Annotated in this window: 202 protein-coding genes, 1 tRNA gene and 2 pseudogenes; 95 read left to right on the top strand and 110 right to left on the bottom strand. The window is 71.6% G+C overall.

Features of this window, described 5'->3' with window-relative positions:
* Positions 1 to 204: 204 nt before the first annotated feature.
* The 8 genes and pseudogenes from ACIGDI_RS22695 to infC form a co-directional block, all read right to left on the bottom strand.
* Positions 205 to 1260, bottom strand: a complete 1056-nt coding sequence (locus ACIGDI_RS22695) for a PP2C family protein-serine/threonine phosphatase (RefSeq protein ID WP_399899416.1) — start codon at positions 1258 to 1260, stop codon at positions 205 to 207.
* Between the two features lie 137 nt (positions 1261 to 1397).
* On the bottom strand, positions 1398 to 3908 hold the full coding sequence (gene pheT, locus ACIGDI_RS22700) for a phenylalanine--tRNA ligase subunit beta (protein WP_399899419.1): 2511 nt from the start codon (positions 3906 to 3908) through the stop codon (positions 1398 to 1400).
* On the bottom strand, positions 3908 to 5029 hold the full coding sequence (pheS, locus tag ACIGDI_RS22705) for a phenylalanine--tRNA ligase subunit alpha (protein WP_200702977.1): 1122 nt from the start codon (positions 5027 to 5029) through the stop codon (positions 3908 to 3910). The genes pheT and pheS overlap by 1 nt, the downstream gene beginning before the upstream one ends.
* 139 nt (positions 5030 to 5168) lie before the next feature.
* A complete protein-coding gene (locus tag ACIGDI_RS22710) occupies positions 5169 to 6305 on the bottom strand; it encodes an ATP-binding protein (RefSeq protein ID WP_384818835.1) in 1137 nt (378 codons plus the stop codon).
* Positions 6306 to 6359: 54 nt separating this feature from the next.
* Positions 6360 to 7202: a TrmH family RNA methyltransferase gene (locus ACIGDI_RS22715; RefSeq protein ID WP_399899427.1), complete on the bottom strand. Its 843-nt coding sequence runs from the start codon at positions 7200 to 7202 to the stop codon at positions 6360 to 6362.
* A gap of 94 nt (positions 7203 to 7296) precedes the next feature.
* Positions 7297 to 7680, bottom strand: coding sequence for a 50S ribosomal protein L20 (gene rplT / locus ACIGDI_RS22720; RefSeq protein WP_004933571.1), 384 nt, complete (start codon positions 7678 to 7680; stop codon positions 7297 to 7299).
* Positions 7681 to 7781: 101 nt separating this feature from the next.
* Positions 7782 to 7976: a 50S ribosomal protein L35 gene (rpmI, locus tag ACIGDI_RS22725; RefSeq protein ID WP_004933563.1), complete on the bottom strand. Its 195-nt coding sequence runs from the start codon at positions 7974 to 7976 to the stop codon at positions 7782 to 7784.
* A 112-nt stretch (positions 7977 to 8088) separates the two neighbouring features.
* A pseudogene (gene infC / locus ACIGDI_RS22730) lies at positions 8089 to 8803 on the bottom strand (translation initiation factor IF-3).
* Between the two features lie 348 nt (positions 8804 to 9151).
* Here infC and ACIGDI_RS22735 point away from each other — a divergent pair.
* The gene (locus ACIGDI_RS22735) at positions 9152 to 9523 is read left to right on the top strand and encodes a DUF1844 domain-containing protein (protein WP_200702980.1); all 372 of its coding nucleotides are present in this window, start codon (positions 9152 to 9154) and stop codon (positions 9521 to 9523) included.
* A gap of 1 nt (position 9524) precedes the next feature.
* Here ACIGDI_RS22735 and ACIGDI_RS22740 read toward each other — a convergent pair whose 3' ends face one another.
* Positions 9525 to 10253, bottom strand: coding sequence for an SseB family protein (locus ACIGDI_RS22740; RefSeq protein WP_272175779.1), 729 nt, complete (start codon positions 10251 to 10253; stop codon positions 9525 to 9527).
* A gap of 161 nt (positions 10254 to 10414) precedes the next feature.
* On the opposite strand from ACIGDI_RS22740, the gene ACIGDI_RS22745 reads away from it, so the two are divergent.
* Positions 10415 to 11419, top strand: a complete 1005-nt coding sequence (locus ACIGDI_RS22745) for a serine hydrolase (RefSeq protein WP_399899432.1) — start codon at positions 10415 to 10417, stop codon at positions 11417 to 11419.
* A 14-nt stretch (positions 11420 to 11433) separates the two neighbouring features.
* Here ACIGDI_RS22745 and mycP read toward each other — a convergent pair whose 3' ends face one another.
* Together mycP and ACIGDI_RS22755 are read right to left on the bottom strand one after the other, a co-directional pair.
* Positions 11434 to 12600: a type VII secretion-associated serine protease mycosin gene (mycP, locus tag ACIGDI_RS22750; RefSeq protein ID WP_399899435.1), complete on the bottom strand. Its 1167-nt coding sequence runs from the start codon at positions 12598 to 12600 to the stop codon at positions 11434 to 11436.
* Positions 12597 to 13412, bottom strand: coding sequence for a hypothetical protein (locus tag ACIGDI_RS22755; RefSeq protein WP_399900030.1), 816 nt, complete (start codon positions 13410 to 13412; stop codon positions 12597 to 12599). The genes mycP and ACIGDI_RS22755 overlap by 4 nt, the downstream gene beginning before the upstream one ends.
* Positions 13413 to 13422: 10 nt before the next feature.
* Between ACIGDI_RS22755 and ACIGDI_RS22760 the strand changes: the two genes are divergently transcribed.
* Together ACIGDI_RS22760 and ACIGDI_RS22765 are read left to right on the top strand one after the other, a co-directional pair.
* Entirely contained in the window at positions 13423 to 15282 is a 1860-nt protein-coding gene (locus tag ACIGDI_RS22760) for a hypothetical protein (protein WP_399899438.1), read from the top strand.
* 22 nt (positions 15283 to 15304) lie between these two features.
* Entirely contained in the window at positions 15305 to 16507 is a 1203-nt protein-coding gene (locus tag ACIGDI_RS22765; RefSeq protein WP_399899440.1) for an amino acid deaminase/aldolase, read from the top strand.
* A gap of 6 nt (positions 16508 to 16513) precedes the next feature.
* Here the strand turns inward: ACIGDI_RS22765 and ACIGDI_RS22770 are convergent, their stop codons facing one another.
* Genes ACIGDI_RS22770 through ACIGDI_RS22780 form a run of 3 tightly spaced genes read right to left on the bottom strand, consistent with a single transcriptional unit; the run spans position 16514 to position 20039 of the window.
* The gene (locus ACIGDI_RS22770) at positions 16514 to 17296 is read right to left on the bottom strand and encodes a 3-oxoacyl-ACP reductase (protein WP_399899442.1); all 783 of its coding nucleotides are present in this window, start codon (positions 17294 to 17296) and stop codon (positions 16514 to 16516) included.
* Positions 17293 to 18672, bottom strand: coding sequence for an aldehyde dehydrogenase family protein (locus ACIGDI_RS22775; RefSeq protein ID WP_399899444.1), 1380 nt, complete (start codon positions 18670 to 18672; stop codon positions 17293 to 17295). The genes ACIGDI_RS22770 and ACIGDI_RS22775 overlap by 4 nt, the downstream gene beginning before the upstream one ends.
* Before the next feature lie 8 nt (positions 18673 to 18680).
* A complete protein-coding gene (locus tag ACIGDI_RS22780) occupies positions 18681 to 20039 on the bottom strand; it encodes a glutamine synthetase family protein (RefSeq protein WP_399899447.1) in 1359 nt (452 codons plus the stop codon).
* A gap of 85 nt (positions 20040 to 20124) precedes the next feature.
* Here ACIGDI_RS22780 and ACIGDI_RS22785 point away from each other — a divergent pair, with 85 nt between their 5' ends.
* A complete protein-coding gene (locus ACIGDI_RS22785; protein ID WP_399899450.1) occupies positions 20125 to 20859 on the top strand; it encodes a FadR/GntR family transcriptional regulator in 735 nt (244 codons plus the stop codon).
* Between the two features lie 82 nt (positions 20860 to 20941).
* Positions 20942 to 21628, top strand: a complete 687-nt coding sequence (locus tag ACIGDI_RS22790; protein ID WP_399899453.1) for a gamma-glutamyl-gamma-aminobutyrate hydrolase family protein — start codon at positions 20942 to 20944, stop codon at positions 21626 to 21628.
* On the opposite strand, the gene ACIGDI_RS22795 is transcribed toward ACIGDI_RS22790, so the two are convergent.
* Positions 21597 to 22565, bottom strand: coding sequence for an aminoglycoside phosphotransferase family protein (locus ACIGDI_RS22795; protein WP_399899456.1), 969 nt, complete (start codon positions 22563 to 22565; stop codon positions 21597 to 21599). The genes ACIGDI_RS22790 and ACIGDI_RS22795 overlap by 32 nt on opposite strands.
* Positions 22566 to 22676: 111 nt before the next feature.
* On the opposite strand from ACIGDI_RS22795, the gene denD reads away from it, so the two are divergent.
* The gene (denD, locus tag ACIGDI_RS22800) at positions 22677 to 23681 is read left to right on the top strand and encodes a D-erythronate dehydrogenase (protein ID WP_399899459.1); all 1005 of its coding nucleotides are present in this window, start codon (positions 22677 to 22679) and stop codon (positions 23679 to 23681) included.
* Positions 23682 to 23809: 128 nt separating this feature from the next.
* Here the strand turns inward: denD and ACIGDI_RS22805 are convergent, their stop codons facing one another.
* On the bottom strand, positions 23810 to 24745 hold the full coding sequence (locus ACIGDI_RS22805; protein WP_399899462.1) for a LysR family transcriptional regulator: 936 nt from the start codon (positions 24743 to 24745) through the stop codon (positions 23810 to 23812).
* 70 nt (positions 24746 to 24815) lie between these two features.
* On the opposite strand from ACIGDI_RS22805, the gene ACIGDI_RS22810 reads away from it, so the two are divergent.
* Positions 24816 to 25979, top strand: coding sequence for a TDT family transporter (locus ACIGDI_RS22810; RefSeq protein WP_399899465.1), 1164 nt, complete (start codon positions 24816 to 24818; stop codon positions 25977 to 25979).
* Here the strand turns inward: ACIGDI_RS22810 and ACIGDI_RS22815 are convergent.
* From ACIGDI_RS22815 to ACIGDI_RS22830, 4 genes are all read right to left on the bottom strand, one after another.
* The gene (locus ACIGDI_RS22815; protein ID WP_399899468.1) at positions 25891 to 26616 is read right to left on the bottom strand and encodes a helical backbone metal receptor; all 726 of its coding nucleotides are present in this window, start codon (positions 26614 to 26616) and stop codon (positions 25891 to 25893) included. The genes ACIGDI_RS22810 and ACIGDI_RS22815 overlap by 89 nt on opposite strands.
* On the bottom strand, positions 26616 to 27191 hold the full coding sequence (locus ACIGDI_RS22820; protein WP_399899470.1) for a helix-turn-helix domain-containing protein: 576 nt from the start codon (positions 27189 to 27191) through the stop codon (positions 26616 to 26618). The genes ACIGDI_RS22815 and ACIGDI_RS22820 overlap by 1 nt, the downstream gene beginning before the upstream one ends.
* Before the next feature lie 351 nt (positions 27192 to 27542).
* Complete coding sequence (locus ACIGDI_RS22825) at positions 27543 to 30155, bottom strand: ABC transporter permease/substrate binding protein (protein ID WP_399899472.1); 2613 nt, start codon at positions 30153 to 30155, stop codon at positions 27543 to 27545.
* Positions 30148 to 31200: a glycine betaine/L-proline ABC transporter ATP-binding protein gene (locus tag ACIGDI_RS22830; RefSeq protein ID WP_399899475.1), complete on the bottom strand. Its 1053-nt coding sequence runs from the start codon at positions 31198 to 31200 to the stop codon at positions 30148 to 30150. Before ACIGDI_RS22830 ends, ACIGDI_RS22825 begins: the two co-directional genes overlap by 8 nt.
* Before the next feature lie 142 nt (positions 31201 to 31342).
* Here ACIGDI_RS22830 and ACIGDI_RS22835 point away from each other — a divergent pair, with 142 nt between their 5' ends.
* From ACIGDI_RS22835 to ACIGDI_RS22845, 3 genes are all read left to right on the top strand, one after another.
* On the top strand, positions 31343 to 31696 hold the full coding sequence (locus tag ACIGDI_RS22835) for a hypothetical protein (protein ID WP_399899478.1): 354 nt from the start codon (positions 31343 to 31345) through the stop codon (positions 31694 to 31696).
* Positions 31697 to 31725: 29 nt separating this feature from the next.
* Complete coding sequence (locus tag ACIGDI_RS22840) at positions 31726 to 32646, top strand: 5'-3' exonuclease H3TH domain-containing protein (RefSeq protein WP_399899481.1); 921 nt, start codon at positions 31726 to 31728, stop codon at positions 32644 to 32646.
* 112 nt (positions 32647 to 32758) lie between these two features.
* Positions 32759 to 33607 carry a siderophore-interacting protein gene (locus tag ACIGDI_RS22845; protein ID WP_399899484.1) on the top strand — a complete coding sequence of 283 codons (849 nt, stop codon included), beginning with the start codon at positions 32759 to 32761 and terminating at the stop codon, positions 33605 to 33607.
* A 139-nt stretch (positions 33608 to 33746) separates the two neighbouring features.
* On the opposite strand, the gene ACIGDI_RS22850 is transcribed toward ACIGDI_RS22845, so the two are convergent.
* The 3 genes from ACIGDI_RS22850 to ACIGDI_RS22860 form a co-directional block, all read right to left on the bottom strand.
* Positions 33747 to 34523 carry an ABC transporter permease gene (locus tag ACIGDI_RS22850; protein WP_399899487.1) on the bottom strand — a complete coding sequence of 259 codons (777 nt, stop codon included), beginning with the start codon at positions 34521 to 34523 and terminating at the stop codon, positions 33747 to 33749.
* A complete protein-coding gene (locus ACIGDI_RS22855; RefSeq protein ID WP_399899490.1) occupies positions 34520 to 35536 on the bottom strand; it encodes an ATP-binding cassette domain-containing protein in 1017 nt (338 codons plus the stop codon). Before ACIGDI_RS22855 ends, ACIGDI_RS22850 begins: the two co-directional genes overlap by 4 nt.
* Positions 35537 to 35787: 251 nt before the next feature.
* Complete coding sequence (locus ACIGDI_RS22860; RefSeq protein ID WP_399899493.1) at positions 35788 to 36420, bottom strand: PadR family transcriptional regulator; 633 nt, start codon at positions 36418 to 36420, stop codon at positions 35788 to 35790.
* Positions 36421 to 36654: 234 nt separating this feature from the next.
* Between ACIGDI_RS22860 and ACIGDI_RS22865 the strand changes: the two genes are divergently transcribed.
* Entirely contained in the window at positions 36655 to 38172 is a 1518-nt protein-coding gene (locus ACIGDI_RS22865) for an amino acid permease (protein ID WP_399899496.1), read from the top strand.
* On the opposite strand, the gene ACIGDI_RS22870 is transcribed toward ACIGDI_RS22865, so the two are convergent.
* Positions 38169 to 38750 (bottom strand): GNAT family N-acetyltransferase, encoded by a 582-nt coding sequence (locus tag ACIGDI_RS22870; RefSeq protein WP_399899499.1) that lies wholly within the window; start codon positions 38748 to 38750, stop codon positions 38169 to 38171. The two genes, ACIGDI_RS22865 and ACIGDI_RS22870, sit on opposite strands and share 4 nt — an antisense overlap.
* Before the next feature lie 68 nt (positions 38751 to 38818).
* Between ACIGDI_RS22870 and ACIGDI_RS22875 the strand changes: the two genes are divergently transcribed.
* Positions 38819 to 39799 (top strand): RluA family pseudouridine synthase, encoded by a 981-nt coding sequence (locus ACIGDI_RS22875; protein WP_399899502.1) that lies wholly within the window; start codon positions 38819 to 38821, stop codon positions 39797 to 39799.
* Between the two features lie 18 nt (positions 39800 to 39817).
* Here the strand turns inward: ACIGDI_RS22875 and ACIGDI_RS22880 are convergent, their stop codons facing one another.
* The 7 genes from ACIGDI_RS22880 to ACIGDI_RS22910 form a co-directional block, all read right to left on the bottom strand.
* Entirely contained in the window at positions 39818 to 41161 is a 1344-nt protein-coding gene (locus ACIGDI_RS22880) for a cytochrome P450 (RefSeq protein WP_399899505.1), read from the bottom strand.
* A gap of 50 nt (positions 41162 to 41211) precedes the next feature.
* Complete coding sequence (locus tag ACIGDI_RS22885) at positions 41212 to 42279, bottom strand: hypothetical protein (protein ID WP_399899508.1); 1068 nt, start codon at positions 42277 to 42279, stop codon at positions 41212 to 41214.
* Between the two features lie 600 nt (positions 42280 to 42879).
* A complete protein-coding gene (locus ACIGDI_RS22890) occupies positions 42880 to 44388 on the bottom strand; it encodes a cytochrome P450 (protein ID WP_399899511.1) in 1509 nt (502 codons plus the stop codon).
* A 64-nt stretch (positions 44389 to 44452) separates the two neighbouring features.
* Complete coding sequence (locus tag ACIGDI_RS22895; RefSeq protein WP_399899514.1) at positions 44453 to 45073, bottom strand: GTP-binding protein; 621 nt, start codon at positions 45071 to 45073, stop codon at positions 44453 to 44455.
* Complete coding sequence (locus ACIGDI_RS22900; protein ID WP_399899517.1) at positions 45054 to 45461, bottom strand: DUF742 domain-containing protein; 408 nt, start codon at positions 45459 to 45461, stop codon at positions 45054 to 45056. Before ACIGDI_RS22900 ends, ACIGDI_RS22895 begins: the two co-directional genes overlap by 20 nt.
* On the bottom strand, positions 45458 to 45865 hold the full coding sequence (locus ACIGDI_RS22905) for a roadblock/LC7 domain-containing protein (protein WP_058926362.1): 408 nt from the start codon (positions 45863 to 45865) through the stop codon (positions 45458 to 45460). Before ACIGDI_RS22905 ends, ACIGDI_RS22900 begins: the two co-directional genes overlap by 4 nt.
* The gene (locus ACIGDI_RS22910) at positions 45862 to 47457 is read right to left on the bottom strand and encodes a sensor histidine kinase (RefSeq protein ID WP_399899520.1); all 1596 of its coding nucleotides are present in this window, start codon (positions 47455 to 47457) and stop codon (positions 45862 to 45864) included. Before ACIGDI_RS22910 ends, ACIGDI_RS22905 begins: the two co-directional genes overlap by 4 nt.
* Positions 47458 to 47625: 168 nt before the next feature.
* On the opposite strand from ACIGDI_RS22910, the gene ACIGDI_RS22915 reads away from it, so the two are divergent.
* The gene (locus tag ACIGDI_RS22915) at positions 47626 to 47697 is read left to right on the top strand and encodes a hypothetical protein (RefSeq protein WP_399900033.1); all 72 of its coding nucleotides are present in this window, start codon (positions 47626 to 47628) and stop codon (positions 47695 to 47697) included.
* Between the two features lie 40 nt (positions 47698 to 47737).
* Here ACIGDI_RS22915 and ACIGDI_RS22920 read toward each other — a convergent pair whose 3' ends face one another.
* A complete protein-coding gene (locus ACIGDI_RS22920; RefSeq protein WP_390628006.1) occupies positions 47738 to 48364 on the bottom strand; it encodes a TetR/AcrR family transcriptional regulator in 627 nt (208 codons plus the stop codon).
* Between the two features lie 169 nt (positions 48365 to 48533).
* Between ACIGDI_RS22920 and ACIGDI_RS22925 the strand changes: the two genes are divergently transcribed.
* From ACIGDI_RS22925 to ACIGDI_RS22960, 8 genes are all read left to right on the top strand, one after another.
* Positions 48534 to 49358, top strand: coding sequence for an urea amidolyase associated protein UAAP1 (locus tag ACIGDI_RS22925; RefSeq protein WP_399899524.1), 825 nt, complete (start codon positions 48534 to 48536; stop codon positions 49356 to 49358).
* Positions 49355 to 49954 carry an urea amidolyase associated protein UAAP2 gene (locus tag ACIGDI_RS22930; RefSeq protein WP_200700760.1) on the top strand — a complete coding sequence of 200 codons (600 nt, stop codon included), beginning with the start codon at positions 49355 to 49357 and terminating at the stop codon, positions 49952 to 49954. The genes ACIGDI_RS22925 and ACIGDI_RS22930 overlap by 4 nt, the downstream gene beginning before the upstream one ends.
* On the top strand, positions 49951 to 53457 hold the full coding sequence (locus ACIGDI_RS22935) for a 5-oxoprolinase/urea amidolyase family protein (protein WP_399899529.1): 3507 nt from the start codon (positions 49951 to 49953) through the stop codon (positions 53455 to 53457). The genes ACIGDI_RS22930 and ACIGDI_RS22935 overlap by 4 nt, the downstream gene beginning before the upstream one ends.
* Before the next feature lie 77 nt (positions 53458 to 53534).
* Positions 53535 to 55238 carry an allophanate hydrolase gene (gene atzF / locus ACIGDI_RS22940; RefSeq protein ID WP_399899531.1) on the top strand — a complete coding sequence of 568 codons (1704 nt, stop codon included), beginning with the start codon at positions 53535 to 53537 and terminating at the stop codon, positions 55236 to 55238.
* Between the two features lie 128 nt (positions 55239 to 55366).
* The gene (locus tag ACIGDI_RS22945) at positions 55367 to 58048 is read left to right on the top strand and encodes a LuxR C-terminal-related transcriptional regulator (RefSeq protein WP_399899534.1); all 2682 of its coding nucleotides are present in this window, start codon (positions 55367 to 55369) and stop codon (positions 58046 to 58048) included.
* A gap of 112 nt (positions 58049 to 58160) precedes the next feature.
* Complete coding sequence (locus ACIGDI_RS22950; RefSeq protein ID WP_399899537.1) at positions 58161 to 59786, top strand: MFS transporter; 1626 nt, start codon at positions 58161 to 58163, stop codon at positions 59784 to 59786.
* 44 nt (positions 59787 to 59830) lie between these two features.
* Positions 59831 to 60349, top strand: coding sequence for a hypothetical protein (locus ACIGDI_RS22955; protein WP_399899540.1), 519 nt, complete (start codon positions 59831 to 59833; stop codon positions 60347 to 60349).
* 115 nt (positions 60350 to 60464) lie between these two features.
* Positions 60465 to 60662 carry a hypothetical protein gene (locus ACIGDI_RS22960; RefSeq protein ID WP_142150741.1) on the top strand — a complete coding sequence of 66 codons (198 nt, stop codon included), beginning with the start codon at positions 60465 to 60467 and terminating at the stop codon, positions 60660 to 60662.
* 13 nt (positions 60663 to 60675) lie between these two features.
* On the opposite strand, the gene ACIGDI_RS22965 is transcribed toward ACIGDI_RS22960, so the two are convergent.
* Positions 60676 to 62085, bottom strand: a complete 1410-nt coding sequence (locus ACIGDI_RS22965; RefSeq protein WP_399899543.1) for a DUF2252 domain-containing protein — start codon at positions 62083 to 62085, stop codon at positions 60676 to 60678.
* Between the two features lie 209 nt (positions 62086 to 62294).
* Between ACIGDI_RS22965 and ACIGDI_RS22970 the strand changes: the two genes are divergently transcribed.
* From ACIGDI_RS22970 to ACIGDI_RS22985, 4 genes are all read left to right on the top strand, one after another.
* The gene (locus tag ACIGDI_RS22970) at positions 62295 to 62957 is read left to right on the top strand and encodes an HdeD family acid-resistance protein (protein ID WP_399899546.1); all 663 of its coding nucleotides are present in this window, start codon (positions 62295 to 62297) and stop codon (positions 62955 to 62957) included.
* Between the two features lie 127 nt (positions 62958 to 63084).
* Complete coding sequence (locus ACIGDI_RS22975) at positions 63085 to 63543, top strand: SHOCT domain-containing protein (protein WP_399899548.1); 459 nt, start codon at positions 63085 to 63087, stop codon at positions 63541 to 63543.
* A gap of 33 nt (positions 63544 to 63576) precedes the next feature.
* Positions 63577 to 64023, top strand: coding sequence for a hypothetical protein (locus ACIGDI_RS22980; protein ID WP_399899551.1), 447 nt, complete (start codon positions 63577 to 63579; stop codon positions 64021 to 64023).
* Between the two features lie 72 nt (positions 64024 to 64095).
* The gene (locus ACIGDI_RS22985; RefSeq protein ID WP_399899554.1) at positions 64096 to 65472 is read left to right on the top strand and encodes a diacylglycerol/lipid kinase family protein; all 1377 of its coding nucleotides are present in this window, start codon (positions 64096 to 64098) and stop codon (positions 65470 to 65472) included.
* A gap of 6 nt (positions 65473 to 65478) precedes the next feature.
* Here the strand turns inward: ACIGDI_RS22985 and ACIGDI_RS22990 are convergent, their stop codons facing one another.
* The 12 genes from ACIGDI_RS22990 to ACIGDI_RS23045 all read right to left on the bottom strand — a co-directional run bounded on the left by ACIGDI_RS22990 (position 65479) and on the right by ACIGDI_RS23045 (position 77646).
* Positions 65479 to 66024, bottom strand: coding sequence for a DUF1269 domain-containing protein (locus ACIGDI_RS22990; protein ID WP_399899557.1), 546 nt, complete (start codon positions 66022 to 66024; stop codon positions 65479 to 65481).
* 112 nt (positions 66025 to 66136) lie between these two features.
* Positions 66137 to 69001: a DEAD/DEAH box helicase gene (locus ACIGDI_RS22995; protein ID WP_399899559.1), complete on the bottom strand. Its 2865-nt coding sequence runs from the start codon at positions 68999 to 69001 to the stop codon at positions 66137 to 66139.
* Positions 69002 to 69085: 84 nt separating this feature from the next.
* Positions 69086 to 70036 (bottom strand): twin-arginine translocase subunit TatC, encoded by a 951-nt coding sequence (tatC, locus tag ACIGDI_RS23000; RefSeq protein ID WP_399899562.1) that lies wholly within the window; start codon positions 70034 to 70036, stop codon positions 69086 to 69088.
* Between the two features lie 47 nt (positions 70037 to 70083).
* A complete protein-coding gene (tatA, locus tag ACIGDI_RS23005) occupies positions 70084 to 70371 on the bottom strand; it encodes a Sec-independent protein translocase subunit TatA (protein WP_142150769.1) in 288 nt (95 codons plus the stop codon).
* A 260-nt stretch (positions 70372 to 70631) separates the two neighbouring features.
* The gene (locus ACIGDI_RS23010; protein ID WP_142150771.1) at positions 70632 to 70826 is read right to left on the bottom strand and encodes a hypothetical protein; all 195 of its coding nucleotides are present in this window, start codon (positions 70824 to 70826) and stop codon (positions 70632 to 70634) included.
* A gap of 20 nt (positions 70827 to 70846) precedes the next feature.
* On the bottom strand, positions 70847 to 71137 hold the full coding sequence (locus tag ACIGDI_RS23015) for a hypothetical protein (protein WP_200700744.1): 291 nt from the start codon (positions 71135 to 71137) through the stop codon (positions 70847 to 70849).
* Positions 71138 to 71271: 134 nt separating this feature from the next.
* On the bottom strand, positions 71272 to 72285 hold the full coding sequence (locus ACIGDI_RS23020; protein WP_390628017.1) for a helix-turn-helix transcriptional regulator: 1014 nt from the start codon (positions 72283 to 72285) through the stop codon (positions 71272 to 71274).
* Between the two features lie 19 nt (positions 72286 to 72304).
* Positions 72305 to 73258, bottom strand: a complete 954-nt coding sequence (locus ACIGDI_RS23025; protein WP_200700742.1) for a YafY family protein — start codon at positions 73256 to 73258, stop codon at positions 72305 to 72307.
* Positions 73259 to 73444: 186 nt separating this feature from the next.
* On the bottom strand, positions 73445 to 73816 hold the full coding sequence (locus ACIGDI_RS23030; protein ID WP_142150777.1) for an FKBP-type peptidyl-prolyl cis-trans isomerase: 372 nt from the start codon (positions 73814 to 73816) through the stop codon (positions 73445 to 73447).
* A 58-nt stretch (positions 73817 to 73874) separates the two neighbouring features.
* Positions 73875 to 74879 (bottom strand): FKBP-type peptidyl-prolyl cis-trans isomerase, encoded by a 1005-nt coding sequence (locus ACIGDI_RS23035; RefSeq protein WP_399899568.1) that lies wholly within the window; start codon positions 74877 to 74879, stop codon positions 73875 to 73877.
* 136 nt (positions 74880 to 75015) lie between these two features.
* Positions 75016 to 76377: a Pup--protein ligase gene (gene pafA, locus ACIGDI_RS23040; protein WP_028801611.1), complete on the bottom strand. Its 1362-nt coding sequence runs from the start codon at positions 76375 to 76377 to the stop codon at positions 75016 to 75018.
* Positions 76378 to 76386: 9 nt separating this feature from the next.
* Positions 76387 to 77646: an MFS transporter gene (locus tag ACIGDI_RS23045; RefSeq protein WP_399899572.1), complete on the bottom strand. Its 1260-nt coding sequence runs from the start codon at positions 77644 to 77646 to the stop codon at positions 76387 to 76389.
* Positions 77647 to 77734: 88 nt separating this feature from the next.
* Here ACIGDI_RS23045 and ACIGDI_RS23050 point away from each other — a divergent pair, with 88 nt between their 5' ends.
* Positions 77735 to 78751, top strand: a complete 1017-nt coding sequence (locus tag ACIGDI_RS23050; RefSeq protein ID WP_399899575.1) for a LacI family DNA-binding transcriptional regulator — start codon at positions 77735 to 77737, stop codon at positions 78749 to 78751.
* Positions 78752 to 78814: 63 nt separating this feature from the next.
* Here ACIGDI_RS23050 and prcA read toward each other — a convergent pair whose 3' ends face one another.
* From prcA to arc, 6 genes are all read right to left on the bottom strand, one after another.
* A complete protein-coding gene (prcA, locus tag ACIGDI_RS23055; protein ID WP_351569066.1) occupies positions 78815 to 79570 on the bottom strand; it encodes a proteasome subunit alpha in 756 nt (251 codons plus the stop codon).
* A gap of 59 nt (positions 79571 to 79629) precedes the next feature.
* The gene (prcB, locus tag ACIGDI_RS23060) at positions 79630 to 80475 is read right to left on the bottom strand and encodes a proteasome subunit beta (protein ID WP_399899578.1); all 846 of its coding nucleotides are present in this window, start codon (positions 80473 to 80475) and stop codon (positions 79630 to 79632) included.
* Positions 80427 to 81002 carry an endonuclease VII domain-containing protein gene (locus tag ACIGDI_RS23065; protein ID WP_399900036.1) on the bottom strand — a complete coding sequence of 192 codons (576 nt, stop codon included), beginning with the start codon at positions 81000 to 81002 and terminating at the stop codon, positions 80427 to 80429. Before ACIGDI_RS23065 ends, prcB begins: the two co-directional genes overlap by 49 nt.
* A gap of 50 nt (positions 81003 to 81052) precedes the next feature.
* The gene (locus ACIGDI_RS23070) at positions 81053 to 81271 is read right to left on the bottom strand and encodes a ubiquitin-like protein Pup (protein WP_058928511.1); all 219 of its coding nucleotides are present in this window, start codon (positions 81269 to 81271) and stop codon (positions 81053 to 81055) included.
* A gap of 188 nt (positions 81272 to 81459) precedes the next feature.
* Positions 81460 to 82971 (bottom strand): depupylase/deamidase Dop, encoded by a 1512-nt coding sequence (gene dop / locus ACIGDI_RS23075; protein ID WP_399899581.1) that lies wholly within the window; start codon positions 82969 to 82971, stop codon positions 81460 to 81462.
* Between the two features lie 245 nt (positions 82972 to 83216).
* A complete protein-coding gene (gene arc, locus ACIGDI_RS23080) occupies positions 83217 to 84983 on the bottom strand; it encodes a proteasome ATPase (RefSeq protein WP_399899585.1) in 1767 nt (588 codons plus the stop codon).
* 243 nt (positions 84984 to 85226) lie between these two features.
* Here arc and ACIGDI_RS23085 point away from each other — a divergent pair, with 243 nt between their 5' ends.
* The gene (locus tag ACIGDI_RS23085) at positions 85227 to 85532 is read left to right on the top strand and encodes a ferredoxin (RefSeq protein ID WP_399899588.1); all 306 of its coding nucleotides are present in this window, start codon (positions 85227 to 85229) and stop codon (positions 85530 to 85532) included.
* 58 nt (positions 85533 to 85590) lie between these two features.
* Here the strand turns inward: ACIGDI_RS23085 and ACIGDI_RS23090 are convergent, their stop codons facing one another.
* From ACIGDI_RS23090 to ACIGDI_RS23100, 3 genes are all read right to left on the bottom strand, one after another.
* Positions 85591 to 86163, bottom strand: coding sequence for a hypothetical protein (locus tag ACIGDI_RS23090; RefSeq protein WP_399899591.1), 573 nt, complete (start codon positions 86161 to 86163; stop codon positions 85591 to 85593).
* Between the two features lie 221 nt (positions 86164 to 86384).
* A complete protein-coding gene (locus ACIGDI_RS23095) occupies positions 86385 to 87284 on the bottom strand; it encodes a tRNA (adenine-N1)-methyltransferase (RefSeq protein ID WP_020939007.1) in 900 nt (299 codons plus the stop codon).
* 131 nt (positions 87285 to 87415) lie between these two features.
* Positions 87416 to 89155, bottom strand: a complete 1740-nt coding sequence (locus tag ACIGDI_RS23100) for a site-2 protease family protein (protein ID WP_399899595.1) — start codon at positions 89153 to 89155, stop codon at positions 87416 to 87418.
* A 174-nt stretch (positions 89156 to 89329) separates the two neighbouring features.
* Between ACIGDI_RS23100 and ACIGDI_RS23105 the strand changes: the two genes are divergently transcribed.
* Both ACIGDI_RS23105 and ACIGDI_RS23110 read left to right on the top strand, forming a co-directional pair.
* On the top strand, positions 89330 to 90352 hold the full coding sequence (locus ACIGDI_RS23105) for a RecB family exonuclease (protein WP_399899598.1): 1023 nt from the start codon (positions 89330 to 89332) through the stop codon (positions 90350 to 90352).
* A gap of 14 nt (positions 90353 to 90366) precedes the next feature.
* A complete protein-coding gene (locus tag ACIGDI_RS23110) occupies positions 90367 to 91038 on the top strand; it encodes a response regulator transcription factor (RefSeq protein ID WP_030606450.1) in 672 nt (223 codons plus the stop codon).
* 65 nt (positions 91039 to 91103) lie between these two features.
* Here the strand turns inward: ACIGDI_RS23110 and ACIGDI_RS23115 are convergent, their stop codons facing one another.
* The 4 genes from ACIGDI_RS23115 to metH form a co-directional block, all read right to left on the bottom strand.
* On the bottom strand, positions 91104 to 92684 hold the full coding sequence (locus ACIGDI_RS23115; protein WP_399899601.1) for an ABC transporter substrate-binding protein: 1581 nt from the start codon (positions 92682 to 92684) through the stop codon (positions 91104 to 91106).
* A 67-nt stretch (positions 92685 to 92751) separates the two neighbouring features.
* Positions 92752 to 94356, bottom strand: coding sequence for an ABC transporter substrate-binding protein (locus tag ACIGDI_RS23120; RefSeq protein WP_399899604.1), 1605 nt, complete (start codon positions 94354 to 94356; stop codon positions 92752 to 92754).
* Positions 94357 to 94841: 485 nt separating this feature from the next.
* The gene (locus ACIGDI_RS23125) at positions 94842 to 95537 is read right to left on the bottom strand and encodes an HAD family hydrolase (protein WP_399899607.1); all 696 of its coding nucleotides are present in this window, start codon (positions 95535 to 95537) and stop codon (positions 94842 to 94844) included.
* A 184-nt stretch (positions 95538 to 95721) separates the two neighbouring features.
* The gene (metH, locus tag ACIGDI_RS23130) at positions 95722 to 99237 is read right to left on the bottom strand and encodes a methionine synthase (protein ID WP_399899610.1); all 3516 of its coding nucleotides are present in this window, start codon (positions 99235 to 99237) and stop codon (positions 95722 to 95724) included.
* A gap of 286 nt (positions 99238 to 99523) precedes the next feature.
* Here metH and ACIGDI_RS23135 point away from each other — a divergent pair, with 286 nt between their 5' ends.
* The 8 genes from ACIGDI_RS23135 to ACIGDI_RS23170 all read left to right on the top strand — a co-directional run bounded on the left by ACIGDI_RS23135 (position 99524) and on the right by ACIGDI_RS23170 (position 109370).
* A complete protein-coding gene (locus ACIGDI_RS23135) occupies positions 99524 to 100297 on the top strand; it encodes an IclR family transcriptional regulator (RefSeq protein WP_399899613.1) in 774 nt (257 codons plus the stop codon).
* Between the two features lie 363 nt (positions 100298 to 100660).
* Positions 100661 to 101455 (top strand): MIP/aquaporin family protein, encoded by a 795-nt coding sequence (locus ACIGDI_RS23140; protein ID WP_399899615.1) that lies wholly within the window; start codon positions 100661 to 100663, stop codon positions 101453 to 101455.
* Between the two features lie 51 nt (positions 101456 to 101506).
* Entirely contained in the window at positions 101507 to 103045 is a 1539-nt protein-coding gene (gene glpK / locus ACIGDI_RS23145) for a glycerol kinase GlpK (RefSeq protein ID WP_399899618.1), read from the top strand.
* Between the two features lie 46 nt (positions 103046 to 103091).
* Entirely contained in the window at positions 103092 to 104708 is a 1617-nt protein-coding gene (locus ACIGDI_RS23150) for an FAD-dependent oxidoreductase (RefSeq protein ID WP_399899620.1), read from the top strand.
* 249 nt (positions 104709 to 104957) lie between these two features.
* Entirely contained in the window at positions 104958 to 105629 is a 672-nt protein-coding gene (locus ACIGDI_RS23155) for a FadR/GntR family transcriptional regulator (protein ID WP_200700897.1), read from the top strand.
* 166 nt (positions 105630 to 105795) lie between these two features.
* Positions 105796 to 106701: a PAC2 family protein gene (locus ACIGDI_RS23160; protein WP_399899623.1), complete on the top strand. Its 906-nt coding sequence runs from the start codon at positions 105796 to 105798 to the stop codon at positions 106699 to 106701.
* Positions 106702 to 106936: 235 nt separating this feature from the next.
* Positions 106937 to 108661, top strand: coding sequence for a S8 family peptidase (locus ACIGDI_RS23165; protein WP_399899626.1), 1725 nt, complete (start codon positions 106937 to 106939; stop codon positions 108659 to 108661).
* 46 nt (positions 108662 to 108707) lie between these two features.
* Positions 108708 to 109370 carry a hypothetical protein gene (locus ACIGDI_RS23170; RefSeq protein WP_399899629.1) on the top strand — a complete coding sequence of 221 codons (663 nt, stop codon included), beginning with the start codon at positions 108708 to 108710 and terminating at the stop codon, positions 109368 to 109370.
* A 68-nt stretch (positions 109371 to 109438) separates the two neighbouring features.
* On the opposite strand, the gene mshC is transcribed toward ACIGDI_RS23170, so the two are convergent.
* The 4 genes from mshC to ACIGDI_RS23190 form a co-directional block, all read right to left on the bottom strand.
* Entirely contained in the window at positions 109439 to 110668 is a 1230-nt protein-coding gene (mshC, locus tag ACIGDI_RS23175) for a cysteine--1-D-myo-inosityl 2-amino-2-deoxy-alpha-D-glucopyranoside ligase (RefSeq protein ID WP_399899631.1), read from the bottom strand.
* Positions 110669 to 110762: 94 nt separating this feature from the next.
* A complete protein-coding gene (locus tag ACIGDI_RS23180) occupies positions 110763 to 111581 on the bottom strand; it encodes an SCO1664 family protein (protein ID WP_399899634.1) in 819 nt (272 codons plus the stop codon).
* On the bottom strand, positions 111545 to 112135 hold the full coding sequence (locus ACIGDI_RS23185) for a DUF3090 domain-containing protein (protein ID WP_200700903.1): 591 nt from the start codon (positions 112133 to 112135) through the stop codon (positions 111545 to 111547). Before ACIGDI_RS23185 ends, ACIGDI_RS23180 begins: the two co-directional genes overlap by 37 nt.
* A 70-nt stretch (positions 112136 to 112205) precedes the next feature.
* Positions 112206 to 112892 carry a histidine phosphatase family protein gene (locus ACIGDI_RS23190; protein ID WP_399899638.1) on the bottom strand — a complete coding sequence of 229 codons (687 nt, stop codon included), beginning with the start codon at positions 112890 to 112892 and terminating at the stop codon, positions 112206 to 112208.
* Positions 112893 to 112954: 62 nt separating this feature from the next.
* Here ACIGDI_RS23190 and corA point away from each other — a divergent pair, with 62 nt between their 5' ends.
* Positions 112955 to 113953 carry a magnesium/cobalt transporter CorA gene (gene corA / locus ACIGDI_RS23195; protein WP_399899640.1) on the top strand — a complete coding sequence of 333 codons (999 nt, stop codon included), beginning with the start codon at positions 112955 to 112957 and terminating at the stop codon, positions 113951 to 113953.
* A gap of 30 nt (positions 113954 to 113983) precedes the next feature.
* Here corA and ACIGDI_RS23200 read toward each other — a convergent pair whose 3' ends face one another.
* Both ACIGDI_RS23200 and ACIGDI_RS23205 read right to left on the bottom strand, forming a co-directional pair.
* Complete coding sequence (locus tag ACIGDI_RS23200) at positions 113984 to 114772, bottom strand: ferritin-like domain-containing protein (protein ID WP_399900039.1); 789 nt, start codon at positions 114770 to 114772, stop codon at positions 113984 to 113986.
* Between the two features lie 252 nt (positions 114773 to 115024).
* Positions 115025 to 116080: an LLM class F420-dependent oxidoreductase gene (locus tag ACIGDI_RS23205; RefSeq protein ID WP_399899643.1), complete on the bottom strand. Its 1056-nt coding sequence runs from the start codon at positions 116078 to 116080 to the stop codon at positions 115025 to 115027.
* Positions 116081 to 116195: 115 nt separating this feature from the next.
* Between ACIGDI_RS23205 and ACIGDI_RS23210 the strand changes: the two genes are divergently transcribed.
* Both ACIGDI_RS23210 and ACIGDI_RS23215 read left to right on the top strand, forming a co-directional pair.
* Entirely contained in the window at positions 116196 to 117182 is a 987-nt protein-coding gene (locus tag ACIGDI_RS23210; RefSeq protein ID WP_399899646.1) for an aldo/keto reductase, read from the top strand.
* Positions 117179 to 119485 (top strand): helix-hairpin-helix domain-containing protein, encoded by a 2307-nt coding sequence (locus ACIGDI_RS23215; RefSeq protein WP_399899649.1) that lies wholly within the window; start codon positions 117179 to 117181, stop codon positions 119483 to 119485. Before ACIGDI_RS23210 ends, ACIGDI_RS23215 begins: the two co-directional genes overlap by 4 nt.
* 187 nt (positions 119486 to 119672) lie before the next feature.
* Here ACIGDI_RS23215 and ACIGDI_RS23220 read toward each other — a convergent pair whose 3' ends face one another.
* Complete coding sequence (locus ACIGDI_RS23220; protein WP_399899652.1) at positions 119673 to 120359, bottom strand: hypothetical protein; 687 nt, start codon at positions 120357 to 120359, stop codon at positions 119673 to 119675.
* A 47-nt stretch (positions 120360 to 120406) separates the two neighbouring features.
* Here ACIGDI_RS23220 and ACIGDI_RS23225 point away from each other — a divergent pair, with 47 nt between their 5' ends.
* Positions 120407 to 120595 carry a DUF5703 family protein gene (locus tag ACIGDI_RS23225; RefSeq protein ID WP_007380901.1) on the top strand — a complete coding sequence of 63 codons (189 nt, stop codon included), beginning with the start codon at positions 120407 to 120409 and terminating at the stop codon, positions 120593 to 120595.
* Positions 120596 to 120677: 82 nt separating this feature from the next.
* Here the strand turns inward: ACIGDI_RS23225 and ACIGDI_RS23230 are convergent, their stop codons facing one another.
* The 3 genes from ACIGDI_RS23230 to ACIGDI_RS23240 all read right to left on the bottom strand — a co-directional run bounded on the left by ACIGDI_RS23230 (position 120678) and on the right by ACIGDI_RS23240 (position 123272).
* Positions 120678 to 121451: a chaplin gene (locus ACIGDI_RS23230; protein WP_399899655.1), complete on the bottom strand. Its 774-nt coding sequence runs from the start codon at positions 121449 to 121451 to the stop codon at positions 120678 to 120680.
* 125 nt (positions 121452 to 121576) lie between these two features.
* A complete protein-coding gene (chpH, locus tag ACIGDI_RS23235; RefSeq protein ID WP_200700911.1) occupies positions 121577 to 121810 on the bottom strand; it encodes a chaplin ChpH in 234 nt (77 codons plus the stop codon).
* A 136-nt stretch (positions 121811 to 121946) separates the two neighbouring features.
* Positions 121947 to 123272, bottom strand: coding sequence for a M20/M25/M40 family metallo-hydrolase (locus tag ACIGDI_RS23240; protein ID WP_399899659.1), 1326 nt, complete (start codon positions 123270 to 123272; stop codon positions 121947 to 121949).
* 198 nt (positions 123273 to 123470) lie between these two features.
* Between ACIGDI_RS23240 and ACIGDI_RS23245 the strand changes: the two genes are divergently transcribed.
* The 10 genes from ACIGDI_RS23245 (at position 123471) to ACIGDI_RS23290 (ending at position 134845) form a co-directional block, all read left to right on the top strand.
* Positions 123471 to 123555, top strand: a tRNA-Leu gene (locus tag ACIGDI_RS23245).
* 172 nt (positions 123556 to 123727) lie between these two features.
* Positions 123728 to 124948 (top strand): PAS domain S-box protein, encoded by a 1221-nt coding sequence (locus ACIGDI_RS23250; RefSeq protein WP_399899662.1) that lies wholly within the window; start codon positions 123728 to 123730, stop codon positions 124946 to 124948.
* 20 nt (positions 124949 to 124968) lie between these two features.
* Positions 124969 to 125331 (top strand): STAS domain-containing protein, encoded by a 363-nt coding sequence (locus ACIGDI_RS23255; RefSeq protein ID WP_399900042.1) that lies wholly within the window; start codon positions 124969 to 124971, stop codon positions 125329 to 125331.
* Entirely contained in the window at positions 125328 to 125756 is a 429-nt protein-coding gene (locus tag ACIGDI_RS23260) for an ATP-binding protein (RefSeq protein ID WP_272175827.1), read from the top strand. Before ACIGDI_RS23255 ends, ACIGDI_RS23260 begins: the two co-directional genes overlap by 4 nt.
* Positions 125757 to 125826: 70 nt before the next feature.
* Positions 125827 to 126786 (top strand): SpoIIE family protein phosphatase, encoded by a 960-nt coding sequence (locus ACIGDI_RS23265; protein WP_399899666.1) that lies wholly within the window; start codon positions 125827 to 125829, stop codon positions 126784 to 126786.
* 38 nt (positions 126787 to 126824) lie between these two features.
* Entirely contained in the window at positions 126825 to 128009 is a 1185-nt protein-coding gene (locus ACIGDI_RS23270) for a PAS domain S-box protein (RefSeq protein ID WP_399899669.1), read from the top strand.
* 139 nt (positions 128010 to 128148) lie between these two features.
* Positions 128149 to 128823, top strand: coding sequence for a DUF4389 domain-containing protein (locus tag ACIGDI_RS23275; protein ID WP_399899672.1), 675 nt, complete (start codon positions 128149 to 128151; stop codon positions 128821 to 128823).
* A 241-nt stretch (positions 128824 to 129064) separates the two neighbouring features.
* On the top strand, positions 129065 to 132931 hold the full coding sequence (locus ACIGDI_RS23280; protein ID WP_399899674.1) for a Pls/PosA family non-ribosomal peptide synthetase: 3867 nt from the start codon (positions 129065 to 129067) through the stop codon (positions 132929 to 132931).
* Positions 132932 to 133005: 74 nt separating this feature from the next.
* A complete protein-coding gene (locus ACIGDI_RS23285; RefSeq protein WP_399899677.1) occupies positions 133006 to 134376 on the top strand; it encodes a M1 family metallopeptidase in 1371 nt (456 codons plus the stop codon).
* Positions 134377 to 134413: 37 nt separating this feature from the next.
* Positions 134414 to 134845, top strand: a complete 432-nt coding sequence (locus ACIGDI_RS23290) for a YchJ family protein (protein WP_399899680.1) — start codon at positions 134414 to 134416, stop codon at positions 134843 to 134845.
* Positions 134846 to 134964: 119 nt separating this feature from the next.
* Here ACIGDI_RS23290 and ACIGDI_RS23295 read toward each other — a convergent pair whose 3' ends face one another.
* Positions 134965 to 135666 carry a FadR/GntR family transcriptional regulator gene (locus ACIGDI_RS23295; RefSeq protein ID WP_399899682.1) on the bottom strand — a complete coding sequence of 234 codons (702 nt, stop codon included), beginning with the start codon at positions 135664 to 135666 and terminating at the stop codon, positions 134965 to 134967.
* Between the two features lie 127 nt (positions 135667 to 135793).
* Here ACIGDI_RS23295 and ACIGDI_RS23300 point away from each other — a divergent pair, with 127 nt between their 5' ends.
* Genes ACIGDI_RS23300 through ACIGDI_RS23320 form a run of 5 tightly spaced genes read left to right on the top strand, consistent with a single transcriptional unit; the run spans position 135794 to position 140730 of the window.
* Entirely contained in the window at positions 135794 to 136300 is a 507-nt protein-coding gene (locus ACIGDI_RS23300) for a gluconokinase (RefSeq protein WP_385231135.1), read from the top strand.
* Between the two features lie 50 nt (positions 136301 to 136350).
* Positions 136351 to 137748 (top strand): GntP family permease, encoded by a 1398-nt coding sequence (locus ACIGDI_RS23305; RefSeq protein ID WP_399899684.1) that lies wholly within the window; start codon positions 136351 to 136353, stop codon positions 137746 to 137748.
* A 10-nt stretch (positions 137749 to 137758) separates the two neighbouring features.
* Positions 137759 to 138517: an SDR family oxidoreductase gene (locus ACIGDI_RS23310; RefSeq protein ID WP_399899687.1), complete on the top strand. Its 759-nt coding sequence runs from the start codon at positions 137759 to 137761 to the stop codon at positions 138515 to 138517.
* A gap of 14 nt (positions 138518 to 138531) precedes the next feature.
* A complete protein-coding gene (locus tag ACIGDI_RS23315) occupies positions 138532 to 139623 on the top strand; it encodes an L-idonate 5-dehydrogenase (RefSeq protein ID WP_399899689.1) in 1092 nt (363 codons plus the stop codon).
* 48 nt (positions 139624 to 139671) lie between these two features.
* A complete protein-coding gene (locus ACIGDI_RS23320; protein ID WP_399899692.1) occupies positions 139672 to 140730 on the top strand; it encodes a hypothetical protein in 1059 nt (352 codons plus the stop codon).
* Here the strand turns inward: ACIGDI_RS23320 and ACIGDI_RS23325 are convergent.
* From ACIGDI_RS23325 to ACIGDI_RS23340, 4 genes are all read right to left on the bottom strand, one after another.
* A complete protein-coding gene (locus ACIGDI_RS23325; protein WP_399899695.1) occupies positions 140668 to 141294 on the bottom strand; it encodes a cytochrome b/b6 domain-containing protein in 627 nt (208 codons plus the stop codon). The genes ACIGDI_RS23320 and ACIGDI_RS23325 overlap by 63 nt on opposite strands.
* Positions 141278 to 142030: a molybdopterin-dependent oxidoreductase gene (locus ACIGDI_RS23330; RefSeq protein WP_399899697.1), complete on the bottom strand. Its 753-nt coding sequence runs from the start codon at positions 142028 to 142030 to the stop codon at positions 141278 to 141280. Before ACIGDI_RS23330 ends, ACIGDI_RS23325 begins: the two co-directional genes overlap by 17 nt.
* A 97-nt stretch (positions 142031 to 142127) precedes the next feature.
* The gene (locus ACIGDI_RS23335; protein ID WP_399899699.1) at positions 142128 to 143666 is read right to left on the bottom strand and encodes an APC family permease; all 1539 of its coding nucleotides are present in this window, start codon (positions 143664 to 143666) and stop codon (positions 142128 to 142130) included.
* A gap of 34 nt (positions 143667 to 143700) precedes the next feature.
* The gene (locus ACIGDI_RS23340; RefSeq protein ID WP_399899702.1) at positions 143701 to 144651 is read right to left on the bottom strand and encodes a hypothetical protein; all 951 of its coding nucleotides are present in this window, start codon (positions 144649 to 144651) and stop codon (positions 143701 to 143703) included.
* Between the two features lie 402 nt (positions 144652 to 145053).
* Between ACIGDI_RS23340 and ACIGDI_RS23345 the strand changes: the two genes are divergently transcribed.
* Genes ACIGDI_RS23345 through ACIGDI_RS23360 form a run of 4 tightly spaced genes read left to right on the top strand, consistent with a single transcriptional unit; the run spans position 145054 to position 147226 of the window.
* The gene (locus ACIGDI_RS23345; RefSeq protein ID WP_399899705.1) at positions 145054 to 145947 is read left to right on the top strand and encodes a DMT family transporter; all 894 of its coding nucleotides are present in this window, start codon (positions 145054 to 145056) and stop codon (positions 145945 to 145947) included.
* 23 nt (positions 145948 to 145970) lie between these two features.
* Positions 145971 to 146489 carry an NUDIX hydrolase gene (locus ACIGDI_RS23350; protein WP_399899708.1) on the top strand — a complete coding sequence of 173 codons (519 nt, stop codon included), beginning with the start codon at positions 145971 to 145973 and terminating at the stop codon, positions 146487 to 146489.
* A gap of 24 nt (positions 146490 to 146513) precedes the next feature.
* On the top strand, positions 146514 to 146906 hold the full coding sequence (locus tag ACIGDI_RS23355; RefSeq protein WP_399899711.1) for a YidH family protein: 393 nt from the start codon (positions 146514 to 146516) through the stop codon (positions 146904 to 146906).
* Positions 146903 to 147226, top strand: coding sequence for a DUF202 domain-containing protein (locus tag ACIGDI_RS23360; protein WP_399899714.1), 324 nt, complete (start codon positions 146903 to 146905; stop codon positions 147224 to 147226). Before ACIGDI_RS23355 ends, ACIGDI_RS23360 begins: the two co-directional genes overlap by 4 nt.
* On the opposite strand, the gene ACIGDI_RS23365 is transcribed toward ACIGDI_RS23360, so the two are convergent.
* Positions 147223 to 148179 carry an NADP-dependent oxidoreductase gene (locus tag ACIGDI_RS23365; protein WP_399899717.1) on the bottom strand — a complete coding sequence of 319 codons (957 nt, stop codon included), beginning with the start codon at positions 148177 to 148179 and terminating at the stop codon, positions 147223 to 147225. The two genes, ACIGDI_RS23360 and ACIGDI_RS23365, sit on opposite strands and share 4 nt — an antisense overlap.
* A gap of 122 nt (positions 148180 to 148301) precedes the next feature.
* Between ACIGDI_RS23365 and ACIGDI_RS23370 the strand changes: the two genes are divergently transcribed.
* From ACIGDI_RS23370 to ACIGDI_RS23380, 3 genes are all read left to right on the top strand, one after another.
* Entirely contained in the window at positions 148302 to 148598 is a 297-nt protein-coding gene (locus tag ACIGDI_RS23370; protein ID WP_399899720.1) for a hypothetical protein, read from the top strand.
* Between the two features lie 169 nt (positions 148599 to 148767).
* Positions 148768 to 149790, top strand: a complete 1023-nt coding sequence (locus ACIGDI_RS23375) for a phosphotransferase family protein (RefSeq protein WP_399899723.1) — start codon at positions 148768 to 148770, stop codon at positions 149788 to 149790.
* A gap of 6 nt (positions 149791 to 149796) precedes the next feature.
* The gene (locus ACIGDI_RS23380) at positions 149797 to 151011 is read left to right on the top strand and encodes an acyl-CoA dehydrogenase family protein (protein ID WP_399899726.1); all 1215 of its coding nucleotides are present in this window, start codon (positions 149797 to 149799) and stop codon (positions 151009 to 151011) included.
* A 59-nt stretch (positions 151012 to 151070) separates the two neighbouring features.
* On the opposite strand, the gene ACIGDI_RS23385 is transcribed toward ACIGDI_RS23380, so the two are convergent.
* The 3 genes from ACIGDI_RS23385 to ACIGDI_RS23395 are packed head-to-tail and all read right to left on the bottom strand — an operon-like array spanning position 151071 to position 154149.
* Entirely contained in the window at positions 151071 to 151664 is a 594-nt protein-coding gene (locus tag ACIGDI_RS23385; protein ID WP_058926281.1) for a TetR/AcrR family transcriptional regulator, read from the bottom strand.
* 47 nt (positions 151665 to 151711) lie between these two features.
* Positions 151712 to 153379, bottom strand: coding sequence for a class I adenylate-forming enzyme family protein (locus tag ACIGDI_RS23390; protein ID WP_399899730.1), 1668 nt, complete (start codon positions 153377 to 153379; stop codon positions 151712 to 151714).
* Positions 153376 to 154149: an SDR family oxidoreductase gene (locus tag ACIGDI_RS23395; protein WP_399899731.1), complete on the bottom strand. Its 774-nt coding sequence runs from the start codon at positions 154147 to 154149 to the stop codon at positions 153376 to 153378. The genes ACIGDI_RS23390 and ACIGDI_RS23395 overlap by 4 nt, the downstream gene beginning before the upstream one ends.
* Positions 154150 to 154308: 159 nt before the next feature.
* On the opposite strand from ACIGDI_RS23395, the gene ACIGDI_RS23400 reads away from it, so the two are divergent.
* Positions 154309 to 155547 carry an exo-beta-N-acetylmuramidase NamZ domain-containing protein gene (locus tag ACIGDI_RS23400; RefSeq protein ID WP_399899734.1) on the top strand — a complete coding sequence of 413 codons (1239 nt, stop codon included), beginning with the start codon at positions 154309 to 154311 and terminating at the stop codon, positions 155545 to 155547.
* Positions 155548 to 155628: 81 nt separating this feature from the next.
* The gene (locus tag ACIGDI_RS23405; RefSeq protein WP_399899737.1) at positions 155629 to 156945 is read left to right on the top strand and encodes a serine-threonine protein kinase; all 1317 of its coding nucleotides are present in this window, start codon (positions 155629 to 155631) and stop codon (positions 156943 to 156945) included.
* A gap of 104 nt (positions 156946 to 157049) precedes the next feature.
* On the opposite strand, the gene ACIGDI_RS23410 is transcribed toward ACIGDI_RS23405, so the two are convergent.
* The gene (locus ACIGDI_RS23410; RefSeq protein ID WP_399899740.1) at positions 157050 to 159833 is read right to left on the bottom strand and encodes a penicillin acylase family protein; all 2784 of its coding nucleotides are present in this window, start codon (positions 159831 to 159833) and stop codon (positions 157050 to 157052) included.
* Between the two features lie 223 nt (positions 159834 to 160056).
* On the opposite strand from ACIGDI_RS23410, the gene ACIGDI_RS23415 reads away from it, so the two are divergent.
* The 3 genes from ACIGDI_RS23415 to ACIGDI_RS23425 all read left to right on the top strand — a co-directional run bounded on the left by ACIGDI_RS23415 (position 160057) and on the right by ACIGDI_RS23425 (position 162648).
* A complete protein-coding gene (locus ACIGDI_RS23415) occupies positions 160057 to 160659 on the top strand; it encodes a hypothetical protein (RefSeq protein WP_058926277.1) in 603 nt (200 codons plus the stop codon).
* Between the two features lie 97 nt (positions 160660 to 160756).
* Positions 160757 to 161488, top strand: a complete 732-nt coding sequence (locus tag ACIGDI_RS23420) for a 3-keto-5-aminohexanoate cleavage protein (RefSeq protein ID WP_399899743.1) — start codon at positions 160757 to 160759, stop codon at positions 161486 to 161488.
* A 92-nt stretch (positions 161489 to 161580) separates the two neighbouring features.
* On the top strand, positions 161581 to 162648 hold the full coding sequence (locus ACIGDI_RS23425) for an RNA ligase (ATP) (protein WP_272175847.1): 1068 nt from the start codon (positions 161581 to 161583) through the stop codon (positions 162646 to 162648).
* A 10-nt stretch (positions 162649 to 162658) separates the two neighbouring features.
* Here ACIGDI_RS23425 and soxR read toward each other — a convergent pair whose 3' ends face one another.
* Entirely contained in the window at positions 162659 to 163141 is a 483-nt protein-coding gene (gene soxR, locus ACIGDI_RS23430; protein WP_272175848.1) for a redox-sensitive transcriptional activator SoxR, read from the bottom strand.
* Positions 163142 to 163248: 107 nt separating this feature from the next.
* On the opposite strand from soxR, the gene ACIGDI_RS23435 reads away from it, so the two are divergent.
* Positions 163249 to 163710, top strand: coding sequence for a MaoC family dehydratase (locus ACIGDI_RS23435; RefSeq protein ID WP_399899747.1), 462 nt, complete (start codon positions 163249 to 163251; stop codon positions 163708 to 163710).
* A gap of 23 nt (positions 163711 to 163733) precedes the next feature.
* On the opposite strand, the gene ACIGDI_RS23440 is transcribed toward ACIGDI_RS23435, so the two are convergent.
* The 3 genes from ACIGDI_RS23440 to ACIGDI_RS23450 all read right to left on the bottom strand — a co-directional run bounded on the left by ACIGDI_RS23440 (position 163734) and on the right by ACIGDI_RS23450 (position 165932).
* Positions 163734 to 164357: a TetR/AcrR family transcriptional regulator gene (locus ACIGDI_RS23440; protein ID WP_142150916.1), complete on the bottom strand. Its 624-nt coding sequence runs from the start codon at positions 164355 to 164357 to the stop codon at positions 163734 to 163736.
* A gap of 103 nt (positions 164358 to 164460) precedes the next feature.
* Positions 164461 to 164706, bottom strand: a complete 246-nt coding sequence (locus ACIGDI_RS23445; protein ID WP_399899751.1) for a YiaA/YiaB family inner membrane protein — start codon at positions 164704 to 164706, stop codon at positions 164461 to 164463.
* A gap of 74 nt (positions 164707 to 164780) precedes the next feature.
* Positions 164781 to 165932, bottom strand: a complete 1152-nt coding sequence (locus tag ACIGDI_RS23450; protein WP_399900045.1) for an acyl-CoA dehydrogenase family protein — start codon at positions 165930 to 165932, stop codon at positions 164781 to 164783.
* An 80-nt stretch (positions 165933 to 166012) separates the two neighbouring features.
* Here ACIGDI_RS23450 and ACIGDI_RS23455 point away from each other — a divergent pair, with 80 nt between their 5' ends.
* The 3 genes from ACIGDI_RS23455 to ACIGDI_RS23465 all read left to right on the top strand — a co-directional run bounded on the left by ACIGDI_RS23455 (position 166013) and on the right by ACIGDI_RS23465 (position 168653).
* On the top strand, positions 166013 to 166663 hold the full coding sequence (locus ACIGDI_RS23455) for a TetR/AcrR family transcriptional regulator (RefSeq protein ID WP_200700947.1): 651 nt from the start codon (positions 166013 to 166015) through the stop codon (positions 166661 to 166663).
* A gap of 69 nt (positions 166664 to 166732) precedes the next feature.
* Positions 166733 to 167440: an ArsR/SmtB family transcription factor gene (locus ACIGDI_RS23460; protein ID WP_399899755.1), complete on the top strand. Its 708-nt coding sequence runs from the start codon at positions 166733 to 166735 to the stop codon at positions 167438 to 167440.
* A gap of 259 nt (positions 167441 to 167699) precedes the next feature.
* Positions 167700 to 168653, top strand: a complete 954-nt coding sequence (locus ACIGDI_RS23465; RefSeq protein WP_399899758.1) for a DMT family transporter — start codon at positions 167700 to 167702, stop codon at positions 168651 to 168653.
* Here ACIGDI_RS23465 and ACIGDI_RS23470 read toward each other — a convergent pair.
* From ACIGDI_RS23470 to ACIGDI_RS23520, 11 genes and pseudogenes are all read right to left on the bottom strand, one after another.
* A pseudogene (locus tag ACIGDI_RS23470) lies at positions 168645 to 168791 on the bottom strand (MFS transporter); the annotation flags it as partial. The gene ACIGDI_RS23465 and the pseudogene ACIGDI_RS23470 sit on opposite strands and share 9 nt — an antisense overlap.
* Complete coding sequence (locus ACIGDI_RS23475; RefSeq protein WP_399899761.1) at positions 168764 to 169870, bottom strand: Zn-dependent alcohol dehydrogenase; 1107 nt, start codon at positions 169868 to 169870, stop codon at positions 168764 to 168766. The gene ACIGDI_RS23475 and the pseudogene ACIGDI_RS23470, both read right to left, overlap by 28 nt.
* Before the next feature lie 13 nt (positions 169871 to 169883).
* On the bottom strand, positions 169884 to 171272 hold the full coding sequence (locus ACIGDI_RS23480) for an aldehyde dehydrogenase family protein (RefSeq protein ID WP_399899764.1): 1389 nt from the start codon (positions 171270 to 171272) through the stop codon (positions 169884 to 169886).
* Positions 171273 to 171389: 117 nt separating this feature from the next.
* Positions 171390 to 172733 carry an ABC transporter ATP-binding protein gene (locus tag ACIGDI_RS23485; protein WP_399899767.1) on the bottom strand — a complete coding sequence of 448 codons (1344 nt, stop codon included), beginning with the start codon at positions 172731 to 172733 and terminating at the stop codon, positions 171390 to 171392.
* A 181-nt stretch (positions 172734 to 172914) separates the two neighbouring features.
* Positions 172915 to 173679 (bottom strand): class F sortase, encoded by a 765-nt coding sequence (locus ACIGDI_RS23490; RefSeq protein WP_399899770.1) that lies wholly within the window; start codon positions 173677 to 173679, stop codon positions 172915 to 172917.
* Positions 173666 to 174256: a hypothetical protein gene (locus tag ACIGDI_RS23495; protein WP_399899773.1), complete on the bottom strand. Its 591-nt coding sequence runs from the start codon at positions 174254 to 174256 to the stop codon at positions 173666 to 173668. The genes ACIGDI_RS23490 and ACIGDI_RS23495 overlap by 14 nt, the downstream gene beginning before the upstream one ends.
* 56 nt (positions 174257 to 174312) lie before the next feature.
* Positions 174313 to 175536: an MFS transporter gene (locus tag ACIGDI_RS23500; RefSeq protein WP_399899776.1), complete on the bottom strand. Its 1224-nt coding sequence runs from the start codon at positions 175534 to 175536 to the stop codon at positions 174313 to 174315.
* Positions 175537 to 175558: 22 nt separating this feature from the next.
* Entirely contained in the window at positions 175559 to 176956 is a 1398-nt protein-coding gene (locus ACIGDI_RS23505; RefSeq protein ID WP_399899779.1) for a CitMHS family transporter, read from the bottom strand.
* A 138-nt stretch (positions 176957 to 177094) separates the two neighbouring features.
* Positions 177095 to 179332 carry a molybdopterin oxidoreductase family protein gene (locus ACIGDI_RS23510; RefSeq protein WP_399899782.1) on the bottom strand — a complete coding sequence of 746 codons (2238 nt, stop codon included), beginning with the start codon at positions 179330 to 179332 and terminating at the stop codon, positions 177095 to 177097.
* 326 nt (positions 179333 to 179658) lie between these two features.
* Positions 179659 to 180276 (bottom strand): TetR family transcriptional regulator, encoded by a 618-nt coding sequence (locus tag ACIGDI_RS23515; protein ID WP_399899785.1) that lies wholly within the window; start codon positions 180274 to 180276, stop codon positions 179659 to 179661.
* Complete coding sequence (locus ACIGDI_RS23520; RefSeq protein WP_399899787.1) at positions 180273 to 180911, bottom strand: hypothetical protein; 639 nt, start codon at positions 180909 to 180911, stop codon at positions 180273 to 180275. The genes ACIGDI_RS23515 and ACIGDI_RS23520 overlap by 4 nt, the downstream gene beginning before the upstream one ends.
* Before the next feature lie 150 nt (positions 180912 to 181061).
* Here ACIGDI_RS23520 and hmgA point away from each other — a divergent pair, with 150 nt between their 5' ends.
* Genes hmgA through ACIGDI_RS23535 form a run of 3 tightly spaced genes read left to right on the top strand, consistent with a single transcriptional unit; the run spans position 181062 to position 184342 of the window.
* The gene (gene hmgA, locus ACIGDI_RS23525; protein ID WP_399899790.1) at positions 181062 to 182378 is read left to right on the top strand and encodes a homogentisate 1,2-dioxygenase; all 1317 of its coding nucleotides are present in this window, start codon (positions 181062 to 181064) and stop codon (positions 182376 to 182378) included.
* Positions 182379 to 182405: 27 nt separating this feature from the next.
* Positions 182406 to 183155, top strand: coding sequence for a GntR family transcriptional regulator (locus ACIGDI_RS23530; protein ID WP_200705520.1), 750 nt, complete (start codon positions 182406 to 182408; stop codon positions 183153 to 183155).
* Positions 183156 to 183181: 26 nt separating this feature from the next.
* On the top strand, positions 183182 to 184342 hold the full coding sequence (locus ACIGDI_RS23535) for a type ISP restriction/modification enzyme (RefSeq protein ID WP_399899793.1): 1161 nt from the start codon (positions 183182 to 183184) through the stop codon (positions 184340 to 184342).
* Between the two features lie 234 nt (positions 184343 to 184576).
* Here the strand turns inward: ACIGDI_RS23535 and ACIGDI_RS23540 are convergent, their stop codons facing one another.
* Entirely contained in the window at positions 184577 to 185296 is a 720-nt protein-coding gene (locus ACIGDI_RS23540; protein ID WP_399899797.1) for a TetR/AcrR family transcriptional regulator, read from the bottom strand.
* Positions 185297 to 185359: 63 nt separating this feature from the next.
* Between ACIGDI_RS23540 and ACIGDI_RS23545 the strand changes: the two genes are divergently transcribed.
* Positions 185360 to 186307, top strand: a complete 948-nt coding sequence (locus ACIGDI_RS23545; RefSeq protein WP_399899800.1) for an ATP-binding cassette domain-containing protein — start codon at positions 185360 to 185362, stop codon at positions 186305 to 186307.
* On the top strand, positions 186304 to 187086 hold the full coding sequence (locus ACIGDI_RS23550; RefSeq protein WP_399899803.1) for an ABC transporter permease: 783 nt from the start codon (positions 186304 to 186306) through the stop codon (positions 187084 to 187086). The genes ACIGDI_RS23545 and ACIGDI_RS23550 overlap by 4 nt, the downstream gene beginning before the upstream one ends.
* 115 nt (positions 187087 to 187201) lie before the next feature.
* Here ACIGDI_RS23550 and ACIGDI_RS23555 read toward each other — a convergent pair whose 3' ends face one another.
* The 3 genes from ACIGDI_RS23555 to ACIGDI_RS23565 all read right to left on the bottom strand — a co-directional run bounded on the left by ACIGDI_RS23555 (position 187202) and on the right by ACIGDI_RS23565 (position 188955).
* On the bottom strand, positions 187202 to 187471 hold the full coding sequence (locus ACIGDI_RS23555; protein ID WP_200699798.1) for a hypothetical protein: 270 nt from the start codon (positions 187469 to 187471) through the stop codon (positions 187202 to 187204).
* A 126-nt stretch (positions 187472 to 187597) separates the two neighbouring features.
* Positions 187598 to 188416 (bottom strand): anti-sigma factor domain-containing protein, encoded by an 819-nt coding sequence (locus ACIGDI_RS23560; protein WP_200699797.1) that lies wholly within the window; start codon positions 188414 to 188416, stop codon positions 187598 to 187600.
* Entirely contained in the window at positions 188413 to 188955 is a 543-nt protein-coding gene (locus ACIGDI_RS23565) for a sigma-70 family RNA polymerase sigma factor (RefSeq protein WP_200699796.1), read from the bottom strand. The genes ACIGDI_RS23560 and ACIGDI_RS23565 overlap by 4 nt, the downstream gene beginning before the upstream one ends.
* Before the next feature lie 248 nt (positions 188956 to 189203).
* Here ACIGDI_RS23565 and ACIGDI_RS23570 point away from each other — a divergent pair, with 248 nt between their 5' ends.
* The 4 genes from ACIGDI_RS23570 to ACIGDI_RS23585 all read left to right on the top strand — a co-directional run bounded on the left by ACIGDI_RS23570 (position 189204) and on the right by ACIGDI_RS23585 (position 195716).
* Positions 189204 to 190736 carry a DUF4331 domain-containing protein gene (locus ACIGDI_RS23570; RefSeq protein WP_399899808.1) on the top strand — a complete coding sequence of 511 codons (1533 nt, stop codon included), beginning with the start codon at positions 189204 to 189206 and terminating at the stop codon, positions 190734 to 190736.
* 155 nt (positions 190737 to 190891) lie between these two features.
* Entirely contained in the window at positions 190892 to 192409 is a 1518-nt protein-coding gene (locus tag ACIGDI_RS23575; RefSeq protein WP_399899811.1) for a tetratricopeptide repeat protein, read from the top strand.
* On the top strand, positions 192406 to 194064 hold the full coding sequence (locus tag ACIGDI_RS23580; protein ID WP_399899814.1) for a sulfite exporter TauE/SafE family protein: 1659 nt from the start codon (positions 192406 to 192408) through the stop codon (positions 194062 to 194064). The genes ACIGDI_RS23575 and ACIGDI_RS23580 overlap by 4 nt, the downstream gene beginning before the upstream one ends.
* Before the next feature lie 44 nt (positions 194065 to 194108).
* On the top strand, positions 194109 to 195716 hold the full coding sequence (locus tag ACIGDI_RS23585; RefSeq protein ID WP_399899817.1) for a serine/threonine-protein kinase: 1608 nt from the start codon (positions 194109 to 194111) through the stop codon (positions 195714 to 195716).
* Here the strand turns inward: ACIGDI_RS23585 and ACIGDI_RS23590 are convergent, their stop codons facing one another.
* The gene (locus tag ACIGDI_RS23590) at positions 195717 to 196523 is read right to left on the bottom strand and encodes an SGNH/GDSL hydrolase family protein (protein ID WP_399899820.1); all 807 of its coding nucleotides are present in this window, start codon (positions 196521 to 196523) and stop codon (positions 195717 to 195719) included.
* A 240-nt stretch (positions 196524 to 196763) separates the two neighbouring features.
* On the opposite strand from ACIGDI_RS23590, the gene ACIGDI_RS23595 reads away from it, so the two are divergent.
* The 5 genes from ACIGDI_RS23595 (at position 196764) to ACIGDI_RS23615 (ending at position 203964) form a co-directional block, all read left to right on the top strand.
* A complete protein-coding gene (locus ACIGDI_RS23595; protein ID WP_399899823.1) occupies positions 196764 to 197183 on the top strand; it encodes a hypothetical protein in 420 nt (139 codons plus the stop codon).
* A gap of 347 nt (positions 197184 to 197530) precedes the next feature.
* The gene (locus ACIGDI_RS23600; protein WP_399899825.1) at positions 197531 to 198352 is read left to right on the top strand and encodes a glycosyltransferase family 2 protein; all 822 of its coding nucleotides are present in this window, start codon (positions 197531 to 197533) and stop codon (positions 198350 to 198352) included.
* Positions 198349 to 199353, top strand: a complete 1005-nt coding sequence (locus tag ACIGDI_RS23605; protein WP_399899828.1) for a glycosyltransferase family 2 protein — start codon at positions 198349 to 198351, stop codon at positions 199351 to 199353. The genes ACIGDI_RS23600 and ACIGDI_RS23605 overlap by 4 nt, the downstream gene beginning before the upstream one ends.
* The gene (locus ACIGDI_RS23610; protein WP_399899830.1) at positions 199350 to 200150 is read left to right on the top strand and encodes a polysaccharide deacetylase family protein; all 801 of its coding nucleotides are present in this window, start codon (positions 199350 to 199352) and stop codon (positions 200148 to 200150) included. The genes ACIGDI_RS23605 and ACIGDI_RS23610 overlap by 4 nt, the downstream gene beginning before the upstream one ends.
* On the top strand, positions 200143 to 203964 hold the full coding sequence (locus ACIGDI_RS23615) for a lipopolysaccharide biosynthesis protein (protein WP_399899833.1): 3822 nt from the start codon (positions 200143 to 200145) through the stop codon (positions 203962 to 203964). The genes ACIGDI_RS23610 and ACIGDI_RS23615 overlap by 8 nt, the downstream gene beginning before the upstream one ends.
* A 12-nt stretch (positions 203965 to 203976) precedes the next feature.
* Here the strand turns inward: ACIGDI_RS23615 and ACIGDI_RS23620 are convergent, their stop codons facing one another.
* On the bottom strand, positions 203977 to 205407 hold the full coding sequence (locus ACIGDI_RS23620; RefSeq protein WP_399899836.1) for a xylan 1,4-beta-xylosidase: 1431 nt from the start codon (positions 205405 to 205407) through the stop codon (positions 203977 to 203979).
* A 158-nt stretch (positions 205408 to 205565) separates the two neighbouring features.
* Here ACIGDI_RS23620 and ACIGDI_RS23625 point away from each other — a divergent pair, with 158 nt between their 5' ends.
* On the top strand, positions 205566 to 206660 hold the full coding sequence (locus ACIGDI_RS23625) for a DUF5925 domain-containing protein (RefSeq protein ID WP_399899838.1): 1095 nt from the start codon (positions 205566 to 205568) through the stop codon (positions 206658 to 206660).
* 23 nt (positions 206661 to 206683) lie between these two features.
* Positions 206684 to 207451: a DUF72 domain-containing protein gene (locus tag ACIGDI_RS23630; RefSeq protein WP_399899841.1), complete on the top strand. Its 768-nt coding sequence runs from the start codon at positions 206684 to 206686 to the stop codon at positions 207449 to 207451.
* Between the two features lie 173 nt (positions 207452 to 207624).
* Here ACIGDI_RS23630 and ACIGDI_RS23635 read toward each other — a convergent pair whose 3' ends face one another.
* Positions 207625 to 207996: a GntR family transcriptional regulator gene (locus tag ACIGDI_RS23635; RefSeq protein WP_200699784.1), complete on the bottom strand. Its 372-nt coding sequence runs from the start codon at positions 207994 to 207996 to the stop codon at positions 207625 to 207627.
* A gap of 72 nt (positions 207997 to 208068) precedes the next feature.
* Here ACIGDI_RS23635 and ACIGDI_RS23640 point away from each other — a divergent pair, with 72 nt between their 5' ends.
* Positions 208069 to 209001: a GNAT family N-acetyltransferase gene (locus ACIGDI_RS23640; protein ID WP_399899844.1), complete on the top strand. Its 933-nt coding sequence runs from the start codon at positions 208069 to 208071 to the stop codon at positions 208999 to 209001.
* On the top strand, positions 208982 to 209482 hold the full coding sequence (locus ACIGDI_RS23645; protein ID WP_399899847.1) for a DUF402 domain-containing protein: 501 nt from the start codon (positions 208982 to 208984) through the stop codon (positions 209480 to 209482). The genes ACIGDI_RS23640 and ACIGDI_RS23645 overlap by 20 nt, the downstream gene beginning before the upstream one ends.
* 3 nt (positions 209483 to 209485) lie before the next feature.
* On the opposite strand, the gene ACIGDI_RS23650 is transcribed toward ACIGDI_RS23645, so the two are convergent.
* On the bottom strand, positions 209486 to 210127 hold the full coding sequence (locus ACIGDI_RS23650) for a class I SAM-dependent methyltransferase (protein WP_399899850.1): 642 nt from the start codon (positions 210125 to 210127) through the stop codon (positions 209486 to 209488).
* 139 nt (positions 210128 to 210266) lie between these two features.
* Between ACIGDI_RS23650 and ACIGDI_RS23655 the strand changes: the two genes are divergently transcribed.
* Positions 210267 to 210401: a hypothetical protein gene (locus ACIGDI_RS23655; RefSeq protein WP_384818347.1), complete on the top strand. Its 135-nt coding sequence runs from the start codon at positions 210267 to 210269 to the stop codon at positions 210399 to 210401.
* A 22-nt stretch (positions 210402 to 210423) separates the two neighbouring features.
* Here the strand turns inward: ACIGDI_RS23655 and ACIGDI_RS23660 are convergent, their stop codons facing one another.
* Positions 210424 to 210873, bottom strand: a complete 450-nt coding sequence (locus ACIGDI_RS23660) for a GNAT family N-acetyltransferase (protein ID WP_399899853.1) — start codon at positions 210871 to 210873, stop codon at positions 210424 to 210426.
* 165 nt (positions 210874 to 211038) lie between these two features.
* On the opposite strand from ACIGDI_RS23660, the gene ACIGDI_RS23665 reads away from it, so the two are divergent.
* Entirely contained in the window at positions 211039 to 212013 is a 975-nt protein-coding gene (locus ACIGDI_RS23665) for a lytic polysaccharide monooxygenase (protein WP_399899856.1), read from the top strand.
* 60 nt (positions 212014 to 212073) lie between these two features.
* Here the strand turns inward: ACIGDI_RS23665 and ACIGDI_RS23670 are convergent, their stop codons facing one another.
* Both ACIGDI_RS23670 and ACIGDI_RS23675 read right to left on the bottom strand, forming a co-directional pair.
* Positions 212074 to 212934, bottom strand: a complete 861-nt coding sequence (locus ACIGDI_RS23670) for an esterase/lipase family protein (RefSeq protein ID WP_399899859.1) — start codon at positions 212932 to 212934, stop codon at positions 212074 to 212076.
* 172 nt (positions 212935 to 213106) lie between these two features.
* A complete protein-coding gene (locus tag ACIGDI_RS23675) occupies positions 213107 to 213553 on the bottom strand; it encodes a MarR family winged helix-turn-helix transcriptional regulator (protein ID WP_200699777.1) in 447 nt (148 codons plus the stop codon).
* A 100-nt stretch (positions 213554 to 213653) separates the two neighbouring features.
* Between ACIGDI_RS23675 and ACIGDI_RS23680 the strand changes: the two genes are divergently transcribed.
* Positions 213654 to 214028, top strand: a complete 375-nt coding sequence (locus tag ACIGDI_RS23680; RefSeq protein WP_399899862.1) for a cupin domain-containing protein — start codon at positions 213654 to 213656, stop codon at positions 214026 to 214028.
* Between the two features lie 18 nt (positions 214029 to 214046).
* Here ACIGDI_RS23680 and ACIGDI_RS23685 read toward each other — a convergent pair whose 3' ends face one another.
* A complete protein-coding gene (locus ACIGDI_RS23685; protein ID WP_399899865.1) occupies positions 214047 to 215015 on the bottom strand; it encodes a DNA polymerase thumb domain-containing protein in 969 nt (322 codons plus the stop codon).
* Positions 215012 to 218506, bottom strand: a complete 3495-nt coding sequence (locus ACIGDI_RS23690; RefSeq protein WP_399899868.1) for a DNA polymerase III subunit alpha — start codon at positions 218504 to 218506, stop codon at positions 215012 to 215014. The genes ACIGDI_RS23685 and ACIGDI_RS23690 overlap by 4 nt, the downstream gene beginning before the upstream one ends.
* Before the next feature lie 151 nt (positions 218507 to 218657).
* Between ACIGDI_RS23690 and ACIGDI_RS23695 the strand changes: the two genes are divergently transcribed.
* Entirely contained in the window at positions 218658 to 219728 is a 1071-nt protein-coding gene (locus ACIGDI_RS23695; protein ID WP_399899871.1) for a DUF3533 domain-containing protein, read from the top strand.
* On the opposite strand, the gene adhE is transcribed toward ACIGDI_RS23695, so the two are convergent.
* The 4 genes from adhE to ACIGDI_RS23715 all read right to left on the bottom strand — a co-directional run bounded on the left by adhE (position 219716) and on the right by ACIGDI_RS23715 (position 225720).
* Positions 219716 to 222310, bottom strand: a complete 2595-nt coding sequence (gene adhE, locus ACIGDI_RS23700) for a bifunctional acetaldehyde-CoA/alcohol dehydrogenase (protein ID WP_399899874.1) — start codon at positions 222308 to 222310, stop codon at positions 219716 to 219718. The two genes, ACIGDI_RS23695 and adhE, sit on opposite strands and share 13 nt — an antisense overlap.
* 194 nt (positions 222311 to 222504) lie before the next feature.
* Positions 222505 to 223584 (bottom strand): S1 family peptidase, encoded by a 1080-nt coding sequence (locus ACIGDI_RS23705; protein WP_399899877.1) that lies wholly within the window; start codon positions 223582 to 223584, stop codon positions 222505 to 222507.
* 235 nt (positions 223585 to 223819) lie between these two features.
* Entirely contained in the window at positions 223820 to 224701 is an 882-nt protein-coding gene (locus tag ACIGDI_RS23710; RefSeq protein ID WP_399899880.1) for a slipin family protein, read from the bottom strand.
* Between the two features lie 116 nt (positions 224702 to 224817).
* Entirely contained in the window at positions 224818 to 225720 is a 903-nt protein-coding gene (locus tag ACIGDI_RS23715; RefSeq protein WP_399899883.1) for a S1 family peptidase, read from the bottom strand.
* Between the last annotated feature and the right edge of the window lie 363 nt (positions 225721 to 226083).

Below are 226083 nucleotides of genomic sequence, written 5' to 3' on the forward strand. Positions count from 1 at the left end.
CACGCGGGAGCGCCGGGCGCACCGCGGGGGTGCGTGACGATTCGCGGCCTCGACGTCACGTGAGGCGGTGCGCCCGGTGTCCGACCGGCTCGGCCCGAGGCTCTCGGACGACGTGCCGACGGTCGTTGCGCAGGGATGCCCGCCCAGACCACGCGGGAGCGCCGGGCGCACCGCGGGGGTGCGTGACGATTCGCGGCCTCGACGTCACGTGAGGCGGTGCGCCCGGTGTCCGACCGGCTCGGCCGGAGGCTCTCGGACGACGTGCCGGCGGTCGTTGCGCAGGACCAGCAGCGCGACGTCGTCGGCCGGTCTGCCGCGGACGTGCCGCAGCAGCGCGGCGAGTACGGCGCGCAGCACCGACTGCGGACAGACGGGTCCGGCGCGGACGGCCCCGGCGAGGACGGCCGGCAGCGGAAAGAACCGGCCGTGTCCGTCCCGGGCGTCCTCGACACCGTCCGTGTGCAGGAACAGCGCCTCGCCGGGCAGCAACCGTCCGCAGCTGACGGCCGGCAGCTCGGCGGGCAACGGGAACGGCCCGAGGGGAGGCAGCGGTTCGGCCCGGGTCAGCGGTTCGGCCCGGGCCGGACCGAGCAGATACGGCCAGGGGTGCCCGCAGTTGAGGACGCGCACCTCGCCGTCCGCCCGGATCTCCAGCAGCAGTACGGTGACGAACTCCTCGGCGACCGGATGGTCCGGCTCGCCCCCGGCGGAGGGATGCTCCCCGCGCGCCCGCTCACGCAGATGCCGGGCGAGCGCCCGCTCCAGCCGCCGCAGCACGCACCCCAGTTCCGGCTCGTCGTGCACGGCCTCGCGGAAGCTGCCCAGGACGGCGGCGACCGTACCGATGGCGGCGAGCCCGTGACCGCGCACGTCGCCCATCACGATCCGCACGCCGTGCTCGGTGGCGATGACCTCGTAGAGGTCCCCGCCGATGACCGCGCCCCGGTCGGCCGACAGCTGGGTGGCGGCGAGATTCAGCCCGGCCACCCGCTCGGGCAGGGGCCGCACCAGCACCCGCTGCGCCGCCCCGGCGACCTCCCGGGCCTCCCGCAGCTCCCGCAGCAGCGCGCGCCGGACCTGGAGGACCAGCCCGGTCCCGACGACGAAGAACACGGCGCTGGTGACGATGCGCGCCCGCAGCCCGTTCTGCTGGGCGAGCGGACAGGCCAGCTTGAAGGTGGTGGCCATGGCTCCCCACGCCAGGGGTGGCCCCAGCGAGAGCAAGCGCTTACGGGAAAGCCCAGCCCTGACGCGAATCATGCCGATGGCCCCCCATACAGGCCCCGAAAGCACAGACGGACCGGCCTCGAAAGGCCGGTCCGATTGTGTCCAGCGAATGGTCCGTCAGGACCAGATCGCCCCGAGTTGTCACCCGAACGAGGGAAGAGCGCGGTTGCCTAGCCCCGAAGGACGGCCCCCGTGCGGTCGCCCGCCACGGCGACGGCCGCGTCCCGGGCCGCGGACGCCTCGTCGACGGTCAGCGTCCGGTCGGCGGCGCGGAACCGCAGCGCGTACGCCAGCGACTTACGGCCCTCGCCCAGCTGCTCCTCGTTCTCGTACACGTCGAACAGCCGGATGGACTCCAGGAGTTCACCCGCCCCGTCGCGCAGCGCGGCCTCGACGTCGGCGGCCGGCACGAACTTGTCGACCACGAGGGCGACGTCCTGCGTGGCCACCGGGAACGTGGAGATCCTCGGCGCCTGGGGGGTGTCGTCGCCGACCTGCTCCAGCGCGTCCAGGTTCAGCTCCACCGCGCAGGTCCGCTCGGGCAGGCCGAGCGCCTTGACGACGCGCGGGTGCAGCTCACCCGCGTGCCCGACGACGGTCTCCACACCGTCGGCCACGACCGTGAACTCGGCACAGCGGCCGGGGTGCCAGGGCCCGTACTGGCCCTTGCGGACCTGCAGCCGCGCACCGGCCTCCCGGGCGACCGTGCGGCCCGCCTCGACGGCGTCGGCCCAGTCGGCGGGACGGCCCTTCCCCCACCAGCCGGCCTGCTCGCGGGCACCCGCGAGGACGGCGGCGACGTGCCGCGGCTGCTCGGGCAGCGCGGCGTCGAGGGCGGCGATCTCCTCCTCGGTCGGACGCCGGTCGACGGGCAGGGCGGCGGCGACCTTCTGCTCCTCGCGCGGGTGGAACACCAGCCCGGTCTCGAACAGGGCCAGGTCGTGCGAGCCGCGGCCGACGTTGCGCCGCAGGGCACCGAGCAGGCCCGGCAGCAGCGACGTACGGAGCGCGGGCTCCTCGTCGTTGAGCGGGTTGGTGAGCTTCACGACCCGGCGCCCCGGGTCATCGGCCTCCAGCAGCAGCTGGTCGAAGACCTGCTCGCTGATGAAGGGGTAGTTCGGCGCCTCCACGTAGCCCGCTCCGGCCAGCGCGCGGCCGACCCGGCGGTGCAGCCGCTGCCGGTGGGTCAGGCCGCGGCCCGACGGGGGCTTGGGCAGCGTCGAGGGCAGGTTCTCGTAGCCCTCGAGGCGGATGACCTCCTCGGCGAGGTCGTTGATCTCCTGGAGGTCGGGACGCCAGGACGGCACGGTGACGATCAGCTCGTCCTGCCCGTACACGTCGCAGCCGATCTCCTGCAGCCGCCGTACGACCGTCTCACGGCCGTACTCCACGCCGGCCACCCTGTCCGGGTGGTCGGCCGCCACGGCGATGGTGTGCGGCGCGGAGGGCGCGACGACCTCGGTGACGCCGGCCTCGGCGGTGCCGCCCGCGAGGAGGACCAGCAGGTCGACCGTGCGCTGCGCGGCAGCGGCGGCGGCCTGCGGGTCGACGCCCCGCTCGAAGCGGCGGGAGGCCTCGGAGGACAGCTTGTGGCGGCGGGACGTACGGGCGATGGAGACCGCGTTGAAGTGCGCGGCCTCGATGACCACGTCGGTGGTGCCCTCGCCTTCGGCGTGGTCGGCGATCTCGGTGTTGGCGCCGCCCATCACGCCCGCGAGCCCGATCGGGCCGCGGTCGTCGGTGATGACGAGGTCCTCGGCGTCCAGCTTGCGCTCGACGCCGTCCAGGGTGACGAGCTTCTCCCCCGCCTCGGCGCGGCGCACGCCGATGGTGCCCTGGACCAGGGAGCGGTCGTAGGCGTGCAGGGGCTGGCCCAGCTCCATCATCACGTAGTTGGTGACGTCGACGGCGAGCGAGATCGGGCGCACGCCGACCTTCTGCAGGCGGCGCTGCAGCCAGATCGGGGAGCGGGCCTCGGGGCTCAGGCCGGTCACCGTGCGGGCGGTGAAGCGGTCGCAGCCGTGCGGGTCGCTGACCTGCACGGGGTAGCCGAAGGCGTTCGGGCCGGGTACGTCGATCAGGGCCGGGTCGCGCAGCGGCAGGCCGTAGGCGATGGCCGTCTCGCGGGCGACGCCGCGGATGGACAGGCAGTCGCCGCGGTTGGCGGTGACGGCGATGTCCAGGACCTCGTCGACCAGTTCGAGCAGCTCGATGGCGTCCTTGCCGACCTCGGTCTCCGGCGGCAGCACGATGATGCCGTGCGTGCCGTCGTCGCCCATGCCCAGCTCGTCGCTGGAGCAGATCATGCCGTGGGACGTCCTGCCGTAGGTCTTGCGGGCGGAGATCGAGAAGCCGCCGGGCAGGGTGGCGCCCGGGAGGACCACGACGACCTTGTCGCCGACGGCGAAGTTGCGGGCGCCGCAGACGATCTCCTGGGGCTCGCCGGTGCCGTTGGCCCGGCCGACGTCGACCGTGCAGAAGCGAATCGGCTTCTTGAAGCCCTCCAGCTCCTCGATGGTCAGCACCTGGCCGACGACCAGGGGGCCCTTGAGGTCGGCGCCGAGGTGCTCGACGGTCTCGACCTCGAGCCCGGCCGAGACGAGCTTCTCCTGTACGTCACGGCCGGTTTCCGTCGCCGGCAGGTCGACGTACTCCCGCAGCCAAGAAAGCGGGACCCGCATCAGATCTCCATCCCGAACGGCCGGGTGAACCGGACGTCACCCTCGACCATGTCTCGCATGTCCTCGACGTTGTGGCGGAACATCAGCATCCGCTCGATGCCGAACCCGAAGGCGAAACCGCTGTACTTCTCCGGGTCGACGCCGCAGGCGGTGAGCACCCGCGGGTTGACCATGCCGCAGCCGCCGAGCTCGATCCAGCCCTCCGAGGAGCAGGTGCGGCAGGGCCGGTCGGGGTTGCCGACGGACTCGCCGCGGCAGACGTAGCACACCATGTCCATCTCGGCGGACGGCTCGGTGAACGGGAAGAAGTTGGGCCGCAGCCGGGTCTTCATCCCCTCGCCGAACAGCGACTGGACCATGTGGTCCATGGTGCCCTTGAGGTCGGCCATGGTCAGGCCCTCGTCCACCGCGAGCAGCTCGACCTGGCGGAACACCGGGGTGTGCGTGGCGTCGAGCTCGTCGGTGCGGTACACGACGCCGGGGCAGATCACGTACACCGGCAGCTCGCGGTCGAGCAGCGAGCGGATCTGCACGGGCGAGGTGTGGGTGCGCAGCACGACACCGGACTCGGTGCCGCCCTCCGGGCCCTGCACGAAGAAGGTGTCGTGCTCACCGCGGGCCGGGTGGTCCGGGCCGATGTTGAGGGCGTCGAAGTTGAACCACTCGGCTTCGACCTGCGGGCCCTCGGCGACCTCGTAGCCCATGGCCACGAAGACGTCCTCGATGCGCTCCGACAGGGTGGTCAGCGGGTGGCGGGCGCCGGCCGGTACGCGGTCGTACGGCAGCGTGACGTCCACCGACTCCTCGACCAGCACGCGCGCGTCCCGCTCGGCCTCCAGCTCGACCTGGCGGGCGGCCAGCGCCTTGTTCACGGCGCCGCGGGCCTGCCCGACCAGCTTGCCGGCGGCTGCCTTGGCGTGCGGGGGCAGGGCGCCGATCTCCCGGTTGGCCAGCGCCAGCGGGGAGGTACCGCCGGTGTGGGCGACCTTGGCCTCCTGGAGCTTGTCGAGGGAGTCCGCGGCGGCGAAGGCGGCGAGCGCCTCGTCCCGCATGCGCTCGATCTCTTCCGGTTTCAACGCCTCGACCTCGACAGGGTCGTACGACTTATTGGGTGCCGACATCTCTTCCCGTGCTTCCGATTGGCTGGCTGAAGGTCCCCGTCACCGACTCACACAGAGGTCAGAGGGCCGTCCATGGGACACATGGGTGCCAAAGGCCGAGTCTAACGGGGTGGAGGTATACGAATGCGCCCGTGGGCCGTCAGGCGAGATACGCCGGGGCCGCCACGGGCAACGTAAATCGGAACTCGGCCCCGCCCTGGGGGCCGCGACCGACGGTGATGGTGCCGCCGTGGGCCTCCACGATGCCCTTGACGATGTAGAGCCCGAGGCCGGTGCCGCCGCGCTTGCTGCCCCGCCAGAAGCGGGTGAAGACGCGGTTCATGGACTCCTCCGGGATGCCGGGCCCCTCGTCGCTCACCGTGACCGACGTGCCGGTGTCCTCGCCCTCGCGCGGGGACTCCGTGGCCGTGATGTCGATCGTGACGGTTCCCTCGCCGTGGCGCACCGCATTTTCCAGCAGGTTGCTGAGCACCTGGTCGATCTTGTCGGGGTCGGCCCAGAGGGAGGGCAGTGGCTGCTCGATGCGGAGCAGGAACCGGTCGGCGGGCTGCCCGGCGGCGACGTACGCCTGGATGTGCCGCCCGACGGCCGCCCCGATGTCGACGGGCTGGCGCCGCACCTCCAGCCGCCCGCTGTCGATCCGTGAGATGTCCAGCAGCTCGGCGATGAGCCGGGTGACCCGGTCGGCGTCGGCGTCGACGGTCTCCAGCATCAGCCGCTTCTGGTCGTCGGTGAACCTCTCCCACTTGGCCAGCAGCGTGGCGGTGAAGCCCTTGACCGAGGTCAGCGGCGAGCGCAGCTCGTGCGCGACGGTGGCTATCAGCTCGGCGTGGCTGCGTTCGGTGCGGCGGCGGGCCTCGGTGTCGCGCAGGGAGACCACGACGCGGCGGACGGGCCCGGTGGGCTCGGTCCGCACGTAGCGGGCCGACACCAGGACTTCCCGTCCGCCGGGCAGGAGGAGGTTCCGTTCGGGCTGCCGCTGCCGGATGGCGAGTCCGCCGTAGGGGTCGGTCAGCTGCCACCAGCGGCGCCCCTCGAGGTCCTCCAGCGGCAGGGCCTTCTCCAGCCGCTGCCCCAGGGCCTCCTCGGCGGGGACGGCGGTGATGCGCTCGGCGGCGGCGTTGAAGCAGACGACGTGGCCCCGCTCGTCGGCGACGACCAGGCCGTCGGGCAGTTCGTCGGGGTCGACGCCGAGCTCGGTGACCGCACCGTGCCGGGGCGCGGGCGCGTGCGGCGCGTCCTGTGCTCCCCGTGCCCTGCCCGTGCCGACACTCATCCCCGAAACCCCACCTCTCGACGGCGCAGGTGGCCCCCCGAGCTGGTCACCCTACTAGGCCCCGGTGACGGAGCGGCACCCTCCGGAGGCGCGCTGTGCACGGGCCGACGCATAGAGACATACGGCGGCGGCGGTGGCGAGGTTCAGGCTCTCGGCCTTCCCGTGGATCGGGACGCGCACCACGGCGTCCGCGAGTGCGCGGGTCTCCTCCGGGAGCCCCCACGCCTCGTTCCCGAACACCCACGCGGTCGGCCCGCCCATGGTGCCCTTGTCGAGCTCGTCGTCGAGGTCGTCGGTCCCGGCGCCGTCGGCGGCGAGGACGCGGACGCCGACGCCCTTGAGCCCCGCCACGGCCTCGTCGACGGGGACGCCGACGGCCACGGGGAGATGGAAGAGGGAACCGACGGAGGCCCGTACGGCCTTGGGGTTGTACAGGTCGACGGAGGCGTCGGTCAGGACGACGGCCTCGGCCCCCGCGGCGTCGGCGCACCGCAGTACGGTCCCGGCGTTCCCGGGGTCCCGCACGTTCGCGAGCACGGCGACCAGCTTGGGGCGGGCGGCGAGGATCTCCTCGAACGGGGTGTCGACGAACCGGCAGATCCCGACGAGCCCCTGCGGGGTGACGGTCGTGGAGATGTCGGCGATGACCTGCTCGGAGGCGAGGTGCACCCGGGCGGCCGCGTCCCGGGCCTCGCCCACGATGTCGGCGTAGCGCTCGGCGGCCTCGACGGTGGCGAACAGCTCCACCAGCCCGTGCCCGGCGGCCTCCCGCACGGCCTGCGGGCCCTCGGCCAGGAACAGCCGCTCCTTGCCCCGGAAGTTCCGCTTGGCGAGCCGCCGTGCGGCCGACACGCGGGGGGACCGGGGGGAGATCAGCTCGGGGCTGACGGGGGGCATGCGGTGCTCACCTTCGTTTCCACTCAGCACAACGGACCCGCGGGCATCAGCCCACGGGTCCGTCCAGTCACGTCGGCTCGGGCCGAGCGCGGCGTCAGGCCGCCTTGGGGGCGTTGACGTCGGCGGGCAGCGCCTTCTGAGCGACCTCGACCAGCGCGGCGAAGGCGGTGGCGTCGTTGACGGCCAGTTCGGCCAGGATCTTGCGGTCGACCTCGACGTTCGCGGCCTTCAGACCCTGGATGAAGCGGTTGTACGTGATGCCGTTCGCGCGGGCAGCGGCGTTGATGCGCTGGATCCACAGCTGACGGAAGTCGCCCTTGCGCTTCTTGCGGTCGTTGTAGTTGTAGACCAGCGAGTGGGTGACCTGCTCCTTGGCCTTGCGGTACAGGCGCGAACGCTGACCGCGGTAGCCGGAGGCCTGCTCGAGGATCGCCCGGCGCTTCTTGTGGGCGTTGACTGCCCGCTTGACGCGTGCCACTTGTTAACTCCTTGTAGCGGGGCCGTGGGTGGACTCACACGGCCCGGTATCGATTGGGTCCCGGTCCAGGCGTGCGGTGCTCGGCTGGAGCACCGGGCACGTCACTTGCCGAGAAGCTTCTTGATCTTCGCGGCGTCGCCCGGGGCCATCTCGGCGTTGCCGGTGAGGCGACGCGTCACGCGGGACGACTTGTGCTCGAGCAGGTGGCGCTTGCCGGCGCGCTCACGGAGCACCTTGCCGGAGCCGGTGACCTTGAAGCGCTTGCTGGCACCGCTGTGCGACTTGTTCTTCGGCATAGCGCCGTTATCTCCTCGTCGGTGGCGCTCCGGTGCCCGGTCGCGAAAACCGGGCACGTCGGAACGTCGCTCTTGTATCGGTTACATCCTTGGGGACGGGCGTCCCCCGGGATCACGCCTCGGCGGAAGCCTCGGCAGGGGCCTCGTCGTGAGCCTCGGCAGAGGCCTCGTCGTGGGCCTCGGCGTTCACAGCGTCCGGGTCCGCCGCATTCTGCGACTTGCCCGGGTTCGCCTTCGCCTCGGCCTTGCGGGCTTCCTGCGCCTGGCGGGCCTCGGCCATCGCCTCGGTCTTCTTCTTGTGCGGACCGAGAACCATGATCATGTTTCGGCCGTCCTGCTTCGGGTTCGACTCGACGAAACCGAGGTCCTGGACGTCCTCCGCGAGCCGCTGCAGCAGTCGGTAGCCCAGCTCGGGCCGGGACTGCTCGCGACCACGGAACATGATCGTGATCTTGACCTTGTCGCCCTGCTTGAGGAACCGGACGACGTGACCCTTCTTGGTGTCATAGTCGTGCGGGTCGATCTTCGGCCGGAGCTTCATCTCCTTGATGACCGTGTGCGCCTGGTTCTTGCGCGCCTCACGGGCCTTCATGGCCGACTCGTACTTGAACTTCCCGTAGTCCATGAGCTTGCACACGGGCGGACGGGCGTTCGCCGCTACCTCGACGAGATCGAGGTCGTACTCCTGGGCAAGCTCCAGTGCCTTGGCCAGCGGGACAATGCCCACCTGCTCGCCACTGGGACCGACAAGTCGCACCTCGGGAACGCGAATCCGGTCGTTGATGCGGGGCTCGGCGCTGATGGATCCTCCTCGGTTAGCACCACACGGCCATCTGGCGGACGGCCGTGTTTGTCTCTTTTCGACAGACCTAACCGCGCCGAAGCACAAAAAATGCCCCGGACGATCACAGGCGGGGCTCCAAATACACTGCCGGAGCACCGCCGCGATGTCGCGGGGCGCGCTTTCGGGCGACTCCATCGTCCGTACGGAACGATGGTGGCCGCCTGACCGGGGTGACCCGCCGTCCCGGGGGACGGTCGGGTGGGAGATCGGAGCCTCCACTTGTGGGCCGGGCACAGGGTCTTGCAGGCGTGTCCAGCCGGTCGTCACACAAGGTTAGCAGCTGCCCGGGGGTGGTGCGAACCGGCGTGCACCGGGCCCTATCGTGTGGGGCATGAGTGACACCCCTCCTGAGTCCCCCGAGTCCCCCGCCGACTTCGACGCCATGACCCGCGACATCGCCGAGGTGCCCGCGGTCGAGGTGATCGTGACGGTCGCCGTCAACCTGATGAGCGCCGCCGCGGTGAAGCTGGGCCTGACCGAGGAGGGCGACAAGTACAAGGACCTGGACGAGGCCCGCAAGCTGGTCTCGGCCCTCGCCGGTCTGCTGGACGCCTCCGCGACGGAGATCAGCTCCTTCCACGCGGCCCCGCTGCGCGACGGTCTGAAGTCGCTGCAGCTGGCCTTCCGCGAGGCCTCGCTCGTACCCGACGAGCCGGGTCAGGGCCCGGGCGAGAAGTACACGGGCCCGATCTACGGCAAGTAGGTCACCGCACGTACAGGGGCTCGCCCGGGGGCGTCGTCCCGGCCGGCAGCAGTGCCAGGTCGAGGCCGCGCACCAGGCGGGCCCTCAGTGTGTCGTCACCGGCGAGCCGCTCGGCGACGGCCCGCGCGGCCTCGGCCGGCGCGGCGGACTCGTCGAGTACGAGGGCCAGGGTGCCGTCGGCCTGCCCGGGCCCCAGGTGGGCGCTGAGCACGGCGGGCTCGGCGGCGACCGCGGCCCGTACCGCCTCCCGCACGGCCGGGTCGGCCAGCGGGTCGGCCGTCGTACGGCCCTCGGCGAGCGCGAGCAGGGCCGGTCCCGTCAGCTCGAAAGGCACCGGCCCGGCCATGTCCAGCACCACCGTGTCCGCCTTCTCGTGCGCGGCGGCCTGCAGCGCCTGGTGCAGGGGTACGGCGACGGGGCGCGCCGCCGGGTCCCACCGGGCCAGCGAGTCGGTCGAGGTGAAGGCCGGCAGGGCGGTCCGGTTTCCCGCTCTCAGGGTGGGCACGGCCATGTCGGAGGTCTTCTCGCGGCGCAGTCCGTTCTCGTCCTCCTCGACCTCGCCGAGCACGGCCACGACGGGGACCAGCAGCCGGGCGCCCTTGAGCGCCTCGAGGACCGGTCCCAGCGCGCTGCGGTCCTCGGCCCAGGCGGCGAGCGCGGCGCTCAGCCGGGGGTCGGCGGAGCCGTCGTCGTCGGAGAAGCCGGGGTCGGGAATGTTCTTGTTCGCCACGGTCACCGACCCTATAGGGCGGATATCGGGGGGATGCCGCTGGGCTTGTGCGGCCCCGGAAACCGGGTGTTCACCGTCTTCACCGGTTTCTCAGATTTCCCTGACACACATCTAACGTCCGTCTAACGGCTCGCACAGTCACCGCCCCGAGCATCGCGGGCATGGAGTCCCCCAGAGCCCGCCGCGGCCGCCGCGCCCGCCCCTCCCGGACACGTCCTCTGCTCAGCACCGCCCTCGCCGTGGTCGCCGTGGTGGGCGTCACCGCCGTCGGGACGGTGTACGTGAAGGCGCAGGCGCACTCGGGCCCGGCCCCCGTATCGTCGCGGACGTCGGCCTCCTCCTCGGCCACGGCCGACGGGAGGGAATCGGTGGAGCCCGTGGCGGAGCCGACGGTGGACAACGACGCGCTGCTCAGCGAGTCGATGGAGTCGGTGGCAGTCGAGGACGGGGCGACGGTGTCGGTGGCGGTGCTGGACCTGGACTCCGGGGAGAGCGCCGTGTACGGGGACGACGCCTTCGACACGGCGAGCATCGTCAAGGTCGACATCCTCGCGGCGCTGCTGCTGCGGGCCCAGGACGAGGACCGGCATCTGACGGCGGCCGAGAAGTCGTACGCCACCAAGATGATCGAGAACAGCGACAACGCGTCGGCCTCCGCGCTGTGGGACGCCATCGGGCAGGCCGACGGGCTGGACGCGGCGAACAAGACGTTCGGGCTGACCGGCACCGAGGGCGGTGAGGGCGCTCTGTGGGGGCTGACCCAGACCACGGCGGCCGACCAGCTCACCCTTCTGCGGCAGGTGTTCGGGGAGGACTCGAAGCTGACCGCCGCCTCGCGGTCGTACCTGCAGGGGCTGATGGGGCGGATCGAGGCCGATCAGCACTGGGGTGTGTCGGCCGCGGCGGACGGCACGCGGTGGGCGCTGAAGAACGGCTGGCTGGCCCGCAGCACCACCGGGCTGTGGGACATCAACAGCATCGGCCGGGTGAGGGCCGGCGGTCGCACGTTCCTGGTGGCCGTGCTGTCCGACGGCAACTCGACGCAGGCGAAGGGGATTTCGCTGGTCGAGGCGGCGGCGAAGGCGGCGGTCTCGGTGTTCACCGGGGACGGTGACGGTTCGTCGGCGTCGGCGTCCCCGTCCGCTTCGGCCACCGCGTCCTCGTAGCGGGGCCGGCGCCGCTAGAAGCCCTCGTGACGTGGGCGGCGGCCGCGCCAGAGCACCACGGCGGCGACGAGCAGGACGCCACCGAGGCCGCCCGCGAGCGGGCCGACCCAGCCGCTGGCGCCGTCGTCGGACGCGGCGTCGTCGGGGCCCGGGCCGAAGTACTTGTCGGCGTAGGAGACCGCCCGCAGCCCCTCCGGCTTCAGGCGGGCCGCTGCCTTGATCGCGGCGGCCGGGTCGACCATGCCGAAGCCGCGGGAGTCGTCGCGTCCGCCGGCCGGGGCGTCGCGGGCGGTGTCCTCCAGGAGCTGCTTGACCTGGGCCGGGGTCAGGCCCGGGTGGGCCGCCTTGACGAGCGCCACGGCGCCCGAGACGAAGGCCGAGGCCGCGCTGGTGCCCCAGCCCTCGTAGTACTTGTGGTCGGGGTCGGCGATGACGACGTCGTCGCCGGGGGCGCTGACCGTGGCGTACCAGCGGCGGGTGGAGAAGTCCGCGCGGGCGCCGAAGCGGTCCACGGCGGTCGCCGCGATGACGCCGGGGTAGGCGGCGGGATAGGAGACGTGGTCGCCCTTCTTGCCGCCGTTGCCGGCGGAGGCGACGACGGTGACGTTCTTCGTCAGGGCGTACTGGATCGCCTCGTCCTCGGCGGGCTCGGGGTGGGCGGAGGCCGAGTCGTCGCCCAGGGAGAGGTTGATGACGTCCGCTCCGTGGTCGGCCGCCCAGCGGATGCCCTCGGCGAGGGCGTTGCCCCGGGTGGAGCGGGCCTTGCCGCGGGCAGTGTCGCCGTCCTCCAGGATCACCCGGACCGGCAGGATCTTGGCCTCGGGAGCGATGCCCATGACGCCGTCGGCGTCGCCGGGGCCGTGTCCGTGGCCGGCGATGATGCCGGCCATCGCGGTCCCGTGCCGGGCCCAGGCCCGGTCCCCCTCCTGCGCCCCGAAACCGATCATGTCCTTGGCGGCCAGGACGTTGCCGACGAGGTCGGGGTGGTCGGCCTCGACGCCGGTGTCCAGGACGGCGACGGTGACGCCCCGGCCCTTGGTGGTCTGCCAGGCCTGCTGGGTGTGCATGGCGTCCAGGGCCCATTCCTGGCCGCGTATGCCGTCGGCGTGCGCGGAGGTGGACGGCACCAGCGCCAGGGACGCGGCGAGGAGGAGGCTCACGACCCCCGTACGGCGGTTCATGAGGGCTTCTCCGTGGCCGGGCCCGCGATGTCCTTGCGCAGGGCGCGTTCGATTCGGTCGGCGAGACCCTCGGCCTCGTTGCCGAGGCCTGCCTGGGCGGGGGCCGTGCCGGCGCCGGACTGGGTGGCCTGGTCGGCGGGCTGCGGGGTGTCGACGGTACGGCCGTCGGCCCAGCCGGAGACGGCGTAGACGACGACGGGGGCGTCGGTGAGGACGGAGATCGTCCAGGATGCACGCTGGCCGGGGCCGAAGCGGGCGGCGGCCGTGTCCTTCGCCGCGTAGGGGCGCGGCATGAGGTCGGCGCGGTCGCCGAGGCCGTCGTCCTGGAAGCGTTTGGCGAGGGAGGACATGGCGGCCTGGTCGCCCTTGGTGAACAGCAGGCCGACGGTGGTGACGAAGCTCTGGGTGGCGTCGGTGTACGTGGCCCGCACCAGCCGCTGGCAGCCGACGGGCGCGAGCGCCTTGGCGAGCAGCGGGTCGAAGGCGCCCTTGCAGCCGCTGTCCGGGGCGACGGCTATCCGCGTCCAGGTGCGGTCGGCGCCGCCGGGGCCGGCTCCCGTGCCCAGTACGGTGCGCGGGAACAGCTTGTCCACGGGCACGCTGTGCCACAGTCCGCGGGCCGCGACGAAGGTGCCCTGCGCGCCGCCGTCCCCGGAGCCTCCGAGCAGCCAACTCCCGGTCACGGCACCGCCGATGAGGCCGAAGCCAAGCACGAGGCAGGTGGCCACGGCGAGGGTCCGCGAGCGCACCCGCCCGCCGAGCGGCCGGGGCCGAGCCTGTTCGTCGTACCCCTCGGGCTCCCCGAACGACACCACGGGCCTGATGCTTCCGCTCTCCCCACCGGGCGCCATCGGCGCACTCCACGACAACGCCGGATCGGGCGTCACACTCGCCGCCCCGGACGCCGGCCGCCCCGAGGGCATGGGTGGCACAACGGGGACGGTGTGCCGGGGGTCGGCGGCGGCACCCGGACGGCGCGGAACGTCGGCCGGAACCGAGCCGTTGCGCCGCGGGGCGCTGCCGGCAGCCGAGCCGGAGCCGGGCCGCGTGTCGGGCATCGGCGGCACGACCGGCCCCGCCGCCCGAACGGAGCCGGACGCCCCCGACGCGGGCCGCGCCTGCGGCATGGGCCCGGGAGACGACGGCCGCGCCTCGGGCATGGGCGACGCGAACGAACTCGACGGCCCGGATGAGGGGCGCGCCTGCGGCATCGGCGGCCCGGATGAGGGGCGCGCCTGCGGCATCGACGGCGCCGACGAACCCGGAGCACGCCCCGGGCCGGACGACCCCGACTCGGGACGCGCCTGCGGCATCGACGGCGTCGATGAACCCGGAGCACGCCCCGCGCCGGACATCCCCGACTCGGGACGCGACTGCGGCATCGGACCCGCGGAAGACGGGCGCGCCTGCGGCATCGAACCCGCGGAGGACGAGCGTGCCTCAGGCATCGGCGACGCGAACGAACTCGACGGCCCCGACGACGGGCGCGCCTGCGGCATCGAACCCGCGGAAGACGGGCGCGCCTGCGGCATCGGCGGCGTCGACGAACCCGGCGTCCGCCCCGCGCCGGACGTCCCCGACTCGGGACGCGCCTGCGGCATCGGACCCCCGGAAGACGGACGTGCCTCAGGCATCGGCGACGCGAACGAACTCGACGGCCCCGACGACGGGCGCGCCTGCGGCATCGAACCCGCGGAAGACGGCCGCGCCTGCGGCATCGACGGCGTCGACGAACCCGGCGTCCGCCCCGCGCCGGACATCCCCGACTCGGGGCGCGTCTCGGGCATCGGTGGCACCGGCGGATTCGACGTCCGTGTCGGGTCGGATGCGCCCCGTGTGGGTGGCGCGTCGGGGCGGGGGGCTTCGGTCGGGGGTGTCGTGGGGCGCGGTGGGGTGCGTGGCTTCGCCGGGGGCGGCACGGCCTGGTCCTGCTCCCGGCCGACCACCGGAGGAACGTCCGGGAAGCGTGCCGAGGCGTGGGGCGGCGGGGCCCCGGGCACGGGTGTGTCCGGCCGCGGGACGCGGGGGCGGTCGGCCGGGGCGTCGGCGCCCCGGCCGGCCGGGGTCGTTCCCGAGGCCGCGTCCGTCCGCGGCGCCGTTCCCGCCCTGCCGTCGGGCGGCGTGCGGGTTCCGAAGGCCTCGAAGGGCTCGGCGTTGCGCCAGGGCGACCACACGCCGGTGGGGCCGGACGCCGTCCCGTCGGCGGCTGAACGCCCGCCGGATCTTCCGGACACCGGTCGTGAACCCTCGCCGCCGGACACCGCACTCCCGTTTCTCCCGCCGCCCTGCGACGCGTCGGGGCCCGCCCCACCGGTCGCCGAAACGGTCTCGCCCTGTGCCTCGGAGCCCTCGGTCCCCACCTTCGGTGGACGGGACGGGCGTGGCGGAAAAGAGGCGTGCCGCGGTTCCGTGGTCATGCACCCCCCGTTTCCTCGTGCCCCGGGCCGTCTACTCGTACGCGGGCCGTGGTCGTTGCGCTCATTCGCCGGGCGCCGAATCCGGCGCGGTCGGTCGTCCCGGGCACGCATACCCGTACGAGCGGACCGGCATCCCGGTGCAGCGTATGCGGCACTCGCCGTTCCGCCGTACGTGCGCGTCACTCTACGGCTTGCCCCTGTGCGAACGGGAACCAGTCCACGCACCCGGGGCATCTGCCCGGAACGTCCCCCTACCCTGCGGTAATCCTGTCTGGCAGGCTTCGTTCATGACTGCGCGCGCCGCCGACCGGGCCCGTTACGACCGGGCCACCGCCCATTTCGAAGCCCCACTCGCGATCGTCGACCTGGATGCCTTCGACGCCAACGCGGACGATCTCGTGCGCCGGGCCGGCGGCAAGCCGATCCGTGTCGCCAGCAAGTCCGTGCGCTGCCGGGCCCTGCTGGAGCGGGTCCTGGCGAAGGACGGCTTCGCGGGCATCATGTCCTTCACGCTGGCCGAGTCCCTGTGGCTGGCGCGCGGCGGATTCGACGACGTCCTGCTCGCCTACCCCTCCGCCGACCGTGCCGGGTACGCCGAACTGGCCTCCGACCCCAAGCTCGCCGCCGCGGTCACCGTCATGATCGACGACCCGGCGCAGCTGAGGCTGATCGACGAGGCGCGCGACGGAGGGCGTGAAGTCATCCGGGTCTGCCTGGAGTTGGACACCTCGCTGAGGCTGCTCGGCGGCCGGGTGCGCGTGGGCGCACGGCGCTCCCCGCTGCACTCCCCCGCCCAAGTGGCCGACCTGGCACGGTTCGTGGCCGGCCGGCCGGGCTTCAAAGTGGTCGGGATCATGGCCTACGAGGGTCATATCGCGGGTGTGGGCGACTCCGTCGCGGGGCGGCCGTTGCGGTCGCGTGCGGTACGGCTGATGCAGGCCACCGCCCGCCGGGAGCTGGCCGAGCGGCGCGGTGAGGTCGTGCGCGCGGTGCGGGCCGTCGTACCCGATCTGGAGTTCGTCAACGGGGGCGGCACCGGCAGCGTGCAGCACACGGCCGCCGAGGACGCCGTCACCGAGATCGGCGCCGGGTCCGGCCTGTACGTGCCGCGGCTGTTCGACAACTACACGTCCTTCAGCGGGCGTCCGGCCGCGCTGTTCGCGATGCCGGTCGTGCGGCGGCCGGGCGTCGGGGTCGTCACGGTCCTCGGCGGCGGCTACCCCGCCTCCGGCGCGCCGGGCCCCGACCGGCTCCCCGTGCCGTACCTGCCGGAGGGGCTGCGCTACGACCCCCAGGAGGGGCCCGGCGAGGTGCAGACCCCGCTGCTCGGCTCGCCGGCCGACGATCTGCTGATCGGCGACCGGGTGTGGTTCCGGCACGCGAAGGCCGGCGAGCTGTGCGAGCGGTTCGAGAAGCTGCACCTCGTCGAGGGCGACACGGTGACGGCGACGGTCCCGACGTACCGGGGCGAGGGTCACACGTTCCTCTGAGCGGGCCTACAGCGGCGTGACGTACGCCCCCGAGATCCCGCCGTCCACCAGGAAGTCGGCGGCGTTGACGAAGGAGGAGTCGTCGCTGGCCAGGAAGGCGACGGCGGCGGCGATCTCCTCGGCCTCGGCGAACCGGCCGACGGGGATGTGCACGAGACGGCGGGCGGCCCGCTCGGGGTCCTTGGCGAACAGCTCCCGCAGCAGCGGGGTGTTGACGGGCCCGGGGCACAGGGCGTTCACGCGGATGCCCTCACGGGCGAACTGCACGCCCAGCTCGCGGGACATCGCCAGGACGCCACCCTTGGAGGCGGTGTACGAGATCTGGGAGGTCGCCGCGCCCATCCTCGCCACGAAGGACGCGGTGTTGATGATGGAGCCCCTGCCCTGCCTCCGCATGTAGGGGATGGCGGCCTTGCAGCACAGGTAGACGGAGGTGAGGTTGACCTCCTGGACGCGCTTCCAGGCCTCCAGGCCGGTCTCCAGGATGGAGTCGTCGTCGGGCGGGGAGATGCCGGCGTTGTTGAAGGCGATGTCGACGCTGCCGTAGGTGTCGAAGGCGGCCTTGAAGAGGGCCTCGACCTGCTCGGGGTCGGTGACGTCGACCTTCACGAAGAGGCCGCCGACCTCCTCGGCGGCCGCCTTGCCGCGGACCTCGTCGACGTCGCCGCAGACGACGTGCGCGCCCTCGGAGGCGAGCCGGCGGGCGGTGGCGAGGCCGATGCCGCTGCCGGCGCCGGTGATGACGGCCGTGCGGCCGACGAGGCGACGGCAAACAATGTCTTCGGTCACTGTGCGGGGCCTTCCGTGCTGATGAAGACGTTCTTGGTCTCGGTGAAGGCGGTCAGGGCGTCCGGGCCGAGTTCGCGGCCGATGCCGGACTGTTTGAAGCCGCCGAAGGGGGTCCAGTAGCGGACGCTGGAGTGGGAGTTGACGGACAGGTTGCCGGCCCGCACGGCCTGCGAGACGCGCAGCGCGCGGCCGACGTCACGGGTCCAGATGGAGCCGGAGAGGCCGTAGTCGGTGGCGTTGGCCAGGCGTACGGCGTCCGCCTCGTCGTCGAAGGGCAGGACCACGGCGACGGGGCCGAAGACCTCCTCGACGGCCACGCGCGCGTGCGGTTCGACCTCGGTGAGGACGGTGGGCGGGAACCAGAAGCCGGGGCCCTCGGGGGCCTTGCCGCGGATGCCGGGGGCCTCGGCGTCGACGTACGAACGGACCCGCTGCAGCTGGGCCTTGGAGATCAGCGGGCCCATCTGCGTCTGCTCGTGCGCCGGGTCGCCGACCGTGACCGCCTCGATGGCGGGCCCGAGCAGTTCCAGGAAGCGGTCGTGGGCGGAGCGCTGGACGAGGATGCGGGTGCGGGCGCAGCAGTCCTGGCCGGAGTTGTCGAGGAAGGACATGGGGGCGGCCGCGGCGGCGGCTTCGAGGTCGGCGTCGGCGAAGACGATGTTGGGGCTCTTGCCGCCGAGTTCGAGGGTGACGCGCTTGAGGAGCGCCGAGCCCTTGGCGAGGACCTGCTTGCCCACGGTGGTCGATCCGGTGAAGACGATCTTCGCGACGCCGGGGTGCTCGACGAGGGCATTCCCGGCGACCGGCCCGTGCCCGGGGAGCACCTGGAACAGCCCCTCCGGCAGCCCGGCCTCCAGGGCGAGTTCGGCCAGCCGCAGCGCGGTGAGCGGGGTCGTCTCGGCGGGCTTGAGGAGCACGGCGTTGCCCGCCGCCAGCGCGGGGGCGGTGCCCCAGGCGGCGATCGGCATGGGGAAGTTCCAGGGCGCGATGACGCCCACGACACCCAGCGGTTCGAGGATCGTGACGTCGAGGCCGCCGGGCACCGGGATCTGGCGACCGGTCAGCCGCTCCACTCCCCCGGCCGCGTAGTCCAGCAGATCGCGGACGTTGCCGGCCTCCCAGCGGGCGTTGCCGACGGTGTGCCCGGCCTCGCGGACCTCCAGGAGGGCCAGTTCCTCGACGTGCTCGTCGACCTTCGCCGCGAACCGGCGCAGCAGCCGGGCGCGGTCGGCGGGCGGCAGGGCGGCCCACCGCGCCTGTGCCGCCGTGGCGCGTACGACGGCGGCGTCCACGTCGGCCGCCGTCGCGGCGGGGACGGTGGCGATGACCTCCTCGGTGGCGGGGTTCAGTACGACGAGTTCGTGCTCGCTGGACAACAGGGGCCTCACATGCGTTCGAAGGAGCGGCGCAGCTCCCAGTCGGTGACCGCGGCGTCGAAGGCGTCGAGTTCGACGCGCGCCATGTTGCGGTAGTGGGCGACGACCTCGTCGCCGAAGGCGGCCTTGGCGATCGGGCTGTTCTCCCAGAGCTCGGCGGCCTCCCGCAGGGTGGTGGGCACGTGCTCGAACTCCGCCGTGTACGCGTTCCCGGGGCAGGGCTCGGGCAACTCCAGCTTCTGCTCGATGCCGTGGAGGCCGGCGGCGACCAGGCCGGCGACGGCGAGGTGCGGGTTGACGTCGCCGCCGGGCAGCCGGTTCTCGAAGCGCAGGGAGCGGCCGTGCCCGACGACCCGCAGCGCACAGGTGCGGTTGTCGTGGCCCCACGCGACGGCTGTCGGGGCGAAGGAGCCCGGCTGGAACCGCTTGTAGGAGTTGATGTTGGGGGCGTAGAGCAGGGAGAAGTCCCGCAGGGCGGCCAGCTGCCCGGCGAGGAAGTACCGCATGACGTCGGACATCCCGTCGGGGCCGGCCATGGCGTTGTTGCCGGCCGCGTCCGCCAACGACAGGTGGATGTGGCAGGAGTTGCCCTCGCGCTCGTTGTACTTGGCCATGAAGGTGATCGACACGCCCTCCTGGGCGGCGATCTCCTTGGTGCCGGTCTTGTAGATCGCGTGCTGGTCGCAGGTGACGAGGGCGTCGTCGTAGCGGAAGGCGATCTCGTGCTGGCCGGGGTTGCACTCGCCCTTGGCGGACTCCACGGTCAGGCCCGCGCCGGCCATCTCGTTGCGGATGCGGCGCAGCAGGGGCTCGATCCGCCCGGTGCCCAGCACCGAGTAGTCGATGTTGTACTGGTTCGCCGGTGTCAGGCCCCGGTAGTTGGCGTCCCAGGCCTGTTCGTAGGTGTCCTTGAAGACGATGAACTCCAGCTCGGTGCCGACCTTGGCGGTGAGGCCGTGCTCGGCGAGCCGGTCGAGCTGGCGGCGCAGGATCTGGCGGGGGGCGGCGACCACCGGGGAGCCGTCGTTCCAGGCGAGGTCGGCGATCACCATGGCCGTACCTGCGTTCCACGGGACGCGGCGCAGGGTGCTCAGGTCGGGGTGCATGGCGAAGTCGCCGTAGCCGCGGTCCCAGGAGGACATGGCGTAGCCGTCGACGGTGTTCATGTCGGTGTCGACGGCGAGCAGGTAGTTGCAGCCCTCGGTGCCGTGGTGGAGGACCTCGTCGAGGAAGAAGCGTGCGGCGAACCGCTTGCCCTGGAGACGCCCTTGCATGTCGGGGAACGCCAGGACGACAGTGTCGATCTCACCGCTCGCTACGAGGGCGTGCAGCTCCTCGACGGCGAGTGGGGGTGTGCGGTCTGCCACGGGAAAGCCTCCTTCGGCTTCTACGGTCAGCCGGAAGCCATAAGGTATTCGGGAGAACCTTTGCTTGGGAAGGGGGTGCGGCGGTATGTCGCTCGATCCGGACGGCAGCTTGGAGGACCGGTTGACCCCGGTGCTCAGGCCGGTGCGGGCGGGGAACGGCTTCGAGGAGGCGCTGGAGCAGATCCTGCAGGTCGTCCGGTTGGGTCTGGTCCCGGGCGGCGAACGGCTGCCGGCCGAGCGGGAACTGGCGGAGCGGCTGGGGATCAGCCGGGTGACGCTGCGCGAGGTGCTGAAGGTGCTGCAGGACCAGGGCCTGGTGGAGTCCCGCCGGGGGCGCTACGGCGGCACCTTCGTCCTGCCGCGGCCGGACGCGGGCGGCGAGGACGAGCTGCGGCGGCGGATCGCCGAGGTCGACATCGAGGACGTGCTGCGCTTCCGGGAGGTCCTGGAGGTGGGGGCGGCGGGCCTGTGCGCCACGCACGGGCTGACGGACGAGCAGGCGGAGCGGCTGCGCGAGGCTCTGGACCGCACCCATGACGCGCCGCTGTCGGAGTACCGCCGCCTGGACACCCTGCTGCACCTGACGCTGGCGGAGCTGTGCGGCTCGCCCACGCTGACCGCCCAGTACGCGGCGGTACGGGCCTCGATGAACGACCTGCTCGACTGCATCCCCCTCCTCGTGCGCAACCTGGAACACTCGCAGCGCCAGCACGCCGCCCTGGTCGAGGCGGTGCTCGACGGGGACGCGGACGGGGCGCGGGAGATGATGCGGGAGCACTGCGCGGGGACGGCGGCGCTGCTCAGGGGCTTTCTCGCGTGAGTACCCCGCCCGGAATCCTTGCCGTGCACGGCTCTCCTGGGAAAAGGTATGAGAACAGTCCATTGCAGGAGTGGGAGGGCGCATGGCGGGCAGGCCGCTGATCGGCGTCAGCACGTATCTGGAGGCCGGGGCGCGCTGGGGCGTGTGGGAGCTGGAGGCGGCGCTGCTGCCGGCCGGCTATCCGCGCCTGGTGCAGCGGGCCGGCGGGCTGGCCGCGATGCTGCCGCCGGACGCCCCGGAGCAGGCGGCGGCGATCGTCGCCCGGCTCGACGGGCTGGTGATCGCGGGCGGCCCGGACGTCGAGCCGGAGCGCTACGGCGCCGAGCCCGACCCCCGCACCGGCCCGCCGGCCCGGGCCAGGGACACCTGGGAGCTGGCGCTGATCGAGGCGGCCCTGGCGGCGCGTCTGCCGCTGCTGGGCATCTGCCGGGGCATGCAGTTGCTGAACGTCGCCCTCGGCGGCACGCTCGTCCAGCACATCGACGGCCACGCGGAGGTGGTCGGCGTCTTCGGCCGGCACCCGGTCAAGCCGGTGCCGGGCACGCGGTACGCCGAGATCGCCCCGGAGGAGACGTCCGTGCCGACGTACCACCACCAGGCCCTGGACCGGCTCGGCACGGGCCTGATGCCGTCGGCCTACGCGCCGGACGGCACGGTGGAGGCCGTGGAGGTGCCCACCGCCGACCGCTGGGTCCTCGGCGTGCAGTGGCACCCCGAGATGGGCGACGACCTGCGGGTCATGCAGGCCCTGGTGCGAGCCGCCTCCTGAGCCAGGCCGTCGCGGCCTCGCCCTGGGCGCGCTGGAAGGCACGCAGGGTGGGCAGCCCGGGCGGGGCCGGCCGCAGGGAGTGCTCCACGAAGTAGCCGGCGAGGGCCGCGAGCGTGGCGGTGACGCCGTCGGGGTCCGCGTCCCGGCCCAGCGGGTGCGCGGTGAACACCTCCTCCGGGTCCGGCCCGCCCTGAGCGCGCACGCAGGGCAGCATGACCAGCAGGTCGAACCAGGGGGCGGCGCGCACGGCGTGCGGCCAGTCCACGAAGACCACGCGGCCGTCGGCGGTCAGCAGCATGTTGTCGGCGCGCAGGTCGGCGTGGGCGAGGGTGTCGCCGGCGGCGGCGTCCGGCCAGCCGTCGGCGAGGTCGGCGAGGCGGCCCAGCCGGTCGAGGGTCCAGGCGTCGAGGCGTCCGCGCAGCTCCTCCCGCGGCCGGGCGCACAGCCGCCGCCAGCCGGAGAAGTCCTCGGCGAGCGCCTCGGCGACGGGCGGCGCGGCCACGGGGGACGGCGTGAGACTCCGGCCGAGCTCGGCCACCGCGTCCAGCACGAGCCCCAACTCCTCTTCCCGCCACGGGACATGGGGCTGGCGGCCGTCGACCTCCTCGAAGACGAGCGCGACCCAGGTGCCGTCGTCGTGGCTGCCGAGGAGGCGCGGGGCGGGGACGACGGGCGGGAGCGCGGCGGCGTTGCGGGCCTCGGCGCGGTGCAGGGCCGGGCTGTGGGGGTTGGTGTGCGCGCTGACGGCCTTGACGAAGGCGCGGCGGCCGTGGCCCGTGCCGACGCGGCTGGCGACCCCTGGGGAGAACCCGCCGGTCTGCGTCTCGGCGTGCACGACGGCCCCGCCGAGCACACCGGCGACCGCGTCGCGTACGGCTGCGGGGAGGTCCTCCCAGGGGGTGCGGACGCCGGAGGCGGGCGGTGCGGCGGGGTTCATGCGCGCCATGGTGCGTGCCGGGCGGCGAACTGCGCCACCGCGTTTTCGCACGGGGATGAAGTGGCAGCGTCCTGGGCAGGACCCCGGGCACCCGAACCGAGGAGGCAGCGCATGAGGATCGTGGTCACGGGCGGATTCGGCTTCCTGGGCGGCCGGCTGGGAGCCGCGCTGCTCGCGCGGGGCGCGTTCCGAGGGGAACCGATCGGCCGGCTGGTGCTCGCGGACCGCGTCGTGCGGCCGGAGTCCCCGTCGGCGGCCGACGCCCGCGTGCGGGTCGTGCACGGCGAGCTGGCCGACCGGCTCGACGAGGTGTTCGCCGAGCCGGTCGACGCGGTCTTCCACCTCGCCGCGGCGGTCTCGGCCGAGTGCGAGGCCGACTTCGACCTCGGCATGCGCGCCAACCTGGACACGACCCGTGCGCTGCTGGAGGCCGCCCGGGCCCAGTCGGAGTCCGGCGGACCGGTGCCGCGGCTGGTGTTCTCCAGCAGCGTCGCGGTCTACGGCGGCGACCCGGCGCTGCCACTGCCGCCGGTGGTCGACGAGTCGACGCTGCCCTTGCCGCGGACGAGTTACGGCACCCAGAAACTGGTCTGCGAGCAGCTCGTCGCGGACTTCACCCGGCGCGGCTTCGTCGACGGGCGCGTGGCCCGGCTGATGACGGTGTCGGTACGACCCGGCAGGCCCAACGCCGCCGCTTCCGGTTTCCTCTCCGGCATCGTCCGCGAGCCCCTCGCCGGCCTGCCGACCGTCTGCCCCGTCAGCCCCGATCTGCGGGTCGCCCTGTCCTCGCCGAGGCGCACCGTGGAGGCTCTGCTGCGCCTGGCGGAGGCCGACCGCGGCACGGCGCCGGGACAGCTCACCGGCACCCTGCCGGTCAACCTCCCCGCGCTGTCGGTGTCGGTGGCCGAGATCCTGTCCACCCTGCGCCGCGTGTCCGGCGACGCGGTCGCCGACCTGGTCACCATCGCCCCCGACCCCGCCATCGAGACGATCGTCGCCTCCTGGCCCGCGGCGGTGGACCCCACCCGCGCGGCGACCCTGGGTCTGCACCCCGACCCGGACTTCGAGACGGTCCTACGGGACTACATCAACGAGCAGACGGGGCAGGCCGGTTGACTCCCGGTGCCTCCTGAGGCCGGCCCGCACACCCCAGCCCGTCCGGCGTTTTGAGGACGAGGCCCGTCCAGGGCCGAAGCGGGGGGGCTGGGGGCGGCAGCCCCCAGGGGGCCACACGCGCAGACGCCCTACCCCCGCGTCAGCGACAGAAGATCCCGCGCCGGCCCCACCGGCCGATGCCCCGTCGGCCACACCGCCCGCAGATCCCGCGCCAGCGCGACCCCCTCCACCGGCACCCGCACCAGCCGCCGCAGCGCCAGCTCCTCCCCCACGGCGAGTTCACTGAGCACCGCTGGCCCCGCCCCGCTCACCACGGCCGCCTTCACCGCGGTCGTCGAGGACAGTTCGATCAGCGGCCTGGCGAGCCCGCCCAGCGCCGCGTCCAGCACCTGCCGCGTCCCGGAGCCCTTCTCCCGGAGGATCAACGGTGTCGCCGCCAGCTCCGACGCCTCCAGCGGCCGCCGACGGCGGGCCCAGGCGTGCCCCGGCGCCGTCACCACGATCAGGCGGTCGTGGGCGATGACGGCGGAGTCGAGACCGGCCGGCACGCTGACCCCCTCCACGAACCCGAGGTCCGCCTCCCCGGACAGCAGCCGCTCCGCCACCACCGTCGAGTTGCCGGCCAGCAGGGACACCGCGGTGTCCGGCCGCCCCGCCCGAAGGGCCAGCAGCCACCCCGGCAGCAGGTACTCGGCGATCGTCATGCTCGCCGCCACCCGCAGCCGCGAGTCCCGCCGGTCCCGCAACGCCTGCGCGCCCGCGTCGAAGGCCTCCGCCGCCTCGACGATCCGCCGCGCCCAGTCCGTGACCAGCGCACCGGCGTCCGTCAGCCGGGACCCGCGCGGCGACCGGTCGACCAGCGCCACCCCCAGCTGCCGCTCCATGGACCGGATCCGGCTGCTCGCCGCCGGCTGGCTGATCCCCACCTCCCGGGCGGCCCCGCCCAGGCTCCCCAGCCGGGCCACCGCCAGCAGCAGCTCCAGCGCGCCGAGGTCGGGCACCCGATGCGCGAGCGAACCCCCGGGCCCCGGCCGGACAGCCGCCTGCTCCTCCACGTCGCTCATAACCCCAGCTTATGTCCTCATAGAGACATACTCCCTGGCCCGCACCCCGCGGTGGCGAGACGGTGGTTCCATGGTCACCGCAGCCCAGCCCGTCACCCGGGCGCTCCCCCGTGCCATCGCCGTCCGTCACCTCGGACCGAACTGGTACGCCGCCGTCATGGGGACCGCGATCGTCGCCACGGCCGGAACCGGCCTCCCCGTCCACGTCCCCGGCCTGCGCACCGCTTGCGCGGCCGTCTGGGCGCTCTCCCTCGGTCTGCTCCTGGTCCTCCTCGCCGCCCGCGCCCTGCACTGGACCCACCACCGCGACCAGGCCAGGGCCCACCTTCTCGATCCGGGGACCGCGCCTTTCTACGGCTGCCTCGCGATGGCCCTGCTGGCCGTCGGCGGCGGCGCCCTCACCGTCGGCCGCGACTGGACCGGCCCGCGCGCCGCCGTCGCCCTGGACGCCGTGCTGTTCACCGCCGGGACCGTCGTGGGGCTGGCAGCCGCCGTCGCGGTGCCGTACCTCATGGCCGTACGACAGGAGGTGACGCCGGGGCAGGCCTCGCCCGTGTGGCTGCTGCCGCTGGTCGCGCCGATGGTGTCCGCCGCGCTCGGGCCGCTGCTGGTGCCGCATCTGCCGCCCGGGCAGCCTCGCGAGACCCTGCTGCTGGGCTGCCTGGCGTTGTTCGGGCTCAGTCTGCTCGCCACCCTGGTGACGCTGCCGCTGGTCTTCGCCCGGCTGATCACCGGCGGTCCGCTGCCCCTCGCGCTGACGCCCACGCTCTTCCTGGTGCTGGGCCCCCTGGGGCAGTCCACCACCGCCGTCGGCAAGTTCGCGGACTTCGCGCCAGGTGTCGTACCGGCCCCGTACGAGGGGGGCCTGCGGGTGCTGGCGGTGCTCTACGGCGTGCCGGTGATGGGGTTCGCGCTGTTGTGGCTGGTGTTCGCCGGGGCCCAGGTGCTGCGGGCCCGGCGGAACGGGATGCGCTTCGCGATGACCTGGTGGGCCTTCACCTTCCCCGTGGGCACCTGTGTCACCGGCGCCGAGACACTGGCCCGGCACACCGGGCTCGTCGTGTACGACTGGCTCGCGGTCGGGCTGTTCGCCGGTCTCGTCACAGCGTGGGCCGTCGCCGCCGCGCACACCGCGCGCGGTCTGCTCAGCGGGGAACTCCTCGCAGCTCCTCGGCCAGCACCCGTGGCGCCTGTGTCAGTGAGGGCCCGTACCAGGTCAGGTGCCGTCCGCTGACGAGTGCGCAGCGCAGTCCGGGGAACGCCTCCGGGCCGTCCTCAGGTGTGAAGCGGTAGGGCTCGTCGGGCAGGACGACGAGGTCGGGGGCCGCCGCCCGCAGTTCTTCCAGCCCGATACGGGGATAGCGGTCGGGGTGGGTGGCGTACAGGTGGTCCACCCCGAGCCGCGCCAGTACGTCGCCCGCGAAGGTGTCCCGGCCCAGCACCATCCACGGCCGGCGCCAGATGGGGACGACCGCGGTGGTGCGCTGCCCGGGCGGGGGCAGTGCCGTCCAGGTCCGCTCCGCCTCGTCCAGCCAGCGCGGCCGGGTCCGCGCGCCGCAGGCGGTCACCACGCGGTCCAGTTCCCGGAGGGCTCGGGGAACGTCCCGTACCTCGGTGACCAGGACCTCGACGCCCGCCTCGCGCAGAACGGCGAGGTCCTCCTCGCGGTTCTCCTCCTCGTTGGCGATCACGAGGTCGGGGGCGAGGGCGAGGACGCTGTCCGGCCGGGGGTTCTTGGTGCCGCCGACGCGGGTGACGTCGAGGCCGGCGGGGTGGATGCACCAGTCGGTGGCGCCCACCAGGGCGCCGGGTACCGAGACGGCGATCGCCTCGGTCAGGGACGGGACGAGCGAGACGACGCGGGGCGGCACTACCGGGGCCGGTCCTGGACCGCCTCGACGTGTTCGGCCACCGCGACGACGATCAGGCGGGTGTCCGCCACGGTCGCCCGCCAGCGGTGGCGCACCCCGCCGGTGAGGTACAGGGTGTCGCCGCGGCCGAGCCGGTAGGCACGGCCCTCCGCCTCGATCTCCACCGCGCCGTCGGCGACGTACATCAACTGGTCGTTGCGGTACTGGAATTCGCGGCCCGCGTCATGGTCGCCGGTGAATTCCGAGGCGTGCATCTGGTGGTGCCCGCGGACCAGGGAGCGCGCCCGGGGCTCCGGCGTGGCCTCGGGGCCTTCGGCGCGTACGACGTCGACGCTGCACGCCGGGTCGGCGGCGGCGAGGAGTTCGACCGCGGTGGTGCGCAGGGCGTCGGCGACCTTCTCCAGTGACGTGCTGCTGGGGCGGGCCCGGTCGTTCTCGATCTGGCTCAGGAAGGGCACCGACAGGCCGCTGCGCTCGGCCACGACGGCGAGCGTGAGTTCCAGGGCCCGGCGCCTGCGCCGCACGGCCGCACCCACGCGCAGGGGCTGTTCCTTGAGGTCTTTGTGGTCGCCCATCGCTCCGGCTCCCTCCTTCGCTCGTCGGTCCGTCGTGTGTGCGATGCCGTCGGGGCGCGCGGTGGCCCCGATGGTTTCTCTGCACCTTACGCAGGTTCGGCAAACCGTTTCATGTGCCCGTCACACACCCGTAAACGAGGCGTGCGGTCAATGCGCCAACTATCGCCAGTAGACCAGTTCCACGGAGTCGACGGGTCCGGATTTCGCCTTCGGATCGAAGGGACTGACCAGCGGGTGGGGCGAGGGAAGGGGAGAGGCTTGGGGTCGGGGTAGCGCTACGTGGTTGACCGGATCCTTACGGTGCCCTTGGACACGGTGAGGATCCGGCCGCTAACGCACGGACGCTCGCCGCTACCGCGGCGTCATCCGGTCGACCATGCCGGGGTGCTCCTTGAGCCAGGCGGCGACCGCTTCCTCCTCGTGGCCCTGGCCGCGCCGGTTGATCTCGCTCTCCAGGCTGCCGAGCTCGGCCTCGCTCATATGGAAGCCCTTGATCCACTTGGTGAGTTGCGGGTACCGCCCGGGGAACGCCTCGTTGGCGACGGTGCGGATGGTGTTGCCCTCGCCGAAGAGCTTCCTGTCGTCCTGGAGCTTGGTCAGGTCGTAGCGGCTGTAGGCCCAGTGCGGCGACCAGAGCACCACGGCAACCGGCTGCTTCTTGGCGTAGGCGCGCTTGAGTTCGGCCAGCATCGCGGGCGTGGAGCCGTCGACGACCTTGTATTCCTTGTCCAGGCCGTAGCCGGGCAGCACCTTGGTCTTGAGCAGGTTCATCTCGCCGGTCCCCGGCTCGATCCCGATGATCTTCCCGCCGAAGCGGCCCGCCTTGCCCTTGAGGTCCTCGTAGGACTTCACGCCCTTGACGTAGGAGGGCACGGCAACCTCCAGCGAGGTCGGCCGGTACCAGGTGCCGAGGTCCTTGAGCCTGTCCTTGCTCTTGTCCCAGTAGTTCTTCTGGGCATACGGCAGCCAGGCGTCGAAGTTGACGTCGAGGTCACCGGCGGCCAGGCCCGTGTAGACGGGTCCGACGTCCATCTGCTTGAGGTTCAGCCGGTAGCCGCGCCGCTGGAGGACGTTCTTCCAGAGGTAGGTGACGGCGATGTCCTCGTCCCAGGGGAACCAGGCGACGTTCACGGCCCGTCGGGCCTCGGCGGGCGCGGCACTGCCGCGCACCGGCGCCAGCTTGTCGACGACGCCCGGGTGCTTCTTCAGCCAGGCGCGGACGGCGTCCTGCTGCTTGCCCTTGCCGGCCTTGTTGATCTCGGCTTCCAGGCCGGTGAGCTGCTTCTCGTCCAGCTTGAAGTCCTTCATCCACTTGGCGACGACCGGGTTCTCGGCGGCGAAGCCCTTGCGGGCGACGGTGTGGATGCCGTCGCCGGAACCCCAGGCGCCCTTGGGGTCCTTCAGCTTGGTCAGCTTGTAGTCGTTGTACGCCCAGTGCGGAGACCAGAGCGTGACGACGATCGGCTTCTTGTCGCTGTAGGCCCGCTTCAGCTCGGCCAGCATGGCGGGCGTGGAGCTGTCGACGACCTTGTACTCCTGGTCCAGGCCGTACTCCTTGAGGACCTTGCTCTTGAGCAGGGCCGTCTCGCCGGCGCTGGACTCGATTCCGGTGATCTTGCCGCCGAACCGCGCCGCCTTGCCCTTGAGGTCGTCGAGGGAGTCGATGCCCTTCATGTAGGACGGCACGCTGAGTTCCAGCGAGGTCCTGCCGTACCAGGCGCCGAGGTCGTCGAGCTTGCCGCCGTACTTCTTCCAGTACTGCTCGTGTGTGGTCGGCAGCCAGGCGCCCGTCATGAAGTCGACGTCGCCCGAGGCGACCGAGGTGTAGAGCGGGCCCGCGTCGAACTGCCTGGCGTCGACCTGGAAGCCGCGTTCCTGGAGGATCTCCTTCCACAGGAAGGTGGAGGCGACGCCGTCGTCCCAGGGGACGTAGCCGATGGTGACCTTCTTGCCCTGGCCGACGTCCTTGGCGTCGGCGACGGCGGTGGAGCCACCGGAGCCCCCGCCGAACACGCCCATGCCGCCGGCGACGAGGGCGAGGATCACGACGCCGATCACCGCGACCTGGGGGCGGGGGCGGTAGGACCAGATCTTCAGGCCCTGTGCGGCGCGGGCCCGGGCGGCGGCCCGGCGGCCGAGCGGGGAGACGTGGGTGCCCAGGGCGCCGGTCATCCGGTCCAGGTAGATCGCCAGGATGACGATGGCGACGCCCGCCTCGGAGCCGAGGCCGACGTCGAGCTGGCCGATGGCCTCGTTGACGTCGCCGCCGAGGCCGCCGGTGCCGACCATGCCGGCGATGGCGGCCATGGACAGGCCGAGCATGATCACCTGGTTGACGCCCGCCATGACGGTGGGCAGGGCGAGCGGCAGCTGGACGCGCAGCAGGGTGTCGCGGGGCGTGGTGCCGAACGCGTCGGCCGCCTCGACCAGTTCCCCGTCGACCTGCCGGATGCCCAGCTCGGTCATGCGGACGCCGGGGGCGAGCGCGAAGATCAGGGTGGCCACGATGCCCGCGGAGGCGCCGGTGCCGAAGAACAGGATGGCCGGGATGAGGTAGATCATCGCGGGCAGCGTCTGCATGAAGTCCAGGACCGGGCGGACGACGGAGCTGACCCGGTCCGAGCGCGCGGCCCAGATGCCCAGCGGCACCGAGACGACCAGCGCGATGATCGTGGCGACGAGCACGAGCGAGAGGGTCACCATCGCGTCGTCCCACAGTTCGAGGGAGTCGATGAAGGCGAACCCGGCGAAGGTGAGGACGCCGGCGAGCGTGCCGCGCAGCCAGAAGGCGAGTACGGCGAAGATGCCCGCGAGGAGCAGCGGCTCGGGGGCCTGCAGGACGGCGTCGATGCCGTCGTAGGTGCCGGTGAAGACCGTCTTGAGGAAGTCGAAGAGCCAGGAGAGGTGGTTCAGCAGCCAGTCGACGGTGCTGTTGACCCAGTCACCGAGAGGGATCCTAGGCATGGGCCGGCACCTCCCCGTCGCCGAGGAAGCCGACCAGCCGCCGGGTCGGCACCACCCCCACGAGTCTGCGGTCGTCGTCCAGGACGATCACCGGGTGCGACAGGCGGGCGCTGATCGCGCACAGTTCGGTGAACGGGGTGTCCGGGGTCGCGGTCTCGCACCCGCTCTCGCAGCCGCAGTCGGCCTCGTCGCCGCGCAGGTCGGTGTCCATGACGGCGGAGGCGGTCAGGACGCGGGAGCGGTCGACGTCCTTGGTGAAGGAGGCGACGTCGTCGTCGGCCGGCCGGACGAGGATGTCCTCGGCCGTGCCGGTCTGGACGATGCGGCCGTCGCGCATGACCGCGATGCGGTCGCCCAGCCGCATGGCCTCGTTGAGGTCGTGGGTGATGAAGACGATGGTCTTCTTCAGCGTCCGCTGCAGTTGGAGCAGCTGGTCCTGCATGTCGCGGCGGATCAGCGGGTCCAGGGCGCTGAAGGACTCGTCCATGAGGAGCAGGTCGGCGTCGGTGGCGAGGGCGCGGGCGAGGCCCACGCGCTGCTGCATGCCGCCGGACAGCTCGTCGGGCCAGGACTTCTCCCAGCCGGCCAGCCCGCACAGGGCGAGCGCCTCGCCGGCGCGCCGCTCGCGCTCGGCGCGGGGCACGCCCTGCACGGCCAGGCCGTAGGCGGCGTTGTCCAGCACGCTGCGGTGCGGGAACAGCGCGAAGTGCTGGAAGACCATGCTGATCTTGTGGGCGCGGACCTCGCGCAGTTCGCGGGCGCTCAGAGCGGTCAGGTCCTGACCGTCGAAGCGAACGTGTCCGGCGGTCGGCTCCAGCAGGCCGTTGAGCATGCGCAGCAGGGTGGACTTGCCGGAGCCGGACAGACCCATGACGACGAAGATCTGGCCGGGGTCCACGGTGAAGGAGGCGTCGATCACAGCGGCGGTGGTGCCGTCGGCGCGCAGCTCCTCCCGGTCGGCTCCCCGCCTCAGCCGTTCGACTGCCTGGTCCGGTCGTCTGCCGAACACCTTGTAGAGCTGCTCGGCCTCAAGTCTCGCTGACACGCTTGCCTCTGGTCTCGGGGGCGGTGAACGGGGCGGCGCCTGCCCTGGTCCGACCGGCCCAAACACGACAGTGGTCCGGTTCACAGGGGGTGCGTAGGATCACCGCCGGTGCTTCACATCGCCGTTCACCGGGGGGACGACCGTGGACCGACCCGACGACAGACGTGCCTCCGTGCTGCGTTTCGCGACGGAACTGGTGGCCTGGATCGCCACACCGTGGGCGCTGTGGCCGTACTCGCCGCCCCTGGCCGTGCTGGCCGTGGTGCTGCTGATCGGCCTGCCGACCGTCTTCGCCACGCGAGGGGACAAGGCGAACGTCGTCGTCGCGGTCCCCGGCTGGGCCACCGTCCTGCTGGTGCTGCTCCAGCTCGTCGCGGCCGTGGTGTCGGCGTGGTGGCTGATGCCGGTGTGGGCGGCTGTCCTCGTGTCGCTCCTGGCCGCCGCCACCCTGGTGAGCGAGGGCCCGCGCACCCGGTGGCTGCTGGCCGGCGGGTGACTGTCGGTGCCGTGCGGCATGATGCGAGCGTGACCGGACGACTGATGCTCCTCGACACCGCCTCGCTCTACTTCCGCGCCTACTTCGGCGTCCCTGAGTCCGTGAAGGCCCCGGACGGCACCCCGGTGAACGCCGTGCGCGGGCTGCTGGAATTCATCGACCGCCTGGTCAAGGACCACCGGCCGAGCGACCTGGTGGCCTGCATGGACGCCGACTGGCGCCCGCAGTGGCGGGTCGACCTGATCCCCTCCTACAAGTTGCACCGCGTCGCCGAGGAGCACGCGGCGGGCCCGGACGAGGAGGAGGTGCCGGACACGCTGTCGCCGCAGGTGCCCGTCATCGAGGCCGTCCTGGACGCGCTGGGCATCGCGCGCGTGGGCGTCGAGCCGTACGAGGCGGACGACGTGATCGGCACCTTCACGGCGCGCGCGAAGGGCCCGGTCGACATCGTCACCGGCGACCGCGACCTCTACCAGCTCGTGGACGACGCCCGGGGGGTGCGGGTGCTGTACCCGCTCAAAGGCGTGGGCACGCTGCAGCTGACGGACGAGGCGTGGCTGCGCGAGAAGTATGGGGTCGACGGGCCGGGGTACGCGGATCTGGCACTGCTGCGCGGCGATCCGAGCGACGGTCTGCCGGGCGTGCCGGGCATCGGAGAGAAGACGGCCGCGAAGCTGCTCGCCGAGTTCGGGAACCTGGCGGGGATCATGGCCGCGGTCGACGATCCGAAGGCCAGACTCACGCCGTCGCAGCGCAAGCGGCTCGACGAGGCCCGGCCGTACGTCGCCGTGGCGCCGAAGGTCGTCAAGGTCGTCGACGACGTGCCGTTGCCGGACGTGGACACGGCCGTGCCGCGCGCCCCGCGCGACCCGGCGGCGTTGGAGGCACTGGCGGCGCGGTGGGGTCTGGGCGGCTCGCTGCAACGGCTGCTGACCACTCTGGATTCGTAAACAATGTTCTTGTTTGGGTAATGGCCCGGGTAATGGCCCCTCTCTTTAAGGTGGTTCTCAAGGGAGAGGTGCTAACTTAGGTAAGCCTAAGCAGGGAAAATGGGAGGCCGTCATGGCAGAACGTCCGGCTCGGAGGCCGCGGAAGCCTCATTCCGCGCAGGTCGTCCGCACAGAACGGCTGACCCCGCACATGCAGCGCGTGGTCCTCGGTGGCGAGGGACTGGCCGGTTTCGCGGCCGACACCTGCACCGATCACTACGTCAAGCTGCTGTTCCCCCCGAGCGAGGGCGTGACCTACCCGGAGCCCTTCGACATGGAGCGCATCCGCGAGGAGCTGCCGCGCGAGCAGTGGCCGGTGACCCGGACCTACACGGTGCGGGCCTTCGACCCCGAGACGCACGAACTGACGCTGGACTTCGTCATCCACGGGGACGAGGGCCTCGCCGGGCCCTGGGCGATGCGCGTACAGCCCGGCGAGACCGTGCGCTTCATGGGACCGGGCGGCGCCTACGCTCCCGACCCGAGCGCCGACTGGCATCTGCTGGTGGGTGACGAGAGCGCGCTGCCCGCGATCGCCCGTTCCCTGGAGTCGCTGCCCGGCGGCACCACGGCGCACGCCTTCGTGGAGGTGTCCGGCCCCGAGGAGGAGCAGAAGATCGACTCCGACATCGAGGTCGTCTGGCTGCACCGCGGCGACCGTCCTGTCGGCGAGACACTGCTGCAGGCCGTACGGTCGTTCGACTTCCCCGAGGGCCGGATGCACGCCTTCGTCCACGGCGAGGCGCACTTCGTGAAGGAGCTGCGCCGGCTGCTGCGGGTCGAGCGGGAGATCCCGCGCGAGGACCTGTCGATCTCCGGCTACTGGCGCCTCGGTCACAACGAGGACGGCTGGCAGTCCTCCAAGCGGGAGTGGAACGCGCGCATCGAGGCGGAGCAGGAGGGTGCGGCTCCGGCCGCATGAGGTTCCTGCGAGGGCGGCACCTGGTTCCCGCGAGGGGCGGCACCCGGTCGGGTACCGCCCCTCGATCATGCGCTCACACCGACCGGAAGGCGCCCTCACACCGACCGGCACGGGACCTCACACCGACCGGCGCGAGCCCTCACACCGACCGCTGGTACGACCGGAACGTCCGGATCGACAGCCACACCGCCGCCACGGCGAGCGCCAGCAGCCCACCGCCGCGGCTGAGCACGACGTTCCAGTCGGGGTGCTCGGACAGGGCTGAACGGCCCGCGACCATCGCCCAGTTCAGCGGGTTGAAGTCGGCGACGTGCCGCATCCAGGCGGGCATCTGCGACGGCGCCATGAAGGCGGACGACAGGAAGGTCAGCGGCAGCAGCAGGAAGGTGTTGATGCCGATGATCGACTCCCGCTCCCGTACCAGCATGCCCAGCGAGTTGGACAGCGCCCCGAAGATCGTGCCGAGCAGCACCGAGGCGAGCACCAGGATCGCGACGCCGCCGGCGCCGCCCGGGTAGTCGGCGCCGCCCGCCAGGGCCAGCAGCACGATGACGACCGACTGGAACGCGGTGACCAGGCCGTTGTTGACGACGTTGCCGTTCATCAGCGCGGCCCGGCTGACCGGCGTGGTCAGGAAGCGGTTGAGGGTGCCCCGCTGGATCTCCTCCAACGTGCCCATGCCGGCCCACATGTTGGAGCTGAGCGCGCTCATCGCGACCACACCCGGGACGAGATAGGTGAGGTAGGTCGTGGTGCCGAAGCCGCCCAGCTCGACGACCTTCTTGAAGAGGCCGCCGAACAGGAACAGCCAGATCACCGGCTGTATGAGCGTGATGATCGCGTACGCGGGCTGCCGTGCGAACACCATGAGTTGACGCTGCGTCATGTACCAGGTCTGGCAGACGGCCGTGCTCATCGCGCACCTCCGGCGAGGACGAGGTTCCCGTCGGCCTCGGCGTCGGCCTCGGAGTATCGGCGGCCGGCGTAACGGAGGTAGACGTCGTCGAGCGAGGGCCGGGCGACGGTCGCGGCGGCGACCCCGACCCCGGCCCGCTCCAGGGCGGCGAGCAGCGCGGGTACGGCGGCGGCTCCGTCGTCGGCCCGGACGCTGACGCGGCGGCCGTCGACGAGGACCTCGTGCACGCCGGGCAGCCCGGTCAGGGCGCCGTCGAGCAGGGTGCGCCCGGCCTCGCCGACCGCCTCCCGCAGCTCCACGTGGACGGCGTCGCCGCGCAGTTCGCCCTTGAGGGCGTCCGGGGTGCCCTCGACGACGACCCGGCCGCGGTCGACGATCGCGACGCGCTCGGCGAGACGGTCGGCCTCGTCCAGGTAGTGCGTGGTGAGGAGGATCGTCAGCCCCTCCTCCCCCGCGAGCCGGTCGATCTCGTCCCACATCGCCGTGCGGGCCTCGGGGTCCAGGCCGGTGGTGGGCTCGTCGAGGAAGAGCACCTCCGGCCGGTGGACCAGGCCGAGGGCGACGTCGAGGCGGCGCCGCATGCCGCCGGAGTAGCTTTTGACCGGGCGCCGGCCGGCCTCGGCGAGGCCGAATCGGTCCAGCAGCTCGTCCACCCGCAGATCGAGGGCGGCGCCCTTCAAGCCGTAGAGCCTGCCCTGCAGTCGGAGGTTCTCCCGGCCGGTGGCGACCGGGTCGGCGCCGGAGCCCTGGGCGACCACGCCGATCGCGCGCCGCACCCGGTCGGGGTGGCGCAGCACGTCGTGTCCGGCGACGGTGGCGGTGCCCGAGTCGGGCCGGGCCAGGGTGGTGAGGATCTTGACGGTGGTGGACTTGCCGGCGCCGTTGGGACCGAGGAGCCCGAAGACGGTGCCCGGTTCGACGGTGACGTCCATGCCGTTCAGGGCGGTGACCCCGCCGGGGTAGGTCTTGATCAGCTGACGCGCCTCGACCGCGGGCGCACGGGTACTGCTCATGACGACAGCTCTCCTGAGTGAGCGGATGACAGATGACGACTGATCCGCGTGGGGAGGGCCGGGCTATCCTGGGTGTGCCGCACCTCGATCGCCCGGCCTGCCGCACGGCGGAGTCGGTTCGGGGTTCGAGACCCTGGCAGGAGCTGCTGCAACAGCCCTGCCGGGGTCTGTTTCTTCCTGGATGATCCAGTGGTTCCTGGCTGATCCAGTTCGTCCTGGCTGATCCAGGCGATTCAGATGATCTGCGTGATCTAGGTGATCTCCTCCATGAATTCCGGTGGCAGCTCCCCCGTTTCGTGGAACCGGCGCCATGCGTCGACGCCCGGCAGACCACCGTGGCCGATCTCCTCGACGAAGCCGCGGACCCACTGCGCCTCGGCCTCGACCATGTGGAGGCGGTACTCGACCTCCACCAGGAAGAGCCGGGGCACGGACTCGTAGAGCTTCTCCAGCGCTCCGCGCGAGCTCGCCGCCTCCACCTCCAGCGTCTTCAGCCGCTCCTCGAGCAGCCGCACCACGTCATCGGGGTGCACGGCCCCGAGGAAGGACAGCGCGCTCTCGAAGACCGGGAACTCCTTGACGGGGACGGCCAGCAGGTCCGACAGCCACTCGGTCGCCTCCTGGCGGCCGGCCGCGGTGAGGCCGTAGACCGTGCGCTCGGGGCGGTTGCCCTGCCGCTCGACGTCGGTGACCTCGACGAAGCCGTGCTTCTGGAGGTTCTGCACGACGGTGTAGAGCGAGCCGTAGTTGATCTTCGTGCTGGTGTCCTTGCCCTGGCGGCGAAGGGTCTGCGCGATCTCGTACGGGTGCATCGGCTTCTGCCACAGCGTCACCATCACGGCGAGCGCCAGCGGGTTGCCGAGCTTGCGCCGCTTGACCGCCATGACACTCCCTCCAGCGCGCTACTTCGCCAACGAATATCCGTGGCCGAACATATCGCGACTGAGACACAAGCGTCAATACACACGATGTATCGCGTTTCGGTGTGCATAGCAAGCACGTGAGGACTTGGGCCCGCACCCGACATGCCGGCGTGACGCGGCGGAAACAGCCCGTCCCTAATTTCTGTCGCCTGACAGGAATCCGCTCGCAGGACCGTGCCGAAGGCAGGTGCCGCCGTGCCTACAACCGACCATTCCCTCGCCGAGTTCGGCTATCGCCAGGAGCTGCACCGCAGCCTGGGCCGGTACGCCTCCTTCGCGGCGGGCTTCTCCTTCATCTCGGTCCTCACGACCGTCTTCCAGTTCTTCGCCTTCGGGTACGCCTTCGGCGGCCCCGTCTTCTTCTGGGCCTGGCCGGCGGTACTGCTCGGCCAGCTGCTGGTGGCCGCGTGCTTCGCGGAACTCGCGGCGCGCTATCCCATCTCGGGCGCCATCTACCAGTGGTCCTCGCGCCTTTCGAACCTCACCTTCGGCTGGTTCGCCGGCTGGATCATGGTGATCGGGCAGATCGTGGTGGTCGCGGCGGCGGCGCTGGCGTTGCAGATGGTGCTGCCGGCGATCTGGTCCGGCTTCCAACTGGTCGGCACCGACCCGGCGGTGACGTCGACGGACGGCGCGGCGAACGCGGCGGTGCTCGGGGTGATCCTGCTGGTGCTCACCACGATCGTGAACATCGTCGACAACCGCGTGATGTCGGTGATCAACCGGGTCGGCGTGACCGCGGAGATCATCGGCGCGGTCCTGATCGTCGTCCTGCTGCTCACCCACTCGAAGCGCTCCCCCGGTATCACCTTCCACACCGAGGGCGCCGCGAGTTCCGGGCTGCTGGGGGCGCTGCTCGTCGGCTCCTTCACGGCGGCGTACGTGATGATCGGCTTCGACAGCGCGGGCGAGATGAGCGAGGAGACGCACAACCCCCGTCGTACGGCGCCGCGTACGATCCTCACCGCGCTCGCCGCCGCCGGTCTGCTGGGCGGCCTGGTGATCCTCGGCGGGCTGCTCGCCGCGCCCAGCCTCACCGACGGCCACCTCGGCGTCGACGGCCTGAGCTACGTGCTGACCAGCAGCCTGGGCGACGGGGTCGGCAAGGTCCTGCTCGCCGACGTGGTGGTGGCCATCGCGGTGGCGACCCTCGCCATCCAGACGGCGGCCTGCCGGATGCTGTTCTCCATGGCCCGCGACGGGCAACTCCCCTTCTCCGCACGCCTCGCACGCGTCAACTCGCGCACCGGCATGCCGAGCGCCCCGGCCGTGGTCGTCGGCGTCCTGGCCGCCGCGCTGCTCCTGCTCAACTTCGCCTCGCCGGACGCCTTCCTGGCCATCGGCACCACCTGCATCGTGATGCTGTACCTGGCGTACGCGATGGTCACCGGTCCACTCCTGGTCCGCCGCGTCCGCGGCGAATTCAGCTCGCGTGGCACGGACGAGACGGGCGGAACGCTCTTCTCCCTGGGCCGCTGGGGCGTCCCGGTCAACGCCCTGGCCCTGTTCTACGGCCTGCTGATGACCGTCAACCTGGCCTGGCCGCGAGCGGCGGTGTACGACCCGGCGGGCGGCCACTGGTACTTCCAGTGGTTCACGGTCCTCTTCCTCGCCGCCACCCTCCTGACCGGCGCCGCCTACCGCGCGTACCGCAGGACCGCCGAGGCCCCGACTCCCGTACCGGAACCGGCCGTTCAGGAAGCCGCTGTCTAGTCGTCGCGCAGGCGGGCGTGCAGGTGCATGTCGTGCCAGCCGTCCTGGTGGTAGGCGGCCCTGCGCTTGGTGCCCTCCAGGGCGAAGCCGGCCTTGACGGCGACCCGGCAGGAGGCCCCGTTGGCGGTGGCGTGCAGGAGTTCGAGGCGGTGGAAGCCGATCTCGTCGAAGGCCCAGCGGGTCAGGGTGTTCGTCGCGCGAGTGGCGACACCCCGGCCCCTGGCCGCCGCCGTGGTCCAGTAGGCGACCTTGGCCTGCGCCTCCGCGAGCACGATGCTCAGCAGGGCCACCCGTCCCAGCAGCAGGCCGGTGTCCGCGTCCACGACGGCCCACTGGGCCTTGCGCTCGCCCTCCCACTCCTTCAGCCACTCCCGGACCCACCCGGCGGCCTCCTCCTCGGAGTCACTGCGCCGGATGTGCCACTGATGCATGAGGGGATCCTGGTACGCCTCGTGCACAGCCGCCACGTCCTCGACCCGCCAGGGACGCAGAACCAGACCGTCGCCGGTGGGCAGCTGGGGCTGGGGGGTGCGGGAGAGGGTGCCCTGGGGCAGGAGTTCGTCGGCGGTGTACGGCATGGGGGGCATCCTGCCAACGCGTCGGCACCCGGCCCCACTCATTTTCCGGGGCCGTACGCTTGATCGTGATGAGACGCAAGCCCCGGATCCCGCCCTCTCCCCTGCCGCAACGGCACGGGGTGGACGCCGTGCGGCTGCGGCTGCCGGCCGAGGGCCCCTGGGCCACGGTCCGTGAGCATCTGGTGGAGCGGCTCAGCGGGGCGGGCGCCGGCGTGGTCGCCGGCATGTTCGACGCGGGCGAGGTCGTCGGCGCCGACGGCAGCGCCGTGGCGCCGGACGCACCGTACGCACCCGGCACCTTCGTGTGGTTCCACCGGGAGCTGCCCGAGGAGGTGCCGGTGCCGTTCCCGCTGGAGGTCGTGTACCGGGACGAGCACATCGTCGTCGCCGACAAGCCGCACTTCCTGGCCACCACCCCGCGTGGCAGCCACGTCGCCCAGACGGCGCTCGCCCGCCTGCGCCGGGAGCTTGACGTGCCGACGCTGGGCTCCGCGCACCGGCTGGACCGGCTCACCGCCGGCCTGGTGCTGTTCACGGTGCGACCCGAGGAGCGCGGCGCCTACCAGACGTTGTTCCGGGACCGACGGGTACGCAAGGAGTACGAGGCGGTGGCGCCGTACGATGCCGGGCTCACCCTGCCGCGGACCGTGCGCAGCCGGATCGTGAAGGAGCGGGGTGTGCTCGCCGCGTACGAGGTGGCGGGCGAGCCGAACGCCGTCAGCCGGGTGGAGCTGACCGCGCGGCGGGCGGACGACGGGCTCGGCCGGTACCGGCTGGTCCCGAGCACCGGGCAGACCCATCAACTGCGTGTGCACATGAACGCACTCGGCGTGCCCATCCTGGGCGATCCGCTGTACCCGGTGGTGAGCGGCCCCGTGCCGGCGGGTGACTTCCGACGGCCGCTGCAACTGCTGGCGCGGAAACTGGAGTTCACCGATCCGGTCACCGGAAGGGAGCACCGGTTCCGCAGCACGCGGTCGCTGCTCGCCTGGGAGTCGTACGACGACTGGGCCGGCCGACCGCCGACCGCTGACCCGCCGGCCCGCTGACCGGCGGGAGACCGGCCGTCACACCGACGCTCGCTCCAGGCACTCCACCCGAACCCGGACGTTGTGCGGGGTCAGGGTCATGCGCGGTTCGACGTGCGGTGGTCGCGGTGCACCGTGCGTGAACCGCCAGCGGGACACGATCGTGGCCAGGGCCAGAGTCGCCAGCGTCATCGCGTAGTTGTCGCCGATGCACTTGCGCGCGCCTCCGCCGAAGGGGATGAGGGCGCCGCGCACCTGCTCGTGTTCCGGAAGCCAGCGGTCGGGATCGAAGGACCCGGGGCGTGAATGGGAGCGTGCGTCGCGGTGGATGAGATACGGGCTGTAGATGAGGGTGGTGTCGGGCGGGATCACGGCGCCCGCCAACCGGGCTTCGGTGGTGGTCGTCCTGGTGAAGATCCATCCGGGCGGATAGAGGCGCAGCGTCTCGGTGATCACCCGGCGGGCAAGGTCGAGCCGAGGGAGGTCGTCCCAGGTGGCGGTCCGCGTGCCGAGGACCTTCACCGTCTCGGCGCGCAACCGTTCCTGGACGCCGGGGTGTTGGCACAGCAGATGGACGGCCCAGGTGAGGGCCACCGCGGTGGTGTCGATGCCGGCGACCAGCAGAGTCATGATCTGGGCGTGGATCTCGGAGTCGCTGAGGGATCCCCCGGCCTCGTCGCGGGTGTCGAGGAGCATCGACAGTACGTCGCCGTGGCTCGTTCCGTCTTTCCGGTAGAGGCCGATGGTCTTGCTGACGGCGGACCACGCGCGGTCGCGCGCACGCTCGTAGCGCAGGTTCGGCGGGAGCGGCAGACGGCGCAACAGGGGTGGCAACACGGCCTGCTGGTAGATGCCCCGGAAGATGTCCGGAAGGCACAGGGTGACGGTCTCCACGGCCGGACGCGCCGCTTTGTCCGTGAAGAGGGTCCGGGCGATGGTGGAACTGGCGAGCCCGTACATCTCCACGCCCACGTCGACGGTCCGTCCGTCGCTCCAGCCGGTCGTGAGCGCGTCCGTCTCCTCGGTCATGATGGCCGCGTACTCACGCAGGCAGGTGCGCGAGAACGCCGGCTGCAAACTGCGCCGCAGCCGTCGATGGGCGCTGTGGGGGCAGGACGCGATGCCATTGCCGAGCGCGTTCCCTACTCGCTCGATAATGGGACCGCCCTTGTCGAACGTGCGGTCCTGCAGGAGGACCTCCTGCACGAGTTCGGGCCGGCAGACCACGAGGGCCCGCTGCGGACCCAGCCGTATCTGGACCAGATCGCCGTGCGCGGGGAGGGTGTTGAGGAAACCCAGAGGGTCCCGGAGCAGAGGAAGCAGATGCCCGACGATCGGCAGTGCCCCGGGAGCCTGTGCGATGCCCGCTTGGTCCGTTGCCATGGAGTGCCGGCCCTTCTTGTCGGTCCGGGATCGGAAGGCGGGAGTACTGCTCACCGGTCGACGGTGATCTTCCGGGACGCGTGGTCCCGGCTCGGGAGCAGCATCTGCAGGTGGTCGTGCTGTTCGTCCGGAGCGCCCGCTGCGGGGGGCATCGCGTAGCGGGTGGTGTTCCCGTACCAGCGCAGGCAGCCGTTGGTCCACTGCCGCATGCCGGCGGTGACCCCCAGGATGTCCGCGCGGACGGCGGGCGGCACACCGCGGTCCGTCAGAAAGGGCGCGAGTTCCGCCTCGGCGGCCAGGAAGTCGGCCACTCGTGCTCGGACCCTGGCGGCGGCGCGGTCGATGGCCTGCGTGCGGGAGATCTTGCCGTCGTGCTGCATGACGATGACGACGTTATGGAAGTCACCTCGCATGCTGTCCAGACGAATGGAGTGCAGGTCGTTCTGCCAGGCGACCACATCGCTCGCGGCCTCGATCATCGCCCGGAACAGACCCGTGTCGTACACGTCCGCGGGCACCTCGGTGTCCTGGCTGAGTTCGACGAGGTCGAAGCCGAACTCCATGCCCACGGACAGCCGCCTGGTCTGGGTGAAGCTGTCCATCTTCGGCGGAGTGCCGCGGAACCGGTTCATGGATTCCTCGGCGAATCCCCGGAAAAACAGGTCCAGATGACGGTTCAGCCGTGCGTGCAGTGTCGGCGACAGTCTTTCGCCGGTACGGATCGACAGATCCGCGAGCGCTTCGGTGAAAGGAGTCCGTTCCTCCGCGGAGACCGGGTCATTTCCGGTGTTGATGATGTCCATGAGGCGCAGGTGGACCGGTTCCCAGGCCTCCGGGGTGTCGTAGACCTTCAGCGTGTGCAGGTCGTCCAGGATGAAGGTGAAGAAAAGCCATTCCGCGCAGAGGCAGAGATCTTCGAAAGAGGCTTCCGGGTAGGTCCAGGCGACGAAGTGCCCGTAGCCCGCCTTCAATCGATCCCGGCCGGCCTGTGTGGCTGTCAGCCCCAGGCTGTCGCCGAGTGAGTGGACGTATTCCTCGATCCGCTGGGCGTGCGGGCTGACGGACGGGGGATCGGGCTCCGCGAACGTCGGGATCATGGCGAGCACTGGGTCCTCCATGTCTGCTGCGTCGGCGTTGCTGGGGGCATGTGAGGTGTCGTCAGACTGTCTGCCACCGCATCGAGATGCCGAGGAGTCGGCGGGCGACCGATGCTCGGAGGGCTTGCCACGGGGTGCCCCGGCCCGAAGAAGCCGTGGTGGGAGGCACCGGCACGGGCGGCGGCATGGACTTCCCCTTCCGTGTGAACACGAGCAGACGCGGTGTCTTCGGGGTACGCCGTTCAATCACATCGCAGTTCAGTCGAGACTGGAAGTGGCCGCCTTTGATTCTGTCGTGATTGGTACGTACACCCGGCTGAACGTTTGACGAACTACATCAGTAGATACAGGCGCACGCCGCAGCGACAAGTGATCGAGCGGGGCGCACGAGGGTGCAGAAGCGATCCGAAGTCGCGCTGGACGGTCGATTCAAGGCACGCACCGTCCAATGCGCCGGTGCGCCGGAGCACATGGCGCTCCACCGGAGCGCACGGTTTCGGAAAGGTGACGGGCGACGCGTCTGCTTGGCCTGCGTGGCGAGTGGGAGACAAGCGCACAAACAGCTCCGGCGTCCGTCCCGAACTGATGGGACGGACGCCGGATTTGACGGGTCGGGTCGATTCAGTCGCCGCGCCACCAGCGCAGCAGCCGCTGGAACACGCCTGCCCGGCCGACCTGTTCGGCCGCTCCCGGCGCCCCCACCGATGCCGCGGCGAGGGGCTGCTCGGCCACGGGTTCCGCGGTGGCAGGCGGTTGCACGGGGCACTGGGGCTGCTGCACCGTACCGACCTGCCAGTCCTGCGTGCGCTGCGAGGGCACAGGGTTGATGGAGGGCCGCTCCATCACGTCCTGCTGGGGCTTCGGCGCGAAGTAGACCGGCAGTTCCACCAGGTGCCGGCTCACGATGGACGCCCGCCAACGCAACTCGTCTTCATCACAGGCGAGTTCGACATCGGGAAGCCGGGTCAGCAGTGCGTCGACGCCCACGTCGGCGATGGCACGGCCGATGTCCTGGCCGGGACACTCGTGAGCACCGCCGCCGAAGGCGAGGTGGGAGCGGTTGCCCTGCATGTTGGCGTTGAGGTCGGGGCGCACGCGCGGGTCGACGTTGCCGGGCGCGATACCGAGGAGGAGGGCGTCGCCCTTGCGGATGTGCTGGCCACCCAACTCCGTGTCCCGCTTGGCGATGTAAGGCAGGATGGTGGTGAACGGCGGCTCGTCCCACAGGGTCTGCTCGACCGCCTCGGGCACAGTCATCTGGCCGCCGTTGAGCTGCGCCCGAAAGCGCGGGTCGGTGAGCACCACACGCAGAACGTTGGCCAGCAGGTTGGCGGTGGTCTCATAGGCGGCGATCAGGACGACGCGCAGGTGCTGGCTGATCTCGTCGTCGGTCAGCCGCGCGGGGTGGTTGATCAGGTGACTGGTGAAGTCGTCCAGAGGCGCGGCCCGGCGGCGGGCGGTCAGCCGTACCAGGGCGTCCATGATGTACGCGTTGCTGGCGATCGCGGTCTCGGTGCCCTTGAGCATGTCGCGGGCGGCCTGCACGATCTGATCGTTGTACTCCTCCGGCATTCCGAGGATCTCGCACATCACGGCCATCGGCAGGTACTCGGCGAACTGACTGACGAGGTCTGCCCTGCCTTCCCCGCAGAACTTGTTGACGAGCTGCTGGGTCGCGCGATTGATGTAGCGGCGGATGCCTCGGTGGTCGATGGTCGACATGGCGCCCGTGACCGCGCCGCGCAGCCGCAGGTGTTCGTCGCCCTCGGCGTGGCAGCAGATGGGCTGCCAGGCGATGTGCGGCATGAGCGGGTGATCGGGCTTGATCGTGCCGTCCTGGAGGGCGCTCCACTGCCGGGGGTCCCGGCAGAACTGCGAGGACGTACGCACCATGTGCAGGTTCTCGCTGTGGCCGAGCACCACCCAGATCGGTACGTCCTCGTGCAGCAGGGCGGGAGCCACCGTGCCGTACTGCGCGCGGAGCTCCTCGTAAACGGCCCCCAGATCCTCTGCCCCCGGACCGTACAACCGGCGCAACCCGCCGGGGCCGATGCCGTGGGCGGGGCAGCCGGGGGGCGGGGCGGTGAGGGGCTCGTCCGTGTCGGTCGGGGAGAAGGGGTCAGGCGTCACGATGGTCGCTCCGAAGCTGAGGTGGATCAGGTGGGAAAGGAGAGGTCGAGGTCGGGTGCGCCGCTCACGCCGGCGTCTTCGCCGTCGCCAGCGCGTGCAGGAAGCGCATCAGGGTCATCAGGACGTCCCGGCTGGAGGCCCGGCGGCGGGCGTCGCACTCGATGATCGGGATCTCCTCGGCCAGGTCGAGGGCGCTGCGCAGGTCCTCGATGGGGTAACGCGGCCCGTCGGGGAAGGAGTTGACGGCCACCACGAAGGGCACGCCCCGCTCCTCCAGTCGTCCTATGACGTCGAAGCTGACCTCGAGACGGCGCGTGTCGATCAGGACGACCGCGCCGAGCGCGCCTTCGAACAGGCCGTTCCACAGGAACCAGAAGCGTTCCTGGCCGGGCGTGCCGAAGAGGTAGAGCACCAGCTGGTCGGTGATGCTGATGCGGCCGAAGTCCATGGCCACGGTGGTGGCCGTCTTCGACTCGGAGCCGTAGTTGTCGTCGACCCCGACGCCGGCCTGCGTCATGGTCTCCTCGGTGGTCAGCGGCCTGATCTCGCTGACCGAACCGACCATCGTCGTCTTGCCGACTCCGAAGCCGCCCACGATCACGATCTTCACCGCGGCCCGGGCCGTATGCGGCAGATGATCCTCTGTGCGTGGTCCGGGGATGGTGTCAGAGCCTTTGAAGTCCATGCATCACCGCTTCGAGGAGGGAACGGTCGGGGAGCGCCTGCCGCACGATCGGGGCGCGCGCCTGCACCAGTTCGGCCGCCAGCATCTCGGTGAGCAGTACGGTCATCACGCTGAACGGCAGGTTCAGATAGGCCGAGAGCTCGGCCACCGAGAGGGGGGCCGCGCACAACCGGAGCGTCGCCGTCTGCTCCGGTGTGGCCGAGGGCGGCGGGTCGGCGCGCGCCACGATTAAGGTCACCAGATCGATGTCCGCCCGCTCGCCGTCCGGTCCGGCGACGACGTACAGCCGTTCCGGGGCCTTCTGGTCGCCCTGCTTGGCGGGCTGCGGGATCGGTGGCGGGGGTGGTTGCCGGTTCTGATGTCGTCGCCGGCGTTGCGGAGGAGTCATACGGCCTGCCCGTTGCGTCGGGGTGGACTGGTGAGGTGAGCGCCGATGCGGACGACGAGGTCGCGCATGCGGTTGCTCATCAGGCCCGGTTCGGCGACCACGTCCGACAGGACCGCGAGGTAGGCGTTGGGGCCGGCGGCCATCAGATAGAAGTAGCCGCCGTTGATCTCGATGAGGACCATCTTCATCCGGCCGTCGCTGTCCGGGATCTCCTGGGCGACGGCGCCCGCGAGGCTCTGCAGGCCCGCGCAGGCCGCGGCGACGCGGTCGGCCGCGTCCGGGTCACCTCCGTAGCGAGCGATGCGCAGGCCGTCCGCGGACAGCACCACGATCATCTCGATGCCCGGTACTCCATCGGCGAGATCCTTGAGCATCCAGTCGAAGTTGGCTCGCTGCTGGATCACTTGGGGTCCCTCTCGTCGTCGGCCTCAAGGCGGGCCGGCTCGTTGGTCGGCTGGGGAATGTCGAACGGGTCGGGTGTGCCCTTCAGGCCGTTCCAGAACGCCTCGACCCAGAGCCCCGGTTCGGGCTCGTCCTTCTCCTCCGGCTCGGGCTCGGGTTCGGGCGTCGCCCAGGCGGACCGGGACTCCTGGGCCTCCCGTTCGGCGCGCTCGGCCGCGGCCTGTTCGGCGAGCCGCACGCTGAGCGGCGTCTTGACCCGGCTGCGCCGCTGCGGCAGACCGCCCGCCGTCCACTCGGTGACCACGGGGACGTCGTCCTCCATGGAGACGCCGGCGGGGATGCGCGGGCTGGTGGGGCGGCGGCGCTTGGGGGCACGCTTGGGACCCTCGATGCCGCCGATGTCGAGCTTGGGCGCGGCGGTGGCGCCGATGCCGTGGGCGAGGCCCGGCGCGATGTCCTCGGTGACCATGACGCGCGGCACGACGAGTACGGCGCGGACGCCGCCGTACGCCGAGGCGCGCAGCGAGATCTGCATGTCGTACGCCTTGCACAGACGGCCCACGACGGCGAGGCCGAGGCGCGGGGACTCGCCGAGCTCCTGGAGGTCGACACCGGCCTTGGCGCGCTCCAGCATGCCCTCGGCCTTGGCGCGGGCCTCCTCGCTGAGGCTGACGCCGGCGTCCTCGATCTCGATGGCGATGCCGGTCTGCACCTCGGTGGCGGTGACGTGCACCTTGGTCTGCGGCGGCGAGTAGCGCGTGGCGTTGTCGAGGAGTTCGGCGCAGGCGTGGATGACCGGCTCGACGGAGATGCCGCGGATGTTGACCTTGGCGATGGTGTCCAGCGAGATGCGCCGGTACTCCAGGATCCGGGACATGGCGCCGCGCAGCACGCTGTAGAGCGGGACGGGCTGCGGCCACTGGCGGCCGGGGCGGCCGCCGCCGAGGACGGAGATGGAGTCGGCGAGCCGGCCGATCAGCGCGGTGCCGTGGTCGATGCGCAGCAGGTCGTCGAAGACCTCGGGGTTGCGGCCGTGGTCCTCCTCCATCTCGCGGAGTTCCTTGGCCTGCTGGTGCACGATCGCCTGGACGCGGCGGGCGATGCTGACGAAGGAGCGCTGCGAGGAGTCCCTGATGGCTTCCTCGATGTCGATGATGTCGAGCACCGTCTTGAGCAACGACAGCTGCGACTCGGGCAGTTCGGCGTAGCTCGGGTCGACGTTGGGAAGTTGGCGAATCACCTCTGTGGGCGAATTTCCCCTGCGCAGCCAGTAGATCGCGTTGGGGGCGATCTCGCGCGCGAAGCGGAGCATCTGCTGCTCGTGCCCGGCGATGCGCTGTTCCAGATACGCAGTGTGACGGGCGCTCTGCTCGCGCAGTTCCCGCAGGCTGCGGCCGCGCCGGACCGCTTCGGCCGCCGTCGCGATCACCAGGAGCGTGGCGGCGGCGCCGCACCAGCCGACGGCGGCCCGGGCCGGGTCGGTCACCACGGCGACGGCGGCGCCGGTCACCGCGGCCATCAGTATCGCGGGCAGCAACAACACGCGCGCGTAAGGCAGTTCGCGGCGCCCGGGCGGGGATTGAACACTCACCATTTAGGCCCTCTGAAACGAATCGGCAGGGAGTCGCGCATATAGGGAACAAGCGCACGAATACATCTCAACTCGGTGCGCTGCGGGCGAGCTTAGTCCGACCGGATCATCGCCGTGTCATATTCAGCAAGCCCCTGAAAAGGGACACCGGAAGCGAGTACTCTCGGCTCCATTTACACGGTGTGCCCGCAGTCGTACACAGCGAGTGACGGCGAATGGGGGTGCGAAAATCACTCACCGTGACGGGTGAAGAGCGGCGTACGGCCGTGACCCGGCGGCCGGTTCAGACGCCGGCGATGCGCAGCGCCGCGTCCGCCGTGGCCTCCGCGAACACCGACACCGAGCGGTCGGGGTCGGAGCGGTGCACGAGGATCACACCCTCGATCAGCCCGAACAGCAGGTCCGTCCGGAGGTCGAGCTCGGTCTTGGCGAGCGCCCCGCCGGCGGGCGTAGCCGCGAGCAACTGCCGGTAGGCGTCCTTGAGTTCGGCGCGTACGGCATGGAAGCCCGCGAACCGCTCGGCGCGCACCTCGGGCAGCAGGTACAGGCCACCGAGATTGTGCGGGCCGCCGCACAGCAGCTCCACGTCCGTGCGACACAGCTCCCACAGGCGCTCCCCGGCCGGCCTCGCGTCGTCGGCGAGGAGGTCGCGGGCGCATGCCAGCGAGGGCGTGACGGTGGACTCCAGGAGCTCGGCGAGGAGTTCCTCCTTGCCGGAGACGTAGTGGTACATGGAGGCCTGGCGCATGCCCGCCCGCTCGGCGACCGCCCGGGTGGAGGTGGCCGCGTAGCCAAGGGTGGTGAACAACTCGGCGGCGGCGGTGAGCAGTTCGTCGCGCGGCGAGAGCCCGCTGTCCGGCCTCCGCGCGGCCCGCGGCCGGCCGACCCGGCGCCCACCTGTCGTCCCCATGCGTTCGATCCTCGCACACCGGCCCTGCCGCCGGCCTCGCGGTGATCTTGGTGAGGACCCGGTAACCGACCGGCAACGCGCGGGCAACGCCCTCGACCCGCCGCGCCCTTCTAATTTCTGTCGACCGACAGAAATACCCGACGAGCCACCCCGCAGCCGGAGGTCCGCGATGGCGACAGCGACCACGTACGGAGCCCGAGACCATGCCCGCGCCCAGGAGGGCGCCCGCGCCGAGGCCATGCCCGTGGTCCCGGCGACCGACTGGCCGGCCCCGCCCTGCGAGGCGGGTCACCTGCTGTGGGCCGAGACGGTGGCGGGCGGCAACTACACCCACCGGGTACTGGCCCGCGGTACCGAGCTGCGCCTGACCGACCTGCGCGGCGACGCCTGCGCCCATCTGCTGCTGTACGTCGCCGACCGGCCCTGGGAGCGGCTGAACGTGGCCGACACGGTGAAGGTGCAGTGGAACGCCTACCTGGGCGAGGGCCGGCTGCTGCTGTCCGACCAGGGCCGGGTCCTGGCGTCGGTGGTCGCCGACACCTCCGGACGGCACGACGCGCTGTGCGGCACCTCCACCCTCGTACGCAACACGCAGCGGTACGGCGATGGCACCCCGCAGTCCGCCTCCCCCGCCGGCCGGGAGCTGCTGAAGCTGGCGGCGGCCAAGAACGGTCTGGAGCCCCGCGACCTGCCGCCCTCCCTCTCCTTCTTCCAGGGCCTGCGGATACGCGACGACGGCTCCCTCGACTTCACGGGCTCGGCCGGCCCCGGCGGCAGCGTCACGCTCCGCACCGAGCAGGACGTCACCGTGCTGATCGCCAACGTGCCGCACCCGGCCGATCCCCGGCAGGAGTACGTCTCCACCCCGCTGGAGGTCCTGGCCTGGCGCGCCGCGCCGACCGCGCCGGGCGACCCGCTGTGGGACGCCACCCCCGAGGGCCGCCGCGCCTTCCTCAACACCGCCGAATTCCTCGCCTCCAGGGGGCTCGCATGAAGACCGTGGTTCCGGCCCGCGCCGCCTGGTCGTCGATCGTCCGCGAGGGCGGCACACTGACCGTCACCGATTTGCACGGCAACCAGGCCGTCGACTTCCTCGTGTACGACGCCCACGACACGTCCGTCCGCTACAGCGCGCCCGACACGATCCAGGCGCAGGGCAACCTCTTCCTGACCACGGGCAGTGTGCTGATGTCCAACGAGCACACGCCGCTGATGACGGTGGTCGAGGACGAGGTCGGCCGGCACGACACGGTCGGCGGCGCCTGCTCCAAGGAGTCCAACACCCTGCGCTACGGCCACCACACGTTCGCGCAGCACGCCTGCGTCGACAACTTCCTGGCCGAGGGCGCCCGGCACGGCCTCGGCAAGCGCGACCTCGTCTCCAACATCAACTGGTACATGAACGTGCCGGTCGAGCAGGACGGCACCCTCGGCATCGTCGACGGCCTCTCCGCCCCGGGCCTCAGGCTCACCCTGCGCGCCGAGCGCGACGTCCTCGTCCTCGTCTCCAACTGCCCCCAGATCAACAACCCCTGCAACGGCTTCGAGCCGACCGCGGTGGAGATGACGATCACCGGAGCCACGCGATGACCTTCGACACCCTGCTGGTCGCCAACCGCGGCGAGATCGCCGTGCGGATCATCCGCACGGCCCGCGAACTCGGACTGCGCACGGTCGCCGTGTACTCCGACCCCGACCGCTCGGCACCGCACGTCCGCCTCGCCGACGAGGCGGTACGGCTCGGCCCCGCGCCCGCGAAGGAGTCGTACCTCGACGCCGACCTGGTGCTGAAGGCGGCCAAGGACACGGGCGCGGGGGCCATCCACCCCGGCTACGGCTTCCTGTCCGAGGACGCCCTGTTCGCACGCCGGTGCGAGGAGGCCGGGATCGTGTTCGTGGGTCCGACGCCGGAGCAGCTGGAGCTGTTCGGCGCCAAGCACACGGCACGGGCGGCGGCCGAGGCGGCGGGGGTGCCGCTGGCGCCGGGGACCGGGCTGCTGGCATCACTGGACGAGGCCCTCGCCGAGGCCGCGGTCATCGGCTACCCCGTCATGCTGAAGGCGACCGGGGGCGGCGGCGGCATCGGCATGTCGGCCTGCCGGTCGGCCGAGGAGCTGGCCGACGCCTGGGAGCGGGTCCAGCGCGTCGCCGCCGCGTCCTTCGCCTCCGCAGGGGTGTTCCTGGAGCGTCTGGTGGAACGCGCCCGCCATGTCGAGGTGCAGGTCTTCGGCGACGGCGAGGGCGGGATCGTCACCTTCGGCGACCGCGACTGCTCGCTGCAGCGCCGCAACCAGAAGGTCGTGGAGGAGGCACCCGCTCCCGGCCTGCCGGACCGGGTGCGCGAGCGACTGGCCTCCAGCGCCCGCGACCTGTGCGCCTCCGTCGACTACCGCTCGGCCGGCACGGTCGAGTTCGTCTACGACGCCGCCCGCGAGGAGGCCTACTTCCTGGAGGTCAACACCCGTCTGCAGGTGGAGCATCCGGTCACCGAGGAGGTGTACGGCGTCGACCTGGTCGCCTGGATGCTGCGCCTGGCCCGCGGCGATCGCGACGTCGTCCGCGACCCGGGCGCCCCCCGCGGCCACGCCGTCGAGGCCCGCCTCTACGCCGAGGACCCCTCACGCGAACACCGGCCCAGCGCCGGCCTGTTGACACGGGTGGAGTTCCCGCCGGGCGTGCGCGTGGACGGCTGGGTGGAGACCGGCACCGAGGTGACGACGTCGTACGACCCGATGCTCGCGAAGATCATCGCCTACGGCTCCGACCGCGCCCACGCGCTCCGCAGGCTAGACGAGGCCCTCTCCCGCACCCGTGTCGACGGGATCGAGACCAACCTGGGCCTGGTCCGGGCGGCCCTGGCGGACGACGCCTTCCGCGCGGCCGGCCACTCCACGGCGACCCTCGCCCACGTCAGCGACCCCACTCCCCGGATCGAGGTCGTCTCCGCCGGCACCCTCACCACCGTGCAGGACTGGCCGGGCCGCACCGGCTACTGGCAGGTCGGCGTGCCCCCGTGCGGCCCGATGGACGACCTGTCCTTCCGGCTCGGCAACCGGGCCCTCGGCAACCACGAGGGCGCTCCCGGTCTCGAATGCACGCTCCAGGGACCTGCGTTGAGGTTCACCCACCCGACGACGGTCTGCGTGACGGGCGCGCCCGCCGAGGTCACCGTCGACGGGACGCCGGTCGCGCAGTGGGAGCCGGTGACGGTGCCCGCGGGCGCCGTACTGGAGGTCGGAGCACCCGCGCGGCACGGCCTGCGCACCTACGTCCTGTTCGCCGGCGGCCTCGACGTCCCGGCCTTCCTGGGCAGCGCGAGCACCTTCACCCTGGGCCGCTTCGGCGGGCACGGCGGCAGGGCGCTGCGGACCGGGGACGTGCTGCACGGTGGGACGGTCACCGAGGGAACCCCGGCCGCCGAACGCCCGGACTTCACGGCCGTCTGGCACATCGGCGCCGTCGAAGGCCCGCACGCGGCACCGGAGTTCTTCACCGAGGACGACATCCGCGACTTCTACGCCGCCGACTGGAAGGTCCACTTCAACTCGGCGCGCACCGGCGTGCGTCTGGTCGGCCCCAAGCCCCGCTGGGCCCGCACCGACGGCGGCGAGGCGGGCCTGCACCCGTCCAACATCCACGACACGCCCTACTCGGTCGGCGCCGTCGACTACACCGGTGACATGCCGGTGCTGCTCGGCCCGGACGGCCCGTCCCTCGGCGGGTTCGTGTGCCCCGCGACGGTGCTGAGCGGCGAGCGCTGGAAGCTGGGCCAGCTGCGGCCGGGCGACACGGTGCGCTTCGTGCCCGTGAACGTGGACGGCTCGGCCCGCCCGGAGATCGTGGACGGAGGCATCCTCGCCCGCGACGGCGACGTGACGTACCGCCGCAGCGGCGACGACAACCTGCTCGTCGAGTTCGGCCCCATGCAGCTGGATCTGGCGCTGCGCATGCGGGTGCACGCCCTGATGGAGGCGGTGGCCTCCGACGGTCCCGAGGGCATCACGGACCTCACCCCCGGCATCCGCTCCCTCCAGATCCAGGCGGACCCGGCCCGCCTGCCCCAACGCGAACTCCTCGCCGCCGTAAGGGAGATCACGGTCACCCTGCCGCCCACGGACCAACTGGTGGTCCCCTCCCGCACGGTCCACCTCCCCCTCTCCTGGGACGACCCGGCGACCCGCGAGGCGATCGCCCGCTACATGGCGGGAGTCCGCGACGACGCCCCCTGGTGCCCCTGGAACATCGAGTTCATCCGCCGGGTCAACGGCCTGGAGTCGGTGAACGACGTCTACGACACGGTCTTCGCCGCCGATTACCTCGTACTCGGCCTGGGAGACGTCTACTTGGGCGCCCCCGTGGCCACCCCGCTGGACCCCCGGCACCGCCTGGTGACCACGAAGTACAACCCGGCCCGGACCTGGACCGCCGAGAACTCGGTCGGTATCGGCGGCGCCTACCTGTGCGTCTACGGCATGGAGGGCCCCGGCGGCTACCAGTTCGTGGGTCGTACGACCCAGGTGTGGTCGGGATGGCAGCAGCGCGGCGCGTTCGAGCCCGGGTCGCCCTGGCTGCTGCGCTTCTTCGACCGCGTCAAGTGGTATCCGGTGGACGCGGACGAACTCCTCGACCTGCGTGCCGACATCACCTCCGGCCGTTTCGTGCCGCGCATCGAGGAGGGCACGTTCTCGCTCGCCGAGTACCAGGCCTTCCTCGCCGACAACGCGGAGTCCATAGGGGAGTTCAGGGCCCGGCAGCAGGCGGCCTTCGCGACGGAGCGGGACGCGTGGGAGGCGGCGGGCGAGTTCGCGCGCGCCGAAGCGGCGTCCGCGCCGGCGGCTTCCCCGGCCGAGGTGACGGTCCCGGCCGGGGGCCGTCTCGTGGAAGCCGAGTTCGCGGCTTCCGTCTGGCAGTTGAACGTGAGCCCGGGCGACGAGGTGACGGCCGGACAGCCGCTCCTCGCCCTGGAGGCGATGAAGATGGAGTCCAGGGTGCACGCGCCGATGGCCGGTGTGGTGACGGAGGTCCTGGCCCGGCCCGGCGACCAGGTGGAGGCGGGGACGGCGCTGCTCGTCCTGGCCCCGGCGACGACCTGAGACTCCGGTCGACGCACTCAGGCTCCGGTCGACGCACTGAACGCGACGGTCGACGAACTCGAACCCCGGTCAGGAACTTGAACGCTCCGGTCGACGAACCGAAAGAGGCACACAGCATGTCCGCTCTCTCCCGAGTCCGCGCCGCCTACGCCCGCGTCGAGGCGGTGGACCGCCCCGAGATCTGGATCGACCTGCGCCCCCGGGACCAGGTCGAGGCGGAGGCGCGGGCGGTCGACGAGCGGGTCGCCGCCGGTGAGCGGCTCCCGCTCGCCGGACGTCTGTTCGCGGCCAAGGGCAACATCGACGTGGCCGGGCTGCCCACGACGGCGGGCTGCCCGGCGTACGCCTACCGGCCCGAGTCCGACGCGCCGGTGGTGGCGCGGCTCCGGGCGGCGGGCGCGATCGTGCTGGGGACGACGAACCTGGACCAGTTCGCGACGGGTCTGGTGGGCACCCGCTCCCCCTACGGCGCCGTGCGCAACGCCCACGACCCCTCCCGGGTGAGCGGGGGGTCGAGCTCCGGATCGGCGGTCGCCGTGGCGCTCGGCATCGTCGACTTCGCCCTCGGCACGGACACCGCCGGTTCGGGCCGGGTCCCGGCGGCCTTCAACGGCATCGTCGGCCTCAAGCCGACCCGCGGCCTGGTGCCCACCACGGGCGTCGTCCCGGCCTGCGCCTCCCTCGACTGCGTGACGGTGTTCGCCCGTACCCTCCCGGAGGCCGAGCAGGCCCTGTCGTTCATGGCGTCCCCGCCGGCCCGGGAACTCCCCCCGCTCGCCCAGCGGGCGCCGGGCCCCTGGCGTGTCGCGGTCCCGGCACCCGGTCAGCTGGGCGAACTGGACGACGGCTGGGCGGAGGCGTACGAGGCGGCCGTGGAGCAGCTCAGGTCGGCCGGTGCCGAGGTGCGCACGCTCGACCTGCCGCCCTTCACCGAGGCGGCGGCGATGCTCTACGAGGGCGCGTTCGTGGCCGAGCGCTACACGGCGGTGGGCGCATTCGTCGACAAAGCGACCGTCGACGGCACCGAGGGTCTGGACCCCACCGTCGCCGGCATCATCACCCGGGCCCGCGACATCCCCGCCCACCGGCTCTACGCCGACCTGGACCGACTCGCCGACCTGCGCGCCCGTGCCCTCGCCGAGCTCGCCGACTCCGACGCCCTGCTCCTGCCCACCGCGCCCGGCCACCCCACCCTCGCCGAGGTCGCCGCAGACCCGCTGGGCAGCAACGCGCGCCTGGGGCGGTTCACCAACTCCACCAACCTCTTCGACCTGGCGGCCGTCGCCGTACCGGCGGGCGAGGCGAACGGCCTGCCGTTCGGGGTGATGCTGATCGGCCCGGCGTTCACGGACCAGCGGCTGACGGCGATCGCCGCGCTGCTCCGCCCGGAGACACGGGTCGCGGTGGTCGGCGCCCATCTGTCCGGTCAGCCGCTGAACCCCCAGCTGCTGTCCCTGGGCGCCCGCCTGGAGCGCACGACCACGACCGCCCCGGCGTACCGTCTGCACGCCCTGCGGACCACCCCGCCGAAGCCGGGCCTGGTCCGGGTCGAAGAAAAAGGGGCCGCGATCGAGGCCGAGGTGTGGCGGCTGCCGGCCGAGGGCCTGGGCCGGCTGCTGGCCGCCCTTCCCCGCCCGATGACCCTGGGCGCCGTGGAACTGGCGGACGGCTGCCTCGTCCCCGGTTTCCTGTGCGAACCGAGCGCTCTCGACGAGGCCGCCGAGGACATAACGTCGTACGGTGGCTGGCGGGCGTACCGCGACGCTCGCCGGGGGTTGTAGCCCCTCAGGTCCCTGGACCCGGGACGTTCGGCCCTGCGAACAGACCTTTGGCTCATGTGTGGCGCGCGCGGATCCCAGAATGATGGGATGATCAGCGATGGGGAGCGCTGCCCGTGACCTGACGCACCGTGGTGGTGAGCGCAGTGCCTGTCGACGAGGACCCGCAGGAACCGGCCGAACAGCACACAGATCCGCTCGGGGACCCCTACCTACGTACGCGATTCACACTGCCGTCGCGGCCCGTCACCTTCCTGTCGCGGCCGCGGCTCACAGAGCGGCTGGACCACTCGCCGCAGGCGCCGTTGACCATGGTCAACGGCGGGGCCGGCGCCGGGAAGACGCTGCTGGTCGCCGACTGGGCCGCCGGCCGGGAACGGCCGGTCGCGTGGCTGACCATGGAGGCCGAGGAGAAGCGGCCCGGAATGTTCTGGGCGTATTTTCTCCAGGCCCTCCGTACCAGTGGCAGGCCGCTCTCGGACCGGATCCGCGGTCCGGCCGACGCCTACCACGTGGACCGCAGACTGCTGACGGCGATCGCCGAGGACCTCGCCATCGCGGAACCGCCCGTCACCGTCGTACTCGACGAGTACGAGCGTGTGACGGAACCGGAGATCGCGGAGCAGCTGGAGTTCGTGCTGCAGCACGCCGGGCGGGGGCTGCGGCTGGTCCTCGTCACCCGCACCGAACCGATGCTCTCCCTGCACCGGTACCGGGCGGCGGGCGAACTGCGGGAGATCCGCGCCGCCGAGCTGGCCTTCACCCCCGAGGAGACGGTGGCCCTGCTGGAGCGGCACGGACTGCGCCTGTCCGTGGACGCGGCGCGGGCACTCGTGGACCGCACCCGGGGCTGGGCCGCCGGACTGCGGCTGTCCGCCCTCGCCGCGCAGGAGAGCCAGGACCCGGAGGCCTACCTCAAGGAGTTCGAGGCGGACCGGAGCACCATCGCCGACTTCCTGCTGGCCGAGGTGCTCAAGCGGCAGACGGAGGCGACACAGGACCTCCTGCTGCGGGTCAGCGTCCTGGACCGCTTCAGCCCCGAGCTGGCGAACGCGCTGACAGGCCGCGCCGACGCCGCGGGCATCCTCGCCGACCTGCACCGTGAGAACGCCTTCGTCGAGCAGCTGGGGCACTCGTGGTACCGCCTGCACCCGCTGTTCGGGGAGATACTCCGCACCCACCTGTGTGTGCGCCGTCCCGGTCTGGAGCCCGAGCTCCACCGGCGGGCCGCGCGATGGCTGCGGCGGGCGGGGTCGCTCCCGGAGGCGCTCGCCCACGGAGCCGCGGCGGGCGACTGGGACTTCACCGCCGGCGCGCTCGTCGACGACCTGTCCATCGGCCGGTTCTTCACCGGTCTGCGCTCCGACGACCTCGCCGGGCTGTTCTCCCGGATGGGGCCCGAGGCAACCAGCCCCGCCATCGACCTCGTACGGGCGGCTCGCGACCTCTCCCACGGCGACTTCCGGCACGGCACGGCCCATCTGCGCCAGGCACGCGCCCGGCTGGACACCGTCGCCGGCGATCCGGCGGCCGCCCAGCTGAGCTGTGCGCTGCTGGAGGCCCTGGCCGCCCGGCTGACCGGCTCCGCCACCCTTGCGGAGCTGGCCGCCGAGTCCGCCGACGAGGTGCGCCAGGAGGTGGCCCCCGACCTGCTGGACAAGCATCCCGAGCTGACCGCGCTCCTGCTCACCCATCTGGGCTCCGCGCGCCTGTGGGCCGGACGTTTCGAGGAGGCGCGAGCCGCGCTGTCCAAGGCGGCCGACTCCCCCGACAGCGCCTCGACCGTGCTGGCCCGGGAGGAGTCGATGGGGCACCTCGCGCTGATCGACTACCTGGACGGCTGGCCCGGCAGGGCCGAGCACAAGGCCCTGGAGGCGGTGGCCGAGGCGGAACGTTTCGGCACGTCCGCGCCGGTCGGCTCCGGGATCGAGCAGGTGGTGCTGGCGGGCGTCGCCGTCGACCGCAACGAACTGGGCCGGGCCAGGGCCCTCCTGGACGAGGCCGCCGAACGCACCGCCACCCCGCACGATCCGGTCACGGCCGCCGGCCGGGCCGTCGTCACCGCCCGGCTCGAGCTGGCCCGGGGCGACGCCCGCGCGGCCGTCGAGGCGGCCGACCCGGACGTCTGCGCCGTGGTGGCCTCGCCCTGGGCCGAGAGCCACGAGCGGCTGGTGGCGTCCGCCGCCCGCCTGGCCGAAGGCCGGGCCGGGGAGGCGGCGGAGATGCTGCGGAAGCTGGGTGACGACCTGCCGTCGTGCACGACGGAGGCCGCGCGCATCCAGTTCGCCGTCGGCAACGAGGAGGAGGCCATCGACCTCCTGCTCAGCCTGCCCGACACCGACCGGGCGGGTCCGGCCGTGACCGTCCGGGCGACCCTGGTCAAAGCCATGGCCGCGGATGCCGCGGGCGATGCCGTCACCGCCCGCAGGCTCGTCGCGCAGGCCCTCCTCGACGCCCGGCACGAGCGGCTGCGGCGGCCGTTCCTCGACGCCGGGCGGTGGATCCGGCCCCTGCTGGTCACGGCTCCGCTGGACCGGCTGGCGGCGGGCTGGCTCACCGCCGGTGACCCGGCCCACGAGGACCTGTCCGTCGCGGGGGCGCCCCCCGCGCCGATCGTCGTGGAGGAGCTGAGCGCACGGGAGCGCGACGTCCTGCTGCGGGTGGCCCAGATGATGTCGACGCAGGAGATCGCCGCGGACCTGTACGTGTCGGTGAACACGGTGAAGACGCACCTGAAGAGCCTGTACCGGAAGCTGGCGGTCAACCGGCGCGCCGCCGCGGTACGCCGCGCACGCGACATGGGACTGCTGTGAGGGGACCCGGTCTCGCCCGCGACGGGTGAGGCGCCGGGTGCCCGTTTTCCGCTGCGATGGGACTGGCGGCCGACCCGGCGCCACTCCGGCCCGACTCGGCGAGGTGGGCACAGTGAAACGCTGGCGCGCTCTGATCGTCCTGGGTACGGCCCAGTTCCTGATGGTCCTGGACACCTCGGTGATGAACGTCTCGATCAGCCAGCTGGTCAAGGACTTCGACACCGAGGTCACCACCATCCAGGCCGTGATCACCCTGTACGCGCTGGTCATGGCCGCATTCATGATCATCGGGGGCAGGCTGGGCGACATCCTGGGCCGCCGCCGCGTCTTCTTCCTGGGACTCATGGTGTACGGCACCGGGTCCGCCCTGACCGCCGTGGCACCCACCGTGTGGGTCCTGGCGCTGGGCTGGTCGGTCATCGAGGGGCTCGGCGCCGCCCTGGTGCTGCCCGCCATGGCCGCCCTGGTCGCCGAGTCCTATCGCGGACCGGACCGAGCCGTCGCGTACGGCGTGATCGGCGGACTCGCCGGCGCCGGCATCGCGGTCGGCCCGCTGCTGGGCGGCTGGGTGACGACATACCTCACCTGGCGGCTGGTCTTCGCGGGTGAGGTCGTCGTGGTGCTGGCCATGCTGCTGTGCCGCCGGATGATCGCCGAGACCCCACGGCCGGGGCGGCGCCCCGGGCTCGACGGGATCGGGGCCGTGCTGTCGGCGGCCGGACTCGGGCTGGGCGTGTTCGGCGTGCTGCAGAGCAGCACCTGGGGCTGGGTCACGCCCCGCAACCCGCCCTTCACCGTCTTCGGCTTCGCCCCCACCCTCTTCGTCATCGGCGCCGCCGTCCTCGTCCTGGCGGGCTTCGCCCGCTGGGAGCGGCACCGCGACGCCCAGGGCGCCGACCCCCTCGTCCATCTGCCCATGCTGCGCAGACCGGTCCTGCGCTCCGGTCTGCTGGCCCTGCTGGGCCAGAACCTGATCCTGCTGGGGCTGTTCTTCGTCATCCCGCTGTATCTGCAGGTGGTGCAGGGCTTCGACGCGTTCCAGACGGGCCTGAGGCTGCTTCCGGTCTCGATCGCCATGCTCGCGGCCTCCGTGCTCGCCTCCGCGCTGGGGCGGGCGGCCGGCCCGCGCCGGATCGTCCGGCTGGCCCTGGCCGTCCTCACCGTGGCCGTCATATGGCTGCTGGCCACCATCGACCCGGTCATCGACGACGCGCAGTTCGCCGGAGCCATGGCCCTGGTCGGGGTGGGCACCGGACTGCTCGCCTCGCAGCTGGGCAACGTCGTCCAGTCGAGCGCCGGCGAGGAGGAGCGCAGCGAGGTCGGCGGCCTGCAGTTCACCGCGCAGAACCTCGGCTCCGCGCTCGGTACGGCGCTCATCGGCTCGATCCTCCTGGGCGCGCTGGCCCATGCCTTCACCGCCCAGGTGGCGGACGATCCGCGGCTGTCGGAGGAGGCCCGCAAGCAGACCGGCATCGCCCTGGAGTCCGGGATCTCCTTCGTCACCACCGACCAGGTGCACTCGGCGGCGCAGGGCGCCGGGCTCCCGCCGTCCGAGGTCGAGGCCATCACGGACAACTACGCGTCGGCGCAGCTCGACGGCCTGAAGGCGGCGATCCTCGCCACCGGCGGGGTCACGGTGGCGACCTTCCTCGTGACCTCCAACCTGCCGACCGGCAAAGGCCGGACGAAACCCCGGGAGTCCGGTACACCGGCCGGGACCGTCGGCTCGTCCCGCTGAACCACAAGTGGACGGCTCGTCCCCCGACCCGGAAGTGGACTGCGATGATCCGAACCGACCGCGCCGCGGCCCGCGCGGACACCTCCGAACGGGCCGCCCACACCGACTACACCGGGGGCGTCTACGGATCGATGCTCGCCGCCTCCGTGGTCATCGGCGCCGGCTCGCTCGGCTCGTCCCCACGGCTGGAACTGATGCTGCTGTTGCTGCTCACCGGCCTGGCGTTCTGGATCGCGCACGTGCACGCCCAGCTGTTCGGGGCACGCCTGGCCCAGCACCCCCTGGACCGGCACGCGGTGCTGCACGCGTGCCGCGACGAGTGGCCGATCGTCAAGGCCGCCGTCCCGCCGGCCGCCGCCGTGGCCGTCAGCCCCCTGCTGGGACTGGACGTGCAGGGCACCGTCTGGCTGGCGCTGTGCGTCGCCGTGGCCGGGCAGGTGGGATGGTCGGTCGCCGCGGCGCGCCGGTCCGGTGCCTCCTGGCGCCTGGCGGCGGGCACCGCGTCGGTCAACCTGCTGCTCGGCCTGCTGATCGTCTCCTTCAAATTGGTCCTGACCCATTGATCCGGCGAACGGCCCCGGATCACCTCTGCCGGGTGAGGCCCCGCGCGCCGCCGGGCCGGACCATCACGGTACGGGGCGCAGACCGCCTTACCAGGCCGCTCGCGGGAGCAAGCCAATGCGCTACGAGATCCGAGTCGACGGACACATGTCGGACACGCTGGCCCAGGCCTTCCCTGAGCTGGACCACGTGGTGATGTCCGGTCAGACGGTCCTGTACGGATCGGTCATCGACGAGGCTCAGCTCTTCGGACTGCTGGCACGCTGCCAGTCGCTGGGCCTGCACGTGCTGGAGATGCGACAGGTACCGGAGTGAGCCGGACGTCCGCTCACAGGTCCCGGGCGCTGACCCGGCCGGAGCGGACCGCTGCCCCGAGCGCCTCGAAGTCCTTCTCGTTGCGGTCCGCGTAGGACTGCGCGAACTCGGTGAGCGCGCGGTCGAACCGGTCGCTGCCGCCCAGGTAGGCGGCGATGGCGATCGGATCGCCGGAGCGGGCGTGGGCCCGGGCCAGGCTGGCGCCGCACACCTGGGCGAAGAGGTTCAGCAGGTCCGGCCCCATGGTCTCGGGGCGCGCGATGCCCTTCCAGTCGCGCAGCTGTCGTACGTAGAAGTCGCGGTCCTTGCCGTCCAGGCCCACCACGTGCGTCCAGCCCAGGAAGATGTCGCTGGTCGTCTGGATGAGGCGCTGCCCGGTCACCACCCGGCGGCCCTGGTTGTCGAAGTCGGCGCCGCCGGTGTGGGCGGCCAGCACCGACTCCTGGGCCTCCTTGGCCTGCAGCAGCAGGGGGTCGTCGTCGTCCCTGCCGAGCATGAGCAGGATCCAGCAGCGGGTGCCGACGCTGCCGACGCCCACCACCTTCCGGGCCATGTCGACGAGGTGGTAGTGGCGCAGCAGATGCCTGCGCTCGGACGGCAGGGTGCGCGCGTAGTCCTCGACCACGCTCCGCAGGACCTTCTCCTCCTCGTCCCCCGCCGAGCCGGACAGCAGGTCCCTGAGGGGGGTGATCAGCGGTGGGTCCGGGGTGATCCGGCGGCCCTCGGCCGTGTCGCGGGTCAGCTTCTCGAAGGCCTGCATATGGGTGCGGGTGCGGGCCTGTGCGGCGGCGCGTTCGGTACGGCGCCTGACGTCCTTGTCCATCGACGACGTCAGGAGTCTGCGCAGGCCTTCCACGTCGTCCTGGGCGTACCAGATGTCCAGGGTGCGCATGCCGGCGAACTCCCGCATCCGCCGGCGGTAGGCCGCCACGCAGGTCCGCACCGCGCGGTCCTGCTCCTTGACGGAGAAGCCGTTCTCCCGGCTCGCCGTGACGAAGCTGGTGGTCAGACGCTTGACGTCCCACTCGAACGGGCCGGGGAACGTCTCGTCGAAGTCGTTGATGTCGAAGACCAGATGCCGCTCGGGCGAGGCGAGCATCCGGAAGTTCAGCAGGTGGGCGTCTCCGCACAGCTGCACCTGGAGCCCCGAGTTCGGTGTGGGCCCCAGATCCGCGGCCATGATCGCCGCCGCGCCGCGGTAGAAGCGGAACGGCGACTCCAGCATGCGGCCGTAGCGCACCGGCACCAGCTCCGGTACGCGGGTCGCAGACTGGCGCTCGATCACCTCGACCGGGTCGAAGCGGTCCGGGCCCCCGTCGAACCACCCGTGGCACGAACGCGACGCACGGGCCCGGGCCCGGCGGCCGATCGCCGCCCGCTCGGCCGCCGACAGGGACGCGGTGAAGGAGTTGGGTACGGTCATGGCTCGTCCTCCTGGTCCGGTGCGCCCCGCCCGCCTGACACCTCGTGACGTACGAGACCTCAAGCCCATCGGCACGGCCGTGACGGCGGATCACCCGGGACGGGTGACCCGGCGGCCGCCCGTGCGGTGGACGCTGGCCCCGTGAGCTCCCCGCGCACCGCCTCGGCGGCGGTCCGGCGACGCTCCGCTCGATCGCGCGAGGAGGAGCCATGACCATTCCGCTCGGTCAGAACCCGCGTACCGGTCAGGCTCGCAGCCCGGACGGAGTGGTTCCCGGCCAGGCGGACGGGGCCGCGCGGGCGCTGGAGGAGCTGGGCCGCTCCTGGACCTGGATCCTGGCCTCCGCGATCGCGACGCTCGTGCCGGGCGTGCTGGTGCTGGTCTGGCCGGACGAGACGCTGCACGTCCTGGCCGTCCTCATCGGCCTGTACCTGCTGGTCCACGGCGCGTTCCGGTTCGTGGGCCTGTTCGCCGGGCAAGGGGCGGGCGAACGGCTCGCCGGGCTGCTCATGGCCGTGCTGTACGTACTGGCCGGCGTGCTGTGCCTGCGCAACCCGCTGCAGACGATCGCCGCCCTGTCGCTGGTCGTCGGCGTCGTCTGGCTCGTCTCCGGGATCCTCACCCTCTACACGGCGATCACCGCCGAGGACCTGCCGCACCGGGCCTTCGTGCTGGGCGCCGCGGTGATCGGCATCCTCGCCGGCGTCGTGGTCCTGGCCCTGCCCACCGAGTCGGCGCGTGCGCTGACCCGGCTGCTCGGCCTGTGGCTCGTCCTGCTCGGCCTGGTCGAACTGGCACTCGCCTTCGCCTGGCGGGCAGCACTGCGCAGGTCGGGCGTCACCGGCGGCCCGCAGCCCACCACGACCACCTGAGATCGCGCGGCACAGCAGGTCGCGCGGGTCTCACCCCTACCGGGTGAAGCCACCGGGAGCTTGCCGTGGGCACGCTGAGAAACGCAGAAACATGCGGCCGGGCGCCCGCCCGGAACGGAGGAGAGTCATGAGCACGTACCTCGCGTACGACTATCCGCTGCTGAGCGTCTTCTGGTCCATGCTGTGGTTCTTCCTGTGGATCATGTGGTTCGTCCTGCTGTTCCGCATCGTCGTCGACATCTTCCGCGACGACGACATGAGCGGCTGGGGCAAGGCGGGCTGGCTGGCGTTCGTCATCTTCCTGCCCTTCCTCGGAGTGTTCGTCTACGTGATCGCCCGCGGCAAGCACATGGGCCGCCGTGAGGTGGCACAGGCAAGGGCGCAGCAGCAGGAGTTCGACTCCTACATCCGCAAGACCGCCGGAAGCGGCGGGTCCAGCAGCGTGGACGAACTCGCCAGGCTGTCCGAGATCCGCGCCCGCGGTGACATCACCGACCAGGAGTTCGCCAGGGCCAAGGACATGGTGCTCAGCGGCCACGGAGCCACGTCCAGCCCCGGTGTGGGCGCCGGCTCCCAGCAGCACTGAGCGCACCGGACCGAACGAAACGAGGTGTCCAAGATGACCGCCACGCAACCCACGCGTACCCACGCGACGAAGCAGAACTGGGCACAGGGCCTGATGGCCTTCGCCGCCGTCATGCTGATGCTCGTCGGAATCCTCGACATCTTCCGGGGCATCATGGCGATCGCGAAGGACGACGTCTTCGTGAACACGCCCAACTACGTCTTCCAGTTCGACCTCACCAGCTGGGGCTGGATCCATCTCGCCCTGGGAGCGGTGGGCGTGATCGTCAGCATGGGACTGTTCGCGTCGGCCACCTGGGCACGCGTCGCCGGCGTGGCCATCGCCGGACTCGTCATCATCGGCAACTTCCTGTCGCTGCCGTACTACCCGGTCTGGTCGGTCGTGATGATCGCCTTCTCGGGCTTCGTGATCTGGGCCCTGTGCGTCGTCAAGCGTGACGCCCCCGACGCGATGTTCGACCACCCGGGGCGCGACATCTGAACCGCTCCGGCACACATCGGCTCGGCACGTGACGGGCGGCCCCCGTCCGTGCCCGTCGGGGAAGGCGGGGAGATGGGACGACACCGCGACCCGGATACGAGCACGACGCGGCCGGCGGGCGCGCCCGCAGAGGCGCCCGCCGGCCGCGCCGTCCGGGCGCGGGTCGCCCTGCTGGCCCTCTCGGGCAGCGTTCTCGTGCCGCTGATCGTCGCCGGTCTGCGCAGCGTGCTGTGGTTGCTGGTCGGGATGGCCGGCCTGGCGCTCGCCGCCGTCGGTGCGTGGTGGACGCTGGCCCACACCGGGGCCCTTCGCGTGCTCGGGGTGCTGTTGTCGGTGGCCGCGCCGCTGACGGTGCTCGCCCTGTACGCGGCCTCCGGGATGCTGGGGCCGGCACTTCTGTCGCTGGCCCTGTTGGGGCTGGCCGTCGCGGCGGCGCACACCGCGCTGACTCCCTCCCACAGCGCCCGGAAGGCCGAGCCGGCCGCGGCGCCCCACCATCCCTGGATCGTGATGAACCCTCGCTCCGGCGGCGGCAAGGTGGGCCGGTTCCAGCTCGTGGAGAAGGCCCGGGCGGCGGGCGCCGAGGTGGCCCTGCTCGACGGGGGCCAGGACGTCGTGGACCTCGCGCGCCGGGCCGTCGCCGAGGGAGCCGACCTGCTCGCGGTGGCGGGCGGCGACGGCACGCAGGCCCTGGTGGCCGAGGTGGCGGCCCGGCACGACGTGCCGTTCGCCGTGATCCCCGCCGGCACCCGCAACCACTTCGCCCTCGACCTGGGCCTGGACCGGGAAGATCCCGCGGCCGCCCTGCAGGCCCTGACCGACGGTGTGGAGATCCGGGTGGACCTCGGGTTCGCCGCGGACCGCGTGTTCGTCAACAACGCCTCCTTCGGCACGTACGCGTCCGTGGTCGCCGACCCCGCCTACCGGGACGCCAAGGTGCACACGGCTCTGCAGACCCTCCCCGGCCTGCTCACCGGCAAGGACGCCGCCACGCTGCGGATGCGGGCGGGCTCCGCCCGGGCCGACGGGCTGCAGGCGCTGCTGGTCAGCAACAACCCCTATCGCCGGGCGGTCGACTCGGCGCACCCGGGACGCCGGGAGCGGCTGGACTCGGGACGCCTGGGGGTGCTGTGCGTGCGCGTGGACAACACCGTCCAGGCGGCTCGTCTGGTACGCGGCCCACGCTCCGGGTCGGTCCTGCGGTTGGACGCCGAGGAGGTCGTCGTCGAGGCGGACACCGACACCGTCGCGGTCGGCATCGACGGAGAGTACGTCCTGCTGCCGACCCCCGTGGTGTGCCGCTCCGCACCCGCCGCGCTGCGGGTCGTGGTACCGCGCCATCGCCCCGGTGTCCCGACCGGCGGCGGTCCGCCGGACTGGCCCCGGGTGACAAGACTCGCCCTGGGCCGCCTGGCCCCCCACCACGAACGCCGTACCGCAGCCGCCTGAGGTCCCCTACCGCGGGGCGGTCGGCCCCTCGGTGGTCCCCGTCGCCGCTCGCAGTTCGGCCAGCACCGGTGCGAGGGCCTCGGCCGTCAGGAAGCCCTCCGCGAGGGGCCGGCCCCCCGTCTCCCGGACGGCTTCGAGCAGCTGCCTCGCCCACAGGTGCTCCAGCAGCAGGAAGCCCGCCGCGGTCCCCGGCCGAAGCTCCTCCGACAGCGCCTTGAGATCGTCCGGGGTGAACCCGAACCGCTTGGTCCCGGGGTCGTCCTCCCCCGCGACGCCGGTCGGCTCGTACTCCCCGGCCACGCCGGGCGCGTCCGCGAGGGCCGGGCCCGGGCCCAGACCCAGCAGGGCCGCGAGCGTCTCGCCCATGCCCTCGGACCGGTAGTCGACGACCGTGACGTGGCCGTCGTCCTGCTTCCGCAGGAACAGCACGTCCAGGACGCGAATCTGTGCACTGGCCTCCAGCGCCGCCAGCTCCTCGAGCACACGGCCCTCGAACTTGGCGTCGGGTCCGAACCCGAAGGTCACCAGCTGCACCGGACCGAGTGTCGTCATGGCGTCGCTCCCTTCCCGGCCCCCGGGTTCATCAAGCCCCACCCGGGTCGGGCCGCGCCTCACCCTCGGGAGGTGAGGCAACGGCTCGGCGGCCGCGGCAGGACCGTGCCGGTCACCCCACCGACGAGTAGGCCACGACCCCGCGCAGCAGCAGGTCGACGGCCTTACGGGCGTTCTTCGCGACCGTGGACGACGCCTCCCCGCCGGAGACCGGAGCCGCCGCCGAGATCTGCCCGAGCACGTCGATCACCTGCTTGCACCACCGTACGAAGTCGCCGGCGGGCATCTCCGCCTCGCGCAGCACCTCGTCCAGCCCCTTGCCCGAGGCCCACATGTACGCGGCCCAGGCGAACCCGAGATCCGGCTCCCGCTGCCCGACGCCCTCGGTCTGGGTGATCCGGAACTCCTCCTCCAGCGCGTCCAGCCGCCCCCAGATCCGCACCATCTCGCCCAGCGCGGCCTTGGCCTTGCCGGACGGCAGCTTGGGCGCCATCGCGTCGTCACCGACCCGCGCCTCGTACACCAACGCCGAGACACAGGCTGCCAGTTCGGCGGGGCCGAGCCCTTCCCAGACCCCGGCCCGCAGACACTCGCTGGCCAGCAGGTCCAGTTCGCCGTACAGCCGGGCGAGCCGTTTGCCGTGCTCGGTGACCTCGTCGCCGCGCAGATAGTCAAGCTCCGTCAGCAGGGCGACGATCCGGTCGAAGGTGCGGGCGATGGTGTTCGTACGCCCCTCGATCCGCCGCTCCAGCTGCGAGGTGTCGCGCAGCAGACGGTGATACCGCTCGGCCCAACGGGCGTGGTCCTCACGGTCGCTGCACCCGTGGCACGGATGTGCCCGGATCGCGGTCCGCAGGCGCGCGATCTCCCGGTCGTCGGCCGCCTGCGACCGCTTCTTGCGGGCCCGCTCCGGCGGAATGTGCCCGGCCTTGGTGCGCAGAGCGGACGCCAGGTCCCGACGCGACTGCGGCGATCGCGGGTTGAAGGACTTGGGGATCCGCATCCGCTCCAACGCCTCGACGGGCACCGGGAAGTCGATGGACGCCAGCCGCTTGACCTGCCGCTCGGCGGTCAGCACCAGCGGCCGCGGCCCGTCGTGGTGCTCGAAACCGCGGTGCCCGTTGGACCGCCCGGCGGGCAGCCCCGGGTCCAGCACCAGTGCCAGTCCCGCGTACTTCCCCGTCGGCACGTGGATGACGTCGCCCGGCTTGAGCTTCTCCAGCGCCACCGCGGCCTCCGCGCGCCGCTGTGCCGCTCCCTGCCGGGACAGCTCGGTCTCCCGGTCCTTGAGCTCGCGCCGCAGCCGCGCGTACTCCTCGAAGTCCCCGAGGTGGCAGGTCATGGAGGCCTTGTAGCCCTCCAGCCCCTCCTCGTTGCGCTGCACCTGCCGCGAGATCCCCACGACCGACTTGTCGGCCTGGAACTGCGCGAAGGACGTCTCCAGCAGCTCGCGCGAGCGGTGCCGCCCGAACTGCTCCACGAGGTTGACGGCCATGTTGTACGACGGCTTGAAGCTGGAGCGCAGCGGATACGTACGCGTGCCGGCGAGCCCCGCCAGATGCTCGGGACTCATCCCGCGCTGCCACAGCACCACGGCATGTCCCTCGACATCGATGCCGCGCCGCCCCGCACGACCCGTCAACTGGGTGTACTCACCGGGCGTGATGTCGGCGTGCTGCTCGCCGTTCCACTTGACGAGCTTCTCCAACACCACCGAGCGTGCCGGCATGTTGATGCCGAGCGCGAGCGTCTCGGTCGCGAACACGGCCTTCACCAGGCCGCGTACGAACAGCTCCTCGACGACCTCCTTGAACGTCGGCAGCATGCCCGCGTGGTGGGCCGCGATACCGCGCTCGAGGCCCTCCAGCCACTCGTAGTACCCCAGGACATGGAGGTCCTCGGAGGGAATGGACGCCGTGCGCTCCTCCACGAGCGCCCGCACCCGCTCCCGCGCCTCCTCGTCGTTCAGCCGCAGTCCGGCGTACAGGCACTGCTGTACGGCCGCCTCGCAGGCGGCACGGCTGAAGATGAAGGTGATGGCGGGCAGCAGGCCCTCGGTGTCGAGCCGCTCGATGACCTCGGGCCGCCCCGGGGTCCACACCCGGGACCGCTGCCGCCGCTCCCGCTCCCGGTCGGCCTCGCGCATGGCGCGCCCGCGCCTGCGGTCCTGGTACGACGGCCGGCTGGCCTCCATCCGCGCGAGCCGGGTGAGGTCGGGGTTGACGGCCTTCTTGCTGCCCTCGCCCTCCTCGAACAGGTCGTACATCCGCCGCCCGGCGAGCACGTGCTGGAACAGCGGCACGGGCCGGTGCTCGGAGACGATCACCTCGGTGTCGCCGCGGACGGTGTCCAGCCAGTCGCCGAACTCCTCCGCGTTGGAGACGGTCGCCGACAGGGACACCAGGGTCACGGACTCCGGAAGGTGGATGATCACCTCTTCCCACACCGCTCCCCGGAAGCGGTCGGAGAGGTAGTGCACCTCGTCCATGACCACGTATCCCAGCCCGAGGAGGGTCTGCGAGCCCGCGTACAGCATGTTCCGCAGCACCTCGGTGGTCATCACGACCACCGGCGCCTCGGAGTTGACGCTGTTGTCACCGGTGAGCAGGCCGACCTTCGCCGCCCCGTAACGGCGGCAGAGGTCGGCGTACTTCTGGTTCGACAGCGCCTTGATGGGCGTGGTGTAGAAGCACTTCTTGCCCTGCAGCAGGGCCAGGTGGACGGCGAACTCGCCCACGATCGTCTTGCCCGAGCCGGTGGGCGCGGCGACCAGCACCCCCTTGCCCGACTCGAGTGCCTGGCAGGCCTCGATCTGGAAGGGGTCCAGGCCGAAGTCGTACATCTCGCGGAAGGAGGCGAGCGCGGTGGCCTGCTCGGCAGCGCGCCTACGGGCAGCCGCATACCGCTCGGCCGGTGAGAGGTCCTCTGTCATCGTGCTTTCGAGCGTACCGGGCCCCACTGACAACAGGACGATCATTATCCGGAACCCCGGCCGTCAAACACCGAGAGGTGCCCGGGTCCCGGAGGACTCGGACACCTCTCGTGCCGTGTGGATGAGCGCTCAGGTCACGTCGTCGTACCCGTTGACCCGGTCCGTGCTCGCCTGTTCGGGCAGGGCCCGGCTGGCGGAGACGACCTCCACCTCGCCGATGTCCTCCGGGGTGAGATCGAGGTCGGAGGCCTCGTCGTCGGCGGGTCCGGCCTCCTCGCGGCGGAGCTTGCGGCGGTCGTTGAGGAGGGAGAACGCCACGGCGCCGAAGTACAGCACCCAGATCGGCCCGGCCAGCGCCAGCATCGACAGCGGGTCCGTGCTGGGCGTGGCGACGGCCGCGAAGACCGTGATGCCCATGATCATGCCGCGCCACCAGCCGAGCATCCGCCTGCCGGTGAGCACCCCGGTGAGGTTCAACATGATCAGCAGCAGCGGGAGCTCGAAGGAGAGGCCGAAGACGATCACCATGCGCGTGACGAGCTGCAGCAGGTCGTCGAGCGGGAGCAGGTTGCTCACACCGTGCGGGGTGAAGTCGATGAGCACCTTCGCGGTGGTCGGCAGCACCTTGTACGCGAAGAACGCGCCGGCGAAGAACAGCGGAGCGCCGGTGCCGACGAACGCGTAGGCGTACTTCTTCTCGTGCCGGTGCAGACCCGGCGCGACGAACGCCCAGAGCTGGTACAGCCAGATCGGCGAGGCGAACACCACGCCGGCCATCAGGGAGACCTGAAGCGCCAGCGTGAACGGCGCGAGCAGACCGTTGATGGTGATCTGTGCGCACGGGTGAGAGCTGGACTTCGACTTCGCCAGCTGCTCGAAGGTCTCCCCGCACCCGACCGAGTCGAGGACCGGCTTGGTGAGGAAGTTGATGATGTCGTTGTAGAAGAAGGCGGCGACGATCGTCACGACGACGATGGCCAGCATGGCCTTCGCGAGCCGGTTGCGGAGCTCACGAAGGTGGTCCGCAAGGGGCATCCGCCCCTCGGGATCCCTCTCCTGCTTGCGGGCAGACTTGGGCAACCCACGTCCTCATCTCGTGCGGCAGGCCGGAGGCGTCCGGCCCTGCGTCAGGCCTTGGTGGTGTCCGTCGGCTCGGTGACGGGGCGCGAGCTGGTCACGTCGCCGGGGGCGGCCTGGATGGTGCGCTGGGCGGGGGGCTGCTCACCGTTGTTCGGCGGGCCGGCCGGCGTGGCCGTGCCGCTGCCCTCTTCCTTCATCGCCTTCGCCTCGCTCTTGAGGATGCGAGCGGACTTGCCGAGCGAGCGCGCCATGTCGGGAAGCTTCTTCGCGCCGAACAGCAGGATGACGACGACGAGGATGAGAATGATCTCGGGGGCGCCGAGCCTTCCGAACATAAGTCTTTACCTTCTCACCGAGGCGGCTGGGGTGGGATGCTGTCCGACCGGTCGGACATATGTCCGATCGATCGTGCTGACAGCGATCGTAACGCTCGGGGGTGAACGTGAGGCAATCCCCGTGCGTACTCCCGTCCGCGGCCCGGGCCTCGTTCTCCGGTCCGCGACCAGCAGCGTACCCGCCGGCGCGGCCCGGGTGACAGGCCGAAGTGACCCAAAACGCCTGCGGCGCAGGACTCACACCTTCGCCACAGCGTCACTCACAGGGAATCCACAGCGCGCGCGGTGCTCACGGCGGCCCGCTCCAGATCCTCCGCGGCCCGATTGATACGGCGCGCGGAGTCACTGACCTGCCGGCCCAGCCGCTGCGCCTCCAGGAACACCCGCACGGCGAACACCCCGAGCACCGCGAGACCCAGGAAACCCACAGCTACCGCGAACATCGGCCAGAACATGACGCCGAGCCTAGACCTTTCTACGGTGTGTGCAGCCGCAGGGTGCGCACCCCGCCGCCGGTCAGCAGTTCGACGATCCGCTCCCCGGCCGGCTTGCGGACCGAGGCGCCGCAGTCGGGGCAGGTGAAGGAGTAGAAGGTGTTGCGGCTGGTCGCGCCGATGGCGAGCCGCAGGGCGCTCGCGGTGAGCTCGAAGCTGCTGCGGCAGTCCGGGCAGCCCGCCCTGAACGTCACCGCCGACACGCTTCTCATCCCCGCGAAGGCCGCTGCCACCGACATCCCCTGGACTTCAGACACCGACGACTCGGTCAAAGCTCCTGCTCCCCTTCTCCTGGTCGTTCGCCTCCGGGGCGCCCGGCCGGTGCCGGGACGGCAGCCGTGCTCACCCGTCGGACCCGCGCGCCCCCGGAACACCGGCGCGTCCCTCGAGCTCACTCCCGCCTGTCCTACGGCTCCTGGTACGGCTGTCGCCCTTCGTCGTGGACCGCCCCCACCCCGTCGTACGCCAGCAGCGCCTCGCGGGCCGCCTGGCGGGCACTGTCCGCCAGGTCGGGCGGCGACACGATCCGGCCGTCGCGCCCGAGCCGCAGGGCCAGGCGTCGCAGCGAGGCCGGATCGGGGGTCCGCAGAGTGATACGCAACCCGCCGTCCGCAAGCTCATCCGCGCTGTCGTGCGGGTAGTACTCGGCGACCCAGCGGCCGCCCGGACCGACCTCGATGACGACCTCCGGGTCCTCGGCGGCGGGCTGCACCAGCGCCTCGGAGAGATCCCGCAGCTCCATCTCCGGCGGCGCGGACGGCTCGTCGAGGATCTTGATCTCGGCGACCCGGTCGAGCCGGAAGGTGCGGCGCGCCTCGGAGCGGCGGCACCACGCCTCCACATAGGTGTGCCCGACGCTGACCAGGCGGATGGGGTCGATCTCCCGCTCGGTGACCTCGTCGCGGGCCGGCGAGTAGTAGCGGATCCACAGCCGGCGCCGCTCCGAGATGGCCCGGTCGACGTCCGCGAAGACCCCGCCCTCCGACTCGAAGGTCACCGACAGGCGGGAGCTGGCGCCGGCCGCCTCGCCCGCCGCCGTCTCCACCTTGGCGGTGGCCCGCAGCAGGGCCTGCCGGTCGCCCTCGCGCAGTCCGGGCAGCGTGGCCACCGCGCGGGCGGCCACCAGCAGCGCGGTCGCCTCGTCGGCGGCCAGCCGCAGCGGCTCGGCGACGTCGTCGGGGTTGTGCCACCAGATGCGCTCGCCGTCGGTGTCGATGTCGAGCAGGTCACCGCCCCGGAAGCTGGTGCCGCACATGGGCAGCACGTCGAGGTCGGAGACCAGCTCGTCCTCGGTGATGCCGAAGGCGCGCGCGACGTCCTCGACCCGGGCTCCCGGGCGCTCCTTGAGATACGTCACCAGGGAGAGCATCCGTCGGGTCTGGTCGATGGCGTTCACGGGCCTGACCGGTTTGCCTGCCACTGCTTAGCTCCGCTCCCCCTCAGCCCTTGGCCACGGCACGCAGCCGGTCCACCACGTCCGCGCGCAGCTCGGCCGGCTCCAGCACCACCACGTCCGGCCCGAACTCCACCAGCCAGGCGTCCAGCCCGTGCCCGTACGGAATCTCCAACTCGTCCCAGCCGTCGCCGAGTTCCCGCACCTCGGTGGCCTTCGCCCGAAGGGGGTAGCCCGAGCCCGAGCGCAGCCGGATCAGCGCGGAGCGGTCGGCGGTCTCCCCCGCCCAGCTCGCGACGGTCTCACGCACGGTGACGACATCGGGGACCTCGGCGGTGAACCGGCCGCCGCGGCTGCGGACCTTGCCGGTGATCCGCGACAGCCTGAACACCCGCTCGGCACCCCGGTCGCGGTCGAAACCGGCCAGGTACCAGTGGCCGCGCCAGCACTCCAGCGCCCACGGCTCCACGTGCCGGGGCTCGGGACGGGCGGCGTTGGCCTTGCGGTAGTCGAAGGCGACGGAACGGCGGTCGCGGCAGGCCAGCATCAGCGGCTCGAACGCGGCCTCGTGCACCGGGATGCGCGGCTCCAGGGCGCCGTGGGCCTCGTACGGGTCGAAGTCCTCGGGCAGGCCGGCCGCGCGCAGCTTCTGCAGGGCGCCGCTGGCCGCACCGGCGAGCCGGGCCTGCTGCCAGACCTTGGCCGCCAGGCCCAGCGCGGCGGCCTCCTCGGCGTCGAGGGTGACGGGGGGCAGGCGGTTGCTGTCGCGGCGGGCCAGGTAACCGACCTCGCCGTCGAGGTTCTCCACCGTCTCGATGACCAGGCCGAGTTCGCGCAGATCGTCCTTGTCCCGCTCGAACATCCGGCTGAAGGCGTCCTCCGAGTTGGCCTCCAGATACGCCTCGATGGACTCACGCAGCTCGCGCTTGCTGAGCGGCCGCCGCGTCCCGAGCAGACACAGCGCCAAGTTCATCAGCCGCTCGGCCTTGGCAATGGCCATCGACGCCCTTCGCCTCCCTATGGTCCTTTACGACGATGACCGTACCGCCCCGAAGTGGCGCGGCAAAAGCCGAGGGCCCATGCCCGGGCAGGCATGGACCCCAGGTGATCGGGTCCGGTCGGTCGCCGCACGACGACCGGACCGTCGACCGATCCCTTACGACCGCGAACGAAAGCGGTACGACGATCAGACGCCGAGCAGGTCGACGACGAAGATCAGCGTCTCGCCCGGCTTGATCGCCGGCGTCGGGCTCTGGTTGCCGTAGGCGAGGTGGGCCGGGATGGTCAGCTGGCGACGGCCGCCGACCTTCATGCCCTGCACACCCTGGTCCCAGCCCTTGATGACGCGGCCGCCGCCCAGCGGGAAGCGGAACGGAGTACCGCGGTTCCAGCTGGCGTCGAACTCCTCACCGGTGCTGAAGGCCACGCCCACGTAGTGGACGGTGACGGTCTGGCCCGCCTGCGCAACGGCGCCGTCGCCCTCCCAGATGTCCTTGATCTCGAGGTCCGCCGGGGGCTCGCCGCCCGGGAAGTCGATCTCGGGCTTCTCGATGCTCACGTCTTTCAGCTCCTGCTTGTCGGAAAGGCAACAACCACAGTCTTACACCTCGCGGACGCTACATCTTCGCGAGGATGTCGACCGAGAAGACCAGCACCGAGTCCTTCTTGATGCCGCTGTTGGGCGGCGGGTTGTCGCCGTAACCCAGCTTCGGCGGCACGACGATCAGGACCCGGCTGCCGACCTTCTTGCCGGTCAGGCCCTGCGCCCACCCCTTGACGACCTGCTGCAGCGAGAACGACATCAGGGCCTTGCGGCCGTACGTCGAGTCGAACTCCTTGCCGCCGTCCCACAGCACGCCCTTGTACTGCACCAGGACACTGCTGTCGGCCGTGACCTCCTCGCCGTCGCCCTCGATGACGTACTTCGACACCAGCTTCGTCGGCGCGTCGCCCTTGGGCACGTCGATCGAGGGCGCCTTGCCGTCGGTGTTGGTGCCGACCTTGGGCAGGCTCGCGTCACTCTGCGCGACGTTCGTGCCCTTCGCCGAGCTCGACGCGTTGAACGTGTTCTGGATGTCGGCGACGAACACCAGCGTGTCGGTTCCCTTGATGCCCGCCTGCGAGTTGCCAGACGTGCCGTAACCCCAGGTCGGCGGGACGGAGAAGATGACACGGCTGCCGACCTTCTTGCCCGCCAGGGCATAGCGCCAGCCGTCGATGATGCTGCCCTGCGCCAGCTGGATCAGCAGCGCGGTCTTGCGGTCGTAGGAGTTGTCGAAGACCTTCGCCGTGTCCCAGATCTGACCGAGGTAGTGGGCCTGGATGTAGTCGTTCTCCGCGACGGTCTTGCCGCTGCCCGCGATGAGCGTCTTCACCGCGAGCTGCTTCGACGGCTCCCCGGTGCCCTTGGCCACCGTCGGCTTCTTGCCGAACGTCGTGCCCGCGGTCACCGTCGGCAGCGGGCCGTCGACGATCTTCGGCGGCGGCGCGGCGGAGGTCGCCGAGGCGGAGGGCGACGCACTGTCGCTGGCCTTGGCCGAGTCGGACTTGTTGTTGTCGCCGCACGCGGCGAGCGTGGCAAATCCTGCGGGTACGGCGATGAGCAGTGAGCGTCGGCGCACGGTGGGGGCCTCGTATCGGTCGATCTTGTGGACTGGCGTGCGCGCAACTCTACGGCGTGAGAAGGGCGCCGCACTGAAAACGTACGGCGCCCGCGTTGCGTTCCGGTCTTTCACCGGAACAGGTTGCTCACATAACTCACATTCCCGCGATCAGCTTCTCCACCCGGTCGTCCACCGACCGGAACGGGTCCTTGCACAACACCGTGCGCTGCGCCTGATCGTTGAGCTTGAGATGCACCCAGTCGACCGTGAAGTCACGGCGCTGTTCCTGGGCCCTGCGGATGAAGTCGCCGCGCAGCCGGGCCCGAGTCGTCTGCGGCGGAACGGACTTGCCCTCGAAGATCTTCAAGTCGTTGCAGATACGGGCCGCTTGGCCCTTCTTCTCGAGCAGGTAGTACAGGCCACGACGGCGGTGGATGTCGTGGTAGGCGAGGTCTATCTGCGCGACCCGCGGGTGGGACATCGTCATGTTGTGCTTGGCCCGGTACCGCTCGATGAGCTTGTACTTCATCACCCAGTCGATCTCGGTGCCGATCCGGTCGAGGTCCTCGGCCTCGATCGCGTCCAGCGTGCGGCCCCACAGCTCCAGGACCTGCTCGACGGTGCCGGTGCGGATACCGCGGCGCTCGCAGAAGTCCACGGCCTTCTCGTAGTACTCGCGCTGCACCTCCAGCGCGGAGGCCTCCCGGCCGCTGGCCAGACGCACCTTGCGTCGGCCGGTGATGTCGTGGCTGACCTCGCGGATCGCCCGGATCGGGTTCTCCAGGGTCAGGTCGCGCATCACGGTGCCCGCCTCGATCATGCGCAGCACCAGGTCGGTGGCCCCGACCTTCAGCAGCATGGTCGTCTCGGACATGTTCGAGTCGCCCACGATGACGTGCAGCCGGCGGTAGCGCTCGGCGTCCGCGTGCGGTTCGTCGCGGGTGTTGATGATGGGCCGGGAGCGGGTCGTCGCCGAGGAGACGCCCTCCCAGATGTGCTCGGCCCGCTGGCTGACGCAGTACACCGCACCGCGCGGCGTCTGCAGCACCTTGCCAGCCCCGCACAGGAGCTGGCGGGTGACCAGGAACGGAATGAGGATGTCCGCCAGCCGGGAGAACTCCCCGTGCCGGGCCACGAGATAGTTCTCGTGACACCCGTAGGAGTTGCCCGCCGAGTCGGTGTTGTTCTTGAAGAGGTAGACGTCGCCCGCGATTCCCTCCTCGTGCAGGCGTCGTTCGGCGTCTACCAGAAGCCCTTCCAGAATGCGCTCGCCGGCCTTGTCGTGGGTGACCAGTTCGGTCACGTTGTCACATTCGGGTGTCGCGTATTCCGGATGTGAGCCCACGTCGAGATAGAGGCGGGCGCCGTTTCGCAGAAAGACATTGCTGCTGCGGCCCCATGACACGACACGGCGGAAGAGGTACCGCGCCACCTCGTCGGGAGACAGGCGGCGCTGTCCCCTGAACGTACATGTGACGCCGTACTCGTTCTCCAGCCCGAAAATGCGGCGGTCCATGACTGAACATTACGCCCGATCCCCTGAGCTGAAACGGGGTTCGACGGCACGGTTTGGATCATTTTCCGAACAAGCGGCAACTACCCGCGGCCCGCCGGGAGCTGCGAGGACCCGCCCGGTGGCCAGCAGGACCAGCAGCGACACGCCCCCCGCCGCACCCGGGACGGCATACCCCCACACGGCCCCGCCCGCCTCGACGACCGGACCCGCCAGGCCCGTTCCGACCGACGCCCCGACCGTGAACGTCGTCACGATCCAGGAGAACGCCTCGGTGACGGTCCCCCTCGGCGCATGCCGGTCCACCAGTACGAACGCGCAAGCGATGACCGGCGCCAGGAACAACCCGGCGACCACCGTGAGCAACACCATCGCCACAGCACCCGGCATCAGCATCAGCGGCAGGTAACACACCGCCAGAAGAGCGACCAGCACCTGCAGTCGCCGCGCCGGCTCCCCCGTCCATCGCCGCGCCCCGTACACCGTCCCGCCGATCAGCGCACCCAATCCGATCGCCGCCATGATCCAGCCGTAGACCGCGTCCCCGCCGTGCTCGTCGGCGTACGGCACCGACGCCACCGTGATGGACCCCAGCGCCATGCCGACGAACAGGAACGCCCCCAGCAGCGCCAGCAGCCCCCGCGAGCGCAGAGCGCCGAGCCAGTGCGCCTCACGCGGCGCCGACCGCCACGCGCGCGAGGGCGGCGACACCACCACCGACAGCGCCCCGAGAACCCCGATGACGTTCACCACGACCAGCGCCGCCCCGGCCGACCACAGCGACACGCACAATGTCACCAGCAGCGGACCGGCGGCGAACATGACCTCCTGCGCCACGGCGTCCATCGCGTACGCCGTGTGCACCTGCTCCTCCCGGCCCAGCACACTCGGCCACAGAGCCCGCAGACCGCCCTCCAGGGGCGGTGTGAACAGCCCGGCGGCCGCCACGCACGTGTAGGCGAGCGCGAGCGGATCGGTGCCGGTGACGGCGAAGCAGGCCATGGCGAGGGCCGAGGCGAGCGCGGCGGGCAACTGGACACGCGGCTGCCCGTGCAGGTCCACCAGCCGCCCGAGCACCGGCTGCCCGACCGCGTTGGCGACCCCGTACACCGCCGCCAGCCCACCGGCCAGGCTGTACGTGCCGCCCTCCGCGCGGACGAACAGCACGATCGCGATCGCTGCGGTGGCGTTGGGCAGCCGGCCCACCAAAGTGCCCGTCAACAGGCGCGCGGCATGCCGCGCCCTGAGGATCTCCAGGTATCCCGCGGCCATGCCCCGCCTCCAAGTTTTACGTATAACGTCGCCTTCCATACGTACCATGTGCGCTGTTCACCAGTCCACACGAAGGAGCAGGCCGACGGTGGCACGAGGCAGCACCCGCCCCACGAGCCGAGACGTCGCCCAGGCCGCCGGCGTCTCCCAGGCCGCCGTCTCCCTGGTCCTCGGCGACAAATGGCACGGCCGGGTCTCCGCGGCCACCGCCGAACGCGTACGCCAAGCCGCCCGCGACCTCGGCTACCGGCCCAACCTCGCCGCCCGCAACCTCCGCCTCGGCCGCACCCGCACCGTCCTCCTCGTGGTCCCCGCCCTCACCAACGAGTTCTTCGCCGGCGTCTACACCGGCGCCGCCCGCGTCGCCGCCCGCCACGGCTTCGGCGTCGTCCTCTACCCCTCCCCCGCCGGCATCGGCCCCGCCCGCGACCCCTTCGCCTCCGCCCAGGCCGCCCTGGACGGCGTCATCGCCTCCTCCATGGCCGCCGACGCCCTCACCGAGATCCGCGGCGACCAACTCCCCCTGGTCATGCTCGACAGCGACCCCGACGGCAGCCTCGGCGCCGCCACCGTCAACCTCGACATCACCGACGGCGTCCGCCAGATCGCCGAACACCTCCTCGCCCAGGGACACCGCACCTTCCTGCACCTCGCCGCCGACGTGCCCTCCTGGACCTTCGAGGTACGCGCACGAGAACTCGCCGACCGCGTCGCCACGACCCCCGGCACGTCCGTACGCACGGCCCACTCCGCGCTCTCCATCGAAGCGGCCCTCACCGCCACGACCACCGCCCTCGCCGAACCGGGCCCCCACCCCACCGCACTCGTCTGCGACGACGACAAACTCGCGGCAGGCGCCTACAAGGCCATCCGCCGCCTCGGCCTGCGCATCCCCGACGACATCTCGGTCACCGGCCTCGACGACCTCGCCCTCGCCACAGCCCTCGACCCCGAACTGACCACCGTCCGCCTGGACGCCGAGACGGTCGGCGAACGCGGCATGCAAGCCCTCCTGGCCGTCCTGGACGGCCGCACACCGGACGCGGGCGACATCCCCGTCGAACTGGTCGTACGAGGCTCCACAGCGCCGCCTCACGCCCCCTGAACGCCCTGCGCCCCGGCCGCACCAGCAGCCGGGGCACACAAGGAAGGAAGCTTCAGGACCGGACTACTCCTCGTCCGGACCCTCGCCCTCCGTACTGCTCTCGGCCTCGGTCGACGCCCCGCCCGCCTCCAGAAGCCGGGCGAGCTGACGGCCGACGATCCGCTTGAACTTACGCGCCTGCGGACGCGTACGGTCCAGCACCGCGACCTCCAGGCGCTCCGCGGGGATCTCCCGCTGCGTGCCGTTCGACTCACGGGACAGGGCCTGCACGGCCAGCTTGAGCCCCTCCGCGAGGGTCATGCCCTCCCGGTGCTGCTGATCGAGGTAGTTGCTGATCAACTCGGCGTTGCCACCCACCGCGACCGAACCGTGCTCGTCCACGATCGAACCGTCGTGCGGCAGCCGGTAGATCTGATCGCCCTCCGGCGTCTCACCGACCTCGGCCACGACCAGCTCCACCTCGTACGGCTTCTCACCGGCCGAGGAGAAGATCGTGCCCAGCGTCTGCGCGTAGACGTTCGCCAGACCGCGAGCGGTCACGTCGTCCCGGTCGTAGGTGTAACCCCGCAGGTCGGCGTAGCGCACACCACCGATCCGCAGATTCTCGTACTCGTTGTACTTGCCGGCGGCCGCGAAGCCGATCCGGTCGTAGATCTCACTGAACTTGTGCAGCGCACGGGACGGGTTCTCACCGACGAAGACAATGCCGTCGGCGTACTGGAGCACGACCAGGCTGCGGCCGCGCGCGATGCCCTTGCGGGCGTACTCCGCCCGGTCGGCCATGGCCTGCTGGGGGGAGACGTAGAACGGCGTCGACACCGGTTATCCGTCCCTTTCTGTCGAGGTCAACTGGATCACCTTGATAAGACCGGCCGCCGCTACAGCAGCGCGGCCCGCGGGCCGTCGGGCTGCTCCAGCCGCCGCGCCAGGATCGAGCGGGCGATCTCGGAGGACTCGTCCTCGGTGAGCCGGCGGAAGCCGTCCTCGGTGATCACGGTGACGATCGGATAGATCCGGCGGGCGACATCGGGACCACCGGTCGCCGAGTCGTCGTCTGCCGCGTCGTACAGGGCCTGCACCACCAGTGTGGTGGCGTCGGCCTCGGTCAGGTCCTCACGGAAGAGCTTCTTCATCGCACCGCGCGCGAAGATCGAACCGGAGCCCGTGGCCGCGTAGCCGTGCTCCTCGCTGCGGCCGCCCGTGACGTCGTAGGAGAAGATGCGGCCCTTCCCCCGGTCCACGTCGTAACCGGCGAACAGGGGCACCACGGCCAGGCCCTGCATCGCCATGCCCAGGTTGGAACGGATCATGGTCGACAGGCGGTTCGCCTTGCCCTCCAGCGACAGCTGGGCGCCCTCGACCTTCTCGAAGTGCTCCAGCTCCAGCTGGAACAGCTTGACCATCTCCACGGCGAGGCCGGCCGTGCCGGCGATGCCGACCGCCGAGTACTCGTCGGCGGGGAAAACCTTCTCGATGTCGCGCTGGGCGATCATGTTGCCCATGGTGGCCCGACGGTCACCGGCCAGCACGACACCGCCCGGGAACGTCACGGCCACGATCGTGGTGCCGTGCGGCGCCTCGATCACACCCTGAGTGGGCGGCAGTTGACGGTTGCCGGGCAGCATCTCGGGCTGGTGCTCCGACAGGAAGTCCATGAAGGACGAGGACCCAGGCGTCAGGAAGGCAGCTGGTAGACGCCCGGTGCTACGAGTGTTGGCTTCCACGCGATTCCTTCCACGTAAGCAGCAGCCCGCCTTATGGCATCGGGCCGATCCTTGAACTGCCCCAGCGCGGCATTGCAGCTGAAGCACAGTACGCCTCGGACCCTACCCGTCTTGTGGCAGTGATCCACATGCTCCGGCGCTGCCGCCAAACATACGCAGCAGACACCTCCTTGAGACGCGACCAACTCGTCCCGCTCGGCCTCGGTGATGCCGTACTGACGCTTCAGATGGCCGGCGCGCGCCTTGTTCGCCCTGCACGCCCTGCAACTCGTCGAGAGGCCATCGGAAGCGGTCGCATTGCGATGCCACTCACTGTGAGGCTTGATCTCGCCACAACTGCGGCAGAACTTGTACCCCTCGGGGGTCTCCACCCGAGGACGGACGTTCTTCCCCTTGGCGAGCTGCCGCGCTTGGTGATACTCCGCCCAGCATTCCCGACAGTAGGCCTGCAGCCCGTCCCGAGCCGACTTGTTCCTCGCGAAGGCTGCTCGCGGCTTGGATGCCCTGCACCGCGAACAGCGCTTCAACTCGCCCACGATCGCCAACCCGATCCCCCTCGAACCCTTCGATTCGAAGGCTACTGGCCGCCTTTCTGAACGAAACTACGGACGAAGTCCTCCGCATTCTCCTCGAGGACATCGTCGATCTCGTCCAGAACCGAGTCCACGTCGTCGCTCAGCTTCTCGTGTCGTTCCTTCAGGTCCTCGGAGCCCTGTGCTTCGGTCGTCTGCTCCTCGGCCTGTTCGGTCGAGTGCGTCGCCTTCTGCTGGCCGCCGCCGGTGTCCTTGGTTGCCATGACCCTCACCCCGCTCAGTTCGCCCGACATGGTCGACAGGTCGGCATTCCTGCCGATCGGTGATGATCAGACCCTACAAGCCGGGTCTGACAATGGCCCTGCGTTTCTCCAACGTACGAGGACCACCTCGATGATTCCCGGACGGCGGACTTTCCACCCTGTTCGCCGGACGCCGCCCGGGTGCCCGCTCAGTTGCCCGACAGCACCCTGACCAGGTCTTCCGCCGTCCGGCAGCGGTCGAGGAGCTCCTTGACGTGATTTCGCGTTCCGCGAAGCGGTTCGAGGGTTGGAACACGCTGGAGCGAGTCGCGGCCCGGGAGGTCGAAGATCACGGAGTCCCAGGAGGCCGCCGCGACGTCGTCCGCGTACTGCTCGAGGCAGCGTCCGCGGAAGTAGGCGCGGGTGTCCTCCGGGGGCTTCGTGCGGGCCCGCTCGACCTCGTCCTCGGTCAGCAGCCGCTTCATGCGGCCGCGGGCCTCCAGGCGGTTGTAGAGGCCCTTCTCGGCCCTTACGTCGGCGTACTGGAGGTCGAGGAGGTGCAGCTTGGCCGCGTCCCAGTCGAGGGCGTCGCGGCGCCGGTAGCCCTCCATGAGCTCGCGCTTGGCGACCCAGTCCAGCTCGCCGGCCAGGCTCATGGGGTCGTGCTCCAGGCGGTTGAGGGTGTCCTCCCAACGGGAGAGGACGTCCTTGGTCTGCTCGTCCGCGTCGGCGCCGTAGCGTTCCTCGACGTACTTGCGGGAGAGCTCGTAGTACTCCATCTGGAGCTGGACCGCGGTGAGTGTGCGGCCGCTGCGGAGGGTGACCAGGCGCTTGAGGGTCGGGTCGTGGGAGACCTGGTGGAGGGTGCGGACCGGCTGGTCCACGGCCAGGTCGACGGCGATGAAGCCGTCCTCGATCATGGACAGGACCAGGGCGGTCGTGCCGAGCTTGAGGTAGGTGGAGATCTCGGAGAGGTTCGCGTCGCCGATGATGACGTGCAGGCGGCGGTACTTCTCGGCGTCGGCGTGCGGCTCGTCGCGGGTGTTGATGATGGGGCGCTTGAGGGTGGTCTCCAGGCCGACCTCGACCTCGAAGTAGTCCGCGCGCTGGCTGAGCTGGAAGCCGTGTTCGTGGCCGTCCTGGCCGATGCCGACGCGGCCGGCGCCGGTGACGACCTGGCGGGAGACGAAGAAGGGCGTGAGGTGGCGCACGATGTCCGAGAACGGGGTTTCCCGCTTCATCAGGTAGTTCTCGTGTGTGCCGTAGGAGGCGCCCTTGTTGTCGGTGTTGTTCTTGTAGAGGTGGATCGGCTGGGCACCGGGGAGCTGGGCCGCGCGTTCGGCGGCCTCGGCCATGATCCGCTCGCCGGCCTTGTCCCAGAGGACGGCGTCGCGGGGGTTGGTGACCTCGGGTGCGCTGTATTCGGGGTGTGCGTGGTCGACGTAGAGCCGTGCGCCGTTGGTGAGGATCACGTTGGCGAGGCCGATGTCCTCGTCGGTGAGCTGGCTGGCGTCGGCGGCCTCTCGTGCGAGGTCGAAGCCGCGCGCGTCCCGCAGCGGGTTCTCCTCCTCGAAGTCCCAGCGGGCCCGGCGGGCCCGGTGCATCGCCGCCGCGTAGGCGTTGACGATCTGGGACGAGGTGAGCATGGCATTGGCGTTGGGGTGGCCGGGGACGGAGATGCCGTACTCCGTCTCGATGCCCATTACTCGCCGTACGGTCATGCGGCCCTCCTTGCCCGGCGGTGTCCTCGGTCGGGGACGCCGCTCAAGTACCGCTGGCGCTCCGGTGCGTGTGCGGTGCCCGTCCCCGCACTGCGCGACTCGGCGGTACCGAAGAGCCTAGAACGGCTTTGCGCTGGTGGGGAGATCATTTGCGTCATTGCCTTGCTCGCCTTGGTTCCGGTTGGTTGCCTGAAAAACAGTCGGCTGCGGGTACCCCGGTGAGGGCACCCGCAGCCGCCCTGTCTTTACAGGTACTGACCGGTGTTCGCCACCGTGTCGATGGAGCGTCCGGTGTCTGCGCCCTGCTTTCCGGTGATGAGGGTACGGATGTAGACGATCCGTTCGCCCTTCTTTCCGGAGATTCGGGCCCAGTCGTCCGGGTTGGTGGTGTTGGGCAGGTCCTCGTTCTCCTTGAACTCGTCCACGCATGCCTGGAGGAGGTGGGAGACGCGGAGGCCCTTCTGGTTGTGGTCGAGGAAGTCCTTGATCGCCATCTTCTTGGCGCGGCCGACGATGTTCTCGATCATGGCGCCGGAGTTGAAGTCCTTGAAGTAGAGGACTTCCTTGTCACCGTTGGCGTAGGTGACCTCCAGGAAGCGGTTCTCCTCGGATTCCGCGTACATGTGCTCGACGGCCGTCTGGATCATGCTCTCGACGGTCGTGGTCTTGCTGCCGCCGTGCTCGCCGAGGTCGTCGGAGTGCAGCGGGAGGCGTTCGGTGAGGTACTTGCCGAAGATGTCCTTGGCGGCCTCGGCGTCCGGGCGCTCGATCTTGATCTTCACGTCGAGTCGGCCGGGGCGCAGGATGGCGGGGTCGATCATGTCCTCGCGGTTGGAGGCGCCGATGACGACCACGTTCTGCAGGCCTTCCACGCCGTCGATCTCGGCGAGCAGCTGGGGGACGATCGTGTTCTCGACGTCGGAGCTGACACCGGAGCCGCGGGTGCGGAAGAGGGATTCCATCTCGTCGAAGAAGACGATGACGGGTGTGCCCTCGCTGGCCTTTTCCCTTGCACGCTGGAAGACGAGGCGGATCTGCCGCTCGGTCTCGCCGACGTACTTGTTGAGGAGCTCGGGGCCTTTGATGTTGAGGAAGAAGCTCTTGCCCTGGGCCTGGCCGGTGACCTCGGCGACCTTCTTGGCCAGCGAGTTGGCGACGGCCTTGGCGATGAGTGTCTTGCCGCATCCGGGCGGGCCGTAGAGCAGTACGCCCTTGGGCGGCCGGAGCTCGTGCTCCTTGAAGAGGTCGGGGTAGAGGTACGGGAGCTCGACGGCGTCGCGGATGGCCTCGATCTGGCCGCCGAGTCCGCCGATCTGCTCGTATCCGATGTCCGGTACTTCTTCGAGGACGAGTTCTTCGACCTCGCTCTTGGGGACGATCTCGTAGACGTAGCCGGAGCGGGGTTCGAGCAGCAGGGCGTCACCGGGGCGGATGTTCACGTCCAGCAGTGGCTCGGCGAGCCGTACCACCCGCTCCTCATCGGTGTGCCCGAGCACCAGGGCGCGTTCGCCGTCCTCGAGGATCTCCTTGAGGGTGACGATGTCCCCGACGCGCTCGAACTCCATGGCCTCGACCACGTTGAGCGCCTCGTTGAGCATTACTTCCTGGCCGCGCCGGAGTTCTTCGAGGTCGACGCTGGGGCTGACGTTCACCCGGAGCTTGCGGCCCCCGGTGAAGATGTCGGCGGTGCCGTCCTCGTTCGCCGCGAGGAAGACTCCGAAGCCGGCCGGTGGCTGTGCGAGCCGGTCGACCTCCTCCTTGAGGGCCACGATCTGGTCGCGGGCCTCGCGGAGTGTGTTGGCGAGTCGCTCGTTCTGGGCGGACACGCCGGCCAGGTTGGTCTGCAGCTCGACGATCCGCTCTTCGAGAATCCTCGTGTGTCGCGGAGAGTCGGCGAGCTTGCGTCGCAGGACGGCGATCTCCTGCTCAAGGTAGGCAATCTGCCCGGCCGGGTCGTCGGACCCGCGTCCCGGGCGGATGCCGCGGTTCATGTCGTCGTCGTGGGCTGCCACGGTCCTCACCTCCTCCAAGGGGAGCTGGACGCTTCCAGACCCTACCTGGGTGGGTGTCGATTGAAACCCCTAGATCACAAAGACGGTCGGGGTGTGTCCGATCTTCACCCTTGCGCTCTCCCTCACGCCAGGGGAATACCCACCGAACATGATTGGAAAGCTGCCGGAGGTAGGGTCACAGTGTCCAACACCCGTCAGAGCTGGCCCGATTCCCGTCGGCTCGACTTCTAAACGGCAGGAGCGATGAGCGTGCAGCAGGAGGCCGTGGCCGGCGGCGAGCAGCTGGAGGTCTGGATCGATCAGGACCTGTGTACCGGCGACGGGATCTGCGCGCAGTACGCGCCGGAAGTGTTCGAGCTGGACATCGACGGTCTGGCGTATGTGAAGGGGCCGGGCGAGGAGCTGTTGCAGGACAAGGGTGCTGCAACGCCTGTTCCGTTGCCGCTTCTGACGGATGTGGTGGACTCGGCGAAGGAGTGTCCGGGCGAGTGCATCCATGTGCGGCGGGTTTCGGACAGGGTCGAGGTCTACGGTCCGGACGCTGAGTGAGGTAATGGGTGCGGGCCGTTACCGTTGTCTGATTTCTCACACACGCCGGGGGCGTGACTCAGACGCTGTGGGTGGCGGCGGGTGTCGAGCGGACGAACGTGCCGTTCTTCCACTGCCACTTCACGTGGTCGGTGACGTCGGGGCAGCAGCGGGGCACGTTGTCGGTGGAGTAGCCGAGCAGGGTGGCCGTGACGGCGCCGTCGCGTATCGCGAAGTCGCTCACGGTGTCGTCGGCTTTGGGGTCGAGCAGGGTGGCGACCACGCGGGGTGTGCCGTCGGAGGCGCGGGTGAGGACGTAGACGCCGTCGGGCGGGGTGCCCATGGGGGCGTCGCAGTGCACGATCGCGACCGTCTCGGGGTTGCCGTCGCCGTCGAGGTCTCCGGTGGTCTTCTTGTGGACGATCGCTTTGACGGGACCGCAGGTGATCGGGAAGTCGACTCCGGCCGTGCCGGGCGCGGTGGCCGCGTGGACGGTCTTGGTGTGCGGGTCCGCCGTCTGGGCCGCTGTGGCCGAGTTGGGCTGCAGGACCGAGGAGAGGGCCATGACGCCGGCGACCGCCGTGGCGGTGGCGACCCAGTGGATGGGACGGGTGTGCGTGTGTGCCAGTTCCGGGACGGCGGGATGCTGCACTAGGAGCGTCTCCTGTGAGGGCTGTGCCGGTGGGGGTGGCACGCATCGTGCCACACGTCACAGTGCGGGGGAACGGCGGGGTACGGGATGACGAACAGGGCCCCGCCGGGTTTGTTCGGTTTGTGGCGCACTGTCATGAGAAGGGCGCCGTGGTCGAGTTCCGGTGGTTGGTGCGGGAACTCGACCGCGGCGCCCGTGCGTTGCTGCGGTACGCGGCGGTGTCAGCGGCCGCCGCCGTCGGCGTTGGGGCCGGCGTAGTCCTCGCCGTAGGCGCCCTTGGCGGGGCGGCGGCGGCGCATGGGGGGCTCGACGCCGTCGGCGAGGCGGCGGGCGGTGAGGAGGAAGCCGGTGTGGCCGATCATCCGGTGGTCGGGGCGGACGGCCAGGCCCTCGATGTGCCAGTTGCGGATCATCGTCTCCCAGGCGGTCGGCTCGTTGAAGGAGCCGATCTCGCGGATGGACTCGACGGTCCGGGCGAGCTGGGTGGTGGTGGCGACGTAGCAGCAGAGGATGCCGCCGGGGACGAGTGCCTTGGAGACGGCCTCGAGGCATTCCCAGGGGGCGAGCATGTCGAGGATGACGCGGTCGACGTCGGTGTCGGAGAGGTTGTCCTGGAGGTCGCCGACGGTGAGCTGCCAGGCGGGGTGCGGGCCGCCGAAGTAGCGTTCCACGTTCTGCTGGGCGATCTCGGCGAAGTCCTCGCGGCGCTCGTAGCTGTGGAGCATGCCCTGGTCGCCGATGGCGCGCAGCAGGAAGCTGCTGAGCGAGCCGGAGCCGACTCCGGCCTCCACGACGCGCGCGCCGGGGAAGATGTCGGCGAAGGCGAGGATCTGCCCCGCGTCCTTGGGGTAGACGACGGCTGCCCCTCGGGGCATGGACAGGACGTAGTCGGGGAGCAGGGGGCGCAGCGCGAGGTAGGCGACGTTACCGGTGGTGCGGACAACGCTGCCCTCGGGTGCGCCGATCAGCTCGTCGTGCGGGAAGGAACCCTTGTGGGTGTGGAAGTTCTTTCCGGCTTCGAGCGTGAACGTGTAGTGGCGGCCCTTGGGGTCGGTCAGCTGAACCTGGTCCCCGACCTTGAAGGGCCCGCGCCTGCGGGCGGCACCGGTCGGTTCGGACATGTGAACAGCCTACCGGGGTTTGCGGGGGCCGCCGACCACGGTGGGCTCCGTGGGGAGACCGGTGGATCGGCTGCGGGTGCGTGGTGGATCGGCGTGCGGTTCTCCGCGCCTCTGTGGGGTCGCCGGGCCGCTCAGGACGGTCTGGCCATGGCTTTCACGAAGGCGCGTTCGACGTCGGCGGCGGACAGTACGCCGTAGATCTCGCCGGTTTCCTCGACGACGAGGTATTCGGTGGCGGGGGTGGCGCGCAGGACGTCGAGGAGGTCCTCGCCGGCGAGTTCGGCGGAGACGCGCATGCCGTCGGTGAGTTCCTGGGCGAGGCCGCTGACGGCGACCCAGGGGCGGCGGTGTTCGGGTACGCCGACGATGGCGGCCTCGCGGACGAGGGAGAGCGGGTGGCCGTCGGCGTCGACGACGACGAGGGCGCGGGCGCCGGCCGCGTTGGCGCGGCGCAGGGCTTCGGAGAGGGGGGTGTCGGTCTCGACGGGGACGGCGCGGCGGGTGAGGTTGCGGGCGCGCAGTTCCGGCAGGTGTTCGCGCAGGCGGGCCATGCGGAGGCTGTTGCCGGCGCCGGTCCAGATGATCGCGGCGAGGATGGCGGCGAGCAGGGCGTCGGTGACGGTGTCCATGCCGACGCTGTCCTCGGCGGTGGAGCCGAGGGCGCCGGACTGGGTGAGCAGCGGCAGGCCGATCAGGACGGAGACGGCGAGGGCGCGGCCGACCCAGGCTGCGGCGACGGTGCCGCTCATGGGCTTGCCGGTGATCTTCCAGACGACGGCGCGGAGCATCCGGCCGCCGTCGAGCGGGAGGCCGGGCAGGAGGTTGAAGGCGGCGACGATGAGGTTGGAGATCATCAGGCCGGCGAGCAGGACGCCGGGAACGGTGCCGGGCTCGACGGGCTGCATGGCGACGTAGAAGAGCCCGGCGAGGATCAGGGAGAGCAGGGGGCCGACGAAGGCCAGGACGAACTCCCTGCCGGGGGTCTCGGCTTCCTTCTCGATCTCGGAGACGCCGCCGAAGAACTGGAGCTGGATGCGGCGGACGGGGAGTTTGAAGCGGAGGGCGGCGACGGTGTGGGCGAGTTCGTGGACGAGGACGGAGGCGTAGAAGGCGACGGCGAAGAAGAGGGAGACGAGGTAGCGGGCGGCGCCGAGTTCGGGCAGGACGCGGTCGAGCTGGCCGCCGAAGACCCAGGTGATGAGGGCGGCGACGAGGAACCAGCTGGGGGCGACGTAGACGGGTACGCCGAAGGGGCGGCCCATGAGGAGTCCGCCCCGGGGGGATTCGCGGCGCTGGGGCGGGGGGTTCTTGGCGCCGGAGTGGGCGAGGGTGCGGTCGGCGTGGGACGCGTGGCCGGGGGTGGTGCCGGTGGTGTGGGGGGCGTGGTGACCGGCGTCGGGAGGGGTGGGGTGGCCGGGGGGCGGCGCGTCGGGGCGGGCGGGGGTGTCGGCGGCGTCGGCCGGCTGGTCCGCGTCCGGCCGGCCTGCGTCCGGCGTGTCTGCGTCCGGCTGCTCCGTGCCGTGCGCCGGGGAGGCGTCGTCGCTGCGGGGGGCGGCGGGCCGGCCGGAGTGCTCCTGGGGGGCGGGGCCGTCGGCGGGGGCGGTGTCCTGTCGCGGGTGCCCGTGCTCGTCGTCTCGCGCTTTCGGGTCGCTGTCGGCCGGGGCGGCCCCGGTGTCGGTGGTCGGCGCTTTCGTGCTGTCGCCCATCGAGGGGTCTCCCTTGGCGGCGTCCCTGGTCGTGGTGGTCCGTCGTGCGTCCGTGGGCTGTGCGTCGGCCTGGGTGGGTGAGGGGGTGGCCGGGGCCGGTCCCGTGGGGGGCTCGGCCGGCTCGTCGGTGCCGGGCCGCTGCCCGCTCCCGCCGCTCTGGTCCACGATGTCCCCTCGTTCGAAGCGTCTTCCGCGCCTGCCGGGCGGAAGGGTCTGGGGTCGATGGTATGCGGCCGTCGCGGCGCGTTCCGCCCCGGCACCCCCGGTGTTTCCCCGTCGGCCGCCCCGTCGCGGCGGTGGGTGGGTCACTGTCAGTGGCGGGCCGTAAGGTCTGTGGGCATGGAGAACAGCGCGGAGGGCACGGCTGAGGCCCACGGCGGGGGTCCGGCACCGGTGGATCTTCCTGTGGTGGCCGAGCAGACGGCGGTGACGGCGGGGGTGACGACGACGGCGGTGACGACCGCGGTGGCGGCGGCAGCGGCCGTGGGGACGCCGGACGCGGACCGGCCCGCCATACCGCCGGCCAGTCTGTCGCCTTCGCGTGCCGGTGACTTCATGCAGTGCCCTCTGCTGTACCGCTTCCGTGTCATCGACCGGCTGCCGGAGAAGCCGAGCGAGGCGGCCACCCGGGGGACGCTGGTGCACGCGGTACTGGAGCGGCTTTTCGACGCCCCCGCCGCGGAGCGGACGGCGCCGCGCGCCAAGTCCCTGATCCCGGGCCAGTGGGACCGGCTGCGGGAGAGCAGGCCGGAGGTCGTGGAGCTGTTCGAGGACGATCCCGGCGGCGAGCGGCTGGCGCGCTGGCTGGGCGAGGCAGAGCGGCTCGTCGAGCGGTGGTTCTCGTTGGAGGATCCGACCCGGCTGGAGCCCGCGGAGCGGGAGTTGTTCGTGGAGGCCGAGCTGGACTCGGGGCTGACGCTGCGCGGGATCATCGACCGGGTCGACGTGGCGCCGACGGGCGAGGTGCGGATCGTCGACTACAAGACGGGCAAGGCGCCCCGGCCGGAGTACGCCGAAGGCGCGCTGTTCCAGATGAAGTTCTACGCCCTGGTGGTGTGGCGCCTGAAGAAGGTGGTCCCGCGGCGGCTGCAGCTGGTGTACCTCGGCAGCGGGGACGTCCTGACGTACGACCCGGTCCTCGCCGATCTGGAGCGGGTCGAGCGCAAGCTGCTCGCGCTGTGGGAGGCGATCCGGCAGGCCACCGAGTCCGGTGACTGGCGGCCCCGGCCGACGAAGCTGTGCGGCTGGTGCGACCACCAGGCGCACTGCCCGGAGTTCGGGGGCACTCCCCCGCCTTATCCGCTGCCGGTGAGGGCGGTCGGGTCGGGTGACGTCCCGCAGGGCAGAATGGGGCCGGACTAGCGAAGGAGAGTCACGTGGCCATCCGCGTCCTACTGGTCGACGACCAGCCGCTGCTGCGTACCGGTTTCCGCATGATCCTGGAGGCGGAGCAGGACCTCGCGGTCGTCGGCGAGGCCGGAGACGGCCTCCAGGCCCTCGACCAGGTGCGGGCGCTGCAGCCCGATGTGGTTCTGATGGACATCCGGATGCCCCGGATGGACGGGGTGGAGGCGACCCGGCAGATCACCGGGCCCGGGCGGGACGGCCCGGCGAAGGTGCTGGTGCTGACCACCTTCGACCTCGACGAGTACGTGGTGGAGGCGTTGCGGGCGGGGGCGAGCGGGTTCCTCTTGAAGGACGCGCCGGCCAATGAGCTCGTCCAGGCGATCCGGGTGGTGGCGGCGGGCGAGGCGATGCTGGCGCCGAGCATCACCCGGCGGCTGCTGGACAAGTACGCCACTCACCTGCCCTCCGGTGACGAGCCGGTGCCGGACACGCTGCACACGCTCACCGACCGTGAGGTGGAGGTGCTGAAGCTGGTGGCGCGCGGTCTGTCCAACGCGGAGATCGCGGCGGACCTGTTCGTCAGCGAGACGACGGTGAAGACGCATGTGGGCCACGTGCTGACCAAGTTGGGGCTGCGCGACCGGGTGCAGGCGGCGGTGTACGCGTACGAGAGCGGGCTGGTGCGTCCCGGCGCCCAGTAGGGCGTACGACGGCGGAGGGCGCCCCTTGTGGCAAGGGGCGCCCTCCGTGTGTGTGGGGCCGTGCGTCAGCTCTTGCTGAGCTCCCAGAAGCGGAAGACCGTCGAGGCGTCGAGGCAGTATTCGAGGCCGTAGACGTTCTCGCGGGTGACCGCGTACTGCTTGGCCTGCCAGACCGGGAGGACGGGCAGCTGCTGGGCGACGATGTCCTGCAGCTTGGCGTAGTCGTTGTCGGTCGCGGCGCGGTCGCTCTCGGCGGCGGTGCGCGGGATGAGCGTGCCGGTGATCGTGTCGTTGTTGTAGTTGTTGCTCAGGACGTTGCCCTTGCCGAAGAAGGGGGCGGTGAAGTTGTCGGCGTCCGGGTAGTCCGGCACCCAGCCCTTGACGTAGATGCCGTACTTGCCCTTGGCGATGTCCTTCTCGTACTGGTCGAAGGCGACGGACTTGACGTCGGCGGCGAACAGGCCGCTGGCGTTGAGCTGTCCGGCGATGGCCTTGAGCTCCTGGTCGGTGGCGGGGCCGTAGCGGGAGGGGGTGGACCAGAGGGTGATCTTGACCTTGCCGGTGATGCCCTCGTTCTTCAGGGCGGCGGCGGCCTTGGCCGGTGAGGGGCTGGCGCCGTAGGTGTCGAAGAACGCCGTGTTGTGGCCCACGATGCCGGCCGGGATGATCGAGTAGAGCGGGGTGGCCGTGCCCTGGTAGACGTTCTTGATGAGGGCGTCGCGGTCGAGCAGGTAGGCGATGGCCTTGCGCACGCCGAGCTTTCCGGCGACCGGGTCCTTCATGTTGAAGACCAGGTGCTGGACCTCGGCGCTGGTGCCCTCGACGACCTCGGTGGTGGCCTTGTTGTCGGCGTTCTGCAGGTCGGCGATGTCGCCGGCGCTCAGGCCCCGGTAGGCGATGTCGATCTTGTCGTCCTGCAGGGCCTGCTTCAGTCTGGCCTGGTCGCCGTGGAAGAACTTGAGCGTGACGCCGGAGTTCTTGATCTTCGCGGTGCCCTTGTAGTTGCCGTTGACCGAGAAGACGGCCTTGTCCTCGCCGAAGGAGTCCAGCTTGTAGGGGCCGGAGCCGACCGCCTTGCCGTCCTTGCGGAGCTTGTTCCCGTCGTACTCGTTGTGGTCGACGATGGAGCCCGCACCGGAGGCGATCTTGCTGGGGAAGGTGGCGTCCGGCTCCTTCAGGTGGAAGACGACCGTCTTGGCGTCCGGTGTCTCGATCTTGCCGAGCATCGGGAACATGATCGCCGGACCGGCGTCGTCGTTGATCTTCAGCATGCGGTCGAAGGAGAACTTGACGTCCTCGGAGGTGAGCGCGTCACCGTTGCTGAACTTCAGCCCGTCCCGGAGCGTGCACCGGTAGACCTTGGTCGCGGTGTCGGTGAACTCGCACGACCGGGCGGCCTCGGGCACCGGCTCGGTGCCTCCGTTGGGGAAGGCGAGCAGCGACTGGAAGACGTTGTTGAACAACAGCCAGGAGCCGGGGTCGTAGCCGGAGGCCGGGTCGGTGGCCAGGACGTCGTCGGACATCCCCATGACCACCGAGGACCCGGTACCCCCGGAATCGCCGTTGTCCGCGCCGCAGCCGGTCAGCAGGCCGGAGGCCAGCCCCGCCACTACGGGCAGGACTGGCCACTGGTTGCGCATGTTCACAGCATGTGCCTTGTCGTCGGTATCGGGACCCCGGGGCCGCCGTCCCCGGGCCCCGGGCACAAGGAGATCAGCCGCTCACGCCACGGCCGAGCTCCCAGAGCTGGAGGGTGGAGGAGGAGTTGAGCGCGTACGCGGTTCCCGTGACGTTGTCGCGTGCGGCGACGTACTGCTTGCCCTGCCACAGCGGAATGATCGGGACGTCTTCGGCGACGATGTCCTGGATCGTGGTGAGGTCGGAGCCGGCGGCCAGGCGGTCGGCCTCGCGACGGGAGTCCGGGATCAGGGTGTTGATGATCCGGCTGTTCTTGTACGGCAGCTTCAGGAAGTTGTCCGTGTCGAGGAACGGCGCGAGGTAGTTGTCGGCGTCCGGGAAGTCGGGGAACCAGCCCATGCCCCAGACGTCGTACTGGCCCTTGCGCTCGGCCGGGACGAACTTGTCCCACTTGGTGCCCTGGATGCTGACGTCGAACAGCCCGCTGTCGTTGAGCTGCTGCTGAAGGATCTTGAACTCCTTCGCGGTGGCCGACCCGTAGTGGTCGGTCGTGTAGTGCAGCGTCAGCTTGACCGGGGTGGTGATGTTGGCGCTGGTCAGCAGGGCCTTGGCCTTGGCGGTGCTGGGGTCGCCGTACTTGTTGAAGAACGAGTTGGAGTGGCCGGTGATGCTCGCCGGGACCAGCGAGTACAGGGGCTCGGCCTGGGTGCCGTAGACCTTGGAGACGAGTTCGCCGCGGTTGATCAGCTGGGCCATCGCCTGCCGGACGGCCTTGTCCTTGACCGACTTGGCGTCGGTGTTGAAGGCCAGGTAGCGGATCTCCAGGCCGGACATCTCGACCAGGTCCTCGCTGTCGCTCGTGCTCACGGACAGCTTCTGGATCTGGTCCGGCGACATGGTGCGGGTCATGACGTCGATGTCACCCTTGTCCAGGGCGGTGCCCATGGCCGCGGCGTCCGGGTAGGACACCATCTGGACCTTGGAGTTGTTCACCTTCAGCGTCCCCTTGTAGTTGGGGTTCTTGGTGAAGGTGGCGGTGACGATCGCGTTGTTCTTGACGTCGGTCGACAGGGTGTAGGGGCCGGAGCCGTCGACATCGAAGCCGTCGCGCAGCTTGTTCTTCTCGTAGTCGTCGGGGTTGACGATGCCGGCGACCGGGGTCGACAGCTTGTACGGGAAGGTGGCGTCGGCGGTCTTGAGGTGGAAGATGACCTCGTTGTCACCCTGCGTCTCGACGGTGTCGATGGTGTTCAGCAGGGCGGACACGCCGGAGTCGGCCTTGATGGCACGCGCGCGGTCGATGGAGTACTTCACGTCGGCCGCGGTGATCTTGTCGCCGTTGGCGAACTTCAGGCCGTCGCGCAGGGTGCACGCGTAGCGCTCGTTGCCGCTGTCGGTGAAGCCGCAGCTCTTGGCGGCCTCGGGCACCGGGTCGCCCTCGCCCTTCGGCTGGATCATCAGGGTCTGCACGGTCTGGCGCAGGATGTTCCAGGTACCGACGTCGTAGGCGTAGGCCGGGTCCAGGGGTGCCGGGGCGGCCTTCGTCGCGCTGAACGTGTCGGTGGTACCGACCTTGATCGCGTTGCCACCATCGCTGCCGCTGTCGGAGCCGCCACAGGCGGCGAGCACGGGCGCGAGCAGGCCGACGACGGCCGGCAGCACCAAAGTCTTGCGGTTCATGCTCGTGTTTCTCCAGAGCTGTTCAGGTCCGTGTAACCGGCATGCAGGGGTGTCGCTGCGGCACACGGGGGTAAGGGCGACGGTTCTCGCGACGAGATTAGTCCGCACCAGCACGAGGGTTCGCGGTCACCGGAGTTGAGATGCCATCACGCAGCGAAACCGGGCGTGGACACACCGAAAACCCGACAGCGGAAGGATTAGTGCAGCTTTCCATCAATCGGGACACAAGCACCCGCCGAAGGTCCGGGAAAGGGCGTGCGCAGCACAGCGGGCTCCACCTGTCGACCCCCCGGCGCGTGGGGAACGTCACACATCAACAACGGGGTGGACCACCGGAATTCGGCCATCCGTACGGGTTCGAATTCCCTCGCACACCCGCGCCGGAATTCCCCGCCCTATCCGCGCCGCACGCTGCGTGAACGGCCGACGCATTTCCGTCATCAGCGGGCGATCAGTTCCGTCGTCAGCGGGTGATCGGGCCGTCGTCAGAGGGTGATCAGCCCGCGCAGAAATGCCAGGTCGACCTCTTCGAGGGAGCTCACCACGGTCCGCCGCTCGGCGGGCGTGATGGGGGCCACCGAGGGGACCGCCACGACGTGACAGCCGGCCGCCTCGGCGGCGGCGACACCGGTCGCGGTGTCCTCGACGACCGCGCATCTGGCCGGATCCACGCCGAGCCCGGCGGCGGCGACGAGGTAGGGGTCCGGGTGCGGCTTCGTGCGCCGCACCTCGTCGCCGGCGACCGACAGGGCGAAGTGCTGGGAGCCCAGCGAGGACAGCACCCGGTCGATGATGCGCCGGTGGGAGGCGGAGACCAGGGCGGTCGGGATCTCGTACTCGGAGAGTTCGGCGAGCAGCCGGGCGGCGCCCGGCATCAGCGGCAGGGCCTGGCCGATGCGCTCCTCGAAGCCCTGGTTGAGCAGCACTGTGACCTCGGCGAGGGTGATGTCCGCGCCCGTGGCCTCGATCAGGAACCCCGCGCTGCGGGTCATGGGACCGCCGACCACGACGTGGCGCCAGGAGTCGTCGAGGGTGTGGCCCAGGGCGGCGAAGATCTCGACCTCGACGTCCCACCAGAAACCCTCGGTGTCCACCAGGGTGCCGTCCATGTCGAGGAGCACGGCCTGCAGGGCTGAGCCTTCGGCCGTACGGGTTTCGAGCGCGGGGACCGTACTTGTCATCCGGGCGCACCTCCTTGGGGGACGAGCAGGCCGGTTCCCGCGCGGGGAACCGGCCTGCAGTGGACCGACCAGTGTACGTCGCCCGGCGCCGAAGCGCCTCGTTTAATCGGCGTGCCGCGGGGCACACCGTGAATACGCCGGGGGGCACTGTGAGCTGCGCTTTCGCGGCCGCCCGCCGACGGTTTCAGCGGGCGTTGAAGTACTTCGCCTCCGGGTGGTGGATCACGATCGCGTCCGTGGACTGCTCGGGGTGCAGCTGGAACTCCTCGGAGAGCTGGACGCCGATGCGCTCGGGTTCGAGCAGGTCGGCGATCTTGGCCCGGTCCTCCAGGTTCGGACACGCCCCGTAGCCGAGCGAGAAGCGCGCGCCCCGGTACTTCAGGGCGAACATGTCCTCGATGTCGCTGGGGTCCTCCCCGGCGTAGCCGAGTTCCGAACGCACGCGCGCGTGCCAGTACTCGGCGAGGGCCTCGGCCAACTGCACGGACAGGCCGTGCAGTTCGAGGTAGTCGCGGTAGGCGTTGGCCTCGAAGAGCTTGGCGGTCTGCTCGCCGATCCTCGAGCCGACGGTGACGACCTGGAGGCCGACCACGTCGGTCTCGCCGGCTTCCTCGGGGCGGAAGAAGTCGGCCAGGCACAGCCGCCGGCCGCGGCGCTGGCGGGGGAAGGTGAAGCGGGTGCGCTCGTTGCCCTGCTCGTCCAGGATGATCAGGTCGTCGTCCTTGGACACGCAGGGGAAGTAGCCGTAGACGACGGCCGCTTCGAGCAGGTTCTCGGTCTGCAGCCGGTCCAGCAGGCCGCGCAGCCGCGGCCGGCCCTCGGTCTCGACGAGTTCCTCGTACGACGGCCCCTCGCCGGTGCGGGCCTGCTTCAGGCCCCACTGGCCCTTGAACAGGGCGCCCTCGTCGAGCCAGGAGGCGTACTCCTTGAGCTGGATGCCCTTGATGACGCGGGTGCCCCAGAACGGCGGGGTGGGGACGGGGTTGTCGACGGCGACGTCGGAGCGGACGTGACCCTCCTCCGGGCGCTCCTCGACCTCGACGGCCGAAGTGGCCCGGACCCGGCGCTGCTTGAGCTCGGGCAGCTTGGCGCCGGGGACGCCCCGCTTGACTCCGATGAGGGCGTCCATGAGGCGCAGGCCCTCGAACGCGTCGCGGGCGTAGCGGACTTCGCCCTCGTAGATCTCGTGCAGGTCCTGCTCGACGTAGGCGCGGGTGAGTGCGGCGCCGCCGAGGATGACGGGGTAGTCGGCCGCCAGTCCGCGCTGGTTGAGCTCCTCCAGGTTCTCCTTCATGATCACGGTGGACTTCACCAGGAGACCGGACATGCCGATGACGTCGGCCTTGTGTTCCTCGGCGGCCTCCAGGATCGCGGAGACCGGCTGCTTGATGCCGAGGTTGACGACGTTGTAGCCGTTGTTGGACAGGATGATGTCGACGAGGTTCTTGCCGATGTCGTGCACGTCACCGCGCACGGTGGCCAGCACGATGGTGCCCTTGCCCTCGGTGTCGGACTTCTCCATGTGCGGTTCGAGGTGGGCGACGGCCGCCTTCATGACCTCGGCGGACTGCAGCACGAACGGCAGCTGCATCTGGCCGGAACCGAACAGTTCGCCGACGACCTTCATGCCGTCCAGCAGGGTCTCGTTGACGATGTCCAGGGCGGGGCGCTCCTGGAGGGCCTCGTCGAGGTCGGCCTCCAGGCCGTTGCGCTCGCCGTCGATGATGCGCCGCTTGAGGCGCTCCTCCAGCGGCAGGGCCGCCAGTTCCTCGGCCTTGCCGGCCTTCAGCGACTTGGCGGTGGCGCCCTCGAAGAGCTGCATCAGCTTCTGCAGCGGGTCGTAGCCCTCGCTGCGGCGGTCATAGATCAGATCGAGGGCCGTCTGCACCTCCTCCTCGGAGAACCGCGCGATCGGCAGGATCTTCGAGGCGTGCACGATCGCCGAGTCCAGGCCCGCCTTGACGCACTCGTCCAGGAACACCGAGTTCAGCAGGATCCGCGCGGCCGGGTTCAGGCCGAAGGAGATGTTGGACAACCCCAGCGTGGTCTGTACGTCCGGGTGGCGGCGCTTGAGCTCGCGGATCGCCTCGATGGTGGCGATGCCGTCCTTGCGGGACTCCTCCTGGCCGGTGCAGATGGTGAAGGTCAGGGTGTCGATGAGGATGTCCGACTCGTGGATGCCCCAGTTGCCGGTGAGGTCGTCGATGAGCCGTTCGGCGATCTCGACCTTCTTCTCGGGGGTGCGGGCCTGGCCCTCCTCGTCGATGGTCAGCGCGATCAGCGCGGCGCCGTGCTCCCGGGCGAGCTCGGTGACACGGGCGAAGCGGGACTCCGGGCCGTCGCCGTCCTCGTAGTTGACGGAGTTGATCACCGCGCGGCCACCGAGCTTCTCCAGACCCGCCCGGATCACCTCGACCTCGGTGGAGTCCAGCACGATCGGCAGCGTGGAGGCGGTCGCGAAGCGGCCGGCCAGCTCCTCCATGTCCGCGACCCCGTCACGGCCGACGTAGTCCACGCACAAATCCAGCATGTGGGCGCCCTCGCGGATCTGCTCGCGGGCCATCTCCACACAGTCGTCCCAGCGGGCCTCCAGCATCGCCTCACGGAACTTCTTCGAACCGTTGGCGTTCGTACGCTCGCCGATCGCCAGGTAGGAGGTGTCCTGGCGGAACGGCACGGTCTGGTAGAGGGAGGCGGCGCCGGGCTCGGGCCGCGGGTGGCGTTCGGTCGGCTGGAGCTCGCGGACACGCTCGACGACCTGCCGCAGATGCTCCGGGGTGGTGCCGCAGCAGCCGCCGACCAGCGAGAGACCGTACTCGCGTACGAAGGTCTCCTGGGCGTCGGCGAGCTCGGGCGCGGTCAGCGGGTAGTGGGCGCCGTCCTTGCCGAGGACGGGCAGGCCGGCGTTCGGCATGCACGACAGCCGGACGCGGGCCTGGCGGGCGAGGTAGCGCAGGTGTTCGCTCATCTCGGCCGGACCGGTCGCGCAGTTGAGGCCGATCATGTCGATGCCCAGCGGTTCCAGCGCCGTCAGTGCCGCGCCGATCTCGGACCCGAGCAGCATGGTGCCGGTCGTCTCGACGGTGACGGAGACGATCAGCGGAACCTCGTAGCCGGCGGTCTCCATCGCGCGGCGGGCGGCGATGACGGAGGCCTTGGTCTGCAGCAGGTCCTGGGTGGTCTCCACGAGGAGCGCGTCGGCGCCCCCGGCGAGCAGGCCCTCGGCGTTTCGCTGGTAGGCGTCGCGGATGGCGCTGAACGTGGTGTGGCCGAGGGTGGGCAGCTTGGTGCCCGGGCCCATGGAGCCCAGGACCCAGCGCTGCCGGCCGTCCCGGGCGCCGTACTCGTCGGCCGTCTCGCGGGCGATGCGGGCGCCGGCCTCGGACAGTTCGGCGACGCGGTCGGCGATGTCGTACTCGCCGAGGGCGGAGAGGTTGGCGCCGAAGGTGTTGGTCTCGACGCAGTCGACGCCCGCGTCGAAGTAGGCGGAGTGCACGGAGCGGACGATGTCCGGACGGGTGACGTTGAGGACTTCGTTGCATCCTTCGAGGTTCTGGAAGTCCTCGAGGGTGGGCTCCTGGGCCTGGAGCATCGTGCCCATCGCTCCGTCGGCCACCACCACTCGGGTGGCCAGGGCCTCACGGAGCGCGGACGCACGGGCCCGGCTGTCGGCGGAAGGGGTCGGTGGCGACGAGGCCATGAAAGGGGCTCCCTTATGGTGCGACGGCTGTCGGCTTTGCGCGTTCCGTGGAACTCTCCGCGGTGGGCGCACCTGGCCAGAGTAACCGGGTGGGCCGTTTCGTGGTCGGGGCGTCCACGAGGCGGACCGGGATGGCCGACAGGCACCTGCGGGGAGACGCGTGACACAACAGGTGCCGTACGAGTATTAGCGGTGGGTCGGCATGGACCGGTAGTGTTCGACATTGCCGAACGGTGGCAACGACGACGTTACGTCGACGTTCGAAGGGGACGGAGGCAGTACGGCGATGGCACGGAACATCCAGTCGCTCGAACGGGCGGCCGCGATGCTGCGGCTGCTCGCGGGCGGCGAGCGGCGGCTCGGCCTGTCGGACATCGCCTCGTCGCTGAGTCTCGCCAAGGGCACCGCCCACGGCATTCTGCGCACCCTTCAGCAGGAGGGTTTCGTCGAGCAGGACGAGGCCTCCGGGCGTTATCAGCTGGGGGCGGAGCTGCTGCGGCTGGGCACCACCTATCTGGACGTCCACGAGCTGCGCGCGCGTGCCCTGGTGTGGACGGACGACCTGGCCCGCTCCAGCGGGGAGAGCGTGTACCTCGGCGTGCTGCACCAGCAGGGCGTGCTCATCGTGCACCACGTCTTCCGGCCCGACGACAGCCGGCAGGTGCTGGAGATAGGGGCCATGCAGCCACTGCACTCCACAGCCCTGGGCAAGGTCCTGTCGGCCTACGACCCGGTCGCGCACAGCGAGGCGATGGAGGCCGACCGCAAGCCCTTCACCGACCGCACGGTGTGCGAGACGGAGGACTTCGAGCACATCCTCGACATCACGCGCGCGCGTGGGTACGCCGCCGACGTCGAGGAGACCTGGGAGGGCGTGGCGTCCGTCGCCGCGCCCATCCACGACCGGCGGCGGATGCCGGTGGGCGCGGTCGGCATCACGGGCGCCGTGGAACGGCTGTGCCGGGCCGAGGAGAAGGACGCGCTGCGGCCGGAGCTGATCGCGGCCGTGCGGGACTGCGCCCGCGCGGTGTCGCGGGATCTGGGTGCCGGGCGGTTCTGAGGAAGCGGTTCGAGGACCGGGACGCGACTGGCGCGTCCCGGTTTCACCCGTACCCTGACACAACGGACGTACCGCCTGGCCGGTACGCAGGGTGCTTGTTACTCCGCCGTACGCACCTGACCAGCAAGATCGACGGCTCACGGCAATCAGTAACGATCGTGCTTTCGACAACAGAACTCTTGACGCACACGTGACGCCGAGGCGAGACTCCCGTCCATCGGTCGGCATTGTCGAACACCTACCGGCAATACGCGTTAGAGTGTGACAACGCCAAGGGCCGACACCGCTCTCACCCGAGGGCAGCTCGAACCTCCGGAGGGACCCGGGGTTCGGTCCCCTGGACGAAGGACAAAGGAGTCGCGGGTGTCCAGCTCCGACATCTTCATCGGCGAGACCATCGGTACCGCCATACTCATCCTGCTCGGCGGCGGCGTCTGCGCGGCCGTCACGCTGAAGGCCTCCAAGGCGCGCAACGCCGGCTGGCTCGCCATCACCTTCGGGTGGGGCTTCGCCGTGCTGACGGCCGTCTACACCTCGGCGCCGCTGTCCGGCGCCCACCTCAACCCGGCCGTGACGCTCGCGCTCGCCATCAAGGACGGCGACTGGAGCAACGTTCCGGTCTACTGGGCCGGTCAGCTGCTGGGCGCCGCGATCGGCGCGACCCTGGTGTGGGTCGCCTACTACGGGCAGTTCCACGCGCACCTCACCGACAAGGAGATCGTCGGCGGGCCGGGTGCGCAGGCCACGACGGCCAAGGCCGTGGAGGCTCAGGAGCAGGGCGCGGGCCCGGTCCTCGGCGTCTTCTCCACCGGTCCGGAGATCCGTGTCGTCTGGCAGAACCTCGCCACGGAGATCATCGGCACCATCGTGCTGGTCCTGGCCGTGCTCACGCAGGGCCTCAACGACAAGGGCAACGGCCTGGGCACCCTGGGCGCGCTGATCACCGCGCTCGTGGTCGTCTCGATCGGTCTCTCCCTCGGCGGCCCGACGGGCTACGCGATCAACCCGGCCCGTGACCTGGGTCCGCGCATCGTGCACGCCCTCCTGCCCCTGCCCAACAAGGGCGGCTCCGACTGGGGCTACGCCTGGATCCCGGTGGTCGGTCCGCTGATCGGCGGCGCGATCGCTGCAGGCATCTACAACGTCGCTTTTGCTTAAAGCAACTCGGTAGAACGTCCCCCTCAACTCACGGAACCCCAGGAGCACTCAGTGACCGACGCGCACACCGCCGGCCCCTTCATCGCCGCCATCGACCAGGGCACCACCTCCAGCCGCTGCATCGTCTTCGACCGGGACGGCCGTATCGTCTCCGTCGACCAGAAGGAGCACGAGCAGATCTTCCCGAAGCCGGGCTGGGTCGAGCACAACGCCAACGAGATCTGGACCAACGTCCAGGAGGTCGTCGCCGGGGCCATCCAGAAGGCCGGCATCACCCGCGACGACATCAAGGCCATCGGCATCACCAACCAGCGCGAGACGACGCTGCTGTGGGACAAGAACACCGGTGAGCCCGTCCACAACGCCATCGTCTGGCAGGACACCCGCACCGACGCCCTGTGCAAGGAGCTCGGCCGCAACGTCGGCCAGGACCGCTTCCGCCGCGAGACGGGTCTCCCCCTCGCCTCCTACTTCGCCGGCCCGAAGGCCCGCTGGCTGCTCGACAACGTCGAGGGTCTGCGCGAGCGCGCCGAGCGCGGCGACATCCTCTTCGGCACCATGGACACCTGGGTCATCTGGAACCTGACCGGTGGTGTCGACGGCGGCAAGCACTACACCGACGTCACCAACGCCTCCCGCACCATGCTGATGAACCTGCACACGCTGGAGTGGGACGAGAAGATCGCCGAGTCCATCGGCGTGCCGATGGCGATGCTGCCCGAGATCCGCTCCTCCGCCGAGGTCTACGGCGAGATCAAGGGCGGCAAGCTGGGCGAGCTGCTCGGCGGCATCCCGGTCGCCTCGGCGCTCGGCGACCAGCAGGCGGCCCTGTTCGGCCAGACCTGCTTCTCCGAGGGCGAGGCCAAGTCGACCTACGGCACCGGCACGTTCATGCTGATGAACACCGGTGAGAAGATCATCAACTCGTACTCCGGTCTGCTCACCACCGTCGGATACCGCATCGGCGACGACAAGCCGGTCTACGCCCTCGAGGGCTCGATCGCCGTCACCGGTTCGCTGGTGCAGTGGATGCGCGACCAGATGGGCCTGATCTCCACCGCCGCCGAGATCGAGACGCTCGCGCTCTCCGTCGAGGACAACGGCGGCGCCTACTTCGTGCCGGCCTTCTCCGGTCTGTTCGCCCCGTACTGGCGCTCCGACGCCCGCGGTGTGATCGCCGGCCTGACCCGGTACGTCACCAAGGCGCACCTGGCCCGCGCCGTCCTGGAGGCCACCGCCTGGCAGACCCGTGAGATCACGGACGCCATGACCAAGGACTCGGGCGTGGAGCTCACGGCCCTCAAGGTCGACGGCGGCATGACCTCCAACAACCTGCTGATGCAGACCCTCTCGGACTTCCTGGACGCCCCCGTGGTGCGCCCCATGGTCGCCGAGACCACCTGCCTCGGCGCCGCATACGCCGCCGGTCTCGCCGTCGGCTTCTGGACCAGCACCGACGACCTGCGCGCCAACTGGCGCCGGGCCGCCGAGTGGACCCCCCGCATGGACGCGGAGACCCGCGACCGTGAGTACAAGAGCTGGCTCAAGGCCGTGGAGCGGACCATGGGCTGGCTCGAGGACGAGAGCTGACGAGCACCCCGCAAGCTCGCGGCTCGATGAGGAGTAAGAACCCGAAATGACCAGTCAGACCACCCTGCAGTCCGTGCCTGCCCTCGGTACGCACCCGGCCTCCGGCTCCAACCCGAGCCGCGCCGAGACCCGGGAGCAGCTCTCCAAGGCGTCGTACGACCTTCTCGTGATCGGCGGCGGCATCCTGGGCATCTCCACCGCCTGGCACGCCGCGCAGTCCGGCCTCAGGGTGGCTCTGGTCGACGCCGGCGACTTCGCCGGCGCCACCTCTTCCGCCTCCTCCAAGCTGCTCCACGGCGGTCTGCGCTACCTGCAGACCGGCGCGGTGAAGCTGGTGGCGGAGAACCACTTCGAGCGCCGTGCGGTCTCCCGCCAGGTGGCTCCCCACCTGGCGAACCCGCTCACGTTCTACCTCCCCGTGTACAAGGGCGGGCCGCACGGCGCTGCGAAGCTCGGGGCGGGCGTGTTCGCCTACTCCGCGCTCTCCGCGTTCGGTGACGGCGTCGGTCACCTGCTGTCCCCCGCGCGGGCCGCGCAGGACGTGCCCGAGCTGCGCACCGACAACCTCAAGGCCGTGGCCGTGTACGGCGACGACCAGATGAACGACGCGCGCATGGCGCTGATGACGGTCCGCGCGGCCGTCGAATCGGGCGCCGTGGTGCTGAACCACGCCGAGGTGACCGGGCTCCGGTTCACCCGGGGCCGCGTGACGGGCGCGGACCTGAAGGACCGTACGACGGGCGACGAGTTCGGCGTGAACGCCCGCCTGGTGCTGAACGCGACCGGCCCGTGGGTCGACCACCTGCGCAGGATGGAGGACGCCAATGCGGCGCCGTCGATCCGTCTGTCGAAGGGCGCGCATCTGGTCCTGAAGCGGACGTCTCCGTGGAAGGCCGCCCTGGCGACCCCCATCGACAAGTACCGCATCACCTTCGCCCTCCCGTGGGAGGACATGCTGCTGCTCGGCACGACCGACGAGGAGTTCGAGGGCGACCCGGCGGACGTCGCGGTCACCGAGAAGGACATAGCCCAGATCCTGGACGAGGCCGCGTTCTCGGTCCGGGACCAGCAGCTCAGCCGTGACCTGATCACGTACTCGTTCGCGGGTCTGCGCGTGCTGCCGGGCGGCCCCGGTGACACGGCCAAGGCCAAGCGCGAGACGGTCGTCACCGAGGGCCGGGGCGGGATGCTGTCCGTCGCGGGCGGCAAGTGGACGACCTTCCGGCACATCGGCCGTACGGTCATGAAGAAGCTGGAGGCGCTGCCGGGCGCTCCGCTCGGTGACGACTTCGAGCCGATCGCCTCCCTGCCGAGGAAGCTGCCGCTGCCCGGTGTCGCCAACCCGCGCGCGGTCGCGCACCGGCTGCTGGTGGACAACCCGGCGCCGGGTCCGCGGATGGCCGCCGACACCGCCAAGCACCTGGCCACGCACTACGGTTCGCTGGCGTTCGACATCGCGCGGCTGGCGAACGAGAACCCGGAGCTGGGCCGGCGGGTCCACCCGGACGCCCCGGAGATCTGGGCGCAGGTCGTCTACGCCCGGGACAACGAGTGGGCCGAGACGCCCGACGACGTGCTGCGCCGCCGGACGACGCTGACGATCCGGGGCCTGGCCACGGACGAGGTCCGCGCCAAGGTGCAGGACCTGCTCGACAAGAAGTGACCGCGCACCGGCCCTCTCCCGACCGGGGGCCGGCACGGACGGGAACGGCCCCTCTCCCCTAGGGTGCCGGCTCCCGCGAGAGGGGCGGCTCCCTGCCGACGGAGCCGCCCCTCTCGCGTGCGGGCCGTGCGCCTCGGGGCACTGATCGCCGACCTGGAGGCGGGCACCTGGGCGGGCACATAATGAGCTCAGACATCCGAGGTCTCGGCACGGTGCGGCGACAGGGATGAGGCGACAGGGAGGCCGGTCATGGCAGTCACCGACGAGGCGATCGAGAAGATCAAGGGCATGATCGTCTCCGGCGCGCTGCGGCCGGGCGACCGGCTGCCCAAGGAGAGCGAACTCGCCTCCGAGCTGGGCCTGTCCCGCAACTCCCTGCGCGAGGCCGTCCGCGCCCTGTCGCTGATCCGGATCCTGGACGTGCGGCAGGGCGACGGCACCTATGTGACGAGCCTGGACCCGCAACTGCTGCTGGAGGCGCTGAGCTTCGTCGTGGACTTCCACCGCGACGACACCGTCCTGGAGTTCCTGGCGGTGCGCCGCATCCTGGAGCCGGCCGCGACCGCGATGGCGGCCCTTCGGATCAGCGAGCAGCAACTGGACGCGCTCTCGGCCCAGTTGGACAAGCTCGGGGAGGCCCCGTCGGTGGAGGAACTGGTCGCCTGCGACCTCGACTTCCACCGGGGCATCGTGCAGAGCTCGGGCAACTCGGTGCTGTGCTCGCTGCTGGACGGCCTGTCGGGCCCCACCACCCGGGCCCGGATCTGGCGGGGTCTGACCCAGGAGGACGCCGTCAGCCGCACCCTGCGCGAGCACCGGGCGATCCTGTCGGCGCTGCGGGACCGGGACGCGGAGGCGGCGCGCTCCTGGGCGACGGTGCACATCGCGAGCGTGGAGCAGTGGCTGCGGTCCTCGCTGTGAGGGACCTGTGTCCGAGGGGTGGCCCGGGGTGGCGATCTTGGGTGTTCGGTGGGTCCGTACGGGGCAGTGATCCGTTCACTCCCCCGTGCAAGGGGGCTGCGGGCGCCCCCGCCGAACGCCGTAAGGTTGGTGGGTCAAGCGAGGGCACGTCGGAAGGAGGCACTGGGTGATCGAGCTCGAGGGGGTTCCCGAGCTGATCGACCCGGTCATGGTGGCCGCGTTCGAGGGCTGGAACGATGCCGGCGACGCCGCCTCCACCGCGGTCGCGCATCTGGACAGGGAGTGGAAGGGCGAGGTGTTCGCGGCGCTCGACGCCGAGGACTACTACGACTTCCAGGTGAACCGCCCCACGGTGTGGATGGACGCGGGAGTGCGCAAGATCACGTGGCCGACGACAAGGTTGTCCGTCGTCCGTGTCGGCGGCGAGAAGCCGCGCGACCTCGTGCTCGTGCGAGGCATCGAACCGTCCATGCGGTGGCGTTCGTTCTGCAACGAGCTGCTGGGCTTCGCGCACGAGCTGGGCGTGGAGCTGGTCGTCATCCTCGGCGCCCTGCTCGGCGACACCCCGCACACCCGGCCGGTCCCGATCAGCGGAACGACGTCCGACCCCGACCTGGCCCAGCGGATGGACCTGGAGGAGACCAAGTACGAGGGCCCCACGGGCATCGTCGGCGTCCTCCAGGAGGCCTGCACGCACGCGGGCGTGCCGGCGGTCAGCCTGTGGGCGGCCGTGCCGCACTACGTGTCGCAGCCGCCCAACCCGAAGGCGACGCTGGCGCTGCTGAACCGGCTGGAGGACCTGATCGACGTGCGCATCCCGCTGGGCGAGCTGCCCGAGGACGCGCGCGCCTGGCAGGTGGGCGTGGACCAGCTGGCCGCCGAGGACAGCGAGGTCGCCGAGTACGTGCAGACGCTGGAGGAGGCCAGGGACACCGCGGAGCTGCCCGAGGCGTCCGGCGAGGCGATCGCCCGCGAGTTCGAGCGGTATCTGCGGCGCCGGGACGGCCATACGAAACCGCCGACGACTCCCCCGAAACCGGGCGGGGAGGACGACGATTCCTCCGAGGAGTGAGCGAGAGGGGCGGTGCGCCGAGCGCACCGCCCCTCTTGTCGTCCCCGGACCGCGGCGACGGTCCGCGACCTTTGGCCGGATTGAGGCGTGACCTCTGTTTCCGGACGGATTGCACACGTTACCCAATTCAACTTGTTTCAAACGGAGTTGGTGAAAACACTCTGGACGCCTCGCCGTCGGAGTGCTTGGTTGTGCAGCGAAGGCGCACCCGCGCGGACCGAAGGGAGCGGCAGCGATGAGCGACCAGGTACAGCCGGGGCAGGGTCCGGGAACCTCCGGGCCGGGCCCCGACGGAGCGGGATTCACCTATCACGGAGCCGAACAGGAACTGATCGTCGTCGCACGCCCCGAGGCCCGGCTGCGCGCCCGGCCCGACGGCGTCCGCTCGGCGGCCGGCGCCGACGTCTCCGCGCTCGACATGTTCCTCGGCGACGAACAGCTCACGCTGGAGCCGCTGTTCGGCGGCGAGGAGCGGCTGCGGCAGTCCTCCGCCCCGCCGGGCGAGCAGAACGTGCCCGACCTCGCCCTGTTCTACCGGGTGCGCGGCGGGGAGAGCCGCGCCCAGGAGCTGCGCTCACGGATCGCGGCGCTGCCGGGGATCGACACGGCGTACGTGAAACCGGGCGCCGTGCCCGCCACCGTCGCCGGCGACAGCGGCCGGCTGAAGGAAGGCACCCCGGCCACCCCGGACTTCAGCGGCCGGCAGGGCTATCTGCGCCCTGCCCCCGAGGGGATAGACGCCCACTGGGCCTGGCAGCGTCCCGGTGGGACCGGTCAGGGGGTGACGGTCGTCGACGTCGAGGGAGCCTGGCAGTTGGGCCATGAGGACCTGGCCGCCAAGCTCGCCGGCGTCGTGGTCGGCACTCCCCTGGCCGACCTCGCGTGGCGCAACCACGGCACCGCGGTGATCGGCGTGATCGGCGGTGACCGGGGCGAGTTCGGGGTGAACGGCATCGTGCCGGACGCGGTGACCGCGGCCGCCTCCTTCCAGGGCATCGGCACGGCGGCGGCGATCCACGCGGCGGCGGACCGGCTCGGTCCCGGCGACGTCGTACTGGTCGAACTCCACCGCCCCGGGCCGCGGTTCGAGTACGCCGAGCGCGACGACCAGCGCGGCTACATCCCGATCGAGTGGTGGCCGGACGACTTCGCGGCCATCCGGTACGCCACCGCCAGGGGCGTCATCGTGGTCGAGGCGGCGGGCAACGGCGCCGAGTCCCTCGACGACGCGGTCTACGAGCGCCGCCCGGACGAATTCCCCGAGTGGTGGCGCAACCCGTTCAACTCCTCCAACCAGTCCTCCGGCGCCGTCCTCGTCGGCGCGGGCGCCCCGCCGCCCGGCACGCACGGCCGCGACCACGGCCCGGACCGCTCACGGCTGGCGTTCTCCAACTACGGCGCCCGGCTGGACGCCCAGGGCTGGGGGCGCGAGGTCACGACCACCGGCGGCTCCTGGGACCGGCCCGGCGATCTGCAGGGCGGTCCCGAGGAGATCGCCTGGTACACGGACACGTTCTCCGGGACCTCCTCCGCCTCCCCGGTGGTGGTCGGCGCGCTGGCCGCGCTGCAGGGCATGCTCAAGGCGGCCGGCCAGCCACCGATGTCCCCTGAGCGCGCCCGGCTGGTGCTGCGGACCACCGGCTCCGAACAGCAGGACGCGCCGGGCCGCCCGGCCTCCCAGCGGATCGGCAGCCGGCCCGACATCAAGGCGGCCGTCACCCAGCTGCTGCCGCAGGCGATCGGCTCGGGCCGCGCCGAGCGGTACTGGGACGAGCTGCTGCCCTATCCCCGTGAACTCCCGCCCAGGCTCCGCCTGTTCGTGGCCGGCGCCTGGCGCAACCTCAATCGTCCGTCCCCCGAGATCCGCCAGGCGGTGCACGCCGCGTTCGCGGGGGGACGGCCCGACGTCCGGGTGTGGTTCTCGGACGACGAGATCGTCGGCCTGGTGGTCACCGGCTGACGGTCCGGCAAGGCAAGGCCTCACATCAAGGGAAGGTGACATCCGTATGAGCATCACCCCGCAGATGGGCCACATGGGACAGCAGGGCCAGCACGGCCAGGCGTTCCCCAGCACTTCGCCCCACGAGCAGCAGGAGTACGGGCAGCAGCAGGGCTACGGACAGCAGCAGCCGCTCGGACAGCAGCAACCGTTCGGACAGCAGCAGCCGTTCGGACAGCAGCAGTCCGCCGGCTGGCCGGGCGCCGGCATGATGCCGCAGCTGCAGCAGCTCGGCCAGCAGCAGCCCTTCCACCAGCTGCTGGAGCAGCTCGGGCAGCAGCAGCAACAGCAGCCGTTCGGACAGCAGCAGGGCCAGCAGGGCCAGCAGATTCAGCAGCAGGACCAGCAGGCCCGGCAGCAGGAGCAGCAGACCCAGCAGCAGCTGGCGCAGCTGGCGCAGTCGGTGCTCCAGCAGGTGAGCCAGCAGGCTCAGACGCAGGCGCTCGCCTCCGGCGTGGCGAACGGCTTCGTCGACATCCCGCAGCCGCTGCAGGGCCAGCCGCAGCAGGTCTTCCTGCGCATCAACGGTCAGTTCCGGGTTCTCATCAACCCGGTTCCGCAGCTGCACCAGCAGATCCAGGAGGCCTTCGCCCTCGGTCACCAGGTGATCGGCGTCTGGGACACGCAGTCCCCGAACGTCCTGCGCAGCGTGCGGATCCAGCGGATCTGACCTCGCCGTCCGCAGGAGAACACGAGGGGCGCCTCCCCGCGGGGGAGGCGCCCCTCTCGTACGACCACCTACAGGGCCACGCCCAGCAGCGCGTCGACGGCGCGCGACACGACACCGGGGGCGCCGGTGTCCGTACCGCCCTGTTCCTGCTGAAGAGCCGCCCAGCGGTCGACCGCGGCGAGCGCGGCCGGGGCGTCCAGGTCGTTCGCGAGGGCCTCGCGGATCTCCTCGACGAGGGCCTCGGCGGGCGGGCCGTCGGGCCGGGAGACGGCGGCACGCCAGCGGCCGAGCCGGTCCACGGCGTCCTGGAGCACCTGGTCGGTCCACTCCCAGTCGGAGCGGTAGTGGTGGGCGAGCAGGGAGAGCCGGATGGCGGCGGGGTCGACGCCGTCGCGGCGCAGCTGCGACACGAAGACCAGGTTGCCCTTGGACTTCGACATCTTCTCGCCGTCGAGGGCGACCATGCCGGCGTGGACGTACGCCTTGGCCATGGGGAACTCGCCGGTCAGCACCTGGGCGTGGGAGGCGCCCATCTCGTGGTGCGGGAAGGCGAGGTCGGATCCGCCGCCCTGGACGTCGAAGGTCATGCCCAGGTGGTCGAGGGCGATGGCGACGCACTCGATGTGCCAGCCGGGGCGCCCGCGGCCCAGCGAGCCGCCGTCCCAGCTGGGCTCGCCCTCGCGGGCGGCCATCCACAGCATCGGGTCGAGCGGGTTCTTCTTGCCCGGGCGGTCCGGGTCGCCGCCGCGCTCGGCGGACAGCAGCCGCATGGCGGCCGCGTCCAGGTTGGAGACCTTGCCGAAGTTCGGGTCGGACTCGACGGAGAAGTAGACGTCGCCGTCGAGTTCGTAGGCGGCGCCCGCCTCCCGCAGCCGCTCCACGAGCGGCACGATGCCCGGTATCGCCTCGACCGCGCCTATGTAGTGCCGGGGCGGCAGCATCCGCAGGGCGGTCATGTCCTCGCGGAAGAGGGCCGTCTCCTTCTCGGCGAGGGCCACCCAGTCGACGTCGTCCCGCTGCGCGCGCTCCAGCAGCGGATCGTCGACGTCGGTGACGTTCTGGACGTAGTGGACCTGCCGCTTGGTGTCGAGCCACACGCGCTGAACGAGGTCGAACGCGTTGTAGGTCGCCGCGTGTCCCATGTGGGTGGCGTCGTACGGGGTGATGCCGCAGACGTAGATACGGGCGACGGGACCGGGGTCGAGGGTGACGAGGCCGCCGGTCGCGGTGTCGTGGATCCTCAGGTCGCGGCCCTGACCAGGCAGGGCGGGGACCTCGGAAGCGGGCCAGGCATGCATGTCATGAGCCTAACCGGACGGATGTTCCGTATACGAACCGGACCGGGCCGGATGGCCGGTAAGGCCCTCTTGCGCGGTACCGGTCAGTCTGCTCCTACACCGGCGGCCAGGGAATGGCCGGCCATTCCCCGCTGGGCTCCGGGTGCCTTCCCGTGTCCAGCAGTACGGCGACACGCGCGCGCGTGGCGTCGAGTTCGGCGGGGGTGATCAGCGCGCCGAGCCGCTCGGCGAGTGCCGCGCCGGGGGCCAGGGATTCCTGGAGTCCCTTCAGGACGGTCACCGCCTCCTCGGTCAGCGGCTCCCCCGCCCAGCCCCACAGCAGGGTGCGCAGCTTGTTCTCGGTGTTGAAGGTCACCCCGTGGTCGATGCCGTAGAGCCGGCCGCCCCCGCCGGGCAGCAGATGGCCCCCCTTGCGGTCGGCGTTGTTGATGACCGCGTCCAGCACGGCGAGCCGGCGCAGCCGTTCGTCGTCCGCGTGCACGAGGAGCGCCGTCCGGCCCTCCCCCACTTCGGCGAAGCCGATCGCCTTCCAGCCCGCCTCGGGTTCCTCGCCGTCCACGAGGGCCAGCAGCCCGTCGCCCGGCTCACCCTCGATCCACACCTGGCACATGCCCTCGCCGAAGGGCCCGTCGCGCAGCACGGTGGTGGGCACCAGCCCCCAGCCGGTGGCCTCGGAGACCTCGTACGCGGCCACCTCGCGCTGGGCGAGGGTGCCGTCGGGGAAGTCCCACAGGGGGCGCTCGCCGCGCACCGGCTTGTAGACGCAGGTGACCTCCTCGCCCTCGTGGGCGAGGGAGCAGTACAGCACGGCGTTGGAGGCGTCCCGGATCTGTCCGCGGACCGTGAGCTCACCCCGGGTGAGCAGCTCGACCGTGGTCACGCTCCGCGGCGGTATCCGTTCTGGCGCGGACATACGTGTCCTTCCGGGTCGAGCGGGAGGCTGCACAGCGGGCACGGCGGCCGCCCGGCGTTGACGACGTCGAGGGCGCGCTTGGCGAAGGCTCTCGCCTGCGCGCCGGTCAGCCGGACCCGCAGCATCGGGGGCCCGTTCTCCTCGTCCTGAAGCAGGCGCTCCTCGGCCTCGGCGAGGTCCTCCTCGGACTCGGCGTCGAGTTCGACGAGGGCCTGCGCCTCGACGATCATGCGCTGCTCCTCGCCGTCCCAGGCGAGGGCCATGGTGCCGACCCGGAACTCCTCCTCGACGGGGGTGTCCAGCGGGTCGGTGTCGGAGATCTCGGTGGGTGCCACGGCCGGGACGGCCGCGTTGCCGCCGCTGCGCCGCACCACCTCGTCGAGCAGTTCGTCCATGCGCTCGGCGAGTGCGGCGACCTGGGTCTTCTCCAGGGCCACGCTGGTCACCCGGGGGCCTGCGGTGGCCTGGAGGAAGAACGTACGGCGTCCGGGCAGCCCGACCGTACCGGCCACGAAGCGGTCCGGGGGGTCGTAGAGGAACACCTGACGGGACACGTCCTGTCTCCTGGAGTCGGGGATCGGCAACGGCGCTACTGCGACCGCTTCACCCTACTGCGCCCGACGATCACGGTGCGCCCGCACCGCCCCCGACCGTGGCGTCCTCGGCCGGGGGTTCTTCGCGCGGTGCCAGCGACGCGAAGTCACCGGTGTCGCCGAGGCGTACGAGAAACGGCCTCAGGCGGGTGTAACGGATCGCGGTGATGGAACACGGTTCAACGGAGATCCTCTGGAAGAGGTCGAGATGAAGTCCGAGTGCGTCCGCGACGAGCGACTTGATGATGTCGCCGTGCGAGCACATGAGGTAGACGGCGTCCGCGCCGTGGTCGCGCTCGACGCGCGCGTTCCATTCTCGTACGGCTTCGGCCGCGCGGGACTGCATCGCGCGCATCGATTCGCCACCGGGGAACGCGGCGGCGGAGGGGTGCGCCTGCACGACCTCCATCAGCGGCTCGTCCTTGAGCTCGGCGAGCTTGCGGCCGGACCAGTCGCCGTAGTGGGCTTCCCCGATCCGCTCCTCGGTGTGCGCGGTGAGCTCGGGCCGGGCCCGCAGGAGCGGCTCGATCGTCTCCCGGCAGCGCTGCAACGGGCTGCTGACGACCTCGGAGATCGGCAGCCCCTGAAGCCGCTCGGGCAGCGCGGCGGCCTGTGCCGCCCCGCGCTCGTCGAGCGCGACACCGGGTGTCCACCCGGCGAGCACTCCCTCGGTGTTGGCGGTGGAACGTCCGTGCCGGACCAGGATCAGCGTGGGCATGCGGCCAAGGGTAGGCGCCTCGCAGGGTGCACCTGCCGTACTACGAAGGGAGAATACGCTCCGTGATCGTCGACTGCGCCATCTACCGTGACGGGCGCCGGACGGAGGGCCCCCCGGACCTCTCGGACGCGCTCGCGCAGTGCCGTCGCGGGCCCTACGACTTCGTCTGGATCGGCCTCTACGAGCCGACGGAGAAGGAGTTCGCCCGGGTCACGGAGGAGTTCGGGCTGCATCCGCTGGCCGTCGAGGACGCCCTGAAGGCGCATCAGCGGCCCAAGCTGGAGATCTACGACGACTCGCTGTTCATGGTCCTCAAGCCGGTCGGGTACGAGCCGAAGAGCGACATCGTCACCGCCGGCGAGGTCATGGTCTTCGTCGGCGACTCCTTCGTGGTGACCGTGCGTCACGGCGAGGAGGCGCCGCTCGCCGACGTGCGGCACCGGCTGGAGGAGGAGCCCGAGAACCTCCGGCACGGCCCCACGGCGGTGCTGTACTCGATCGCCGACGCCGTGGTCGACCACTACGTCGAGGTCGCCGACGAACTCGGCACCGACCTGGAGGAGCTGGAGGAGGAGGTGTTCTCGCCGACGCAGGGCGGCTCGCGGCACACCGCCTCCCGCATCTACGCCTACAAGCGGCAGGTCCTGGAGTTCCGCAGGGCGACGGGTCCGCTGGCCCAGCCGCTGGCCCGGCTCGCGGGCGGTGGCCTGTCCGGCGGGCGGGTGCCCTTCGTGCACGAGAAGGCGCAGCCCTTCTTCCGGGACGTCAGCGACCACCTCACGCGCGTGAACGAGTCCGTGGAGGGCCTGGACCGGCTGGTCTCGGACGTCCTGTCGGCCCACCTGGCGCAGACGGGCGTCCGGCAGAACGACGACATGCGGAAGATCTCCGCGTGGGCGGCCATGGCGGCGATCCCCACGATGATCGCGGGGATCTACGGCATGAACTTCGACCACATGCCCGAGCTGCACTGGACGTGGTCGTATCCGGCGGTGATCGTGGTGATGGCCGCCCTGGAGCTGCTGCTGTACCGGCTGTTCAAGCGGCGGGGCTGGCTGTAGCGGGGCGGGACCGAGCGGGACCCGCCGGGCTCAGGCGAACTCGGGGGCGGTGGTGGCCGGTCCGCCGAGCGCGTCGCGCCGTCGGGGCATGCGCAGGGTCACCATGCGCCGCCAGCCGGCGATCCGCTCGTACGCGTACACGGCGTGGATGCCGGAGGCGAGCAGCGCGGACTTGGCCCTCGGCCAGCCGAGGATGCGTCCCATGTGGTCCATGACGGCGAGGCTGACGTCCCGGTAGACGCGGATCTCGGCGAGCGCGCACTCGCGCAGGGTGCGCTGGATGGCGCGGCCGTGTCCGGCGCGGGCCAGCCGCAGCAGTTCCTCGTGGCAGTAGGCGAGGTGGTTGTCCTCGTCGCCGGAGATCATCCGCACCGCGCGGCCGATGTCGGGGTGGTCGGCGAAGTGCCGGCGCAGCAGTTCCATCTGTTCCGAGGCGCGCTGTTCGGTGACCCGGCTGTGGGCGAGGTAGGTGACGATGTCCTGCTCGGTCAGCGGCCGGTCGCCCCTGAGCGCGTCGTGGGCCAGACCGATGCCGTGCTTCTCCAGGAGCATCGTGTAGTCGGTCTCGGGCGGGACCGGGACGGGTTGAAGGCCGCGCTTGCGCATCAGGGCCGTGAAGATCCGTCCGTGCTTGTCCTCGTCGGCGCCGTGCCGGGCGATCTTGGGCGCGAGTGCCCGCTCGCTCTCCGGTACGAGGGCCGCGATACGGCCGTTCTCCCAGCCGCCCTGGGACTCGCCGCTGGCCGCGATGGAGCAGAAGAGCGCGAAGGACCGGTCGTCGTCGAGGATCTCCTGGAAAAGACTCTTGGCCGAAAGCATCATGGGCACCTCTCCGCAGGACTCGCAGACGTCGCAGATTCCGGACCATTCCGCAAAGAACGAGTCAAGTGCGACCGTTGAGGTGCCGCAACAGCTGTGCCGGACAACTGCGCCGAAAGGAGGAGCCGCGCGGTCACGTCAAGGGCGTAACCGCACGGGCCGCGACGCGTTGTTCCCCGTGACGGCCGTGGCGGGGAAGACCCCCGAGCCCCCACCACGGCCGCGGAACAACTCCGGTGTCCGGGCCTGGTGTCAGGCCAGGCCGGCGCGCTCCAGGGCCTCGGTGCCGGCGCGGAGCGAGGCGATCCGCTCCTCCAACGTGAAGCCCGCCGGGTTGAGGCTCAGGGTGGTCACCCCGGCCGCCGCGTACTCCTTCATCCGGTCCGCGATGCGGTCGACGGAGCCGAGAAGGGTCGTCTGGTCGATCAGCTCGTGCGGTACGGCGGCCGCGGCACCCTGCTTGTCGCCCGCGAGGTACTTCTCCTGGACCTCGGCGGCGGCCGCCTCGAAGCCCATGCGCTGGGCGAGCTGGTTGTAGAAGTTCTGCTTGGCGCTGCCCATGCCGCCGACGTACAGCGCGGTGTAGGGGCGGAAGGCGTCGGCGAGCGCGGCGACGTCCTTGTCCTCGCCGACGGCGAGCGGCAGGGTCGGGTGGACGTCGAAGCCCTCCATGGTCTTGCCGGCCTTCTCGCGCCCGGCGCGCAGGTACTTGACGGTCGTCTCCTCCAGGTGCTCGGCGGAGGGGAAGATCAGCAGGGCCCCGTCGGCGATCTCGCCGGTCTGCTCCAGGTTCTTCGGGCCGATCGCGGCGATGTACAGCGGGATGTGCTCGCGCGTGGGGTGCACGGTGAGCTTGATCGGCTTGCCCGGGCCGCCGGGCAGCGGCAGCGTCCAGTGCGCGCCCTCGTACGACAGCCGCTCACGGCTCATGGCCTTGCGCACGATCTCGACGTACTCACGCGTGCGTGCCAGCGGCTTGTCGAACTTGACGCCGTACCAGCCCTCGGAGACCTGCGGTCCGGAGACGCCGAGGCCGAGGCGGAAGCGGCCGCCGGACAGGGAGTCCAGGGTGGCGGCGGTCATCGCGGTCATCGCGGGCTGGCGGGCCGGGATCTGGAAGATGGCCGAGCCGACGTCGATGCGCTCGGTGTGGGCGGCGACCCAGCTGAGCACGGTGGCCGCGTCGGAGCCGTAGGCCTCGGCGGCCCAGCACACGGCGTACCCCAGCCGGTCGGCCTCCTTGGCGACCTCCAGGTTGTCCGCGTCCATTCCGGCGCCCCAGTAGCCGAGGTTGATCCCGAGCTGCATGGCCGTTCCCCTTACCGATCAGTAACGTCGTGCCTGTTGCGCAGACCCTAACCTGTGGAAACTGGTTGTCCACAGGCCCCCACACCGCAGGTTCCGGCCAGTAATCTCGGCGTTCATGGAGCAGAGGCATCTCGGCCGCACCGGCCTTCGTGTGTCCCGTATCGGACTCGGCACGCTCACGTGGGGCAGGGACACCGACGAGCACGACGCCGCGGACCTCTTGAAGACGTTCTGGGAGGCAGGCGGCAGCCTCGTCGACACGGCCGACGTGTACGGCGACGGAGAGGCCGAATACCTGCTCGGACGCCTCATAGAAGGGCTGGTCCCGCGCCGGGACCTGGTGATCTCGACCAAGGCCGGCAGCGTGCCCGACCCGGACCGCCGCTTCGACGGCTCGCGCGGCCATCTGCTCTCCGCCCTCGACGCCTCGCTCGCCCGCCTCGGCACCGACTACGTCGACATCTGGCACGTGCACGCCTTCGACCCCTGCACCCCGCTGGAGGAGACCCTCCAGGCCCTCGACCTGGCGGTCAGCAGCGGTCGCGCCCGGTACGCCGGTGTCTCCAACTTCTGCGGCTGGCAGTTGGCGAAGGCGGCCACGTGGCAGCTCGCGGCGCCGGGGACCCGGACCCGGCTGGCGAGCACGCAGATGGAGTACTCGCTGCTGCAGCGCGGCGTCGAGCGCGAGGTGCTGCCGGCCGCGCTGGATCTGGGCATCGGCCTGCTGCCTTCCTCCCCGCTGGGGCGCGGTGTGCTCACCGGCAAGTACCGCGGCGACGCCAGGCCGGCCGACTCGCGCGGCGCCTCCGAGCACCTCGCGCGGTTCGTCGCGCCCTACCTCGACGACACCGCGAGCCGGATCGTCGACGCCGTGCAGACCGCGGCGGACGGGCTCGCCGTGACCCCGCTCCAGGTCGCGCTCGCCTGGATCCGCGACCGGCCGGGCGTGGCCGCGCCCGTCATCGGTCCGCGCAACGCCCAGCAGCTCACGGCGGCATTGTCAGTGGAGGCCCTTAGTCTTCCTGACGAGATCTGCAGGGCGCTCGACGACGTGTCGGCGCCCGTGCACCGCTATCCCGATCACGACTGGAGCACGCTGTGAGCACGGAGCCGGAGACCACGGAGCAGCCCGGGCCGGAGACGCCGGACGGCGCGACGGAGGACGGCGCCGTGGAAGAGGGGGCCGCGGAGGGCGGCACGGTGGACGCTGGCACAGCGGAGGGCAGCCCGACGGAAGCCAGCACGGCGGACGACGGCACAGCGGAGGCCGGCCCCGCGGAGGCCGGTGACGGTGAGGGCACGGCCGCCGAGGGCGGTTCCGGCGCGCAGCTGTCCGAGGCCGAGGCCGAGTTGGCCGCGCAGCGCCTGGAGCGGGAGCGGATCGAGCGGCGCAAGGCCGAGCGGAAGGGACCCGTCGAGGCCGGCGCCAAGCTGAGCGGGAAGGCCGCCGATCTGCTGGCGGCCGTACGGGCCGTGGAGAGCGGCCAGAAGCCCGTGGCCGCCGTGTTCGAGGAGCCCGCGCCGCGCCGGCCCGCACCGGAGGCCGTACAGCGGCCGCAGCCGGCGCCGCAGCCCGTCGCGCCGGCGGCTGTGGCGGCGGAGGCCGTCGACGAAGTGCGGCGCGTGCTGGTAGACGGCGGCGCCCCGGACTCGCTCGCATCGCAGGCCGCCGCCGCGCTCGGCGAGGGCGCCGGGGAACAGCTGCGCGCCGACCCCTGGCAGTTGCTGCGGATCGGCGGAGTGCGGCCCGAGCAGGCCGACGGCTTCGCCCGGGCGCTGCTCGGCACGGAAGCCGGGCCGGACGACGAGCGGCGGGGCCGGGCGCTGACGGGCTGGCTGCTGGAGCAGGCCGCCCTGGCCGGGCACACCGCGCTGGAGATGGGGGCGCTCACCGCCGCGCTGGCCCAGCGGGGCGTCCCGGACGCCGACGCCGCCGTGCAGAACGCCGTCGCGGAGGGCGAGGCCCTGGTCTTCCAGGACGCCCTGGACCCGCGCGCACCGGCGCCGGAGGAGAACGACGAGGAGGGTGCCGAGCGGCCCGTTCGCATCCTGGTCGGCCTGGAGCGGTACGCCCTCGCGGAGGAGAGCCTCGCCGACGGACTGGCCCGGCTGATCAACTCGGTGCCGAAGGAGGACGGTTCGGCGCAGGAGTGGGAGCGGGCCGCGGAGGCGGCCAAGGGTTCCACGGCCGAGCTGATCCGCGCGACGGCGGGCAACGGCCTGGTCCTGCACACGGGCGGCGAGGCGTCCCTGGCCGAACCGGCGGCCCTGCTGCGCACGGCCCACGCCCTCGGCCTGCGCGCCTGGGCGGCGACGCACACCCCACTGGGCCGCGAACGCTTCACGCGGCTGCTGAGCGGGACGGAAGGGCTGGGCAACCCGACGCCGAGTGGCCCGACGCCGGACGACGGCACGGCGGGCAGCGGCTTCACCGACGGATCGGGTGCCCTCCCCGTCGTCACTGTCGCCGGGCTGCTCGCCGGGGCCGAGGGGCCCGGCCGGGACGCCGATGGCGCGTTGGATCTGGACCTTCTCGTGGTGCTCGACGCGCCTCAGCTTGACGTGGAGACGGCCGCGCTGCTCGCCGAGTCGCTGCCCGACGGGGCCCGCCTGGTGCTGGCCGGTGATCCGGCGGTGCTGTGGTCGGCCGGTCCCGGGCGGGTGTTCGCGGATCTGCTCGCGGCACGCGTCTGCCCGCAGATCGCCTCCCGCCTGCCGGACCCCGGGCCCCTCGGAGAGCTGGTCTCCGGTATCGGTGTCGGTGAGCTCAACCAGGTCGAGGCTCCTGGCAAGGAGGTCGTGATCGTGCCCGTGCGGGACGCGGGCGAGGCCGTGCACCGGACCGTGCAGCTGGTCGCCGACTCAGTGCCGCGCGCGCTCGGCGTCCCCGCCGAACAGACGCAGGTGATCACGCCGGGCCACGGCGGCGCCGTCGGCACCCGCGCCCTCAACGCCGCCCTCAAGGAGCGCCTCAACCCGGGCCCGGGCCGCTTCGGCGGCTTCGACCCCGGTGACCGCGTCGCCTACTCCCCCGTCCCCGGCCGTACCGTGCCGGGACAGGTGGTGAAGGCCGACGCCGACGGCCTGCACCTGTCGTGCGCGGGCGTCTCCGTGGTCGTACCGAAGGAGCGGGTCGAGCAGTGCGTGCGGCACGGCTGGGCCCTGACCGCGCACCAGGCGGTCGGCAGCCGGTGGCCGGCGGCGGTCGTGGTGCTGCCCGGGGACGCCGCCCAGGCGCTGAGCCGCCCCTGGGTCTACACGGCGTTCAGCCGGGCCGACCGCCACCTCTCCGTGGTCCACGGCGTGGACCAGGCCCTCCCGAGGGCGGTCTCCGAAATCCCCGCGAAGCCGCGCACCACGCGCCTGCCGGTCCTGCTGGCCACCCAGCTGCCGACGGCCGGCTGACCGACCCGAAGGGGCGCGGCGAACGGCGCGACCAGCCACACACAGCCGGCAGCCGGCAGCGTGCATCCGGCACGGAACAGCACGCACCACGGCGCGACCGCACCACGGCGCGACCGCACCACCAACCGCCCCGCACACGCCGAAGCGGCGGTCACGGGCCTTCCCGCGACCGCCGCCCCGGCAACCCTCAGCGATCCACGTCCAGCGGCTCGAGATCCTCGTCCTCGTCCAGCTCCGGATCGATCTCGTCCTCGAGGTCGTCCCCGTCCAGCTCGTCGTCGAACACCGCGCTGACGTCGAAGCGGCACACCACGGCCTGCGGATCGACGCCGTCGAACGGCGCCTCCAGCCACTCGCCGGGCTCCGCGGCGTCCTCCGCGGCGGTCACCCAGAGCGTGGAGTCGCCCTCCTCCAGCCCGAACTCCTTGTGCCGCGAGGCGATCTCGTCCGGCTCGAACTCGCCGAACAGGATGCCCAGCGCCCCGTGCACCGTGCCGGAGACCTCCGTGTCCGTCGCGTCCTCGTCCGCGGCCTCCACCCGCTGTGCCTGCGCCAGCAGCCGCTGCGGCTCCACCACGGAGTAGTCGCGGCGGATGAGCACGCTGAGCGCGTTCGGCTCCTCGGGTCCCGTGTACGGCGGCAGCGCGTCCTCGGCGCCGGGGATCTCGAAGGGGGTCACCTCGTCGTAGCGGTCGTAGAGCAGCTCGTCGTACGCCTCGGCGGCCGCCGCCAGCTCGTTGAACGCCTCGTAGACGGCCGGGTCGTCCTCCCCCGACCGGCGTTCGACGGCCGCCAGGTGGCGGTCGAGCGCGGTCTTGACCGCCTCGGCGGCGGCTCGTACCTCGGCAGCGGTGGGCTGCGCAGCATCAGACATAGTGCAGACGCTATCCGTACCGGGCCCCAGCCCGCACAATAGATGCGATGCCGGAATACGAATTTGTCGACGTGTACGTACCGCGCGGGGTCTCCCGCAAGGACGCCACACGCCTGCTGACGGACCATGCCGAGTACGGACACTGGGAGTTGGACCGCCTCAGTCTGATGCGCGACGGCAGCCGCAGGGTGCGGTTGCGCCGGCGGATCATCCGCCAGGTGCGCGCCACGTGGTGAGCGACGGGCGGCGACGGAATCACCGGAAACGGAGCGGGCCCCGCCGAGGCGGGGCCCGCTCCGTGATGCGTGTCACGCGGTGCTACGCGGAGGCGCGCGCCTTGCGGTAGAGCACGGCGCCCGCCAGCAGCGCTCCGGCTCCGACGGGGAGCACGAAGCCCAGCGGCAGGTCGCTGCCGGTGTGGGCGAGCTGCGAGACCGCCTCGGGCCCGCTGAGCGCCTGGGTGCCCGGGTGGTTGACGTGCGAGGAGCCGCCCGGCGTGTGGACGCCGGCGGTGGGCGGTGTGCTCGGGGTGCCGGGGTGACCGGGCGTGCCCGGGTTGCCCGGAGTGCCGGGGTTTCCGGGCTGTCCCGGCTGCCCGGGCGGCGTCTGGTGGCCCCCGCCGGGAGGCGTGGTGTGACCGCTGCCCGAACCGCCGCCGTTGGCGCAGTCGTTGCCGGTGGTGGGGTTGCCGACGCCGACGACGTTCACGCTGTTGCCGCAGGCGTTGACCGGCGCGTCGACGGGCGCCTCGACGTGGTTGCCGGAGCCGACGCCCGGCGAGTCACTGCTGTGGCCGCCCGCGTGCGAGCCGCCGGATCCGGAGCCGCCGTGGCCGCCGGACCGTCCGCCGCCCTGGTCGGCGCACCCGTTGCCGACGGCCGGGTTGAGCACGCCGACGACGTTCACGGTGTTGCCGCAGACGTTCACCGGCGCGTGCACGGGCGCCTGAACCGAGTTGCCCGAGAGCACGCCGGGCGAGTCCGAGGCGCTGCCGCTCGCCGTGGAGTCGGCGTGCGCATAGCCACCGGCGGCGGCGAGCACGCCGGTCGCGGCCGCCACGGTCATCAGGCCCTTGCGGGTCACCTGTCGCATTCCTGAATTCACCCTGCTTTCGAAACCTGACCTGGAATCATCGGGAAAGCCCGGTCGGCTCCGGAGCGCATGGCGCGCGCTCCGGAGCCGACGGGTGTGAAACGAGCGGCCTCAGCGGGCCGGCGTCACTTGTTGATGCAGGTGTTGCCGAAGGCGGGGTTCAGCAGCCCGATCACGGAGACCGTGTTGCCGCAGACGTTCACCGGGACGTGCACCGGAACCTGAATGACGTTGCCGGAAGCGACACCCGGGGAGTGCACCGCAGCACCCTGAGCGCCGGCGTCGGCGACGGCCAGGCCCGCACCCGCGAGAACCAGACCACCGGTGGCAGCCGCAGCAGCGACGACCTTCTTGATCATTATTCCTCCTTGTTGGCAATGCGATCCCAAGCAGCGGATCGCATCACCTGTAACGAGGAGGGATGAATGGAGCTACGAGCGTATGAGCACATTCACTCTTCTCAGTCAGTTCCGTACACGTAACCGAATACGAGGGTCATGACGCGTCGATGAAACGGTCGAGAACGCGCACGCCGAATTTCAGGCCGTCGACCGGCACCCGCTCGTCGACCCCGTGGAACATGCCGGCGAAGTCCAGCTCCGGGGGCAGCTTGAGGGGCGCGAAGCCGAAGCCGCGGATGCCGAGGTCGTCGAAGGACTTGGCGTCCGTGCCGCCGGAGAGCATGTAGGGGATCGCCTTGGCCGTCGGGTCCTCGGCCAGCAGCGAGGACTGCATGGCCTCGACCAGGGCGCCGTCGAAGGAGGTCTCCAGGGCCTTGTCGGAGTGCACGTCCTCGCGCCGCACCTTGGGACCGAGGATCGAGTCGAGGTCGGCGAGGAACTCCTCCTCGTGCCCGGGCAGGAAGCGCCCGTCGACGTGCGCGGTGGCCTCGCCGGGGATGACGTTGACCTTGTAACCGGCGCCGAGCTGGGTGGGGTTGGCGGTGTTGCTCAGCGTCGCGCCGATCAGCTTGGCGATGCCGCCGAGCCGGGCCAGCGTCGCCTCCATGTCCTCCGGGTCGAGCTCGGTGCCGAGGGCGTCGCCGAGCTCGTCGAGGAAGGCGCGGGTGGTCTTGGTGACCCGGACGGGGAACTTGTGCCGGCCGAGCCGCGCGACGGCCTCCGACAGCTCGGTGATCGCGTTGTCCCGATGGATCATCGAGCCGTGGCCCGCGGTGCCGGCCACGGTCAGCTTCATCCAGTGCATGCCCTTCTCGGCCGTCTGGATCAGGTAGAGCCTGCGCTGCTCGCTCACGGTGAACGAGAACCCGCCCACCTCGCTGATCGCCTCGGTGACGCCCTCGAAGAGGTCGGGGTGGTTGTCCACCAGGTGCCGGGCGCCGTAGGTGCCGCCGGCCTCCTCGTCGGCGAGGAACGCCAGCACGATGTCGCGCGGGGGCCGGCGTCCGCTGCGCAGCCGGTCGCGGACGACCGCCAGGGTCATCGCGTCCATGTCCTTCATGTCGACGGCGCCCCGGCCCCACACGCACCCGTCGGCGACCTCGCCGGAGAAGGGGTGGTGGGTCCAGTCGTCGGCGTTGGCCGGTACGACGTCGAGGTGGCCGTGGATCAGCAGCGCGGGCCGGGAGGGGTCCTCGCCCTCGATGCGGGCCACCGTGGAGGCGCGGCCCGGATGCGACTCGAAGATCTGCGGCTCCAGGCCCACCTCGGCGAGCTTCTCGGCGGTCCACTCGGCCGCCTTGCGCTCGCCCGGTCCCGAGTGGTCGCCGTAGTTGCTGGTGTCGAAGCGGATCAGTTCGCGGCAGAGGTCCACGACCTCGTCCTCGCCGGTGACGCCCTTGGCCGTGTCCGTGTCGCTCACGCTGCTTCCTCCCGCTGTCACTGCTGGTGGTTCCCCTCATCCTCCCTCGCCCCCGCGCGGCGCCCAAGAGCGGGACCGGCCCGTCACACGCCGTTCACGTGGGCGCGGGGGCCGGACGGGGGGTGATCGGGCACCCCCCGAAAGCCTGGTAATGTTTCCCTCGTCGCCGCGGGGCAGACCCCGCACGACAGACACCTTGTCCGGGTGGCGGAATGGCAGACGCGCTAGCTTGAGGTGCTAGTGCCCTTTATCGGGCGTGGGGGTTCAAGTCCCCCCTCGGACACTTCACAGGCCGGGTGGATCGGGACTCATCTCAATCCACCCGGTTCGTTTTGCGTCCTCGTGCTGTCATACGACCGCTGCCCCGACCTGCTGCCGAGTAGCATCGGCCCGCCGGGACGGTACGACCCCGATCAGGGGTTCTCCGGGGTGGGGTGTGGGGAGGCGGGGCGGCCATGGCGACGTCGACGGAAGGTGCCCGAGATCCAGGGGCGGACCTGCGCGATCTCGAGGCGATGCTGGACGCGGTCACCGATCAGGCGATCGTCAAGCTGGGTCCGGACGGCGAGGTGGTCCGCTGGAGCCGCGGCGCCCGGGCGATGACCGGGTTCGAGCCGGACGAGATGGTGGGCCGGTCCGTGGATGCCCTGCACCTCGCCGAGGACCGGGAGGCCGGGCTGGTGCGGCAGGAACTGGAGGCGGCCCGCGACGACGGCCGGCGCACCTTCCAGGGCTGGCGGGTCCGCAAGAGCGGCGAGCGGTTCCTGGCGCAGGTGACGCTGACGCCGGTGCGGGAGCCGGACGGCTCGGTGACGGGCTTCGTCAAGACGCTCAAGGACGTCACCGAGAGCGCGCGGGCCGAGTCGCTGTTCCACGGGCTGCTGGAGTCGGCCCCCGACGCCATGCTGATCGTGGGACCGGACGCCCGGATCGTGCTGGCCAACCGGCGGACCGAGACCCTCTTCGGCTTCGAGCGCGACGAACTGGTCGGCCGGGAGATAGAGGTGCTGGTCCCGGCCCGGTTCCGCGACCGCCACGTCGGCCACCGCAGCGGCTTCCTGGCCGATCCGCGGCTGCGGCCGATGGGCGTGGGCCTGGAGCTGTACGGGATGCGCCGGGACGGCTCCGAGTTCCCGGTCGAGATCAGCCTGAGCCCGCTGGAGACCGCCGAGGGCCGGCTGGTGGCGGCCGCGATCCGGGACGTGACCGAGCGCCGGGAGACCGAGCAGCGGCTGCAACGGCAGCGCGACGAGATCATGGAGCTGTCCACGCCGGTGATCCAGGTGTGGGACAAGATCCTGGTGCTGCCGATCATCGGCACCCTGGACACCCTGCGGGCCACCCGGCTGACCGAGGGCCTGCTGGAGAAGATCGCCCACACCCAGGCCGAGGTCGCCATCCTGGACATCAGCGGCGTGCCCACGATCGACACCCAGGTCGCCCAGCACCTGCTGAAGACGGTGCAGGCGGCCGCGCTGATGGGCGCGGTCAGCATCATGAGCGGGGTGCGCCCGGAGACCGCCCAGTCCATGGTCCACCTGGGCATCGACATGGGCCGGCTGCGCTCCCGCAACACCCTCCAGGACGCCCTCCGGCTGGCGCTGGCGGTGCTGGCCGAACGGGCCGGTACGGCGGCCGACGCCGCTCGCGCTCTGGCCGGCGGTGAGGGACGGTGAGCGAGGACGTCGTACCGGTCATGCGGATCGGCGACACGCTGCTGGTGGCGTTGCAGGGGGACCTCGACGACACCACCGTGATCCGGATCGAGGAGCAGCTCACCCGGGAGATCGCGAACACCTCGGCGTCCGGCATGCTGATCGACGTCAGCCGGCTGAGCGTCGTCGACTCCTTCATCGCCCGGGTGCTCGCCCGGATCGTGGCGATGGTGCGGCTGCTCGGGGCGCAGGCGGCGGTGGTGGGGATCCAGCCGGCGGTGGCGATCACGCTGGTGGAGCTGGGCGTGCAGATGGGGCACCTGGACACCGCGCTCAACGCCGAGCAGGGGCTGGCGCTGCTGGAGCGGCTGCGCCGCGGCGACACCGGTGCGGGCCGGCTGTGACCACGGGGGCCGCCACGGAGCGGGAGCCGGACGCCTTCGCCATCGCCCACGAGGCCGACCTGATCCGGGTCCGCAAGGTGCTGCGCGCCGAGGCGGAGGCGGCGGGGCTGAACCTGGTGGACGCCACGAAGCTGATCACGGCCGGCAGTGAGCTGGCCCGCAACATCCTCAACTACGCGACCGGCGGCCGCGGAAGGCTCTGTGTGGAGCGGGTGTACCGGCAGGGGCGTCGCGGGGTGCGGGCCACGTTCTCCGACGACGGGCCGGGCATCGCGGACATAGCGGCGGCACTGACGGACGGCTTCAGCACGCGCGGCAGTCTGGGTCTGGGGCTGCCGGGAGCGGGCAGGCTGGTGGACGACATGACGCTGACGTCCACCGCAGAGGCGGGGACCACGGTGACGATCGTGAAGTGGCAGCGATGAGCGCGACAGGGGTGGGACGGCACTGAGCGAGAGCGAGCACCAGCGGCATCCGATCGGGGCCCCGGAGGACGTGGGCGCCCTGCGCCGGTCGGTGGCCCGCCTCGCCGCGGCGCAGCCGGCGCTGCGGGCGGGCGCGGCCGAGCTGGTCGCCACGGAACTGGGCACCAATCTGCTCCGGCACGCGCACCCCGGCGGGTATGTGCTGCTGCGGAAGGCCGGCGACGGCATCGAGCTGCTGTCCGTCGACCACGGACCGGGCATGACGGGCGTGGCCCCGCCGGTGACGGGCCCCTCGGCGCCGGTGCCCGGAGGCGGGCTGAACGCGGGGCTGAACGTCGTACGGCGGCACGCCACCGAGTTCGACTGGTACGCCACCCGGCGCGGCACGGTCGTCTACGCGCGGCTGGGCCCGGCCGATGCCGGTGCGGGCGGGGGGTGTTGGTTCGGCGGGGTCGACGTGCCGCTCGGCGGGAGCGGCGAGTCGGGGGACGCCTGGACGGTCGTGCCGGGCCGGCCGCCGGCCGTGCTGGTCGTGGACGGGCTGGGGCACGGTCCGGCGGCGGCCGTCGCCTCCCGGGCGGCGGTCGGCGCGTTCGAGGAGGGGCCGGTCACGGATCTGGACCGGTTCGTGCGGCGGGCGCACGAGGCGATGCGCGCGACCCGCGGCGGGGTCCTGGGGGCGTGTCTGATCGACGCCGAGCGGGGCGAGTTCTCGTACGCGGCCGTCGGGAACATCACCGGGCGGGTGTTCACGGGCGCCCGCTCCGTGCCTCTCCTGGACCGCCCCGGCACGTTGGGCACCCATCTGCCGGTGCCGAGCACCCGTGTGCAGCGCTGTGCGTGGGAGCCGGGGTCGATGCTGGTGCTGGTCTCCGACGGGATCCGGTCCGGCTGGAGCCTGGAGGATCACCCGCGGCTGGCGCAGCGGCATCCGTCGGTCGTCGCGGCGGTCGTCCACCGCGACTACGCCAGGCCGTCCGACGACGCCACCGTCGTCGTGGTCCGGGACACCGGGCGCGTGCCATCATGAGCCACGTTCCCGTCACATCGGACGAAGGGCGGTCGGACATGGGGGAGGTCGTCGATCCCAGGACCCCCGCGGACCCCAGGCCCTCGTCCGTGCCCGGGGCGGCCTCGGAGCCGGACGGCCGGACGCTGCTGATCGACGAGCTGCGTCAGGAGCTGGAGGACACGAACCGGGGTCTGATCGCGCTGCACACCGAGTTGGAGGCGGCCCGGGCGGGCGAGGCCCGGCTCGCGGCCATCGTGGCCTCGTCCGACGACGCGATGCTGGCGGTGGACGCGGACGGTCTCGTCCAGACCTGGAACCCCGGCGCGCGGCGGCTGCTCGGGCACGGCGAGCTGGACGTCGTGGGGCGGCCGGTGCAACACCTCATGTCGCAGGGGGCGTTCGACGCCTTCCGCTCGGCGGTGGAGCAGATCCGTGCCCGCCGGCACGCCGAACCCCATCAGAGTCGCTGGCGCCGGGCCGACGGCGGCGAGGTCGACGTGGCCGTCACGGTGTCGGCGATGCGGGACGCCGCCGGAGAGCTGATCGGGTTCTGCACGGTGGCCCGGGACATCACCCAACAACTGTCCGCGCAGGCCGAGTTGGCCGCCGCCCGGGCGGACCGCGTGGTGACGGACGAGCGTGAGCGCATCGCCCGCGATCTGCACGACATGGTCATCCAGCGGGTGTTCGGGGCCGGACTCGTGCTGCAGAGCATCGCCGCGCGGGACGTCCAGGCCGGGCCGGCCGCCCGTATCACCACGGTCATCGACGAACTGGACTCCACCATCAAGGAGTTGCGCAACACCATCTTCGAGCTGAACCGGCCGACGCAGAAGGCCGTCAGCCTGCGCGCCCAGGTCCTCGGGGAGACCGCGGCCGCGGAGGCCCGGCTCGGTTTCGCGCCGGCCGTCGAGTTCCACGGTCCCGTCGACGCGACCGTCCCGGACGAGACGGCCGTGCATCTGCTGGCCGCGCTGCGGGAGTCCCTGTCCAACGTCGGCCGGCATGCCGGCGCCTCGGCCGTGCAGGTCACCGTGCGGGCGGCGGAGGATCTGCTGCTGGAGGTCGTGGACAACGGCCGGGGCATCGGCACCCCGACCCGCAGCAGCGGTCTGACCAACCTGCGCCGGCGTGCGGAGAGGTTCGGCGGCACCTTCGAGGTGACCGGGCGCGCGGAGGGCGGCACCCGGGTCTGCTGGCGGATACCGGTGACGGCCGGAGGGCCGGCCCGCACCTCCTGAGGGTCGGCCCGAGGGGCTGGGACCGATGGTCCCCGGGAGGTCCCGGTCGGCCCCTCGTGGTGCCGGTGCCGCGGTGGTCACGCTGATGGTGGGGTTTGCCCCGCGCGGCGGCAGCCCCGGACCGAAGGAGCTGATCGCCATGACGACTCTGGCAGCGACACCGGACCGCCCGGTCCGCGTGGAGGCGGTGCTCGACGCGCCGCTGTCGCGGTGGCTGTGGCTGGTGAAGTGGATCCTGGTCATCCCCCACTACGTGGTGCTGTTCTTCCTGTGGATCGGGTTCACCTTGGTGAGCGTGGTCGCGTTCTTCAGCATCCTGTTCACCGGCCGCTATCCCCGCGCCCTGTTCGACTTCAACCTGGGGGTGCTGCGCTGGAGCTGGCGGGTCGCCTACTACTCGTACGGCGCCCTCGGCACCGACCGGTACCCACCGTTCAGCCTGGGCGAGGAGCCCGACTACCCGGCCCGGCTGGACATCGCCTATCCGGAACACCTCTCCCGCGGCCTGGTGCTGGTGAAGTGGTGGCTGCTGGCGATCCCGCACTACATCATCATCGGCTTCTTCCTCGGCGGCTGGCGCGTCGGCTGGTGGGACGGCGGCCTGGTCGCCGTACTGGTCCTCATCGCGGCCGTGATCCTGGCCTTCACCGAGAAGTACCCCAAGGGCCTGTTCGACCTGATCCTGGGCCTGAACCGGTGGGTGCTGCGGGTGGCCGCCTACGTCGGCCTGATGACGGACAGCTATCCGCCGTTCCGGCTGGACATGGGAGGTGACGAACCGGGTGTCACGACCCTGGTGAAGGACCGGGCGTGAGTGTCCCGACGGCCACTCTCAGTGTGGGGCATCTCTCTCCGGCGTGAAAGGCGCAGGTCAACAGCCCTGTTTTGTGGGCCGGTTCGCCCGGACGGCCCACCTGAGTGGCCGTTCAGCCGGGCCGAACCTAGCTTCGTACTAAAATTTCCGGCTTGTTACGGAGCTGGAGGAGGACAACCCCAGGCAGACCTGCGGGCCCGCCAGCGCCCCGGAGGCTTCCGGGATCGAGACGCGAGGACCGATGGCAGCCATACACGAGAGCAGTGCTCTCGGCCTGCTCGACGAAGAGCTCAGCGCTGAGATCCACCGACAGTTCGGCGACACCGCACGCTTCTCCGCAGGTCAGGCGGCCTCCCCGCGGACCCTGGTCGACATCTTCGACGCCTCCGTGCGCTCCTACCCGGGTGAACTCGCCCTGGACGACGGCTCGCGGCAGCTCACCTACCGGGAGCTGGCGGCCGAGGTCGAGCGGCTGCGCGGGCGGCTGGCCGCCGCCGGCGTCGGGCTCGGCGACCGGGTGGGGGTCCGGGTTCCGTCCGGCACCAACGATCTGTACGTGGCGATCCTGGCCGTCCTCGCCGCAGGTGCCGCCTACGTCCCCGTCGACGCCGAGGACCCCGACGAGCGGGCCGAGCTGGTGTTCGGGGAGGCGGCCGTACGGGCCGTCGTCGGCGCCGGCCACGAGCTGACCGTCACCGGGCGCGGTGCGGCGAGGGCCGCGCGGCCCGGCGTCGAGCACGACGCGTGGATCATCTTCACCTCCGGCTCCACCGGGAAGCCCAAGGGGGTCGCCGTCTCCCACCGCAGCGCCGCCGCGTTCGTGGACGCCGAGGCCGCGCTGTTCCTCACCGACGATCCGGTCGGCCCCGGTGACCGGGTCATGGCGGGGCTGTCGGTGGCCTTCGACGCGTCCTGCGAGGAGATGTGGCTGGCCTGGCGCTACGGCGCGTGTCTGGTGCCGGTGCCCCGTTCGCAGGTCAGGAGCGGCGCCGACCTCGGCCCCTGGCTGGTCGAGCAGGAGATCACCGTGGTCTCGACGGTGCCGACGCTCGCCGCGCTCTGGGAGCCCGAGGCCCTCAACGACGTACGGCTGCTGATCTTCGGCGGCGAGGCCTGTCCGCCCGAGCTGGTGCAGCGGCTGGTGACGGAGGGCCGGGAGGTCTGGAACACGTACGGGCCGACGGAGGCCACCGTCGTCGCCTGCGCCTCGCTGATGAGCGGTGCCGAACCGATCCGCATCGGGCTGCCGCTGGCCGGCTGGGAGCTGGCCGTCGTCGACGAGGCCGGGGAGCCGGTCGCGATGGGCGCGAGCGGTCAGCTGGTGATCGGCGGGGTCGGCCTGGCCCGGTACCTGGACGCCGAGAAGGACGCGGAGAAGTACGCGCCCCTCGAATCGCTGGGCTGGGAGCGGGCGTACCGCAGCGGTGACCTGGTCAGGGCCGAACCCGAGGGGCTGGTCTTCCTCGGGCGTGCCGACGAGCAGATCAAGCTCGGCGGCCGCCGTATCGAGCTCGGCGAGGTGGACGCCGCGCTGCAGGCGCTGCCCGGGGTGGCCGACGCGGCCGCCGCCGTGCGGACCGCACGCGGCGGCAACCAGCTGCTGGTCGGCTATGTCGTCACCCAGGACGGCTGGGATCAGGCGGCCGCCGTGGAGAAGCTGCGCGCCGAACTGCCCGCGGCGCTCGTCCCGCTGCTGGCTCCGGTCGCCGAGCTGCCGACCCGGACCAGCGGAAAGGTCGACCGCGACGCGCTGCCGTGGCCCCTGGAGGGCCTGGAGACCGGCGGGCCGGCCGAGCGGCTGTACGGCACCGAGGCGTGGCTCGCCGAGCAGTGGACGGAGGTCCTCGGCATCCCCGTCACCAGCGCCCGCGACGACTTCTTCGCGATCGGCGGCAGCAGTCTGGCCGCCGCGCAGCTGACCACGCGTCTGCGCACCCGCTACCCGAGCGCCGCCGTCCTGGACATCTACCAGCAGCCCACGCTGCGCAAGCTCGCCCGCCGGCTGGAGGAGTCGGCGCAGGACGACGGGGGCAGCCGCACGGTCGCCCCCGTCCCCGCCCGCGCCAGGATCGTCCAGCTGCTGCTTCTCGTCCCGCTGTTCACGCTGCTCGGGCTGCGCTGGACGGTGGCGCTGGCCGCGCTCGGCAACCTGCTGCCCGCCTGGTCGTGGCTGCCGACGGCCCCCTGGTGGCTGCTCGTGGCAGGTGCCCTGCTGCTGTTCAGCCCGCCCGGCCGGCTCGCGATCGCGGCCGGTGGCGCGCGGCTGCTGCTGCGGGGCGTGCGCCCGGGCCGGTACGCGCGCGGCGGCGGCGTCCACCTGCGGCTGTGGACGGCCGAGCGGCTGGCCGAGTTCAGCGGCGCGACCTCGCTGACCGGCTCCTGGCTGGAGCGGTACGCGCGCGCCCTGGGCGCCAAGGTCGGCCAGGACGTCGACCTGCACTCGCTGCCGCCGGTCACCGGCCTGCTCAAACTGGGCCGGGGCGCCGCCGTGGAGTCCGAGGTCGACCTGTCCGGCTGGTGGCTGGACGGCGACCGGCTGGAGATCGGCCAGGTCAAGGTCGGCGCGCACGCCACCGTCGGCACCCGCAGCATCCTCTTCCCGGGCGCCCGCGTCGGCAAGCGCGCCGAGGTGGCGCCCGGTTCTGCGGTCACCGGGCAGATCCCGACCGGTCAGCGCTGGGCGGGCGCTCCCGCGGTCAAGCTCGGCAAGGCCAAGCGGAACTGGCCCAAGGACCGGCCGCAGCGGGGCACCTACTGGCGGGTGATGTACGGCCTGACGGGCCTCGTCCTCACCGCTCTGCCGCTGCTGGCCGGCGGGGCCGCCTTCCTCGTGGCGTACGCCCTGGTCGACCCGGCCGCGCCGGTGCGCGGTGCCGCGCTCGCCCTCGTCCCGGCGACGCTGGCCTTCGGGGCGGCGTTCGCGCTGCTGATCCTCGTCGGTGTGCGGCTGCTGAGTCTGGGCCTGCGCGAGGGGACGTACCCGACGCACAGCAGGACCGGCTGGCAGGCCTGGACGGTCACCCAGCTCATGGACCGCTCCCGGGACACGCTGTTCCCGCTGTACGCCGGGCTGGTGACGCCGGTGTGGCTGCGGCTGCTCGGTATGCGCGTCGGGCGTGGCGCCGAGGTGTCGACCGTGCTGGCGCTGCCCAGTCTGACCACGGTCGGCGAGGGTGCGTTCCTGGCCGACGACACGCTGACCGCGCCGTACGAGCTGGGGCGCGGCTGGATGCGGATCGGGCGCGCGGAGATCGGGCGGCGGGCGTTCCTCGGGAACTCCGGGATGACCGCGCCGGGGCGGAGCGTGCCGGACGGCGGGCTGGTCGGGGTGCTGTCCGCCACGCCGAAGAAGGCGAAGAAGGGCAGCTCCTACCTGGGGCTGCCGCCGGTAAGGCTGCCGCGCAGCGCCGAGTCGGGCGACCAGAGCCGGACGTACGATCCGCCGGCGCGGCTGCTGTGGGCGCGCGGGCTGGTGGAGCTGTGCCGGATCGTGCCGGTGTTCTGCTCGGCCGCGCTGGCCGTCGGCACGGTGGCGGTGCTGTGTCTGCTGGGGTCGTGGGCGCCCCTGCTGTCCGGGCTGGTGCTGCTCGGGGCGGGCGTGGTGGCCGCGCTGGTCTCGGTTCTCGCGAAGTGGCTGCTGGTGGGCCGGCATCACACGGGTGAGCATCCGCTGTGGAGCGGTTACGTGTGGCGCAACGAGCTCGCCGACACCTTCGTCGAGGTCGTGGCCGTGCCGTGGCTGGCCGGGGCGGTGCCGGGAACGTCGCTGATGAACGGGTGGCTGCGCGGTCTCGGTGCTCGCATCGGCAAGGGCGTGTGGGTGGAGAGCTACTGGCTGCCGGAGAGCGACCTGGTGACCCTGGAGGACGCGGCGACCGTCAACCGCGGCTGTGTCCTGCAGACCCACCTCTTCCACGACCGGATCTTGCGGACGGATACTGTTGTCCTCCGTGAGGGCGCCACGCTGGGCCCTGGCGGGATCGTGCTGCCCGGCAGCACGATCGGGGCCCGTACGACCCTGGGTCCCGCGTCGCTCGTCATGGCCGCGGAGTCCGTCCCGGACGACACCCGCTGGCTCGGCAACCCGATCGAGGCATGGCGTCCCTGAGCGCGGGCCACTCGGTCACGGTGAGCGGTGTACCGGCGGGCAGTGGCGGCGCAGGGCAGGGAGCGGAAGCGGCAGTGGCGGTTCAGCAGTCGGCGGCGGCCGACCCGTACTTTCCGGAACACGGTGACCCCCGTTACCGCGTGCACCGGTACGAGATCACGCTGGACTACCGTCCGGGGCCGAACCGGCTGGCGGGCGCCGTCCGGATCAACGCCATAGCGGGACGGTCGCCGCTCGCCGAGTTCTTCCTGAACCTGTCCGACTTCAAGGTCGGCCGGGTGCGGGTGGACGGCCGGCAGCCGCACTACACCCACCGCGGCGGCCGGCTGCGGATCCGGCCCGCCAAGCCGGTCCGCCCCGGCGCCGCGTTCACGGTCGAGGTGCACTGGTCGGGCAACCCGAAGCCGGTGAGCAGCCCGTGGGGCGGGCTGGGCTGGGAGGAGCTGGAGGACGGGGCGCTGGTGGCGAGCCAGCCGATCGGGGCGCCGTCCTGGTATCCGTGCAACGACCGGCCGGCCGACAAGGCCTCGTACCAGATCTCGGTCACCACGCCGTCGGCGTACGCGGTGGTCGCGGGCGGGCGGCTGCTGACCCGTACGACCAAGGCGTCCACCACCACCTGGGTGTACGAGCAGGCCGCGCCGACCTCCAGCTATCTCGTGGGCCTCGTGATCGGCAAGTACCAGACGGTGCTGCTGGGCGATCCGGGACCGGGCGGGGTGCCCCAGCACGGGCACATCCCGGCGCACCTGCTGCCGGAGTTCTCGCGGGACTTCGCGCGGCAGCCGCAGATGATGGACCTGTTCCAGGAGCTGTTCGGGCCCTACCCGTTCGAGGAGTACGCGGTCGTCGTGACCGACGAGGAGCTCGATGTGCCCGTCGAGGCACAGGGGTTGTCGTTGTTCGGCGCCAACCACGTGGACGGGGCCCGCGGTTCGGAGCGGCTGGTCGCGCACGAGCTGGCGCACCAGTGGTTCGGCAACAGCGTGTCCATCGCGGACTGGCGGCACATCTGGCTGAACGAGGGGTTCGCCAAGTACGCAGAGTGGCTGTGGTCCGAGCGCTCGGGCGGCCGGTCCGCGCAGCAACTGGCCGGTGCCGCGCACCGGTTGCTGTCCTCGCAGGCGCAGGACCTGAAGCTGGCCGACCCCGGGCGCAAGACGATGTTCGACGACCGGCTCTACCAGCGCGGCGGCCTCGCCGTGCACGCCGTGCGCTGCGCGCTGGGCGACGACGCCTTCTTCCGCATGCTGCGCGGCTGGGCGGGCCTGCACCGGGGCGGGGCGGTCACGACCGCGACGTTCACCGCGCACGCCAACCGGTACGCGGACGAGCCGCTGGACGACGTGTTCGACGCCTGGCTGTACCGCACGGCGCTGCCCGCGCTGCCCACGCAGATCCCGGCGCGCCCGTCACACCCGCCGACCAACGCCGAGTCCGCGTAGCGAGGCGGGGCGGGCCGGTGCGGGCCGGTGCGGGAGAATGGGGCCCATGTCCCGACGCACCTCGCCCTCCGGGCGCCGGCGCGGCTCCGCGCCGACGCCGACCGCCTCCTGCCCCTGCGGTCTCGGGGAGCCGTACGACGCGTGCTGCGGCCGCTTCCTCGGGGGTGAGGCGGCCGCGCCGACCGCCGAGGCGCTGATGCGTTCGCGCTACACGGCGTTCGTGCGGCTCGACGGCCCCTACCTGCTGCGCACTTGGCATCCGCGCACCCGCCCCGCGACCCTCGACCTCGATCCCGGCACGCGCTGGACGGGGCTGGAGATCCTCGCCACGACCGACGGCTCCGCCTTCCACGGCACCGGCACGGTGACGTTCCGGGCGTCCTTCAGGGGCGGTTCGCTGCGCGAGCGCAGCAGGTTCGAGCGGGTGGACGGGGCGTGGGTGTACGTGGACGGGGAGTTCCTGGATTAGGCGCTCCGCTGGATGCGCGGGACTGGGCCGTCCGGCTGCTGCGGGTCCGTCGTGGCTGGTCGCGCAGTTCCCCGCGCCCCTTCAGGGCGCGAGCGAACCGCAGCGGACTCCACGTGCGCTCAGGGCGCCAGTATGTCCAGTTCCTGCAGCGCCCCCACCGTGATCTCGCGGGTCAGCTCCTCGGCGCGGGCCGCGTCGCCCTCCCGTACCGCCTCGGCGACCTGGACGTGCAGGGTCACGGCGGCCGGGTCGGGGTCCTCGAACATCACCTCGTGATGGGTGCGGCCCGCGAGGACCTCGGCCACGACGTCGCCGAGGCGCGCGAACATCTCGTTGCCGGAGGCCGTGAGGATGATCCGGTGGAAGGCCATGTCGTGGACGAGGTATCCCTCGAGCCGGTGGCCGCGGGAGTTGGCGACCATGCCGAGCGCGCACTCGGTCAGCTCGGCGCACTGCTCGGCGGTGGCGTGCCGGGCCGCGAGCCCCGCCGCGACCGGTTCGATCGCGGAGCGCAGCACCGTCAGGGAGCGCAGCTGCCCGGGGCGGTCGGCGCCGGCCAGCCGCCAGCGGATGACCTGGGGGTCGTAGACGTTCCACTCGGACTTCGGGCGCACGGTCACGCCGACGCGGCGGCGGGACTCCACGAGGTGCATGGATTCCAGCACCCGGACCGCCTCGCGCATGACGGAGCGTGAGACGTCGAAACCCTGGGCCAGTTCGTCGGTGCGCAGAACACTGCCCGGCGGGTACTCCCCCGCGGTGATCGCGGGGCCGAGGGTGTCCAGTACATGGCCGTGCAGCCCCCGGCCCGTTGTGCTCATGCACTCAGAGTACGTGCCGTGTCACACCCTCAAAAAGTCAGACTTATTTGTCACAGTCTCTTGAATTCGTCGTACCTAATCGGTTTCAGTTACGTCGACACCAGTCGAAGAAGACAGTGAGGCAGCGATGAGCACCCCCCATGTCGTCGTGGTGATGGGCGTCGCGGGCACCGGCAAGACCACCATCGGTCCCCTGCTCGCGGCCCGGCTCGGCGTCCCGTACGCCGAGGGCGACGACTTCCACCCGCAGGCCAACATCACCAAGATGTCGGCCGGCGTCCCGCTCGGGGACGACGACCGTTGGCCGTGGCTCGACGCCATCGGCGCCTGGGCGCACGGGCGGGCCGGGCTCGGCGGAGTGGTCAGCTGCTCGGCGCTGAAACGGTCGTACCGCGACCGGCTTCGCGCGGCCGCGCCCGGCGTCGTCTTCGTCCATCTGGCGGGCGACCGCGCCCTCATCGAGGACCGGATGTCCCACCGTCAGGGGCACTTCATGCCGACCGCGCTGCTCGACTCCCAGTTCGCCACGCTCCAGCCACTGGAGCGGGACGAGGCGGGCGTCACCGTGGACGTCGCCGGCAGCCCCGAACAGATCACCGAACGGGCCGTGAAGGCACTCGCCGACCTCCCGTAACCCCCCACGCCCTCCCCTCTCCGTCCCCGTACCTGCAAGGGAACTCCCCTGTGACCAGACTCAGCGTCGAGATGCTGGCAGCGGACGCACCCGAGCCGATCACCTCGGCCGGCCACGCTCAGCTGGGCATCGCCGTTCTGGCGGGCATCGCCGTCATCGTCGTCCTCATCACCAAGTTCAAACTGCACGCCTTCCTGTCGCTGACCCTCGGGTCGCTGGCGCTCGGCGCGATCGCCGGCGCGCCCCTCGACAAGGTGATCGCCAGCTTCACCACCGGCCTGGGCACCACGGTCGCCGGCGTCGGCGTGCTGATCGCGCTCGGCGCGATCCTCGGCAAGATGCTCGCCGACTCCGGCGGCGCCGACGAGATCGTCGACACGATCCTCGCCAAGGCGGGCGGCCGGGCGATGCCGTGGGCGATGGTGCTGATCGCCTCGGTGATCGGTCTGCCGCTGTTCTTCGAGGTCGGCGTCGTGCTGCTGATCCCGGTCGTGCTGATGGTCGCCAAGCGCGGCAACTACTCCCTGATGCGCATCGGCATACCCGCCCTGGCCGGTCTGTCCGTGATGCACGGCCTGGTGCCGCCGCACCCCGGACCGCTGGTCGCGATCGACGCGGTCAAGGCCAACCTCGGCGTCACCCTCGCCCTCGGTGTCCTGATCGCCATCCCGACGGTGATCATCGCCGGACCGCTGTTCTCCAAGGTCGCCGCCCGCTGGGTGGACGTCCAGGCCCCCGACCGGATGCTCCCGCAGCGCGCGTCGGAGGAGCTGGAGACGCGCCCGGGCTTCGGCGCCACGCTGGCCACGATCCTGCTGCCGGTCGTCCTGATGCTCTCCAAGGCGCTGGTCGACATCGTGATCGACGACCCCGCGAACCTCACCCAGCGCGTCTTCGACGTGATCGGCTCCCCGCTGATCGCCCTGCTCGCCGCCGTGCTGCTCGGCATCTTCACGCTGCTGCGGCCCGCCGGGTTCGGCAAGGAGCGGCTGACGCCGCTGGTGGAGAAGGGCCTCGCGCCCATCGCGGGCATCCTGCTGATCGTCGGCGCGGGCGGCGGCTTCAAGCAGACGCTGATCGACACCGGCGTGGGCCAGATGATCCTGGACGTCTCCAAGGACTGGTCGATCCCGGCGCTGCTGCTGGCCTGGCTGATCGCCGTGGCCATCCGTCTCGCGACCGGCTCGGCGACGGTGGCGACGGTCTCGGCGGCCGGCCTGGTGGCCCCGCTCGCGGCCGACATGTCGACCACCCACACGGCCCTGCTGGTCCTGGCGATCGGCGCCGGCTCGCTCTTCTTCAGCCATGTCAACGACGCCGGGTTCTGGCTGGTCAAGGAGTACTTCGGCCTGGACGTCGGCCAGACCATCAAGACCTGGTCGGTCATGGAGACGATCATCTCGGTGGTCGGGGGCGGTCTGGTCCTGCTGCTGTCGCTGGTCATCTAGGAGTACGCCGATGAGTCACCCCCTGTTCGACATCCGCGGCCGCACCGCCCTGGTCACCGGCTCCAGCCGGGGCATCGGCCTGGCGCTGGCCCGGGGCCTGGCGGAGGCCGGCTGCACGGTGGTCCTCAACGGACGGGACGCCGGCCGGCTCACCGACGCGGCCGCGCGGCTGCCCGGCGAGGTCCACACGGCCGTCTTCGACGTCACCGACGGACCCTCGGTCAAGGCGGGCATCGCCGATGTCGAACAGCGGGTCGGCCCGCTCGACATCCTCGTCAACAACGCGGGCATGCAACTGCGCGCCCCGCTCCTGGAGTTCACCGACTCCGACTGGCACCGCATCCTGGACACCAACCTCACCAGCGCGTTCCTGGTCGGCCGGGAAGCGGCCCGGTACATGACCGCCCGCGGCCACGGCAAGATCGTCAACATCTGCTCGCTGCAGAGCGAGGTGGCCCGCCCGGGCATCGCGCCCTACGCGGCCACCAAGGGCGCGCTGAAGATGCTCACCAAGGGCATGTGCGCCGACTGGGGGCCGTACGGCGTGCAGGTCAACGGCCTCGGCCCCGGCTACATCGAGACCGAGCTGACCCGACCCCTCGTCGAGGACGAGGAGTTCAGCGCCTGGGTGCGCCGCCGCACCCCGGCCGGCCGCTGGGGCACCACCGAGGACCTGGTCGGCGGGGTGCTGTTCCTGGCCTCGCCCGCGGCCGACTTCGTCGGCGGGCAGGTGCTGTACGTCGACGGCGGAATGACGAGCGTGCTGTGAAGGGGGCCGCGGGGATGCTCGGTTGCGTGATCCACGGTCGCGGCGACCTGCGCGTGGAGGAGCTGCCGGTGCCGGAGCCCGGCCCCGGGCAGGCTCTCGTCGCCGTCCGCTACGGCGGCGTGTGCGGCTCCGACCTGCACTACTGGAAGCACGGCGGGGTGGGCGACTTCCGCCTGCGGGAGCCGATGCTGCTCGGGCACGAGGTGGTCGGGACGGTCCTCGCGTACGGCACCGCGGCCGGGGCCGGTCCCGTCCCGGGCACGGCCGTCGCCGTGCACCCGGCCACACCCTGCGGCGCCTGCCCGGAGTGCCTCCGGGGGCGCCGCAACATCTGCCGGGACACCCGCTATCTCGGCAGCGCGGCCCGCTTTCCGCATGTGCAGGGCGGCTTCGCGGGTCAAGTGGTCGTCCCCGCGGATCAGTTGAGGCCGCTCCCGGCGGGTCTGGAGCCGCGCCGGGCAGCCCTGGCCGAGCCGCTGTCCGTCGCCCTGCACGCCGTTCACCGGGCCGGGGACGTGGCCGGAAGGCACGTCCTGGTCACCGGTGCCGGTCCGATCGGCTGCCTGGTCGTCGCCGCGGCCCGGGCGGCGGGCGCCTCCCGGGTCACGGTCACCGACCTGCTCCCGGCCGCCCTGGCGTACGCGCGTGCCGCCGGCGCCGACACCGTCGTACGGGCGGACGACCCGGACGATCCCGGGTGGCCGGCCGAGGCGGACGTGGCCGTGGAGGCCTCCGGGGTGGCCGCCGGTCTGGACACCTGTCTGCGTCTGGTGCGGCGCGGCGGCGTCGTGGTGCAGCTCGGGATGTTGCCGCCGGGGCCGAGTCCCTTCGCGGGGAACCTCGTCGTGAGCCGGGAGATCGACCTCAGGGGAGCCTTCCGCTTCGACGCGGAGTTCGACGAGGCGCTGCGGCTGCTCGCGGCCGGGCCCGCGTTCGACGCCCTGGTCAGCGCGGTGGTCCCGGTACGGGAGGCGGAGTCGGCCTTCGCGCTGGCGGCCGACCGGAGCCGCTCCTGCAAGGTGCTGCTGGACTTCGGGGCGCCGTTAACGGCTCCTGACGATCAGCGGGAGACGGGTTCCCCGGCGGCGCGGCCGCCCGCATCATGAGGAGATCCCGGGGCGGGGGCCCCGGGATCGACGGTGTCGGGGGGCGTCATGGCGGTTTCCCTCGGGATGCGCATCTCGGGGCTGCTGGTGGCCGGAGCGGTGGCGGTGGCCGTCGCGGCCTTCGGCGGTGACGGGAAGAGCGGCCCGGACGGCTCGGGCGGCGGCGGCCCGATCGTGACCGCGGGCCCGTCCGGGCGCCCGCCCGCCCCCGCCTCGTCCGCCTCCCCCACTCCCCGCCAGTCACCGGCCGGTGAGGCGAGCGACGTCGTGGACCCCTCCGCGCCGCCCCGCACCCACCGCACCACCGCCCCGCGCCCGTCCGTCTCCCCCACGCCGTCGCCCGTCGACAGGCCGCTGCTGAGCCCCGCCTGGCTTCCGCCCGGTCCCGTCTCTCCCGACGCCGACTCCGTCCCCGACGCGTCGAGCCTGTACGACCGGCTCCGCGACCCCGCCGGGTGCCGCACCGCCCTCGCTCTGGTCGCCCGGACGCCGGCCGGCCCGGACCGGCGGCTGCTGCGCGGTCTCGCCGAGGCCTGTCTGGCCGTGCAGGGGCACGGCGGCAGCTGGGACACGGCGGCCGCGGACCACACGGCCCTGGCCGGCCGGGTCGACACCTGCAAGGACCGGGCCGCCTACGCGGTCCTCGGCGCGCTGCTGGACTTCCACCGGATGCACCCGCACGCCACCGTGCCGTTGCGGACCGTCCGGGGCGGCACGCCCGCGTGCGCCTTCGGCGTCGCCGGGATGGACACGGACCGGGCCCGGCCCGGTGACACGGTCCGGATCGAACTGCGCGGCACCTACTTCGACCCCGCCGAACTGGCGCGCTACGGCGAGGTGTTCATCAGTGGCGAGCGGCTCGACGGACCGCCGGTGATCAGGTCACGGGACGGCGACCGGCTGGTGCTGGCCGCCGTCGTACCGGCCCTGGACGGCTACCCGAGGGCGGTCGACGTGGTCGTGCGGTACGGCTCCGCCGAGGCGCGCCTGCCGGACGCCTTCACGGTCGTGGCGCCCGCTGCCGTCCCGTCCCCGGACCCGTCGTCAGGGACGCCACAGGGGATGCTCCCGCTCGGCCCACTCGCGGCTCACCTTCCCCGTCCGTAGCCCGCGCCGCGCCTCGGGGTCGCCGAGCGCCATGCCGATGTGCCCGGCGAGGACGATGCCGATGGTCAGGGCCAGCCAGTCGTGGACGAAGGTCGCGCTGGTGCGCCACATGATCGGGGTGAGGTGGGTGAACCACATGATCAGCCCGGTGCCGAGCATCACCACCGACGCCCCGGAGATCCAGGCCGCGTAGATCTTCTGCCCGGCGTTGAACTTCGCCGCGGGACGCGCCGAGCGCCGCTTGTCCCGGGCCAGGGCCCCGTGCAGCCAGGTCCTGTCGTGCGGCCCGAAGCGGTTGAGGTGTCCCAGGTCGGCGCGGAAGGCGCGGGAGGCCAGGCCCAGCAGGACGGGAACCGGCAGGGCGAGCCCGGCGAGCTCGTGCACCCGGACCACCAGCTCGCGGCGGCCGACGACTTCGGCGAGCTGGGGGACGTAGAGGAAGGCGGCCGTCACCACGCACACGCCCATCAGGGCGGCCGTGGTGCGGTGCACCCAGCGCTGGACGGGGCCGAACCGGCGTACCTCGGTGACCTGCGGGGTGTGGGCCTCAGCTCGTAGGGTCATCGTCCCGCCCGTTCGACTTGCCGACCCAGGCGTCGACGTCGTAGCCGAGCCTCTCCCAGTAGCCGGGCTTCACGTCCTCGGTGACGGTGATGCCGGAGAGCCACTTCGCGGACTTGTAGAAGTACATCGGCGCCACGTACAGGCGGACCGGGCCGCCGTGGGCGTGGCCGATGTACTTGTCCTGCATGCGCAGCGCGACCAGGACGTCGGAGCGGCGGGCCTGTTCCAGGGTGAGGCTCTCGGAGTAGGCGCCGTCGAAGCAGGTGAAGCGCACCGCCCCGGCCTTGGCCCGCACTCCCGCGGCGTCCAGCAGCCTCGACAGCCGCACCCCTTCGAAGGGGGTGTCGGGGACCCGCCAGCCGGTGACGCACTGGACGTCCTTGACCAGCCGGGTCTGCGGCAGGGCGCGCAGCTCGTCGAGCGTGTAGGTGGTGGGGCGGTCGACGAGGCCGTCGACGGTGAGGCGGTAGTCCGTGGCGTCCTTGTGCGGGACGGAGGAGGTCACCGAGTAGTAGCGGAAGCCACCGCCGTTGGGCAGCAGGCCGGTCAGGCCGGTGGGGTCCTTGTCGGCGGCCGCGCCGAGGAAGCCCTCCAGGCCGCGCTGGAGGACGGGCGCTGCGACGACGCCGAGCGCGCCCAGGCCGATGGTGCCCAGCAGGACGCGGCGGCCGATCGGAGTGCCGTGTTCCGCGGGCGGCCGCGGCTCGCCCGGTTCCTCGGGTGGTTCGGAGTTCACTCCTCCATTCGAACACCCGCGACGCCGGGCGGGCCAGGAATCGCGGATGCCCGTCAGGGTTCCGTAATGACTTCTTACGGCGTTCTCAGAAACGGGGTCATGCCTCCTGTGCCGCCTCCTCCAGCCGGAAGGCCTCGTTGCCGAGCCCGATGCGGGCGTGTGCCTCGGGTGAGCGGGAGCGCAGGACGAGCCCCTGGACCAGGCCGGCGACCAGGGCGAGGACGATGATGCCGGGCAGCACCCAGCTCAGCGCCGAGTCGGGGCCGGCGCCGACCAGGACGTCGAAGTCCTTGACCGTGTATCCGGCGATCACCAGCAGGGAGACGGCGGCCAGCGCGGAGGTGACGAGCCGCCAGGCCTGGGCGCCGGCGGCGCCGCGCCGGGCGAAGAACACGATGACGGAGACGGAGGCGGCCGCCATCAGCAGGATCACGCCGAGCGCGCCGATGTTGCCGAACCAGGTGAACAGGTGCAGGACGGGCTCGGTGGGGTCGCCGGCCGGTCCGTCGTCGGCGATCGCGAACACGGTCACGATCACCGCAGCCACCGCCGTCTGCAGCAGGGAGCCGGTGCCGGGGGCGCCGCTCGCGCCGGTGGTCCGGCCGAAGGCGGGCGGCAGCAGTCCCTCGCGGCCCATGGCGAAGGTGTAGCGGGCGACGACGTTGTGGAAGCTGAGCATGGCGGCGAACATGCCGGTCACGAACAGCACGTGCAGGACGTCGGTGAAGGCTCCACCGAGCCGGGACTCCGTCAGCGAGAAGAGCATCCCGGCGCTCTCCTTCCGGGCCACACCGACGACCTGGGACGGGCCCGCGGCGACGGTGAGCGCCCAGCAGCTGACGGCGAAGAAGACGGCGACGCCGGCCACCGCGAGGAACATCACCCTCGGTACCAGGACGTGCGGCCGGCTGGTCTCCTCCGCGTACACCGGCGCCTGCTCGAAGCCGACGAAGGCCGCGATGCAGAAGCACAGGGCGGTGCCCACGCCCGCGCCGGCCAGCGTGTCCGGGTTGAAGGCGTGCAGCGACAGGCCCTCCCGGGCCGGGTCGCCGATCGCGGCGACGTCGAAGATCACCACCAGGATCACCTCGACGACCAGCAGGACGCCCAGGACGCGCGCGTTGATGTCGACCTTCAGCCAGCCCAGCGCGCCGACCACCGCGAGGGCCACCAGCGCGGGTATCCACCAGACGACCTCGACATGGGCGTAGGTGGAGAACAGCCCGGAGACCTCGAAGCCGAAGATGCCGTAGATGCCGACCTGCATGGCGTTGTAGGCGACCAGGGCCACCAGTGCGGCGCCCGCGCCGGCGGTGCTGCCGAGGCCGCGGGAGATGTACGCGTAGAAGGCGCCCGCGTTGTGGACGTGCCGGCTCATCTCGGCGTAGCCGATGCCGAAGAGGACCAGCACCACGCCGAGGACGACGAACAGCAGGGGCTGGCCGACGATGCCCATCACCGCGAATGTGGTGGGCATGACACCCGCGACCACCATGAGGGGTGCGGTCGCGGCGAGCACGGAGAGCAGCAGGCCCCCCGTGCCGAGGCGGTCGGCGCGCAGGGCGCGCTCCTGCCCCAGATAGGTGCTGATGCCGTCGGTCGTGGTTCGGCTCGCGCTGGAACTGCCCGTGGTCATCGCAGGACCGTCCTTGTGGTTGGCGTCGGGAGTGTCACACCGTGCCGAGCGCGGCGGCCCGCGCGGCACGGAAGGCGGGGTAGGGGTCGTGGTGCGGGTAGGACCAGGGCGCCGGCGTGGCGTGCTCGCCGATCCGGTGGAAGAGGGCGGCGGCCTCGGCACCCCGGCCCTCGCAGACCTTGGCGTGGGCGAGGAAGTTCAGGTCGACCAGGCGGCGCGGGTGCCCTTCCTGCTCCCACTCCAGCCACCAGTCGAAGGCGGCCTTCATCACCTGCCGGGCCCGGCGCCCGCTCCAGTGGCCCGAGGCGACCGGATCGGGGGGCTCGTGGCCGGCCGCGGCCAGCACGCGGTAGCGCTCGGCGTGCGCGACGACGGGGAGGACGGCGAGCGGGGAGTCGGCGGGGGCCCGCTCGGCCGCCCAGTCGGCGAAGTCGTAGACCTCGTGCAGCGGGTCCCGGCCGGTGCAGGAGCCCCGCTCGGCGAGCCGGGCGACCATCAGGTGGTGGGCGTGGTGGTGGTCGGCGTACCGGGAGCGGACCTCGCCGAAGAGCCGTAACGACTCCTCCTCCGCACCCACGGAGCACTCCAGCATCAGCAGCCCCAGCCAGGGCGTGGGATCGGTGGGGGCGCGTCCGGCGGCCTCCCGGCAGGCCTCGCGGGCGAGATCGGGCCGTTCCGCGCCGCGCACGGCACGTTCCACCAGGGCGAGGGCGAGCAGCAGGGCGGCCTCGGCGGAGGCCGGCTCGGCGAGCAGCCAGTCGCGCGCCCAGGCCGCGCTGTGGCGCTCCTGCCCGAGGACCACGGCCCGGTGTCCACGTCGGTCCCAGTCGTCACCCGTGTGAACGAGCAGTGATCGCGCGGCCTGCCACCTCCCCTGCGCCAAGGCCGCCCGGGCGGCGAGGAGTTCGGTGTCGTCGAGGGCCGCGTCCAGCGCGTGTGCCGCGCGCTTGCGGGTCCGGCCGAAGGATGGCGGGGGTGGGGGCACCGCGGGACTTCCTCACGCGACGCGGCTCTGCGTCAGGACTCGGGGTTTCGGACTGGCGTCAGCTGATCACACACAGCAAACTCGCAGCCAAGGCTTGAGTCAAGGCCCGCACCGCCGTTACACGCGTCAACTTCTGTTATGTTTGGGGTAGTTGAGAACTGGACGATCATGGTCATCGCCTCCGGACCCCCGACGCGGTGTGGCGTACGCCATGGCGCACTTCGTCCCGGGCCCTCACCATGGGCGGAACGGCCGGATCCGCAACTCCCTTGATCGACATGGAGAAGTGACCGAGTCGACCGCCCGGATCCGGGCACTCCCAGGGGCATGCCGGGCCCTGGGACGCTACAGTCACCCACTACGCACTCCGTGACCCGGCCCGGCTGACTCGAGGTACGCAGCGTGTCGTTTCTGGTTCTGATTCTCGCCGTGAGCGCTGCCTGCTGCCTGGGCTTCGGGTTCGTGCTCCAGCAGAACGCGGCCTCGCACGCACCCCTGGGCGACTTCCTCTCGCCCCGGCTGCTCCTCGACCTGATGCGGGTACCGCGCTGGCTGGGCGGCATCGGCCTGATGGTGGTCGGCATGGTCCTAGGCGCGATCGCCCTCAGCCAGGGCGAGGTCTCCCTGGTCGAGCCGCTCCTGGCCACCAACCTGCTGTTCGCCCTGGCCCTCTCCCGCCGGCAGACCAGACAGCCGCTGGGCCGCCAGGGCTGGACGGGCCTCGCACTGCTCGCGGGCGGCGTCACGGCGTTCATCGTCGCGGGCCGGCCGCGCGGCGGCACCGCGGTCAGCGACCCCTTCCGCCACTGGCTGATCATCGGCGCCATGGTGGGCCTCGCCCTGCTGCTGACCACGTACGCCAAGCGCTCCCGCCTCAGCGCCGCCCCGGTCCTGCTCGCCCTCGCCGCCGGTCTCCTCTACGGCGTCCAGGACGCCCTCACCCGGGTCAGCGGGCAGCGCTTCGCCGAGGGCGGCCTGACCGAGCTGTTCACCACCTGGCAGCCGTACGGCGTGGCCGCGCTCGGCGTCACCGGCCTGGTGCTGGTGCAGAGCGCCTTCGAGACGGCGCCGCTGCGCATGTCCCTGCCCGCCCTCACCGCGGCCCAGCCGCTGGCCGGCATCGCCTGCGGGGTGGGCTTCCTCGGCGACCGGCTGCGCACCGACACCGGGGCGCTGGCTTGGGAAGCGGCGGGCCTCGCGGGGATCGTCGTCGGCATCGTGCTGCTCGGCATGCACCCCTGCATGCCGACGGGTGCGGGCAAGCCGGAGCGCGTGCGGGACCTGCAGCCGAACTGACGCCGCCCTGCTTGGATGGCGGTATGACGACCCCCGCAGACGAGATCCTGGACATCGTCGACGAGCACGACCAGGTCATCGGCCGCTCCCCGCGCGGCGAGGCCTACGCCAAGGGCCTGCGCCACCGCTGCGTCTTCATCCAGGCCCGCGACGCCGAGGGCCGCCTCTTCGTCCACCGCCGCACCCCGACCAAACTGGTCTTCCCCTCCCTCTACGACATGTTCGTCGGCGGCGTGGTCGGCGCGGGCGAGTCCTACGACGAGGCCGCCCTGCGCGAGGCGGAGGAGGAACTGGGCGTGAGCGGCCTGCCGGCCCCGCGCTTCCTGTTCAAGTTCCTCTACGACGACGGCCCCGGCCGGAGCTGGTGGTCCGCGGTGTACGAGGTCCGCTGCGATCTGCCGGTCCGGCCCCAGGTCGAGGAGGTGGCCTGGCACGACTTCCTGCCGGAGGCGGAGGTGGAGCGCCGGCTCTCGGAGTGGGAGTGGGTGCCGGACGGGCTGGCGGCCTACGAACGGCTGAGGGAGCACCGGGCGGCTTCCTGAGAGCCGCCGGATAGAGTCCTCGGCGTGATCGAATTCGTACGGAACGTCCGCCTGTGGTTCGCTCCCGAGGAGATCCGTCAGGAAGGCAGTACGCCCGACTACCGCTTCTCCCTGGCCAACGAGCGCACGTTCCTGGCCTGGCTGCGCACCGCGCTCGCCCTCATCGGGGGCGGCTTCGCGGTGGACCAGTTCCTGCCCGACCTGCGCTGGGCCTGGCGCGTGGGGCTGGCCCTGGCACTGCTCGCCGCGGGCGTGCTGTGCTCCCTGCGCGCGGTCAACCACTGGATGCGCTGCGAGCGGGCGATGCGGCGCGGCGAGGACCTGCCGGTGTCCCGGTTCCCGGCGGTCCTCGGTCTCCTCGTCGCCGTCGTGGCCGTCGCGATGGTCGTCGTGGTGACCGTCGGGTGGGAGGGGTGAACGCCCCGGCCGCCGAGGAGCGCGACCCCGGGCTGCAACCCGAGCGCACCCGCCTCGCCTGGCGCCGTACCACCCTGGCGAGCACCGTGGCCGCCGTCCTGTCCGTCAAGAGCGCGCTGCGCGGCGGTCTCTCCGTGTCCGGCGTCGTCGTCTGCGCCCTGTGCTGCGCCCTCTGGCTGGGCTTCCTCCTCGTCGCCCACCGCCGCATCCGGACCCTCGCGGCCTCCGCCGGCCCGGTCGTGCTCGCGCACCGGCACGCCACGGCGGCGGTCCTGTGCACGGTGGCCCTGGCCCTGTGCGGAGCGGCACTCGTCCTCTAGGGCCTGTCCCCTTCTTCCGGGGCCCGTGGTTCCACCGTCACCACGATCTTTCCCCTAGTCCGCCCCTCCTGGCTCAGCAGGTGCGCCTGCGCCGCCTGCTCCAGCGGGAAGACGGCGTCCACGTGCACGGACACCACGCCCTGCTCCACCAGCTCGGTCAGCCGCAGCAGGTCCTCGGCGTCCGGGCGCACCCAGCAGTACCGGCCGCCGTAGCCGAGGACGTCGCCGTCGGCGACGGACGCCAGCCGTCCCTCCGGGGCCAGCAGGTTCGCCGAGGTCTTCAGGGCCGCGCCGCCGACGGTGTCGAAGACGGCGTCCACACCCTCGGGGGCCAGTCCCCGGACCCGCTCGGCCAGTCCCTCGCCGTAGGCCACGGGCTCGCCGCCGAGCGCGCGGACGTAGTCGTGGTTGCGCTCGCTCGCCGTGCCGACCACCCGGGCGCCGAGGTGCCGGGCGAGCTGGACGGCGATCGAGCCGACGCCGCCGGCGGCCGCGTGCACGAGGACGGTGTCGCCGCGCCCGACCCGCAGTGCCTTGTACAGCACCTGGTAGGCGGTGAGCCCGGCCAGCGGCAGCCCGGCCGCCGCCTCCCAGGACAGGTTGCGGGGCTTGCGGGCCAGGGTGCGCACGGGCGCCGCGACGTACTCGGCGAAGGTCCCGCGGGAGAGGAAGTCCTCGCGGACGTAGCCGACGACCTCGTCCCCGGCGCCGAACTCGGTGACGGACACCCCGGGCCGGACGACCACGCCGGAGACGTCCCAGCCGGGGACCACCGGGAAGACGGCCTCCAGCATCCCGTCGAGATGGCCCTCGCGGGCCTTCCAGTCGACGGGGTTGACGGCGGCGGCCCGCACCTCGACCAGTACCGCGTCCGGGCCGACCTTGGGGTCGCGCACCTCGCCGTACTCGAGGACCTCGGGTCCGCCGTACCGGCTGTAGCTGATGCCCTTCATGCCACCGACCCTCCGGGGTGCGCGCACGCCACGCAAGCCGGACGCGTGCCCGATGCCCCGATATGCGCCGTTCGCATGGCAGCCTGTCGGTCGTCACCACCCCGCACCCCGAAGGTGAGCACATGACCGCCCTCCACCTGGAACACGCCTCCCACAAGCACGCGCACGGTCCCGACTGCGGGCACCCGCGGGTGCGGCACGGGGATCACGTCGAGTACGCGCACGACGGCCACTTCCACCGCGAGCACGAGGGCCACTGGGACGAGTGCGAGCAGGACGCGCACGTCGCGCACGAGGACCACGACCACCGGCACGGCGACGGGTGCGGACACGAGAGCGTCCTGCACGGCGACCACGTCGACTACCTCCACGACGGTCACCGGCACGCCGCGCACGACGGTCACTGGGACGACCACTGAACCTCGGCGCCCGGCCGATACGCACCGTCCGACAGCTCCCGCCGCCCCCGGCCGGGAGCTGTCGGCCGTATGGTGGCCCCGATCACTTTGACCTTCGGCACTGGACGACATACCGACCAGTCGGCATGATAGGTCGGGTCACGTGCACGCGCCTCGCAAAGGAGCCCCGATGAGCCCCGATCACCCGCCAGGTCTCGATCTCGACCGGCTGCGCGGCCTGCTCGACCGCGAGCAGCCCGGCCTGGTGAACGGCTCCCTGACCGGCCGGCTGATCGAGGGCGGACGGTCGAACCTCACGTACGCGGTCTCGGACGGCACCTCCAAGTGGGTTGTACGGCGTCCCCCGCTCGGCCATGTGCTGGCCACCGCGCACGACATGAAGCGCGAGCACCGGGTGATCAGCGCGCTGCACCCGACGAACGTACCGGTCCCCCGGCCGGTGCTGCTGTGCGAGGACGAGGAGGTGCTCGGGGCGCCCTTCTACGTCATGGAGTTCGTCGAGGGCACCCCGTACCGCACGGCCGACCAACTCGCCCCGCTCGGCCCGGAGCGCACCCGGGACGCGGTGCTGTCCCTGGTCGACACCCTCGTGGAACTGCACGCCGTGGACCCGGCCGAGGTGGGCCTGGACGACTTCGGCCGCCCCGAGGGCTTCCTCGACCGCCAGCTGCGCCGCTGGGGCAAGCAGCTGGACGCCTCCCGCAACCGCGACCTGGCCGGTATCGACGAGCTGCACGCCGAGCTCGGCCGCCGGCTGCCGGCCTCGCCCGCCGCGACCGTCGTCCACGGCGACTACCGCCTGGACAACGTGCTGATCGACGGCGAGGACAGGATCAAGGCGATCCTGGACTGGGAGATGTCCACGCTCGGCGACCCGCTCACCGACCTGGGTCTGCTGGTGATGTACAGCATGCCGCTGGGCATGTCCGACTCCCCGGTCTCCACGACCGCCGAGGCCCCCGGCCACCCGGCCCCGGCCGAACTGATCGAGCGTTACGCGGCCCGTTCCGGCCGGGACGTCTCGGCCGTCTCCTGGTACACGGCGTTCGCCTGGTTCAAGCTCGCCGTGATCCTCGAGGGCATCCACTACCGCTACACGCTGGGCCAGACGGTCGGCCGCGGGTTCGACCGCATCGGGGACCTCGTCCCCGTCTTCATCGAGCACGGCCTGACGACTCTTCAGGAAGGCTGACGGATCATGGACTTCGCGTTCGACGCCCGCACCGAGGAACTGCGAGCCAAACTGCTCGCCTTCATGGACGAGTACGTGTACCCGGCCGAGCCGGTGGCCGCGGAGCAGCGGGCCGCGCTGCCCTCGCCGTGGGACACCCCGGCCGTGGTCGAGGAGCTGAAGGCCGAGGCGCGCAGGCAGGGCCTGTGGAACCTCTTCCTGCCCGACGGCGAGTACGGTGCCGGGCTGACCAACCTCCAGTACGCCCCGCTCGCCGAGATCACCGGCCGCTCCCCGCAGCTGGCGCCGACCGCGACGAACTGCGCCGCGCCCGACACCGGGAACATGGAAGTGCTGGCGCAGTTCGGCGACGAGCAGCAGAAGAAGCAGTGGCTGGAGCCGCTGCTGGCCGGCGAGATCCGTTCGGCGTTCGCGATGACCGAGCCCGAAGTGGCCTCCTCCGACGCCACGAACATCACCACGCTCATCGAGCGGGACGGCGACGAGTACGTCATCACCGGCCGCAAGTGGTACATCTCCGGGGCGATGGACCCGCACTGCAAGATCTTCATCGTGATGGGCAAGACGGACCCGGACGGGCCCGACATCCGCCGCCAGCAGTCGATGGTGCTGGTGCCGCGCGACACCCCCGGCGTCACCGTGAAGCGCGCCATGCAGGTCTTCGGCTACGAGGACCACTACCACGGCGGCCACGCCGAGGTGGTCTTCGACCACGCGCGCGTGCCGGTCACCAACCTGATCGGCGAGGAGGGCGGCGGCTTCGCCATCGCCCAGGCCCGCCTCGGCCCGGGCCGTATCCACCACTGCATGCGGCTGATCGGCATGGCGGAGCGGGCGATCGAGCTGATGTGCCGCCGGGCCGTGTCCCGTACGGCCTTCGGCAAGACGCTGGCCCAGCAGGGCGTCGTGCAGAACTGGATCGCCGACGCGCGGGTGGCCGTGGAGCAGCTGCGCCTGCTGGTGCTGAAGACCGCCTGGATGATGGACACCGTCGGCAACCGGGGCGCCCACACCGAGATCCAGGCCATCAAGATCGCCACGCCCCGTACGGTCGTCGGCATCATCGACCGCGCGATCCAGCTGCACGGCGCGGGCGGTGTGAGCCAGGACTTCCCGCTGGCCGAGCTGTACGCCGGGGCCCGCACGCTGATGCTCGCGGACGGGCCGGACGAGGTGCACCAGCGGTCGCTGGCGCGGCGGGAGCTGAAGAAGTACCTGTGAGCCATGGGTGAGGGGCGGCTGCGGATCGCAGCCGCCCCTCACTCGCGTTTCCGGGACCGTCAGGGCCGCAGGGCCCGCAGCAGCAGGTCGGCGAGGTGGTCGGCGACCTCCTGCGGGCCCATCGGGCCGTCGGGGCGGTACCAGGTCGACAGATGGTGGACGGAGCCGAAGTGGTAGTCCACGACGAGGTCGGCGGGGGTGGCCTTGGAGAAGACGCCCGCCTCCTGCCCCTCCTCCACCAGCGCACGGAAGCGTTCGTGGTAGCGCCGGCGCTCGGCGCGCACCTGCTTGTTCTTCTCCGGGCTCAGATGGTGCATCGAGCGGAAGAAGATGGACGCGTCGTCGAGGTTCTCGATCGTGGTGACGACGACGTCCGCCGCAGCGCCCCTGAGCCGCTTCTCGATCGGCTCGTCGGCGTTCGCGAAGGCGTCCAGACGCTCCTGCTGGACGCGCAGCACGCGCGCGTACACCTCGTGCAGGAGGTCGTCCTTGGAGCCGAAGTAGTGGTACAGCGCCCCCTTGGTGACGCCGGCCGCCTCGACGATCTCCTGCACGGAGGTACGGTCGTAGCCCTGCTCGGCGAAGAGCCGGGTGGCGGCGGCCAGCAGCCGCTGCGGGACGGGCGTACCGTCTCCGTCCGTCGTCCTGGGCACTGTGCCGCCACCTGCCTTCCGGGCGTTCCGCCGTGTTCCGGCGTGTTCTATTCGCTTGCTTGCCTACGGGAACGTAGCTCCCGACGGAGGATCTTCCCACTTGCCGTCTTCGGCAAATCGGGCAGGATCTCCACCTGCCGCGGGTACTTGTAGGCGGCCAGTCTCTCCTTGCAGTACACCGCGAGTTCATCCGGGTCGGTCTCGGCACCCGGACGCAGGCTGATGTACGCCTTGACGGTCTCGCCGCGGTACCCGTCGGGCACCCCGACGACGGCCGCCTCGCGCACCGCCGGATGCGTGTACAGGACGTCCTCGACCTCGCGCGGCCACACCTTGAACCCGGACGCGTTGATCATGTCCTTCTTGCGGTCGACGACGTAGAGCCAGCCCTGCTCGTCCATGAAACCGATGTCGCCGGTGCGCAGCTCGCCGTCCGGGAAGGTCTCGGCGGTCGCGTCCGGGCGGCGCCAGTATCCGGGCACCACCTGCGGCCCGCGTACGAGGATCTCGCCCTGCTCGCCGAACGGTACCTCCCGCCCCTGGTCGTCGACGATGCGCACGACCGACTCCGGCCCCGGCAGGCCCACGGCCAGCGTCCCGGAGACCGGATCGACGGGGGCCTCCAGGCCGGGCGGGACGGAGGCGCAGGGGGCGGTGCACTCGGTCAGCCCGTAGCCGTTGCGGATGTAGGGCCCGAAGCCCGCCCGGAACTTCTCCACCAGGGCCGGCGGGACCGGCGCGCCGCCGCTGGAGATGTTCACGAAGGAGGAGAAGTGGTCCGCGGTGGCGTCCGGGTGGGCGGCCAGCGCCATGAAGGCGGTGGACGGACCGACCGTGTAGTGCGGCCGGTGCTCGGCGAAGGCCGCCAGCACCACGCCCGCCTCGAAGCGGTACGTCAGCACGAGCGTGCCGGCGCTGTCGAGGCAGGCCCCGAGCTGGCACACCATCCCGGTGATGTGGAACAGCGGGGCGAGGGCGTAGTACACGGGCCCGTCGGGCAGTGCCAGCCCCGTCCGCTGCCGCTCGGCGTTGTACATGATGTTGCCGTGCGTGTTGGTGGCGCCCTTGGGGGTGCCGCTGGTGCCGGAGGTGTAGCTGATCAGCGCGATGTCGGACGGGGTGAGGTCGCGGCCCTCGGGCGCCTCGTACCCGGCGCGGGCCACCGTCGTCAGGTCGGCGGCGTCCGCACTCTGCGGCTGCCGCTCGAACGACAGCACGCGCGCGTCACCCCGGGTCTGGAAGTCCAGCTCGCAGGCGGTGAGCACGATCCGCACCGGCGATCCGGCGGCCGTCTCGCGCAGGTACGACTCCCAGGCCCGGTCGGCGCAGACCAGCGCGGTCACCTCGGCGTCCCGCAGGACGTGCCCGACCTCCCCCGACTTGTACATGGGGTTGACCGGCACGACGATCGCGCCCGCCTTCCACGCGCCGAGCAGCGCCAGCACGAACAGCGGCGAGTTCTGCAGCAGGATCGCCACCCGGTCCCCGCGCTCCAGGCCGCGCGCGGCCAGATGCCCGGCGACCGAGTCGCTCAGCTCGTCGACCTCGGCGTAGGTCAGCCGGCCGTCGAAGTAGGCGAGGAAGTCCCGGTCCGGTGCCTCGCCGACGGCCCTTCGCAGGGCGTGCACCAGCGTGTCGAGGGGCTTCACCGGGGCCCGCTGGGCGTCGTTCAGCAGGGCCACCCAGGGCTTGGCCGCGTAACGGGAGCCGGTCACCGTACGTCCTCCCACTTCTGCTGGACGCGGTTCATGTTCTCCAGCCAGTGCTCGGGGTCGGTGGCCCGGGCCTGGTAGAACTCGGCGACGAAGGGGTGCGGCAGGATGAGGAAACGGTCCTCCTCGATCCCCTTGAACAGGGCGTCCGCGACGTCCGAGGGGTCGATCGCGGTGGACTGCAGCACCAGCTCGCCCGCGCTGCCGCTGGCGGTCAGCATGTCGGTGCGCACGCCCTGCGGGCAGATCGCGTGGACCTTCACGCCCCGGTGGCGGTAGGTCAGCGACAGCCACTCGGCGAAGGCGTAGGCGCCGTGCTTGGTCACGCTGTACGAGGGCGCCCCGATCATGGTGAGCAGCCCGGCGGCGGAGACGGTGGACACGAACCGGCCGCTTCCCCGCTCCAGCCACGCCGGAAGCAGTTCCTGGGCGGCCCGCACATGGGCCATGACGTTCACGTCCCAGGAGGTCGCCCAGGACGTCTCGTCGGCCGAGAGTCCCTCGGCGCCGTCCTGGAACCCGACACCGGCGTTGGCGCAGTACACGTCGACGGTCCCGCCGAGCGCCTCCCGGGCCGGGACGATGACGGCGGAGGCGTCGCCGGGGACCGCGATGCCGCCGATCTCGTCGGCGACGGCCCGGGCCCGGTCGCCGTCGAGGTCGTTCACGACGACCCGGGCCCCTTCGGCGGCGAACCGCCGGGCCAGGGCGGCCCCGATACCTCCCCCGGCCCCCGTGACGACCACACCAGCACCCTGAACGGCTTCCACCATCGGTCTCCTTCGACTGCGGTTCGGCTGCGGCCAGACTAACCGGTCGGTATGTGTCAGGAAAGGGGTGCCCGAAACGCGCCAGGGGCCCGGGGAGCGCGCCGCGAGCCACCCACCACCGGCGGCTTCCACCCGGCCCGCGGGAGCAATACCGTGCCCCTCATGCGCCTATCCAGACGAGCCCTCCTCGCAGCGACAACGGCAGCAACCTCCCTCACCGCCGCACCCCCGGCCACCGCGGCCGAGCCCCGCCGCAGACTGCGCACCGGCTTCGAACGCCTCGCCGCGGACGGCTACTCCCTCCTGTACGGCCGCCGCGTGGGAATCGTCACCAACCCCACCGGCGTCACCCGAGACGTCCGTCACATCGTCGACGTCATGCACGCGGACCCCCGTGTCGACCTCGTCGCCGTGTTCGGCCCCGAGCACGGCTTCCGCGGCACCGCGCAGGCGGGCGGCTCCGAGGGCCGCTACGACGACCCCGCCACCGGACTCCCCGTCTACGACACGTACCTCAAGAGCGGCCGGCCGCTCGCCGACGTCTTCACCGCCTCCGGCGTCGACACCGTCGTCTTCGACATCCAGGACGTCGGCGCCCGCTTCTACACGTACATCTGGACGCTCTACGACTGCATGGAGGCGGCCCAGCTGGCCGGCAAACGCGTCGTCGTGCTCGACCGCCCCAACCCGGTGACCGGCCGCTCCGCCCAGGGCCCCGTCCTGCACAAGGAGTTCGCGACCTTCGTCGGGCGGCAGCCGATCTCCCAGGCGCACGGCATGACGGTCGCCGAGCTGGCCGGGCTGTTCAACGGGGAGTTCCTCGCCACCCCCGTCCCGCTGGAGACCGTACCGATGACGGGCTGGAGGCGCTCGGACCTCTACGACGCCTCCGGGCTCCCCTGGGTGCCACCGAGCCCCAACATGCCGACACCCGACACGGCGCTCGTGTACTCGGGCACCTGCCTCTTCGAGGGCACCAACCTCTCCGAGGGCCGCGGCACCACCCGCCCCTTCGAACTGCTCGGCGCGGACGGCATCGACGGACGCTGGGCCGCCAAGGTGAGCGAACTCGGCCTGCCCGGCGTGCACTTCAGGGAGGCGTACTTCGCGCCCACCTTCTCCAAGTTCCAGGGAAAGACCATCGGCGGAGTGCAGATCCATGTGCACGACCGGGCCGCGTACGACCCCGTCCGCACCGGAATCGCCCTGCTGGTGACCGCCAGACAGGTCTGGGACGGCTTCGCCTGGCGCTCCGACAACTGGATCGACAAGCTCACCGGCTCCACACAGGTGCGCACCGCGATCGACGCCGGGGCGAGCACCGAGGACGTCGTGGCCGGCTGGCAGGAGGAACTCGCGGCGTTCCGGCGGATTCGAAAGGAATACCTCCTCTACAAGTGAGTCGCGGCGTATGGCCATTCCCGCCCGGTAGCAGGACGATGCGCCCACATCGCACCACTACGGGGGACGAGGGAGCCCGACATGGCACAGCCGGCAACGAGCGTGACGCCTTACTGGGAGCTGACCTTCGACGCGGACGGGGACGTCGACGCGAGGGAACGGGACGCACTGCTGACCCAGGTGGGCGGACACGACGTCCGCGACCTGATCGTCTTCTCGCACGGCTGGAACAGCGACCGCACGCACGCGACCGCCCTGTGCACCGGGTTCTGCCGTCCGATCCGCGAGTTCGCCCCGCGGGCGAGGATCGGGTACGTCGGCGTGATCTGGCCCTCGATGCGCTTCTCCGACGAGCCGATCCCCGACTTCCCCAAGTCGGTCGTGGCCACCGAGGCGGAGGCCGACCCGGCACCCGCGCTCGACAAGGACACCCGGCACGCCCTGCTGGAGACCTTCCCCGGCCGGGCCACCGTCGTGGACCAGATCGCCCGCATGCTGGACCAGCGCCCCGACAACGAACTGGAGGAGTTCGGCAGACTGGTCCGGCTCCTGGTGGAGGTCGTGCCGGGTGGGCCGCAGCCGTTCTTCGCGGCGGACACGGTCGCCGAGGGCGTTCCGCAGAGCGAGCCGGCGCTGTTCACCGCGGACACCGCGACGCTGTGCGACGAGTTCGCCCGGGCGCTGGCCTCCCTGCGGGCCGACGGCGACCCGGAGTCGTTCTCGCTGCCGAACCCCTGGGACGGGGCGAAGGAACTGCTGCGGCAGGCCACGTACTACGCGATGAAGCGGCGCGCGGGAACGGTCGGCGAACGGGGACTCGGCCCGGTGATCGGCCGGCTGGCGGCCGCGGCGCCGGACCTGCGGGTCCACCTCGTCGGGCACAGCTTCGGCGGGCGCCTGGTGTCGTTCGCGCTGCGCGGCCTGCCCGAGGGCGTGCGCACGGTGAAGTCGGTGACGCTGCTCCAAGGGGCCTTCTCGCACTACGCGTTCGCGGCGCGGCTGCCGCAGGACCCGCGTACCGGCGGGGTGCTGCAGGGACAGCAGAACCGTATCGACGGGCCGCTGGTGTGCTGCTACTCCCGCTTCGACCAGGCGCTCGGCACGCTGTATCCGCTGGCCTCACGGATGTCGGGCCAGAACAACGCGGTCGCCGGCTTCGACGTGCTGGGGGCGGGAGCCGAGTGGGGGGCCATCGGCCACGACGGAGTGCAGGCGGTGCCGGGCACCCGACGGCTGGACCTGGCCGAGGCGTTGCGGGGGCCGCTGGCCGACGCCGGGTGCGTGAACGTCGACGCCTCCGCGGTCGTCAGACGCGGGGGGCCGCCGTGCGGGGCGCACAGCGACATCGTGCATCCGGAACTGGCGCGGGTGGTGCTGGCGGCGGGCCGCATCCGCTGACCCGCCGCCGCTCTGTGCCATGTCACACGTCACGCATCACATGTCACGCATCACATGTCACGCGTTACATGTCACATGTGACACGCCACCCCGCCCGTCCCACCTCACCGGTGCGACGTGTACTCCACCACCTGCTGGAACGTCGGCCGGTTCTGCCAGCTGATGTTGCCGTGCTTGATGCCGCCAAGGGTGCGCTGGACGATCGAGTCGGCGCACCACTGGTCGCCCGCCGAGCAGAGGCTGTCGCCGGGGTAGACGGTCGACGCGGACGTGCCGGCGGCCGTCTTCAGGGTGCTCATCAGGATGTCCCGGCAGGAGCTGAGGCTGCCGCCGCCGCAGTACTTGTCGGCGAGCGGGCCCTGGACGCTCTCCCCGAGCACCGCCCTGATGTCCTTGTCGACGTAGCTCCACCAGCCGTACTGGAAGGAGCTGCCCGCGTGCGAGCCGGTGGGCCCGTGGGCGGCCGACGGGGACTCGTCGATCGGCAGGTTGTTCGTGATGGCGGTGTACAGGTCGCTGCCGAGACCGGGTTGGAACTCGGCCTTGACCAGCAGCGGCCACCAGGCGTCCAGAATGCGGATCGCGTCGGCGTCGGCGTACTTCTTCGAACCGGCCGAGGTCTCCGTGCGCTTGGCGCCCGCGGACACCCACGCCTGCAGCTTGCTCACCGCGTCGGCCACCGTGGAGTCGGTCACCGTACTGCTGTTGACGACCTTGAGCAGCTTCGGCAGGACGTCCTCGGCGCGCAGGTCGGCGAGGGCGGCGTCGGCCATCGCCTGCACCAGCTTCGTACGGGTCACCCCGCCGGCGGCGACGAGCTTCTTGACCCGGTCCTCCAGCAGGTTGCCGCGGTGCACGGAGCCGTCGCCCCAGGGCGCGGTCGTGTAGTCGAGGGCCTGCTTGTTGTTCCAGGAGACGTAGTAGTCCTGGTCGACGGAGTTGGGGTGCGCCGAGGCGGGCGTGTAGTCGGCGGTGTTGGTGGTCGGGTTCCAGTTCTTCCACTCGTAGGCGGCCTGTCCCCACACCGGGAACTCGGCGTCGACGCCGCTCGCGCGCACCGGGTTGTCGCCGCTGTTGTAGTAGGCGGTGTGGGAGGAGTCGGCGTAGAACCAGTTGAAGGTGTAGTTGATGTGCTGTGCCGCGCTCTGGAAGTCCTTGGGGCCCTTGACGTAGTCGGGGTCGTTGAGCATCTGGAAGCCGATGATCGAGTCGGCCTCGTGCATGTAGGAGGAGCGCAGGGTGGTGTAGGCGACCTTCTTGCCGCCGACGGTGGCCCGGTACTCGACGGGGCCGTACTTCGTCTTCCACACCCGCATGGTGTACGACCCCGCGGCGGTGCCGTCGGCCGTGGTCGGCTTCCATGAGTTGGTCTGCTCGACCTTGTCCATGGCGGTGCAGGTGCCGTGATACAGGTAGTGGTAGTCGTCCTGGCACAGTTCGACGGCGTAGGTGTCGATGATGTCCTGGCCGGAGGTGGTCGCGGACCACGAGTAGTCCTGGCCGCGGCCCAGTTCGACGTACATGCTCAGGCCGGCGAAGGAGGCGCCGCGGGCGCTGATGCCCGGGCCCTGGATCTCCTGGAGCATGAGCAGCTGAGGTGCGAAGTACCCGGTCTGCGGGCCGAAGACGGCGATGGGGTGGCCGCTGGCGGTGTACTTGCCGCTGACCACGAGGGCGTTGGACATGCCGCGCCTGGCCGAGCTGAGCGCGGTCGTGGTCGCCGTCCGGCTCGCTGCGGTGGCGCTCTGGCTGGCGCCGGTGCCGGTGGCGTCGTAGACGAGCGGCTCGGTCGTCACGGAGCCCGCGTCGGGCAGGGCCTCGCCCTGGGCGTCGGCGGGCTTGGTGGCGTAGGGGAAGCTCTCGCCGTTGTGGACGGTGAGGACGGCCTCGGGGTCGTTGCGTTCGCGGAAGGACTCCCAGACCTTGGTGCCCTGCGCGACGCCGTACTTGGACTGGGCGGCGATCAGTGAGATCGCGTTGTTGACCTCGCCGCCGCCGCCGGCGCCGAACAGGGAGCCGATCACGGAGCCGAGGGCCACCAGGTCGGTGATCTTGAAGTGGTCGATGGTGCCGGCGTTGGTGATCGAGTCCTTGTGCCCGGTGAGGACGTACTCGCCGGGGAAGTAGCGGCCCGAGTCGGAGGCGTCGATGTAGGCGTTGATGCCGGCGAGGTAGGCGTTGGCGTCGGCGAGGGCCTGCTGGCCGCGTGCGCCGTTGTTCGCGACGGCGTTGTCGATCTGGGCCTGCAGATCGGCTTCGGAGTAGGGGGCGTTGCGGTAGAACTCCTGCTCCAGGCCCTGGTTGGCGGCCGCGCCGCCCGCGAAGGCGGTCAGCTGGCCGCGGCCGACGTGCCGGAAGACGTCCATGAGCCACAGCCGGTCCTCGGCCGCCGCGTACCCGGCTCCGAACTCGGTGCCGTATCGAGTGGTGCCGGTGATGTGCGGTACGCCGGCCTTCTTGTCGCGGACGATCGTCACGTCGCTGCGGCCCGCCGGGCTCTCCGTGGAGGCGACTTGATCCGAGGGAACGCCGAACGAGGCGTCGTTGAAGAAGGTGTTGATCTTCGCGTCGGTGAGCCCGGAGTAGCCCGTGGCCAGGTTGGCGTAGGGGCCGAGCTGGTCCTCGGCGTGGCTGGGCTGGGTGCCGAAGGCCTGGTTGAGGAGGATCTGCGCGAGGGTCGCGTTGCCGTTCTCACCGGGCGGCAGGATGTCGGAGCACTGGCCGCCGCAGTAGTCGTTCGAGGTGGTGGCGGCGGTGGCGGTCGTCTGGGCGAGCGGGGACAAAAGGCCGGCAATCAGGACGCATATGGATGCGGACTTCAGGAACCCGGTGGCTCTGCCGGGAGTTCTCAGTCTGTCGAGGGTGGTGCGCACGGTGCGTCGAGGCATGGCGGCTCCTGCCGACGAGGGGGTGTGCCGGGACGTTACCGCCGGTATCCCCGAGATTGAAGATGAACATGCGTCAAGTTTTGGAAGACGGTGGTCGGCTTATGGGGGTCATCGGAAATCGGATGGAGCCGAATCGCTTGTCGATACGTCTATTCGGCGACGTCCTTACGACGACGCCGAAGTGACCGAAGTACAGGTGCAGGTGTGACGGAGGTGCAGGACGATGGCCGGTTTCCGGAGTCTGGCGAGACAGGTCCGCGATCCGCGGTGCGATCTGGCACTGCGGCGCTACTCACTGCGCAAGTGCCTTGAGAGGTTCGCTCCTTACGGGCACAGGGCGACCTGGGACCACTTGTGCTCCCGGGCAGGGTTCGGTCCGGAGGACCGCTCTCCCGACCCGGCGCGGCTCGTGGCCGCACTGGAGGAGTTGGAGGAGGCGCGTTCGGTCTGGCTGGCCTACGAGGTCGAGTTCGCCGAGCGACGCAAGAAGGAGAAGCACGACGGGCTGCGCCGACCGGGCAGCGTGGACGACTGGCACCGGCTGACCTGGGGCGGGTTCGGTGTCGCGTGGTGCGACGACCCACGGGTGCACCCCCGTGAGCCGCTGGCCGAGGTGCTGCGGCGGCTGATCTCCGCCCTGGAGCGCGAGCCGGGTGCGGAGTGCCCGGTGTGCGGCGGGGAGCGGCTGGTGTGGACCTACGACCTGGACCATGAACCGTCCTCCGGTCCGGTCTGCAGCAACTGCGGGATTCTGGTGCCACGGCCGGTGCTCAAGCCCGAGGCCCTGGCGGACGCAAGGCGCGGAAGGCTGTTGGTGTCGGCCTAGCACGGCGGGGGTGCGCCGGGGATGCCGCACCCCCTGTTCTGTCCGCCGCGGGTGCGGCGGGCGGTCCGTTGTCAGTGGCGTCCGGCACGCTTGGGGCATGGTGCAGGTGTGTCTCAACGGGACGCGAGGGTCCGCCGACGGCGCGATGGTGCCGCTGACCCCTTCGGCGCTGGCCGAGTCCGCGGCAGAGGCCGTCGCGGCCGGTGCCACGGATGTGCACGTCCACCCCAAAACACCCTGCGGGCGAGACGCGTTGTCGCCGCGGGTGATCGGACCGGCGCTGGAGGCGATACGGGCGCGGGTGCGGGTGCCGGTCGGGGTGACCACGGGTGCCTGGGCCGAGCCGGATCCGGCGGCCCGGCTCGCGCGGGTGAGGAGCTGGGCGGACCTGCCCGTTCTGCCCGACCACGCCTCGGTCAACTGGCACGAGGAGGGCGCCGAGGAGATCGCCGCCGCCCTGATCGACCTCGGTGTGGGGGTCGAGGCCGGCATCTGGTCCGGGACGGACGGCGCGGCACGGTTCGCCGTGTCGCCGCTGGCGGGGCGGGTGTTGCGGGTGCTGGCGGAGGTGACGGACAGGTCTGCCGGGACGGCCGAGGACAGCGCGCGTGCGCTGCTGGACGGCCTCGGTCCCGCGCCGGGGCGTCCGATCCTGCTGCACGGCGAGGACGCGGGCGCATGGCCGGTGCTGCGGCTGGCGGGGCGGCTGGGGCTCGCCACCCGGATCGGCCTGGAGGACACACTCGTCCTGCCGGACGGTCAACCGGCCCTGTCCAACGCCGAAATGGTGACCGAGGGGCTGAGGCAGTACCGCGACGCGCGACGGTAGCAGCCGTAAAAGCGCTCGCTCCACCGTTTTCGCGTCCGGACAGTGGGAGGCGATGAAACCGAACTGAACGCCCTCCCGAACCGAGGTGTCCCATGTCGACGCTCCGCGTCACCGCCGAAGTGCTGACCGTCCACGAGCATCCCAACGCCGACGCGCTCGAACTGGCCCAGGTGGGCCTGTATCGCGCGGTCGTCGCCAAGGGCGCCTACCGCACCGGCGACGCCGCCGTCTACATCCCCGAGCAGGCCGTGCTGCCGGCCGGGCTGATCGAGGAGCTGGGGCTCACCGGGCGCCTGGCGGGCACCGGGGCCGACCGGGTCAAGGCGGTGCGGCTGCGCGGCGAGCTGTCGCAGGGGATCGTCTGCCGTCCGAAGGCGCTCGCGGACGTCGACCTGGCGCGGGCCGCCGTGGAGGGCACCGACTTCGCCGAGCTGCTCGGCATCACCAAGTGGGTGCCGCCGATCCCGCCCACGATGAGCGGCGAGGTGGAGTCCGCGCCCGAACTGCTGCCCTGGGTGGACATCGAGAACATCCAGCGGTTTCCGGACGTCTTCGCACCGGGCGAGGCTGTGGTCCTGACCGAGAAGCTGCACGGCTCGGCGTGCCTGCTGACCTACGCGGCCGACGAGGGACGGGTGTACGTCTCGTCCAAGGGCTTCGGCGCCAAGTCCCTGGCCCTGAAAGAGGATCCGCGCAACCTGTACTGGCGCGCGATGCACGGGCACGGGGTCGCCGAGGTCGCGAAACGGCTCTCCGAGCGGCTGGGGGCGCGGCGGGTCGGGATCTTCGGCGAGGTGTACGGCGCAGGGGTGCAGGACCTGACGTACGGCGCGGACGGCCGGCGGGAGAGTCTCGGGTACGCCGTGTTCGACGTGTCCGCGGAGATCGACGGGACCGTGCGGTGGCTGGACGCGGCCGAACTGCTCGACGGGGAACTGCCGTTGGTGCCCCGGCTGTACGAGGGGCCGTACGACGTCGAGCGGGTGCTGGAGATCGCGAGCGGGCGGGAGACCGTGTCGGGGCGCGGGCTGCACCTGCGGGAGGGGGTCGTGATCCGTACCGCGGTGGAGCGCTACAGCCCGGTGACGGGCGGCCGGGCGATCGCGAAGGCGGTGAGCCCCGCCTACCTGACCCGCAAGGGCGGGACCGAGTACGAATAGGCCCGCGCCGTCAGCCGGTCCCGGCCGTCCCGCCCCGGCGCCGCTCCACCATCAGCCGGGACCCGCTCCGCCGCTCGCCGAAGGCGTCGTCCGGGTTGGACAGGACGCAGGAGTCCAGCGACAGGCAGCCGCAGCCGATGCAGTCCGTCAGGTGGTCGCGGAGGCGGTTGAGCTGCCTGATGCGCTCGTCCAGTTCCGAGCGCCAGTTCTCCGAGAGGCGGGCCCAGTCCTCGCGGGTGGGGGTGCGCTCCTCGGGGAGTTCGGAGAGGGCCTCGCGGATCGTGGCGAGGGGGATGCCGACGCGCTGCGCGGCACGCACGAAGGCGACCCGGCGCAGGGTGTCACGGGAGTAGCGCCGCTGGTTGCCCGCGGTGCGGCGGCTGCTGATCAGGCCCTTGGACTCGTAGAAGTGCAGGGCCGAGACGGCGGCGCCGCTCCGGGCGGCGAGCTGGCCTACGGTGAGCTCGTGGATCTTCTCGGGGATCTGGGGCACCCCTCGAACCCTACCCATCCGGCGCCGGCGGTCGTCCGTTGACATCGGATTCCCGGCCGACCATGCTAAGCAGTTGCTTAGACATTGCGACGCATGGGAGGCCGGACATGGCAGAGCCGAGGATCTTCACCTCCGCCGACGAACTGAAGGCGGCGGTGGGCGAGCAGCTGGGGTACACCGACTGGCTGGAGGTCGACCAGAAGCGGATCGACCTGTTCGCGGAGGCGACGGGCGACCACCAGTGGATCCACGTGGATCCGGAGAAGGCCGCCTCGGGGCCGTTCGGCACGACCATCGCCCACGGGTACCTGACCCTGTCGCTGCTGCCGCTCTTCGGCCCGCAGCTGATCCAGGTCGAGGGCGTGAAGATGGGCGTCAACTACGGCACCAACAAGGTCCGTTTCCCCGCCCCGGTCCCGGTCGGCTCCCGGCTGCGCGCGACCGCGAGGATCAGCGCTGTCGACGACGTGCCCGGCGGCGTCCAGGTGAGCGTCGCGTACTCGGTGGAGCGCGAGGGCGGCGACAAGCCGGTCTGCGTGGCCGAGTCGGTGGCCCGCTTCTACCTCTGACGTCGCCGGCGGCGGTCCGGCGGCTACTTGACCCCGACCATCCGCAGCACGAGGTCGGCGTAGAGCGCGCCGACCTCGTCCGGTGTCCAGGGGCCGTGGACGTTGAACCAGCGGGCGACGTCGATGCAGAGCGAGAGGACGGCGAGGGTGGTGCCCTTGACGTCCAGCACGTCGAAGTCGCCGACGGCGATGCCGTCCTCGATGATCCCGCGCACCTCGGCGTCGCACTGGCGGCGCAGCGCGAGGATCTCGGCGCGGGCGTCCGGGCCGAGGGAGTCGAGCTCGTACTGCACCACCCGGGCGGTCGTCCGTCCCCCGGCGTGCCAGCGCACGAAGGAGCTGACGGCGTCCGCGAGCCGCTCGGCCGGAGTGCCCTCGCCGCGGGCCGCCGTGCGCAGGATGTCCACCGCCTTCTCGTGGCCGATGCGGCTGATGCGGTGGAGCAGCTCTTCCTTGGTCTTGTAGTGGATGTAGAGCGCGGCCGGGCTCATGCCGGCCCGGCCCGCGATGTCACGGGTCGTCGTGGCGTGGTAGCCGCGCTCGGCGAAGGCCTCCACCGCGGCCATCAGCAGCCGCCGGGCCGCGTCGGGCGTGACCTCGCCCCATGGCGCCACCTCGCCGCCGGCCGTCTCCTCCGCCGTACTCATCGCTCGCTCGCCCCTCTCGCAGACAGACACCCCACCATACCGCCCAGGGTGAGCGAGCGCTTAGTCCGCTCGTTCACAGCTTCCGTCGGGGATTCCGTCGGGGTCAGAGCTTCTCGAAGGGGTGGTACGACCGCTCCGCCGCCTCCTGCCGGTCCCGGATGACCTTGGCGAGGGTGAAGGCGGAGGTGACGAGGTAGAGGACGGCGATGCCGAGGAACGCCCGCACCCAGGCGTCGGCGTTCGGCTTGAAGATGCCGATGGCGGTGGCCGCCATGGCGACGGCGAAGGAGGCGACCGCCTGGCCGTAGAAGGCGGCGGTGTTCTGCTGCTTGCCCGAGGTCTCACTCATGGGGACAAGGGTGCGGGCGGGCGGCGGGCGGCACATCCGCGCACATACTCAGCCGAGGTACTCAGCCGAAGCGCTCAGAACGCCGAAATCCCCGTCAGCGCACGGCCGATGAGCAGTTTCTGGATCTGGCTGGTGCCCTCGTAGAGGGTCATCACACGGGCGTCGCGCAGCAGCTTGCCCGCCGGGTACTCGTCGATGTAGCCGTAGCCGCCGAAGACCTGCAGGGCGTTGTTGGCGGCGCGCACGGCGGCCTCGGAGGCGAAGAGCTTGGCCTTGGAGGACTCGACGGCGAAGGGCTGCCCGCGGTCGATCAGGTCGGCGACCCGCCAGGTCAGCAGCCGGGCCGCGTCCACGTCGACGGCGATGTCGCTGATCAGCTCCTGCACCAGCTGGTGACGGGCGATGGGGCCGCCGAACTGCTCCCGCTCGCCCGCGTACTTCACGGCCGCGTCCAGCGCGGCCTGGGCTATGCCGACGCAGCCCGCCGCGACCGACATCCGCCCCTTGGCGAGGGCCGACATGGCGACGGAGAACCCCTTGCCCTCCTCCCCCAGCATCGCGGAGGCGGGCACCCGCACGTCCTCCAGGACCAGCTCGGCCGTCGCCTGGCCGCGCAGGCCGAGTTTGCCGTGGACGGTGCGGCGGGTCAGCCCGGGGGTGTCGGTCGGCACGAGGAAGGCGGAGACGCCCTTGTGGCCGGGGGCGTCGGTGGAGCGGGCGAAGAGCAGGACGACGTCGGCCCAGGTGCCGTTGGTGATGAACATCTTGGTGCCGTTGACGACGTAGTCGTCGCCGTCGCGGACCGCGCGCGTGGTGAGGTTGCCGGCGTCGGAACCGGTGCCCGGCTCGGTGAGGCCGAAGCAGCCGACGTACGCGCCGGAGGTCAGCCCCGGCAGCCACCGCCGCCGCTGCTCCTCGTCACCCCAGGCGGCGATCGTCTTGGCAACCAGCCCGAGCGAGACGGAGACGATCCCGCGCACGGACGAGTCACCGCGCCCGAGCTCCTCCGTGACCAGGCAGTACGCGAGGTGGTCGCCGCCGGAGCCGCCGTACTCCTCGTCGACGGTCAGCCCCAGGAAGCCGACCTCGCCGAGCTTCTTCACGATGGCCCGGTCGACCTCCTCGGCGCGGTCCCAGGCGACGACGTTCGGGGTGATCTCCCGCTCCACGAAGTCCCGGGCGAGCCGCCGTACGGCCTCCTGCTCCTCGCTGAGCCCCAGGTTCACCACGAGATCACCCCACACAGACAGATCTTGAAAGCCGTACCTTTAAATTAGCACTGCTAGTTTCTGATCGCAGCCCTACTATGTGCGCCATGGCCCGACCGCGCAAGCCCCTGCTGAGCACCGACCGGATCGTCGAGACGGCACGCGCGCTCGTGGACGCGGAGGGCCTCGCGGCCGTCTCCACGCGCCGGCTGGCCGCGGAGCTGGGGGTCAGCGGTCCCTCTCTCTACAACCACTTCCGCACCAAGGACGAGATCCTGGAGGCGGTCGCGGACTCGGTGAGCGCCCAGGTCGATCTGTCGATGTTCGACGACGGCCGGGACTGGCGGACCGCGCTGCACGACTGGGCGGTCTCCTACCGGGCCGCGCTGCGCGACCACCCCAACATCGTCCCGGTGCTCGCCACCGGCCCCGGGCGGCGCCCGGCCGGCCTCCGGCTCGCGGACGCGGTGTACGGCGGCATGGTCCGCGCCGGCTGGCCTGCCGCACAGGCCACGTCGATCGGCGCGCTGATGCGGTACTTCATCATGGGCTCCGCGCTCGGGTCGTTCGCGGGCGGCTTCGTGGACGACGCGACGGCCTACGACCCCGCCGACTACCCCCACCTCGGCCAGGCCCACCTCCTGGCCGAGCACCAGGAGAAGATCGACGAGCGGGCCTTCGAGACGGGGCTGACGGCACTGCTGGACGGGCTTGCGCAGCAGTACGAGCAGGTGCGGCGGCCGGTGTAGCGACGTTTCTGCGACCTTGCGGCGACCTTTCGGTGGGGGCCGAAGTGTTCGTGGCCCATCCTGGGACGCATGAGCAGAGATTCCCAGGCGGCGGGGCTGGCCCGGCTCGCCGGCCTTCTCGCCGACGAGACGCGGGCGGCCTGTCTGCTGGCGCTGCTGGACGGCCGGGCCTGGACCGCGGGTGAGCTCGCGCGGCATGCCGGGGTCGCCGCGTCGACGCTCAGCGAACACCTCGGCAAGCTCGTCGCGGGCGGACTGCTCAGCGAGGAACGGCAGGGGCGGCACCGGTACGTGCGGCTCGCCGACGCGCGCGTCGCGCAACTGGTGGAGGAGCTGGCCGCGCACGCCGGGCCGGGGGACGTCGTACGGCCTTCGGGGCTGCGGGCGTCGAGCGCCGGGTCGGCGATGGCGCGCGGGCGGACCTGCTACGACCACCTGGCGGGGCGGCTCGGTATCGCGGTCACCGACGCGTTGGCGCTGCGCGGGCTGTTGCGGGTGGACACCGGGTTCGCCCTGACGGACGCGGGGGTGGAGTGGTTCGGCGCCGCCGGGATCGCCCTGGAGGGCGGGGGGCGGCGTCCGCTGGTCCGGGCGTGCCTCGACTGGACGGAGCGGCGGCCGCATCTGGCGGGGGTCGCCGGAGCCGCGTTGTGCCGGCACGCACTGGATGCCGGGTGGTGTGTGCGGATCGGGTCCGAGCGGGCGGTGAAGGTGACGGCCGTCGGGGAGCGGGCGTTGCGGGAGCTGTTGGGGATCGAGGAGGGGGCGTTGCGGTGAGGAGGGGAGGGGACGGGGAGGGGTGGCTCTGGATGTGTGCCGGGTGCGGGTGGTTCGTGGCTGGTCGCGCAGTTCCCCGCGCCCCTCGGTCGGCTGCAGCACCCCAGGGGCGCGGGGAACTGCGCGACCAGCCCACCACCTACCCGCACCCGGCACACATCCCAAGCCCCCACCCCAGTAGCCGCCCCTGCCCCTCCCCGCCCCGCCCCGTCCGAAATCCGCCAGCCCCGCACCCCCCGCCCCACCTAGCCTCAGGAGCATGATGAACGTCAGCCGCAGCCGCCCCCACCTGCTCCCGACCGCCGCGGCGGCCACCACTGTCGTGTTGTGGGCCTCCGCCTTCGTGTCGATCCGGAGTGCCGGCGCCGCGTACTCGCCCGGGGCGCTCGCGTTGGGGCGGCTGCTGTCCGGCTGTCTGGTGCCCGGCGTGCTCATGGTCGTACGAGGGGAGGGGCTGCCGCCGCGGACGGCCTGGCGGGGCATCCTGATATCGGGTCTGCTCTGGTTCGGGTTCTACAGCGTGGTGCTGAACTGGGGCGAGCAGCAGGTGGACGCCGGCACGGCGGCCCTCGTCGTGAACATCGGGCCGATCCTCATCGCCCTGCTGGGGGCGCGGCTCCTCGGCGATCCCATGCCGCCGCGGCTGCTGGCCGGCATGGCGGTGTCGTTCGCGGGGGCCGTGACGGTCGGCCTGTCGATGTCGGGGGGCGGCGGCTCCTCCGTACTCGGCGTGGTGCTGTGCCTGCTCGCGGCCGTCGGCTACGCCGGCGGTGTCGTCGCGCAGAAGCCGGCGCTCGGGCGGGCCAGCGCGCTGCAGGTGACGACGTTCGGCTGCCTGGTCGGCGCGGTGGTGTGCCTGCCGTTCACCGGGCAGCTGGTCGGCGAGGCGGCCGACGCGCCGGTGTCGGCGACCCTCAACATGGTCTACCTGGGAGTATTTCCGCTGGCACTGGCCTTCACGACCTGGGCGTACGCCCTGGCCCGGACGACCGCGAGCCGTATGGGCGCGACGACCTACGCGGTGCCCGCACTGGTCGTGCTGATGTCCTGGCTGGTGCTCGGCGAGGTGCCGGGGCCGCTCACGCTGGCGGGCGGGGCGCTGTGCCTGGCGGGCGTGGCGGTGTCGCGGTCGCAATCGCGCGCACGGTCACGGGCCGTGGCCCCGGAGACGGCTCCGGGGCCACGGCCCGAGCGGGCGCCGGACTCAGTGTGAACGCGCCCTGCCGGCCAGGACCTCGATGGACAGCAGGGCGATCACGGACAGGGCGATGATGTAGGCGGAGACCGACATCGAGGTGCCGGTCGCCTCCAGCAGCAGGACCATCACGAAGGGCGCGAGGCCGCCGCCGAGGAAAAGACGATCAGCGCGCGGCCGCCCTTGCCGGCCAGCATGTTCTCGAAGGCCGCCGGGATGCCGTCCAGGGCGATCCGTTCCGTCACCAGCGCGCCCAGGTCCAGACGGCCGGAGCGGATGTGGTCGGCCAGCACGGGCAGGTCGCGGGCCGGGTCCGAGTTGCCGTAGACGCAGCCGGACAGGGTCCGGCCCCAGTGGAAGATCTCCAGGGCGTTGAAGGTGACCTGCTGGTCCTTGCCGCCGATGCCGACCACCGTCGTACGGCCGCCGCGGCGGGTGGAGTCCCAGGCCGTGCGGATCGTCGCCGCGCGGCCCACGCACTCCACGGCGACGTCGACGCCCTGCTTGCCCGTCAGGCCGCGGATCTCGCGGGCGGTGTTCTCCGACGCCACCACGTAGTCCGTGGCGCCGGCGTTGCGGGCCAGCTCCTCCTTCTCCGGCGACACGTCGACCGCGACGATCCGCGCGGCGCCCGCGATGCGGGCGGCCTGGAGCGCGGCCAGGCCCACTCCCCCGACGCCGTACACCGCGACCGTCTCCCCGGGCCGGACCTGCGCCGAGTGGTGGACGGCGCCGTAGCCGGTGAGGACCGCACAGCCCAGGAGGGCCGCGTCGGTGAGGGGGACGCCCTCGGGAAGGGGCAGGAGGCAGGACGCCGGCACGACCGTCTCCTCGGCGAACGCGGCGACGTTGAGCCCGGGGTGCAGGTCGACGCCGGCGGCGGTACGGGCGTACACGTCGGCGGCGCCGTTCAGGGCGTTGGCGCACAGCCACACCTCGCCGAGCGAGCAGGCGTGGCAACTGCCGCAGGAAGGAGCCCAGTTGAGGACGACGGGGTCGCCGGGCGCGACGTCCGCGACGCCCTCGCCGACCGACACGACCGTGCCCGCGCCCTCGTGGCCGAGGACCGCGGGGACCGGCACCCGCATGGTGCCGTTGGACAGGGACAGGTCGGAGTGGCACACCCCGGCGGCGGCGAGGCGGACGCGGACCCGGCCGGGGCCGGGGTCGGGCAGCTCGATGTCGGTGATCTGAAGCGGGGCGCCCACCTCGGGCAGGACGGCTGCGCGAACCATGTGTGAACGCTCCTCAGAACTGCAGGGACTTGGTCTGGAGGTACTCGGCGAGTCCGTGCGCGCCGAGTTCCCGGCCGACGCCCGACTGCTTGTAACCGCCGAAGGGGGCAAGGGGGTTGAAGCGGCCGCCGTTGATGTCGACCTGGCCGGTGTCCATGCGGCGGGCGAAGGCCACCGCCTCCGCCTCGTCGCCGGCCCAGACGGCGCCCGCGAGGCCGTAGACCGTGCCGTTGGCGATGCGCAGGGCGTCCTCCTCGTCCTCGTACGGGAGGATCGCGAGGACGGGGCCGAAGATCTCCTCCTGGGCGATCGTCATCTCGGGGGTGACGTCGGCGAAGACGGTCGGGGCCACGAAGTAGCCCTGATCGCGCGGGGGTTCGGTGCCGCCGGCCACCAGCCTCGCGCCTTCCGCGACCCCCTTGTCGATGTAACCGCGCACCCGGGCCAGCTGCTTGGCGTTGACGACCGGGCCGATGCGCGCGCCGTACTTCGCGGCGGCGCCGGCGGCCAGCTCGACGGCCTCCTCGTAGCGTTCCCGGTGCACCAGCATCCGGGTCCAGGCGCTGCACGTCTGGCCGGAGTTGGACATCACGTTGGCGACGCCGACGTTGACCGCCTTGGCGAGGTCGGCGCTCGGCAGGATGACGTTGGCGGACTTGCCGCCCAGCTCCAGGGCGACCCGCTTCACGGCCGCGCCCGCGGTCGCGCCGATCTCCCGGCCGACGGCCGTGGAGCCCGTGAAGGACACCAGGTCCACGTCCGGATGCTCGGCGAGGGCCTGTCCCGCGACCGGGCCGAGCCCGGTGACCAGGTTGAACACGCCGGCCGGTACGCCGGCCTCGTGGACCGCCTCGGCGAAGAGCTGGGCGACCAGCGGGGTGTCCTCGGCGGGCTTGAGGACGATCGTGCAGCCGGCCGCCAGCGCCGGGGCGACCTTGGCGACGACCTGGTGCAGCGGGTAGTTCCAGGGCGTGATCGCGCCGACCACGCCGACCGGCTCCAGGTAGACGGTCGAGTTGCCGGCCTTCTCCTCGAAGGCGTACGTCGCCGCCAGCTCGGCGTACGAGCCCGCGACCGCGATGGGCACGGCCGCGTGCACGTTCTGCGAGAACTGCAGGGGCGCGCCGAGCTCGGCGGTGACGGTCTCCGCGATCTCGTCCTTGCGGGCCAGCAGGACGTCCCTCAGGGCGGTGAGCCGCGCGGCCCGCTCGGCGGGCGCGGTGGCGGACCACGCCGGGAGCGCGGCTCGGGCGGCCCGTACGGCCGCGTCGACGTCGGCGGCGGTGCCCGCGGGCACGTGGCTGATGACCTGCTCGTCGACCGGGTTCACGACCTCGATCGCGTCCGTACCGGCGGCGGGGCGCCAGGCGCCGTCGATGTACATGCCGTCGTGTGCCTTCATGGTGCTCCTCCGGGCGGGGCGTCGTCCGCGTCACAACCTACCGACAGCCACATAAACTAGCGGCGATAGTTTTCGGACGCCAGACTCCCCCCCGCGCCGGAGGCCGCGGGAGAGCCGCTACTCGTCCAGGTCGGGCAGCCGTGCCGGAGACGGGGAGATCCGCTCGCCGTGCTGGTCGAAGACGAACAGGTGGGCGATGTCGACGAGGAGGGGGACCTGCAGGCCGCGGCGCAGGTCGATGTCGGGGGTGGTGCGGACCACCAGGTCACCGGGGAGGCGGGCCTCCGGGGGCGTCACCGCCGGGTCCGGGTCGGCCGGCTCGTCCAGGACCACCACCGGTCCGGCCCGCATCGCGCCCGCCCGCTCCCGCAGCCGCCCCAGCACCGTCGCCCCGCCGTCCCTGCGCCGCCGCCGGGACGGCCGCGAGGCGGGACGGGGCGCCTCCAGGTCCGGTACGACGGCGGGCTGGGAGCCGGTGTCGAAGTGGACGAGGATCTCGTGCCCCTGGAACTCCACGTGCTCCACCAGACCGGTGAGCGGCACCTCGCCGGGGCGCGCGGAGCTGTGCTTGGCGATGCGGACGGCCTCCGAGCGCAGGCCGACGATCACCTCGCGCCCCTGCTGGACACGGAGCAACTGGTGGTCCAGGGACAGGGGTTCGGGCAGCCGCAGGAACTGCTTGCCCAGGCTGATGGTCATCGCGCCGTCGAGCGGGGCGCGGACCAGGCCGCGCAGCAGGTTGATGCGCGGGGTGCCGATGAAGGCGGCGACGAAGACGTTGCGGGGCAGGGCGTAGACCGCGCGCGGGGTGCCGAGCTGCTGCAGGACCCCGCCGCGCAGCACGGCGACCCGGTCGCCGAGGGACATGGCCTCGGCCTGGTCGTGGGTGACGTAGACCGTGGTGACGCCCAGTTCCCGGGTGAGCTTGGAGATCTCGGCGCGCAGGTGGTTGCGGAGCTTGGCGTCGAGGTTGGACAGCGGCTCGTCCATGAGGAACGCGGACGGGTGGCGGGCGATGGCCCGGCCCATGGCGACGCGCTGCCGCTCGCCGCCGGAGAGCTGGGCGGGGAGGCGGTCCAGGAGGTCCTCGATGCCGAGCATGCGGGCGGTGGCGTCGACGCGGGGGCGCGGGTCCTCGCCCGGGTTCTCCACCCGCAGCGGGAAGCCGATGTTCCCGCGGCTCGTCATGTTCGGGTAGAGGGCGAAGTTCTGGAAGACCATCGCCATGTTCCGCTCGGAGGGCAGCAGTTCGTTGGCCTCCTCGCCGTCGAGCAGCAGCCTGCCCTCGGTGATCTCCTCCAGCCCGGCGATCATGCGCAGCACGGTGGACTTGCCACAGCCGGAGGGTCCGAGCAGGACGAGGAACTCGCCGGGCTCGATGTCCAGCGACAACCGGTCCACCACGCGAACGCCTCGCGTGTAGGTCTTGCTCACGTCCTGCAGGGAGATGGCGCGTGTCATGACTGAGGCCCCCGGGGGCTGCTGGGCGCTGGTGCTCCGCGACGTCGAACACCTCGTGCGGTTCGCACGAGGCCTGTGGGTCACGGAAATTAACGGAATGTGCCCGGCCGAGGGAAGACTTCGGACGCTCGGGTTCAGCCTGTGAGAAAGCGGACGATCTCGTTCAGCGGTTCGTCCGCGCTCACCGGGTGCGGGTGAGGTGCGCGAAGACGACGGTGTTGCCCGCGTAGCCGGTCCTGCGGTCGTAGGCGCCGCCGCAGGTGATCAGCCGCAGCTCGGGGCGGCCCCGGGCGCCGTAGACCTCGCCGTTGGGGAAGTGCGCCTTCTCGTACGTGCGGACCTTGTCGACGGTGTAGACGGCTCTGCGGCCGTCCGCGCGGCGCAGTTCGACGAGGTGGCCGGGGCCGAGCTCGCCGAGGCCGGCGAAGACCGCGGGGCCGGTCCGGGTGTCCAGGTGGCCCACGACGAGCGCGGTGCCCTGTTCGCCCGGCGAGGGGCCGCCCTCGTACCAGCCCACCCGGTGGCCGTCGTCCTCGGGGGGCGCGGTGAGCCGGTGGTCGCGGTCCAGGCCGAGGCCGAAGACCGGGGCGTCGACGCCGATGTAGGGGATGACGACGCGGGTCGGGCGGGAGCGGGACAGGGGGTGGGGCGGTGGGGCCGTCCGGCGCGGTGCCGTCCGGGGCGGGGCGGGGCGCGCGTCGGAGGCGCGGGGGGCGGGGGGCCGGGAGCCGGCCGGGGGCTGCGCGGGGGTGGCCGTCGTCGTGTGAGGGCCGTCGTCCTGGGTGCACCGGACGGCGCCCACCACCAGCAGGACCCCGAGGACGAGCGTCCGGGTCAGGCGGTAGGCGCGCGTCCGGTACCAGGGCCTGGGGCGGCGCGCCCGTCCACGGTGTGCGGACGGGCGGTGGGTGCCGGGCCCCGGTGTCCTGGTGTTACGCCCTGCCATGCGGGCGGCGACGGAGCCGGAAGTAGACCGCCCCGCCCACCGCGGCCAGACCGACGGCGGCGGCACCGGCGACCGGGTTGATCGCGGCGTCGCGCGCGAGTCCGCCGCCGCCCGCCGGCGGGCCGCCGTGGGGGGACGCGGTGGAGGTCGTGCAGTCGACCCAGAAGACCTTCATCTTGCCCGCGCCGTGGCCCAGGCTCGTCTGCCACGTGAGCTTGTAGTGCCCGTTGGACAGGGTGACCGGTTCGGTGTGCGCCGCGCCCGTGGCATCCGTGGTGAGCGTGCCGGTCTTCGTGCCCGCGCCGGCCGTCGGCGGCTGGCCCGCGATGGTCCAGGTGACCTTCTCGGCGGCGTCGAAGTTGAAGGCGTCGAGGTAGAACTTGCAGACGTGCGGCTGGTTGTCCTTCTCGGGCACGGACGCGCCCACCTTGTGGATCTTCACGTCGCCGTTGTCGCCCGGGACCGGGGTGGGCGCGGCGAGCGCCGGCGAGCCGAGGAGCGCGCTCCCGGCGAGGGTCAGGGCCGCCAGCGCGGCGGTGCGCGCTCCCGCACGGCGCTGCAGAGGCATGGTGGGCATGCGAGTCCTCCGAGTCAGACGATTTTCGTATAAATCGCAGTTGTTCTGACTCTCTTTCACATACGGCGCGCGGATTGCGGGAGCGTCGCCCGACGCCCCGTCGGTTTTCCTCCGTCCGGAGCAGGCGAGCGCAGCGCGACCCCGGCCGACAGCAACAGCAGCCCGCCGAGCATGACGAAGGGCGCGGCCGCGCCGACGAGGCCCGCGACCAGACCCGCCGTCGCGGGGGCGGCGACCTGGCCGAGCCGGTTGCCGGTCAGCCGCAGGGCGAGCGCGGTGGAGCGGGCGTCTTCGGGGGCGGCCTGGACGACGGTCGTCATGGACAGCGGCTGGCCGACGCCCAGGCAGAAACCGAGCGCCGTCAGCATCAGGCCGAGGGCCCAGACCGGCACCGGCAGCGCGATGGCCGCGCACAGTACGGCGGCCAGCAGGCACGTCACGGTCAGCAGCGCGGGCCGGCCGAGCAGCCGTAGCAGCGGGGTCAGGACGAGCCGGCAGGCGATGGTGGCGCCGGCCCGCAGGCTGAGCAGCACGCCGATCACCGAGGGCGCGATGTCGCGGTGCTCACCGACCACCGGGAGATAGGCGGTGAGGATGTCGGTGGCGGACAGCACGGAGAGGCTGATGAGCATGCCGGCGGGCACGCCCCGGGCCCGCAGGATGCTGCCCACCGCGACCCGGTCCGCCTGCGCGGTACGGGAGTTGACCGCCGTACGGTCCTCGATGCGCCACAGCGAGGTGAATGCGGCCGCGGCGCCGGCGCCCGCCACGAGCAGCGCCAGCGCGCTCGTGCCCGCCATGTCGGGGCCGCCGATCAGCGCGCCCGCCGCGATCGGGCCGACGAGCTGGCCGAGGGAGGCGCCGATGGTGAAGTGCCCGAAGTTTCGGTCCTGTTCGTGCGGGGCGGACTGGCGGGCCACCAGGGACTGGGCGCCGATCACGAAGCAGAGGTGGCCGAGGCCCATCACGCCGCTCCACACCGCCATCGCCCACAGGGAGCCGGCGAGCCCGCTCAGGGCGCAGCCGCCGGCGATCAGTGCGACGCCGACCGGGAGCAGGGGCGCGCAGCGGCCGTGGTCGGTGCGGCGGCCCAGCGGTACGGCGGCGAAGAGCGGGAGGAGGGCGTAGACGCCCGCGATGACGCCGACCGCCCGCTCGTCGGCGCCCAGCGCGAGGGCCCGGTAGGACACGGCGGGCCGGGCCATCGACACCGCCCCCTGCGCGAAGGAGAAGGCGATGACGAGACGGAGCAGCCAGCCGCGGTTCCCACCGGGCCTCATGGGACGAACCTCCGTGGTGCGCTCAGATGATGCCGAAGAGGATGCCCGCGCCCAGGACCACGAGCGAGGTGAGGGCGGCCCACTTGACCACGAACCTGGTGTGGTCGCCGAACTCCACCTTGGCCATGCCGACCAGGACGTAGACGGCGGGGACGAGCGGGCTGGACATGTGCAGGGGCTGGCCGATGAGGGAGGCGCGGGCGATCTCCAGGGAGGAGACGCCGTGTGCCTGGCCCGCCTCGGCGAGGACGGGGAGGATGCCGAAGTAGAAGCCGTCGTTGGACATGAAGTACGTGAGCGGGATGCTCAGCACGCCGGTGACGAAGGCCATGTGCGGGCCCATGCCGTCGGGGATGTTGTCCACCAGCCACTTGGCCATGTGGTCGACCATGCCGGTGCCTTGCAGGACGCCGGTGAAGACGGCGGCGGCGAAGACCATGCCGGAGACGTTGAGGACGTTCTCGGCGTGCGCGGCGATACGGGCCTTCTGGTCGGGCATGTGCGGGAAGTTGACGGTGAGGGCGAGGGCCGCGCCGAGCAGGAACAGCACCGGGATCGGCAGCCACTCCATGATCATGGCGGTGAGCAGGACGACCGTGAGCAGCGCGTTGAACCAGTACAGCTTGGGGCGCAGGGTGGGCCGGGCGGGGTCGAGTCCCTGGAAGCCCTCGTCCTCGGGCGCGTCGGGCAGGCCCGCGCCGGCGCCCGAACCGCCGCCGCTCTTGGGGCCCTTGCCGGCACCGGCGCCGACCAGCACCGTCTCCTGCTCGGCGGGCTCCTCCACGAGCACCTCGTCCAGCGTCAGCACGCCGAGCCGCTTGCGCTCGCGGTGGCCGAGGACGTAGGCGAGGGCGAAGACGAACAGCAGGCCCACGGCGAGCGCCGGGATCATCGGCACGAAGATGTCGCTCGCGTCGAGCTTCAGCGCGGTGGCCGCGCGGGCGGTCGGGCCGCCCCAGGGCAGCGTGTTCATCACGCCGTTGGCCATCGCGGCGACACCGGTCATCACGACCAGGCTCATCTTCAGGCGCTTGTACAGCGGGTACATCGCCGAGACGGTGATCATGAAGGTGGTGGAGCCGTCGCCGTCGAGGGAGACGATCGCCGCGAGGACCGCCGTACCGACGACGATCCGGAGCGGGTCGGCCTTGCAGAACTTCAGAATTCCGCGCACGACGGGGTCGAAGAGGCCGACGTCGATCATCACACCGAAGTAGACGATCGCGAACATGAGCATCGCCGCGGTGGGGGCGAGGCTGGTGACGCCGTCGATGACGTAGTCACCGAGCTTGGCGCCCTTGCCGACGAACACGCAGAACAGCGCGGGGATCAGCACGAGCGCCGCGATCGGCGACATCTTCTTCAGCATGATCAGGACCAGGAAGGTCGCGATCATGGCGAAGCCGAGGATGGTCAGCATGAATGGATACCTAACGTTCGCCCTTGAACATCCCACCGGGCAGGCGGTGCGATGACGTTAGGTCCGTTCAAACGGCGTTAACAAGTAGTTGACGTGTGAGCAATAAGCGCAAAACCGCAGGTCACAGCTTTGCTCAGGTCAGGCGGGCAGCGCGGCGGCGATTTCCACCGGCACTCCGTTGAGGACGGCGTTGCCCGACAGGGGGTCGAGGAGGCTGCCGTCGAGGAGCTGGTTGACGTTGACTCCGGGATCGGTGGCGGCGTGGCTCATACGGGTGCCGGGCCGGTCGTGGCCCCAGCCGTGCGGCAGGCTGACCACACCCCGGCGGACGGCGTCCGTGACCTCGGCCGGCGCGGTCACCTCTCCCCCGGCGCCCTTCACGCGCACGGGATCCCCGTCGCGCACCCCGACCCGCTCGGCGTCCTCGGGGTGGATGTGCAGGGTGCAGCGGTTGGAACCGCCGGTCAGGGCCGGGACGTTGTGCATCCAGCTGTTGTTGGAGCGCAGGTGCCGGCGTCCGACGAGCACCAGCCCGTCGGGCAGTTCGTCCAGGGCGCGCCTGAGCCGGGGCAGGTCGTCGGCGATCGGCCGCGCCAGCAGTTCGACCTTGCCGCTGCGCGTCTTCAGCGGCTGCGGCAGGCGGGGGGCCAGCGGTCCGAGGTCGATGCCGTGCGGGTGCGCGAGCAGCTTCTCCAGCGACAGCCCGTCGGGGCGTACGCCGAAGCCGTCGCCGTAGGGGCCGAGGCGCAGCATCATGTCCAGCCGGCGCTCGGGACCGTTCTCGCCGGTGAGGAGGGCGGCGAGCTCCTTCGGGTCGCGGCCGTGGACGGGCGAGTGGGGCTCCTTGACCGCCTTGCCGAGGGTCTGGCCGACGACCAGGTGGTCCACTGCCGACGGGTCGGCGCCGTGCATGCCGGTCGCGGCCAGGATCAGCCGGGCCAGGATCTCGGTCTCGGCCATGCGGCCGGGCTCCAGCGGGACCGCGGGACGGGTGTAGCGGACCTGGTTGCGCACGGCGAGGGTGTTGAAGGCGAAGTCGTGGTGCGGGCTCTGGGAGGGCGGGGGCGGCGGCAGCACGACGTCGGCGTGGCGCGAGGTCTCGTTCAGGTACGGATCGACGCTGACCATGAAGTCCAGGCCGTCCAGGGCCTTGTCGAGGCGGTCGCCGTCGGGCGCGGACAGCACCGGGTTGGCGGCCACCGCGATCAGGGCGCGGACCGGCTCGCCCTCCTCCGTCGCGGTGTCGATCTCCTCGGCGAGCGCGGAGAGCGGCAACTCCCCCTTCGCCTCCGGGTGCTTGCTCACCCGCGAGTGCCAACGGCCCAGCGCGAAACCGTGGCTGGGGCCGGCGGGCCGCGGCGTCCGGTCGGTGGCGGCCTGCGGGAAGAGCGCGCCGCCGGGCCGGTCGAGGTTGCCGGTGAGGATGTTGAGGACGTCGACGAGCCAGCTGCCGAGGGTGCCGTACGGCACGGTGCAGCTGCCGATCCGCCCGTACACGGCCGCGGTCGGGGCGGCGGCGAGGTCACGGGCCAGGGTGCGGATCAGCGCGGGCTCGACGTCACAGGCCCCGGCGACGGCCTCGGGGGTGAAGTCCCGCAGTTCGGCGCGGAGTTCGTCGACGCCTTCGACGTGCGGCGCCAACTCGCCGAGGTCGACGAGATCCTCGTCGAAGAGCACGTACGCCATCGCGGCGAGGAGCAGCGCGTCGGTGCCGGGCCGGATGGGGATGTGACGGTCGGCGAGTTTCGCGGTGCGGGTGCGCCGCGGGTCGATGACGACGAGGGTGCCGCCGCGCGCCTTGAGGGCCTTGAGCTTGCCGGGGAAGTCGGGTGCGGTGCACAGACTCCCGTTGGACTCCAGGGGGTTGGCGCCGATCAGCAGCAGGTGGTCGGTGCGGTCCAGGTCCGGCACGGGGATGGCGTTGGCGTCGCCGAACAGCAGCCCGCTGGAGACGTGCTTGGGCATCTGGTCGACCGTGGACGCGGTGAAGATGCTGCGGGTGCCGAGGCCGGCGAGCAGCACCGGCGGGTAGAGGCCGCCGGCCATGGTGTGGACGTTGGGGTTGCCCAGGACGACGCCGACGGCGTGCGGGCCGTGGCGGTCCACGACGCCCCGTACACCGGCCGCGACCGCGTCGAAGGCCTCCTCCCAGGTGGCCTCGCGCAGCTCGCCGTCCCGGCGCACGAGCGGGGCGCGCAGCCGGTCGGGGTCGCCGTCCACGGCGCCGAAGGAGGCGCCCTTGGGGCAGATGAAGCCCCGGCTGAACACGTCGTCGCGGTCACCGCGGGCGCCGGTGACCCGGGTGCCCTCGATGGTGAGGGTCAGCCCGCAGGTGGCCTCACAGAGGGGGCAGATACGCAGGGCGGTGCGGGACACGGGTCCTCCCGGGGGCGGGGGTGGCGCTCTGGACGAGGGTGAGCATACCGACCGGTATGAACGGAGGGGAGGCCCCTCGGGGGGTGAGGTCGGAATTCCGCGAGGACGGGCGGGGGGCGAGCGTGACAGGAATGTCGGCCCCGCACCGGCGAGGACGTGCACGGATGCGGGTCCAGCACCGGCGAGGACGTGCGCGGATGCCGGTCCAGCACCGGCGAGGACGTGCGCGGACGTCGATCCGACAGCGGTGGGGACGTGCGCGGACGTCGGCCCCGCACCGGCGAGGACGTGCGCGGACGTCGGCCCCGCACCGGCGAAGTCGTGCGTCAGTCCAGCACCCGCGCCAGATACGCACGAAGCATCTCCCGCGCCTCCTCGATGATCTTCGAATCCCCCTCCGGCGCCATCCTGAAGGCCAGGTGGACCAGGGTGTCGGCGGTTTCGACGGCTATGAGGAAGGTGCGGCGCAGGTTCTCGTCCGGCTCGCGGTCGAGGTAGCCGGAGAGCATCTCGGTGAGGCGGTCGGCGACGCGGTGGTTGGGTTCGGCGTCGCGGGCGCCGACCGGGATCTGGTTGCCGAAGTCGACGAGGGAGAAGCCGGGCGCGGTGCGCTTCATGGACAGGTACTCGTCGAGGACGGCGTCCATCGCGGTGCGCCAGCCGCCGTCGCCGGAGCCCTTCAGGCGCTCGGTAACGCGCTCCGTGAAGCGTTCGAGGTTGCGCTGGGCCAGCGCGTCGGCCATCTGCCGCTTGTTGCCGAAGAAGCGGTAGACCGAGCCGATGGGGACACCGGCGCGCAGGGCGACGGCCCGGGTGCTGAGGGCGTCGTAGCCGACCTCGTCGAGGAGGTCGGCGCAGGCGTCGAGAATCCTGGTGAGCCGTTCGGCGCTGCGCCGCTGCACGGGCGCTCGGCGTAGCGATGTCGCGTGGGGCACGGGCTTCATGATGCCTTTCCGACGCGGTCAGGTGAACCTCGCCCCCTGGTACGGAGATCGATGCCTGATGCACTCATTCCGGTCGTGTCCGTCGTGTCCGTCGAGGCACCGGACATGGCGCTCGGCCGTGCCGTGTCGCTCGGCGATGGTTGCGACGCCGTGATGTCGGCGGTGCTCTGCACGGGCCGGCCCTTCACGGCCCAGGCCGTGCCGTCGTCGGCGTACAGCCGGGCGGTGACGTGGTGGGTGCCGCGCGGGACGAGCCGGGCCGGGAGGCGGTAGGCGGTGGAGCGCAGCCGGGTGACCGGCCGGTCGTCGACGTACAGGCGTACATAGCCGCGGCCGGCCACCGCCCGCCGTTTCGCGTCGGCCGCCGAGAAGCGGAAGTGGTGCACGCTCAGGCGTACGTCCCAGGTGTCGCCGGAGTCCGGCTGCACCTCGATGCCGACCTCGGGCGCGTCCTTCTTCTCCACCTCGCGCAGATGCCGCCCCTCCGGGTCGGTGTCGTCGAGGACCTTGCCCACGGGGGACGTCGACTCCCCGTTCCTGTCCTCATGCGCATCACTGGTGCCGCAGCCCACGGATCCGGCCAGCAACAGGACACAGACCGCGAGCGCGGCGAGAAGTCCCCGCGTCCACGACATGTCCGGAGACTAGAACACCGGTCCGACAGGCGGATCCCCCTGAAGGCTGGTTCCGCTCCTCCCTGATGAGGAGGAGCGGTGTACCTCTTGCGCCCGGGAAACCGCAATCCTACGGTGATGCATAGGAATCGAAGTCGCAAGGGAGCGATCATGAGCGGGGACACGCGGAAGACCGCCGAGGGACTGACCTACCTCTCGGGTTTCGGCAACGAGCACGGTTCCGAGGCGGTGCCCGGTGCCCTGCCCGAGGGACGCAATTCGCCGCAGCGCGCACCCCTCGGTCTGTACGCGGAGCAGCTGAGCGGTTCCGCCTTCACCGAGCCGCGCGCCAGCAACCGCCGCTCCTGGCTCTACCGCATCCGCCCCTCCGCCGCGCACCCGCCGTTCACCGAGACGCACAACGGCTGGATCCGCACCGCCCCCTTCACGGAGTCCGTCCCGGACCCCAACCGCCAGCGCTGGAACCCCCTCCCCGAGCCGGCCGACGGCACCGACTTCCTCGCCGGACTGTGGACCCTCGGCGGCAACGGCGACGCGACCCAGCGCACCGGCATGGCCGTGCACCTCTACCACGCCAACGCCTCCATGGACCGCGTCTTCAGCGACGCCGACGGCGAGCTGCTGATCGTCCCGGAGCGCGGCGGGCTGCTGCTGCACACGGAGTTCGGGATGCTGCATGTGGAGCCGGCACATGTGGCGCTGATCCCCCGTGGGGTGCGCTTCCGTGTGGAGCTGCTGGACGATTCCGCCCGCGGATATGTGTGCGAGAACTACGGGGCGCCCTTCCGCCTCCCCGACCTCGGCCCGATCGGCGCCAACGGCCTCGCCAACGCCCGTGACTTCCGGGCTCCGGTCGCCGCCTACGAGGACGTCGAGGGCCCGGTGGAGGTGGTGAACAAGTTCTGCGGCAACCTGTGGCGGGCGACGTACGACCACTCCCCCCTCGACGTCGTCGCCTGGCACGGCAACCACGTCCCGTACGTCTACGACCTGCGCCGCTTCAACGTCATCGGCACCATCTCCTACGACCACCCCGACCCGTCGATCTTCACGGTGCTGACGGCCCCCTCGGACACCCCCGGGCTGGCCGGCGTCGACTTCGTGGTGTTCGCGCCGCGCTGGCTGGTCGGCGAGGACACCTTCCGGCCGCCGTACTTCCACCGGAACGTGATGAGCGAGTACATGGGGCTGATCGAGGGCGCCTACGACGCGAAGGCGGAGGGCTTCGTGCCCGGCGGGGGCTCGCTGCACAACATGATGTCGGCGCACGGCCCGGACCGGGAGACCTTCGACCGGGCGAGCGCGGCCGAACTGAAGCCGCAGAAGGTCGACGACGGGCTGGCGTTCATGTTCGAGACCCGCTGGCCGGTCACGCTCACCGCGCACGCGGCCCAGGCCGAGCACCTGCAGCCGCACTACGACGACGTGTGGAAGGGCCTCGAACGCCACTTCCGCCCGTTGCACTGACCGCGGCCGACCGGTACGGATAGCCCCGTGACCTCCTTCGCCCCGGACTCGATCGTCCTGAACCGCAAGCTGCCGCTCTGGTACCAGGTCTCGCAGTCCCTGCGGGCCTCGATACTCGGCCGTTCGCCCCAGGACCCCCTCCGCCTGCCCACCGAGGAACAGCTGGCGGAGCACTACGGGGTGAGCGTGCTCACCATGCGGCAGGCGTTGAAGGAGCTGGAGGACGAGGGGCTGATCACCCGGCACCGGCGCAGGGGCACGTTCATCGAGCCCGACGCCCGACGGGGCGCCCCGGTGCGGCTGCTGGGCTCGGTGGACGCGATCGTCGCCCAGCAGTCCGGCATGACGACCGAACTGCTGGCGCACGGCAGCGCGCCCGTGCCGCCCGAACTCGCCGAGTTCTTCCCGGAGATCGAGGAGGTGGCCGCGTACCACCGGCTGCGCAGCGACGAGAAGACCGGCGAGCCGACCAACCACGCCCGCAACTACGTGCGTCCGGAGGTGGCGGCGCGCGTCGACCCGGCGGACCTGGTGCGCTGGCCCATGACCAAGGTGCTGCGGGACGTCGTCCAGGCCGACATCAGCCGTATCACGGACACCGTCGAGGCCCGGCTGGCCGACCCCGAGACGGCCCGGTTGCTCCAAGTCCCGCTGCTCAGCCCGATCCTGCACTACACGGGGGTGACGTACGACGCCGCCGGACGGGTCCTGGACGTGGCGGTCATCCACTACCGCGGGGACCGTTTCTCCTTCACGGTGACTCTGGACGCCACGTGACCTCCCGCTCGGTCGCAGGTCGTACGATGCCCAGCGTGACGCACGACGACGCTCCGCCGCTGGCGGACCTCATGCCGTGGTCCGTCGCACCGCCGCGGCTCGGCCGGGGGTGGCCGGCGGGCCCCGACGCCGCATCCCTGAAGGCCCGCTGGGACGCCCTGCTCAAGGCCGGCGGACCGGAGCGGGAGGCCCTGTTCGAGCCGACGCGCTCCCGCACGCTGCACTCCGCGGTGGGGCAGCTTCCGGGCCAGTCGAGCGGCACGGAGAAGCTGCTGCGTGCGGCGGGCCCGTGCCCGGAGCCGGTGCGCGTCCTGTACGCCCCCTTCGACGAGCAGTGGCTGATCCCCGACCACCGCCTGATCGACACGGCCCGCCCCGAGCTGTGGCGCGTCGCGGACGAGCACCAGGTCTTCGTGGTCGAGACGCCATCGGAGACGGGCGGATCGCCGCTGCTGGCCACATCCCGCCTCCCGCTGCTGCGCCCCGGCCGCATCCGCCCCCTGTACCGCCGCCCAGGCGGTACGGAGCCCAATCTGACGCCCGGGCTGCTGGACCATCTGGGCAGCCGCCTCGGCCATGCGCCCACCCCGCCGGACACCCTCGCCTGGATCATGGCGACCGTCCGGCCGGACCTGACGGTCCCGCTCACCGAGGACGCGGAACTCTGGTCGCGTGGCGTGGAGTTGGGCCGCCGGCTGCTGTGGCTGATGCGCCGCGACGGCGACCGCCCCAAGCTGCCGGGCGGCCGCCGCCCGTACGTCCGCGCCCCGCTGCCCTCACGCCCGCTCACCGTCGACTACGACCGCGACGAGGAGACCCTGCTGCTCGACGACGGCCGCATCTCCCCCGTACCGCCCGAGGCCTGGGACTTCGAGGCGGCGGGCGTCCGGGTCCTGGAGCACTGGTTCACGGCCCGGACCGCGCAGGCCGAGCCCGGCACCCTGTCCGCGATCCGCCCGGCGACCTGGCCGCAGACCTGGACCTCGGAACTGCTGGAACTCATCACGGTCCTGGCCCTGCTGGCAGAACTGCGGCCACAGCAGCAGGAGTTGACGGTGACGACCTCGATCACGACGGCGGACCTACGCAAGGCGTCCGTCCTCCCCGCACCGGAGACGGCACACAAACCGGCCTCGGTCCTGGACCACCACGAGGAAGGCCCCGAGGGCCAGTTCGCACTGATCTGAGCCCCCTGACGCCTGCCCCCTGCCGGAGCGCGGCGACCTGAGGAGCGCCCCAAGGGGCGCGGGGAACTGCGCGACCAGCCACGACGACGCCGCACACGACCAACACCCCGCGCAGAGCACCAAGCCCCGCTCAGAACCAAAGCCGTCGGCAACCCCCACCCCCCAAGGGGCGCGGGGAACTGCGCGACCAGCCACGACGGCGCCGCAGACAATCAACAGCCCCCCGCGGAGCGCCTACCGCCGCTCAGGATCGAACCCGTCGAGCACCCTCGCCAGCGCCATGTCGAAGACGGCGTCCAGATCGATCGGCCCCGGGTCCTCCATGAACGCCGCCGCCATCCGCGGATAGGCCCCGCTCGCGATCTGCCCGCCCAGGTAGGCGATCCGTGCCGCGTTCTCCTGCTCCGCCGACCACGGCAGGTTCCGGGTCCGCTCGGCCGTGGCCAGCTCATTGACGACGTACATCGTCACGACCCCGTTCAGGAGCCCGAGCAGCTGCAGCTTCATGCCGTACTTCATGTCCTCGAGCGGGTCCAGACAGGCCAGGCAGTGCTCCAGGTACCGCAGGGCGTTGGGGCTGAACCCGTAGACGGGCGACATCAGACGGGGCAGCCACGGGTGCCGGTGCATCAGCTCACGGGTCTGCCGGGCCACCCGCATCATGTCGGCCCGCCAGTCCCCCGACGGCTCCCACACCTCGTGCTCCGCGCTGACCGCGTCCACCATCAGCTCGTACAGGTCCTCCTTGCGGGGGACGTAGTTGTACAGCGACATCGTGCCGCAGCCCAGTTCGGCCGCGACGTGCCGCATCGACACCGCGTCCAGGCCCCCCTCGTCGGCGATTCTCACCGCCGCCGCCGCGATGTCGGCGCGCGTGAACGCCGGCCTCGGCCCGCGCCCCGCCCGCTCGGGCCGGGCCCAGATCACTTCGGGTACCGCCGCTCGGCCCGCCATCGATCATCACCTCGCCCACCATCGTAGTTACGTACACCGTACGTAGTGCGCTATGGTCGAGGCATGGCAACTACGTACGCTGTACTTAGTGAAGGTCTGGAGAAGAGATTCGGCGAGGTGCGCGCGGTGCGCGGGCTGGATCTCGCGGTGGCCCAGGGCACGGTCTGCGGTGTCCTCGGGCCCAACGGGGCGGGCAAGACGACCGCCGTACGGCTACTGACGACGCTGCTGCGGCCGGACGCCGGCTCGGCCCGGATCGCCGGGCACGACCTGGTGCGGGAGGCGGCGGCCGTACGCCGCAGCATCGGCGTCACCGGGCAGTACGCGTCGGTCGACGGGGATCTCACGGGCCGGGAGAACCTGTGCCTGTTCGGACGGCTGCACCGGGTGCGCGCGCCCGGTCAGCGGGCCGGCGAGCTCCTCGACCGGTTCGGGCTGGCCGAGGCCGCCGACCGGCCCGCGTCCTCCTACTCGGGCGGGATGCGCCGCCGGCTGGACCTCGCGGCGAGCCTGATCCGCCGCCCCGAGGTGCTGTTCCTGGACGAGCCGACGACGGGACTGGACCCGGCCAGCCGCGCGCTGATCTGGGAGGCGGTGCGCGACCTCACCGCCGACGGCACCACCGTGCTGCTGACCACGCAGTACCTGGAGGAGGCCGACCGGCTCGCGGACGACATAGCCCTGGTGGACCGGGGACGGGTGGCGCACACGGGATCGCCCGCGCAGTTCAAGGCGCTCGTCGGGGCGTACGTCGAGGTCGTCGTCGCCGACGCGGACGTGATGGTGAGGGCCGCGGCGGTCCTCGACCGGCTCACCGGCGCCGAACCGTCGTTCGACCCGGAGCGGGGCGCGGTCGGCGCGGTCACCCGCGACGACACGCTCACGCTGCCGCGCCTGGTGCGGGAGCTGGACGCGGCGGGCGTGCCGCTGCTCGACGTGAGCCTGCGGCCGCCGACGCTGGACGAGGCCTTTCTGCGACTGACCGAAGAGGACGAGGAGCGCGCGGCATGAGCACGGTGGCGTACGACGGGACGGCGCTGCTGGGACGGCAACTGCGGCGGATGCGGAACAACCCGGGGCTGCTGATCCTGACCCAGACGATGCCGATCAGCATGCTGCTGTTCTTCGGCTACGTCTTCGGCAGCGCGCTGGCGATGCCGGGCCGCGAGTACCGGTCCTTCCTGGTGCCGGGGCTGCTGGTGGCGACCGCCGCGGGCGGGATCATGACCGGGATGTTCCAGGCGGCCCAGGACACCCACCGGGGCGTCATGGACCGGCTGCGGACGCTGCCGATCAGCAGGTCGGCGGTGCCGCTCGGACAGGCCGTTGCGGACCTGGTGGTGACGGCGGCCGGGACGGTGCCGTTCCTGCTGGTGGGGCTCGCGGTGGGCTGGCGCGTCGAGGGCGGTGTACTCGAAGCGGTGGGCGCGGTGGGGCTGTTGCTGTTGTTCCGGTTCGCCGCGACGTGGATCGGCATCTTCCTCGGGCTGCTCACCCGGAACGAGGAGGCGGCCGGCCAGCTGGGCGGCGCGACGTTCCTGCTGCCGCTGCTGTCCAGCGCCTACATCCCGACCGACGGTCTGCCCGGGTGGCTGCGCACGGCGGCCGAGTGGAACCCGATCAGCGCGGTCGCCACGGCCCTGCGGGATCTGTTCGGCAACGCGCCGGTGCCGACGGACGGCGCGTGGCCGGTCACGCATCCGATCGCCGGATCACTGGCGTGGTGCCTGGTGCTGATCGGCGTGTTCATGCCGCTCGCGGTGCGGAGGTACGCGTACGGGGAGCGGTGACCTCAACGACCGCGAGCGGGCAGGGGGTTGTCTTCGGTACCGAGCGGGTGGAACGTACCGAAGACGCCCTCCGCGGCAGAACGCACCGCACGGGACACCGTGACGCCGGTACGGCTCAGCGCCCGCCGAACAGCGAACGGGTCAGCCGGCGCAGCGGCGCGAAGAGGGAGACGCGGCGGACGCGCGCACCCCTGTCGCTGCGGGTCTGCGTGGTGTCACGCGCGGTCAGCTCACGCATCAGTGAGGTCGCCTCGGCCGTCTTCTGCTGCGGCACGGCGGGACCCGCCAATACCGAGAGATGGCGGTCGAGGCGCGAACTGGTCGCGCTGCTCCCGCAGGTGATCGCAGGGACCCTGGCCCTGCTGCGCACTGTTATCTGTTCCATGTCACTCCCCACCCGTACGAGTCCACCCGGCCCGGGCAGGGTAACCCTATCGTCCCGACCGGGCACTCGTGTATCGCGGTCACAGGATTCACCTTCCCCGTAAGGGCGTTGACGACCCCTCCTTCGTTACTCTCCGAATCCAACCGATTTCAGGGCGAGTTGGACAATCGGCTGGCTGGTGGGCTGAGGTGAGCCCCCGTCGGGTTCGACGGTCACAGCGAGTGACGTGGCGGACTTGTTGAGACCGGTCGCGACCAAGGGCGTGTCGCCGCCCTTGAACAGGCCCAAGGAGCGTGGTTGCGCATGGGGGCGCATGAGCCACAGCTGGTGCACCCGCCCGCCCGCCGGATCGGTGTATCCGCTGAGGGTGACGATCGCCTGGCCCCGGGATGCGGAAGCGATCACTCCGATACTCCGGCCCTGAGCGTCCTCACCGGTCGTCGCGCGCGCGTCGGGAGCTGCGAGAACGTGGTTGATCTCACGTGACTGGGATTGTGCGGCGTCCAGCCTGTCCTGGGTCTGCCTGGCCTGCACGGCGAAGAGCGAGGCGACCACGAGGGCCGCGGCGGCCGTCGCGGTGGCGAGCGGGACGAAGAACGGGCGGCGCTCGCGGGGCGCACGGGTGCGTGCCGGCGGTGGCTGCGTGCCCCAGACGTGCGGGGGCAGTTGGGGGGTGTGCTCCGGAATCGGCGCCGGCTCCTGCGGGGTCGTGCGTACGGCGGCCAGCACCCGGTCGCGCATCGCGGCCGGTGGCGGGGCGGCCGTGGACCAGGCGAGCCGGACGGCGTCCTCGGACAGGGCGCGCACCTCGGCGGCGCATCCGGCGCACGTCTTGAGGTGCCGTTCGAAGCGGACCCGCTCGGCCGGCTCCAGCGCGTCGAGCGCGTAGGGCGCCGCGAGCGAGTGCAGGTCCTCGCGACGGAGCATACGGTCGAGGAGACTCATGCGACACCTCCCAGGCACTTGCGCAGCTGGGTCAGTCCATCGCGCATCCGGGTCTTGACGGTCCCCAGTGGCAGGGAGAGCCGTTCGGCCACTTCACGGTACGTGTAGCCGTCGTAGTAGGCGAGGGTGACGGACTGGCGCTGCAGCGCGGTGAGGCGGTCCAGGCAGCGGCGCACCCACTCGCGTTCGAGGCCCGCCTCGACCTCCTCGGTGACGTGGTCGAAGGCGGGGTGGTGGGCCCGGCGAGCCTCGCGCTGCTCGCGGTCGACGGCCGCGCGGGCACTGCGCACCCGGTCGACGGCCCGGCGGTGGGCCACGGTGAGGATCCAGGACAGGGCGCTGCCGCGGCCGGGGTCGAACTTCGCGGCGGAGCGCCACAGTTCGAGCAACACCTCCTGCGCCACCTCCTCCGCCTGCGCCGGATCCCGCACGACCCGGCGCACCAGTCCGAACACCGGACCGGACACCAGGCCGTACAGCTCCTCGAATGCCTTCTGGTCGCCGCCTGCCACGAGTACCAGAAGCTCGTCCGCCTCCACTCGGTCCCCTCCCCGGCCGCATGGGCCCCGTCCCGTCACACCAGGCATTCGCAACGAACGCACCTCCGGATGGGGTTACGGATCAGCAGCCCCGAAACGCGGGTCGGCGCGCGACGAAAGAAGAATCGTGCTTCGACTGAAACAAGATCAGGGCTTCGCCGTAAACACGTTTGGGATTCGACCAATCCACCCTGCCGACCGCTCCGAATCAGCGTTCGTCAGGCAAGTTGGGACTGAGGACGGACGGCATGACAACTGACTCCAGGAGCGGCGCGGGACGCAGGGGCATCGCGACCCTCATAGCTGGTGCGCTGGCCGCCGGCGGGCTCGCGGCCGCCGGCGTGGCCACGCTGGAACCGGGGGCGGCCTCCGCCTCCAGCCACCGGGAAGCCCCTCTGATCTCGGGGCAGCCGCAGTACGACAACACCGATCTGTACGCGTTCGTCAGCCCGGACAAGCCGGACACGACGACGCTCATCGCCAACTTCATCCCCTTCGAGGACCCGGCGGGCGGCCCGAACTTCTTCCAGTTCGCCGACGACGCCCAGTACGACCTCCACATCGACAACAACGGCGACGCACAGGACGACCTGCTGCTGCGGTACACCTTCCGCACGCAGACGAAGAACAAGAAGACGTTCCTCTACAACACGGGTGTGGTCAGCAACCTGGCCGACCCCGACCTGAACATCACGCAGACCTACGACATCGAGCTGGTCAAGCTCAAGCACGGCAAGGCCGTGTACCGGTCGAAGCTCGCCGACGACGTGCCGGTGGCGCCGTCGAACGTGGGCAAGGCGTCGATGCCGGACTACAACAAGCTGCGTGAGCAGGCGATCTACAAGCTCCCCAACGGCGCGCAGTCCTTCGCCGGCCAGGCGGACGACCCGTTCTTCGCGGACCTGCGCGTCTTCGACCTGCTGTACGGCGGGAACCTCTCCGAGGTCGGCCGGGACACGCTCAAGGGCTACAACGTCAACTCGATCGCGCTGCAGGTGCCGACCGACATGATCGCGGAGTCGAGCAAGCAGCCGGTCGTCGGCATCTGGTCGACCGTGCAGCGCAGGAACGCGCAGGGCTACTACGAGCAGGTCTCCCGCCTGGGCAACCCGCTGGTCAACGAGGTCGTCAACCCGCTGAAGGACAAGGACAGGTTCAACGCGTCCTCGCCCGCCTACGACGGGCAGTTCCTGAAGAACGTGACCAACCCGGAGCTGCCGAAGCTCATCGAGTCGATCTACAAGATCAAGGCGCCGTCCGAGCCGCGCAACGACCTCGTCGACGTGTTCCTCAAGGGCGTCAAGGGCCTCAACCAGCCGCCGTACGTGAAGCCGGCGGAGGAGCTGCGCCTGAACACCTCGATCAAGCCGGCGGCGAGCCCCAAGCGGCTCGGCGTCCTCGACGGTGACAACGCGGGCTTCCCGAACGGCCGTCGCCTCACCGACGACGTGATCGACGAGGCGCTGCAGGTCGTGGAGGGCGAGCTGGTCGGGTCCAAGAACGACCTGGGCGACGCGGTGGACGCGAACGACAAGGGCTTCGGCAAGTACTTCCCGTACCTGGCCAACCCGACCGCCGGTTCGCGCGGCGCCACCGCCAAGGGCGTCAGCAGCGGCAGCGACGTCAAGAACCAGCTGGGCGACGCGCTGCAGCCGGCCGGCGCCGACGGGATGAGCAACACCAGCCTGATCGCCGCCTCCGCGGGCGGCGGCGCGGCGGGCATCGCCCTGATCGGCGCCGGCCTGATGTGGTGGCGCCGGATGCGGAGCCGGGTCTACTAGGCCCCCCCTACGGCGGACCGGGCGGTTCTTCGGAGCGGCCCCGCCCGGTCCGCGGTCCACCTCCCAGCTGGCGCGGCCCGCACAACTCATCCCCCACGGTGCGGGCCGCGCCGCCCCACCACTTCCGTACGACGCACGGCACTTGAGGAGAGGGCATGGCCCCGCACACGAACGACAGCGAGCCGGACGACCGCTCCGCGGAAGGGGGCGGGACGGACAGTTCCTCGTCTGCGGGTTCGTCCGGGCCGGTCGCGCCCCTCGAGGACGTCGCCGAACCGGAGTCGACGGCCGCCCCCGACGAACGCGTCGCCGCCGTGCGCCGGATCGCCGCCGCCGGCCGGCGTTGGCGCACAGCCCAACTCGCCGGAACGGCAGCGCTGTTGGCCATCGCCCTCACCGGCGGTTCCATCGCCTACGGCGCCATCCGGGACCACGGCGGAACGACCGTCGCCGCAGCGCCGAACGCCATGTCGCCGGCGCTGCTGAACAGCGGGGACATCGACTCCGGCATCGCTGCCCTGCAGACCCAACTGCGGGCGCAGCCAAGGGACTACGGCAGCTGGGCCACCCTCGGTCTCGCCTACGTGGAGCAGGCCCGCACCAAGGGCGACCCCTCCCGCTATCCGCAGGCCGACAAGGCGCTCAAGCGCTCCCTGGCCCTGAAGCCCGGCAACGAGCAGGCCGTCACCGGACAGGCCGCCCTCGCCGCCGCCCGGCACGACTTCAAGGACGCCCTGAAGTACGCCGACCAGGTGCTCGCGGAGAACCCGTACAGCCAGAACGCCCTCTCCTCCCGTGTCGACGCCCTCGTCGAACTCGGCCGCTACACCGACGCGTCGAAGGCCGCCGACACCGCCGACTCGCGCCGCCCGGGCGTCCCGGTCTTCACCCGGTACGCGTACGTCCACGAACTGCGCGGGGACGTGAAGACGGCCCGCCGGGTCCTGGAGCAGGCCCTCGCCACCTCCACCACCCCCGGCGACATCTCCTACGTCGCCGCCCAGCTGGGCCAACTCGCCTGGAACCAGGGCGACTACAAGACGGCGCTCACCTACTACGCCCGTGCCCTCGCCGCGGACGAGAACTACCTTCCCGCGCTCGAGGGCCGCGCCCTGGCCCAGTACGGCAGCGGCGACCGGGCCGCCGCGATCGAGGGCATGGAGCAGGTCGTCGCCCGCTATCCGCTGCCGCAGCCGCTCGTCCAGCTCGGCGAGCTGTACGAGGACCGCGACGCCAAGGGCGACCGGGCCAAGGCCCACGACCAGTACGCCCTCGTCGACGCCTGGATCGCCCTCGCCCGCGCCAACGGCGTCAACGCCGACCTCGACACCGCCCTCGCAGCCGCCGACCACGGCGACAGGACCGCGGCCCTGCGGGCTGCCCGCGCCGAGTGGGCCCGCCGGCACACCGTGCACACCGCGGACGCCCTGGCCTGGGCGCTGCACGTCAACGGCAAGGACGCACAGGCTCTGCCCTACGCCAGGCAGGCCACCGCGACCGGCTACCGCAGCGCCTCGTTCCTCTACCACCGCGGCATGATCGAACGCGCCACCGGCCACGCGAAGGACGCCCGCTCCTCCCTGGAGGCGGCGCTGAAGCTGAACCCCGGCTTCTCGCCCCTGGGCTCCCGCGAGGCCCGTAAGGCGCTCAAGAGCCTGGAGGCGACCAAGTGAACTGCCGTCGTCTGTTCGCCTCCGGTGCCGCCGTCCTCACGGCGGCATGCGCGCTCGCGCTGGTTCCTTCCACCGGCGCGAGCGCGCACCCCCTCGGCAACTTCACCGTCAACCGCTACGACGGCCTGGTCGCCGCCCCCGGCGAGCTGCGCGTCGACCACGTCGAGGACCTCGCCGAGATCCCGGCGACCCAGGCAGGGCCCGACATCAGGCGGCTCGGCATGGCCGAGTGGGCGAAAGAGCGGTGCGAGAAGGCGGCCAGGGACAGCAGGGCCGAGGTCGACGGCCACGCCACCACGCTCGAGACGGTGAGTGCCGAGGCCCGGCTGCGGCCCGGCCAGGCGGGCCTGCACACCCTTCGCGTGGAGTGCCGGCTGACGGCGCCGCTGCCCGAGGGCCACACGGTGAGCCTCGGCTTCCACAGCGCGGGCGCCTCCACCGGCCCCGGCTGGCGGGAGATCACCGCGCGCGGGGACCGGATGACGCTCACCGCGACGGACGTACCGAAGAAGTCCGTCTCGCACGAGCTCACCACGTACCCGAAGCAGCTGCTCTCCTCACCCGCCGACACCTCGTCCGCCTCCCTGCGGGTGCGGCCCGGCGGGCCGGCCCTGGCCGCGGACCGGCAGGACGCACCCGCGGCCTCCGTGCTGCCCCGCGGCGCCGACCGCTGGACCGAGGCCCTCAACAACCTCGTCGCCCGCCACCACCTCACCGCAGGTTTCGCCGCGCTCGCCCTGCTGATCGCGATCGTGCTGGGCGCGATGCACGCGCTCGCCCCGGGCCACGGCAAGACCCTGATGGCGGCGACGGCGGCGGCCCGGGGCGGCAAGGCCCGTCTGAAGGACGTCCTGCCGCTGGCCGCCTCGGTTACCGTCACCCACACCCTGGGCGTGGTCGCCCTGGGCCTGCTGGTCACGGCCGGCTCGGCGGCGACGCCCTCGGTCATCGCCTGGCTGGGCCTGGCCAGCGGTGTCCTGGTGCTGGCGGCGGGCGTGAACCTCGTACGCCGGGCCTGGCGCAACCGCGCGCACGGGCACGCGCACCACCACTCCCCTCGGGAAGCGGCCCCCGAACGGCGGTTGGAACTAGTGGGCGCCCACGGCGCGACGGCCCCGACCGAGCACGGCCACACGCACGACCACGGCCCTGGGCACGATCACGAGCACCACCATCACCACGGTCACGACCACGAGGACGGTCACGACCACAACCACGGCCACGGCCACGGCCACGATCACGACCACCCCCACCACTCGCACGAGGTCGAGCACACCCACGGCGGCTTCACCCACACGCACTCCACCGCCCCCACCCTCCGCGGCACCCTCCTCCTCGGCTTCGCCGGCGGCATGGTGCCCAGCCCCTCCGCCGTCGTCGTCCTGGTCGGTGCCGCGGCCCTCGGCCAGGCGTGGTTCGGTCTGCTGCTCGTCGTCGCCTACGGCATCGGGCTGGCACTGACCCTCACCGCGGCCGGGTTCGCCGTCGTGAAGCTGGGTACGGGAATGAGTCGGGTGCTGGACAACCGTCCGCGCTGGACCACGCATCCCGTGGCGGCCCTGGTGCGCAGGAGCGCACCGCTGGCGTCCGCCCTGGTCGTGGTGGCCTTGGGGGCCGGTCTGGTCCTCAAGGGGGCGGCTTCGGCACTCGGATGAGTTACTTTGTGAATGACTCAGGTGAGATGCCGTGGGGGGCGTCGGTGTCCGAAGACCCTGGCAGTGAACGTCTGATCGCGGGCCGCTACCGTCTGCTGTCCCCTCTCGGCGAGGGCGGCATGGGAACGGTGTGGCGGGCCCGCGACGAGGTGCTGCACCGCGAGGTCGCCGTCAAGGAGGTGCGCGCGCCGGCCGGGCTGGCGGCCTCGGACGTAGAACGGTTGTACGCCCGCCTCGAGCGCGAGGCGTGGGCGGCCGCGCGGGTCGCCAACCGCAACGTCGTCACGGTGTACGACGTGGCCACGCAGGACGGCCGCCCCTGGATCGTCATGGAACTGGTCCGCGGCATCTCGCTGGCCGAGCTCCTGGACGCCGAGGGCCCGCTGGAGCCCCGGCGGGCCGCGTACATCGGTGCCGAGGTGCTGTCCGCGCTGCGGGCGGCGCACGAGGCCGGTGTGCTGCACCGGGACGTGAAGCCCGCCAATGTGCTGCTGTCCAACGACGACCGGGTCGTGCTCACCGACTTCGGCATCGCACAGGTCGAGGGCAGCTCGGCGCTGACGATGACCGGCGAGGTGATCGGCTCGCCCGAGTTCCTGGCGCCGGAGCGGGCGCTGGGCCGCACACCGGGCCCCGAGTCCGACCTGTGGTCGCTCGGCGTGCTGCTGTACGCCGCCGTCGAGGGCAACTCCCCCTTCCGGCAGGCCACCCCGCTGAGCACCCTGCGCGCCATCGTCGACGAGGAGCTGCCGCCGCCGCACCGGGCCGGGCCGCTCGCCCCGGTGATCGAGGGCCTGCTGCGCAAGGAGCCGGCCGAGCGGATCGCGGCCGACCGGGCCGAGCAGGACCTGCGGCTCGTCGCGGCCGGCGGTACGCCGAGCGCCGACGGCGCCCTGGCGTCGCCGTACGCGCCGACGATCGCGGCCTTCCCGGAGCCGGTGTCGCCGACCCCGCCGATGCCCTATCCGACCGCGGCGAGAACCGGGCCGGTGCCCGGTGCGGGCACCACGACCACCGACGCCCGGCCGCCGGAGCGCAACCGCCGCGCCGGCCTCGTGCTGGTCGTCGGCGTGGTCGTCCTGGCGCTGGCCGTCGCGGGGCTGACGTACGCCCTGCTGCACCACGACGGCGGCGGCAAGAACCCGAACGACGCCGGCAGTCCCCGCTCGGGGACGCGGACCTCGGCGCCCGCCACGGACACCGGGCCCAGCACGAGCCCGACGAGCCCGACGCCGAGTGCGAGCGCGAGCAGTTCGAGTACGCCCCAGTCCGTGCGCGTCACGCTGGCGGGGGCGAACACCACGTACTCCGGGACCTGCCCGCCGGACAAGTCCCAGGCGCCGACCTTCACGGCCACGTTCACCGTGGGCCGGGTGCCGGCGACGGTGACGTACCGCTGGGTGACGCAGAAGGGCTCGCTGCCCGGGGAGTGGAAGACGCTCTCCTTCCCGGCCGGAGGCGGCCGGACGCAGCAGGAGAGGAACTTCATCACCACCCGTGACAGCAGTGGCACGTTCCAGGACGTGATCGGTGTGGAGGTGCGCGATCCCGCGCACGCCACGTCCAACTCGGTGCCGTTCTCGCTGACCTGCCAGGCGGAGACCCCGACGGGCGGGGCCTCCCCCAGTACTTCGGCGTCACCCTCCGGGTGATCAGACCGCGCCGGCGAGGACCGGCAGATAGCCGCCGGACTGGCCGGACGCGGTGGGGTGGTACGACTCGCCGATGTTGAGCCAGTTCACGCTGTGCAGCCAGGAGCTGCCGGAGCAGATCTCGTGGCCGGTGAAGGTGGTGCGGACGTCGCCGAAGGCGAAGCCGTGGTTGGCCGCGGCCTTGTTGATCGCGGTGTCGAGGTAGTCGGCGGCGCCGTTGATGGCCGTCCGCTTGGTCTCGGACAGGCCGAGGCAGGTGGTACCGAGCTTGTAGAAGCGCGGGTAGCCGAGGACGACGACCCGGGCGTTCGGGGCTTTGGCGCTGATCGCCGAGTAGACGTTGTCGAGCTGGCCCGGCAGCGTCGAGTCGACGTATGCCTTGGCGGTGTTGATCCGGGACAGGCAGGTGCTGTCGGACTGGAGCACGCAGGTGGTCATGACGTCGGCGAAGCCGGCGTCGTTGCCGCCGATCGAGATGGAGACGAGGGCGGTGGCGGAGCTGAGGGTGCCGAGCTGGTTCGCCAGGACATCACCCGTACGGGCGCCCGAGCAGGCCTTGAATTCGAAGGTCGAGGGTGAGTGCGCGGCCGCCCACAGGTAGGGGTAGGCCTTGGTGCTCTGCTTGCAGTCGCCGCTGGCGCTGAGGTAGCTGCCCGCGCCGACCCCGGAGGAGTAGGAGTCGCCGAGGGCCACATAGCTGCCGGTGGCGGCCTGCTGGGACGCCTGCGCCGCCGTGGCCCCGGTGAGGGCCGTGCCGACGGCGAGGAGGATCGAGCTCACGAAAACGGCAATTCGGGAACGTCTCATGGAACCTCCCTTTAGCAGGATCTCTGCCGTAACCGTCGTACCAACTACGCGTGTTGATGGGAAGTGTCCATGTCAAGACTGTTGAAAAGCCTTCAACTTCCGGTTGTGAACGGCCTGGATGGAAAATTTGTTCAGGAATGCACGAGAAACGGCTGTAGGCCCTTTGGTCCCTTGACGCCCCCTCTTGCGCTGAGCGACATTGAAGACTGGCATCCGGCGCGCTGGGGGGCGAAGTCGCCAATGCAGACGATCCACATCAGAAGACGCGTCAAGACGCCTTCGTCCGACGGCGCAGAGCAGGCGCGGCAGGGCCCGGAGGGGGACCTGTCACCGTTGCTCGCCGGCGCCGCGACGGCCGTGGGGGCCTTCGGTGCGCTGCTCGCACTCGTTGACGCGGACTCACCCCTGCGCGGACCGTGCACCCTGTTCTTCCTGCTCGCGGCACCCGCGACCGCCATCTGGGCGGCGCTGCGCGGGCTGGAACGATTCGGCCGTGTCCTCACCGCTCTCGCGGGCGCGGTCGTCCTCGACATGCTCGTGGCACAGGGCATGTTGGCCGTCCATCGCTGGTCGTGGCGCGGCGGGATCATCGCCGTAACCGTGATCAGCTGTCTCCTTCTACTTCTAAGTTGTGTAACGGTCAAACCAACAAAAACGTGAGGCCTGGCGCCAGGCCTTGCCATATGGGTTCAATCGTCAATACCGTCGTACATCTCACCCGCATCGGACCATCTTCAAGCGGCTCTCGGGGAGGGCTCAAGGACCGCGATGGCTGCCGGGGCGGGGCGCGGTAGGGGGGTGCCGTGCTCGGTGACCGCGAACTGTGACCGAGTCGTGCCGCGCGACCGGCTGCCGCCCTGCGGCAGGCGGCCAGCTTTGCCAGCTCGCCTCGGCGTGCACGTAGCTCCATCTCGTCATGCCACAGGCGTGAACCCCCCTTTCGAACCGGATACAAAGCCGGGCCGCCCGGGGGCGGGCGGCCCACCGGACGAGAGGGACCAAGACTCATGAGTTCTGTTCTTCGGCCGGCGGCCAAGAATCACGGGCCGTCAACAGCCGACAAATACCGGCCGATCTCCACTCACCTGGCCATCGCGCCGCCGGTGAGTGTGGTGATCCCTGCCATGAACGAGGCGGAGAACCTTCCCTACGTCTTCAAGACGCTTCCGGACTGGATCCACGAAGTCGTTCTCGTGGACGGCAACTCCACGGACGGCACCGTCGAAGTGGCCCGCGAGCTGTGGCCCAAGGTCAAGGTCGTCGAGCAGCGGGGCAAGGGCAAGGGGGACGCCCTGATCACCGGGTTCGAGGCGTGCACCGGCGACATCATCGTGATGGTCGACGCGGACGGCTCGGCGGACGGCAACGAGATCGTGTCGTACGTCTCCGCCCTGGTCTCCGGCGCGGACTTCGCCAAGGGCTCGCGCTTCGCCAACGGCGGCGGCACCGACGACATGACCTTCATCCGCAAGCTCGGCAACTGGGCGCTGTGCACCATCGTCAACCGCAAGTTCGGCGCCCGCTACACCGACCTCTGCTACGGCTACAACGCGTTCTGGCGGCACTGCCTCGACAAGATCTCCCTCGACTGCACCGGCTTCGAGATCGAGACCCTGATCAACATCCGGGTCGTCAAGGCGGGCCTGAAGGTGCAGGAGATACCCAGCCACGAGTACCTCCGCATCCACGGCACCAGCAATCTGCGGGCCGTCCGGGACGGGATCCGGGTGCTGAAGGTGATTCTCAAGGAGCGGTCCAACCGCAAGGAGCTGCGCCGCCAGGAACATCACTCGCCGCTTCTCGACTCGGTGCGGGGAGAGGCGTCTTGAGCGATCTCGACGTCTCCGTCGTGATCTGCGTCTACACCGAGGACCGCTGGGAGGACATCCTCGCCGCGGTCTCGTCGGTGCGGGCGCAGTCCCGGCCCGCTCTGGAGACCCTGCTGGTCGTCGACCACAATCCGGCCCTGCTGGAGCGGCTGGCCAAGGAGTACAAGGAAGCCGACGAGGTGCGGGTGCTCGCCAACGCGGGCCCCCGTGGGCTGTCCGCCGGCCGCAACACCGGTATCGCCGCCTCGCACGGCGAGGTCATCGCCTTCCTCGACGACGACGCCGTGGCCGAGCGGGACTGGCTGCGCCGCTTCGCCGAGGGATACGCCGATCCCCGGGTGATGGCCGTCGGCGGCCGGACGATGCCCATCTGGGCGTCGGGGCGGCGGCCGGCCTGGTTCCCCGAGGAGTTCGACTGGGTGGTGGGCTGCACGTACCGGGGTCTGCCGGCGGGCCTGGTCCGGGTGCGCAACGTCCTCGGCGGGAACGCCTCGTTCCGTCGTACGGCGTTCGACGCGGCGGGCGGTTTCGCCACCGGCATCGGACGCGACGGCGACAAACGCCCGCTGGGCTGCGAGGAGACGGAGCTGTGCATCCGGCTCACCAGGGCCAGACCCGACGCGATCCTGCTGATCGACGACCGTGCGGTGATCCATCACCGGGTGCCCGAGGCGCGCGAGCACTTCGGGTACTTCCGCACGCGCGCGTACGCCGAGGGCCTGTCGAAGGCGCTCGTGGCGCGCAGCGTGGGCGCGGACAAGGGACTGGAGTCCGAACGCCGGTACGCCACGCGCGTGCTGCCGGCCGGGGTGGCGCGCGGGCTGCGCGACGCCGCGCTGGCCAGGCCGGGCGGCGCCGCCCGGGCGGGGGCGATCGTCGCCGGGGTGCTGACCGCGGCCGGGGGGTACGTGGTGGGGAGCGTCCGCGCCCGCCGCGGCGGAGCGGCCTTCACCGTCGCCGCGATCGAGGGGGCGGCCGATGACCGAGGGGGGAGCTCATGACCGAAGCACCCGTGCCGATTCTCATGTACCACTCGGTCGCCACCGCGCCGAACGACGCCACCCGCGCGCTGTCGGTGGCGCCGGAGGCGTTCTCCGAGCAGATGGCGCTGATCGACGGCCTGGGTCTGACTCCGGTCAGCACCGGTGATCTGGCGGCGGGTTGGCGCTCGGGGCGCCCACTGCCGCCGCGTCCGGTGCTGATCACGTTCGACGACGGCTACGAGGGCGTGCACCGGCACGCGCTGCCCGTGCTCGCCAAGCACGGCTTCGCCGCCACCCTGTTCGTCTCCACCGGCTGGATCAGGGGCGCGTACGACGCCGGGGACGCCCTCGACACCATGCTCGACTGGGACCAGATCCGCGAGATCGCCGCCGCGGACGTGGAGATCGGCGGCCACAGCCACACCCACCCGCAGCTCGACCAGCTCGGCGACGAGCGGCTGCGGCACGAGCTGGCCCACTGCAGGGACATCGTCACCGACGAACTGGGCAGCGCCCCGGTCTCCTTCGCCTACCCCTACGGCTACTCCAGCCGCCGGGTGCGCGAGGCGGTCCGGGAGACGGGGTACGCCCAGGCGCTCGCCGTCGGCAACGCCCTCGCGCGCCGCCGCCAGGGCCCGTACGCCCTGCAGCGGGTCACCGTGCGCCGCTCCACCGGGATCGAGGAGTTCGAGCGGCTGGTCGAAGGCCGTTCGATCGCCCGCCACTTCGCCAGGGACCGTGCCCTCACCAAGGGGTACGCCATGGTCCGCAGAGCACGCCAGGTCCGCCGGAAGGCCATCCGTTCCCGTGTCTGACACGACGACCACGACAACCCAGCCGCAGTCCGCGAGCGAGGCGCCCGAGCAGTCGGGGCGCCGCCTTCGCCTGCCCGGCATGGGCAGGGGCGGTGGCAGCCAGCTGTTCCGCAACGCCTACGCGCTGATGCTGAACACGGGCATCTCCGCCGTCCTGGGCCTCGGCTACTGGCTGATCGCCGCGCGCTACTACTCCGACTCCGCGGTCGGCCAGGGCTCGGCCGCGATCGCCGCGATGAAGCTCCTCGCGGGGCTGACCGCGGTGACCCTGACGGGCGCCCTGGCCCGCTTCATCCCCGTGGCCGGCCGCAGCACGGGCCGCCTCATCTTCCGGACCTACGCGGGCAGTTCGCTGGTCGTGTCGCTCGCCGCGATCGTCTTCCTGCTCACGCTGAACATCTGGGGGCCGTCCTACCGCTTCCTGCACGGACCGGTCCACGGCCTCGGCTTCATCGCGGCCGTCGTCGCCTGGAACGTGCTCACGCTGCAGGACGGAGTGCTGACCGGTCTGCGCAACGCGCCCTGGGTGCCGGTGGGCAACACCGTGTTCTCGGGGGTGAAGCTGGTCCTGCTGGTCGCCCTCGCCGCGGCCATTCCCACCACCGGTGTCTTCGCCTCCTGGGTCGCGGCCATCGCCTTCTCCGTCGTACCCCTGGGCTGGCTGGTCTTCCGCCGACTGGTGCCCCGGCACATCGAGGCGACCGAGGACCACGCCCACCCGCCGTCCGTGAAGGAGATCGGCAGGTTCCTCGCGGGCGACTACACGGGCTCGCTGTTCTCGCTCGCCGTGGTCTACCTCGTCCCGGTGATCATCGCCTCGCAGGTCAGTTCCAAGGACAACGCGTACTTCTACATCACCACCACCATCGGCGGCACGGTCAACCTGCTCGCCATCAACATGGGCGCCTCGCTGACCGTCGAGGGCTCGCACGACCCGGCCCGGCTGGCGGTCAACACCCGTGCGGCGCTCCGGCGGATGGCCCGGATCATGTTGCCGATCTGCGGCCTGATGTTCGTCGGGGCGCCGTGGATCCTCGGTGTCTTCGGGCAGGGCTACGCGGACGCCGCCACCCCGCTGCTGCGCTGGTTCGCGGTCGGCGCGCTGCTGCGGGTCGTCATGGAAACGTACTTCGCTGTCCTGCGCGCGCAGAGCCGCACCGCCGGACTCGCCTGGCTGCAGGGTCTGTTGTGCGTCCTGGTGCTGGGCCTGACGCTGCTGCTGCTCCCCCGCATGGGGCTGACCGGCGCCGGTGTCGCCGAGATATCCTCGCTCGCGGTGATCGTCACCATCGCGGCGCCGAAGCTGTACCGCACCCTGAAGGCGGCCCCGGCCGAGGTGCCCGAGGACGCGGCGCCCGACGGGGACCTCGCCGACTTGGGGACCGCCACCGTGCCGATCACCGACAAGGCGCGCCGGCGCGGCCCGGCCTGGGCCCTGGACACCGACACCCTGGCGCTCGGCATCCACGTCGACTTCGACCACCTGGAGCGCCGGCCGGATGTGCGGCCGGGGCCGGGGACGCCGCCGACGGGGACGCCCGTGGTGCGGGCCGATCACCGGCCGGCCTGGGCGAAGGCACCGGAGGTGGGGCTGCCCGTGGAGCCGGCGGCCCCGCCGCGCGAGCGCAGCCGGGCGTGGGGCAGCGAGCCCGGTTCGGAGGCCTCGGTGGGGCCGGCCGTGGTGGAGGTGGACGCGCCGTTCGGGGCCGCGTCCGCGGCGCGGGCGGCCGAGAGGGACGTACGGGAGGAGCCGTCGGCGCGGGAGCCCCGACCGCCCTCCCTCCCGTGGCGCGAGCGTCTGCACCCCACGCGGGTCGGGCTCGTCCTGGGCGGCGCGCTGGTCGCCGCGCTGCTGCTGTACTGGGTGCCCGCGCTGGGGCTCGGTGAGACGGACCTGGACGGCATGGGCGGGCTGGGCCTGATCTCGGTCCTGCCCCTGCCGACGCTCCTCGGAGCCGCCCTGCTGGTCGCGGTGTTCGCCTCCCTGCTGTGGCTGGGCCGCGAGCACAAGGCACTGCTGCTGATCACCCTGCTGGCGACCGTGGTGTCCCTGCACGCGCTGCCGGCCGTCCTCGAGACCGAGCCGCGCTTCCCGACGGCCTACCAGCACCTGGGCTTCCTGGACTACATCGACCGCACCGGTTCGGCCGTGCCCGACCTGGACGCCCGCTGGAGCTGGCCGGGGTTCTTCGCGGTGGCCGCGTTCGTGGGCCGGGCCTGCGGGGTCACGGACTTCACCGAGGTCGTCCGCTGGTGGCCGCTGACCATCCAACTCCTGTACCTGGCGCCGATGTTCCTGCTGGTGCGCTCGATGCGGGCGAGCTGGCGGGCCAAGTGGACCGGCATCTGGATCTTCGTGCTCAGCGGCTGGGTCGGCCAGGACTACTTCTCCCCGCAGGGCTTCACGTATCTCCTCTACCTGGCCTTCGTCGCGATACTCCTCGTCTGGTTCCGCGCGCCGCGCGTGATCTGGACGAAGAGGCGGCCCGGCGAGGCGGAGGTCGAGCCGGTGGACCGCCGTCAGCAGGCGGTCCTGCTCGGGGTGCTGATCGGCCTGTTCGCGGCGAGCGTCCCGGCCCACCAGCTCACCCCGTTCGTGATGCTGGGCGTCCTCACGGCGCTCGTCCTCGTCGGCAGGTCGGAACTGCGCGGTCTGCCCGTGCTGTTCGCCGTGCTGGTGGCCGTCTGGGTGGGCTTCATGGCCGAGCCCTACTGGTCGGGGCACTTCGACGACCTGTTCGGCGGCGTCGGCGGCGTCGGCAGCAATGTGTCCACGTCCGTCTCCGGCCGCATCCAGGGCGGCGACTCCACGCACAAGCTCGTGCTGTACACGCGGGTGCTGCTGGCCGGCGGTGTGATGACGTTCGCCTGCTGGGGCTGGTGGCGCCGGCGCGACCACAAGTACCGCGAACGCTCGCTGCTGGTGCTGACGTTCGTGCCGTTCCTGGGCTTCGGGATGCAGTCCTACGGCGGTGAGATGGCGCTGCGCGTCTTCATGTTCGCCGTGCCCGGCGCCGCCCTGCTGGCCGGTCTCGCCCTGTTCCCGCGCACCGGCGTCACCGCCGAGGAGCGGGACAAGGACCGGGTGAGCCTGGCTCCGCTGGCCGCGCTGCTGGCGGGCCTGCTGCTGATGGGCGGCTTCCTGGTGGCCCGCTGGGGCAACGAGCCGTTCGAGCGGGTGCGGCCCGGCGAGGTCGCGGCCATGGACTACGTGTACGCGCACGACAAGCCGACCGTGCGCCTGCTGTGGCTGAGCAACGACACCGTCAACGACGTGACGCCGGCGATGCCGTGGGGCACCAAGGACATGGAGCGGGTGAACTACGTGCCGACGCTGGCACCGGCCGACCCGGTCCTGGTGTCCGGCCTGGTCAAGGCGCTCAAGGACGCGGGCCCGAACTCGTATCTGATGATCAACGAGAGCCAGCTGACGTACCTGCGGATGGACGTCGGCTACTCCGCCACCTGGGGACCCCGGCTGATCCAGAACCTGGACCAGAGGCCCGAGTTGAAGAAGGTGTACGTCAACTCCGACGCCACCGTCTACGCCCTCGGCAAGCAGCCCGCGGGCGCGGTGCCGAAGCCCGACCCGGGTCCGATCGGGCCGCAGATCACCTGGACGCCGTGGTCGGTCGTCGGCGCCCTGGCGGCGCTGGCGCTGATCGTGATGCTGACGGCCCGCGAGGTCGTCCGGGTCGCGATGCGGCCGAGCGTGCGCCAACTGCGCTGGCTGCAGAGCAGTTTCTGGTTCTCGCTGCCGCTGCTGGCGGTGCTGCTGGCCTCGCTGGTCCAGCGGTTCCTGACGATGAAGTGACGGCGCGGTGGCTCAGCGCCTCAGCCACCGCACCTCGTAGGCCTGCATGTCGAACCGCTTGCCGTCGATCTTCGCGCTGATGGACCGGTCCAGGGTGTTGACCACCAGGACGGTCCGGCCGGTGGCGAGGACACGGACGTTGGGCACGTCGTCCGGGGCGACGGACACGGTCGTGTACGTCGTCCCGGGCGGGAACTCCTGGCTGAAGCGGGAGACGAGATCGAACATGGGGAGTTTCCCGCCCCCGCCACCGCGGTCGGTCGGTGTCCACAGGCACCCCGCGCAGCCGTCGCCCTTCTCGTCCTCCGGGTTCCAGTAGAAGCCGGAGGAGGCGCCGCCCTTGACCATGGCGATCATGCCGGCGGCCTGGACGGCGACGCGGCGGGTCTCGGACCAGCCCTTGCGCTCGTCGTTGCCGTCGGCGGGCTCGACGTAGTACTCGGCCCACCACAGTGGCAGGCCGTGGGTCCGCTGCCGCACCCACCGGCCGACGGCGGTGAACTTGTCGGTGGCCCCGAACTCGTTCGGCAGCATGTCGTCGTCGTTGGTGTAGCTGGAGCCGTCGACCACGACGAAGTCGGCGCCGGCCTTGTGCTCGTTCCAGTAGTCGAAGGCGTCCAGGACCCGCCGGTCCATGGCGCCCCAACTGCCCTTGAAGGACGAGGAGGCCTCGCCGGCGCGCGGGTCGACACTGTCCATCACCAGGTAGGGACCGCCGACCATGATGTCCTTGTCGACCTTCTTCAGGGCCTTGTAGACGAGGTTGTAGAGCTTGGTGTAACCCTCGTAGTCCCAGCGGCCCTGGGCGTCGTTCCAGAAGCCCTTGAACTCGTTCCAGACGACGAAGTGGCGTACGTCGGGATAGCGCTGGGCGACGGTCGCGGCGAGCGCGGCGAAGTCGGCGTAGTGCTCGGGCAGCGGTGCCGTCTCCAGCGCGGACCGGCTCCAGTCCGTGTTGTCGACGCCGGCCCTGCCGCCCTTCATCCAGTCCGGGGAGCAGCACAGGGTGACCACCGGGGTGCCGCCCGACCTGCGGATGAAGTCGATACGGCGGTCCATCGCGCCGAAGTCGTAACGGCCCTTCACCGGCTCGGGGTTGTCCGCCCCCCAGCCCATCAGGGCCTGGTCCTGGGGCAGTCCGCCGGCGTTCGAGATCAGCTTCTCGACCCGGTCCGTGGCGGCCGAACTGCCTTCGTCGGCGCTGTACTGGGTGTGGGTGAAGCCCCATCCGACCGCGGGGTCGTCCCGGTTCTTGGGGGTCACCGGGGTGCCGTGGACCGTGGCGCCGTTCTTCGAGGTGCCCCTGGTGCTGCCGCCGCTGTCCGGAAGCGTGTTGATCAGGGTGACGATCAGCGCGAGTGCGGCCACGCCCACGCCGAGCAGCGCGGTGAGCCGCCACCGCAGTGTTCCCCCGGCTCCCGAACTCCACCCATGACGTCCCATCGAGGGCAACAGTAACGGGATGAACGCCACCTGGGGCAGATGTCGTGAATCCACAGTCCTGTAACAGGACGGAGCGGACACAACGCCCCCGCGGATCAGTCCCGACGCGCCACGGAAACCGGGTGCACGGGGCGGTCCCGTGCCGGATCATGGACGCCATGTCTGCGAACCCACACGACGCGCTGCCGATCCGGCTCAACGTCGACGACAGCGACTCGCCGTCCGACGTCGTCGACGCGCTGTTCCTCGGCCGCTTCGCGACGGGCGAGCAGCCGTACTCGCACGCGGCGAACATCGACCGTGTCCGCTCCGGCGCCACGCTGCTGCCGCCGGGCGCCCGCGTGCTGCGGGTGGCCCGCGACGACGACCGCAGTGCCACCCTGGCGGAGGGCGACGGCTGGACCGTGCTGATCTCCCGCTGGAACAGGGGCGCCGACGTCACGGTCACGGCCACCAGCGCCGAACTGGCCGAACAGGTCCTGGACCAGGCGACCGACGGCGCGGCGGACGAGCCCGAACCCCAGCCGGAGAACGTGACGATGGGCTTCTGGTACGTCTCCCCCAGGCGCGGCCCGCACCGCACGACCCGGCAGATCTCCGCGGGCACCTGGGAGGAGGTCCGGGAGAACTACACCGCCCCGGTGGCGGACGCGATGGACCGTCTGATGAAGACGACGCCGGAGGACATCGCGGGCCGCCTGCTCCTGCTGCACGGCCCGCCCGGCACCGGCAAGACCTCCGCGCTGCGCACCCTCGCCCGCTCCTGGCGGGACTGGTGCCAGGTGGACTGCGTCCTGGACCCCGAGAGGCTGTTCAGCGACGTCGGCTATCTGATGGACATCGCCATCGGCGAGGAGGACGGGACGGGCAAGGGCCGCTGGCGGCTGCTGCTGCTGGAGGACTGCGACGAGCTGATCCGCGGCGAGGCGAAGCACACGGCGGGCCAGGCCCTGTCCCGCCTGCTCAACCTGACCGACGGCCTGCTCGGCCAGGGCCGCAACGTCCTGGTCGGCGTCACCACCAACGAGGACCTGGAGCGGCTGCACCCCGCCGTGGTGCGCCCCGGCCGCTGTCTTGCCCGTATCGAGGTCGGCAGGCTGACCCACCGCGAGGCGGTCGGCTGGCTCGGCACCGAGGAGGGCGTGGGCCGCGAGGGCGCGACCCTGGCCGAACTCTATGCACTGCGCCGGGGCACCTCTCCGACGTCGGTGCCGGACCAGCGGGACGGAGCCGACGCGGGGCTGTACCTCTAGGACCCTGGTGTTTTGATGGGGGTATGACCCTGTTGATCGGAACGTCGGGGTGGCAGTACAAGGACTGGCGGGGCGTGCTCTACCCCGCCGGGTGTCCGACGCGGCTGTGGCTGGAGGAGTACGCCGGGCACTTCGCCACCGTGGAGATCAACAACGCGTTCTACCGCCTGCCGACGCGGGAGAACTTCGCCGCCTGGCGCGAGCGGGTGCCGCCGGACTTCGTGGTCGCGGTCAAGGCCAGCCGCTTCCTGACCCACATCAAGCGGCTCCGTGACCCGGAGGAACCGGTCGAGCGCCTGATGACGCACGCGGCGGGCCTGGGCGACCGGCTGGGCCCGGTGCTCCTGCAGCTCCCGCCGACGCTGCGGGCCGACGCGGGGCTGCTGGACGCCTGTCTGGACTGCTTCCCGCCCGGCACCCGGGTGGCGGTGGAGCCACGGCACGAGTCGTGGTGGTCGCCGGAGGTGCGGAAGGTGCTGCAGGCGCGCGGCGCGGCCCTGTGCTGGGCGGACGTGCTCTCGCGCCCGGCGACCCCGCTGTGGCGCACCGCCGACTGGGGCTACGTCCGCTTCCACCAGGGCCGCGCCCGGGCGTGGCCGCACTACGGACGGCGGGCGCTGGAGACCTGGGTGGACCGCATCGCACAGACCTGGGCGGCGGACGACGACGTGTACGCGTACTTCAACAACGACCCGACGGGAGCGGCGGTGCAGGACGCGGCGACGTTCGCGAGGGTGGCGCGAGGGGTGGGCCTGCCCGTCACGCGTACTCCCGCGACGACCGGCGTGTGATCTCCGCCGGGACGGCGCTATGCCGCGGCGGCGCAGTCCCGCGGGGCCGAACCCCGCTCAGCCGCGACGGGCCACCCCGGCGGAGCCGAACCCGCTCGGCCGCAACAGCGCACCCCGGCGGAGCCGAACCCCGCCCAGCCGCATCAGCGCACCCCGGCGGAGCCGAACCCCGCTCAGCCCTTCCCGTACCCGGCCCGCAGCGCGTCCCGAACCGCCGCCAGTGCGTCCGCCTCCGCCAGTCCCAGCCGGCGGGCACGCTCGACGTACGCCTGCGCGGCCGAGGCGAGCTCCCGTTCCGCGGCCGAGCCGGCGGCTGCCACATACGTTCCGTTGCGCCCCCGCGTCTCGATCACTCCGTCGCTCTCCAGCGCCCGGTACGCCTTGGCGACCGTGTTCGCCGCCAGCCCCAGCGACTCGGCGAGCCCTCGCACGGTCGGCAGCCGGTACCCCACCGGCAGCACCCCCGAGCGGGCCTGCTCGGAGATCTGCACCCGCACCTGCTCGAACGGCGGCGCACTGTCGTCGATGTGGATCTTCAAGGTCACGCCACCGATTGTCCCGCACCCGCCGGAAAATGAGGCGCGCCCGATGGTGTCCCCCACGTAGCGTGCGCCCACATGACAGTGAACGTGCGCGATCTGCGCCCCGACGACCCGACCGATGTCGAGGCCTTCGCCCGGGTACGGCACCTCGCCCTGCCGTACATCCTGTGGACTCCGGCCGCCATCCTCCACAACCTCGCCCACACCCCCGCCGAGGCCCGCTTCAGGTCCCTGGTGGCGGAGGAGGAGGGCGAGGTGATCGGCACGGCCCAGGTGCACCTGGCGCACGAGAGTCCGGAGCCGGGCCAGGGCATGCTCAACATCTACGTGCGTCCCGACCGCGTCCACCGCGGCGCGGGCACGCACCTGGTGCGCGCGGCGGAGCGGCACCTGACGGACCACGGCGCGACGAAGCTCCTGGCCTGGGTGCTGGACGAGCCGGCCAACCGCGCCTTCGCGGAACGGCACGGCTACCGGCCCAGCCGCTCCGCCCACTTCCTGCGACTCGACCTCACCACCGACACGCTGCCGCCGGCGCAGTCGCCGCCACCGGGCGTGGAGTTGCGCTCGGCGGCCGACCTCGCGGACGATCCGCGGCCGCTGTTCGAGCTGGACGCGGAGACGGTGTCGGACGAGCCGAGCGACGTCGACACCGAGCTGACGGACTACCAGGCCTGGGTCGAGCAGACCTGGAACCACCCCTGCTTCGACCGGGAGCTGACGACGATCGCGTTCGTCGAGGGCCGTCCCGCCGCCTTCAGCATCGCCTACACGGACGGCCCCACCGGCCGCTACGCCACCGCGATGACCGGCACCGCCCGCGCCCACCGCGGCCGCGGACTGGCCAAGCTCGCCAAGAACAACTCCCTGCACCGTGCCCGTGCGGCCGGCTTCAGGGAGGCCCACACGGGCAACGACACCGACAACGGTCCGATGCTGGCGATCAACAAGTGGTTCGGGTACGAGATCGCCGCGTCGGAGGTGCGCTATGTCCGCGAACTCGGCTGACCTCAAGCGCCGGTTGACCGTCGTCCTCGTCAAGGCGGGCCGTACGAAGATCCGTTACGACGCCGGGCTGCTCGGTGACGACGGCAACCGGATCGCCGTGCGCGCCCCCTGGGCGGGCACCGGCACCCGCGACTTCGGCTTCGTCCGCTTCGAGGCGGGTGACGTCTTCACCGAGTACTACTGGCGGGACCGGTGGTACGCGGTGAAGGAGGTCCGGGACGGCGCGGGGGCGCTGAAGGGCTGGTACTGCGACATCACCCGCCCGGCGGTCCTCTCCGGCTCGGAGCTGGTCGTCGAGGACCTCGACCTGGACCTGTGGCGGTCCGCCGACGGCACGGACGTGCGCCGTCTGGACGAGGACGAGTTCGCGGACAGCGGCCTGCGGGAGACGGACCCGCCGGCCGCGGCCGCCGCGGTGGCCGCCCTGGAGGAGCTGGAGGCGCTGGCCCGCGACGACGGCTTCGGCGCCCTCCTGGCCTGAGCCCTACTCCAGGACCGCCACCACCGCGTACCGCTCGTCCTCGACCTCCTTGCCCCACAGCGCCGACTCCTGCGACAGCCGCTCCAGCCGGACGTCCCCGGTGAGCGGCGCGAGAAGGGCCGTGAGGTCGTCGGCGGGTATACCGACCGGGCTGACCGTCCCCCACACCCCCTCGACCAGCACGAGTCGTCCTCCCGGCCGCAGCAGGCCGCGCCAGTGCCGCAGGGCCCGGCCCGGGTCGGGCAGGGCCCACAGCACGTGCCGTACGAGGACGACGTCGAAGCGCTGCTCCCCCACCGGGGGTGCAGCCGCGTCACCGACGAGGAACACCGCGTCACGGCCGGCCAGCTTGGCCCGCGCGAGAGCGACCATGGCCGCCGAGCCGTCCACGCCGGTGACGCGGTGTCCCTGCTCGGCGGCGAGGAGCGACAGGGAGCCGGTGCCGCAGCCGAGATCCAGGACGTCGCAGGGCCACTCGGGCAGCCAGGCGGTCAGCCGCCGCGCCCACGCCCGCCGTACGTCCGGATCGCGCAGGCCGTGGTCCGGCTCGTCGTCGAAGGAGGCGGCCTCCGTGTCCCAGTCCACGTCGGTGGCCGCGTCGGTCCCGGTCGCGGCCCTGTTCAGACCTTCACTGTGATCCGTCATGGACCCAAGAGTGACACCCGCCACTGACAGTCGAATCGTGACAGCCGCCACTGACAGACCCGCACCGATGAGTCACCCTCCCGGGAAAGGTCTACCTCCGTGAGAACGCGGAACCCGGTAGGCACTGAAGGAGGCAGCCATGCGCCGGACAACTGTGCAGAAGCCCCTGAGGAAGACGGACTCGCGCAGGGTCCGGGAAGAGGCCGACGAGCGTCCCGCCGGTCGTCCGGAGGTGCGCAAGGACATCGCGAGAACGTGGTGGCCGAACGGGTGAGGACCGCCGTCGGCGCCGGTCGTCAGTCCAGCCGCTTTCGGTAGCGGATGCGGTCGTAGGGGCCGTCCACGCGCCGCCCCACGACCTCGTAGCCGTACTTCGGGTAGATCTTCTGGTTCTCGTGCATCAGGGCGTTCGTGTAGAGCCTGACCTCGGGAAGGCCGAGCGCACGCGCGTGTGCGTCCACGAAGTGCAGCAGTCGTCGCCCCACGCCGGTGCCGTGCACGTCGGGGTGGACGGCGATGCTGTCGAGGAACAGATGGTCGTCGTGTTCCTCCAGGACGACCAGCCCGATGACGGGCTCTCCCGTCACGAACACCTTTCCCGCCGCCACGTTCGCCGCGTGGTCCGCCTCCATGGGCACCGGCACCACCCCGATCCGCTCGATGTAGCGGTGGTACGCGGCGTCGGTCACCTCCTTCACGGCCGCCACGTCGGAGGCGACGGCCGCCCGGATCCGCTCATCTCCCATGCCGACACGGTACCTACCTGATCTCCGTCTCAGCACTCCCTTAACGCGAGCATAAGGATCTCTCGCACCCGCCCCCAGCAGGCGATTTCACGGTTTCTTGGATACGGCTCCCGATCGCTTGTGATCGGCGCCGACCAGACCGGAACCGTTCCGAGGAGATTCCGCATGCCCGCACGCCGCCGCACGGTCGCCACGATCGCCGCCCTCGGCGCCGCTCCGCTCGCCCTGACCGCCCTGGCCGCCGCCCCGGCGTCGGCGCACGGGACGATGGGCGATCCGGTCAGCCGGGTCGCCCAGTGCTACGCGGAGAACCCGGAGAGCCCGAAGTCGGACGCCTGCAAGGCGGCGGTCGCGACCGGCGGCACCCAGGCGCTCTACGACTGGAACGGCATCCGCATCGGCGACGCGAACGGCCGCCACCAGCAGCTGATCCCGGACGGCAAGCTGTGCAGCGCGAACAACGAGGAGTTCAAGGGTCTCGACCTGGCGCGCGCGGACTGGCCGGCGACGAGCGTGCGCAGCGGGTCGTACACCTTCAAGTACCGCGTGACGGCCCCGCACAAGGGCACCTTCAAGGTGTACGTCACCAAGGCGGGATACGACCCTGCCAAGCCCCTGGCCTGGTCCGACCTGGACATGGAGCACCCGGTCGCGACCGCCACCGACCCGGCTGCCTCGGGCGGCTTCTACACGTTCTCCGGCACGCTCCCCGAGCGCTCCGGCCGGCAGCTGCTGTATGCGATCTGGCAGCGCTCGGACAGCCCCGAGGCCTTCTACTCCTGCTCGGACGTCACGTTCGGCGCGGGCGCCGGGAACACCGCGGGCACCGGTTCGGGGGGCGGCTCGTCGCCCGCGCCCACCGCCTCCGCGCCTTCCGACGAGCAGATCGAGGCGGGGGCCGGCAGATCGACGGTGGAGCATCACGGGCACGGCGACCAGGACGCCGCGACGTCCGCGGACCCCACTCCGGTCAACGCGCCCGAGGCGGCCGGTGCTTCGGAGAGGCTCGCCGAGACGGGAGGCGGCGGCGACACCCCGTACCTCGCCGTGGGCGGTGCGGCCGCCCTGGCGCTCGGTTCGGCCGCCCTGTTCGCCTCGGTCCGCCGCCGCGCGAACGACGGCGGACGGCAGGGCCGCTAGTACGGCCACGGAGGGCGGGGCCCGTCCGGCGGCTCAGGCCGGACGAGCCCCGCTCGTGCGTCAGCTCAGCACCGACGCGCAGGTGGTCGCGGTGGCGTGCGCGGGGTCGAGCGCGTTGGCCACCTCATGGAAGGCGATCCGGTCGGTGAGACCGATCAGGACGTGTTCGGAGAGGTCCAGCGAGCACAGGTTCTGGATGAGGACGTTGTGCACGTCGGAGCCGCTCAGGAACTGGCTCGTGTACGGCGTGACGACCTCGTCGTACTTGCTGGCGATGACCGTGTAGTGGACGCCGGGGACGGTGTCGCCGCCGGCGTTGAGCTTGGTGAGGAAGGCGGAGCCGGCCATCTGGTCGGCGAGGCCCGGGGTGGCGGCGTTGAGCAGGTCGGCGGCGCCCGGGAAGTAGGGCAGCAGCTTGGTCAGACCGTTCAGGTCGGTGCCGTGGTTGTCGGGCGCGATGCCGACCAGGGCGTTCACCTTGGCGGCTCCGCCGAGGAACCTGAGGTAGTAGCGGGGCATCATGCCGCCCTGCGAGTGGCCGACGAGGTCGGCCTTGGCGGCGCCGGTGGCGGTGAGGACCTTGTCGACGAAGGCGGAGAGCTGCCCGGCCGACTTGTCGATGGGGCCGAGGCCGTAGAAGACGGGGACGCCGGAGAGCTGGCCGTAGTCCAGGGAGAAGACGCAGTAGCCGCGGTCCTCCAGGTAGGGCGCGAGGCCCAGCCAGTTGTCCACGGAGTTGCCGAGGGTGCCGTGGACCAGGACGACGGGGCGGGGATGGGCGGCGGAGGGCTTGCAGGAGTAGTCGTTCCAGCCGCTCGACGGTGCGGTGGCGGCATGGGCGCTGGTGGCGGGGACGAGGGCGACCGCGGCGGTCAGCAGCACCGCGGCCAGGGCTCTGAGCACTCGGTTCCAGGGCAGCATCGTGTGATCTCCTTGCGGCTCAAGGGAGTTGCGATGGCCTTACGCCCTGTGATCCGGATCACGAAGGATGCTGTTCACTCGTCAAGTTACGGACGAGTAGTGCAAGTGTGAAGTTACGCGTCAGTAAAAACTTCCAGTGATAACCGACTCGCCGGTAGCTGCCGATGAACCGTCACCAGGCGGGCCTGATCGGACCATAGGGCGCAATGCGTCCCAATTGCTCGCGCAACGCCCGCACTTCACCCTCACCGAGTACGTCCGCCCACTCCCGCACCACTTCCGCCGCGGCCGCCTCCGCGGCCCGGGTGCAGGCCCATCCCCGCTCGGTCAGCACGACCAGCCGCGCCCGCGCGTCCGCGGGGTGCGGCCGCCGCTCGGCGTACCCCTTGCGCACGACCTCGTCGACGAGCTGACTGGCGGCCTGCTTGGTGACTCCGAGATGCGCGGCGAGTTCGGTGACCGTCGCCCCGTCCGGGGCCAGCCGCGTGAAGGCGAATCCGTGCGCGGGCCGCATTCCCTCGAAGCCGCGGGCGACGACACCCTCGTTGATGCGCTGGGTGAGCTCGCCGGCGACGGCGAGCAGGGCGGCGGACAGGGCCATGGCCTCGGAGTTGTGCACGGAGGCATTGAAACACCCTTGACGGATTGGTCAAGCAGCTTGACCATAGACCCATCCCGGATGGTCAAGCAGCTTGACCATCTTCCCTCGAAGGAGAGCCATGCCCGTCATCCGCACGTCCGAAGCGGTCACCCACGAGATCCACGGCGCCCGCTTCGTCTCGTACGTCACCCCGCGCACCGGCAGCAAGGAGCTGTGCGCCTGGCGCGGGGAGATCCCGCCCGGCACCAGGGCCCCCGCCCACACCGTCAGCCGGGAGGAGATCTTCCACCTCATCGTCGGCGAACTGGTCGTCACGCTCGACGACCGCACCGACCGGATCACCGCGGGCGACACGCTGATCGTCAACCCCGGCGCGACCCTGACCGTCGAGAACCCGACCGAGCAGACGGCGATCTCCTGGGTCACCACGTCGATCGGCCTGGAGGCGGAACTGGCCGACGGCACGCGGCTCACGCCTCCGTGGGCCAACTGACCTGCCGCCCCGGGGACGTCACGCCGCCAGCGCCCCCGGGATCACCGCCCCCGGCCCGAACTTCGCCCGCACCCGGTCCGCGGCCTCCTCCACGCGGCGGACCTTCTCGTCCACGGGGTCGAAGGTGAGCTGATGGGAGGCCTGTTCGGCGGGAGCGAGGGACTCGGCGCGCAGCACGAGGGCGCGCACGCGGGCGCGCTGCAGGCCGAGGGCCTCGTACATGGCGTACGTCGTCCTCGTCAGGGCGGCGGAGTGCGCGGTCGGCTCGCGCAGGGTGCGGGTGCGGGTCGTCGCGGTGCGGTCGGCGTAGCGCACGGTGAGGGTGAGGGCGCCGCAGACCTTGTCGAGGGCGCGGAGCCGGGCGCCCAGTTCCTCGGCGGCCGACAGCAGGGCGCGGCGATGCCGGTCCGGGTCCAACTCGTCCAGGGGGAAGGGCCGTTCGGTGGCGAGGGAGCGTGAGACGCCGTTCGGGACGACCCGGCCGCGGTCGACGCCGTTCGCCTTCTCGTGCAGTTCGCGGCCCGCCCGCGCGCCGATCAGGCGCTGGAGCGTGGAGAGGGGGGCGGCCGCCACCCGGCCCAGGGTGTCGAGGCCGTACTCGCACAGGGTGCGGCTCGTCGCCGTACCGACCCCGGGCAGCACGGCCACCGGCCGGTTCGCGAGGAACGCCGCCACGGCGTCCTCGGGCACCGCGCACGTCACGCCCGGCCGGGCGTCGCGCAGGGCCACGCGGGCCAGCATCGGCCCCGGTCCGGCGCCGATCACGCAGTCGACGCCGTGCAGGGCGAGGGCGCGGACGCGGATCACCGAGGCCAGCTCGACGGCGCTGCGCCCGAAGTACCTTTCGGCGCCCCGCAGATCGGCCAGCACCCCGTCCGGCGGCAGCGCCTCCACGACCGGGGTGAACTCCTCCAGCAGGCCGAGCAGCCCCGGCAGAGCCGCCTCGCCCGCCGGCGGCAGCTGGAAACGTACGCACAGAACGGTCATCCCGCACTCCCCGGACTCTGGTGCCACAACTTCCTTCCCACCGCGGGCCCTTCGCCCGCGGGGCGCAGATCCGCCCAGGGGTGCATCTCGTACCCCGTGGGCATGCGGATCCTCCGGTCCTCCATCGGGTCGCGGGCCGCGGAGCCCGCGGGCGCCGGCTGTCCGTCCGATCCGGCGAGCCTCGCCGGTGACGAACCGCCGCCGTCCGCGGGCGGCTCCGCGAGCCGGGCCGCGACGCCGTCCAGCCCTTCCTCCTCGCGCACCTCCAGCAGTTCGGCGAGGTTCCAGGCGGCGGCCCCGACCACGCTCAGGCTGCGCGGTCCGCGCCGCTGCACGACCCCGCGCACCAGCAGCAGCCAGGAGTGGAAGACGGTGTGGGCGCAGGTGTCGTGGGAGTCGTCGAAGAAGGCGAGGTCGACCAGGCCCGTGCCGTCGTCCAGGGTCGAGAAGATGACCCGCTTGCCGGACCGGATCGGCGGCGTCTGGGTGGCCGCCTTCGCGCCCGCGACCAGCACCGTCTCCCCGTGCCGCACCTCTCGCAGCCGGCGCGCGGAGACCACGCCCAGCTCGTCGAGGAACGCCCGGTGGTCGTCCATCAGGTTGCGCGAGGCGTCCATCGACAGCACGCCCAGTTCGGCGCTGAGCTTCTCCGCCTCCGACAGGTCCGGCAGCCCGGCCGGAGCGGTCTTGCGCCCTCCCGCCAGCGGGAGTTGGCCGCCGCCCCCGCTCCGGGCGCCCCGGTGCAGTTCGGTCAGGTGCAGTTGCAGATCGCGGCGGTTGGCGCCGAACGCGTCCAGGGCGCCGACCTGGGCGAGCCGCCCGGCCAGCGGCCGGCTCGGCCGGGCCCGCTCCCAGAAGTCCAGCAGGGAGGCGTACGGCCGGCCCTGGGCGATCCGTTCGGCCTCGGCCTCGCTGATGCCGTGCACGTCGGAGAGTGCCAGTCGCAGACCCCACACCCCCTCAGATTCAGACACCAGTTCGATACGGTGTGCGACCGCCGACTTGTTCACATCCAGCGGCAGCACCGGCACCCCGCGCCGCCGCGCGTCCGCCAGCAGCAGCCGCTTGGGGTACATCCCGGGGTCGTGGGTGAGCAGCCCCGCGTAGAAGGCCGCCGGATGATGCGCCTTCAGCCACGCCGACTGGTACGTCGGCACGGCGAAGGCGACCGCGTGCGCCTTGCAGAAGCCGTACGACCCGAAGGCCTCGACGATCTCCCAGGTGCGCTGAATCGTTTCTGCGTCATATCCGTTCGCCGCCGCGTGCTGGGCGAACCACACCTTGATCCGCCCCTGCGACTCCGGGGCGGACAGCCCGCGCCGGATCCGGTCCGCCTCGCCCCGCCCGCAGCCGGTCATGACGGCGACGATGTCGATGATCTGCTCGTGGAAGACGACGACCCCGTACGTCCCCTTCAGCGGCTCGGTCAGATCCCGGTGCGGATACCTGACGGGCGCCCGTCCGTGCCGCGCCTCGATGAACGGCCGCACCATGTCGGCGGCGACCGGACCGGGCCGGAAGAGGGAGATGTCGACGACGAGGTCGTGGAAGGTGGCCGGCTGCAGCCGCCCCACCAGGTCCCGCTGGCCCGGCGACTCGATCTGGAAGCAGCCCAGCGTCTCGGTGGACCGGATGAGCCGGTACGTCTCCGGGTCGCCCGGCGCCAGCGCGTCCAGGTCGATCCGCTCCCCCGTCGCCCGCTCCACCTCGGCGACCGCGTGCGCCATCGCCGACTGCATCCGCACGCCCAGGACGTCGAGCTTGAGCAGCCCGAGGTCCTCCACGTCGTCCTTGTCGAACTGCGACATGGGCAGTCCCTCGCCGCTGGTCGGCATGACCGGCGTACGGCCGAGCAGGGACGCGTCGGACAGCAGCACCCCGCACGGGTGCATGGCGACCCCGCGCGGAAGGGCGTCGAGGGCCTCGACCAGTTCCCAGAGCCGTCCGTACTTCTCCTGCTCCCCCGCCAGCCGCCGCAGTTCGGGCAGCTCCGCCAGCGCCGCGCGGGCGTCGCGCGCCCGGATGTGCGGGAAGGACTTGGCGACCCGGTCGATCTCGGCGGGGTCCATGGACAGGGCCGCGCCCACGTCCCGGATGGCATGGCGGACGCGGTAGGTCTCCGGCATCGCGACGGTGGCGACCCGTTCCTCGCCGAACCGGCCGATGATCGCGCGGTAGACCTCCAGCCGGCGCGCGGACTCCACGTCGATGTCGATGTCGGGCAGCACGACCCGCTCCTTGGACAGGAAGCGCTCCATCAGCAGCCCGTGCTCGACCGGATCGGCGTTCGCGATGCCGAGGAGGTGGTTGACCAGGGAGCCGGCCCCGGAGCCGCGCGCGGCGACCCGAATGCCCATGTCCCGTACGTCGTCCACGACCTGAGCGACCGTCAGGAAGTAGGAGGCGAAGCCGTGGTGGGCGATGATGTCCAGCTCGTGGTGCATCCGCTCCCAGTATTCGCGCTTTCCCGCGTGGCCGCGCAGCACCATCCCGGCCGCCGCCCGGGAGGCGAGCGCCCGCTGGGCGGTGCGGCGGCCCGCGCCGACCAGATGCGGCTCGGGGAAGTGGACGGAGCCCATGCCGAGGTCGTCCTCGGGGTCCACCAGGCACTCGGCGGCCGTGGCCCGCGTCTGCTCCAGCAGCCTGCGGGCGGTGTCGCGCCGGAAGCCCGCGGCCTCGACGACGCGCTCGGCGACCCGGAGCATGTCGTCGGCGCCCTTGAGCCAGGCCGCACCGGAGTCCAGCTCCCCCGCGGGGTCGATCGGGACGAGCCGGCGGGCCGCGTCCAGGACGTCGGCGACCGGGCCGAGGCCCGGGTCGGCGTAGCGGACGGCGTTGCTGAGCACCGGCCGGACGCCCTGCTCGGCGGCGAAGCCCACGGTACGGGCGGCCAGGCGCAGCGAGCCGGGGCCGGTGCCGGTGCGGCCGTGCCAGACGGCCTCCAGGCGCAGGGCGTCGCCGTAGATCTCCCGCCAGGCGGCGAGGAGCCCGGCCGCGCGGTCGGGGCGGCCGGCCGCCAGTGCGCGGCCGACGTCGGAGGCGGGGCCGAGCAGGACGGTCAGACCGTCGGCGTGGTTGGCGTCCCAGGACAGCAGGGGCTGGGTTTCGGCGGTGTGGGCGGCGGTGACCAGACGGCACAGGTCGGCCCAGCCGCGGGCGCCGTCGCGGGCCAGGAAGGTGACGCGGGGTGTCGACTCGTCGACGAAGGCGCCGCCGCGTACGGGGGTGCGGCGCCTGTCCCGTCGTACCGGATCGTCCTTCCGGATCCGGGCGGGCGGCTCCACCGCGAGTTCCGCGCCGAACAGCGGGCGGACGCCCGCCTTCGCGCAGGCCTTGGCAAAGCGGACGGTGCCGGCGACGGTGTCGCGGTCGGTGAGGGCGAGGGCGTCCATGCCCCGCTCGGCGGCGCGCTCGGCCAGCCGCTCCGGGTGGGAGGCGCCGTAGCGCAGGGAGAACCCGGAGACGGTGTGCAGATGCGTGAAACCCGGCACACGCACCTCCCGCACTCGCGAGCCCCGAACGGCTCTCGAACATCAGTTCCCGACGACACTCCCACCATACCCCCATTCTCGAACACTTGTACGGCATCCGTTCGGACGTGTCCCACCTGCGGAAACGTCCGGCAGCCCCGACGTTGGGGGCATGACGCAGACCACCGGCGCCGGCGCTCCACCCGCTCCCCGTTCGTCCTCCTTCCTCGCCGAGGTGAAGGACGCCGTCACCCCGCGGGCCACCGTGCTGGTCCTCGGTGTGATCGCCCTTCAGCTGCTGTTCATCGCCTCCTATGTGGGCGCGCTGCACGATCCGAAGCCCAGGGACGTGCCCTTCGGGGTCGTCGCGCCGGCGGCGGCCGCCCAGCAGGCGGTGACCCGGCTGGAGAGGCTGCCGGGCTCGCCGCTGGACCCGCGCGCGGTGGCCGACGAGGCGACGGCCAGGAAGAAGATCATGAACCGCGAGATCGACGGGGCGCTGATCGTGCACCCGGCCCGGACGACCGACACCCTCCTGGTCGCCTCCGGCGGCGGCACCGTCCTCGCGACCACCCTGGAGAGGTACCTCACCGTCCTGGAGGCCTCCCAGCAGCGGACGGTCCGGACGCTGGACGTGGCGCCGGCGTCCCCCCAGGACTTCGACGGGCTCACGTCCTTCTACCTGGTGGTGGGCTGGTGCGTGGGCGGCTATCTGTGCGCCTCGATCCTGGCGATCAGCACGGGCGCCCGGCCCGCCAACGTGAGCCGGGCGACGATCCGGCTGGCCGTGATGGTGCTGGTGTCGCTCGTCGGAGGGCTCGGGGGCGCGGTGATCGTGGGACCGATCCTGGGCGCGCTGCCGGGGAGTGTGGCGGCCCTGTGGGGGCTGGGCGCGCTGGTGACCTTCGCGGTGGGGGCGGCGACGCTCGCGCTCCAGGGGGTCTTCGGCATCGTCGGCATCGGTCTGGCGATCCTGCTCGTGGTGATCGCGGGCAACCCGAGCGCGGGCGGCGCCTTCCCGCTGCCGATGCTGCCGCCGTTCTGGAAGGCGATCGGTCCGGCGCTGCCGCCGGGCGCGGGCACCTGGGTGGCCCGGTCCATCGCCTACTTCGACGGCAACGACACGACCGCCGCCCTGCTGGTGCTTTCGGCATGGGCGGCGGCCGGGATCGTGATCACACTGGTGGCGGCGGTGCTGCGGACGAGGCGCCGGGGCGGGCCCCGGCCGGCTCAGACGCCGTAGTACGCCCTGCGCATCAGCTCCCGCATGTCGTCGATCATCGGCATCCGCGGGTTGGCGGGCGCGCACTGGTCGGCGTAGGCGTTCAGGGCCTGCTGCGGGATGGCGGCGAGGAAGGCCTCCTCGTCGACCCCCTCCTCCTGGAAGGAGGCCGGGATGCCGCAGCGCTCGCGGAGGTCCTCGACCGCGCGGGCGTACGACTCCACGCCCTCCTCGGGGGTCGCGGCCGGCAGGCCCAGCATGCGGGCGATGTCCTGGTAGCGCTCCGGGGCGCGGTAGGTCTCGGCCTTCGGCCACGGGGTGGCCTTGTGGGTCACCTTGCCGTTGTGCCGTATGACGTGCGGCAGCAGCAGCGCGTTCGTCCGGCCGTGGGCGACGTGGAAGGTGTTGCCCAGGGTGTGCGCCATGGCGTGGACGAGGCCGAGGAAGGAGTTGGCGAAGGCCATGCCGGCGATGGTCGACGCGTTGTGCATCCGTTCCCGCGCCTTGGGCGCCCGGGCCCCCTCCTTCACGCAGGCCTCCAGGTTCTCGAAGATCAGCTTGATGGCCTGCAGGCACTGGCCGTCGGTGAAGTCCGAGGCGTAGACCGAGACGTACGCCTCCGTCGCGTGGGTCAGGGCGTCGAAGCCGGAGTCGGCGGTGACGGTCGGCGGGAGGTTCATCGCCAGGACCGGGTCGACGATCGCCACGTGCGGGGTGAGGGCGTAGTCGGCGAGGGGGTACTTCTGGGCGGCCGAGGGGTCGGAGATGACCGCGAACGGGGTGACCTCGGAGCCGGTGCCCGACGTGGTGGGGATGGCGATCAGCTTGGCCTTGTCGCCGAGTTGGGGGAAGCGGTAGGCGCGCTTGCGGATGTCGAAGAACTTCTCCTTGGTGTCCGCGAACTCCACCTCGGGCCGCTCGTACATCAGCCACATGACCTTCGCCGCGTCCATCGGCGAGCCGCCGCCGAGCGCGATGATGGTGTCCGGCCGGAACTCCCGCATCTCGGCCGCGCCCGCCCGTACGGTGGCCAGCTCCGGGTTGGGCTCGACGTTGTCGATGTACTGCAGCAGCACCGGCTCCTCACGGGAGTTGAGGATCTCGGTGACCCGGCGCACGAAGCCGATCCGCTCCATGGTGCGGTCGGTGACGATCGTGACGCGGTGCACGTCGGGCATGGCCTTCAGATAGCGCAGGGCGCCCTTCTCGAAGTAGATCTTCGGCGGCACCTTGTACCACTGCATGTTGTTGTTGCGCCGCCCGATCCGCTTGATGTTGAGCAGGTTCACCGCGGAGACGTTGTTGGACACCGAGTTGTGCCCGTACGAGCCGCAGCCGAGGGTGAGCGAGGGCAGGAAGGCGTTGTAGACGTCGCCGATGCCGCCGAGGCTGGTCGGCGCGTTGACGATGACGCGGATCGCCTTGACCCGCTTGCCGAACTCCTCCGCCAGTTCCTCGTCCTCGGTGTGGATCGCGGCGGAGTGCCCGAGTCCGTCGAACTCGACCATCCGCATGGCCAGCCGGATTCCGTGCTCGGTGTCCTCGGCCCTCAGCGCGGCCAGCACCGGGGACAGCTTCTCCCTGGTCAGCGGTTCGCGCTCGCCGACCTCCGCGCACTCGGCGACCAGGATCGAGGTGCCCTCGGGCACGGCGAAACCGGCCTGTTCGGCGATCCAGGAGGCGGACTTGCCGACCGCCGTCGAATTCAGCCTGGCGGTGGCGCAGTTGGCGCCGTGGGCCGCGACACCGAAGAGGAACTCCTCCAGCTTCTCCTTCTCCGCGGCGGTGACGACATGGGCGCCGAGCCGCTTCATCTCGGCGACACCCGCCTCGTACACCTCCGCGTCCAGGACGATCGCCTGCTCGGAGGCGCAGATCATGCCGTTGTCGAAGGCCTTGGACAGGACGATGTCGTGGATCGCCCGGGCGAGGTCGGCGTCGGCGGCGACGTAGGCGGGCACGTTTCCGGCGCCGACGCCCAGGGCGGGCTTGCCGCACGAGTAGGCGGCCCGGACCATCGAGTTGCCGCCGGTGGCGAGGATGGTGGAGACGCCGTCGTGGTTCATCAGCAGCCGCGTCGCCTCCATCGACGGCTCCTCGATCCACTGCACGCAGCCCTCCGGCGCACCGGCGGCGATCGCCGCGTCCCGCACGATGCGTGCGGCCTCGCGCGAGCACTTCTGGGCGTTGGGGTGGAAGGCGAAGATGATCGGGTTGCGGGTCTTCAGGGCGATGAGCGCCTTGAAGACGGTGGTGGAGGTCGGGTTGGTGACCGGCGTCATCGCGCACACGACACCGACGGGCTCCGCGATCTCGGTGACGCCGGTGAGCTCGTCGCGGTGGACGACGCCCACCGTGCGCAGACCGCGCATCGAGTGGGTGACGTGCTCGCAGGCGAAGATGTTCTTGACCGCCTTGTCCTCGAACAGTCCGCGCCCGGTCTCCTCGACGGCCGCGCTCGCCAGTTCCCCGTGCGCGGCGAGCGCCGCGAGGGACGCCTTCGTGACGATGTGGTCGACCTGCTCCTGGTCGTACGACTCGAACCGGCCCAGCGCCTCCAGGGCACTCTCCACCAGTTCGTTCACCCGGTCCACGACCTGCATGTCAGGCCTCCTTCGTCCCAGCCTTCTCCGACACCTCCATTCGATATCGGTGGCGATCGATCATCGATACGAGAACGGCCCCAATGAAAGGAAGAAGGTCCCTGCAGGTATGGCGGAAGGTCCCGGACGCGCCGGAGAGCACACGCGAGGTCCCGCCCCTCGCACACGGGGCGGGACCTCGTCGGCGGCCGTGCTCAGCCGATCTGCGTCCCGGTGGCCGACAGGGCCTCGGTGACCGGCTGGAAGAACGTCTCGCCGCCCGAGGTGCAGTCGCCGCTGCCCCCGGACGTGAGCCCGATCGCCGCGTCGCCGTCGAACAGCGAGCCGCCGCTGTCGCCGGGCTCGGCGCACACGTCGGTCTGGATGAGTCCGCTGACCGTGCCCTCGGAGTAGTTCACGGTGGCGTTGAGACCGGTGACGGTACCGGTGTGGACCTGGGTGGTGGAGCCGCTGCGCGTCACCTTCTCCCCCACGGTGGCCTCGGCGGCGTGCGTGATGGCCCGCGTGGAGCCGTTGTAGAGGTCGACCGCGCTCGGGTGGTCCACGGCGGCCGTGTACTTGACCAGCCCGAAGTCGTTGCCCGGGAACTGCGAGTCGGCGTTCGTGCCGATCTGCGTCCCGCTGGAGTCCGACCAGCTGGAGATGGCGTCCGTGCAGTGCCCGGCGGTGAGGAAGTACGGATCGCCGCCCTTGGTCACGTTGAAGCCGAGCGAGCAGCGTCCGCCCGAGCCGGTGATGGCGTCGCCGCCGGCCACGAAGGGCTTGAACTCCCCCTTGGAGCGCTTGAGTTCGGCCTTGGCGCCGAGCCCGTCGACGACCTTGGACAGCTTGGCCCACGCGGCGCCCGACACAGTCCTGTCGGCGGTCACGACGACCTTGTTGCCGACCGGGTCGGTCGACCAGGACGTGCCGGGAATGGTGGCGTCCTTCGTCAGGGTCGTCCGGGCGGCGTCGAGTTGGGCGAGGGAGTGCCGGACGACTCTGGCCCTGGCGCCGGCCGCCTCGACCGTCCTCGCGGCACTCCGGTCGAGGACGTTGACGACGAGACTCTTGGCCTTCGCGTCGTAATACGTTCCCGCGGCCGCCGTACCGAGGTCGTCGCCGAGCGTCGAGGCGAGCTTTCCGGCCGCGGCGAGCGACAGCGTCCGCGGCTCGGAAGTCTTCGCGGGCTCACTTGCGTTCGCAGTCTGGAAGGTGACTCCCGCGGCCACCAGTGCGGCAATGCCCGCCCCGGCCAGGGCCGCACGCCGCCTGGGTATGCGTCGGTGCTTCAACTCACGTCCTCCTGTGGGGGGATGGGCCCGGACCGAGGTTGTGGGGACCTCGGGGGGCCGGAAGGCGTTGAACGGCGTTCACTATTCCGAGGCCGACGGGGAGCACACAAGGGCGTGTTCCGGACGCGCGTAGAACGCACTTCGCGCGCCCCTTCCCATTTGACGGTCCACGGTCACCCCGGGACTTCGCAGTGCAAACACCACGCGCGAGTGGCCCGTGCGCACTCGGTGAGGTCTAGTCCTGTCCTGAAATCGACCCCTCGGGTTCCTGATCCATCCGGGGCCCGGCGGGCGGGAGTTGCTCCTGCACCGGTTGCGGTGCCGGTTGCGACGGCTGTGCGGGAGCAGTCGGCACCGCCTGCTGCGCCTTCTCCAGGAACCTCAGCAGCTCCACCGGGAAGGGCAGGACGAGCGTGGAGTTCTTCTCGGCCGCCACCGCCACCACGGTCTGCAGCAGCCGCAGTTGCAGCGCGGCGGGCTGCTCGGACATCTCCTTGGCCGCCTCGGCGAGCTTCTTCGACGCCTGCAGCTCCGCGTCGGCGTTGATGACCCGGGCCCGCCGCTCCCGGTCGGCCTCGGCCTGCCGGGCCATGGAGCGCTTCATCGTCTCCGGCAGGGACACGTCCTTGATCTCGACGCGGTCGATGGTGACGCCCCACTCGACGGCCGGGCTGTCGATCATCAGCTCCAGCCCCTGGTTGAGCTTCTCGCGGTTGGAGAGCAGATCGTCCAGCTCGCTCTTGCCGATGATGGACCGCAGCGAGGTCTGCGCCATCTGCGAGACCGCGAACCGGTAGTCCTCCACCCGGACGACCGCCTCGGCCGGCCCGGTCACCTTGAAGTAGACGACGGCGTCCACCCGCACCGTCACGTTGTCCCGGGTGATGCCCTCCTGCGCGGGCACCGGCATCGTCACGACCTGCATGTTGACCTTCTGCAGCCGGTCCACGAACGGCACGATCATCGTGAACCCGGGTCCGCGCACCTCGGGCCTGAGCCGCCCGAGCCGGAAGACCACACCCCGTTCGTACTGCTTGACGACCCGCGCCGCCGCCATCACGTACACCGCTCCGGCGGACGCGAGGGTCACTCCCGCCGCCACCAGCTCCTCGACCATGCCGGCCCCCCAGGGGACTGAGCTGAGCCCTACCCGACACTCGACGGTAACCCCGGGCCGGGACAAGAGGGAGCCCCCGCACGCCGTTCGCGTGCGGGGGCCACTGAAGGGAGACGTCAGCCGATGCTCACGCCGTAGTAGCTCAGCGCCTCGGTGACCGGCTGGAAGAAGGTCGTGCCGCCGGAGGTGCAGTTGCCGCTGCCGCCGGAGGTCAGACCGTAGGCCACGGTGCCCGCGTACAGCGGACCGCCGCTGTCGCCGCCCTCGGCGCAGACCGTGGTCTGGATCAGACCGGAGACGACGTCGCCGCTGCCGTAGTTGACGGTGGCGTTCAGCGCGGTGACCCGGCCGCTGTGCGTGCCGGTGGTGGAGCCGCGGCGGTAGACGGTCGTGCCGACGCTCGGGGTGGCCGCGCTGGTGATGGTCTGGCTGCCGACCGTGCTCGGGTGCGAGACCGAGGAGTTGGTGTAGCGCACCAGGGCGAAGTCGTTGCCCGGGAAGCTGTAGCTCACGTTGCTGCCCAGCACCGTGGTGTGGCCTGAGTTGGAGTACCAGGTGGAGGCGACCTCACCGCAGTGACCGGCGGTCAGGAAGTAGTAGGTGCTGCCGCTGTGCACGTTGAAGCCGAGCGAGCAGCGGTAGGAGCCGCCGTAGATGGCGTCGCCGCCGGAGATCAGGGGCTTGAACTGCCCGGCCGAGCGCTTGATGGTGAGGGCCCCGGCTTTGCTGCCGGCCTCACGCTTGATCTTGGCGATCTCGGCCTTGGAGACCGTGCTGTCGACGGTGACGACAACGCGGTTGGTCGAGCTGTCGACGGCCCAGGCGGTGCCCGGGACGTCTGCCTTGAGCACCGAGCCGCTCACACCCTTCAGGGCGGAGGCGCTGAAGGTGGTGGGGGTCTCGGACGCGTTCGCGCTGGGGACCGCGAACGCCGCGGCGGCCACGAGGCCGGTGGTGACGGCGATCAGCCGGCTCCGTCTCGAAATGCCACTGCGAGGGGTGGTGCGCTTGATCCTCACGTTCGTTCCTCCCAAGGGGAAGTCGGGGGGCCCGCGTGGGGTCGGGGCCCCGTGAGGCGCAGCCGGGGACTCGGCGTCCGGATTGCGGACACACATGCCCCTGACAAGCGCTTGCCGGGAGTATTCGGCCGAACGACCGGTAGCCGCAAGGGCGCCTTTCGGTCGTCGAACAGTGAACGAGCCACGGGTTTTGGCCACGCACGCCCTGGTTCGGACCAGGTTGCGACCGCGGCCGACCGTCGTGCGCCCGTCGGCCACAAGACCGGCTCTGCGGAGGCTCAGGGAGCGTCAACTACCCCTGGTTCAGGTGAAGTCGGGAGAGTGGCGGACCCCCGGAGCACGGCCGCCCGACCCACCGTCGGC

Source organism: Streptomyces sp. NPDC085900, assembly GCF_044540925.1.
Taxonomy (GTDB): domain Bacteria; phylum Actinomycetota; class Actinomycetes; order Streptomycetales; family Streptomycetaceae; genus Streptomyces; species Streptomyces gilvifuscus.

Excerpts from the sequence above, each read along its gene's own strand:
- ACIGDI_RS22695 (WP_399899416.1), bottom strand. The coding sequence starts at position 1,260 with ATGATTCGCGTCAGGGCTGGGCTTTCCCGTAAGCGCTTGCTCTCGCTG.
- pheT (WP_399899419.1), bottom strand. The coding sequence starts at position 3,908 with ATGCGGGTCCCGCTTTCTTGGCTGCGGGAGTACGTCGACCTGCCGGCG.
- pheS (WP_200702977.1), bottom strand. The coding sequence starts at position 5,029 with ATGTCGGCACCCAATAAGTCGTACGACCCTGTCGAGGTCGAGGCGTTG.
- ACIGDI_RS22710 (WP_384818835.1), bottom strand. The coding sequence starts at position 6,305 with ATGAGTGTCGGCACGGGCAGGGCACGGGGAGCACAGGACGCGCCGCAC.
- ACIGDI_RS22715 (WP_399899427.1), bottom strand. The coding sequence starts at position 7,202 with ATGCCCCCCGTCAGCCCCGAGCTGATCTCCCCCCGGTCCCCCCGCGTG.
- rpmI (WP_004933563.1), bottom strand. The coding sequence starts at position 7,976 with ATGCCGAAGAACAAGTCGCACAGCGGTGCCAGCAAGCGCTTCAAGGTC.
- ACIGDI_RS22735 (WP_200702980.1), top strand. The coding sequence starts at position 9,152 with ATGAGTGACACCCCTCCTGAGTCCCCCGAGTCCCCCGCCGACTTCGAC.
- ACIGDI_RS22745 (WP_399899432.1), top strand. The coding sequence starts at position 10,415 with ATGGAGTCCCCCAGAGCCCGCCGCGGCCGCCGCGCCCGCCCCTCCCGG.
- mycP (WP_399899435.1), bottom strand. The coding sequence starts at position 12,600 with ATGAACCGCCGTACGGGGGTCGTGAGCCTCCTCCTCGCCGCGTCCCTG.
- ACIGDI_RS22760 (WP_399899438.1), top strand. The coding sequence starts at position 13,423 with ATGCTTCCGCTCTCCCCACCGGGCGCCATCGGCGCACTCCACGACAAC.
- ACIGDI_RS22765 (WP_399899440.1), top strand. The coding sequence starts at position 15,305 with ATGACTGCGCGCGCCGCCGACCGGGCCCGTTACGACCGGGCCACCGCC.
- ACIGDI_RS22785 (WP_399899450.1), top strand. The coding sequence starts at position 20,125 with ATGTCGCTCGATCCGGACGGCAGCTTGGAGGACCGGTTGACCCCGGTG.
- ACIGDI_RS22790 (WP_399899453.1), top strand. The coding sequence starts at position 20,942 with ATGGCGGGCAGGCCGCTGATCGGCGTCAGCACGTATCTGGAGGCCGGG.
- ACIGDI_RS22795 (WP_399899456.1), bottom strand. The coding sequence starts at position 22,565 with ATGAACCCCGCCGCACCGCCCGCCTCCGGCGTCCGCACCCCCTGGGAG.
- denD (WP_399899459.1), top strand. The coding sequence starts at position 22,677 with ATGAGGATCGTGGTCACGGGCGGATTCGGCTTCCTGGGCGGCCGGCTG.
- ACIGDI_RS22805 (WP_399899462.1), bottom strand. The coding sequence starts at position 24,745 with ATGAGCGACGTGGAGGAGCAGGCGGCTGTCCGGCCGGGGCCCGGGGGT.
- ACIGDI_RS22810 (WP_399899465.1), top strand. The coding sequence starts at position 24,816 with ATGGTCACCGCAGCCCAGCCCGTCACCCGGGCGCTCCCCCGTGCCATC.
- ACIGDI_RS22820 (WP_399899470.1), bottom strand. The coding sequence starts at position 27,191 with ATGGGCGACCACAAAGACCTCAAGGAACAGCCCCTGCGCGTGGGTGCG.
- ACIGDI_RS22825 (WP_399899472.1), bottom strand. The coding sequence starts at position 30,155 with ATGCCTAGGATCCCTCTCGGTGACTGGGTCAACAGCACCGTCGACTGG.
- ACIGDI_RS22845 (WP_399899484.1), top strand. The coding sequence starts at position 32,759 with ATGGCAGAACGTCCGGCTCGGAGGCCGCGGAAGCCTCATTCCGCGCAG.
- ACIGDI_RS22850 (WP_399899487.1), bottom strand. The coding sequence starts at position 34,523 with ATGAGCACGGCCGTCTGCCAGACCTGGTACATGACGCAGCGTCAACTC.
- ACIGDI_RS22855 (WP_399899490.1), bottom strand. The coding sequence starts at position 35,536 with ATGAGCAGTACCCGTGCGCCCGCGGTCGAGGCGCGTCAGCTGATCAAG.
- ACIGDI_RS22860 (WP_399899493.1), bottom strand. The coding sequence starts at position 36,420 with ATGGCGGTCAAGCGGCGCAAGCTCGGCAACCCGCTGGCGCTCGCCGTG.
- ACIGDI_RS22870 (WP_399899499.1), bottom strand. The coding sequence starts at position 38,750 with ATGCCGTACACCGCCGACGAACTCCTGCCCCAGGGCACCCTCTCCCGC.
- ACIGDI_RS22875 (WP_399899502.1), top strand. The coding sequence starts at position 38,819 with ATGAGACGCAAGCCCCGGATCCCGCCCTCTCCCCTGCCGCAACGGCAC.
- ACIGDI_RS22880 (WP_399899505.1), bottom strand. The coding sequence starts at position 41,161 with ATGGCAACGGACCAAGCGGGCATCGCACAGGCTCCCGGGGCACTGCCG.
- ACIGDI_RS22885 (WP_399899508.1), bottom strand. The coding sequence starts at position 42,279 with ATGGAGGACCCAGTGCTCGCCATGATCCCGACGTTCGCGGAGCCCGAT.
- ACIGDI_RS22895 (WP_399899514.1), bottom strand. The coding sequence starts at position 45,073 with ATGGACTTCAAAGGCTCTGACACCATCCCCGGACCACGCACAGAGGAT.
- ACIGDI_RS22900 (WP_399899517.1), bottom strand. The coding sequence starts at position 45,461 with ATGACTCCTCCGCAACGCCGGCGACGACATCAGAACCGGCAACCACCC.
- ACIGDI_RS22910 (WP_399899520.1), bottom strand. The coding sequence starts at position 47,457 with ATGGTGAGTGTTCAATCCCCGCCCGGGCGCCGCGAACTGCCTTACGCG.
- ACIGDI_RS22920 (WP_390628006.1), bottom strand. The coding sequence starts at position 48,364 with ATGGGGACGACAGGTGGGCGCCGGGTCGGCCGGCCGCGGGCCGCGCGG.
- ACIGDI_RS22925 (WP_399899524.1), top strand. The coding sequence starts at position 48,534 with ATGGCGACAGCGACCACGTACGGAGCCCGAGACCATGCCCGCGCCCAG.
- ACIGDI_RS22930 (WP_200700760.1), top strand. The coding sequence starts at position 49,355 with ATGAAGACCGTGGTTCCGGCCCGCGCCGCCTGGTCGTCGATCGTCCGC.
- ACIGDI_RS22935 (WP_399899529.1), top strand. The coding sequence starts at position 49,951 with ATGACCTTCGACACCCTGCTGGTCGCCAACCGCGGCGAGATCGCCGTG.
- ACIGDI_RS22955 (WP_399899540.1), top strand. The coding sequence starts at position 59,831 with ATGATCCGAACCGACCGCGCCGCGGCCCGCGCGGACACCTCCGAACGG.
- ACIGDI_RS22960 (WP_142150741.1), top strand. The coding sequence starts at position 60,465 with ATGCGCTACGAGATCCGAGTCGACGGACACATGTCGGACACGCTGGCC.
- ACIGDI_RS22965 (WP_399899543.1), bottom strand. The coding sequence starts at position 62,085 with ATGACCGTACCCAACTCCTTCACCGCGTCCCTGTCGGCGGCCGAGCGG.
- ACIGDI_RS22970 (WP_399899546.1), top strand. The coding sequence starts at position 62,295 with ATGACCATTCCGCTCGGTCAGAACCCGCGTACCGGTCAGGCTCGCAGC.
- ACIGDI_RS22975 (WP_399899548.1), top strand. The coding sequence starts at position 63,085 with ATGAGCACGTACCTCGCGTACGACTATCCGCTGCTGAGCGTCTTCTGG.
- ACIGDI_RS22980 (WP_399899551.1), top strand. The coding sequence starts at position 63,577 with ATGACCGCCACGCAACCCACGCGTACCCACGCGACGAAGCAGAACTGG.
- ACIGDI_RS22985 (WP_399899554.1), top strand. The coding sequence starts at position 64,096 with ATGGGACGACACCGCGACCCGGATACGAGCACGACGCGGCCGGCGGGC.
- ACIGDI_RS22990 (WP_399899557.1), bottom strand. The coding sequence starts at position 66,024 with ATGACGACACTCGGTCCGGTGCAGCTGGTGACCTTCGGGTTCGGACCC.
- ACIGDI_RS22995 (WP_399899559.1), bottom strand. The coding sequence starts at position 69,001 with ATGATCGTCCTGTTGTCAGTGGGGCCCGGTACGCTCGAAAGCACGATG.
- tatA (WP_142150769.1), bottom strand. The coding sequence starts at position 70,371 with ATGTTCGGAAGGCTCGGCGCCCCCGAGATCATTCTCATCCTCGTCGTC.
- ACIGDI_RS23010 (WP_142150771.1), bottom strand. The coding sequence starts at position 70,826 with ATGTTCTGGCCGATGTTCGCGGTAGCTGTGGGTTTCCTGGGTCTCGCG.
- ACIGDI_RS23025 (WP_200700742.1), bottom strand. The coding sequence starts at position 73,258 with ATGGCCATTGCCAAGGCCGAGCGGCTGATGAACTTGGCGCTGTGTCTG.
- pafA (WP_028801611.1), bottom strand. The coding sequence starts at position 76,377 with ATGGACCGCCGCATTTTCGGGCTGGAGAACGAGTACGGCGTCACATGT.
- ACIGDI_RS23045 (WP_399899572.1), bottom strand. The coding sequence starts at position 77,646 with ATGGCCGCGGGATACCTGGAGATCCTCAGGGCGCGGCATGCCGCGCGC.
- ACIGDI_RS23070 (WP_058928511.1), bottom strand. The coding sequence starts at position 81,271 with ATGGCAACCAAGGACACCGGCGGCGGCCAGCAGAAGGCGACGCACTCG.
- dop (WP_399899581.1), bottom strand. The coding sequence starts at position 82,971 with ATGACCGTACGGCGAGTAATGGGCATCGAGACGGAGTACGGCATCTCC.
- ACIGDI_RS23085 (WP_399899588.1), top strand. The coding sequence starts at position 85,227 with ATGAGCGTGCAGCAGGAGGCCGTGGCCGGCGGCGAGCAGCTGGAGGTC.
- ACIGDI_RS23095 (WP_020939007.1), bottom strand. The coding sequence starts at position 87,284 with ATGTCCGAACCGACCGGTGCCGCCCGCAGGCGCGGGCCCTTCAAGGTC.
- ACIGDI_RS23105 (WP_399899598.1), top strand. The coding sequence starts at position 89,330 with ATGGAGAACAGCGCGGAGGGCACGGCTGAGGCCCACGGCGGGGGTCCG.
- ACIGDI_RS23120 (WP_399899604.1), bottom strand. The coding sequence starts at position 94,356 with ATGAACCGCAAGACTTTGGTGCTGCCGGCCGTCGTCGGCCTGCTCGCG.
- ACIGDI_RS23125 (WP_399899607.1), bottom strand. The coding sequence starts at position 95,537 with ATGACAAGTACGGTCCCCGCGCTCGAAACCCGTACGGCCGAAGGCTCA.
- metH (WP_399899610.1), bottom strand. The coding sequence starts at position 99,237 with ATGGCCTCGTCGCCACCGACCCCTTCCGCCGACAGCCGGGCCCGTGCG.
- ACIGDI_RS23135 (WP_399899613.1), top strand. The coding sequence starts at position 99,524 with ATGGCACGGAACATCCAGTCGCTCGAACGGGCGGCCGCGATGCTGCGG.
- ACIGDI_RS23150 (WP_399899620.1), top strand. The coding sequence starts at position 103,092 with ATGACCAGTCAGACCACCCTGCAGTCCGTGCCTGCCCTCGGTACGCAC.
- ACIGDI_RS23155 (WP_200700897.1), top strand. The coding sequence starts at position 104,958 with ATGGCAGTCACCGACGAGGCGATCGAGAAGATCAAGGGCATGATCGTC.
- ACIGDI_RS23165 (WP_399899626.1), top strand. The coding sequence starts at position 106,937 with ATGAGCGACCAGGTACAGCCGGGGCAGGGTCCGGGAACCTCCGGGCCG.
- ACIGDI_RS23170 (WP_399899629.1), top strand. The coding sequence starts at position 108,708 with ATGAGCATCACCCCGCAGATGGGCCACATGGGACAGCAGGGCCAGCAC.
- mshC (WP_399899631.1), bottom strand. The coding sequence starts at position 110,668 with ATGCATGCCTGGCCCGCTTCCGAGGTCCCCGCCCTGCCTGGTCAGGGC.
- ACIGDI_RS23180 (WP_399899634.1), bottom strand. The coding sequence starts at position 111,581 with ATGTCCGCGCCAGAACGGATACCGCCGCGGAGCGTGACCACGGTCGAG.
- ACIGDI_RS23190 (WP_399899638.1), bottom strand. The coding sequence starts at position 112,892 with ATGCCCACGCTGATCCTGGTCCGGCACGGACGTTCCACCGCCAACACC.
- ACIGDI_RS23200 (WP_399900039.1), bottom strand. The coding sequence starts at position 114,772 with ATGCTTTCGGCCAAGAGTCTTTTCCAGGAGATCCTCGACGACGACCGG.
- ACIGDI_RS23205 (WP_399899643.1), bottom strand. The coding sequence starts at position 116,080 with ATGCAGCTCGGGATCAACCTCGGCTACTGGGGCGCCGGAATGGACGCG.
- ACIGDI_RS23210 (WP_399899646.1), top strand. The coding sequence starts at position 116,196 with ATGGAGCAGAGGCATCTCGGCCGCACCGGCCTTCGTGTGTCCCGTATC.
- ACIGDI_RS23220 (WP_399899652.1), bottom strand. The coding sequence starts at position 120,359 with ATGTCTGATGCTGCGCAGCCCACCGCTGCCGAGGTACGAGCCGCCGCC.
- ACIGDI_RS23225 (WP_007380901.1), top strand. The coding sequence starts at position 120,407 with ATGCCGGAATACGAATTTGTCGACGTGTACGTACCGCGCGGGGTCTCC.
- ACIGDI_RS23230 (WP_399899655.1), bottom strand. The coding sequence starts at position 121,451 with ATGCGACAGGTGACCCGCAAGGGCCTGATGACCGTGGCGGCCGCGACC.
- chpH (WP_200700911.1), bottom strand. The coding sequence starts at position 121,810 with ATGATCAAGAAGGTCGTCGCTGCTGCGGCTGCCACCGGTGGTCTGGTT.
- ACIGDI_RS23250 (WP_399899662.1), top strand. The coding sequence starts at position 123,728 with ATGGCGACGTCGACGGAAGGTGCCCGAGATCCAGGGGCGGACCTGCGC.
- ACIGDI_RS23255 (WP_399900042.1), top strand. The coding sequence starts at position 124,969 with ATGCGGATCGGCGACACGCTGCTGGTGGCGTTGCAGGGGGACCTCGAC.
- ACIGDI_RS23270 (WP_399899669.1), top strand. The coding sequence starts at position 126,825 with ATGGGGGAGGTCGTCGATCCCAGGACCCCCGCGGACCCCAGGCCCTCG.
- ACIGDI_RS23275 (WP_399899672.1), top strand. The coding sequence starts at position 128,149 with ATGACGACTCTGGCAGCGACACCGGACCGCCCGGTCCGCGTGGAGGCG.
- ACIGDI_RS23280 (WP_399899674.1), top strand. The coding sequence starts at position 129,065 with ATGGCAGCCATACACGAGAGCAGTGCTCTCGGCCTGCTCGACGAAGAG.
- ACIGDI_RS23290 (WP_399899680.1), top strand. The coding sequence starts at position 134,414 with ATGGGGCCCATGTCCCGACGCACCTCGCCCTCCGGGCGCCGGCGCGGC.
- ACIGDI_RS23295 (WP_399899682.1), bottom strand. The coding sequence starts at position 135,666 with ATGAGCACAACGGGCCGGGGGCTGCACGGCCATGTACTGGACACCCTC.
- ACIGDI_RS23300 (WP_385231135.1), top strand. The coding sequence starts at position 135,794 with ATGAGCACCCCCCATGTCGTCGTGGTGATGGGCGTCGCGGGCACCGGC.
- ACIGDI_RS23310 (WP_399899687.1), top strand. The coding sequence starts at position 137,759 with ATGAGTCACCCCCTGTTCGACATCCGCGGCCGCACCGCCCTGGTCACC.
- ACIGDI_RS23315 (WP_399899689.1), top strand. The coding sequence starts at position 138,532 with ATGCTCGGTTGCGTGATCCACGGTCGCGGCGACCTGCGCGTGGAGGAG.
- ACIGDI_RS23320 (WP_399899692.1), top strand. The coding sequence starts at position 139,672 with ATGGCGGTTTCCCTCGGGATGCGCATCTCGGGGCTGCTGGTGGCCGGA.
- ACIGDI_RS23325 (WP_399899695.1), bottom strand. The coding sequence starts at position 141,294 with ATGACCCTACGAGCTGAGGCCCACACCCCGCAGGTCACCGAGGTACGC.
- ACIGDI_RS23335 (WP_399899699.1), bottom strand. The coding sequence starts at position 143,666 with ATGACCACGGGCAGTTCCAGCGCGAGCCGAACCACGACCGACGGCATC.
- ACIGDI_RS23350 (WP_399899708.1), top strand. The coding sequence starts at position 145,971 with ATGACGACCCCCGCAGACGAGATCCTGGACATCGTCGACGAGCACGAC.
- ACIGDI_RS23365 (WP_399899717.1), bottom strand. The coding sequence starts at position 148,179 with ATGAAGGGCATCAGCTACAGCCGGTACGGCGGACCCGAGGTCCTCGAG.
- ACIGDI_RS23370 (WP_399899720.1), top strand. The coding sequence starts at position 148,302 with ATGACCGCCCTCCACCTGGAACACGCCTCCCACAAGCACGCGCACGGT.
- ACIGDI_RS23375 (WP_399899723.1), top strand. The coding sequence starts at position 148,768 with ATGAGCCCCGATCACCCGCCAGGTCTCGATCTCGACCGGCTGCGCGGC.
- ACIGDI_RS23380 (WP_399899726.1), top strand. The coding sequence starts at position 149,797 with ATGGACTTCGCGTTCGACGCCCGCACCGAGGAACTGCGAGCCAAACTG.
- ACIGDI_RS23395 (WP_399899731.1), bottom strand. The coding sequence starts at position 154,149 with ATGGTGGAAGCCGTTCAGGGTGCTGGTGTGGTCGTCACGGGGGCCGGG.
- ACIGDI_RS23400 (WP_399899734.1), top strand. The coding sequence starts at position 154,309 with ATGCGCCTATCCAGACGAGCCCTCCTCGCAGCGACAACGGCAGCAACC.
- ACIGDI_RS23405 (WP_399899737.1), top strand. The coding sequence starts at position 155,629 with ATGGCACAGCCGGCAACGAGCGTGACGCCTTACTGGGAGCTGACCTTC.
- ACIGDI_RS23410 (WP_399899740.1), bottom strand. The coding sequence starts at position 159,833 with ATGCCTCGACGCACCGTGCGCACCACCCTCGACAGACTGAGAACTCCC.
- ACIGDI_RS23415 (WP_058926277.1), top strand. The coding sequence starts at position 160,057 with ATGGCCGGTTTCCGGAGTCTGGCGAGACAGGTCCGCGATCCGCGGTGC.
- ACIGDI_RS23420 (WP_399899743.1), top strand. The coding sequence starts at position 160,757 with ATGGTGCAGGTGTGTCTCAACGGGACGCGAGGGTCCGCCGACGGCGCG.
- ACIGDI_RS23425 (WP_272175847.1), top strand. The coding sequence starts at position 161,581 with ATGTCGACGCTCCGCGTCACCGCCGAAGTGCTGACCGTCCACGAGCAT.
- ACIGDI_RS23435 (WP_399899747.1), top strand. The coding sequence starts at position 163,249 with ATGGCAGAGCCGAGGATCTTCACCTCCGCCGACGAACTGAAGGCGGCG.
- ACIGDI_RS23440 (WP_142150916.1), bottom strand. The coding sequence starts at position 164,357 with ATGAGTACGGCGGAGGAGACGGCCGGCGGCGAGGTGGCGCCATGGGGC.
- ACIGDI_RS23445 (WP_399899751.1), bottom strand. The coding sequence starts at position 164,706 with ATGAGTGAGACCTCGGGCAAGCAGCAGAACACCGCCGCCTTCTACGGC.
- ACIGDI_RS23455 (WP_200700947.1), top strand. The coding sequence starts at position 166,013 with ATGTGCGCCATGGCCCGACCGCGCAAGCCCCTGCTGAGCACCGACCGG.
- ACIGDI_RS23460 (WP_399899755.1), top strand. The coding sequence starts at position 166,733 with ATGAGCAGAGATTCCCAGGCGGCGGGGCTGGCCCGGCTCGCCGGCCTT.
- ACIGDI_RS23465 (WP_399899758.1), top strand. The coding sequence starts at position 167,700 with ATGATGAACGTCAGCCGCAGCCGCCCCCACCTGCTCCCGACCGCCGCG.
- ACIGDI_RS23475 (WP_399899761.1), bottom strand. The coding sequence starts at position 169,870 with ATGGTTCGCGCAGCCGTCCTGCCCGAGGTGGGCGCCCCGCTTCAGATC.
- ACIGDI_RS23480 (WP_399899764.1), bottom strand. The coding sequence starts at position 171,272 with ATGAAGGCACACGACGGCATGTACATCGACGGCGCCTGGCGCCCCGCC.
- ACIGDI_RS23485 (WP_399899767.1), bottom strand. The coding sequence starts at position 172,733 with ATGACACGCGCCATCTCCCTGCAGGACGTGAGCAAGACCTACACGCGA.
- ACIGDI_RS23490 (WP_399899770.1), bottom strand. The coding sequence starts at position 173,679 with ATGGCAGGGCGTAACACCAGGACACCGGGGCCCGGCACCCACCGCCCG.
- ACIGDI_RS23495 (WP_399899773.1), bottom strand. The coding sequence starts at position 174,256 with ATGCCCACCATGCCTCTGCAGCGCCGTGCGGGAGCGCGCACCGCCGCG.
- ACIGDI_RS23500 (WP_399899776.1), bottom strand. The coding sequence starts at position 175,536 with ATGAGGCCCGGTGGGAACCGCGGCTGGCTGCTCCGTCTCGTCATCGCC.
- ACIGDI_RS23505 (WP_399899779.1), bottom strand. The coding sequence starts at position 176,956 with ATGCTGACCATCCTCGGCTTCGCCATGATCGCGACCTTCCTGGTCCTG.
- ACIGDI_RS23515 (WP_399899785.1), bottom strand. The coding sequence starts at position 180,276 with ATGAAGCCCGTGCCCCACGCGACATCGCTACGCCGAGCGCCCGTGCAG.
- ACIGDI_RS23520 (WP_399899787.1), bottom strand. The coding sequence starts at position 180,911 with ATGTCGTGGACGCGGGGACTTCTCGCCGCGCTCGCGGTCTGTGTCCTG.
- hmgA (WP_399899790.1), top strand. The coding sequence starts at position 181,062 with ATGAGCGGGGACACGCGGAAGACCGCCGAGGGACTGACCTACCTCTCG.
- ACIGDI_RS23535 (WP_399899793.1), top strand. The coding sequence starts at position 183,182 with ATGCCCAGCGTGACGCACGACGACGCTCCGCCGCTGGCGGACCTCATG.
- ACIGDI_RS23540 (WP_399899797.1), bottom strand. The coding sequence starts at position 185,296 with ATGGCGGGCCGAGCGGCGGTACCCGAAGTGATCTGGGCCCGGCCCGAG.
- ACIGDI_RS23545 (WP_399899800.1), top strand. The coding sequence starts at position 185,360 with ATGGCAACTACGTACGCTGTACTTAGTGAAGGTCTGGAGAAGAGATTC.
- ACIGDI_RS23550 (WP_399899803.1), top strand. The coding sequence starts at position 186,304 with ATGAGCACGGTGGCGTACGACGGGACGGCGCTGCTGGGACGGCAACTG.
- ACIGDI_RS23555 (WP_200699798.1), bottom strand. The coding sequence starts at position 187,471 with ATGGAACAGATAACAGTGCGCAGCAGGGCCAGGGTCCCTGCGATCACC.
- ACIGDI_RS23560 (WP_200699797.1), bottom strand. The coding sequence starts at position 188,416 with ATGAGTCTCCTCGACCGTATGCTCCGTCGCGAGGACCTGCACTCGCTC.
- ACIGDI_RS23570 (WP_399899808.1), top strand. The coding sequence starts at position 189,204 with ATGACAACTGACTCCAGGAGCGGCGCGGGACGCAGGGGCATCGCGACC.
- ACIGDI_RS23575 (WP_399899811.1), top strand. The coding sequence starts at position 190,892 with ATGGCCCCGCACACGAACGACAGCGAGCCGGACGACCGCTCCGCGGAA.
- ACIGDI_RS23590 (WP_399899820.1), bottom strand. The coding sequence starts at position 196,523 with ATGAGACGTTCCCGAATTGCCGTTTTCGTGAGCTCGATCCTCCTCGCC.
- ACIGDI_RS23595 (WP_399899823.1), top strand. The coding sequence starts at position 196,764 with ATGCAGACGATCCACATCAGAAGACGCGTCAAGACGCCTTCGTCCGAC.
- ACIGDI_RS23600 (WP_399899825.1), top strand. The coding sequence starts at position 197,531 with ATGAGTTCTGTTCTTCGGCCGGCGGCCAAGAATCACGGGCCGTCAACA.
- ACIGDI_RS23610 (WP_399899830.1), top strand. The coding sequence starts at position 199,350 with ATGACCGAAGCACCCGTGCCGATTCTCATGTACCACTCGGTCGCCACC.
- ACIGDI_RS23620 (WP_399899836.1), bottom strand. The coding sequence starts at position 205,407 with ATGGGACGTCATGGGTGGAGTTCGGGAGCCGGGGGAACACTGCGGTGG.
- ACIGDI_RS23625 (WP_399899838.1), top strand. The coding sequence starts at position 205,566 with ATGTCTGCGAACCCACACGACGCGCTGCCGATCCGGCTCAACGTCGAC.
- ACIGDI_RS23630 (WP_399899841.1), top strand. The coding sequence starts at position 206,684 with ATGACCCTGTTGATCGGAACGTCGGGGTGGCAGTACAAGGACTGGCGG.
- ACIGDI_RS23640 (WP_399899844.1), top strand. The coding sequence starts at position 208,069 with ATGACAGTGAACGTGCGCGATCTGCGCCCCGACGACCCGACCGATGTC.
- ACIGDI_RS23645 (WP_399899847.1), top strand. The coding sequence starts at position 208,982 with ATGTCCGCGAACTCGGCTGACCTCAAGCGCCGGTTGACCGTCGTCCTC.
- ACIGDI_RS23650 (WP_399899850.1), bottom strand. The coding sequence starts at position 210,127 with ATGACGGATCACAGTGAAGGTCTGAACAGGGCCGCGACCGGGACCGAC.
- ACIGDI_RS23655 (WP_384818347.1), top strand. The coding sequence starts at position 210,267 with ATGCGCCGGACAACTGTGCAGAAGCCCCTGAGGAAGACGGACTCGCGC.
- ACIGDI_RS23660 (WP_399899853.1), bottom strand. The coding sequence starts at position 210,873 with ATGGGAGATGAGCGGATCCGGGCGGCCGTCGCCTCCGACGTGGCGGCC.
- ACIGDI_RS23665 (WP_399899856.1), top strand. The coding sequence starts at position 211,039 with ATGCCCGCACGCCGCCGCACGGTCGCCACGATCGCCGCCCTCGGCGCC.
- ACIGDI_RS23670 (WP_399899859.1), bottom strand. The coding sequence starts at position 212,934 with ATGCTGCCCTGGAACCGAGTGCTCAGAGCCCTGGCCGCGGTGCTGCTG.
- ACIGDI_RS23680 (WP_399899862.1), top strand. The coding sequence starts at position 213,654 with ATGCCCGTCATCCGCACGTCCGAAGCGGTCACCCACGAGATCCACGGC.
- ACIGDI_RS23685 (WP_399899865.1), bottom strand. The coding sequence starts at position 215,015 with ATGACCGTTCTGTGCGTACGTTTCCAGCTGCCGCCGGCGGGCGAGGCG.
- ACIGDI_RS23695 (WP_399899871.1), top strand. The coding sequence starts at position 218,658 with ATGACGCAGACCACCGGCGCCGGCGCTCCACCCGCTCCCCGTTCGTCC.
- adhE (WP_399899874.1), bottom strand. The coding sequence starts at position 222,310 with ATGCAGGTCGTGGACCGGGTGAACGAACTGGTGGAGAGTGCCCTGGAG.
- ACIGDI_RS23710 (WP_399899880.1), bottom strand. The coding sequence starts at position 224,701 with ATGGTCGAGGAGCTGGTGGCGGCGGGAGTGACCCTCGCGTCCGCCGGA.